A 212,081-nucleotide genomic window follows, 5' to 3' on the forward strand; every position below is an offset into this window, starting at 1 on the left:
GGCTGCTGTATATGAAAAAGCTTAGGATTGAGTGATGAATAAAGCGGATTAAAGTGCATAGACTGGACTAAATATTTGAGGCGAACTTCACTATACCATAGTTAAAAACCAGCCAAAAAAATAGCGCCTGTAAAGCATGGCTTTTACAGGCGCTATTTCAAACTAGAGTCGTATTAGTCTGGTACGACGTTTGTGTTCTTTTTAATGTTGCGCATTAAAGTTTCTAAACACTCACGGTGGTGACTCAAACGATGTTCAAGCAATTGGAAATCAACCTTTAACTTATGATCCATTTTATGAATCTTTTCAGCCATAGCTGCTTTCTTCGCTTGTAACTCTTGTTCTTTGAGTTTCGCCCAGTCATTTAAAGTGTGGGTAAATGCTTCATATTCTTGAGCAATGCGTTGCTTCATTTGGCTCATGTCAGCATTTACATCATGGCCATAAATAGCAAGGTCTTGTTCAGCATATTTAAACTTCATTGCCAATTCTGCTTTTTTAATATTAAAGCTTGGAATACGACGTAAGTTCTTTGCTAAACCAACTTTAGAACATGTCCAGATTAACCATTTAGTTGGATCATATTGCCACCACTTCACACCATTACGATAATCGTATTGGAAAATATGGTGATAGTTATGATAACCCTCGCCCCATGTTGCAATCGCTAACCAGAAGTTATCGCGTGCTGAGTTTTCATCGGTATAAGGGCGTTTACCAAACATATGGCAAAGTGAGTTAATGAAGAATGTTACTTGATGGCTAATGATTAAACGCAATAAACCACCGAGAAGTACAACTCCCCATAAGTCACCAGTTGCCCAGCCAACTAAACCTAAAATACCCACATGAACTGCTACAACCATTAGACCGTAGTATTTATGTTGGAACATCACTAGTTTGTCATTGAGCAAATCAGGTGCATTTTTAAAGTCAGGTTTAGATGGAGAATGATCGCGGATCATCCAACCCATATGGGCATACCAAAAACCACGTTCAATTGAGTATGGATCTTCATCCACATGGTCAACATGACGGTGATGAGTACGATGACCAGATGCCCAAAACAGAATACTGTTTTGTACAGCAAATGTGCCTGCAATCATTAAAAGAATTTTAAGTGGTAATGACGCTTCATAAGCACGGTGTGCCCAAAGACGGTGGTAACCAGCAGTAATCCCCATGCTACTTAAAGCTAAAAGAAAAAATAAGCTTACCCATGCGCTTACACTAAAATCATAATAATACGCATAAATCGGGATTATGATTGCAGCAAGAATTGGTAAACCAATTAAGGTAATGCTAGCGGTCCAGTTAATTGGGGCCTTGAGTGGGGCGGAAGTCATATCCGGCAGCGCTCCTAGAAACCTTGTTAAACAAGGTAAAAAGACAAAACGACATAGCAAAACCAATCATCAAGATTTATTGCTATTTTGAACATTATATTAGCATGTGCTTAGTGAGAATCACTAATATTATTGTACAGATGTACTGAAAGAACCGTAACAGAATTAAACCATGCTTGGCAACATTTCAGATAGGAGAAGTTGTGTAATGAAAATACAGCGATTGAGAAAAATGAATAGCATTGATATTGCAAAGAAATTGCCATTGAAATGTCTTTTCATCACAATCAGCCTTGTATTGGCAGCATGTCAAAGCACGCCGCAACAAAATATTCAAAAAGGCCATGTAAAGCCCACACACCATGTACAAACCCAAGTAGTCAAGAAGAAAGTGAGCCCAGAAGGTGTTCAAGACATTGACTGGCAAATTACTCAGATCAACGGGCATAAGGCAAAATTCTTTAACCAATGGCCGACTCTTTCATTGAACTCAGCAGTCAAAACTGTGTCTGGTCATACGGGATGTAACCGTATTTTTGGCCGATATACTTTCGACTTCAATCAAAAGAAACTAGATATGGAAGTTAATGCCGGTCATTCGAGTTGTGATGGCGCTTTGGCTCAAGAAGCAGAACTAGTTGACTCTTTACAACGTATTCAACGCTTCCAGTTGGTAGGTAATACCTTGTATTTACTTGATCAGAACGGACAACGTCTAATTCAGGCAGAGAAAAAATAAAAGGTGGTTAATACCACCTTTTTCTATTTAAAGCGTTTCGAGCATTGTTGTAGGAATATCCGTAATTAAACCTTGAATATCTAAATCACGGAGCCTTTTCGCTCTTTCTACATCATTTACTGTCCATACACTAATGTTTAAACCTGCTTGATGAGACAGTTGAATCATTTCATCTGTAGCAAGTTGGTCATGCCAACCAATATGACCACAACCATATTGATGCGCGAGTTCAATTGCTGCCGCTCCCACTGGAATTTCAACTAACAAGCCGCGTTTAAATTGTGAATCGATGTCACGTAAAGCAGTTAAAATTTGAAGATCGAAACTTGTGATAGTCACGACTTTTTCATAACCCTGTAATTCAGTTTCAAGCTTTTGAACTAACTTTTCTGCAAATGCCATATCTCTTACTGCTTTAACTTCAACCTCAATATGCTCGAAGTTATTAAGTAAGTTTAAAACGCCTGTAAGAGTTGGTGTTGGCTCTGGATGTGGCCAATTGGGCCAGTTTTGGCGATGATCAAATGTTAAAGCTTGAGCTAAAGTAGATTGCTCAACAATTTGATCGACTCCAGCTGTACGTAAAAAATTATCGTCATGAATAACGACCAGCTCATGGTCTTGAAGCTGACGAATATCAAATTCGACACCACGAATACCTAAGTTTTTTATGTGCTGAAAACCACCTAATGTATTTTCAGGAGCTTCTCGGCGTGCACCACGATGACCAATAATGCGCATAATTTTCTTCTATCAAGTATTTTTAATGATGGTCTCTTCAAAAGAGTAGAGACCATGTTTAATCTAATCTATTTTTAAATAATCTCATTAATATTTTTTTGCCAAAGTACTTCTTGGCCGCCCTCGGCATGTTGTAAAGCACGAGATGCGACAAATAACCAGTCAGATAGACGGTTTAAAAGTTGGAGTGCCGTGGCTTGAATATTTTGATCACGAGTTTGTACCGACAGCAGAGATCGTTCTGCACGACGACAAACAGCACGCGCTTGATGAGCGTAACTGCAAGATAAAGAGCCAGATGGCAGAATAAACTCTTTCAGCATAGGCAAATCTTCATTCATACGGTCAATTTCTTTTTCAAGAAAGTCAATACAAACGGGCTCAAGTAAATTGTAGTTTGGAATACAAACCTCTCCACCTAAATCAAAAAGCCAATGCTGAACAAGGCTGAGACTTTTATCCCAATCCGCTTTGTTGGTCACTTGACTGGCTGTGATTTGAGCACGAAGTACCCCAATAATGGCATTGAGTTCATCGACATCACCAAGTGCTGCAATTCGTAAATCATCTTTAGCAACACGAGAGCCATCGCCTAAACCTGTTGTACCTGAGTCGCCTGTGCGTGTATAGATTTTACTTAAACGGTGTCCCATGATGGATATCCTGAACATAAAAAAGGGGATAATGTCGGTCAAAACATTACCCCGAAACTGGAGTTAAGAAAATATTTTTATAATAAAGATTTGCTTAGTAGCTTAATGTCACACCAGCTGATGCAAGGCGGCCACTGGCAATATAGTATGAGCTAACCTCTGTATTCCATGCTGTCTTATATTTCGTATCATATAAATTTTGAATATTAGTAAAGATTTTGACATTTGGGTTCATTTGCCAATAAGCGTTAAAGTCAAGAGTAGTATAGCCAGGGACATCTTGTGTATCTTTTGCTTTGCCTTTTGCAACAAAAGCTGTGTTGAAACCATATACACCATTATCCCAGCCAATATTCATATTGAAGTTTTGACGTGGACGATTTGGAGCATCTTGATCAGTTTTATCATTTTTAGGTTGGACATAAGCATATTCAGCATTAATAAACCAATTATCTAATGACCACTTTAAACCTAACTCAGCACCAGTTAAGGTAGCTTTATCAATATTATAAAATACGTAATTTGTTGCGATAGAAGATACCATTAAGTTATCAACTTTAGTTTGATAAACCGAACCATATATATTAAAACCATGATTTAGTTTTTGATCAAATCCAAGTTCATATGACACACTTTCTTCAGGTTTTAAATCTGGATTTCCACCCCACCAAGCTGGTTCTGCAATAATTTGTCCTACAACTGGCGCACGAAAAGCTGTGCCAATATTTGCATATATACTAGTTGTGGGAGTGATAAGAAGACGTCCAGCAAGCTGTCCGACAGTATGTGTACCAAATTGATCATTATCTTCTACACGAATACCTGCTTGAGTATTGATACCATTATGTTGATATTGGTGTTGCAGATAATAGCCAGTAGTTTTATTAGAATTATCAAATCCTGTATCGCCACTATAAGCAACTACTTTTTCAGCAGTTGTTTTATTATGTTCTACGCCAAATAAAAGATTTTGGCTTGGTGTAAATTGCCATTTAATATTTGAATCTATTTCTTGCTGCTTTGTATTTACAATTGAGGGGTACGCTGCTTTTATTAAATTATATTGGTCTTCAAATTGAGAAAGACGTGTGTTCCAAATAATATTGTTAGTTAAATTAAGACGGGCATTAACATTGTATAAGCGGTTAGTAAAATCATAGGCTTGCGGTGCACCATAAGAAAAAAAGTCGCCAGTACCTTTATTTTCTTTGATTTCAGCTGATAAACCATATTGCTCTTTATCAACACCAACTTTAGCTGAATAACCTTTTTGATCAAAGCCAGCTTTACGTTCGTCATTGCTAATGATTTGATCACCATCTGTTTCAAAACGTTGACCACGAATTTGAGCATAATAACCGTCTTGGGCTATATCTATACCTAAAATAGATTTATAAGTATCTTTTTCACCAGCTTCGATAGTAGTAAAGACTTTATTTTCTGTAGGAGTTTTCGATATTAATTGAATTACGCCACCAATAGCATCAGTACCGTATTGAACTGATGCAGGACCTCGTAATATTTCAATTTGTTTAATATCGCTTGTATCAAATAATTGGATATTTTGACCTGCTACAGTTGCTGTATTTGAACGCATGCCATCTTGTAAAAATAGAGTGTGTCCAGCACTTGCTCCTCGAATAAATACAGAAGCTGTTTGGCCATAACCGCCTGTTTGATGAACAGTTAAACCCGCTTCTTTTCTTAATAAAGAAGGTAAATCTGCAATAGGATTCTGCTCAATGGTTTTTTCATCAATCACTGAAATACGCGCCGGAACTTCACTCGCTTTTTCTGCGCTTTTTGAAGCAGTCACTACAATTGGATCAAGCTGAGTTGTGGTAGTTGTATCTTCAGCAAAAATAACAGGTGAACACCCCATCGCAATAGCGATAGCCCCCACCAGACGGGTAGGTTGAAAAGACTTAGACATAACATGCTCCATACATTCACCCCACGTGAATGATCGGGTAGATAGATGAAACAAGCAGGTCTCCGGACTTCAGCGCCATAAATCATTTATGGACATATTCACCTTCCCACATCACTGCAGTGGTGTAAGTCGATTTCGACTTAAAAAATATGCTTTACATTGTTACCGTTGCGGGGGCAGTGCCGGACTTTCACCAGCTTCCCTAAAGCATCAATTGCTTGCACTTGCTTCCATTTGAACGCAGTATAAAGTGCTGAATTACTTCCGACAATGTCATTTCGACCAATTCCCAGAGAACTTTTACGCAAGGGACAAAAATTGCATTACAATGGCGTTTATTTTAAAAAATGGTTGTAGTTTAGGCAGATCATGAGCCCATCAAACCAAAAACGTACACGAGCAAAAATCTGTGGAATTACTCGTAAGCAAGATGTTCAAGCAGTAGTTACAGCTGGAGCAGATGCGATAGGTTTTGTTTTTTTCCCGCCAAGTCCAAGAAATGTAACAGTTGAACAAGCACAAGAATTAGCAAAACTTATTCCGCCTTATGTACAAATGGTGGGTTTGTTTGTAAATGCGAGTGCCACTGAAATTCAGGATGTACTTGATTGTGTTCCCCTAGATGTATTACAACTACATGGCGATGAAACTCCAGAACAATGTCAAGATATTGCTCGCCATTGTAAGCGTCGCTGGTATAAGGCGATTCAGGTCAAACCTGATCTGGATGTAGTTGCTGAAATTCAAAAATATCAGGCAGCTGGTGCCAGTGCTGTATTGCTCGATGCATGGCATCCTGAGCTCAAAGGGGGCACAGGTCATCAGTTTGACTGGTCTAAATTCCCGAAACTTGATATTCCATTAATTTTGGCAGGTGGTTTAACCCCTGACAATGTCATTGACGCTATTCATACTACCGGTGCTTTTGCAGTAGATGTGAGCGGAGGCGTAGAGTCCGCAAAAGGTATAAAAGACCAACAACTCATTGAACGATTTATGCAAGGAGTCCAACGTGGATCAGCAAAATAATGTGATTGACTATACCCAATTCCCAGATGCAAATGGGCATTTCGGTATCCATGGCGGACGTTTTGTGTCAGAAACATTAATGGCGGCATTAGAAGATTTAGAAAATCTCTATTCCCGCATGAAAAATGATGAACAGTTTCTGGCAGAATTCGACCGTGACCTCGCCTACTATGTAGGTCGTCCTAGTCCACTTTATTATGCTGAGCGATGGTCAAAAGAGTTAGGTGGTGCGCAAATTTATCTTAAACGTGAAGATTTGAACCATACAGGCTCACACAAGGTAAATAACACGATTGGTCAGGCATTATTGGCAAAGCTTTCTGGCAAAAAACGTATTATTGCTGAGACTGGTGCAGGCCAACATGGTGTAGCAACAGCAACAATTGCAGCACGTTTAGGTCTTGAATGTGTTGTGTATATGGGTGCTGAAGACGTTAAGCGTCAAGCTATGAACGTTTATCGTATGCGTTTGTTGGGTGCTACAGTTGTACCTGTGCAAAGCGGTTCAAAAACATTAAAAGATGCCATGAACGAAGCAATGCGTGACTGGGTAACCAATGTTGATAGTACTTACTATGTGATTGGTACAGTTGCAGGTCCGCATCCATATCCTCAATTGGTTCGTGACTTCCAATCTATTATTGGCCGTGAAGCACGTAAACAGATCCTGGAGCAAGCCGGTCGCTTACCAGATGCGTTAGTTGCATGTGTGGGTGGCGGTTCAAATGCAATGGGCTTGTTCTATCCATTCTTAAATGATGCCAACGTGAAAATGTATGGCGTTGAAGCTGCTGGTTTTGGTATTGAAACTGGAAAACACTCTGCACCATTAAATGCAGGGCATGTTGGTGTGTTGCATGGTAACCGTACTTACCTCATGAGTGATGCACAAGGCCAAATTATCGAGACACATAGTATCTCGGCAGGTTTGGACTATCCGGGTGTTGGTCCTGAACATAGCTTCTTGAAAGATATGAAGCGCGTAGAATACGTGCCAATTAACGATACAGAAGCTCTTCAAGGTTTCCGTGACTTAACCAAGATTGAAGGGATTATTCCTGCGCTTGAAAGCTCACATGCAATGGCGTATGTCTCTAAGCTTGCACCAACCATGTCTAAAGATCAGATTATTATTGCGACTGTTTCAGGCCGTGGTGATAAAGATTTAATGACAGTTGCACGCATTGATGGCGTAGAAATGGTTGAGATGTAAGAGGAAAAAATGCCAAGCTTGTTTATGGTGATGTTAGGTGGCCGTCATGCACGTGCCAATACAGAAGTCCATGATGTTGTGATGGCTGTAGGGGATACTTTGGAAGAAATTTACCCTCAACTTAAACAAGCTTGGTTTGGTGAGGCTCAAGGGTTACATATCGATGCTTGGGCCAAGCTCTCTGGTGTTAACTCTCAAGGGCAGAACTATCAAATCCAGTTTTCTGATGCAGCGCCGTCAGCCTCAGATCTAAAGTTGTATTTGATTAATCTGGGTGGCTATACACCTAATGCTTTTGGTGAGTTACATAGTTATCATTTGGTAGTTGCACCTAGTGCGGTAAGTGCCAAACAATTAGGTAAACAGTTTATTGATCAGGAATGGCATAAACCACATACCGACCGTGTAGTGGATATTGATGATTGCATTCCGATTGACCATATTGCAGGTCGTTATATCCAACTAGTACAAGGAGAGTTCAATCCAACAAGTTGGGAAAATACTTATTTAGTTCTTTAATTGTACTTAAAAAAAGCTTAAAGGCAAAAATAAAATATAAAAAATTGCTGATCTCATGTATAGCTCTCTCAAATCGCAACTTTTTTCTAGCACTATTTACAATTCATCTCCTTAGACTAAAAGCTCAACATAAACTCTTTGGAGTAATCAAAATGGGTCTTCTAGATGAAGTAGGTAAAATTGCCGGTGCAATTATCGCAGAACAAGGCGTCGATAAATTAGATCCAGATGCAGGTTTTCTAGAAAAAGCAGCAGGTGCCTTTGCTGGTTATGAAGCAGCAAAAATCGCTGAGAAAAAATTGGAAAATCAGGACAGTAACGGGCAAGAGTCAGAACCAGAACAAGCAAGTGATGATGACGCTTAACTTTTAGAAATTGAATTGCACTTAAATCATGAGTTGAATTTGATTTTGTTGATGGATTGGGTCATAGCTACTGCAATAGACTCTCAAAGAGTTTAAGTTATCGTATATCGATTTAAGTGAATAATAGAAAAAAGAGCATATCAATATGCTCTTTTTTTTATGGCTCAACAAAAGTCATTTGAAGATCAAAACAGATGAGTAGCCAACTGGTCAGTGATCAGTCTATTATTAGTTAATAGATGAGCAGGAAATCAACGGATAATAAATAATGGATTTAATTCAAGAAAATGGACAGCCTCGTTATGGGCGTTTTGAATCTGTACCGTCGACCATTCATGTACAACGTTATATTTATAAAACACCTTATGGTAAAGCCTTAAAGGGCTGGCGGAAGCAATTAAAGTATAAAAAATTTAAATTCTGCGGCATTCAGCATAAGCACTACAGTATTGGTTTAGCAATTGCAGATATTGGTTGGGTTGGACATGGGTTTTTCTATATCTATGATCATGAAACAAAGCAAGTCATTGAGTGGAATGCGATTCAGCCCTTAGGTCATAAAACTCATCTTGATGAACAGCCGTTATTTAATCAAAGCTATTTTTCTAAATCGCCTTATCAGATCGATATTCAGCATGCCAATGGTGTGCGATACATTCGGGTGACTAAATATGGTGAAATTTGTTTGAGTGCCCGTATTTTTTGTGCGGGGACAGATATCTTAAGTTTGTGTACCCCAACAGGTATTAATGGTTGGACGTATACCCAAAAGCAGACCACTTTGGCTGTTGAAGGTATGTTCATGAGTAAACAAAAACAACTTGTGCAATTTGATGAAAAGACATTTGCATCCTTAGATGATACCTGTGGTTTTTTACGTCCTGAAACAGCGTGGTTTTGGCTTTCATGTAATTTTTGGGATGAGCAGGGGCGACGTATTGGGTTGAATTTGGCTTCTGGGGTTAATGAAAGTTTTGGTAATGAAAACTGTTTATGGGTGAATGGCGTTTTATTTCCACTTACAGATGTTTTATTTGAAAAAATAAATGATGAGACATGGAAAATTAGCTCTTTAGATCAAAAGCTTAATCTACAAGTCCATATTGGTTGGTGTCGATACGAAAACATTAATCTAAGGATGATTGGAAGTCAGTTCAATCAGTGGCAAGCTAAAATAAGCGGCAGTATTGAACATGAGGCAATTGATACAATCACTTGCAATGAGCAATACGGACTATTAGAACAACATTATGCAAAATGGTAACAAGCAGGTTATAAACCTGCTTGCCAAAATGCTTCACCCGCTGCGATTGGGTCATTTGTTTTTTCTAAAGTTTCAATCCAAACAGGATACTGACGAATAACTGGATGTTGGCTTGGGTGAAAATCTTTTTTAAACCAGTCCAGATATTGTTTTTTCATGGCGGTTAATGTGCCGTTTTTTCCAAAGAACCAAGGTAAACCTTTGAGTGTCATCGACAACCTTTCTTTAGGGCTGAAGCCATCACATTTCAACATAATGTTGGTTCTATAGAGTGTGAAACCAAACATGAGTACTGTTGTCAGAACCAATACAAAACAACGTGTTGACTCTGGAACGTCACCTACTTGTCTCATGACATCAAATGCAACATCTCGATGTTCCATTTCTTCAATGGCATGCCATGCAAATAATGCACGAACATAAGGATGTGCATTTTCTAAAGTTTTTTTATTGCTATAAAAAGTTTCCGCCATTAATGCTGTTAAATGTTCAGCTGCTGCTGTCATGGCAATATTGTATTGTGGTGAACGTTGGGTAAGCTCAAAACGGAAAATTCTTTTAAGTGTGCTTGTGAACTCATCTACAGGCATACCTTGCTCTTTCATGAGCTGATTCATTTTGTCATGGGCAATACCATGTTGAGCTTCTTGTTTAATAAAATCGGCAACTCGCTTTTGTAGTTCCGGGTCATCAATTTTGTCACGGAACATTCGTACACATTCTATGAAGTAACGCTCTCCGTCTGGAAATGTTAAGCTGAGTGCATCAAACATACGAGTCAAAAAGGGATCGTTATTAAACCAAAATCGTGGTGCTTCGTTTAAATGAAAATCTAGATCTTTGCGAACCACTGGCTCGACCTGATAAGAAACATGTGCGTTCATCTTTGTATTTCTCGCAACTAAGCTTTTTCTTAGTATGTCGTGAATGGTCGGCTTTGTTTTGACAGTTATCGCCAATTTTTATACAGTTTGCGACAAGATGGCAGTAAAAAAAGGAAACGCCATGCAAGAATTTACGATCTCTAACGGGTACTTTTATCTTTGGAATACGTATTTAAAAGAAAAGGGAGTCGCTTGGCAGACACTTAATTTAAATGACACTCAAACTCGCCAAATTCAAAATATTTTGTCTGCCTCTATTGATGCTCAATCTTCTTTGCATCTTTTCATTGAGCTTTTAGAATTGACTGAATCTCGATTACAAGTGACCAATTTGGCTTTAGAAATGGCGGCCTGTATTACACCTGCAAACTTTGGGGTGCTGGGTTACATGGCATCTAGAAGTGATACTTTGGGTCAAGTGGTTCAGTATATTGCTAAGTTTCACCGCTTAGTCATAGATGGCGAGCAAGTTGTACCCATACAAATTGAGCAAGATGCTTCCAAAATTCGATTGTATTGGCCTTTGGTTGATGCCAGTAATATTGTACTTAGTGAGTTAACTTTAGCAGCAATGGTACAGCTCGCTAAAGAGATTGCTCCCTTACATGATTTTCTTTTACAGCATATTGAGTTTGTACATCGACCTCGAGGTGCCCTGGTTCATTATCAACGGTTCTTTCAGTGTAAATTGTCATTTGACCGACCTTACTATGCATTAACTTTTGCAAGTGAAAGTTTAAATGTTCGTCCCCAGCATGCAGACCCAACTTTAGTACAGCTTTTAGTAAAACAAGCCGAAGAAGCTTTGGTTCAAAGAAAAGTACATACCGATTTAGTTCAGCAAATACATTGGATCGTACAAGAATATTTCAAGCATAAACAGCAAGCACCCAAAATAGAAGATATTGCCATCGAGCTCAATGTTTCAGTGAGGAGTTTGCAACGCCAACTACAGGCATTAAACACTTCATTTAAATTAATTTTAGATGCTGAGCGTATGAAGCGCTGCGAGATATTGTTAAGTCAAAATGAAAGTCTTACAGCAATTGCTGACCAGTTGGGTTATTCCGATCAGTCTGCACTTGCAAGAGCACATAAAAACTTAACAGGACAAACGTTACTCACTCGTAAAAAGCAATTGCAACTCGCCCATAAAAATACAGAGTAATAGAGTTTTTGATGTTTTTTTTGCTCAAATTGCAAATAAATAATGACTCAAAAATAGGAAGCTTTGATCATTGAGAAAAGTTTCAAAATATTGATAAATGTACGCCATGGGTTGTATGAATCATACAATCGAATATCGCCATAACGTTAGACCTGTTCAATGAGCAAAAAATAGCGTTAAAATGCGATGTTCTTGTATTTCTACAAACAACTCCTCAATTTTAAATAATTCAAGGAAAGCACAACCCTATGTCACGTCTTGCCACCCGTTTTGAAAAGTTGCAGTCCCAACAGCGTAAAGCACTTGTATCTTACGTCATGGCGGGTGATCCACAGCCACAAGTAACGGTACCGTTACTTCATAAAATGGTTGAGGCAGGAGTAGACGTCATTGAGCTTGGCTTACCATTTTCAGATCCAATGGCTGATGGGCCAGTAATTGCGCTTGCGGCTGAACGTGCACTTGCAGCAGGGACTAATACCTTAGATGCATTGAACATGGTAAAAGAGTTTCGTGAACAGGATCAGGAAACACCTGTAGTTTTGATGGGTTATCTCAATCCTGTTGAAGTAATTGGTTATGAAAAATTTGTTTCTTATGCGAAACAATGTGGTGTAGATGGCTTATTACTTGTGGATTTACCACCAGAAGAGTCAAAAGAATTTGGTGCAATCTTAAAACAGCATGATATGGATCAAATTTTCTTACTTGCACCAACTTCAACCGATCAACGTATTCAACACGTAGCGAATCAGGCAAGTGGGTTTATCTACTATGTTTCACTTAAAGGTGTTACTGGTGCAGCGACTTTAGATACTTCTGAAGCTGCTGCACGTATTGAGAAAATCAAGAGTATGACTAACGTTCCAGTTGGCGTTGGTTTTGGTATTAGTGATGCTGCTTCCGCGAAAGCGATGGGTAGTGCTGCAGATGCTGTGATTGTAGGTAGTGCTTTCGTTAAATCTTTTGCAACGTTGACAGCTGAAGAAGCTGTTGAACAGACGGTGAATAAAGTCAAGGAGCTTCGAGCAGCGCTCGATGAGTTAGTATGAATCAAGAAGTGAAATCAGGGAAAGTTCTTAGCCCTTCGACACCATGGACACAACGACCAGTTCCAGGTATTGAAGTTGCAGATGAGCAACAGACTCTCAAAGCAACATTTACTGAGCCGACTATTGAGTGCCCTGAATGTCATGCTTTAGTGACACGTACAGCTATATCTTTTAACGCGTATGTATGTCCACAGTGTGACGAACACTTAAAAATGAAAGCTCGCGATCGCTTAAACTGGTTCTTCGACAATGTTGTGACTGAATTAGGTCAAGAGTTTAGTGCGAAAGATCCATTAAAGTTTGTTGATAGCAAACCGTATCCAGAACGTATGCGTGAAGCGCAAACTAAAACTGGTGAAACGGAAGCGTTAATTGCCATGCAAGGTAACTTAAATGGCGTAGACATGATTGCATGTGCTTTTGAGTTCGACTTTATGGGTGGCTCAATGGGTACTGTAGTAGGTGACCGTTTCGTTCAGGCGGCTGAGCTTGCAATTGAAAAACGCCAACCATTAATCTGCTTTGCAGCTTCTGGTGGTGCGCGTATGCAAGAAGGTATGTTGTCGCTTATGCAAATGGCGCGTACTTCTGCTGCGATTCAAAAATTAAAAGATGCTGGTTTACCTTATATCGTGGTGTTAACACATCCAGTATATGGTGGTGTAACAGCTTCTTTAGCAATGTTGGGTGACATCCATATTGCAGAACCTAAAGCAATGATTGGCTTTGCTGGTAAACGTGTAATTGAGCAAACTGTACGTGAAACATTGGAAGAACCGTTCCAACGTGCTGAATATTTGCTTGATCATGGTGTAATCGATCAGATTGTTCATCGTCATGCTTTACGTGATACTGTATCTCGACTTGTATCGAAATTGATGAACTTACCTTGAAACAACAAGCTCCACTTTCAACAGACTCTTTAGATACATGGCTCAATTATTGGAGCCATGTTCACGTTACAGGGATCGATCTTGGTCTGGAACGTGTTATTCCGGTAGCAGAAAAATTAGGAGTGACTAAACCCACTGCTAAAGTTTTTACTGTTGCTGGAACGAACGGGAAAGGTTCAACTACAACAACACTTGCATCTATATTAAAAGCGCAAGGTTACAAAGTTGGGTTGTATCAATCACCGCATATCTATCGTTTTAACGAACGAGTCAAGTTAGGTGGAGTCGAGGTTGATGATCAAAGCCTGATTGACGCTTTTGTGCAAGTTGATCAGGCTCGTCGTGATTGCGATTTAAGCTTATCTTTTTTTGAAGCAACCACTTTGGCTGCTTTTGTCATTTTTAAGCAACAACAATGCGATGTATGGGTGCTTGAAGTCGGTTTAGGCGGGCGTCTTGATGTCGTCAACGTCATTGATCCTAATATTGCTGTAATCACCAATATTGGTCTTGATCATACTGACTGGTTAGGCGATACCATTGAGAAAATTGCTTTTGAAAAAGCAGGTATTATTCGCCCTGATATTCCAGTGATTTTTGCAGGTGAACAATCTTTACCTCAAGCTATTCAAGATAAAGCCAATACTTCACAAGCGAAACTATACGCGATCAATAGAGATTATTTTTATAAACTCGCAAATGATGGAAAACACTGGTATTTTGCAAGTGAAGGAACTACTTTAAAATTACCACTAGGGTCGCTTGCAATTGAAAATATTGCAGGGGCAGTTGCTGCTGTATTAAATAGCGGACTTGAAATCTCGCAACGCGCGCTAGAGCAGGGTATTGAAAATGCACGCTTAGCAGGCCGTTTTGAAGTGCGCCAAGTTAATGGAAAAACCATAATTTTTGATGCCGGACATAATCCACATGGTGTTGAATTTTTGTTAAAGCAATTGCGAAATTTCTTAGAATACAATAAACAGTACACAGAAGTTGTCGCAGTATTTTCAATGCTGGCAGATAAAGATATAAAATCAGTAGTGGATTTATTGAAACCTACTGTTTTACATTGGAAAATTGCTGAGTTGAATGTGCCGCGTGCTGCACCGATTCAGCAGTTGAATGACGCCCTACAAGGCCCGACAATACAACAATTTGGCAATATCAAAGAGGCTTTTAAATCAGCGCTTGAGCAAACAAATAACAATCAGCTGATTTTAGCCTGTGGTTCGTTTCATACTTTAGAAGCGATTTGGGAGTATTTGGAAGAATGTCAATGAATAACAAACAACGCTGGATGGGTGGCGTTGTTTTATTAGGTGGTGGTGTTTTATTGGCAGCATTACTTCTAAAAGGAAATGAAGAAATAAAACATGTGGGCGCTGAACCACAAACCTCTACATCACCGAAATTACACGCTAAATCAAAGCCATCAGCACAAGAAGGGCAGATGGTACAGCTACAACCGCTTGCAGTGGATGTAGAAACAGAAAAACGTCTTCTTGAAGAACAACGCCGTTCTCGTGAAAAAGCGGTTGCTGAGCAAGAGGCTCGTGCTGCCGAATTCTTGGCAATGCAACAACAGGCAGAAGCAGATGCAGCCCGTAAAGCTGCTGCCGAATATGCTGCCATTAATGCTCGCCGAGCTGCTGCTCAAGAAAGCTCAGATAACATTCCTCCTGAAGTTGCAGGTTCTGATGGAAAGACAAAAGGACAGCAAACTGATACAAAAAAGTCAGTAGATACAGCTAAAGCAGAAGCCGATAAAAAAGCTGCTGAAGCAAAGAAACAAGCAGAAGCCGATAAAAAAGCCGCTGAGGCAAAACGTCAGGCTGAAGTTGATAAAAAAGCAGCAGAAGCCAAGAAGCAAGCAGAAGCTGATAAGAAAGCTGCTGAAGCTAAACATAAAGCTGAAGCCGAGAAAAAAGCGGCAGAAGCTAAACATCAAGCCGAGGCAGACAAAAAAGCTGAAGCTAAGAAGCATGCTGAAGCAGAAAAGAAAACAGCAGAAGCTAAGCACAAAGCTGACGCTGAGAAAAAAGCTGAAGCTGAGAAAGCGCGTGAGCTGCTTGAAAATGGCGATAAAAAGTGGATGGTACAAGTTGCATTGGCTGCCAATCAGGCAAATGCAGATGCTGTTGTCTCTAAACTACGTGCTAAAGGTTATAAGGTCACGACAAGTCCGACCAGTAAAGGTATCCGTATTATGGTTGGACCTGCGAAAGACCGTGATACCGCAGATGCAGCTCGTAAGAAAATTACCTCTGACTCCAGTTTAAACATGAAGTCAGCTTGGGTCATTGATTGGGTGCCATTAGATCAGCGCTAATCTGATCTAAGGTTGATTCAAGATCTAATTAAGATGGATTCGACAATTGTTGTTGAATCCATTTTACATTTTCAGGGGTAAATAAACGGTCAATATTTTTCCAAATAATATGATAACCGTATCCGCCTTGCTTCATTTCTTTAACTGCATCATCAATTGCCCAATGTTCAAAAATAATTCGATACATCGCTACGCTAGCACCAGTACGGTCTGAACCGTGGTAGCAGTGTAATAAAACACGTTGATTATTTTGTTTAGCAATTTTAATTTGCTGCATGACTTCTAACAGGTCTTGTCTGTTAATTGCCCATGTATCGATAGGAATGTGAACAAGATTAAAATTCTCATTTTTAAATACTAATTCATCTGAGTCTTTAGCTCTTAAATTAATGATAGTTCCGATTTCATGACGTTTTAATTCGGGAATCATTGCAGCATTTGGTTGTTCGCTACGAAAAACATCATTGCTCACTTGGTAAAAGTTATGTGCTTCGGAAACTAAAGTTCCCCAATCTTTGGGTCTATGCTCATGTGCAACGCTTTCATGTTGCATACATCCCTGTAGGTTTAGACACAGAACAAGGGTGATGAGGGAGAGTTTTTTCATGTTTGATACCGTCGAAGCTCATGAGGGTCATGGGCACAAATAATTTCAATCGTTGGCTCATGTTGAGCCAAATGCTGTAATTTTTTAAGGTTAATAAGACGCTTTTCATTATCTTCTGCAAACGTTTTTTCCAGAAGGGTTAGCGATCTTAATTTATTTTCAGGATTTAACTCTAGATGTGAGTAGTAAGCATCTCCGCAGAACAACAGCCACTGATTTTGTTGTTTGATGGCAATACCACAATGTCCAGCGGAATGGCCTAATAATGGCACCATTAAAATTTCATCTTGGAATAACGGAAAACCTTTTACTTTTTCAAGATTAAACCATTTTTCACCTTGCTGATATTCAACGAAATTCCAGTATCGATGCTGATTATATTGATTGGTTCTATAGCGAAGTTTACCTTTAAAATTAGGTAATTGTGCAGCATTATATTCAGTGGCTAAGACATGAACTGTGGCATGAGGAAAGTCAGAAATGCCACCTGCATGGTCAAAGTCGAGGTGAGTCACAAAGATGTGCTGTACATCTTTAGGATGAAAACCTAGTTTTTGTATTTGCTGGATTGCACTGAATTCAAGATTCGTCTCAATTTTCCCCAAACGTTTAACTAACGAGCCTAGGCGTTGTTGCATGTGTAAATAGTCTTGCAGACCAAATCCTGTATCAATCAGTACAAGCCCGCGGTCCGTCTCTATTAAAAGACAATGGCATACCACTTCAGCTTTCCAGCCTTTCTGCCCAAATAAAGGTGCGCAGACAGGACACATACTGCCGCATTTTAAATGATGAATTTTATGGATCATGATTATTGTTTTTTGAACAAACTCCTTGGAAGTTATAACTGATCTCGACACTAAAAACCATGTGTATTCAATAATGAAAAAAAGCCATCGGGTGAGATGGCTTGGAGATGGAAACATTTGGTTCTATGTTTGGGCTAGTTTTCTTTATGCTTTTTTTATAATTGGTTACGCAGTTTGCTTGTCTTGAAAATAAGCATTTCAGATGCTTGCCTACGCACTACGTTTGTCTTGCGCTTCGATTAAAGCCTTTTTAAAGGCTTTAATCTAACTCACAGCATAGCTGCTCGTCTTGCGTTCAGAGCGAGCGATGCTCGCTTTATCCTCACTCATCAGGTTGGGGTGTGAGGCGCAAATAAGGTTTTACTGCGGTATAGCCTTTAGGGAAGCGCTGTTTAATTTCTTCTTCATCTTTTAAAGAAGGAACAATCACAACATCTTCACCTTGTTTCCAGTTCGCAGGCGTAGCCACTTTATGCTTATCTGTTAATTGTAATGAATCCACGACACGTAAGACTTCGTTGAAGTTACGACCAGTTGAAGCAGGGTAGGTAATAATTAAACGAACTTTCTTGTTTGGATCAATAATGACTAAAGAACGAACTGTAAGTGTTTCACTCGCATTTGGATGAATGAAATCGTAAAGTTCAGACACTTTACGGTCTTTGTCAGCAATAATTGGAAAATTAACCGTAGTATTTTGAGTTTCGTTAATGTCGTTAATCCAGCCTTTATGCGATTCAACATCATCTACAGATAGGGCAATCGCTTTAACATTACGTTTTTCAAATTCGTCTTTTAATTTTGCTGTATAACCTAACTCTGTTGTACATACAGGTGTATAGTCAGCGGGATGTGAAAATAAAATGCCCCAACTATCGCCTAAAAAATCATAAAAATGAATTGTGCCTTCACTTGATTCTTGTTGAAAATCAGGGGCAGTGTCTCCTAATCGTAATGTCATGATCTTTCCTCAGTTGCTTAAAATTTGTTATGTGTTGAAATGAATATGACGCAATTTATTTATTATTAAAATTATTGTTTTTTTATTTTATTATGAATTTTTTATATAAGTGTAAATATATATGACTAAAACTCACTAATTTAAGAACTGAATCAATGTAACTTTAAGATAAATTTGCTAAATTAGATTTCTCGGAAGTTGTGTTCAATAGATGAGCGTTAATATTGAGTTTTTAGGTGCCGGACATATTCAGCGGCCTTAGAGAAAGGTTGAAACCGTTTGTCTAACTATCAGATTTTTTTTATGGGTTTTGTGCAAAACCCTTGTACTTCAAATTTCTGGCACCATAATAAACGACTGAGAAAAAATTTATTCATTTGACCAAGCAAGATTTAGAGAGTTTATCCATGTTGGCAAGTCTGATCGGAGGTATCTTCGGTACAAAAAATGAGCGTGAACTCAAACGCATGCGCAAAATTGTTGAGCAAATCAATGCGCTCGAGCCGACGATATCAGCTTTAAGCGATGCAGACTTATCTGCAAAAACTCCAGAATTCAAACAACGTTATAACAATGGCGAAAGTTTAGATAAGTTACTCCCTGAAGCGTTTGCAGTTTGTCGTGAGGCAGCAAAACGTGTAATGGGCATGCGTCACTATGATGTGCAATTGATTGGTGGTATTACTCTACACGAAGGCAAAATTGCCGAAATGCGTACCGGTGAAGGTAAAACCCTTATGGGTACTTTAGCGTGTTACTTAAACGCATTAAGTGGTCAAGGCGTTCATGTGATTACTGTGAACGATTACTTGGCACAACGTGATGCTGAGTTAAACCGTCCATTATTTGAATTTCTAGGTTTAAGCATTGGTACAATTTATTCAATGCAAGAACCGTCAGAAAAAGCAGCGGCTTACCTTGCTGACATTACCTATGGTACCAACAACGAATTTGGTTTTGACTACTTACGTGACAACATGGTGTTTTCTTTAGCAGAAAAGAAACAACGTGGTTTGCACTATGCCATTATCGATGAAGTTGACTCAATCTTAATTGATGAGGCGCGTACCCCATTAATTATTTCTGGTCAAAGTGAAGACTCTTCACACCTCTATACTGCAATCAATACGATTCCACCAAAATTACATCCGCAAAAAGAAGAAAAAGTTGCCGATGGTGGACATTTCTGGATTGATGAAAAGCAGCGTTCAGTTGAAATGACTGAAATCGGTTATGAAACTGTAGAACAAGAACTCATTCAAATGGGCTTGTTGGCTGAAGGCGAAAGCTTATATTCAGCAACAAACTTAAACCTTGTTCACCACGTGTCTGCTGCTATTCGTGCGCACTTCTTATTCCAACGTGATGTTCACTATATTATTCATGATGGTGAAGTGATCATTGTTGATGAGCACACTGGTCGTACAATGCCGGGTCGTCGTTGGTCAGAAGGTTTGCACCAAGCAGTTGAAGCAAAAGAACGCTTGGAAATTCAGCCTGAAAACCAAACTTTAGCAACAACTACATTCCAGAACTATTTCCGTCTTTATAAAAAGCTTTCAGGTATGACAGGTACTGCTGATACTGAAGCTGCGGAAATGAAAGAGATTTACGGTCTTGATGTTGTCATTATTCCGACTCACCGACCAATGATTCGTAATGACCAAAACGATTTAATTTATTTAAACCGTAATGGTAAATATAATGCGATTATTCAAGAAATTATGAATATTCGCGAACAAGGTGTTGCACCGATTCTAATTGGTACAGCAACCATTGAAGCCAGTGAAATTCTATCTTCTAAGTTGATGCAAGCTGGTATTCACCACGAAGTGTTGAACGCTAAACAGCACGAGCGTGAAGCAGACATTATTGCTCAGGCGGGTAGCCCAAATGCAGTAACAATTGCAACCAACATGGCTGGTCGTGGTACAGATATTATCTTAGGTGGTAACTGGAAGGCGAAACTTGCCAAGCTTGAAAACCCGACAGCAGAAGATGAAGCTCATCTGAAAGCACAATGGGAACAAGACCACGAAGATGTATTGCAAGCAGGTGGTTTGCATATTATTGGTTCTGAGCGCCATGAATCACGCCGTATTGACAATCAGTTACGTGGTCGTGCGGGGCGTCAAGGTGACCCTGGTGTTTCTCGCTTCTATTTATCTCTTGAAGATGACCTTATGCGTATTTTCGCAGGTGACCGTGTTGTTGCCATGATGCGTGCAATGGGCTTACAGGAAAACGAAGCGATTGAACACAAAATGGTAAGCCGTTCTATCGAAAATGCACAACGTAAAGTTGAAGCACGTAACTTCGATATTCGTAAGAACCTATTGAAATACGATGACGTGAATAATGAACAACGGAAGATCATTTATTCACAACGTGATGAAGTGTTAGCTGAAAACACTCTACAAGAATACGTTGAAGAAATGCATCATGAAGTCATGCAAGCCATGATTGCTAACTTTATTCCACCAGAGTCCATTCACGACCAATGGGATGTGGAAGGCTTGGAAAATGCTCTACGTATTGATTTAGGCATTGAGTTACCAGTTCAGGAATGGTTAGAGCAAGATCGTCGTCTTGATGAAGAAGGTCTAGTTGAACGTATTAGCGATGAAGTGCTTACACGTTATCGTCAACGTCGTGCACAAATGGGTGATGAATCAGCAGCAATGCTTGAGCGTCATTTCGTTTTAAATTCTCTTGACCGTCATTGGAAAGACCATTTGGCTGCAATGGATTATTTGCGTCAAGGTATCCACTTACGTGGCTACGCGCAAAAGAACCCAGAGCAGGAATACAAAAAAGAAGCATTTAACTTGTTTGTAAACATGTTAGGCGTTATTAAAACTGATGTTGTGACTGATTTGTCTCGTGTACATATCCCAACACCAGAAGAACTTGCAGAAATGGAAGCTCAACAACAACAGCAAGCAGAAGCAATGAAGCTTTCTTTTGAGCATGATGATGTTGATGGCTTAACTGGTGAAGTGACTGCTTCTCAGGAAACACTCAATGAGTCGGTTGATAACCAACAAATGTTCCCTGTTCCTGAAAGTCGCAATGCACCGTGTCCATGTGGTTCTGGTTTAAAATATAAGCAGTGTCACGGCAAAATTTAATTTGCTTGATAAAAAAAAGCAGAACAATTGTTCTGCTTTTTTTTGGTTTGTAGTAAGCCTGTGAATAATGTTTGCAGTTTTAAGCATTAAATGCTATTTACTTCTCATCCAGAGTGTATGTTGGAAAGACAATGAAAAAAGTATTACAACCCTTATTTTTAGCTGTTCTTGCTGTGCCAAGTTTTGTTTTCGCAGCAGAAACAACTTCAGCCCCTCAAACAACAACGGTTGCTAAAGTTCGTGCAGCAACTGGTCCAACTTCGGCTCAGGCTGTAGTGAAGCAAGAAAACACGACGGTAATTAGCCCTCGTACAGGTATTCGTTATACATTGGGTAATACAGGTAATCGCCCAATCATTTTACAAACTGCTGCGATTGCTCCTGCAAACTCTGCAAACATTAATCGTATTGTGGCAACTAACCCAGCGTTGTCTGCGAAAAGCCAAGAAAAAGCAAAAATTGCTTTAATTGGTGAAGCAGCAGTTGCGGGTGCAGCAGCTGTAGCAGCAAATAATGTAACTGCTCCAGCGGCGACAAACGGTGTTGCGCCAGCAAATCCTGCATCAATGAATTAATTTTCATATATAAAAAAAGCCGGTCAATTTTGAACCGGCTTTTTTTATATTAGGGTGTTTGAAAATGTTTAAATCTGATTATTTACATCGTCATTTTTTGTTTCACGTATTAATAAGAACGCGACCAATGATAAAAGTGATGCTGCTGTCAGATAATAACCTACAGCATATAAACCGTAAGTTTCAGCAAGTTTTGTGGCAATCAGTGGAGCAAACGATGCGCCAAAAATACCAGCTAAGTTAAAGGTTAATGCTGAACCTGTATAACGAACTGAAATTGGGAAAATCTCAGAAAGAACTGTACCAATTGGGCCATAGGTTAAACCCATAATTGATAACCCAGTACACAAGAAAAGAAAAACGATAAGAGTATTTCCAGACTCTAACATGGTAGAGAAGAATAATCCGAAGATCGCAGCAGCGATACATACGCCAACTGAAGTGGCTTTACGTCCAAATTTTTCTGCAAAAATAGCAGATAAAGGAATGAATGCTGCAAAACAAAGTGTCGCAAAAAGTTGAAGTTCTAAAAACTCACCACGTGCATAACCCAGTTTCGTCGTTCCCCAGTTAAGTGCAAACACTGTAGTGAGATAAAACACAACGAAAGTACAGATCGCTGCAATCGTGCCGAGAATAAGCTTACCCGTATGTTTCGTGACAACTTCTTTAAATGGAATATTAACTTCTTTTTGTTTATCTAAAACTTTCTGGAAAGCTGGAGTTTCATGGAGTTTTAAACGGATATATAAACCAACAATGACCAAAATTGCACTCGCAATAAATGGAATACGCCAGCCCCATTGCATGAATGCCTGTTCAGGAATAGCCGCACTTAAAAGTAAGAATGATCCCGTTGCTAAAATAAAACCAATAGGGGCGCCAAGCTGTGGGAACATGCCATACCATGCACGCTTACCTTCTGGTGCATTTTCAGTTGCAAGTAGTACAGCACCACTCCATTCACCTCCTAGACCTAAACCTTGTCCTAGACGGCAAGCCGCTAGTAGTAAAGGAGCCACAATCCCGATTTGTGCATAAGTTGGGAGTAGGCCAATACATACCGTTGATATACCCATGGTCAGCAAAGCTGCCACTAGTGTTGCTTTACGGCCAATACGATCCCCTAAGTGGCCAAATAAGGCTGCACCGATAGGACGAGCAATAAAGGCAATCGCAAAGGTTGCCAGAGACTGTAAGACTGCGGCACTGCCACTGCTAGCAGGGAAAAACAGGTGTGGAAAGATAATCACGGCAGCAGTTGCATAGATATAAAAGTCGAAGAACTCAATGGTTGTACCGACTAAGCTTGCAAATAAAACTCGTGCTTTTGAATTAGTGGCTACTACAGGAGCAGCAGTCGCAGAGGTTGACTCCATATAAGTCCTTATATCAATTAAAATTTATTTTTAGTTTGCTATCCTTTTTTAAAAGATAATTTTCTTAAAGAATAGCGTGAAAGAACATCATCCATGACTCTTTCAGGATCACTGAATATGAGTGAAAAATGGACTAAATAACGTACCAATAGATTGCAAGAAAGTGTGCTCCTGCACCTAAAAGCACAAAAATATGCCAGATTGCATGGGTATATCTTACCTTTTTTAATGCGTAAAACAATGCTCCAACAGTGTAAGCTAAGCCCCCAGTAATTAAGAACATCAAAGCATCTTTACTTAAATAAGTACGCATATCATCCATTACAAAAACTGCAAGCCATCCCATTAGAACATAAGCAAGTAATGAGATTTTCTGAAAACGGTGAATGAAAACTAACTTGAAAAGTGTACCAATTGCAGCAATGGCCCAAAGTGCAATAAGTAATATATGGGCTTTGGGTGTAGGTATCGCAATACTTAAAAACGGGGTATATGTTCCTGCAATTAAGTAATAAATAGCAGTGTGATCGAGTTTTTTATACCAGTAACGTAAGTTTTGGGTTTGCGCAAAGTGATAAAGAGTTGAACTGGTAAAAACGAGAATTAGGCTAAAAGCGTATACCCACAAACCTACCCACTGAGCAGTTGGAAGATAAGATCCTTTTATAATTAAAAGGATAGCGGCAACCACGGCCATAATAACGCCAGCACCATGGCTATAGGCATTAAAAAGTTCTTCTTTGGGGTCGTAAGTTTCTAACACCGATTTACTCATAAGTTTATTTTTTTGATTAAAAATACAAATGTATAGAAATACAAAACAGTCGTAAAGTTATTTTATTTTTAATCCTATACCCTTTAAACTTTCAGTTTATATGAGTCACCATTCTTTAGGTATATCTGTGTCGGTTTTCTCCTTTGAGCAAGAACAGCAATTCTTTCATGAAATCAAACAAATGCTTGATGAGCAGAGTTTTGAGCGTTTGATTTTGAGTCAATATAAAGGAGAGTTGGCACAACTAGAAAAAATCACTTTTCGTATTGTAGAGTTAAATGGGCAAAAGCAGCTTTCAGCTTTATATCACCATAGTACTCAAGATGTGACTAAAAACTATACCTTTGAAGAGGGTTTAGAACAGATCGCAACGTTGATTGTGCAATGTAAACAAGCAAATTTATTTTCAACTCTGCAAGAAATTCAGCTTAAAAAAAATAAGAAAAAAGCCATGCTTAACATTGGGAAAAAACAAAGTACGAATATGTCTCCAACTGTACAAGCGCATGATCGTGAGAAACAGCGTTATGTACAGCAGAGTAGTGCATTTCTAAAAGAGCTTGGTATTACCGATGAAAAAGCTCAAATCATTCCAAGTATGGCTCGTAAATGGAAGCAGATTAATAAATTTATCGAAATTTTTGCGAGCGCGTATGAACAAATTGATGCAGAGCAAAAAGAATTACACATCGTCGATTTTGGTTCAGGGAAAGGTTATTTAACTTTTGCTTTGTATGATTATTTACAGGAACAACAAAAGATTCCACTGATTACTGGTGTAGAGCTGCGCCGTAACTTGGTGGAGTTCTGCCAGAATGTGGCGGACAAAGTGCATTTTAATCATTTGGACTTTTTTGAAGGTGATGTACGTAGTTATCAGCCAGAAAAGCTAGACGTTATGATTGCTTTGCATGCGTGTGATATTGCGACTGACTTTGCTATTCATACCGGAATTCGTTTGAACGCTTCAATGATTATGTGCGCGCCGTGCTGTCACAAAGAGTTGCGTCCACAACTACATAGTCCTGAAGTTCTACAACCGATGCTACAGTTTGGTATTCATGCTGGGCAACAAGCTGAGATGTTGACCGATACATTACGTGCGTTACTTTTAAAAGCGTATGGTTATGAAACTAAAGTTTTTGAGTTTGTATCACTTGAGCATACCAGCAAAAACAAAATGATTTTGGCAACAAAACGCAAGAATGTTTCACAACCTGATGCGAAGATTATGGCTCAAATCCAAGCATTAAAAGAAATGTACGGGATTAAAAAACATACCTTGGAACTGTTATTACAAGATCAATTGCCGATCGAAAATATTGGCTGCAAATGCTAGGAAGATGAGTGAATGTATAAAGTTATAGCGGATGATTGGGAGCAGCTTGAGAAAGATGCGAAATATATCCGTGAGCAAGTCTTTATTCAAGAGCAGGGAATTGCGCCTGAAGATGAATGGGATGATTTTGACGCAACTGCTGTGCACTTTATGGTGTATGACAAAGAGCAGCCTATCGCTACAGCACGTTTGTTGCCACAGCATAGTGTAGGGCGTGTTGCCGTTTTAATGTCTTATCGAAAGCAGGGTATTGGTAAAATTTTAATGCAGCATATTATTGACTATGCGCGTAACCAGAAACTGCCTTATTTAAAGCTTTCCGCGCAAACTTATGTGACAGCTTTTTATGAGGCTCTAGGTTTTAACGTGCAGGGTGAAGTTTACCAAGATTGTGGTATTCCACATATCAATATGATTTTAGCGTTAAGTTGAGATTCCTTTGTAGAAATCTCAACTTTGAATTACTTCATCGCATTCCAGTTTTCGATGGCTTGTAAGCCAGTCTCTAAACCAACTTCGTAACTATAACGAAGCTTTTTCGGATTTGTGGTTAAGCGGCCTGCCATATTTTTAAGAGGCGGTGGACATACTTCTAAAATTTGCTGGTCTGGATTATTGCCACGAACAAAATCTACCGAAGCATTATAACGGGCACAACGGTTTCGTAAACTGCTTGCAAAACCATAGTGGTGTTTAAAAGCATATTTCGCAAGGAATTGGTCGCCTCGACTACTTGCTTTAAAGTAGTTCTTCGGACGAGTACGTAAAACTAATAGCTTTTTGACACCACTTTGCTGTGCTGTCCAGCGAACGGGTAGAGCATCTGCAACGCCGCCATCAAAGTAGGGTTCACCCATAATATCGACGGGATGACGAGTTAAAACTGGAATTGAGCTAGAAGCACGCAGTGCATTTAGCAAATTATCTTTACCAGCACGAAGATACTCAGCATGACCTGTTTTAGCATGCGTCAACACCATATAAAAATCTGGATTTTTGGCAAAAAGGCTCTGTTGATCAAGAGGATGTTCTTTTTCACCAATTTCCCACATCCATTTTAAATCAAGTAAATCGCCACCTTTAAAGAAGCGCTTATAATCGATAAATTCAGGACGTAGTGAATGGTCAACATAAAATGTTAAAGTTCGGCCTTGTTGACCTGCTAAGTAGTTAGCCACATTGGTCGAACCAGAAGATACACCAACATATAAGTCAAAAGGATTGAACTGCTGTTGTAGAAAAGCATCAAGTACACCACTGGTAAAGGCACCACGCATGCCTCCACCTTCTACAACCAGTGCATTGCGGGAAAAATCTGTCATTTGAAAAATATCTGATTACTGATGTGAATGCTGATGTTCTTGCATGTCCATTCCAGGCATGTTGTCATGCTGACTTTGTTGATCTGTCGATTTTTCAGCTTTTTGTTGCATTTCGTGCTGTTGAGCTTTGCGCTGAGCACCTGGCATATAGTCAGGTTCATTACTCATTGCTAAATAGAAAAAGCCAAGGAAAATCGCACTTAAAACACCAACGATCAGAACAAATTTCCAGCCTAAAACTGCTGATTCGGAAGAATTTTTATCGGACATAAGGATTTCTCGAATGTGCTGTAGAAGCACAAAAATGAAGTCTATTTATAGCATATTTAGGCTGTAGGCAGAAATCTTAAAGAACATAAAGAAAAACCCATATAAATAAAATATATTTATATGGGTAAGGTTTATGCAGTTTTTAAATATTCATTACGTCTAAGTTATTGAATATTTTGCTTCTTCTCAGCTTTGGTTTTTAGTAATGCTGGTGGTGTGAATCTCTCACCATATTTGGTAGCTAACTCTTCGGCGCGTTTTTCTGCTTTCTCAATACCATATTGATTGAGGAATTGAATCGCTCCACCAGTCCAAGGGGCATAACCAATTCCAAAAATAGAACCGACATTGGCATCAATAACCGATTCCAATACACCTTCTTCGTAACAACGTAAGGTATCTAAGGCTTGTACAAACAAAATACGATCAATCATATCTTGCTCGGAAATATCGTGATCTTTCTGCCAGCGGTTTAAGCCTTCCCATAGGTGTTTTTTACCATTTTCAGGATAGTCATAGAAACCTGCGGCAGCAGCTTTACCTTTACGGTTTAATTCATGAATCATGGTATGAATCACTTCATCTACTGGTGTTTTCGGTAGCTCTTTGCCTTCGGCTTGTAAAGCTTTACGTGCTTCGCTAGCAACATGCTCGGTTAAAGTTAAAGACACTTCATCTTGAATCGCAAGTGGTCCCACAGGCATGCCAGCTTTCAGTGCTGCCATTTCAATACGTGCTGGGTGGACGCCTTCGGCAAGCAAGCGCATACCTTCTTGAATGAAAGTACCAAACACACGACTGGTAAAGAAGCCACGGCTATCATTGACAACAATGGGTGTTTTTCCAATTTGCTGTACGAAATCGTAGGCTTTAGCAAGTGTCTCTGCGGAGGTATTTTTACCTTTGATAATTTCAACCAACTGCATTTTGTCGACAGGGCTAAAGAAATGCAGACCAATAAACGCTTTATCATCTTTACTTGCTTGAGCTAAACCTGTGATTGGCAGGGTCGATGTATTCGATGCCATTACGCCATTAGATGCTAAATATTGTTCAGCTTCTTGAGTGACTTTGGCTTTAAGTTCTTGATTTTCAAATACCGCTTCAATAATTAAGTCACAGCCTTGAAGGTCTTGAGCTGACGCTGTAGCCGTAATGAGCGATAAAACCTGATCGCGTTTTTCTGCGGTCATACGGCCTTGTGAAACACGTTTATCTAAGAGTTTTTGTGAGTAAGCTTTGCCTTTCTCAGCATTTTCAACAGATACATCTTTAAGGATAACAGGAATGCCTTTAATCGCGGTTGAATAGGCAATGCCCGCACCCATCATGCCCGCACCCAACACACCAACTTTAGTGGCTTGCCATTTTGCAACGTCAGCAGGGCGGCTTGCACCAGACTTAATTGCATTTAAACCATGCCAGAAAGTGCCGATCATATTTTTAGAAATTTGGCCTGTTGTAAGCTGAGTAAAGTAGCGAGACTCGATACGCAGTGCAGTATCTACATCGACTTGAGCGCCTTCAACTGCGGCAGCCATAATCGCTTCAGGAGCAGGGTAACAACCTTTGGTTTTATCTCTTAACATGGCTGGTGCAATCGCAAGAACTTGTGCAACTGCTGGAGTTTTTGGGTCACCACCCGGAATTTTATACCCCTTCACATCAAAAGGCTGTTGAGATTTTGGATTCGCTTTTACCCAAGCAATTGCTTTATCTAAAAGCTCTTGTTCATTTTCAGCTGTGTCATGAATTAAGCCTAAAGATTTTGCTTTATCGACACCGAACTGTTTGCCTTCCATTAAAAATGGAAACGCATTTTGAAGCCCAAGTAGGCGTACCATACGCACAATACCGCCGCCGCCTGGTAACAAACCTAAAGTGACTTCTGGTAGACCAAATTTGCTTTTCGGGTCATTGATTGCAATACGGTGATGACAACTTAATGCGATTTCCCAACCACCGCCAAGTGCAGTGCCATTTAATGCAGCAACAACTGGAATGCCTAGCGTTTCAATTGTGCGTAAATGACCTTTTAGCTTTTCAACCATATTAAAAAAATCAGTCGCATGTTCAGGTTGAACTTGAATTAGCTCATCTAGGTCACCGCCTGCAAAGAAAGTTTTTTTAGCTGAGCGGAAAATAACACCTGAAAGTTCTGTTTCTGCTTTAAGTTTCTGAGTGACTTCATCGAGCGAGTCACGAAACTCGGCATTCATGGTGTTCGCAGATTGACCTGTTGAATCAAGCGTTAAAATGACAATATTGTCGGCATTTTTTTCGTATTGAATTGCACTCATTTTTTATATCCCTAATTTTTATACGCGTTCAATAATGGTGGCAATACCCATACCACCGCCAACACAGAGCGTCGCTAAACCACGCTTTTTATCTTGTCGTTCAAGCTCATCAAGTAGTGTGCCCAAAATCATGGCACCTGTTGCTCCTAGCGGATGGCCTAAAGCAATCGCACCGCCATTTACGTTGACTTTTTCAGCGGGGACGTTGAGCTCATTAATAAAACGCATAACAACTGCCGCGAATGCTTCATTGACTTCAAATAGATCAATATCATTAATAGTAAGACCAGCTTTTTCCAAGGCTTTGCGTGCAGCAGGCGCAGGACCAGTCAGCATAATGGTTGGGTCAGTACCAACTAGTGCTGTCGCTAAAACTTTAGCGCGTGGTTTTAAATTTTGTTCTTTTACTGCTTTTTCTGAAGCTAATAAAACGACAGCCGCTCCATCGACAATGCCTGATGAGTTACCTGCGTGATGAACATGGTTGATTTTTTGTGCTTCTGGATATTTTTGTAAGGCAACAGCATCAAAACCCATTTGTCCCATCATTTCAAAACTTGGGTTGAGCTTTGCAAGACCTTCTAGTGTGGTATGGCCTTTAATAAATTCATCTTTTTCTAAAATTATCACACCTGAATGATCTTTGACTGGCACAACTGATTGGTCAAAATAACCATTTGCTTGAGCTGCCGCTGCTTTTTGTTGTGACTTCACTGCAAAGTTATCGACATCTTCACGGTTATAGCCATCTAAGGTTGCAATCAGGTCGGCCCCGATACCTTGTGGAACAAATGATGACTTAAGATTTGTTTCTGGGTCTAAAGCCCACGGTCCGCCATCAGAACCCATTGGAATGCGTGACATTGATTCAACGCCACCAGCAACCACTAAATCTTCCCAACCAGAGCGGACTTTCATGGCTGCCATGTTGACTGCTTCTAAACCTGAAGCACAAAAGCGGTTAATTTGTACACCAGCAACATCATCATTCCAGCCTGCGGCAATTGCTGCGGTTTTGGCAATATCGCCGCCTTGGTCACCAATTGGTGTTACGCAACCTAGAACAATGTCATCCACTTTAGATGTATTGAGTTGATGGCGTTGCTGTAATTCATTTAATAGAGTGGTGAGTAATGTGATTGGTTTTACTTCGTAAAGAGAGCCGTCTTTTTTTCCTTTTCCGCGTGGTGTGCGAATGGCATCAATAATATAAGCCTCGCTCATAACAGTTCCTTTTTTATTGCTTAAAATTTATTTGTGTTTTGAGTGTACTGGTTTTAATAGCGAGTGCAATGACGATAAGCGCACCAGTCAGGTGATGATTTTTGCCAATAGAGATATAAAAAAAGCCCAAGTTGAACTTGGGCTAGATGTGAATACAAAGAGATTTAAGAATTAGTGGTAACCGTGTAGTTGGCGATATAAGCCAGGCGTTACACCAGTCCACTTTTTAAATGCACGGTGGAATGTACTGGTTTCACTAAAGCCTACCTGTTGAGCAACATCTTCAAGTGTTAATTCAGGGTTGAGCAACAAGTGAATCGCAGCATCTCGACGTAGAGCATCTTTTACGCCTTGATAGCTTTTACCTTCAGCAGCTAAGCGGCGGCGTAAAGTTTGCGGAGATAAATACAGCATTGATGCAACGTCGTTAAGCGTTGGCATTTCTTCACCAATTTGACTCTTAAGTACGTCACGAATACGAGAAGTCAACGAGTTGGTGTTTTTGAATTTTACTAAAAGCTGAGCAGGAGCTGCTTTTAGGAACTCTTCTAGCGTTTTTTCATCTTGGCGGATTGGTAAATCAAGATAATCAGCTGCAAAAGTTATTTCGGTGCGAGGTGCATCAAACTGCATGACTGGCGCAAAGAATAACGCATCATATTCATCTGCATGTGCAGGACGCGGATAGCTAAAATGAACACGTTCTAACGGTAAACGACGTTCAATCAGCCACGATGCTAAACCATGCCAAATCATGAGCATACTTTCAGTAATGAAATGATCTGGATCTAGTGTTTTTGGAATGAGAGGAACCAAACGCGCTTCGTGTTTGTCACGCTCTAGTGTTACCGACCATTCATCACCAAATAACTTGTAAAATTGAGATGAAAGTTCGAGAGCTTGTCCTAAAGTTTTTGCATGAATAATCAACTGACACATAATGGCAAAAGTGCCCAAACGACGCGGTTGTACATCAAAACCGACGTGTTCGTCTTGGGTGACCATCCATAGCATTTTTATAAAACGGGTATATTGTTCTGGTGAGATTCGAGCTTTAGGTTGACGTAATAGTTCCGCTTCGATACCCACATGTGAAAGTAACGTCTCGACATCCATGCCAAGGCGTTTTACGCCTGTCAAAGCCGCATTCACGAAGTGGATGCTAATCGTATCGCGACTCATATTGAATCCTTCAGTCTCTTTGATGTTCACTTTAAATTGACCTAAATGACCGTCTAAAAAAATAAATTGGCGATTTACAACAGTGTAAAAGCACTTTTTACATGTTAAATTGCCGAAATGATCAAGGTAAATGGCTGAACATGACATTGTTTTAGAATATTTGCTTAACTAATATAAAAGAAAATTCGAATAATAGTGGTTAAAAATACGATGACGACAGCATTAAACGGACTTAAAGTTCTCGATTTCTCGACGCTCTTACCTGGACCTTTTGCCACAATGTACTTAGCCGATATGGGCGCAGAAGTCATCCATATCGAATCTCCATCACGTCCAGATCTCATTCGGATTATGCCGCCCTATGCCAATGGACAAGCGACTGCACATAGTTATTTAAATCGAAATAAACAGTCGATTGTTCTCGATTTAAAAGATGCTGCCAGTATTGATCTTATAAAAGCCAAGATTTCCGAGTTTGATATTGTCATAGAACAGTTTCGGCCAGATGTTATGCGCCGTTTAGGGCTAGACTATGCAACACTTGCAGAAATTAACCCGCGTTTAATTTATTGCTCAATTACAGGTTATGGACAAACTGGAAACTATAAAGATCGAGCTGGGCACGACATTAATTATTTAGCTTTAGCGGGTATTGCAGGTTATAGCGGTCGACAAGATAGCGGCCCGCCACCGCTTGGCATTCAGGTTGCCGATATTGCAGGCGGATCATTACATGCAGTTATTGCTATTTTGGCTGCGGTTGTCGAACGCAGTCGTAGTGGTATGGGACAATACATTGATATTTCGATGACCGACTGTGTGGCGAGTCTAAATAGCATGGCAGCATCAGCCGCACTTGCAGGTCAAGTTGAGCAGGCGCCAGAGCAGGGCATGCTCAACGGTGGCATTTTCTATGACTATTATATAACTCAAGATGGGCGTTATCTTTCTATTGGTAGTCTTGAGCCACAATTTATGGCTGGGTTGTCTGCTGCATTAGATTTACCTATGCTGTTGCAAAAAGGCGCTTCATTAGATGTCCAAGATCGACAGGACGTTAAGCAAGCCATTCAAGAAAAAATTAAAAGCAAAACGTTTAAAGAATGGCATGAAATTTTTGCAAATTTGGATGTTTGTGTAGAGCCAGTATTGAGTTTGAGTGAGGCTTTAAACTCGCCATTAGCACAACAACGTGGATGGATTGTGGATGTTCCTTTGCAAAATAATACGACAGATACAGAACCACAGATCGCATGCCCAATTAAGTTTTCACGTTCACAAATGCGATATTCCTTTGTAGGTCAAAAGCTTGGCGAGGGACAGTGGTAATGTCTTAGGGCTATTTCTTATACAGTATGTATTAAGATTATTATCTGATTAATCAATTGATTAACATTTTGAATAATTTCTTTACATAAAATTAGCGTAACCTTTATAAACAAAGACATAAAAGGTACGTAAACATGAAAACGCATAAATCTTTGATGGTTTCCTGTTTATCCGTTTTATCAATTACTCTTTTTGTTCAGCATGCACAAGCTGCTGCTGCATTTGACCCAAATGGTTCTTGGATGTTGGGTGATTGGAACGGGCAACGCACAGCGTTACAAGCACAAGGTTATGATTTTTCTTTTGGATATACCGGTGAATATGCCGGTATTTTAGATTCAAAGAATACTTCTTCGCATGGCAGTGCTTATACAGGGCAACTCGCTTTAGGTTCGCATTTGGACCTAGGTAAAATTTTAGGGTGGCAAGATACAGAAGCTCAAATCACGTTAACTTATCGTGATGGGCAATCACTTTCTGAACATTCTCCTGCTTTAGCTGGACACATTAGTTCTGCACAAGAAGTGTGGGGGCGTGAGCAAACTTGGCGTTTAACTGATTTATGGATTAAGAAAAAATTCCTTGATCAAAAGTTAGATGTGAAAGTTGGTCGTTTTGGTGAAGGCGAAGACTTTAATAGTTTTGACTGTGACTTCCAGAACTTGGCACTTTGTGGTTCACAAGTGGGTAACTGGGTTGGCGACCAATGGTATAACTGGCCAGTGAGCCAATGGGCAATGCGTGTTAAATATAACGTGCAACCTGATCTATATACGCAAGTCGGTGTATATGAATATAACCCAGAGAACTTGGAACGAGGCAAAGGCTTTAACCTGAGCACAGATGGTTCTCATGGTGCAATTATTCCAGCAGAGGTCGTTTGGTCACCTAAATTAGGTGTGCAAAGCATGCCTGGTGAATACCGTTTAGGTTATTACTACAGCACTGCTGATGCAGAGGAAATTACCAATCCAACCAAAACATCGCATAAACAAGGTGTTTGGGTAACTGCAAAACAAAAACTATTCCAACCAGCTGACCAAACTGATCGTGGTTTAACAGGTTTTGTGAATCTGACTTTCCATGACTCAGATACCAATAAAGTCGACAACATGCAAAATGTAGGTCTGGTCTACAAAGGTTTACTCAATCAACGTCCTCAAGATGAATTAGCACTTGGTGTTGCTCGTATTCATATCAATGATGACTGGAGCGATATTCAAGCCAAAGAATATGACACTGAATACAATACCGAGCTTTATTACGGTATTCATGCCACTAACTGGCTAACTATTCGTCCAAATGTGCAATATGTTCGTCATGTTGGTGCATTAAAAAATGGTGATAACACTTGGGTAGGCGGTATTAAATTCTCAACCGTATTCTAAGTAATTATTCCGAAAAACGGATTGTCGAGGGCTAAATCATTAATTGAAGTATCCAGACCTTCCGTTTTTTTCTTTATGCCTGAATTTTGTTTTAGATGTATTGGTGATGCCATTTCTCTATAAGGTTTTTGGCACATCTTTCCGATAAAAATGATGATTGATAAGAGGTGGTTTATGAATCAACCTTCTTCAAGATCAGGTTTAACGACTTTTACCGTAATCATTATTGGGTTATTGGCGTTATTCCTGCTAATTGGAGGTATTTGGCTCGCTACACTAGGCGGTTCAATTTACTACATTGTAGCTGGAGTCTTGCTTCTCATTGTTACATGGCAACTCTACAAGCGCGCTTCAACTGCTTTGTGGGTGTATGCCGCATTAATGCTAGGTACCATTATCTGGAGTGTATGGGAAGTTGGAACAGACTTTTGGGCACTTGCACCACGTTTAGATATTTTAGGTATTCTTGGTTTATGGTTATTGGTTCCGGCTGTGACTCGTGGAATCAACAACCTTGGATCAAGTAAAGTTGCCTTATCTTCAACTTTAGCGATTGCAATCGTATTGATGGTTTATTCTATCTTTAACGATCCGCAAGAAATTAATGGTGAGATTAAAACACCACAACCAGAAACTGCTCAAGCCATTCCAGGTGTAGCAGAGAGTGACTGGCCAGCTTATGGTCGTACTCAGGCGGGTGAACGTTATTCTCCACTTAAACAGATTAATGACCAAAACGTCAAAGATTTGAAAGTGGCTTGGACACTACGTACTGGCGATTTCAAGACAGATAATGATTCGGGTGAAACAACCAATCAGGTTACGCCAATTAAAATTGGCAATAACATGTTTATCTGTACAGCTCACCAACAGTTAATTGCGATTGATCCGGCTACTGGTAAAGAAAAATGGCGTTTTGATCCGAAGCTTAAAACGGATAAATCGTTCCAGCATTTAACTTGCCGTGGTGTAATGTACTACGATGCAAACAACACAACTGAGTTCGCGACAAGCTTGCAAACTAAGAAGTCGACTTCAACTCAATGTCCTCGTAAAGTCTTTGTTCCAGTCAATGATGGACGTTTAGTTGCTGTAAATGCTGACACAGGTAAAGCATGTACTGACTTTGGTGAAAATGGTGAAGTGAATTTACAAAAATTCATGCCATATGCTTATCCAGGTGGTTATAACCCAACATCTCCTGGTGTTGTGACAGGTTCAACTGTCGTAATTGCAGGTTCAGTAACAGACAACTATTCAAGTAAAGAGCCATCTGGTGTAATTCGTGGCTACGATGTTAACACTGGTAAGCTTCTTTGGGCATTCGACACGGGTGCAGCAGATCCAAATGCAATGCCAGGCGAAGGTACGACCTTTGTTCATAACTCGCCAAATGCTTGGGCACCTTTAGCATATGATGCTAAACTTGATATTGTTTATGTTCCAACAGGTGTAGGTACTCCAGATATCTGGGGTGGTGACCGTACTGAGTTGAAAGAACGTTATGCGAACTCAATGTTAGCGATTAATGCTTCAACTGGTAAATTGATATGGAACTTCCAGACAACCCATCACGATTTATGGGATATGGACGTACCATCTCAACCATCTTTGGCAGATATTAAAGACAAAACAGGTAAAACTGTTCCAGCAATCTATGTATTGACTAAAACAGGTAATGCCTTTGTTCTTGACCGTCGTAATGGTCAGCCAATTGTTCCTGTAACTGAAAAACCAGTTCCACAAACAGTGAAACGCGGACCACAAACCAAAGGCGAGCATTATTCAAAAACTCAGCCATTCTCTGACTTGAACTTGGCGCCACAAGACAAATTGACTGATAAAGACATGTGGGGTGCCACAATGCTTGATCAGCTCATGTGTCGTGTATCTTTCAAACGTCTAAATTACGATGGTATTTATACACCACCATCTGAAAACGGTACTTTAGTTTTCCCTGGTAACTTAGGTGTGTTTGAATGGGGCGGCATGTCGGTTAACCCTGACCGTCAAGTTGCTGTAATGAACCCGATTGGTCTGCCATTCGTAAGCCGTTTAATTCCTGCTGATCCAAACCGTGCAGAAACTGCAAAAGGTGCGGGAACTGAGCAGGGTGTACAACCAATGTATGGTGTACCTTATGGTGTCGAAATCAGCGCATTCTTATCTCCGCTTGGTTTACCTTGTAAACAACCAGCTTGGGGTTATGTTGCTGGCGTAGATTTGAAAACGCATCAGGTTGTATGGAAAAAACGTATTGGTACTATCCGTGATAGCTTGCCAAAACTGTTCCAATTACCAGCTGTGAAAATTGGTGTTCCTGGTTTAGGTGGTTCAATTTCTACCGCAGGTAATGTCATGTTTGTTGGTGCAACTCAAGATAACTACATCCGTGCCTTTAACGTTACGAATGGTAAGAAACTTTGGGAAGCGCGTTTACCAGCAGGTGGACAAGCAACACCAATGACTTATGAAATCAACGGTAAGCAATATGTTGTGATCATGGCCGGTGGTCATGGTTCATTTGGTACAAAAATGGGCGACTATTTAGTGGCTTATGCATTGCCAGATAACAAATAAACCTTTGCTATAAAAAAAGCCCAGATTGATCTGGGCTTTTTTTATATTGATTTATATTAAAGCTTATCAATAAAACCGTTATTAAATATGCAAAAAAAGCATTTTATTGATGAATAAAAGCTCGCTATGCTATCCGCCTTAATAATGAATCTACTAGCCATACGCCATGTATTTATATACCGATTTCGACCAGCAGCTGGTTAATGAACGAGTTGCTCAGTTCCGTGATCAGACTGAACGCTATTTAGCTGGCAAACTTTCTGAAGATGAATATCGTCCATTACGTTTGCAAAATGGTTTATATGTGCAACGTTATGCGCCTATGCTGCGTATTGCTGTGCCGTATGGCTTAATGAATTCTAAACAATTACGTAAAGTAGCTGAAGTTTCAACTGCTTATGACCGTGGCTATGCGCATGTATCTACGCGTCAAAACATTCAGTTAAACTGGCCTGCACTTGAAGACGTGCCAGATATTTTGGCTGAACTTGCAACTGTACAAATGCATGCCATTCAAACGAGTGGTAACTGTATTCGTAACACAACAACTGACCAATATGCTGGTGTGGTTGCTGGTGAAATTGCAGACCCACGTCCAACATGTGAGTTGATTCGTCAGTGGAGTACATTCCACCCTGAATTTGCATTCTTGCCACGTAAGTTCAAAATTGCTGTTTCTGCACTTGAAGAAAAAGACCGTGCAGCAACGGCATTTCACGATATTGGTGTTTACATCGTGCGTAATGAAGCGGGCGAGATCGGCTATAAAATTATGGCTGGTGGTGGTTTAGGCCGTACTCCAATCATTGGTAGCGTTATTCGTGAGTTTTTACCACGTGAAGATTTAATTGCTTACTTAGAAGCGGTTCTACGTGTTTATAACTTGCATGGCCGTCGTGATAACAAATATAAAGCGCGTATCAAGATTTTAGTTAAAGCATTAACTCCTGAAGTGTTTGCACAGAAAGTTGAAGCTGAGTTTGAACATACACGTGAAGCATTGAAAATTCAGCCAGAAATCTTGAAAAAATTAGATGAAGAGTTCACTCCGTTTGATTATCAAGATTTAGCAGATGAAGACTTCACGGCTTTATTTGCTGAGCATCCAAAATTCAAGCAATGGTTCAATATCAACACGCATGCGCATAAAGTGAAAGGCTATCGTATTGTTACGATTTCTCTAAAACGTGCAGGTATCGCACCGGGCGATATGACCACTGAAGAAATGAACTTTATTGCAGATCTTGCTGATAAATATACATTCGGTGAACTTCGTACCACTCACGAACAAAACATTGCTTTGGCAGATGTGCCTCAAAAAGATTTGTTTGATGTATGGCAAGCGCTTGAACAACAAAATATGGCACGTGCACATATTGGCTTTATTACCGATATCATTAGTTGTCCGGGCGGTGATTTCTGTTCACTTGCAAATGCGAAATCAATTCCTATTGCTGAAGCGATTACACGCCGTTTTGATGACTTAGACAAAGTTTATGATCTTGGTCATTTAGATCTAAATATTTCTGGTTGTATGAATGCTTGTGGTCACCACCACGTTGGTAACATCGGTATTTTAGGTGTAGATAAAAAAGGCGCTGAGTTCTACCAAATTACATTAGGTGGTAATTCAGACCATGATGCATCAATCGGTGACATCTTAGGTCCATCATTTGCAGCTGATGCTGTGCCAGACGTTATTGAAGAAGTATTAAATACTTATCTTGATTTGCGTACAGAAGGTGAGCGTTTTGTAGATACATATCGCCGTGTAGGAATTCAACCATTTAAGGAGCGTGCATATGCTTAATACAGCTCTACCTGTGCTTTATAAAGACGGCACGATTGCAGACAATACTTATCAAATCATTGCTGAAGATGGTGTGGTTCCCCAAGGTGATGTTGTGGTAACAACAGCTCAACTAGACCAGTTAGCTAACGTTCAAGGCAAAAAAGCTTTGTATGTAACTGTAAATGATTCACCTGAAGATCATACATTTCCATTAAATGAACTTGATGCAATCTTCATTGAGTTTGCAGGCTTTGGTGATGGTCGTGGTTATTCATTCGCTGCACTATTACGCCGTCAAGGTTTCCAAGGTGAACTACGTGCAACAGGTGATGTGTTTAAGGATGTTCTAAACTACTTAAAACGTTCTGGTTTTGACAGTTTTGTCGTGAAAGAAGGCAAAGACGTACAAGAAGCTGCGGCAGGTTTGCAAGATTTTACCAACCCGTATCAAGCTTCAACAGCTGTACCGCAAGCAAGTTATCAAACTGGTGCTTAAATCGTTTTAAATATAAAGGCTGAACTCAGGTTCAGCTTTTTTTATAAATACCTTTTAATAAATGAAGAATAAGAATGTTAGGCTTAATTTCAAAAATAAATCCCGGTGCTTGGTGGTTAATATTTGCTATTGCGACAGATGTGCTCTCAACATTTTATTCTGCTAAAGGCAATGGATTAGTTAATAAAACTGCTCAGGCGATTGCGCTGATTTTATATATTGTGTCTTTTGCATGTGCTGCTATTGCTTTGAAATATATGCAGGCGGGAATTTTATATGTATTGTGGTCCGGAGTGGGCGTGTTGGCGACTGCCTTTCTAGCAAAGATTTTTCTTGGGCAGAATATTGATGTGGCTGGATGGGTAGGGATAGGTTTTATTACAGTTGGTTTAATGATTATTGCGAAATATTCTAATATTAATGTTTAAAACCCTTATAGAAATAATAAGTATCTCTATAAGGGGCAGATATTAAAAATATTATGTATCAAGCTGGCAGTTAACCATCCACTTTATGCCAAATTGATCGGTAAATGCACCGTACAATGCGCCCCAGAACGTTTTTTCTAGCGGCATTTCGATTTGACCATTTACAGATAGAGCATCAAACAGCTGTTTCGCTTTTTCTTGCTCATCTTTTTCAAGGTTGATTGCGATGTAATGATTATTACCTTTAGTAAATACACTATTTGGCGTACAGAACTGATCGATAGTGTCTGATGCCATGAGTACTGTGTATTCATTAATCGGTAAAGAAACATGCAGCACTAAATTTTTTTCGGCTTCCGATAAGGTTACACCCTCGTTAGGTGGCATATCGCTATAACGGCTCAGCATAGCAAATTCACCACCAAAGACCGATTTATAAAAATTAAAGGCTTGCTCTGCCTGACCTTGGAAATTGAGATAGTGATTGAGTTGCATTGTTATTGTCCATTGTTGTTTTCGTTTAAAGGAATAAGTTAAAACTTAAAAGTGATTTTGTGGGTCTTTTTTTGTAAATTTTCCATAAAAAATCCCACCGAAGTGGGATTCCTAAATAGGGAAATTGAATTAAATAAGTTCAATGGCAACAGCTGTTGCTTCTCCGCCACCAATACAAAGTGCAGCAATACCTTTTTTACCACCAGTACGTTTGAGTGCATGAATAAGTGTAAGAATAATACGTGAACCTGTAGAACCTACTGGATGGCCAAGTGCACATGCACCACCGTGAATATTAACTTTCTCTGCATCAAGTTTGAAATCATCAATTGGGCACATGGTAACCATAGCAAATGCTTCATTAATTTCCCAAAGGTCAACGTCCTGAGCATTCCATCCAGCTTTTTTTAGTACTTTTTCAATAGCGCCAACAGGAGCGATGGTAAATTCTGAAGGGTGCTGAGAGTTTGAAGCTGTCGCGACAATTTTAGCAAGTGGTTGTAAGCCACGTTGCGCTGCAACTTCACTTGATGTTAACACCAGTGCAGAAGCACCGTCAGAAATAGAACTCGCATTTGCTGCGGTGATTGTTCCATCTTTTGCAAAGGCTGGTTTAAGCGAAGGAATCTTATCAATTTTTGCGTTTAAAGGTTGTTCATCTTGGTCAACAATGACATCACCTTTACGTGTAGACACGGTAACTGGAACGATTTCATCTTTGAAATAGCCTTCGGTAATTGCAGTTTGAGCACGTTTTAAAGAGCGAATTGCAAAGTCATCCATTTGCTCACGTGTATAGCCACGAGTATTTGCCATATCTTGAGCAAAAGAACCCATTAAACGACCTGTTTCAGCATCTTCAAGTCCATCAAGAAACATGTGATCCTTAATTTCGCCATGACCCATACGGTAGCCAGCTCGTGCTTTTGGTAAAATATAAGGGGCATTTGTCATCGACTCCATACCACCTGCAACCACAATTTCAGCACTTCCTGCTTTGATCATATCGGCTGCTTGCATTACGGCTTTCATGCCTGAACCACAAAGTTTATTAATCGTCACTGCACCTGTAGAGTCTGGTAAACCAGCTTTACGCATCGCTTGACGAGCAGGGCCTTGTTTTAAACCAGCAGGAAGAACACATCCCATAATGACTTCTTCAACATCAGTAGGCTGCAAACCTGCTCGTGCGATTGCTTCTTTAATTGTTACTGCACCTAGTTCGGGAGCAGTTAGACCAGACAGTGATCCTTGAAAACCACCCATAGCAGTACGAGCACCATTAACAATTACGATGTCAGTCATTGTTGTAATCTCCGATTGTTCTTTATCTCAAATTAAGAAAACATTAAAACTTAAGCAGTATATTGCAAAATGGGGATGCTATTGGGTTCTGCATTAGACTGTAGAGTTCTAACAATTTTGAGATTCTTCTAAGCGGACGTGCCCCATTTTACTGAGAATTAACTTAAAATTTTTAAGCTGATCATAAGAACAATAAATAAAGCTGCCATTAGACTCGATTGGAAGTCCGGAATTGCCCTGAAAAACAATACTATTTTGTTTTTTTCCAAAACGTTGTAATTTCATAGAACCATAATGATGGTTAAGATCTACGGAAGTTAATAACTCTTCATTTAAGTCATGTTGTAGATTACGATTATTGTCTACAAAGCTAATGAGTTGACTATTCCAGTTCGTATTACAAATGAATTGATCGGAACTGGGACACAGAACAATGTTTGTATGCCTAACAATCGCGTCATATTTGGCTTTTTGTATATGAATTGTGAGTACACGCGGAGTATTTTTTAATTCTGCAGATGCCATAAATTGATGGTATAAAGGAATGGCTATAACTGACATAATTAGAATAATTACGAGGGTTATAGAGAGCTCAACTATAGTAAAACCGGGAGATTTAAACATTAAGAAACCTTAATATATGTATAAATAGAGCAATTTTATGTTTTCTGACAATGATTTATATTATTTTTTATAATAAGGAAACACAAAATTAAATAAGGGTTATCAGTTGACTAGAATACTGGTAAAATCACCGCAAGCGAAACAAAGAAGTTATTCATTTTTGCTAGTTGAGTAAAAAATTACCGAATTACAACGGAAATTGTAAGTAATTTTGTCAATAATTTACTTGATTAAAATTATCAAGCACTTGGAAAGTTTATCAAGTGTTTGTATGATTCAAATGTGAATAGCTTAAAAATAATACTGGGGTAAAAATATCTCAGGGGCCAATAAATTTAGGCTGAGCTTGAACAACAATTGTTATCTCTGGAGGATATCCATGAAATTGAGTCGTATTGCACTTGCTACTATGCTTGTTGCTGCTCCATTAGCTGCTGCTAATGCTGGCGTAACAGTTACTCCATTATTGCTTGGTTACACTTTCCAAGACAGCCAACACAATAATGGCGGTAAAGATGGTAACCTAACTAACGGTCCTGAGTTACAAGACGATTTATTCGTTGGTGCAGCTCTTGGCGTTGAATTAACACCATGGTTAGGTTTCGAAGCTGAATATAACCAAGTTAAAGGTGATGTAAACGGCGCTTCTGCTGGTGCTGAATACAAACAAAAACAAATCAACGGTAACTTCTATGCTACTTCTGATTTAATCACTAAAAACTACGACAGCAAATTTAAGCCGTATGTATTATTGGGTGCTGGTCACTACAAATACGACTTTGATGGTGTAAATCGTGGTACACGTGGTAATTCTGAAGAAGGTACTTTAGGTAATGCTGGTATCGGTGCGTTCTATCGCATCAACGATGCTTTATCTCTTCGTACAGAAGCTCGTGGTACTTATAACTTTGATGAAGAATTCTGGAACTATACAGCTCTTGCTGGTTTAAACGTAGTTCTTGGTGGTCACTTGAAGCCTGCTGCTCCTGTAGTAGAAGTTGCTCCAGTTGAACCAACTCCAGTTGCTCCACAACCACAAGAGTTAACTGAAGACCTTAACATGGAACTTCGTGTGTTCTTTGATACTAACAAGTCAAACATCAAAGACCAATACAAGCCAGAAATCGCTAAAGTTGCTGAGAAGTTAACTGAATACCCTAACGCTACTGCACGTATCGAAGGTCACACAGATAACACTGGTCCACGTAAGTTGAACGAACGTTTATCTTTAGCTCGTGCTAACTCTGTTAAATCAGCTCTTGTAAACGAATACAATGTTGATGCTTCTCGTTTGTCTACTCAAGGTTTCGCTTGGGATCAACCGATTGCTGACAACAAAACTAAAGAAGGTCGTGCTATGAACCGTCGTGTATTCGCGACAATCACTGGTAGCCGTACTGTAGTAGTTCAACCTGGTCAACAAGCTCAATAATTTGAGTTTCTGAACAGTAAAAAAGCGACTCTAACGAGTCGCTTTTTTTATTGCGATTTTTCAAATATTTTTTCATTTCTATATCTCCTCAATAATATCTATTCAGTTAATTGTTTATAGATAGGTTTTTACCAAACACCTTTTTTTAATTGCTGTTTAGTATCTTGTCTATCTCGACGATGCTGTGCACGAGGTTTTTCTGTCTCATGCATACCACCTTTTTGAAGTAAAGGGGACAGAGCTACGTGGTTACGGACCTTAATTTTTGGCATTTCTTTAATTTTCATGTTTTAACCTTTAATACATAAAACTTGTTTAAGTGTATGGACCACTTCAATAAGATCTGATTGGTTCGCCATGACTTCATCAATATCCTTGTAAGCACTTGGGATCTCATCGACAACTCCACTATCTTTACGGCACTCAATACCTTTGGTTTGCTCAATTAAGTCTTGTTGATTAAAAAGAATTTTTGCCTTGCTACGGCTTATTTTACGCCCAGCGCCGTGAGAACATGAACAAAAAGACTCAGGATTAGCTTTTCCTCTAACAATATAAGAGCGTGCTCCCATAGAGCCAGGAATAATTCCTAACTCATCTAAACCTGCTCTAATCGCCCCTTTCCTGGTAACTAAAAGATTTTCACCAAAATGGGTTTCTCGACTTACATAATTATGATGACAATTAATTGCTTCTTTTGTCATTTGAAACGAGGGTAGAATAGGTCGGATTGCTTCTAAGACTAATCGCATCATTTCTTTACGATTTTCAAAAGCATATTCTTGGGCCCACTCCACAGCTTCTACATAATCATTAAAACTGTTTGAACCTTCAGCAAAATAACTTAAGTCTTTATCAGGTACATGCCCAAAGCGATGTTGTGCTTCTTTCTTGGCAAGTTCAATAAAATAAGTACCAATGACGTTACCAAGTCCTCGACTACCTGAATGTAGCATTACCCATACATCTTGATTTTCATCAATACATAACTCTATAAAGTGATTGCCACCTCCTAATGTGCCTAATTGTTTTTGCCAAGTCGCATCAAACTGCCGAAGCATTCGAATTAAACCAGGATGCTTTTTTACAATCGGTTGTAAACGCTTTTCGAGTGGAATAATACTCGATGCTTTAGCCTTGACCTGCTTATGTAAAGCAAATCCAACTGGTACTTTACGTTCAATTGCATCACGTAAACGACTCAAGTTATCAGGAAGCTGTGAAGCCTTTAGACTTAAACGAATTGCATTCATTCCACAGCCAATGTCTACACCGACTGCAGCTGGAATAATGGCATGTTTAGTCGGAATAACACTTCCTACAGTCGCACCTTTTCCTACGTGAACATCTGGCATAACAGCAATATGTGAATATATAAATTGCAGTTGTGCCATTTTCTTCAATTGTTCAATACTTTCACTGTCTATATCTTGAGTGAAAATTTTAACGGGGACACCGTAAAGTGCCTCTTCGTTTAATATTTTTTGTATGCCCATAATTTTTCTCTTATTTTTCTGTCCGAATAGGCATAAAAAAACCTAGCGAATGCTAGGTCTTAAATTCGAGCATTCGGACAAGTGAATTAAATTTGTACACTTGTCCGTGAGCTGACATCGTGCCAAATCGTTACTGTTTTTTACCTTGTAGTGTTGGCATGATGTCCTCCTTTTTAAAAGTGCCGTTGAAAATCTGAACGGCATTTTACCTGTTTTTAACTAAAGATCAAGCTTTGGATCTTCAGCTTACTTTAATTAACGACTTAAACTTACTGTTAATCTTGCTCTGGTTTTACATTCATTTTGTCGTAACTAATTAATTTAGTTTTATATTTCCATTTATATCCGAGCCAAATTACTAAGAATAAAGGCAAACTAATATAAGTAGAAAGTAAGCCGATCCAATCAATTTTTCCACCCAAAATAGCTTGATAATTTTGGCCTAAGATAATGATTGAACACAGAATGAATGCGAACCAAGGTGCAAATGGGAAAAACTTGGCACGATATGCTAAATCTTCAAGTTTATACCCTTGAGCGATATAACCTTTACGGAAGCGATAATGTGAAATTGCAATACCTAACCAGACAATAAAACCACACATCCCTGACATGTTAAGTAGCCAGTTAAAGACTTGTTTTTCACCAATAAAAGTCGTTAAGAAACAGAATGCAGCAATAAATGTCGTTGCATATAGCGCATTCATTGGAACACCACGATTATCGAGTTTTGCAAACCATTTTGGTGCACGGCCTTGTTGAGCCATGTCAAATAACATACGGGTAGAAGAATACATGCCCGAGTTACCTGCTGACAAAATAGCAGTCAAAATAACCGCGTTCATTAAGCTCGCAGCGAAAGCAAAGCCTACCTTTTCATAAAGCAAGGTAAAAGGAGAAAGGGCAACATTTTCTGTTGTTGCAGCTTGTAATAAATTTGGATCATCGTAGGCGATAAGTGTGCCGATAATGAAAATACACAAGATATAGAATAATAAAATTCGCCAGAAAATCTGTTTAATTGCAAGAGGAATAGTTTTCTTTGGATCTTTCGATTCACCCGCAGCAACACCCACCATTTCGGTTCCCTGAAATGAGAACCCTGCAATCATGGCGACCCCAATCATAGCTTGTAAACCACCCACAAAAGGCGCATCTTTGTAGGTCCAGTTGCCAAAAGTAGCTACGCCCGGTGTCAACATCAGCTTAATTATCATGGCAATACCGATGATAATGAAGGCAATAATTGCAATAACTTTAACCATTGAGAACCAGAATTCACTTTCACCGAAACCTTTTACACTCATTGCGTTAATCATGAAAATGATAACGAGGAAAAGGGCACTCCAGTAAAAACCGGGAATATCTGGAAACCAGAATTTCATAATAAACTGTACAGCAACAAGTTCAAATGCAACTGTAATTGCCCAGTTATACCAATAATTCCAGCCTAGAGCGAAACCAAAGCCATCTTCAACATAGCGACTGCCATAGGTAAAAAATGCACCAGATGTTGGGGTATGAGTCGCAAGCTCACCTAAACTGGTCATTAAGAAGTAAATCATAATACCAATAAGAGAGTAAGCGAGTAGAGCCCCACCAGGGCCTGCGTTTGCAATGGTTGATCCAGAAGCAAGGAAGAGACCTGTACCAATGGAACCACCAATGGCGATCATATTCAGATGACGAGCTCCAAGCTTTCGCTGGAGTTTTTCAGGAGCATGTGTTTCGCTCATGGAGATTCCTTACATAGTTTGTTATGCACAGGCATATAACACCTTAAAGCCTTGAAGATCAGTTTTAATCTCACACTGACCAAAGTGCTTCTCAATTAAGATCGGATAGTTTAAAAAACGGTTTGCTACAATCCATAGCTCACCCGATGCCTTTAAATGTTTTTTAGCGTTCTGGCAGAGTCCTTCACTTGCATCATAGTTGGTATGAATACCTTGATGAAAGGGAGGATTACTGACAATGGCATCAAGTTCTGTTGGGGCGTCTGCAATTCCTATAACAGGTTGCAATCTCAACTGGTCTGAACCTATTCCATTTCGACTAAAAGTCATTTCCGTTGACCGTAAAGCGAAAGCATCAATATCTAAGGCATGAATAATATTACTTGAATTTATTTTTGCCAAATAACAACTGATAATTCCTGCACCACACCCGAAGTCGGCAATTCTACCTGATTTCACCTGATTAAGATAAGGGAGTAAAACAGCAGTTCCCACATCTAGATGATTTTGACTGAAAACTCCCGGTAGAGCACAAATGGTAAGTTCATGTCCATTTGCTTGAACAGTATAGGTTTTTAACCAGCTTTCAAGAGGTTTGAGCTTTTCAGTTTTCTCAATTTTTAAATGCCATAACTGACAATGTCGAGCGCTATCAAGTTTAAGAATTTTTCCAAAGCTTTGTAGTTGTTTGGCAGCTCTTTCAACACCACCCTTTTTTTCACCTACTAAAAAAACTGATTGGTCAGTTTTTAGATGGCTCATCACCACATGCAATATATAGTTTAAAAGCTCTTTTGATTTTGGAACAAAAATTATAGCCTGATCAAATTCTTGTGATGGAAACTCAACCGAGAAATGTGCTGTCGTGCCTGCATTAACAAAGCCTTGATAATCCGCATAATTCCACGTCCAGACTGATGCATCAACCCCAGATGGTAATTGACTGACTAAGGCATCATTGGGTGTATTAATCAACAAGAGTCTACCTTTTAAATAGTCTTGCTGTCTTAATACCACTTCACTTCTAGGATCCATGTACATCTCTCATGAAGAAGAATGCCCAGTGGAAACTGGGCAGTAATCAAAAAATTAAAAAAGGGTTATTTGTGTGTTTCAGGAAGTACAACATTTAAAATTAATGCTGCAATACCGCCTGTTGCTACACCAGAACTAAAAATATTTTTAAATAACTCTGGCAAGTGCTCCAAAATTTGTGGAACTTGAGCAACACCTAAACCTAGTGCAAGTGAAATCGCGATAATTAAAAGGGCACGGCGGTCTAAATGAATAGATGAAAGAATGTTAATGCCTGAGGCAGCAACCGCACCAAACATTACCATAACCGCTCCGCCTAATACCGCCTGTGGTACGGCTTGTATTACACCCGCTACAGCAGGGAATAGACCTAATAGAATGAGTAAAGCAGCAATCCAGATCCCTACGTAACGACTCGCCACACCAGTGAGTTGAATAACACCATTATTTTGAGCAAAAACAGAACTAGGGAAAGTGTTAAATAATCCTGCAAGTAAAGAGTTTGCACCATTCACTAACACACCACCTTTGATGCGTTGCATCCACTGAGGCCCATCGACAGGTTGGTTTGAAAGTTTACTGGTTGCTGTGACATCACCAATTGCTTCTAATGAAGTCACCAGATAAATGAATGCCATTGGAATAAATAAGCCCCATGAGAAGCTTAAGCCAAAGTGCATTGGTGTTGGAATTTGAATAACAGGAGCGTCTTTTAGACCAGAAAAATCTAGGTAGCCCATGAAACCAGCAAGAATGTAGCCAATGACCAGAGCAATTAAAATAGCCGAGCTTTTAATCCACACTACACGAATACGGTTTAGGACAATAATGATGGCAAGAACTGTACAAGACATTATAAGGTTATCAGAACTTGCAAAAGTATGATCTTGCATAGCTTGGTAACCACCACCCATACTAATGAGGCCTTCTTTAATAAGTGTTAAGCCAATCAGCAGTACAACAATACCTGTCACAAGCGGAGTAATAAGTCTTTTTACCCATGGCAGGATTTGTGACACACCCATTTCAATAAATGAACCAGCAATCACCACACCAAAAATAGCAGCCATAACCTGATTTACTGGTGTACCTGCGGCAACCATTGCACTCCCAATACCAATAATTGGGCCAATAAAGTTAAAACTAGTACCCTGAACAATGAGTAGACCTGCACCGAAAGGACCAACTTTTTTGCATTGTAAGAAAGTTGCAATTCCTGAAATGACCAAAGACATGGATAAAATCATGTTGGTTTCGGTACGTGAAACACCCAAAGCTAAACAAATAAGAAGCCCAGGTGTAATAATTGGGACAATAATTGCAAGCAAATGTTGAAAAGCAGCTAGAAAAGCCACGAAGGGTTTTGGTCGGTCATCTAGTCCATAAACAAGGTCAAGATGGTCTGGTGATGGTTGATTGGACATGGGAGTAAATACGCCACAATTTCGCAAATTGGCGCTATTCTAATCGAGATACCTATCTTTACAAAACGAAATACAGGCTATTGGGAAATTTTTTGTCAATGTCAATAAACTGTCACTACTCAAGAGTAGTGTTTTTCTGTATAATTTGCCCTCAAATTTCAGGCGTTTCTAATTTTCATGTCAGATATCAAAAATCTCCGTAATATCGCAATTATTGCGCACGTCGACCACGGGAAAACCACACTTGTCGATAAACTACTTCAGCAATCAGGTGCTCTCGGTGACCGAGCAGGCGAGATTGAGCGTGTCATGGACTCGAATGCGCTTGAAAGTGAACGTGGTATTACCATTTTAGCGAAAAATACTTCTATTACTTGGTTGGATAAGCGTACTGATACAACTTACCGTATCAACATCGTGGACACCCCGGGACACGCCGACTTCGGTGGTGAAGTAGAACGTGTTATGTCGATGGTTGACTGCGTATTACTTCTTGTTGACTCTCAAGAAGGCCCAATGCCACAAACTCGTTTTGTAACGCAAAAAGCCTTTGCTCGTGGTTTGAAGCCAATCGTTATTATCAACAAAGTTGATAAACCAAGTGCACGTCCAGACTGGGTAATCGATCAAGTATTTGATTTGTTTGATAACCTTGGTGCAACTGATGAGCAATTAGATTTCCCAATCGTTTATGCATCAGGTTTACGTGGTGTAGCGGGTCCAGCTCCTGAAGAACTTGCAGAAGACATGACTCCGTTGTTCGAAACGATTGTAGACATCGTTGAACCACCAGCAGTTGACGTTGATGGTCCATTCCAAATGCAGATTTCATCACTTGACTATAACAGCTTCGTAGGCGTTATCGGTGTTGGTCGTATTCAACGTGGTTCAGTAAAATTAAACACTCCTGTTACTGTAATTGACAAAGATGGCAATACACGTAACGGTCGTATTTTAAAAATCATGGGTTACCACGGTTTAGAGCGTATTGATGTAGATTCAGCATCTGCTGGTGACATCGTATGTATTACTGGTATTGATGCACTTAACATTTCTGACACAATCTGTGATCCGAAAAATGTTGAAGCATTACCAGCTTTATCTGTAGATGAACCTACGGTATCTATGACTTTCCAAGTAAACAACTCTCCGTTTGCTGGTAAAGAAGGTAAATTCGTAACTTCACGTAATATCCGTGAACGTCTTGATCGCGAATTAATTCATAACGTGGCTTTACGTGTTGAAGATACTGACAGTCCAGACCGTTTCAAAGTATCTGGCCGTGGTGAACTTCACCTTTCAGTTTTAATTGAAAACATGCGTCGTGAAGGCTTTGAAATGGGCGTATCACGTCCACAAGTAATCATCAAAGAAATTGATGGTGAAAGACAAGAACCTTACGAAAACGTAACGTTTGACGTTGAAGAACAGCATCAAGGTGCTGTAATGGAACAAATGGGTCACCGTAAAGGCGAAATGACTAATATGGAAGTTGACGGTAAAGGCCGTATCCGTATTGAAGCGACTGTGCCTTCACGTGGTCTAATCGGTTTCCGTTCTGAATTCTTGACCATGACTTCTGGTACAGGGATCATGACTTCAAGCTTCTCGCATTATGGTCCTGTTAAACAAGGTACTGTTGCGAAGCGTCAAAACGGTGTGTTGATTTCTATGGTTCAAGGTACTTGCTTGGGCTATGCATTGTTCAGCTTACAAGACCGTGGTCGTTTATTTGCTAAGCCACAGTTAGAAGTTTACGAAGGTATGATCGTGGGTATTAACTCTCGTTCAGACGATATGGTTGTAAACCCAACTAAAGCGAAACAATTAACTAACGTTCGTGCATCTGGTACAGATGATGCTTTAACTTTAGTACCTGCAATTGAATATACGCTTGAACAAGCGCTTGAATTCATTGAAGATGACGAGTTAGTAGAAGTAACACCTAAATCAATCCGTATCCGTAAACGTTACTTGACTGAAAACGAACGTAAACGTAACCGTGATAAATAATTTTTCTTAATTGAAAAAGAAAAAACCGCTAAATTAATTTAGCGGTTTTTTTAATTGTTATATTTGAAATTAAATTAACCTTAAATTCATATTTTTCTTATAAACGAATATGTTGTTAAAGTGTGAGATAGTTTTCTTTTTTTTGATAAAAATATTAAATTATCAATATCATGGCGAGTACTATCTAATTCGATAAGATGCCAATGAAAAAGAAAAATATGACGTGTTTCGGCCCCCCGACATCTGGAGATGTTTAGATGAGTATTATTCAAGAATTTAAAGAATTTGCTATTAAAGGCAATATGATGGATTTAGCCATTGGTGTGATTATTGGTGGTGCTTTTGGCAAAATCGTGGACTCTTTGGTGAAAGATATTATCATGCCAATTATCAGTGTAATTACTGGTGGTGGCGTTGATTTTACACAAAAATTCATTGTGTTAGGTGCAAACCCTAATAATTTACAATCTTTGGATGCCTTACAAAAGGCAGGTGTCAATGTATTAACTTATGGTAACTTCCTGACCATTTTAATTAACTTCCTTATTTTGGCTTGGGTTGTATTCTTAATGGTGAAATTATTAAATAGACTTCGCCGTGATAAGAATGAGCCAGAAGCTCCAGCTGCAACGCCTGAAGACGTGCAATTACTGCGCGAAATTCGTGATGAGTTGAAAAAGAAAGCTTAAGCAGATTTAAAATAAAAAAACGGTACCTAGTGTACCGTTTTTTATTAATGAATCTTTTTAATTGTAAATATGGCTCTATAAATTGATAAAATTATATAGTTAGCAAGTAATTTGACTGAGCATATGGTTAAAGAGGAAAAAATTAATGAATCAGCTATTTGTATATGGCACTTTATGTCCGAATCAAGCTAATGCTCATATTTTAGAACAAATCGATGGTCACTGGATAAAAGCCAGTGTAAGAGGCGTGATTCATATTTTAGATTGGGGTCCAGACAAGGGTTTAAAAGCACTTGAGTTAGATTCGCAAGCCGATTGGATAGATGGTTATGTGTTTAGCACAGAAAAACTTGCTGAAAACTGGCAGATGCTGGATGATTTTGAAGGTTTTCAATACCAGCGTGTCATCGCAGATGTAAAACTAGAGTCGGGTGAATATATTAAAGCCTGGACATATCAAATGAATGCACAGGCTCAATCTACTGAAAACCATAATTAAATTAATGGAATCAGCGTAAGTTGCCCATTCGGAATTTAACTTCTAAAAGATGATAGCCAAACTGGCTTTTAATAGGACCTTGCAACACGCGTTCAGCAGCTGTAAAGACAACTTTGTCGATGACGGGTACTAATTGACCTTTTTTAACTTCGCCAAGTTCACCGCCACGTTTAGCTGAATTGCAGGTGGAATATTGCTTGGCAAGTTTGGCAAAGTCTGCACCACTTTGTAGCTTCTTTTTTAGCTGTTCAGCTAAGTCTTTATCTTTGACTAAAATATGTCGGACAATTGCTGTTTGCATTTTGTCTTCCTCCAAAAAATTAAGGCTTTCTCAGCTTTTTAAGTGGTTGGCACTGTGGGCAAAATACACTGGCACGCTGACCGAGTTTTAAGTTTTCTAATGTGGTTTCACAGTTAACACACATTTCTCCAGCACGACCATAAGCCAGAAGTGTTTGCTGGAAATAACCATTTTCACCCATGGCATTACTGTAATCACGTAAAGTCGAGCCACCTAAATCAATTGCCGATTTTAAAATGCGTTTAATCTCGACAACGAGTTTTTCAATTTGTTGCATAGTCAAATCGCCAGCAGGCTGAGCTGGATGAATGCCAACATTAAATAAGCTTTCAGTTGCATAAATATTGCCTACACCAACCACTACATGATTATCCATAAGTGCAATTTTTATGCCGACAGATTTATTCTTGAGCTTAGAAGCTAAATATTCTGCATGAAAATCAGTACTTAAAGGTTCTGGTCCCAAAGTATCTATGAGTTTGCCTTGAGTTTCAGGGTTAAGCCAAAGGATGCAACCGAAACGACGAGGGTCATGGTAACGTAATTGCTGATCTTCAAATTGAATAATCAGGTGGTCATGTTTTCTTAGTTCGTCATTTGGCTCGGTCAGACGAAAGCTTCCTGACATGCCTAAATGCCAAAGCATTTGATCTTGTTCAAACTCTGCCAAAATATATTTTGAACGTCGATTTAACCCAATGAGACGTTGCCCAGCAAGTTTTTGAATATCATCTGGCATAGGCCAGCGTAAGCTAGAGTTGCGGACTTCTACACTTTGAACTTTTTGATTCAATAAGGGAAATAAACTGGTTTTGGTGGTTTCGACTTCGGGTAACTCAGGCATGCCAACTCGCAGAATTAACAGATATACTGGATTAATCAAGTATAACGTGTGGTATGTAATATTTCAGAGAATACTATGTCAGATATTTTACCATTAAGCTGGTTTCAACGAGAAACTTCAGAAGTGGCTTATGATTTGATCGGCTGTGTATTATGTAAGCGACAGCCCGATGGTCAAATCATCCGTTGCACAATTAGTGAAACAGAAGCTTATTTGGGCGTTCGAGATAAAGCTTGCCATAGTTACAATGATAAACGAACAGCTCGAACTGAGGTAATGTATGGCCATGGTGGTAGTATTTACGTCTACCTAATTTATGGCATGTATGAAATGCTTAATATTATTACTCAAACAGAAGGTGTGCCTGAAGGAGTAATGATTCGGGCTGTATTTTTAAGTAATGCTTCAACCAAAAAAGAATATAAGCTTTTAGCTGGTCCGGGCAAACTGACGCGTTATTTGGGCATTGACCGTAGTTTAAAAGGTCAGACTTTAGGTGAAGAATCTGGACTATGGATTGAAGCAGCCACTAAACAACCAGAAGTTGTTTTAACACCACGTATTGGAATTGACTATGCTGAAGAGGCAAAAGACTGGCCTGAACGGTATTGCTGGAAAGATCATCCATCTTTGAGCCGATAATCCAAATTTAGAAATTAATTTTTAAATAACGATATAGTGTTCTAGATTTACAACAATGCAGATCGGATTCAATATCCAGACAAGACACCACTTTTTGTTATGATAACTACAATATAAATAAAGGAAATAAGCATGTCCTTATTACGCTTAGACCGACTTCATTACTGTATTTTGATGAGTATGGGCTGTATTTCTAGTCCAATTGTATGGGCAGAAGACCTAAATTCAGACGTTGCCAAATTGCCTACTTTACATGTGGAAGCAACGCGTACCGATACCACTTACTTACAAACACCTGCTTCAGTTTTTCGAATAGATGCACCTCAAGCTGATAGCTCTTCACAAGTGAATTTAACTGAAGTTGTGAAAGGTATACCGAGCTTACAGATTCGTAATCGTGAAAATTATGCGCAAGATTTGCAGCTATCTATGCGTGGTTTTGGTGCACGTTCTACTTTTGGTGTCCGAGGTATTCGTCTATATGTGGATGGTATTCCCGCAACAATGCCAGATGGGCAAGGTCAAACCTCTAATATTGATTTAAGTAGTCTAGACCATGTTGAAGCTCTAACGGGACCTTTTTCTTCACTTTATGGAAACTCATCAGGTGGGACAATTTTAACTTCTACTAAAGAAGGACAAGGCAAAGACTCAATTGAGCTGAGCTATTCGGGAGGTAGCCACAATAAAAGCCGAGCAGGGTTAGTACTACAAGGTGGTGCAAAGGGTGCGAATGAGCCAAGTTATATTATTAGTTCATCTTACTTCGATACGGATGGTTACCGAGAACATAGTGGTGCAGAAAAAATATTAAATAATGCCAAGCTCAGTTGGAATCTTGATGATGGTAGCAAAATCAACTGGGTGACTAACTATGTCAAAATCAATGCAGATGATCCACAGGGTTTAACACATGATCAATGGAATGCTAATCCAAAGCAACAAGTTCCGTTTTTAAAGCAATTTAATGTTCGTAAAGACATTGAGCAAACCCAAACAGGGGTGACATGGTCTAAGCCAATTAATGATAAAAATGAACTCTATGCCATGGCGTATTTAGGCAACCGTCAAGTTACTCAGTATCAATCTATACCTAAATCGACACAAGATGCCAGTATTAATCATGCTGGTGGCGTGATCGATTTTGAACGTAATTATTATGGTGCTGATTTCCGTTGGACAGGTAAAGAACTGCTGCCAAATACGACAGTAAGTTTAGGGGTTGCACTCGATGCGATGGATGAAGACCGTAAAGGTTATGAAAATTTTAATTTAGTAAATGGTCAGCCTTCTTACGGTGTTAAAGGTAAATTACGTCGTGATGAAGACAATACTTTGTGGAATATCGATCCATATTTACAAGCTTCATGGCAGTTCTTACCCACATGGCGTTTAGATACAGGTGTGCGCTACAGCAATGTGCATTACAAATCTAAAGATAACTATTTAAGTAATGGCGACGATAGTGGGAAGACCGATTACGATAAAGTTTTACCTTCTGCTGCTTTAAGCTGGCAAATTTTACCTGAGCTCATGGCATATGTAAGTTATGCCAAAGGGTTTGAAACACCGACCTTTACTGAAATGGCATATCAAACTGATACGACAAAGCCAGGTTTTAACTTTGATTTAAGACCATCAACGAGTGATACCTATGAGGCTGGCTTAAAGTCACAAAACCAATTAGGTGATTTTACGTTGGCGGTTTTTCAAACCAAAACGAAGAATGACATTGTTGCAGCGGGAAGCTCAAACGGACGTGCAACCTTCCGTAATGCAGATAAAACCTTACGTGAAGGAGTAGAGTTTGCATGGAATAAAAAGTTATGGCGAGACTTAACCGCGACTGCAAGCTATGCCTATTTAGATGCGACATTTGATGCTGATATTCCAGCTTTAGGAAATATTGCTCAAATTCCATCAGGAAATGCGATTCCGGGTATTGCTAAAAACCAAGCTTATGCCTCTTTGGCATGGCAGCCATCGCACGGTCTATATGGTGGTATAGAAGTACAGTATATGGACAAAGTATACGTGAATGATACCAACAGTGACGCAGCACCGAGCTACAGTGTAACTTCAGCAAATATTGGTTATGCATGGGATTTAGGTGATTGGAAAGTCAAAAGCTTTGCCCGTGTAGACAACTTGTTTGATAAAAACTATGCAGGTTCAGTGATTGTAAATGATGGTAATGATCGTTACTTTGAGCCTGCGGATGGGCGTAACTGGAGTGCAGGTTTACGTGTAATTAAACAATTCTAGGAATTTAAAATGGCAAAATTATTTGAAACGGTTAATTTTGATTCACTACAACTGGTCAATAGAATTGTAATTGCCCCAATGTGTCAGTATTCGGCAACCGATGAAGGCGAAATTACTTATTGGCATGAGCAGCAATGGGCAAATTACGCATTGTCAGGAGCTGGGCTATGTATTGTGGAAGCTACGGCTGTACAAGCGGAAGGTCGAATTAGTTACGCAGATCTTGGCCTTTGGAATGACCAGCAACGTGACCAGATCAAAACTTTATTGGGGAAAGTTAAAACACTTTCTCCTATGCCATTTGGAATTCAGTTAGCACATGCTGGTCGTAAAGCATCGACTGAAAAGCCGTGGTTGGGTAAAGGCCAACTTGCAAAAAATCAGCCACATGGCTGGCAAACGGTTGCCCCAAGTACAAGTACTTTTTCGGTTCATGATGCAGCACCACATGCGTTAAGCATTGATGAGATAAAGCAAGTTCAACAAGACTTTGCTGCTGCGGCAAAACGTGCAGTAGAAGCTGGCTTTGAGCTAATCGAAGTACATGCAGCGCATGGTTACTTGTTGCATCAGTTTTTATCGCCAATTGCCAATCAACGCACAGACGAATATGGTGGTTCTTTAGAAAACCGTATGCGTATGGCGCTTGAAGTACTTCAGGCAATTAAACTCGCGGTGCCTGAAGGCTATCCAGTAGGAGTACGTCTATCTGCAACTGACTGGATGGATGGCAATGAACAATGGGATATTGAATCTACAGTTGGGTTATCAAAAGCTTTAGAGCAACTGGGAGCCGCTTATATTCATGTGTCTAGCGGTGGTTTACATGAACATCAAAATATTACCATTGGAGCTGGCTACCAAGTTCCGTTTGCCAAACAGGTTAAGAAGCATGTGTCTATTCCTGTGATTGCAGTAGGACTGATTACCGAGCCAGAACATGCTGAAGAAATTTTAGAAACTCAGCAAGCTGATGCAATTGGCCTTGCTCGTGCTATGTTATATGACCCACGTTGGCCGTGGCATGCAGCAGCTACATTGGGAGCAAAAGTTAAAATTGCACCTCAGTATTTGCGTTGTCAACCACATGGATTAAAACAGCTTTTTGATTCTTTTTAGTTGATCAGCGGGCAAATTAAGATTTGCCCGTTTTTATTTTCAGATGAGTGAGGGAGCATTCTGTGGTTTTTCAGGTAATTTTACCAATTTTGATTTTATTGTTGATGGGGTACTGCAGTGTCCTCATTAAATTGGTAACACCTGAGCAGATTAGGGCCCTGAGTGCATTTGTTATTAAAATTGCTCTTCCTGCATTTTTAATTCAGTCTTTAGCCAATAAAAATTTACAAGAGATTTTGCACCCAGCTTATTTTATTGCTTATGGTGGCGGCTCTTTAATCTTGTTTTTTCTTGCTTTTATTATTTATCGAAAGCTTTTTAAAAACAGCCTAACCCATAGTGCAGTCATATCGATGGGTGCTTCTATGTCAAATACAGGATTTATGGGTACCGCTATTTTGACCATGCTCATGGGTAGTCATGCTGCAATCTATATATCTTTAACTTTAATTATTGAAAACTTATTAATCGTCGCTTTAATGCTCATTTTGGCTGAAGCGGGATTACATCAACAGCAACAGCTTTTTCCTTTGCTGAAAAAGACATTTATTAATTTACTTAAAAATCCTGTAATTATTGCAATTTTGGTTGGCATGAGCTGTATTTTACTCGGTATTCATCTGCCTTTAAAACTTGGGCAAGCTTTAGAACTGTTAGGAAAGACAGCCTCACCTTTAGCATTATTTGCTATTGGCGGCAGTTTGGTTGGTATAGGAATTACCGCCGTGAATTTACAAAGTATATTGTTAGCTGGGTTTAATGTCATTCTTATGCCAGCTGTGATTTTTGGATTGTTTCTTTTATTGCCAAATGTAAGTCGTGAAATGCTTTATGCAGGAACATTAATTGCAGCGCTGCCGATGCCAATTGCTTTTGGTATTTTTGGACAAGCATACGGTTTAAATGAAAAGGCGTTAACACCTTTAATGATAAGTACCATTATTGGTTTTATTGGAGTAAGTGGGCTTATCGCTTTGTGGTGGTAAAACAAAAGCCCCATACGGGGCTATTGTTTCTTTACTATTTTTTAGGCGCTGGCTGCGTAGGGGCGGCTGCAGCTTGTTTATTCTTCTCAGCAATAATCTTTTCGACTGAAGCTAAAGATTCTCTAGCGTTAGGAACATTTTGATTGGCAAGCTCAGTAAAAATCTTTTTGGCCTCAGGTAAATTTTGTGGAATGATATTGCCATTTGCCATCATAGTCGCTAAAGCCATAGACGCTGGTGCATAACCTTTTTGTGCAATTGCTTGTAAAGCTTCAATGCCTTGGCGTTTCATGAGAGGGTTTTTATTTTCAACCCCTTGGCTAATATCATAAAGTGCCTTTACTTGAATAGCAGGGTAGTTTCCTTTTCTAATTAAAGGCGCTAGCTTTTGAAGGGCAATTTGATGAGACTGTGGCTTTTTCTGAGCAAATAAAATGGTCGCAATTTTTACCGTTGCATCATCAGAGCCTTGAGCTGATGCTTTCTGTACATATTGGCTAAATTTATTACTATCTTTTGCAACACCTAATTCACCAGTTTCATAAATCTGTGCAAGTCTATAACTGGCCTGAGCATAGCCTTTATTCGAGGCGTCTTCATAATATTTCAGAGCTTTAGCATTATCTTTGGCAGTACCTTGGCCCATTTGCGTCATATAGCCTAAGTTATAGATCGCTTGAGCATTTCCTGTCTGTGCAAGACGCTGGACTTCTTGGAAAGCAGCAGGATAATTTTTTGCTGCATACAATTGTTCAGCCTGTTTAAAGACATCATTTTTTGCCACAGATGCTGTATTGTCTGCCGCAAAAATGGACGAACTTGAAATGGCGATTAGGCTGGCGATGAGTAATTTTTTCATTTCTTTTTAACCTTTTACTTCGTAGCTACATCATTCCGTTGATGTATTGAATCAACTCAACTTCTCATCATAAATAGTGATGCATGAAAGTAAACAGCCGATTTGTATATAAAACGATGTCTATAAAGCAAACTGTGGAGAAAAATGATATGCCACTCTAGCTAAGAGAGTGGCATATAGACTTATTTTACTGACTTAAGTAATGCTTCAATTTGTTTTGCATCACTTGGTACACCAGAGATTCTTTGTCCATCTTGCAAGAACAGGGTTGGTGTTCCATCGATATTTAATTTTTGGCCTAAAGCTATATTCTTTTGAATTGGGCTTGAGCAACTTTTGCTATTAGTTGGCAATTTGCGGTTAAGCATATAATTGGTCCAAGCTTCAGACGGATTCTTTGAACACCAGATTTGATTTGCAACTTTCTCAGCATTTGGGTGCAAGCTGGTCAGCGGATATAAGAATACATATACCGTTACGTTATCCACCCCAACCATATTTTGTTCTAAACGCTGACAGTAAGGGCAATCTGGGTCACTGAAAATATAAAGAGTACGCTCACCTTTACCTTTTACATATTTTATCGCCTGATTTAGGGGGAGGCTTTTGACATCAATTTTACCCAATTCGGCAATTCGTTCTTCTGTCATATTTTTTTGTTGTTTGATATCAACTAAATTGCCTACAAAAAAGTATTTAGCATCTTGATTGGTATAAACAATACGACCGCTTGTATACACTTCATAAATACCTTGCACAGGTGATTGATAAACACCTTTTACAGGTAAGTCTGGATAATTTGTCTTCAGATTTTGTTCAAGTGTTTTCACATCAGCATGAGCAGAACCGAAAAAAGCCAAACTCAACATGAGTGTAGCAAGTTTAGTTTTCATATTTTTTCTCTTAGATTTCAACCTAGATTATGATGGCATAGAAAAATTAAAAAATTGATGCCCTAATTAAATGAATTTATTAGAATTTTGTATCTATAAAAAAGCCCATAGAGTCTCCACGGGCTTTTTATTTACTAAATATAATTACTGTGGTCTAGCCACATCACCACTTAATGCTTCTGGCAAATCGAGGACTTGAAGACCGAGTTCAGCTAGAGCGGCTGGTTTTGCAACAACCAACGCAATATATCCGTCAGTGGTTTGAGTACTATTTACTACTTCAATATCGTTATTTAATTGAGTAGCTGGAGTAGGGGCTTCACCTGTACCTTGAACTAGATGCAACCAGTGTTTGGGTTTTGCTTTAAACCAAAGGCGTGCCACAATTTCTTGACCTAAGTAACAGCCTTTATCGTAATTGACGCCTTCACGTTGATGTAAACGTAATTCTTGTGGTTGGAACTCATGTTCGGTCGCTTGAGCAATCCATGCTTGCCCCGTCATGATGGCTTGTTTTTGCCATTCGGAAACATCAGTTTCTGTAGAGCTGAACTCAGTGTGACCATTTACAACTTTTGGAAACACAGCGCCTTGTTCACTTAAAGTCATTTTTGAAAATGCGCCATATTTTTTAATATGCTTGGCGAACTCTTCAGCTTGATCTTGAGTAACAACAATCTCAAAACTTTCAGCATTCAGCTTTTTCAGCCACAGGCCAAAGTGAATACGGCCTTTAAGATCACAAATGGCTGTATAGCGTGTTTCATTTTCAGCTAAACGCTCAGTATCGACAGTCACTTGACCTTGTAAAAACTTCTGTGCATCTACACCGTTTAATGCATAAGAGGAGAAAGCGAGCAGACTCATGATTAATCTCAAATTCAATATGTTTCATTATGATTGCTGACTATTTTGCTCCATTTTTACTAAAAAATCAGCCTTAGTTTTCGTAATTTAGTTTTGTTTAAAATAAGCTAACTAGGTTGAAAAAACACCAAAAATATACGTTAAAACACTTTCTAAAGTTTAAGCTAGTAAACATTATTTCTATAACTTAAATGGAATTAAAAATAAGGAGAAGATCATGGCAACAGGTACAGTAAAATTACATCGCGTATTTAAAGCACCAGCTGAACGTGTTTATCGCGCATTTCTAGACCCAGATGCTTTAGTTAAGTGGATGGCTCCTCACGGTTTTACTGCGAAAGTTCATAGTTTTGATTCAAATGTAGGTGGCTCATACAAAATGAGTTTTACTAACTTTTCGACAGGATCAACACATTCATTTGGCGGAACTTATATTGAACTCATCCCAAATGAGTTAATTCGTTATAACGATCAATTCGATGATGCAAATTTACCTGGTACGATGCAGGTGACTATTACATTAAAAAGTGTATTAGTAGGTACAGAGGTGCATATTACCCAAGAAGGAATACCGGAAGTTATTCCTGTAGAGGCGTGTTATTTAGGATGGCAGGAGTCTTTGTCGTTATTAACACTGTTAGTAGAAGCCGAAATCCCAGATCAGTAATCGTCTTTTTAAATTTGGGCACCCTAAAGAAAAAAGTGAGTAGAGAACTACTCACTTTTTTCTTTTTAATTACGATTAAAAGAGAACAAAATATTAAATGTGTTGATGAGGCCTAAACAATAAGGCTGTCTAGTGAGAAAAAGAGATGGAAATACACATTAAAAGAATTTATGAACATGTAAGTGCCAATGATGGAAAACGAATATTAGTTGATCGGCTATGGAGTCGAGGGATAAGTAAAGAAAATGCCCATTTAGATTTATGGTTAAAAGAAATAGCCCCCTCAACTGAACTGCGTAAGTGGTTTCATGTAGAGTCCTTAGAGCATTGGAGTGAGTTCAAACAGCGCTATTTAAAAGAACTAGAATCAAACCCAGCAGTTAAAGAGTTACAAGACATTGTGTCCAAGCATAAAGTTACTCTTTTATATTCGGCAAAAGATGTGGAGCATAACCATGCGATTATTTTAAGAGACTATTTATTAGAGGAAGAGAAGAAATGAATATATAAATTTTTTTTTGGTAAAAGTCTTTTATTTAAAACTTTAAAAAATGAGTCATATCTCGCATAATATACTTTTTGAGATTTTTTTATGTCTTTGCCAAATTGCCCAAAATGCCAATCAGAATATACCTATCAAGACGGCGACTTATTAATTTGTCCTGAATGCTCACATGAGTGGAAGGAAGGGGAAGCTTCAATTGCTGATGAACAAGAAGTGATTAAAGATGCAAATGGTAATGTCTTGGCAGATGGTGATAGTGTCACTGTGATAAAAGACTTAAAAATTAAAGGTTCATCTTCGGTTGTTAAAGTGGGAACAAAAGTAAAAACAATTCGTTTAGTTCCAGATGCAAGTGATGGCCATAATATTGATTGCAAAATTGATGGTATTGGTCAGATGAAATTAAAATCTGAATTTGTAAAAAAAGCTTAATTTGTTAATTTTAATTACATTTTGGTAGGGGCGCTCATGTAGCCTCTACCTTTTTAACTTTCAACATCCTTATAATTTTATTACGATAATGTATAAAAAGTAGTCTATCTAAAATTACACACCTCATTTATATTGTCATCAATAACAAATAACTTTCGTCCAGAATAATAACGAAAGTCATACCCACATCAACAAAAAAACGAGGTTCTTATGGCAGGATGGTACGAGATTTCACAAGCGAGTGATGGACAATATCGCTTTGTACTCAAGGCTGGTAATGGCGAAATTATTTTAAATAGTGAGCTATATAAAGCGAAAGCATCAGCAGTCAATGGTATTGAGTCAGTTCAAAAAAATAGTGGTGACGATGGGCGATATGACCGTTTAACTGCAAAGAATGGGAAACCTTACTTCAATTTAAAAGCAGCCAATCATCAAATTATTGGTACAAGTCAGTTCTACGCGAGCGAAGCATCACGTGACAAAGGAATTGAATCGGTTAAAACCAATGGATCTTCGGCAACCATTAAAGACTTAACGGTTGAGGCGTAAAATTAAATGTAAAAAAGCAGCTTCTAAAAGCTGCTTTTTTATTTATGTATTTATTAACGAGCTAATTTAGCTGCAAGTTCTTCTTTGGTTAAATTGCTCGCTTCAGCATCGCGACGACCTTTATATTCAAAAGTACCAGCATCAAGACCTTTTTCACCAATTACGATACGGTGTGGAATACCCATTAACTCAAGGTCAGAGAATTTAACGCCCGGACGTTCGTTACGGTCATCAAGTAATACATCAAAACCTTGAGCTTGAAGTTCTGCATAAAGTGCTTCAGCTGCTTCAAGAGTACGAGGTGATTTGTGTGCATTCATTGGAACAATTGCGATTTCAAAAGGTGCAATCGCTTGTGGCCAAATAATACCTTTGTCATCGTAGTTTTGTTCAATTGCAGCTGCAACTACACGTGTTACACCAATACCGTAGCATCCCATGGTTACTGTAAATGGCTTACCATCTTCACCTAAAACTTTACAACCTAAAGCTTCAGAGTACTTAGTACCAAGCTGGAAAATATGACCTACTTCAATACCGCGTTTAATTTGGATTGTGCCTTTACCATCTGGAGATGGGTCGCCTTCAACCACATTACGTAAATCAAAGACTTCAGTGATTTGCGCATCACGTTCCCAGTTTACGCCCACAGCGTGTTTGTCAGCTTCATTTGCACCAGCAACGAAGTCAGAAAGAACAGATGCAGCGCGATCAACAATAACAGTTAAGCCTTTTTCAACTAAACCTTGTGGACCTGTAAAGCCAGCCGTTAAACCAAATGCTTGAAGTTGCTCTTCAGTTGCAAATGTAAGAGGGGCAGCAACTAAAGGATGCTTCTCAGCTTTAATTTCATTCAGTTCGTGATCGCCACGTAAGAATAGGGCAACCACAGGAACATTGCCTTTTTCATCAGCAATACCTTGAACCAATAATGCTTTTACTGATTGTTTAGGATCAGCATTTAAGAATTGGCAAACATCATCAATTGTTTTTTGGTTTGGTGTTTCAACCAATTTAAATTCTTGTGTAGGTGCTGCACGCTCACCCACTAAAACAGCCTCAGCCATTTCAACGTTTGCCGCATAATCAGATTCAGTTGAAAATGCGATGTCATCTTCACCACTTGAAGCCAATACATGGAACTCATGTGAAGCTGAACCACCAATCGAGCCAGTATCCGCTTGTACTGGGCGGAAGTCTAAACCTAAGCGAGTAAAAATACGGCTATAAGTGTCATACATTACATCATAAGTTTCTTGTAATGATTCTTGAGTTGCATGGAAAGAATAAGCATCTTTCATAATGAACTCGCGTGAACGCATTACACCAAAACGTGGACGAATTTCATCACGGAATTTGGTTTGAATTTGATAGAAATTTACAGGAAGTTGTTTATAACTTTTTAGCTCGTTACGTGCTAAATCGGTAATTACTTCTTCATGTGTAGGACCAAGCACAAACGGGTTGTCGTGACGATCTTTGAAGCGTAATAATTCAGGGCCGTATTGTTCATAACGACCTGATTCTTCCCACAAGCTTGCGGGTTGAGTCACGGGCATGAACACTTCCATAGCACCTGAACGATTCATTTCTTCACGAACAATCGCATCAACTTTTTTAAGCACACGTGTTCCCATCGGCAGCCATGTATATAAACCAGATGCCAATTTACGAATCATCCCCGCACGTAACATGAGCTGATGTGAAATCACTTCAGCATCGTTTGGGGTTTCTCTCAACGTTGCAAATAAAAAGCGGCTTGCGCGCATGGAAAAAGTCCTAAAAAAGTTAAGCGTTATAAAAACGCAGATTATACGATAGTCGCTGCATTATGACATGAATCGTCGAGTTTGACGCAGCAGAAAGTTTTTCAAGTCATCCAGATAAGTGAAAATGACGGGTACAACTACTAGTGTCAACAGGGTAGAGGTGATTACTCCACCAATAACAGCATGAGCCATTGGTGCACTTTGCTCTCCACCTTCACCCAAGCCTAGAGCTAATGGAACCATACCCATGACCATAGCACTTGTAGTCATTAAGATTGGGCGTAAACGGGTTTTACCCGCTTGTAAAATAGCATCATAACGATTTTCCCCATGTTCCATGGACTTTTTAATAAAGTCGATAAGTAAAATCGCGTTTTTGGTTACCAGCCCCATAAGCATAATGATGCCAATAATCGAAAATAGATTTAGGGTACTTCTAAACAAGAAGAGGGCAAGAAATACCCCAATCAATGACAGCGGCAAAGATGCCATAATCGCAGCTGGGTGAATAAAACTATTAAACTGAGAACCTAAAACAATATAAATAAATACAATGGAAAGCGTAATAGCAGTTAATGCATAACCTGCAGACTCGGCCATGTCGGCATTAGCCCCTTGGGTATTGAAGGTATAACCAGCAGGCAACTTAAATGCTTTTTGCATTTTATCAATATCTTTCCCGATATCTCCACTTGGGCGTCCAGATGTATTAGCTTGAATGAGTACTTCACGTTCAAGATCGCGTCGATTAATTTGTGACGCGCCGAGTTTTTCCTCAGTTGTTGCTACCGTACTCAATGGAACTAATATTGGTTGTCCATTTGCACCAGTTTTGTTTGAGTTGATATATAGATTTTGAACGTCCTGAGGAAGCATGCGTTTGTCTTCATTTAACCGAATATTAACGTCATAGGTTTCGCCGTCACGATCTTCCCACGTTGTGACATTATCGCCTGCAATTAATGGACGGATTGCATTGGCAACTTGGGAAACAGACAAGCCTAAGTCACTTGCCAATACACGATTAATATGAACACCTAAAGTTGGTTTTGGCTCTTTTAAAGAGCTTTCTAAATCGACTACACCTTTAATTTTGCCCATTTCAGTCATAAACCGATTTGAAATTTTTTGCAGCTCATTCAGGTCAGTTCCCTTAATGGAAATCATGATAGGTTTTTGACCACCAGAAACTGAATCTTGAGCAGCAGCAACGGAAGTAACATGAATACCCGCTACGGTTTGCAAACGATCACGGAACTCATTGTTGAGCGTTGCTAAGTCTGAACTACGTTCTTGTTTTGGTTTTAAAGTCACTCCTAAACCCGCATGGTTTTTCCCAGAGTTTATTGTGCTATTTACAACCCCGTAGGTAGAAATAACATCAGGGAATTGCCTAATAATTTGATCGACTTGATGTAGTTTGGCTTGGGTATATTCCAAAGAGGAATCGACAGGAGTCTCGAACTGAATACGAATTTCGCCTTTATCTGGGACTGGTACAAATTCGGTTCCAATAAGCTTTGATAAACCTAAGGCAGCGAATAGTGAACCAATCGCAATAATGACTGTAATAAAACGAAAGCGCAGAGCAAGCTTCAACAACTTTTCATAAATATGGGTAAGGCCATCTAATAATTTAGAAATACGATTAAAGAAACGTTGTAGTCGACTTTCTTTTTTCTTTACTGGGTCTTTCCAATGTGCTGAAAGCATTGGGTCGAGTGTAAAACTGATAAACATGGAAATAAGAACAGCTGTACTTACAGTTACCCCAAACTGGTAGAAGAAACGGCCAATTAATCCCCCCATGAAAGCAACAGGTAAAAATACTGCCACAATGGTAAGTGTGGTTGCGAGTACGGCTAAACCAATTTCTTTGGTGCCATCTAAAGCCGCGGTGACATGGTCTTTGCCAAGCTCAGTATGTCTAACTATGTTTTCTCGAACTACAATCGCGTCATCAATTAACAGACCAATACTCAGTGACAGGGCTAACAGCGTCATCATGTTAATACTGAAACCAAAAGCCCAAATGAAGGTTAATGTTCCCAGTAGGGTAATCGGTAAAGTTAAACCTGTAATGACGGTAGAACGGAAAGAACCCAAAAAGAGTAAAACAATTAAAACTGCTAAGCCTGCCCCTTCAAGAATGGTACGAACTACATCTTTAATTGAAGCGCGAATACCTTTGGAGCTGTCTGCCACGACTTTATAATTTAAACCCGCAGGCATTTGAGCTTTTAGCTTCTCTAACGTTTGGTAAGTTTTATCGACGACTTGAATTACATTAGCATCGGAACTTTTTAAAATGTCGACTGAGACAGCCGTTCTTCCGTTATAAAAAGCACTGGATTGCAGTTCTGCTTGAGTATCTTCAATAGTTGCCACTTGTTTTAGAAAAATAGGGGAACCATTTTTATTGGCAATAACCAAATCACCAAAACCAAAAGGATGAATAACTTTTGATTGAATCTGTACAACGAGTTCAGAATTCTTTTGCTGTAAAGTTCCCGCAGGGACTTCTATATTTTCATTTTTTAGCGTGTTAATAACCTGATCAATGCCAATACCGTAGCTTTGCAATTGTTCAGGATGGATTTTTATACGAATTTGACGTTTAGCATCGCCAAGTAGATTGACATTACCTACACCAGAAACGGTTTTAAGCTGAGGCACAATTTTTTTGTCTACGTATGAACTTAATTGAGCCAAGCTCATCGTATTCGACTCAAACACCACCGACATAATTGGGCTAGATGAAGGATCGTATCGTTGCACAATCGGCGTATCAATTTCATCACGAAATTGAGCGATAACTGGAGCAATTTTGTCGCGCACATCTTGTGCTGCAATTGCAGAAGAGGTATCAAGATTAAACTCGGCAATCACCATCGAAGACCCTTCACTTGAACGTGAAGTAATTTGTTTAATGCCTGAAATCGTATTGATTTGATCTTCGAGTTTTTTGGTAATATCTGACTCAACCGCTTCAGGTGAGGCACCAGCATATTGCGTGGTAACGACTACGAATGGGAAATCTACATTAGGAAACTCTTCAACCGTCATGCGTTTCCAAGAGGCTAACCCGAGTACCATTAAGCACAGCATCATCATAATGGTAAAAACGGGGTACTTCACACTGATTCGGGTAAACCACATAAGCTATTTGCTACCTTATTTATTTTTTTCGGCTGTAAGCGTTACTTTTTTATTGATATCAGAATCTTCAAACTGGATACGACTTACCTGATCTGTACTTTGTAAACCTTGTACCAAAGCAATGTTTTCATAGTAACGTTGCTCAACTACGCGAATCTTGACCTTTTGAATAGTCTGATTGCGTATTACCCATACGAAAGGATCTTGTTGCAGGTTTTGAATACTATCTAAAGGAATGGTTTGTCCTTGATTGCGATCATTTTGCAAAATAATGCCATTAATAAATGCGCCGATACTTAATGAGTCAATCGCTTCTTTAGGAGCCGCAAAGAATTCAATTTGACGACTATCTTGGTCTGCTACAGGTGAGACCCGAGTCAGTATGGCATGTAATTGTTTTGAATTACCCTGAATCTGATATTGAATAGAGCTACCCACTTTTAATGCAGATTGTTGCTCAATAGGCAACTTTGCTTGTATTTCTAATTGATCAGGATTAACGATTTCAAATAGTGTTTGCCCAACCGATACAGTTTGTCCCGGTTCAACTTGTCGTTTAGTAATTACACCTGAAATAGGACTCGTAATAATGCCATCTCGGTTAGCTTTTTTAGCAATATCAACATTCGCTTGCTGGGCTCTAACACTTTCAAGTTGACCCTTATAATCCACCTGACTCTGTTCAAACTCTACACGGGCAATAAAGCCTTGATTGAATAATCTTTGTTTTCGATTCATTAAATTACGTGAAAGCTCTGCTTGTGCTTGAGCAGAAACAAGATTAGCTTCTGCTTGAGCTAAACGTGCAGCATTGTCTTGATTATTCAACCTGACTAATACTTGGCCTTTTTGTACTTTTTGACCTACATTTGCATTAACGGATGTTGCTGTCGCACTGACTTGAGCTTGAATAGAACTTTGTTGTACTGCACGAATAGTTCCTGTAAAAGAGGTCTGAGTAGCTACGGAGCCTTCTTTTATAGAAATTAAATCTTGAGGGATAAGTTCAATTTTTTTAGGTTCAGATGCTGTTGTTTTTGGTGCGTCTTGCTGATGACATGCAGCTAAAATCAAACTCAGGCTAATTAAGCTTAATTTAAAAAAAGTAGAAGGGGTAAGATGCGTTGTGCGCATACAGCATCATCCTGTAGTTCAAATTTTATTTTGCCCCTATTCTTGATAAAGCTGTGCGCTTATTCAAGCTTTTTTAAACGTTCGATAATATTTTCATACTCATTGTTGGCGTGATTATAATTTTTTGAAAGTAATTCAAGTGTTTGTTTAACCTTGAGAATATTGGTTAGATTGTTTTCAATCAATGCTTTAAGCCTCTCAGGAACTTTTTCACCTTTACGAAAATATTCCATTTCCTGACGTTTAAATAAAATTTTATCTTGTTGCAAGTGGTTGAGTTGTTCTTGCTGATAATTCATTTGTTTTTTAATTGCTAATAGAGCTTGGTCCCTTTTAATCACAGCAGTTTTACTATTGCTATATGCCTTTTTTAATTTGTTATCTTCTTCTCTGTATCGGGCTGATAATGCGCGTTGTGACGATTGATTTAGATCAGTCTCTGAATTATAGGGATGACTTCTTTTTATCACCTGCATATTTTGGTCGAGTGCTTCATAACCATGACGGATATGTGCAGGAGTTACGGATGTACTGATATTAGCAATCCCATGTTGGTCATAATAGCGATACCAAACAGCTTTAGGGGCATCATTTGCGGCAAACGTTGGGAAAGATAAAAACAGTGCTCCACAAGAAGCAATGCCTATAAATACAGACAAGCAGTTTCTATAAAAGGCGTATTTCACCCGCTTATTCATAAAATTCCCCAAAAAAAGAAAGCTAAGCCGCTTATTTTTAAATAGTTAATCTTAAATATATTAGTTATTATTTAACTGAATAAAAATATTAATATTATAAAAAAAATGATAATTTTTTCGAAAGTGTGATGAGGTTAAAAGTTATTGTTTATAAATGAGAAAGTAGACAAAAACCTTTCATTGAAAATAGAAGTATAGATATGTTAAAAATGCGTATAAATCTGTAAAAACAAATTTAAGTTAAATTGCATTTATATTTTATGTTATGGGGATGGAAGATTAAATGGAAGATGCGTTCCAAAATCTGAAAGTAATGGTTATTGATGACTCAAAAACTATTCGCCGTACAGCAGAAACATTATTGCAACGAGAAGGTTGTGAAGTGATTACTGCTGTCGATGGATTTGAAGCTTTATCTAAAATTGCTGAAGCGAATCCAGATATCGTTTTTGTAGATATCATGATGCCTCGTTTAGACGGTTATCAAACTTGTGCTCTGATTAAGAACTCTCAAAATTATCAGAACATTCCCGTTATCATGCTCTCAAGTAAAGATGGTCTATTTGATCAGGCAAAAGGGCGTGTGGTAGGTTCAGATGAATACTTGACGAAACCATTTAGCAAAGATGAATTGCTAAATGCGATTCGTAATCATGTAAGTTCATAATTAAGTAATTTAAGGGCAAAGAAATGGCACGTATTCTTATTGTTGATGACTCACCAACAGAAACTTATCGTTTTAGAGAGATCTTAACCAAGCATGGTTATGATGTACTTGAAGCATCTAATGGTGCGGATGGTGTAACTTTGGCAAAAGCAGAACAGCCTGATTTAGTGTTAATGGATGTTGTAATGCCTGGTGTAAATGGCTTTCAAGCAACACGTCAGATTACTCGTGATGAAGACACTAAGCATATTCCAGTTGTTATTGTGAGTACTAAAGATCAGGCAACTGACCGAGTATGGGGAAAACGTCAAGGCGCGCTTGATTACTTAATTAAGCCGATTGAAGAAAAGCAATTGATTGATGTAATTAAACAATTTCTAAATTAACTCATCCATCCATAAAAACATAAACGGCGGGTCTAAGCCCGTCTTATAGGATCGAGTATGGCCGCGAACGGATTTATCGAGTTACTTCGTTTATCTAAACGAGGTAATAAGAATTACGCTTCAGTCCAAAATGAAGCAGAGCGATGGTCAGGAATTGCTTTTGAAATGAGAGGGCAATACTTCGTCGCACCACTTGGGGAAGTGTCAGAAGTTATCTATCCACCAAAATATACACCTGTTCCAAATACCCAAAGTTGGGTAAAAGGATTGGCAAACATTCGGGGAAGGTTACTTTCGGTTTCAGACTTGGCACATTTTATTTCAGGGCAACGAAGTGCATTTTCGGCTGCCCAAAAAGTGTTATGTATTAGCCATCAAGATCAGTATGTGGGACTGGTTGTTGATCAGGTTTTGGGGATCCAACACTTTAATAAAAAAAGCTTTTTTTCTCAAAGTTTAAACTTGGAGGAAAATTTAAAAGAATATTGTCAGGGGTATTTTCACCAGCATAATCAGCACTGGCACGTCTTTTTATTTAGTCGACTATTGCAAAACCCACATTACATGAATGCATCGACAAAATTTATAAACTAATTTTTATGCTGTTAATAAACAGTATATTTTTCTGGGGAGAAGCTGTATGGGCTTTAAACTTAAAAAGAAAAGTGGCAATCGTAGTGTAAACGAAAAATCGAATGTCAACTTTGTTGCGAAAATCCAGTCACAAATTGAGCAATATGCCAGTTTATTTGGGGAAAGTAAAAAGTCCAAGCCTATCCTTTATGTAGCATCTGTATGTTTAGTAGTAGCTTCAACTTCGCTTGCTTATTTATTCTATAGTGTACCTCGCCATAACGAATTAACACGTAGTATGGGTGAGCTGCGCTTATTATCACAAACCATTTCTAGACAGGCTACGGAAGCAACAGCTTCTGGATCACCTGAAGCGATGAAAGAGTTGGTTGCATCGCGTCAACTTTTTGCCAAAAATATAAAAAATGTCGAAGACATTTATGGTACATCTTCAAAAGAATACAAAAAAGTAGCTGGCTTGTGGAAATCTTTGGCTTATGACATTGATTTGATCTCGTCACAACAGGACGTAATTAACCAGTTATATAATATGAATATCTCGATTAGTGACTCTATTCCTGAGATTCAAGCTGAATATAACTTGATGGTTGATAAGATGGTTCGTGAAAAAGTATCAAGTAATCAGGTCGTGGTTGCTAAAAACCAGGTATTTATTGCGGAACGTATTCTACGATCTATTAACTCCGTTTTCGTTGGTACAGAGAACTCTGAGAACTCAGCGCATGACTTTAGTGTCGATATCGAGACTTTTGGTGTGTACTTAGATGCGCAGCTAAACGGAAATGCTGAATTAGGCGTAGCTAAAGTTGATTCTCCTGAAGTGCGTGAATCTTTGGAAGGCATTAAAACTGAGTACGATAAAGTTTTAAAATCTGCCGCGACATCAGTTCTTAAACATACCAACCAGATCGTAAACGTACGTCAATCATCTAGTGAGATCTTCTCTCAATCTGATGCAATGTTAAACGCATTAGGTGATCTTTCAGATCAAACACAGTATGGTTGGCAGGCTTTTGCATTAGTTGCATTGCTTACATTATCGCTTCTTGGCTTAATTGGTTCTGTCTTAAAACTTTTATCACTTCGTAGTAAAGCAGATAAGCAGCGTGTAGCGACATTACAAGAAGAATATGATCGTAACCAGAATGCGATTTTACGTTTACTCGATGAAATTGCCGATCTTGCAGATGGTGACTTGCGTTCATATGCAACGGTATCTGAAGACTTTACTGGTGCGATTGCCGACTCGATTAACTTTGCGATTGACCAATTACGTGACCTCGTATCTCGAATTCACGAAACTTCTCAAGAAGTTGCTCGTTATACACAAGATACTCAGAGCATTACTAACCAGTTAGCAGAAGCATCTGAGCACCAAGCACAAGAAATTGCGGGTGCATCAACTGCAATGAACGAAATGGCATTGTCTATTGACCAAGTATCTGCCAACGCTTCTGAATCTGCCAATGTAGCACAACGTTCGGTATCTATTGCATCTAATGGTGCACAAGTCGTAAACCGTTCTATTGAGGGTATGGATACCATTCGTGAACAGATTCAGGAAACTTCAAAACGTATTAAACGTTTGGGTGAGTCTTCACAAGAAATTGGTAACATCGTATCGCTTATTAACGATATTGCAGACCAAACAAACATTCTTGCATTAAATGCAGCAATTCAAGCATCTATGGCTGGTGAAGCAGGTCGTGGTTTCGCCGTGGTTGCCGATGAAGTCCAACGTCTTGCAGAACGTTCTGCTTCAGCAACTAAACAGATTGAAACGCTTGTTAAAACGATTCAAACGGATACCAACGAAGCCGTAATCTCGATGGAACAAACGACAACTGAGGTTGTTCGTGGTGCTAACTTGGCGAAAGATGCGGGTATTGCACTTGATGAAATTCAAAAAGTATCGGGTGACTTGGCAAACTTAATTGCGAGCATTTCTGATGCTGCAAAACTTCAGTCAGCATCTGCGAGTCATATTGCCGCAACCATGACAGTCGTACAAGAAATTACTTCACAAACAACAACAGCAACCTTCGATACTGCTCGTTCTGTATCTGAATTGGCGAACATGTCGGAGTCATTACGTGAGTCAGTAACGGACTTTAAATTACCTGACTAAATTGGGGGATGAGAATAGCTATTCTTATAATAGCTATTCTTTTAAAAGTATGAGCAGCGCCAGACAAATATTGGGGAAATAGCTATTTTTCTGGTGTTGACTCTGTAGTTTTCCCCACTCAGGGGGTAAGCAAAAGAAGCCTTTGCTATGAAAGAAATATTAAAAACTTTAACTGAAGCAATGACTCTACCTGAAGATAGCTATTCTGAACAAGATGCTGAGTTTCTTGAGATTTTTGTCGAAGAAATTGATGAAATTTTTGTTGATTTGCAGCCATTGTTGAATGAATGGATGCAGTCTGCAAATACTGCTACGCTCACTGAAATTCGCCGCCATTTTCATACCTTAAAAGGTTCGGGGAGAATGATTGGTGCTAAATCTTCAGCCGAGCTTGCTTGGACAGTTGAAGATACGCTCAATCGAGTAATCAATCAAAGCCTTAAGCTGACTCCAGCTATTCAAGGCTATGTTCAGTTAGTGTTTAAGTTCTATTTCCTTAAATTAGTAGATAATTTTAAGCAAAAACGAGCACATGCAGTAGATTTTAGACCGCTTATTTTATTAGGCCAACAACTACAACAACAGCAAAGTTTAGAACCTGCTTTAGAAGAGCTTTTACAACTTTCAAATACGCTTACTGCCGAAACAATCACTGGGCTTGAGCTAGACTATATTGAGCAAGATTTATTGGCTGAGCCAATTGTTGAAGATGTATATACTGAAATTGAAATAAATCTAAATGAAACTTTAGCCTTGTTTATGGAAGAGGCGGAAGAGCATTTATCGACAATTAATCAGTTCTTAAATCAAGAACTACATCAGTATGATAGCTACAATGCTTTAATACGTGCTCTACACACTTTGCGTGGCAGTTCTGCAATGGCGCAGGTCGAAACAATTTTTGAAGCCAGTACTAAAGTTGAGCACTTATTTAAAATCTTATTGCAAGAGGAGCTTTCTTCTAATTCAGATGAGATTTTATTATTACAAGAATATCGTGATTTTATTGGCGAGAGCTTAGAACTGCTATCTAGCAATAGTTCAAGTGAACAGCTTGAAGCGAGATTGGCGAAGTTTAATCAGTCATGGGATGCCTACGTGGAGCAACATGGTGATCGAACTGATCCATTAATGCCTTCACATGGTTTGGTGTCGCAATTATTGCTGCTAGATGTTTCTGAGTTACTAGATGCAGAATTAGATTTTGAGAAAGGAGTTCGTAACGAGTTTCCTGGTTATCTTGAACGTCTAAGTGAACAGGCTGATCTGTTGCTACAGCATACTCACTCTCAAGCAATGCTTGGTTTGCATGAATATACGAGCCAATTGAAAGACAGCTATAATGTATTGCTTGATAAACCTGTCTTGTTACAATCAGACTATATTTTTGAAATTTATCAGAAAGCGCATCAACAACTTATTCAATTGTTCGATGCTTTAGCTGCTGGTCAGCGAGTCGGTATTGTTAAGCAACATCAAAGTATTCTAGAAGAATTAAAACTTTATACGTTACATACGCCGAGTATTCAAAACGATTTACCTCATCAGAATTTTACTTTTGATGAGCCACTATTCAATACTGAACTAGAACCAGAAATTATTACGGTAGAGAATTTATCAGATTCCGCCGACTGGACCGTATTAAGCCAGAGTGTACAGCAAGATCGTCAGTATATTTCATCTGTACAGGTAAATCGAAACTTTGATCCTGACCTTTTGGACATTTTCCTTGAAGAAGCTGATGAGCTACTTGAGGGGATTGATACTGATCTCAATATATGGGTAGGTGAGCAAGAAAACTTTGCAGCTCTGAACAACTTAATGCGCTATTTGCATACCTTGAAAGGGGGAGCAAATATGGTTCAGGCGACTTATATCGGTTCGATTACCCATGAATTAGAAAGCATATATGAACGTTTAATTCAAAAGCAGTTAATTGCAACCTCACCTCTAATTGATTTTATTCGTTTGATTCAAGATGACTTGGCCGATCGTCTACAAATCATGCGTGAGAAACAGCTAGATTATGCGGCTCCTTACACAATTAATGCATTAAAACAAGCTGGTAAAAACTCTAACTTCCAACCTGTGCCTGAGGTTGAAGTATTTGATACTGAAAGTGAGATATTCTCTGAACAAGAGGTGGTGTCTCAAGTATTAATAAATGAGGTACCAGCGGAAACAGAAGTTGTTGTTGACGAATTAGAAGCTCATCACGATCAAGTATTTGATACCGTTGTTACTGAATTGGCTACGCCAGTTGAAGTAATAACATCAGTTGAATCCTCGCAAGAGAATGAAGCTGTAGTTGACGAAGAAGATATTACCGTTGTTGTTGAGCAGACATTCCTAGAAGAAGCTGCTGAATTGTTAGAAATGGCTGATGTGCTATTGAAAGAATGGTTTGATCAGCGTACGAACCGTAGTATCTTGCTTCAGTTACAAAGAGCCGTGCACAGTTTGAAGGGTGGTGCACGCATGGTCGGTTTAGAGGCCGTGTATGCAATTGCTTATCAACTGGAAAATACTTTTGAACAGTTTGCACTGCATCACTTCAACTCGAATATTTATGACCATCTGCTCGAAAGTGCAATTGCATGGCTAAAAGATGCAATTTTCAAGCACAACTACCAGCATTTCGATGGACTACAACAAAGTTTAGAAAATATTCAATTCTTTGAAACCAATATCCAAATTCCAGCGAAGTTAACAAAAGCTGATTTGTTTAGCTCAGAACCTGTGATGACCTTTATACAAGGTGATGGTACCGAACCACCACCAATGATGGGGGTATGGGAGCAAACAGAACGTCTGGATCAAAATAATGAAATGATCCGAGTTTCAGCAGACTTAATCGAGAAGATGATTGATTTGTCAGGTGAAAATTCGATTAACCGCTCGCGAATTGAAATGGATTTAAGTCAGTTTGGTCATACATTGGTTGAAATGGAATTGGCTATTCAACGACTTGCCGATCAGTTACGTCGAATGGAAGGCGAGTTAGAAACACAAATTATTGCCAAACACGGTATTGAGCATTCTCGTTATACCGACTTTGACCCTTTAGAGATGGACCAATATTCATCTTTAAATCAGTTATCGAAATCTCTTGCTGAATCTGCATCGGACTTAGTCGACTTTAAAAATACGTTGTCTCATAAGATCAGAGATACAGAAAGTCTGCTTTTACAACAGTCACGAATTCAGGCAGAAATTCAAGAAGGTTTGATGCGAACACGACTAGTTCCATTTTCACGGTTACTACCACGTTTACAGCGAATTGTTCGTCAGACCTCTACTGCGTTGAAAAGACCTGCTGAGCTTTTTGTAAATAATACTGAAGGTGAACTAGACCGTAATATTTTAGAGCGTTTAGTAACACCGCTTGAGCATATGCTCAGAAACGCAATTGACCATGGCTTAGAAGACAGAACACAACGTCAGCTAGCTAATAAACCTGAAGCTGGGCGTATTGAACTTAATATTCAACGTCAAGGTACAGATGTGGTCGTTGTCTTTAGTGATGATGGACAAGGTATTGATGTAGAAAAAGTGCGTCAAAAAGCACTGCTTGCGGGTCTGATCAAACTGGAACAGCACTTGGAACACCAAGATATTTTACAACTGATTTTCCATCCGGGTTTAAGTACCGCAGATCAGATTACTCAAATCTCTGGGCGTGGTGTTGGACTCGATGTTGTACAAAGCGACATTAAGGCTCTAGGTGGACATGTTAGCGTAGACTCTGTTTATGGTAAGGGAACAACATTTACTATTCGTGTACCAACTACAGTAGCTGTAAGTGATGCCTTAATGGTGAAAGTGGCAGATCAGCAATTTGCGATTCCACTTGCTCAAATCGACCGAATTGTTCGAGTTTCACCAGCTTCTTTAGAACAGTATTTTGAAAGCCCTAAAGAACTATTCGAATATGAAAATAAACGTTATCCATTACGTTATCTTTCAGAATTTGTGGGTAATCAACCAATACCACGTCTAAATGGCATGATGTATTCATTACCTGTCTTAATGATTAAAGCCAACAATGGTCAAACTGTGGCTTTACTTGTTGACCAGTTAATTGGTTCTCGAGCACAAATTGTAGTGAAACCAATTGGCCAACAGTTCGCTAGCATTGGGGCAATTGCAGGTGCGACTATTTTAGGTGATGGACAAGTTTGCTTAATTTTAGACGGACAAAATATTGCGCGACAAATTCAGTCTACTCCGCGTCACAAACAGCTTAGTGAAGCAGTATATAGACAACGAGAATCTGACGAGCGCCGTCTCGTTATGATTGTCGATGACTCGGTAACTGTACGTAAGGTAACGTCTCGATTACTTGAACGCCAAGGCTACGATGTTGTTACGGCTAAAGATGGTGTGGATGCCATAGAGCAGCTAGAAAATATTAAGCCAGATCTAATGCTACTTGATATTGAAATGCCACGTATGGATGGTTTCGAAGTACTGAATCTTGTACGACATCATGATATGCATCAATACATGCCAATTATTATGATTACGTCCCGAACAGGTGAAAAACATCGAGAACGAGCATTCTCGTTAGGTGTAAGTCAATATATGGGTAAACCTTTCCAAGAGGAAGAATTACTAGAGAATATCGATGCTTTACTTGTAGCGTTTGAAAGTGAGGTCAAATCATGAAAGGTAGTGTAAATACATCTCTGATTGGTAATATGGACCAACAAGAGCTACAGCATCTGATTACGGTTTCAACTGGTTTTATTGATGCCTATATCATTGAATGTAATGATCAGGTACCTATGCTGTTGCCACAAAATATTGTCTTATCGGCCATGGACGTAAGAAATGGCGTAAAACATATTGAGTGGCATGATGTAAAGCTACCTATCTACTCGGTTCATAACACAACCGATCAATATGCTGTAGCCTTGGTAATTGAAGGGGAAGATATCAGCCAACGGTTTGCATTAATGTGCAAAACTATGCCGCTTTCTGTTCGTTTACGTATTTCTGAAATTGTCGATGAAATAGATGAACACCAAGAAGCTGAACAGCATCCAACAGTATTTAAATATGTACGAATGCAAGATCGACGCTACCATATACCGAACCTAGAATATATTGAAAAAACTTTAGGTTTATAAAGTAAAAAGGAACTCAAATGAGTTCCTTTTTTTATGATGACTCAGTTAGCTTGTAAGTTCATAAAATACAGCTAAAGATTTTAAATCTTTAACTAACTTTGCTAGTAGTGATGAATGTAAAAAATAAGCTAAATCAATTGCATGATATATTATATTTAAATACAATATATTTTTTAATATAAAATTATAAATATATTGACTATGGATATTGCTGCAATTAAAAACTTCATACAAAAAAATAAAGTACGACATCTATCAAATAAGGTTCTACATACTCATCCTTCACCTAAAATGTGGAAAACAGATTTAAATGAAGAAGAAAATAATCACTTACTACTGCATACAGATGCTCAATATAAGTCCATAAACTTATACTTAGGTATTCCATATTGTATTCCTACTGATCCTCCCCATTGTGGATTTTGTCTTTTCCCTACACAAGATTATAAAGGTAAGAGGGAGATGGACTATTATCTGGATTTTTTAAGCAAGGAAGCGCATTTATATAAAGAGTTTTATCAGGGAGCTAAGCTTGAAAGTTTATATGTAGGAGGAGGTACACCTAATTTGCTTCAGCCTAATGATTATATGAAGCTGACTAATGTTGTATCTTCTCTTTTTCCAGATGTTGGAATAACTAAACCTATAGAAATGACATTAGAAGGTATTCCTCAACTTTTCAATGAAGATAAAATAAGAGCAATTAAGGATGCTGGTTTTAATCGTGTCAGTATGGGAGTGCAACAGGTTAATGATGAACTAATTGCTACAAGTGGCCGCAAACAAACAAGAAAGCAGGTTTTTGATGCAATCGAACTATTTCATAAATATTCTTTATCTTGTAACGTCGATTTGATTTATGGTTGGCCAAATCAAACAGTTGAAGCAATGCTAGGAGACTTAGAAAGTATTGTTCAATCAGGAATAAAACATATTACTCACTATGAGCTTAATATCGCTGGTCGTTCTGACTTTGCGACAAAACAAAAGCAAAATACGCCATCTATTGAGAAGAAAATTGAAATGTATAACATTGCTAAACAGTTCTTAATAAGCAAAGGTTATAAACAAAAAACAGTATATGATTGGGAAAAAGAAGATAATAACCAATTAATTTCAGAGAAATATTTATATGAAGATAACCTTAGAGACTGCTTAGATGCTAATGGCCAAAGTAAAATGACCACAATGAGTGGGATAGGTTATGCAGCCGTTAATATGAGATTGCAACCAAACTCATCAAGCATTAAATCTGTCTCAGCAATGAACCATCGAAATCTAACCGAATACTATAATGCAATATCATTGAATAAACTTCCTGTTGAACGCATGTTTATTCATGATACTGAAGACGTAAAGTTAATTTGGATATTTCAAGCATTGCAAGAAATGAAAATTAGCACTAAAAAGTACGAGAAAATTTTTAACAGTGATATTAAACTTGATTATAAGCTTATTTGGGATGCATTAGTTGAAGAAGGCTGGGTAGAGTACGGTGATGAATATATTAAACTGATTAATGAGGGAGAGTTTTATACTCCGCTTATTCAGTCATTATTAAGTCAACCGAGAATAAAATCATTGCAACAGTAGAAAAATAAATGTCAATTCATAAAGAGCTGCATATTTTAAAAACGGATGATGATTGTGAATTTGCCTTATGGGAAGTTTATAAAAAAGATAATCCTATGGTGAAGAAGCAAGCCATTTTTTTATCTCATGGGGCATTTTCAGATAAAACTGTTTGCATGGGTATTGCAGATTATTTGGCAAGAGAAGGCTATATCTGTTTTATTTTAGAATGGCGAGGGCATGGCACTAGTCCCAAAACAGATCTTCCCTTTAATTTTGAAACTGTTGCATTATATGAATACAAGGCAGCATTTCACTATATTCATGATTATTTAAATATAACTTCTTTACACTGCGTAACGCATAGTGGTGGAGGTTTATGCTTAACAATGTTCTTGATTAACTATCCAGAATATTTGAAAAATATTAAAAGTATTACTTTGGTTGCTTGCCAAGCATTTGGCGCTATAAATAACTCATTTGATTTTATTAGGTTGTTTTCTGCAAAACTAGTAACTAAAGGTCTAGGTCAGATTCCTGCTAATAAATTTAAGCTAGGTCGTTTAAATGAAACCTATTATACGATGCGGCCTTGGTTTAATTGGAATTTAAAGCAAAATTTTATTAGTGAATTTAAAAATATTGATTATAGAGAATTTATGAGTTCTATAAGAGTTCCAATATACTCTATCTCTGGGAGTGGCGATAAATTTATTGCCCCTGTTAAAGGTTGTTATAAATATTTAAAAGCCTTTGAAAATGAAAACAATCTATTCTGTGAGTTTGGCTATGCTAATAATAACTTAGAAAATTATTCTCATAGTCGAATTGCACTGAGTCAAAATGCGGCTAAGGAGGTTTGGCCAACTATATTGCAGTGGATAGATAAGCATTCAAAAGAGGTTCTATAACAATTCTAAAATCATCTATCGGATTTAACAAATGAAAATCTTATTTCATGTTCTTAAAAGCAGAATAATGAAAACTGAAAATAATAAAAAGCACCCTAATATAGGTGCTTTTTATATAGATCACTTTTTTAATATTTTAAGCTAGTAAATTTTCTAAAATTTGCTCATAAATATCTGTTAAAGGATCAAGATCGTGTACATCTACATGTTCATTAATTTGATGAATAGTAGCGTTAAGTACACCCAGTTCTAAAACTTGTGCGCCTGTTGGAGCAATGAAACGCCCATCAGATGTACCACCACTAGTAGATAGCTCAGTCTCAGTACCAGTTACATTTAAAATAGCAGTTTGAGCAGCGTTAACTAATTCACCTACTGGTGTCAAAAATGGCAGGCCAGATAAATTCCAGTCAATCTCATATTGCAAACCATGCTTATCTAAAATTTCATGCACACGTTGCTTAAGCTGCTCAGCTGTAACTTCTGTTGAGTAACGGAAGTTGAAAGTCACTTCTAAAGTACCCGGAATAACGTTAGTTGCACCAGTGCCTGAGTGAATATTTGAAATTTGGAATGAAGTTGCAGGAAAGTATTCATTTCCATTGTCCCAAACAGTTTGGCATAACTCTGCTAAGGGCGCTGAAGCTTCATGAATTGGGTTACGCGCTAGGTGAGGATACGCCACATGACCTTGTTTACCGTGAACGTGCAATACGCCATTTAAAGAACCTCGGCGGCCGTTCTTAACAATATCACCTAATTTACTTGTACTTGATGGCTCACCAACCAAACACCAAGTAATTTTTTCATCGCGCTTTTCAAGCGTTTCAATAACTTTAACTGTACCGTTAACAGCAGGGCCTTCTTCATCTGAAGTAATTAAAAAAGCAATTGAACCTTTATGGTCTGGATGCTTTGCTACAAAACGCTCAGATGCAACCACCATCGCAGCTAAGGCAGTTTTCATATCAGCTGAACCACGACCATATAATTTGCCGTCACGAATTTCTGGTGCAAATGGGTCTGAATTCCATGCTTCTAAACGACCTGTTGGAACAACATCGGTATGTCCAGCAAAACAAAACACAGGGCCTTCAGTTCCACGACGAGCCCATAAATTGTCAACATCCCCAAAACGCATTGGTTCAATATGAAAGCCAGCTTTCGCTAGGCGATCAGCCATAATGGTTTGGCAAGTATGGTCAATAGGAGTAACAGAAGGCTGTTGTAAAAGTTCTAAGCTAAGCGAGAGAGTGTCTGAGTGGTTCATACCGGAAATTGCATGCTGAGTAGGGGAAATATAGTTCGATATAATAGGCGAATCTCTGAAGGTTGGGTATTTAAAAATAAAAAAACCTTATCGAAGTGATAAGGTTTTTCGAAGCTGTGCATAACTTACATTTTATTCTCAGTTTTTTGTGCGGTATTACTTACAGCATCACCAGCTTTAGAGACATCTTTACCAAAACCCTTGAACGTATTACAGCCAGTTAATACAAATGCAATCATTACAGACGCGACTAAAACTTTTTTCATCATTTTCTCCGTTTAAATTTAATAATGAAGTAAATTTAGATTAAAAAACAAACGTAAAAAGAAACATGACTATTTAATAGTAAAAACGTTATAAATTGTTTCTAGAAGTCTATACCTACTTGTAAAGTGGCATTTTTTCGTTGCCAACATGGCCTAGGCTTAATAGTGAAGGATGTCTGAACATATAAAACTGGGTGACTTCGTTATTTTTGCAATATAAGCCATCAGTCCACCAATAAGCCGTATTTGAGCTTACCTGTTTATTAGGGCAAAGCCATTCATGTCTTTCTAGACGATAAAATTTAGAGTCAGGAATATTTGTGCCCCAATATCCGAGACGACGGTTTGAATTGATCCAGTCCGGAATAGGTTGCTCTTGAGCCAAATTGAGTGGTAGATAAAGCTGACCTTTAAGAACAGCAAAACGTTGTTGAATTTTAAAATCTAAAGCTTCTGAAAATTGAAATTGCTTATCAGTGAAGTGATAAAGCTTTGTACTCAAAGTATCTTCTCTATTTAGGCCAATCCATTGTTCCAAATTTAATTGTCCTTCGCCCAAATAATATTTTAGAGCAACTTCCCAATGCTCAATTTGTTGAGTTTCTTTATTTAAAACCAAAAAATCGAGTTCACCTAAAGTCTTTGTCCCCTCAATTTTTTGAATACTATGGCCTAATAATTGATAGGAATGATATTGGTCTTCCTGTAACCAAAACCAAAGTAAGTTCTCAAAACGTAAACCTAAACGCGTGCTTTTAAGGCGAGACATAAACAGGAGTAAAGGTTCCGGAGACTCATCTAGTTGTTGCAAACGTGGTAGATAGTTTTGAAAATGCTGTCTCCAAGTCAGATCAGAATGTAGTTGAAAGCTATGCTGAATAGCGAGACTTTGAGGAAGATGGCAAAGTAAATTAGGGCTAGCAATGGTAAATGCTAATTGTCTTACCATTGGATGATTAAACTGTAACCATGGTTCAAAATAGGATGTTTTAACTGAGGCAATATTCATACGTTTAGTACTCGAAATAATTCATCCCAATTTCATGGTTGATCAACAAAACAATACCAGAAAAACACTTTATACTACGATCAACAATAGCTTAAGGTTTATATATGCGAACATTGTTTTGGCGAACTCTGGTCGTGATTTTTATCACGCTTGGTATTATTGGAGCAATTTTACCGGGCATGCCGACAACAGTGTTTCTTATTCTGGCTGCTTGGGCTGCCTCAAAAGGTTGGCCTCAGATGGATGCATGGTTGTTAAATCACCCGAAATATGGGCCAACTCTACGTGACTGGCGAGCAAATGGCACAGTACCACGTAAGGCAAAATGGATCGCAAGCATTATGATGACCTTAAGCGGTATTTTAATGCTTTTTACCTCTGCGCCATTTTGGGTGAAAGTTTTCACCGATACTACCATGCTCGTTGTTGCAATTTGGCTATGGCTACGCCCTGAGCCAAAATTAAAAGATTGATAATCTTTTAATTTTGGCTCAAGACAAGCAGTGAAACTGCACGTAGATAAAAGAGGATTAATAATCTTTTACTTGCGATGTAAGACAAGTTTCCCATTAATTTTTATTAAAGCTCAAAATAGAGTTGAGTTCACATAAGAGAAGAAATTCCATGTCCCAATTTAAACTTGAAGATGCAGATATTCTTATCGATTTAGCAAACCAAACTTTAGACCTTCCTAAGCATAATAAGTTTTATGTAGTTTCTACAGGTAAGAATGGAATAGGGGAACAAGAAAATACTGGGAAAACTCCACGTGGATGGCATCGGGTTGCCAAAAAATTTGGTATGCAAGCGCCTAAGAATGCAGTTTTTATTGCACGTAACCAAACAGGTGAAGTTTATAGCAGTGAACTTGCCGCACAATTCCCAGAGCGAGATTGGATACTGTCACGTATTCTTTGGTTAGATGGTTTAGAAGAAGGCTTTAATAAAGGGGAAGGCCACGACACCATGCAACGTTATATTTATATTCATGGGACACCGGATAAAGAACCGATGGGTATTCCAATGTCACATGGATGTATTCGAATGCGTAATGAAGAAATCATTGAATTGTTTGATTTAGTCCCTGAAGACGCTCTTGTTTATCTGTCTGAACAATCTTTAACCTAAATTATGATTTTAAATATTCCTGTTTTATTCCTCGAATGATCAAAATATTAAAATAAGTGCTTAAATAAAATACAAAAAATTGTTTTTTACTTAATAATGACTTATTTTTAATCATTCATTCGCATTTTTTTGAAAAGTTGTCGAAAAGCGTTTGACACCTGTTAAAGATTCTCTATAATGCACCTCACAAACGATGAAGACGTTAAGGGCGCTTAGCTCAGTTGGTAGAGCGTCTGCCTTACAAGCAGAATGTCGGCGGTTCGATCCCGTCAGCGCCCACCAAGCCTTTACGTTAAGCTCTCAAGTGCAGCGGTAGTTCAGTTGGTTAGAATACCGGCCTGTCACGCCGGGGGTCGCGGGTTCGAGCCCCGTCCGCTGCGCCACTTAAGACTTAACATCGTTTACCCCACAATTGCGATATTGTGAAAGTGCAGCGGTAGTTCAGTTGGTTAGAATACCGGCCTGTCACGCCGGGGGTCGCGGGTTCGAGCCCCGTCCGCTGCGCCACTTTTATAAAACGCTTTTGCAGGGCGCTTAGCTCAGTTGGTAGAGCGTCTGCCTTACAAGCAGAATGTCGGCGGTTCGATCCCGTCAGCGCCCACCATAATTTGTGACCATACTTTATTTATTTAAAGTATTGCAAGTGCAGCGGTAGTTCAGTTGGTTAGAATACCGGCCTGTCACGCCGGGGGTCGCGGGTTCGAGCCCCGTCCGCTGCGCCATTCTCTTGATTCCCTGATCTAGAGGGTGTAATCTAAAAAGGCTACATTGGTTGTCTTTTTAATCAGGGCGCTTAGCTCAGTTGGTAGAGCGTCTGCCTTACAAGCAGAATGTCGGCGGTTCGATCCCGTCAGCGCCCACCATAATTTTTTAAGTTTTAAAAAAATATGCACTAATTTATTTAGTGTTTTTGGCGTTTCTGCTATTCCTATTTCTTATCTATCTATTTTATCTCTTCTATTGTTAGTCAAAACCTATCCTTTCTATACTTAATTTTTTAAGTTCAGATTTAATTACTTTAAATTATGATTACTATCTGGTTTAACTAAAGCTGCCATGCCGTAAAGCAATAGCAGCTTTCTGAATCAAGATTAATACTCGTTTAGAATCCAGCCGCTCGCATACGCAAAGTATTCACGTAGCCAAGCGTTATAGCGTGTGACCAAAGGCGTTTCAGCAGCAACTGTATAAACCTGTGTATAGCCTTGTTTCTTTGCAATAGCTGCAGCTCGTGGGGTATGGAAGTCGCTTGTAACAATGGCAATTGGTTGATCAATACTAATATGAGCTTGCTCAAGTAGTGGTTTACTGTTTCTAAGGTTAAGCTCAGTACTTGTACTTTTGTCTTCAAGAATCATTCGTTCTTTTGCTATATGAAAACGTTGTTCCAAGTAGCGAGACATGACTAATGCTTCGGTTTCTTTTTCTGAAAAATCTAAACCACCTGTTAAAACAACTTTTGCTTGAGGTTGTGAAAGGGCGACAGGGGCTGCTGTATCGAGGCGTTTTGCAAGTATGGCAGAAGGCTGTCCATTTTCGACACCACTTCCTAAAACAATAATTGCTTTCACCGCTGGAATGTTTTGGCCTGTATCTTTATTGTTTTTAATAAAATTAAAAAAATAGCCTAAGCCAATGAGCCAGATCCAGAAGCATAACCACCCAAAACGCCAAACTGAATGCAGGCGATAGTGGTAAAAGAAAAAACGTTCCAGATGATAATAAAATAATGCATAGAGGCAAAAAAATGCCCCTAAGACTAAAGGAACAATGGTGCCTACATGAATTTTATTTAGAAAAGCTAGAAATAAGCCGTCTAAAAATAAAATCGAACCAATGATGGCTAAGAAAATTCGAATCCACTTACTGACTTGCATTGTGTTTAAAGCTGCAATTTAAATTGCAGACAGTGTATGCAAAATCATTCTGAATTCAATGCTGATTGCAATAAAAAGCCGAGTAAAGCATTTTAGCTATTACTCGGCTTTATTATTTATCAATATTTAATAAACATCGCGACGATAACGACCTTGTTGTCTTAGCTCATCGACTTTTTCTTCACCTAAAATATCAATGAGTGCTTGATCGACTCCGCTAGCCATTCCTTCAATACTTCCACAAACATAAAGAACTGCGCCGCGTTCAATCCAGTTGGCCAATTCAACTGCATTTTGTCGAATGATATGTTGAACATACATACGTTGTTCTTGATCACGTGAAAAGGCTAAATCAAGTCGTTTCAATATTCCCATCGTTTGCCAAGCTTCAATGGTTGATGCATAGAAGAAATCATGAGCGCGTTGGCGTTCACCGAAAATTAGCCAGTTTTCAGTATAGTTATGACGAGTTCGAGTATGAAGCAAACTCATTAAACCTGCGATTCCTGTTCCATTACCCATACAAATAATTGGACGATTATCATCAATTAAATGGAAAGATTCATTGGTACGAATACGCAATGCAATACTCTGATTAATTTCTGTGTGTCGAGTTAGCCAGCCAGATCCTAAGCCTAAATCGCCAGATTCATCGGACTGCTGGCGAACAACTAAACGAAGGACTTGTTGAGAGGGAATGCTCGCAATCGAGTATTCTCGAGTTGGTAGAGTAGGGAGCTGTTCTAATAAATGCTCCAGATTAGCAAATGGTTCAATTTCGCCGGTTAAGTCTTTATTCCAAAGTGCTTTCTCAATAGAGATTTGTAGTGAGTCTACAAGTGCATTTTTAAGTATATGATGCTCCTGTAAGAATGCATTAATACGTTCAGGACTATTTCCCGGTTGTATTTCAGCAATATCTCCTGCTTGCCATACAGCTTCATGTTTGGCAGTCAGCTCAATATTATAAGCAGGTTGACCTAGACTATTAGGGTTGAGCAAGTCACGTTGCTGTAATGTCCAACTATCAAATACTTTTTCAAGATTAACAGCATGCAAATCTAGTTTAGTTGCTTTTGCAAGAGCCTGATTCCAGTTTTGAATATGTGTTGGATTTGCATTATCTACTTCGATCGTCTCAAAATAGGCTTTTGCTCCATTATTTTTAAGCCACGTAGCTACTGTGTGACCAAAACTACAATAAGTGTCGGGGTATTCTTTAGAACCTAAAGCTAAAACGGCATAGTTAAGATGTTGAAGTTCTAATTTTGTTTTTAATAGCTTTTTAGCAAAACTAGAAGCTAAGTCTGGTGCTTCTCCAGTACCATAAGTACTAATCACAAAAAGAATCTGTTCATACTGTTGTAAATCAGCTTCAGTTAACTCTTGTATAGATTTAACCTGCACAGGTTGATGTGCTTCTTGTAAGCTAGTTGCGGTACTCCACGCGAGTTGTTCTGCCACACCAGTTTGGCTAGCATAAGTAATTAACCAAGGTTTAGCATTTTGGTCGATGTAGTGGCCAGCTAAAGATTGGCGAGCTGCTTGGGTTAGTTTTTTCTGTTTACGGCGTTTTAGATAAAGCATCCATCCAGTAATAAAGAACAAAGGCATTGCTAAAGACGCAAGCATTGCTACAAATTGATAAACTGGTCCAAAGAAGCTGCCACGATGTACAGGCAACATGCTGCTCATGATTTTTTGATTAAGCTTTTTATCTTCATAAAGCTCCATCTTTTCAATATTGGCAGTTTTATAGTTATAGACAGCTTGGTTGCGTGCACGCTCGTGTTGTGGTGTTGCATCTACAAAATTCAATTCAACTTTTCCATCGTCTTTTTTCGGTAGATTTAGTGTTAGAGTTGAATAGTCACGTCCGATTTTATTATTAAAGCCGCTCCAGGTCTGGTTGAGAGCAGTAATCAGTTGAGCGTTATCTAATTTAGCTTCAGAGGATTTGTCTTTATTGCGTCCAGCTCCACCATGTCCTTGCATTTTTGGTTGTTCTACACCCAATACTTTGAACATACCGCTACGCCACCAGTCATATGACCAATATAAACCTGTACATGCAAAAAGAAGATAAAAAGCAATTACCCATGTGCCTACAACAGCATGTAAATCCCAAATAAAATTTCGACCTTTAAGTTTGGGTTTAACAGCAAGCCATTGACGTGCAGAGTGTTTCTTTGGCCAACGTAAATATAATCCGCTCAAGACAAAATAAATGAGCATGAGGGCACAAGCACCGGTAATTTGTTTACCGAATTCTCCAGCAGTTAAGTTACGGTGAATTTGTTGTATGAATAAAAGTAACTCACGACCTTTAACATCAGGCAGTACTTGTGCTGTGTAAGGGTTGACCATCATATTGTAGCCACGACGTTCGCCTTCTTTTTCAATGTTTACAACAGATGAGGCGGTAGGGTCTTTGGCTATGGTAATGCTATTAATTTTAATTTCAGGCTGGGTGGTTGTGAAATGTTGATAAAGCTGAGCAGGGGTAAGCTTGGCGGAGTTTTCTGCTTGAACTACATAACTATCTGTATTTACCCATTTTAAAATTTGTTGGTCATAAGAAAAGATCGCGCCTGTAACTCCCATAATTGATAAGATGAGGCCAGCACTAATACCCAGAAACCAATGAATTTGAAATAAAAACTTTTTAAACATGGTCGAAAAATGTAAACATGATGGAGATCTTGTAACCAATTATAGCCGAAGATTGAGTAGATAATATGGATTTTCTAGATAATATTAATTTTCATTATCATTTATTTTTCGAATAATAAAAAAGCCTCCGAGGTAGGAGGCTTTTTTATTGAGAAGAAATTAGAGAGTTTTTGGCTCACCTACAGTTTCTTTCAAATGCTTACGAATTGTGTTAAAAGAAAAGTTTTTAGTATCCATACGTTTAGGCAAGATATATGCACCTTGTTGTTCTTGGCCTTTAGGATCTTTCACTTTAAAGTTAACTAAAATGAAGTCAGGAGTGTTGTACCATTCATAGATGTTTTTCCATCCAATCGTTCCAACACCTTCTTGTAAGCCCATTTGCTGGCGCATTACGATACCGTGCGGTTGTACGCCTAAACGAATACCTTTGATTTCCTGTACAGGAAACTCATTCATCTTACGCTTAACATACCATTCCAAGCCATATTTACGGCCAAGGTAATAAAGTACTACACCAACAATGGCAACCCAGCAAATCACTGTAGAGTAGTTCTTAATAAAAATAAGACCTAAAATCGCAAGGGCTAAAATTACGCCCATAATTGCCCAGATTTTTGTGCTGATTTTATTGGTGCTGCGCCAGATAAGAAGCTGTGCATTACGTTGTTCAGCTTCTGTTACCTCGTAAGGAACTGGCTGAAGCGTATAAGCATATAAAGTTTTCGCGGTCATAGTGCAAATAACAAATTGTAAACTGTTTTAAGTTTAGCATTAATTGGCATAAGTCAGGAAAGGATATTATGCCAATTTCATACTAAATTCCGAGTCAATTTTATAATGAAGCAAGTTCGCTGGCATCATTATCTTGATCATGACTTAGTCGTTGTTTCAACATACTAAATCGGTTTAAAACACTGAGCATCAGTGATAACTGCTGTAAAATAATGAGTGACTTTTGGTCTTCCTCATCATTTTGGCTTAAACGTTGACGTATTGTTTTAAGCATATTCTGCGCTGTCAAATCAGGCATTTCGTCTCTTAATAAAGCACCTTGTATATCGTCTAACGCTTGATCTAGAACTTTAAGAACTGCTTGATCTTGAATCTTTTCCCGATGTGCTCCAAGTGCTGCGATATAACTTAAAAATGTATGATTGAGACATAAAAATTCAAATATATCTGACTTGCGGGTAGGGTCAAAGTCCGGCTCTGTCGCTAAAGTTGAAATTAGTGAAGCGACCTCAGCGTCGGTGTTATGAGCGGCACGGCGAACAATACGATAATTGAGTGCATGGTTATGTCCCTCATGGTATTGCTTTACTACTTCCGCTAAATAATTACATTGTGCTTGTAAGGAACGTCGAATACTGCGGGGTAGGCGACGGAATTTCCAGTCAGGCCAAATGAAGGTGACACCGAACCACGCTAAAGCACATCCAATTAAGGTATCTACAAATCTAGGAATAGCCGCAGCGACTGCTGAGCCATCTAAGTTAAAGTTAATTAATGCCAAAATTGTGATAAAAGCGGTTGCTTGGGCATATTGCTTACTGCGTAACTCGAAAAATAGTACGCCGCTTAAGACCAGCATCACTAATTGCCCTTCGATAGAAGGTACCAGAAATACCACGCTAAGACCGACAATAATTCCGACTAATGTTCCAACTATACGTAAACGTAAGCGACGCTTGGTCGCGTTAAAGTTAGGTTGGCTAACAAATAACGCAGTCAACATAATCCAGTAACCATATTCGATTCGAGTAGTTTGAATAAATACGTATCCAATGAAAAGAACAATCGATACTCGAATGGCATGACGGAACAGTACAGATTCGGGTGTTAGATTTTGTTTGATTCGAACAACAATATCATTCCAACCTTTTAAATCATCATCTTTGAGTTGATTCTCAGCCTGCTTCACTTTGTCAGACTGAATATGTTGTTCCGTTTCTAAGTTTAGTAGTTGTGAGTCAATAGACTTTAAATTTCGGTATAAGGCAAAAAGTGCGTTGACCCAGAGTAAGTCATATTGTTGATCATTTCTTAGTTTTACTAAAGATAAGCGCAAGTTCTCAAAACTCTGCTTAAAGCGTTTGTTATGAATATATGGTTTACGTTGTAAAATACATTCATTTAATTCTTGGCAAGCTTTACCCTGAATTGCCAAAATGCGCTGAAATCTAAATAAAATATCACTGTGCTCAAAAATCTTTGCTAACTTTTGATAGTCGATATGGGCAGAGTCTGCACGTTCATGAATGTCTTGTGCGACAAAATAATAATGTAGGCTACGACGAGTATCTTTTTGTCCACGGTCACCCTTTAAACGCGTTAAAAGAGCAGTTTTGAGATCATTAAAAATTGTTATCAATTTGCCATTTTCTAATGACAGGTCAATCATACTCTGCTGATAACTCGCAGGAGTCATATCAACATCAAACAAATTAGACTTGGCAAATAGAAAATCACCTAATGAGCCATAAGAGGCTGCCAGTTTGTCTTGAAGCTGTCGTACTGGAAACAATAAAAAGCTAATTGTTGCAATAAGACCGTACCATGCTGCACCTACGACCAAAAGCGCTGGCTGTATATACCACTGGTCAAATAAATGGACTCCTAGCATGGTATAAACAGAAACAACCAGACATCCGTAAGAAATTGTTGCGTAGCGACGACCTAATGAGCCAAGTAAAATCCAGCCAATACAAGAGGCAATCAGTCCTAATGCAAAAAGCATTGGATAAGGGAAAAGTAATTGTACGGAAGCTGCGGTAATGAAGAAACCAATATAGGTATAAATCAAATTCATGATACGCACTGAAAAGCGATCATCAATATCGCTTAAACCAGCTGCGACCACACCTAATGTGAGAGGAATAGTTGCTAGTTGATGGCCTAGAAAATAAGGCACGAACGCAGTTCCTGAAAAGGCAATCAGCATCCGCACGTTATACATAAATGATGTGTTATAAGTCGCTCTTTTTAGGCGTTTAAACCAAGATTTCAAATGAAGTCCTTGCTGATCAACCTGAGTGATAAAGGATTTGTGTATTTCTACATCAATGTTGCACAAATCATACGATAGACAGTGTAAGCTTGTCTGTATGCAAATGAGTGAAAAATGAAATATCGTTATGTCTGAACAAACAGCCCAGCGTCAATATTCTATTGGCTGGATTATGTTGCTCGCGTTACTCACGGCTTTAGGGCCTTTATCTATTGATATGTACTTACCTGCGTTGCCTCAAATGGCTCACGACTTTGGGGTAAGTACGCAAATGGTGGCAAATACACTACCAGCTTATTTTTTTGGTCTAGCCATTGGACAGCTGGTGTATGGCCCATTAAGCGACCGTATTGGAAGAAAGAAGCCGCTTTATTTTGGTCTCGCACTTTATGCTGTTGCAAGTTTATTGTGCGTGCTTGCTAAAAATGAATGGGGTCTGATTGCAGCGCGTATTTTACAAGCTTTAGGTGGTTGTGTTGGTGTGGTCATGGCTCGCGCCGCTATACGTGATAGATTGGATGTTCAAGGCTCAGCTCAAGCTTTTTCTAGCATGATGATCGTGATGGGTTTAGCACCTATTTTGGCACCTATGATTGGAGCTTGGATTTTAATCTGGTTTCCGTGGCAAGCGATTTTCATTACGCTTTCAATTGTGGGCGCGATATGCTGGCTATGTGTACATTTCTTTTTCAAAGAAACTTTGGCAATTGATAAAAGACTTAAACTATCTTTATATCAAGTGGCTACCTTATATGGTGCTATTTTCAAAGATGCGAGTTTCCGTTTACCTATGTTCGCAGGATGCTTAACAGGTGCAGCGTTATTTTGTTATATCAGTTCTGCTCCAGCTGTTTTTATGGACCAATATGGCCTAAATCAGCAAGAGTTTGCTTATGTATTTGGTCTCAATGCTTTTGGCATTATGCTGATGTCATCGTTAAACAAGCATTTAACAACACGTGTTGAAATTACCAAGCGTTTAAAAGCAGGTTCAATGGTACAAGTAACTGGGGCAAGCATTGTATTAATTGCTGGTTTAATCCCTATGGCACCTTTATGGCTTGTAATGTTAGGGCTATTTTTGGCGATTTCAGGAATTGGATTAACAGGTCCAAATGCTATGGCACTTGCAATGTCTAAGCAAGGTGCTCGTGCTGGAACAGCAAGTGCAATTATGGGCAGTATGCAATTTGCTTGTGGATTATTAGGTGGCTTGCTTCTTAACTTTCTTGTTTGGTCTGCATCACTCAATATGGGAATAATGATGGTGCTATTTACTTTAAGTGGCTTCATTGTTGTTTTAAAAGCGACGCAGCAGGCAAAAAGCAAACCTCTCTCATAATTTAAGAGAGGTTTACATAAACTTTTAATCTAGAAAGACTGCGAAATTCTCTACAGGTTCTCTAGGAGTAATAAAGGTATTTACAATATGTGCGGGATCTGCATGACCTAATGCAATCGCACATACTAGATCTTCATCATTTGCTGCCCCTAAAATATCTAAAACTATCGGGTGGAAATGGTTCCAAGCTGCCTGTGGACATGTATCTAAACCACGGGCCTTAGCAGCCACCATGACATTCTGGATCATCATTGCGATATCCATTTTTGAACCAATTCCCATAGCTTTATTGACTGTAAAGAAAAGTCCAACTGGTGCATCAAACAGTTTGAAATTACGTAACTGTTGAGCCGCCATTTTTTCTCTTTCTCCCTTTTTAATGTCCAATAGACCGTAGAGTCCCCAACCATTTTCACGGCGACGGTCAATAAAAGGTGAAACCCATTTTTCAGGGTAATAGGCAAAAGTTTCTTTATATTGTTCTGCAAGTTCAGGATTTTTAGAAATCTCAATCTGTGCTGCACAGACACGCTCTACCATTTCATCACGTTTTTGCCCCGTCACAACATAGACTTTCCACGGCTGAGTATTTGTTCCGGAAGGAGCGCGACTTGCGACTGTTAAAATATCTTTAATGATTTGCTGTGGTACTGCAGTGTCTAAAAAGGCACGTACAGAATGTCGAGAGGTGATAGCCTCGTCAACAAGATGGACTTGTTCCAAACTCATGATTACTCCTGATCTTATTCTCTAAAATCCAATACGTTTTGATGCTTCATTTCACATCTTGAAGTTGCTGCATTTATAAGCAAAAAATATTAGAAAAGAGATATCCTTACATGTATGATGATGCGATTCGTTTAGACATAATGGCTGATTAATTATAATTCGAATATGCCACTTTTGACTTAAATGCACAAAATAGTGCGAGTTTGTCGATTATAAAAAAAACAAAGATTAAGCTTGGGTGAGCGAAAAATATTCAATTAGAAAAAAGGTAGAATATGTTTAAAAACAGTACAAAACGGATGACTTTATATAAAAAATAACCAATTTTTATATAAAGTTTTAATGAAAAACATACACAAAAGTTTAAATTTCTGCATAATACCGACTTTTTTACGCAGGTATGATTTCTCCATACTCACGTTAGGAAAAGTAGTGGCTGCATAATGAATACTTTTACAAAAAGATTTTTATGCAGAAGTGGAGAAATACACGAGGTATAAGGAGCTTTACATGAGTTTACCGCTCATCAACAAGCAGTTCATGAAACAAGGATTGGCGATTACCATTGCGACCATGAAAATGAACTTAACTCACGCAACGACTAGGCTAAAAAAAATACAACAGCTTGGTACGCATCTCAACGCACGCTTCTTGAGTAGCAAGGATCGGGGCGCAGATAGTCGCGTTATAGCGCTGGCTTGTTACAGTCTTTGAAATTTATATGCAGTTTAGACATTCGCTCAAAAGTATATGTAAATATGCTTATGGCTTAAATCCAGATTTTTTATAACTCGATTAATTGATGTGAATCATTAAGCGAGCTGATTTAGCGGTGGTCATTTGTTAGTTTCCAAGTTTGTAGCTGAGTCGATGCATGCTGTTCATCCCAATGGGACTATGTTCAGTAATGCGATGAATTCATTTTATTTGAAGAGTGCTTTCTCTCATGCAACCTTCAAAGGCTTAGTGCTGGGCATCATGTTGCTTAAACTTGTGACGATAATTGCTATTCAATTGACATTAAAAGTTTTTTCTTAAATGTACTGAAAAAGTCCCAATTTTGAGGGGCTTTTTTGTTTATTGCAGTATTTTGGCTTGTGCTAATAGCGCATTAGCAAGAACGTAAGCGGACCGAGTATGAATGAACAACTCAATGCGACATTGATGTCGTGGGTAAAATTTTTTAATGACCCTTTATGGGATTTCCTAGTTATTTTCTTGCTGGCTGTCGGTATTTTTTATACGGTCTTAACTGGAGCAGTGCAAATTCGCATGTTCTTGCAAAGTATTCGTGTTATGAAAAGCAGTCGTACTGAAGGCGAAGACGAGCATGGTCTTACACCTTTTCAGGCATTTGTAACAGGTCTTGCGAGCCGTGTTGGGGTAGGTAACATTGCTGGTGTAGCAATCGCGATCGCAATTGGTGGTCCTGGTGCAGTGTTCTGGATGTGGGTAACAGCTGTTCTTGGTATGAGCTCGGCTTTTATTGAGTCTACACTTGCTCAGTTATTTAAAGTTCGAGATAGCAAGAGCAAACAGTTCCGTGGTGGACCGGCTTACTATATTACTCAAGGTTTACGTAGTAAAACCTTCGGTGTAGTTTTCGCACTGGCATTAATCTTTACTTACGGTTTCGTATTTAACTCAGTTCAAATCAATGCAATTGCTAATGCATCTTCACATGCATGGGGTTGGGACAAGGCCAATCTTATTGCTCATTTAGGTGGTGTTGATTTAGAAATCTCTTGGGTTGGTATTGCGCTTGTCGTTATGGTTGCATTGGCAATTTTTGGTGGTATTAAACGTATCGCTAAATTTGCAGAAATGTTCGTGCCTTTAAAAGCAGGTCTTTACTTATCTGTTGCGTTATATATTGCATTAAGCAACTATGCAATTTTACCTGATATTTTAAAGCTGATTGTGACTGAAGCTTTCCATTTTAAGTCTGCAGCAGGTGGCTTCTTTGGTGCTGCCGTATCAATGGCAATGATGCAAGGTATTAAGCGTGGTTTGTTCTCAAACGAAGCGGGTATGGGTTCTGCACCAAATGCTGCTGCTGCGTCTGATGTGAAACATCCTGTAAACCAAGGCTTAGTACAAATGCTTGGTGTATTCGTAGATACCTTCATTGTTTGTACAAGTACTGCAATTATCATTTTGGTTTCTGGTGTTTACCATGATGCGGGCTTCGTTGGTGTTGAATTAACTCAACGTGCTTTAGAAACTCAAGTTGGGCATTGGGGATCGGACTTCCTTGCTGTTCTATTATTCTTGTTCTGTTATTCAGCTGTACTAGGTAACTATGCCTACGCTGAAGGTAATGTGCAGTTTATTAATAACAATCCGAAAGTTATGTTCATCTTCCGTATTTTTGTATTGGTAATGGTGTATTTCGGTGCAATTGGTAGTGTTCCATTAGTTTGGTCAATGGCTGACTTGTTTATGGGTATCATGGCGACGATTAACTTAATCGCAATTTTACTATTAACACCAGTGGCACGTACTTTGTTGAAAGACTATCGTGAGCAATTAAAACAAGGTATTAAAGAACCAGAGTTTAAAATTAATAAATATCCAGAGTTGAAGAAAAAAGTCGATTCAGATATTTGGTAATTTTCAAAAAAGCCTCTTAGAAATAAGGGGCTTTTTTTATACACCATAAAAACACTTGAGTATAAATTTTAAACATGACAAATTAAATAAATTCAATACAGCTTTTCACAGAACGAGCAACTAAACTTGCAGTTCAAAATTTAACGTCATAGTGCAAAGATGGGCCATGAAACAGCTTAAATTGTGGGTTCTCGGACTTTCTATGGTGTTGGCTGGCTGCCAGACCACCTCACACTTATCTGCCTTAAAACCACAGACGGCAGAGGCATACTCTCGTTTTGTTGACCAGCCCTTTGCAAAAATTAAGAAACAGCAGAAAAAGCCAGTTGTCGCGCTAGTGTTAGGTAGTGGTGGTGCTCGTGGATATGCACACATTGGCGTGATTGAAGTTTTAGAACAGCATGGTATTCGTCCTGATTTCATTGTAGGAACCAGTGCGGGCAGTATTGTTGGGGCAATTTATGCAAGTGGAAAAACACCTGATGAATTGCGTGATACTGCATTGAAAATGAAAGCGGCCGATGTCCGTGACATTAGTATCGGTTTAAAAGGTTTTTTTGATGGCAAAAAAGTTGAAGACTATGTAAACCAACAAGTAAATAACTTACCACTCGAAAAAATGAAAATACCAATGTACGTGGTTGCAACAGAGCTTAAGCATGGTACCAAAACCGTATTTAATTACGGTAATACTGGTCAAGCTGTAAGAGCCTCTGCATCCATTCCAAGTATGTTTATACCGACTAAAATTGGTAAATCTGAATATGTAGATGGCGGTTTAGTCAGTCCGGTACCTGTTGAAGTTGCCCGTGATTTAGGTGCTGATGTTATTATTGCTGTCGATATTTTGGCCCAACCGATTTATACGGAAACTTCGAATGTATGGGGGCTCTTCAACCAGAATATTAATATTATGCAAGGGCGTTTAGCTGCTGAAGAACTTCAATATGCAGATGTCGTGATTCAACCAGATTTAAGAGAAAAAGCACATATTTTTGATGTGAAAGGCCGTGAAGCTACCATGAAAGCAGGTATAGATGCGGCAAATGCAAAACTGTCTGATATTCAGTTTGCAATTGATGAAAAAATAGCTGAACAGAATCTTTCCACTGACGGTTTAAGTGCCCAGTCCAAATAAATCAAAAGCAAGTATATGAAAATTAAATAAAAGCCCTGTTCGGGCTTTTTTGTTGAAATATAAAAGATTTGTATGTGCTGATAAAAATTTTTGTATAGTGGAGCTATGCTGAAAACTCCTCATGACAGATGTGAGAAATTCATGCTATTTTTCAAAAAAATAATTGATTTGTAACATATTGAGGCCGACTAATTAGATGATTCAGCAACAGGTAAAACAAGAGTTTCCAACATTAGAAGATATACATGCCGCTGCAGAGCGTTTAGATGGTTTAGTGGTTAAAACACCATTTGTTTTTTCAGAAACCATTTCTAAAACCCTAGGGGCAGAAATGTGGCTGAAATTTGAAAATCTACAATTTACGGCTTCTTTTAAAGAAAGAGGCGCATTGAATAAACTTTTGAGTTTGTCTGAACAAGAAAAGCAACATGGTGTAATCGCTGCTTCAGCGGGTAACCATGCACAAGGCGTTGCTTATCATGCTCAGCGTACAGGTGTAACAGCAACTATTGTCATGCCTAAATCGACGCCTAATGTGAAGGTACAACGAGTACGTGAATACGGCGCACGCGTTATTTTGCATGGTCAAGACTTTTCTGAAGCTGCTGCTGAAATGCACCGTGTTGCTCAAGAAGAATCATTAACGATTATTCATCCTTTTGACGATGCTGAAATTATTGCTGGTCAGGGAACCATTGCGCTCGAAATGCTTGCAGCTGTTCCTGAACTAGACATTTTAGTTGTGCCAATTGGCGGTGGAGGTCTCATTTCTGGTATTGCGATTGCAGCAAAATCGATAAACCCTAAAATTAAGGTCATAGGGGTTCAGTCGGTGGTTTACCCAAGCATGGCGAAATTGCTTTGTAACTATCAAATTGCAGTTTCATTAGGTTCGACCGTAGCTGAAGGTATTGCGGTTAAAACTCCGGGTGAGCTGACGACTCAAATCGCTAAAGAATACGTTGATGACATTGTTGTTGTCACTGAAGACATGATTGAAGAAGCAATTGCGCTGTTACTTAATATTGAGAAAACAGTATGTGAAGGAGCAGGGGCGACAGGTATTGCTGCAATTATGTCTCGACCAGATCTATTTTTAGGTCATAAAGTCGGGGTTGTTTTATCTGGAGGCAATATTGATACACGAGTGATGGTTTCCGTATTACAGCGTCACTTGACGCGTACGGGGCGTATGGTTCGTATTCGTGTCGAATTACCAGATAATCCGGGTGCTTTAGCGCGTTTAACAGCAATTATTGCTGAGCAAGGCGGTAACATTTACGAATTGCGCCATGAACGCTTTGCTGCCACAAGTCGTGCCAAAGAAAGTGCGGTCAGTGTTGATGTCGAGTTAAAAAGTGCTCCAGATTTGGAACCTTTAATTCAGGCTATGCAGCTTGAAGGTTATATTGTTCGTAAAGAAGAGATTTAAACACAGGTATCACTATGATATAAAAGCCGTATATGGCTCTTAAGGGAGTCATATACGAAGCAATTTAAATGGATTAAATTGCAAAAAGGATGAATTTACAAAAAAACGATCAAATCCTTCAATGAAATGGGAAAAACTGACAATTCTCTAAACTTTGCCCTTCACAATTTTAAGGTTTAGGTTTTAGTATTCTCTTCATTGCAAATTTGAAGAAATATAGGGATAACAACACTCAATGTTCAAATCATTTTTTCCGTCTCCACGGTATTTTTTTATATCTGTAGTTATTTGGCTCGCGCTAAATATGGTGCTCTGGTATACAGGGGGAGAACACTGGGGGCAGTATGTAGGCTTTCCCCATGGTTATGCAGATGCTGAATTGCCTGTTGGTGTAAGTCGCTTCTGGTCACCTGCTTTCTTATGGTTTTATCTCTGGTTTTTAGTCTCCACAGCAATTTTTGCCGGTTTTTGGAAAATCGTTTCTAATAATTCTTGGCAGCGTTGGTCTATCTGGGGATCAGCATTTATTCTATTTAATATCTGGTTTGCCGTTCAGTCCAGTGTTGCTATTAATGCATGGTATGTACCATTTTGGGACTTAATTCAAAAAATGCTTTCTAGTGGAGGGGGTGATCTCTCTGCACTATATAGTGAAACCCTAGTATTTCTTTATATTGCAATGGTCGCTGTGACTTTAGCTGTCATTAATGCTTTTTTTACAAGTCATTATGTATTCCGTTGGCGTACGGCAATGAATGAATACTATACGGAACATTGGGAAAAGCTTCGCCATATTGAAGGTGCTTCGCAGCGTGTACAAGAAGATACCATGCGTTTTGCAACTATTTTGGAAGATTTAGGGGTAGAGTTGGTAAAAGCTGTTATTACATTGATTGCTTTCTTACCTATTTTATTTCAACTTTCTAAACACGTTACTGTTTTACCAATTGTTGGTGAGTTAGATCACTCTTTGGTATGGGCTGCAATAGTATGGTCAATTTTTGGTACCATTTTATTAATGGTAGTTGGTATTAAATTACCTGGTCTACAATTTAACAATCAAAAAGTAGAAGCAGCTTACCGTAAAGAATTGGTTTATGGTGAAGATCATGCTGATCGTGCAAAACCTGCTACTTTACGTGAGTTATTTAGTAATGTACGTAAAAATTATTTTAGACTTTACTTTCATTATGCCTATTTCAATATGACGGCGATTTGGTATGGACAACTTGATATTTTGTATAACTTGGTTGTTCTTTTCCCATCTATAGCTGCTGGTAAACTCACATTAGGTTTAATTCAACAAATTGCAAATGTGTTTGGTCGCGTAAGAGATTCATTCCAATATTTAATTAGTTCATGGAAAACCATTATTGAGTTACTTTCGATTTACAAGCGTTTAAAAGCTTTTGAATCAATATTGCATAAATAAATAAAAACCCGCGAAAGCGGGTTTTTTTATAGGTACAAATATTTAATGAGTTGCATTATAAAAATTAAGAATAGGACCAACTAATGATTGCTGAGATTTATCTAAGGTGACTTGAATCTCTTTGTAGTTGAACGTGTCCTCATCATAATATTTGGCAATACCATGCGTTTTATTGTTCACTTGTGGAATTTGATAACTAAAAAAAGCCACTTTTTTAGAGGGATGAACGATGGTAATGAGTTTTTTGGGGTCTTTGAATCCACCAAAATCATCTTCAACACTTTCTTTTAACAGTTCAGGAAAATAAAGCGTTGCATTTGGTAATCCACACCCAACGCAAAAAGAAGAGTCATAAAGCTCTATCGCTTGTTTTTGATCTGGACTCATTGCTAAAGCAAAACCAGTTCCATTCGCACCTGCATTTGCTTCTACATCTTGCCAGTTACGTGGAACCAGCACCAATCCTGTTTCAGGTAATGCAAGAAGCTTGAGTTGTTTGGCATGTTGAGCATCGAGTTTAAAATTAAAATTGCAGCTTTTAGGTGTGCATTTTTCAAAATCTTTAAGTAAACCATCCTCCATTGGGTTTTGTGCAGTAACGCCATAAAAAGGGACTGTAACGCCGTTTAAAAAATTTGCTTCTCCAAGCTTATAGAACTGATTATCTGCTTTGCGTGTTGCAGCAGAGCTATAAAACTTTGGAAAATGAGGAGTAAAGCTTTTTACTTCTGCATAAGCAGTTGAAGTGAGACTTACCAATACTGTGCATAATAAAAAATTTAATTTTTTCATTTTTAGAAAGTAATCAATTTAAAATCTTATATAAATCTAACATATTCTTTTAAACTATAAGGTAATTCAAAATTGAAAACTGTTTTTAATTTCATAATAAAAACAGATTTATAGAGATATGGAAAAATGAAAAATATACTTTCAATTTGCTGTTTAGCAGCAATAAGTTCTTATAGTTTTGCTCAAGACATTAAAGGCATTTCATTTTCTCATCAAGAGTGGGAAATCTATTGTAGTAATACGGGTACCTGTAAGGCTGCTGGCTATCAAAATGAAGACAATAGTGATAATCCAGCTTCAATTTTAATAACGCGTAAAGCAGGGCCAAAACAACCTGTGCAAGTTGAGTTTGCTTTGTCTGACTATGAACAAAGCATGCTTACAAATCAGCTTAAAAATATCCATTTTTATATCAATGGCAAAGACTTAGGACCGGTAACTGTAGACGGTACTGAGCTGCCAATTATGGGTAAACTAAGTAGCTTAGAAGCTAATGCTCTACTACAGCAGTCTAAACAGGAAACTGAAATTACATTTAAAAATGCGCAGCATCAATGGAAAATTTCCGATGAAGGAATGACTGCTGTGTTATTAAAAATGGATGATTTTCAGAAGCGTATTGGAACTGTTGGTGCTTTAGTCAAAAAGGGCAGTGCCAATGAAAATCAAGTGCTGATACCTGAGCCAAAACTAGTTGTAAAACGTATTAAGACGGCAACCAAACCTTACTTAACTTTACAGCCAAAAAATAAACAGTACCAAGCAATATACCGTAGTCTGATGGCAGCTAAACCGAATCCGAAAGAAGACGGCTTTTGTGAAGGCGTTTATGGCGGTAATAGTGATGGAGCTGAACCACAAGAAATCGAGCTATATAAACTAACCAATCAAAAAGTTCTAGCGACTACATTGTGTTGGAGAGGGGCCTATAACGAAGGGTATGGGGCATGGGTGCTCGATGAGTCTTTAAATGGTAAGGCAACGTTTGTGACCGAGTCTGCTTCAGATTTCGATAGCGGTATGATCAGCAGTTCTCAAAAGGGACGAGGTATTGGGGACTGCTGGGCAAGTGAAGAATGGGTCTGGGATGGCAAGAGTTTTGTACACACTAAGGATATGTGGACAGGGATGTGTAAAGGCTTGGCAGCAGGTGGGGTGTGGGAGCTTGACCGAATAGAGTCTGTGGTGAAATAACTACTTTGCGGTTACAGAGTCATAACAGGTAACTCTGGTGACTCTGTGATAAAAAGAACAGATTGTTTATTGGAGCTAGACCTATGTCACGTCATCTTTACGCTATTGCTCGCCATAAGTTTTCACATCTGAGTCGTTCAATATGTGTGGCGGCGGCTGTACTGGGTGCAACACAAATTACGATGGCTGGTCCAACGGTCGATCAGCTCAGTGATTGTCTGGTTAAAGCAACAACAGCTTCAGATAAAACCACGGTGCTTCAGTGGACATTTACGGCTTTAGCAGCTCATCCCGATTTAAAAGCATTTAGTAATGTAACACCTGAGCAAAAAGACCAGTTAGACCAAAAACTGGCTCAGGTTTTACAACGCGTGATTGTAGAGCAATGTTCTACCCAAACTAAAGCTGTGATTAAGGCAGAAGGTGTTAAGGCAGTTGGAGAAGCTTTCCAACAGTTAGGTCAGAGTGCTGGTGAAGATATTGTTAAAGACCCAGCCGTTAAACAACAGTTGCAGGGTACATTACGCTATATCGACCTAAACAAATTGGTGACAACGTTTTTAACACCAGAAATTTGGAATAAGCTGGGAATTACAAGATAAAAATCTAGTTTTCTATTTTAGTTATAAAGCCTGCTATCTAAGAGCAGGCTTTATTGTATTTGGGATAAAGAGATCTCTTTAGATCGTAATCGTAGCGCCTAAAACTTTCACAAATTGTGCTAACCAAGCTGGATGGGCAGGCCAAGCCGGAGCCGTTACTAAATGCCCATCGGTAACGGCATCAGTTACAGCAATGTCTGCATATTGCCCACCTGCTAATTTTACTTCGGCTGCACATGCTGGATAAGCTGAGCAGAGGCGGCCTTTTAAAATGTCTGCCGCAGCGAGTAACTGAGCACCGTGGCATACGGCTGCAATTGGTTTTTTCACTTTATCAAATTCACGTACAATTTCGATAACACGTTCATTCATGCGTAAATACTCTGGTGCACGGCCACCCGGAATGACTAAACCTACATAGTCTTCGGTATTAACAGCATTAAAATCATAGTTAATCGCGAAGTTGTGGCCTCGTTTTTCGCTATAAGTTTGCTCACCTTCAAAATCATGAATAGCGGTTGCAATATGGTCACCGTTCTTTTTATTCGGGCAAACAGCATGCACGGTATAACCTAAACCTGTTAAGAACTGAAATGGAACCATAGTTTCATAGTCTTCGGCATAGTCACCGACTAACATTAAAATCTTTTTAGACATATTTTACTCCTCTTTTTAAAATATAAGTGATTTCTATTTTTAATTTAAATTAGCATAACGGTAGTGTGATTTTTAGGAAAAAGCTCATTCTTTAGTCGAAGAGTGTTTCGTAAGTGATATAAAAAAAGCCTCGATAAATAGAGGCTTTTAAATTTATGGGGTCTGCTTTTTATAACTCACAAGCTTTACCTTCATATTCACGACGGTTAAGGATGTATTCCTTACCATTCCATCGATAAATAGGAAAACAGAAGCCTGTCCCCCCATTTTCAATATCAGGCCAGCCATCTTTGCCTTTAGTTTTCAAAAAGGTGGGGATGCCAGAGTCGCTAAATAGTTTTTTCCATTGACCATCTTTTTGCTGGGAAACAATATAGTAGCCAACACCCGTATTGCCATAACACATAGTGCTACTATCTTGAATAACTGCATCTTTATGACCATCGCCATTTAAATCTTTATAAATGATAATTTCACCAGTATCACAGTTACCTTTCCAGCCATGTTTCGTTTTTTTGAAATTTGCAGCTTTAAAAATAGATGCTACTTCACTCTTTGGGACTTGAACCGTTTGAGCAAAAAGTGTCGAGTTTATTAACAATAAAGAAGCAGTAATAAGTAATTTATTTATCATGAGTAACCTGTTCAGCATAGTTTTAGCTTAAAAATTATTGTGGATTCATTGCATTTTAAAATAGATAAAAAACCCGCTCTAAAGCGGGTTTTTCTAAAAATTAGATTAAATTAACCAATCAATTTTTTCATTAATTCATTGACTTGCGCAGGGTTGGCTTTACCCTTAGATGCTTTCATGACTTGACCAACAAGACCATTAAAGGCTTTCTCTTTACCAGACTTGTACTCTTCAACCATTTTTTCATTGGCTGCAAGTACTTCTTTAATGATTGCTTCAATTGCACCAGTGTCGGTTTCTTGCTTTAAGCCTTTTTCCGCAATAATATCATCGGCAGATTTACCTTCCGATTCCCACATAAAGCCAAAGACTTGTTTAGCAATCTTACCACTAATGGTATTGTCAACAATACGTGCAATCATGCCGCCAAGCTGTTCAGCAGAAACAGGTGAATCAGCCAAATCTAGGCCTGCTTTGTTTAAAGCACCAGAGAATTCACCCATTACCCAGTTTGCAGCAATTTTACCTTGCTTCGCACCACCAGCCGCAGCAACAACAGCTTCATAGAAGTCTGCCATTTCGCGTGAGAGCGTAAGTACGTGAGCATCGTACTCAGTTACACCAAAGTCTGCGATAAAGCGTGCACGACGTGCAGCAGGAAGCTCTGGAAGTGCAGCGCGAGCAGCTTCGATTTGCTCATCTGCAATAATTACTGGTAATAAGTCTGGATCTGGGAAGTAGCGGTAATCGTTTGCTTCTTCTTTAGAACGCATTGAACGCGTTTCCATTTTGTTTGGATCGAACAAACGTGTTTCTTGGTCGATACTTCCGCCGTATTCCAAAATTTCCATTTGGCGTTCAATTTCAACATTGATCGCTTGCTCAATGAAACGGAATGAGTTGAGGTTTTTAAGCTCACAGCGTGTACCAAAAGGTTGGCCTGGACGGCGTAAAGACACGTTACAGTCCGCACGGAATGAACCTTCGGCCATGTTACCGTCAGAAATACCTAACCAACGTACCAGCGTGTGAATCGCTTTGATATAAGCAACCGCTTCTTCAACTGAACGCATGTCTGGTTCAGACACGATTTCAAGCAAAGGGGTACCAGCACGGTTTAAGTCAATGCCAGACATGCCTTCAAATTGGTCATGTACAGATTTACCTGCATCTTCTTCAAGATGAGCACGAGTTACGCCAATACGTTTAGTCGTACCATCTTCAAGTTGAATGTCGATATGACCCAAGCCCACAATCGGGTTATCCATTTGGCTAATTTGATAGCCTTTTGGTGAGTCAGGGTAGAAGTAGTTTTTACGCGCAAATACTGAAGCTTGGTCGATGTAAGCATCGATACCCAAACCAAAGCGAATAGCAAGATCAACTACTTTTTCATTTAAAACAGGGAGTACACCCGGCATAGCCAAATCTACTAGGCTCGCTTGTGTATTTGGGTCTTGACCAAATTCAGTCGATGAACCAGAGAAAATTTTAGAATTGGTTGCAAGCTGAGTGTGAATCTCGATACCAATAACGACTTCCCAACCGTCAATCAATTTCAACTTTTGAGCTTCAGCCATTATGCATTCTCCTCAGCAATTGCCGCACGTTGAGTATGGAAATTGGTGTTTTGTTGGTATTGATGGACAATCGACAATAATTGCGATTCTGACCAGTAGTTACCAATTAATTGTAAGCCTACAGGTAAGCTGTCTTTATCAAAACCAACAGGAGCATTAATCGCTGGTAAGCCTGCTAAGTTCACTGCAAGTGTATAGATATCGCCTAAATACATTTCAGTTGGACTTAAGTTCGCACCAATTTTATACGCAGTTGTTGGAGCAGCAGGAGCCGCAATCACATCTACATTTTCAAATGCTTTTAAGAAGTCTTGTTGAATTAAGCGACGTACTTTTTGTGCTTTTACATAGTAAGCATCGTAATAACCCGCAGAAAGCGCGTATGTACCAATCAAAATACGACGTTGAACTTCTGGACCAAAGCCTTCTGAACGAGAACGCTTATAAAGATCCATCAAGTCTGCTGGATTTTCACAGCGGTAGCCGTAACGAACGCCATCGTAACGAGATAAGTTAGAAGATGCTTCTGCTGGCGCAATCAGGTAATACGTCGGTACATAAGCTTCAGTCATGTTGAGATCGATCTCAACAAGTGTTGCACCCATTTCTTCAAGCTTTTTCAAAGACTCTTCAACACGTGCTTTTACGTCAGCATTTAAGCCTGCAACGTTAAAGTACTGTTTAGGAATACCAATGCGTAAACCTTTTACAGATGTGTTATTCAAGTTTGCAACGTAGTCATCAACTTCCTTTTTAACCGAAGTCGAGTCTTTTGCATCGTGACCTGCAATTACATTCATGAGGTAAGCACAGTCTTCAGCAGAGCGTGCCATTGGACCCGCTTGGTCTAAAGATGATGCATAAGCAATGATACCGAAGCGAGATACACGACCATAGGTCGGTTTTAAGCCTGTTAAACCACAGAAAGAGGCAGGTTGACGAATTGAGCCACCTGTATCAGTACCTGTAGCAAAAGGTGCTAAATCAGCTGCTACCGCAGCAGCAGAGCCACCTGATGAACCACCAGGAACGTGGTCAAGCGCCCATGGGTTACTTGTTGCACCAACATATGAGCTTTCAGAGGTTGAACCCATCGCAAACTCATCCATGTTCACTTTACCTAAAGTGACAAGACCAGCTGCTTTAGTTTTTTCAACAACAGTTGCATCGTAAGGAGAGATGAAGTTGTCTAATATTTTTGAACCAGCAGTGGTTTTAATGCCTTTGGTACAAAAGATATCTTTATGAGCAAGTGGAATACCCGTTAAAGCGGTTGCATTACCCGCTTTTAAAGCTGCATCGGCTGCGTCGGCTTCAGCAAGCGCTTGTTCAGGTGTAACCGTCACGTAGCTTTTTACCAGTAGGTCAATTTTAGCAATACGTTTTAAATAGTGTTCAGTCAATTCGCGAGATGAAAACTTCGCTTGGCTTAAGCCTTCAGCAAGTTCACGAATTGATAAGCGATGTAAATCAGTCATGAGTAAAATTTCTTTACATTCAAAATTGGGAAGATGGATTAATTGACTAAAAGTTATTCAATCACGCGAGGAACAAGATACAAACCATCTTGAGTTGCAGGTGCAACAGCTTGGTATTCATCTCGATGATTACTTTCAGTTACCACATCAGCACGTAAAGGTTGAGGATTGTCAAAAGGACTCTTCAAAGGTTCTACGCCTTCCGTATCAATGCCTTTTAAGGTTTCCATCATGCCTAAAATTTTATTTAGACTTTGAGCATATTCAGCAGATTGCGTATCATTGAGCGACAATCGAGCAAGATTGGCGATTGCTGAAACTGTTTGTGCATTTAAATCTGCTGAATGCTGTGCATCCGATGTAGACATAACATCACCTAATCAGTATTAAAAATTTTCAAAATATCGTGCGTTATAATAAGCGATTGACTTGTTCAAATCATCACATTTAGTTTAAAGTTGCCACCTTGCATCCACATGAAAGTTTAACTGAGAACGAACCGTGATTCTAAAACGACTAATTGGCTTGTTTTCGCCGGATCTAGCCATTGATTTAGGTACAGCAAATACACTTATTTATGCACCAGGCCGCGGCATTATATTAAATGAACCAACAGTTGTGGCAATTCGTCACAGTGGTTCACAAAAAATTGTTGCTGCTGTAGGGCTGGATGCGAAACAAATGTTAGGCCGTACGCCTGCAAATATTTCTGCAATTCGTCCGATGAAAGACGGTGTAATTGCAGACTTTGAAGTGACTGAAACCATGCTGAATCAGTTCATTGGTAAAGTTCACGAAAAACGTTTGTTCCCACCTGCACCTCGTGTAGTTGTATGTGTACCATGTAAATCAACTTTGGTCGAGCGTCGTGCGATTCGTGAAGCCGTATTTAATGCGGGTGCCCGTGATGTGCGCTTAATTGAAGAGCCGATGGCGGCTGCAATTGGTGCTGGTATGCCAGTTGAACAAGCATGTGGTTCTATGGTTGTGGATGTTGGTGGTGGTACAACTGAAATTGCAATTATTTCATTGCAAGGTTGTGTCTATGCTGATTCTTTACGTATTGGTGGCGATGTATTTGATGAGCAAATCATTAATTATGTTCGTAAAGCTCACGGTTGCGTAATTGGTGAAACCACAGCTGAAATTATTAAGAAAGAAGTAGGTATGGCTGTTTCTGATGGTACGACATTAGAAATTGAAGTACGTGGTCGTAACCTTGCAGAAGGTGTGCCTCGTGCAATTACTGTAACTTCTGACGAAATTACTCAAGCGATTTCTGACCCATTACAAAGCATTGTAAGCGCGGTGAAATCAGCTCTTGAACAAACTCCTCCTGAACTTTCTTCAGATATCGCTGAGCGCGGTATTGTGTTGACAGGTGGCGGTGCGTTACTTCGTAACCTCGACAAATTATTAGCTCAAGAAACTGGTTTACCAGTTGTTGTGGCTGAAGATCCTCTTACTTGTGTAACCCGTGGTGGTGGTAAAGTATTAGAATTCTTCGACAACCCGAACCATGACATGCTTTTCGTCGGTTAAGTTTAAGGATTAGGCGGTGCAACCGAATATTTTTTCAAGACAGCCGCCATCTTTCCGCTCGTTCATTATTGCGGTCATTACATGCTTGGTTGTGCTTTTCTTTGATTGGCGTATGCCTTATGTAATTCAGCCAGCAAGGGATGTCTTGTACGCTGCATATAACCCAATTTATGCGCTTGCAAGTTATCCGGTACTGTCGAGAGAATGGCTGAATCAACAAACTAAATCTGAAACACAACTGCGCCGTGAAAACACTGCAATGCAGGCTGAGCTGTTACAGGCTCAGGTTCGTTTGCAGAAGCTGTCAGAACTGTCTGCTGAAAATACCCGATTACGAGGCTTACTTGATACACCATTAATTATTGATGGTCGTATGGAAATTGCTGAAGTAATTGGAACAGATGCAGATCCGCTGCGTCATATCATCATTATTAACCGTGGTTCAATGGATCATCTCAAGGTTGGTCAAACGGTTCTGGATGATAAAGGGATTATGGGGCAAATCATTAATGTGTATCCTCATAGTTCACGTGTGATGTTACTTTCTGATAAAGAGCATTCACTATCTGTTCGTCTAGAGCGTACAGGTATGCGGGCGATTGTTTCTGGTACTGGCGATTTAGGTCGCTTGAAAATGGAATATGTTCCAACCAGTGCAAATATTCAGGTTGGCGATAAAGTCTTGAGTTCTGGCTTAGGTGAGCATTTTCCAGCAGGTTACGCAGTGGGTACAGTAGCTAAAATTCGCCGTCATAATTCAGGTGAGTTTGCGGAAATTGATATTACTCCAGCTGCTCAGCTCGCTACGGGGCATCATGTTATTGTACTTTTCTCAGACTCATTAGCGAAGGAGCAGCCATATGCCGATCGCTAAATTGAAACGTGAGAAGCGTAATGATCCATTATGGGTAATTATACTCTCTGTAATCGTGGGTTCAGTACTCATGGTTTACCCATTGTCCTACGATATTTCTGGCTGGCGACCATTGTTCATGCTTATGATCATGTTGTTTTGGGTCGTTTGCCAACCAACATGGTGTGGAGTATGGTTTGCATTTGGTATGGGGCTTTTTACAGACTTGCTACTTGATGCTCCATTAGGACTAAATGCACTGAGCTTTGTTATTGTTACCTTTGTTACCCGGTTTTTAATACGCGAGCGCCGTATTTTGACTTTCGGTAATTTATGGACAATTGCCACTTTGGTTATTATTGCTCATTTAGCCTTTATGTGGGTGACCCAAACTATGGGAGGTACTCACTTCTCAATTGCTCGCCATTGGCAACCATTAATGACCAGTGTTCTAACTTGGCCAGTAGTTTATTATTGTTTAGCAAAATGGCGCATTTAGTTTTAGCTTCCAGTTCTCCGCGTCGGAGAGAGCTGTTGCAGCAGTTGGGTTTAGATTTTGAAATTTATAGCCCTGATATCGATGAATCTGTTCATGACGGTGAGCTGGTTCATCAATATGTTGAGCGTTTAGCTAGAGAAAAAGCCCAAGCCGTATTAAATATTTTTCCAGATGCCGTGGTTATTGCTGCCGATACAAGTCTTGGGCTTGATGGTCAGATTATTGGTAAACCTGACTCAAAACAGCATGCCTTTGAAATTTGGAAACAATTATCTGGCCGTTGGCATGATGTGTTTTCTGGAATTTGTATTGCTACGCAGCAACAAATCTTGAGTCAGGTGGTGCAAACACAAGTTGAGTTTGCTGCTCTAACTACACAAGATATGGAAGACTATTGGGCCACAGGAGAACCTGTAGGGAAGGCCGGTGCGTATGCAATTCAAGGAATTGCTTCGCAATATATTCCCAAAATTCAAGGAAGTTATAGTAATGTGGTAGGACTTCCTTTGTACGAATTTTCACAGTTATTCAAAAGAGTGAAGACATAAGGGGTTGTTGATAATTCTTGATTGAATTGCATTGTCGATGAATAGTGGACAAAGCTACGTTAACAGTCTCTCTGACTCTTTAATAAAAATTTTATAATGCTTTGAGTTTATGTATGTCAGAAGAACTACTTATTAATGTCACGCCTATGGAGTGTCGGGTGGCATTAATTGAAAATGGAACTGTTAATGAGCTGTATGTAGAACGTACAGTTAAACGTGGTTTGGTCGGTAATATCTACAAAGGTAAAGTTGTTCGTGTACTGCCTGGTATGCAAGCGGCTTTTGTTGATATCGGTTTATCTAGAACAGCCTTTTTACATATTAATGATATGGTTTGGCCTCGTTCTCAACCAACACCTAACGTTTTTGAATTACTTCATCCAGGACAAACGCTTACCGTTCAGGTTATGAAAGATATGTTGGGTACAAAAGGCGCCCGCCTGAGTACTGATCTTTCAATTCCTTCTCGCTATTTAGTTCTCATGCCATATGGTAATCATATCGGGGTTTCTCAGCGTATTGAGTCAGAAGAAGAACGTGAGCGCTTACGTAATATCATCGAAGGTATTCAGGCAGAGCACAATCTACCGGGGAGTGTGATTGTACGTACTGCTGCTGAAGGCGTAGATGATGCTGAGATTGCGCAGGATATGTGTTACCTCAGTAAGCTATGGGAATACATTCAGCGTAAGCAAGTTGACGTTGCAGTACCTTCCTTAATTTTTGAAGAATTACCGCTACCACAACGAATTATTCGTGATTTAGCAAGTGAAGAAACTGCAAAAATTTATGTCGACTCGAGAGAGATTCATGGAAAACTCCGTGAATTTGTAGATGAGTTTGTACCGAATATGCAAAGTCGCTTGATTCATTATCCAGGTGAACGCCCATTATTCGATCTTTATAACGTTGAAGAAGATATTCAAAAAGCGTTACAAACCCGTGTTGCTCTAAAGTCTGGTGGTTATCTAATGATTGACCAGACTGAAGCCATGACTACCATTGATGTGAATACTGGTTCTTATGTCGGTGGTCGTAGTCTTGAAGACACAGTCTTTAAGACGAATATGGAAGCGACTCAGGTTATTGCACGTCAGCTCAGACTAAGAAATCTGGGCGGTATCATCATTATTGATTTTATTGACATGCAAGAAGCCATTCACCGTGAAGAGGTGATGCGTCAATTTGAAAAAATGCTTGAACGCGATCATGCGAAAACCAAAATTACTCAGGTATCTGAACTTGGTTTGGTAGAAATGACGCGTAAACGGACACGAGAATCACTCGAGCACTTGTTATGTGAGTCGTGTCCAACGTGTCAAGGACGTGGTTTTGTCAAAACAGCAGAGACAGTATGTTACGAAATATTTCGTGAGATATTACGTTATACCCGTGCTTTCGAGTCTACGAGTGGCTTTACTGTTGTTGCGCATCCATCGGTGATTGACCGATTATTAACTGCAGAAGCCCCAGCAGTGGCTGATTTAGAGCATTTTATCAACAGAGTTATTAAATTTCAGGTCGAAAATTTATATACGCAAGAGCAATACGATATCATTTTAAGTTAAAGTTGTAACAAGATATCGCTTAATCCTTGTTACAACTGAAATTTTACTTTCATTCATGAATTTTAAATACTACTTACATACAGTAGCCCTAGACGTTCTCCCTATTTAAAACGTCTTAGCAAACAATAAGAGGTATAACCCATGAATGTAAGTGAAAACTTAATTAGCAACGGTCTTAAACATGTTTTAGAAAGCACGCCAGTAAATAGCTGCTATATGTTGAATGACCAAGGTAAAGAAGTACCGATCACAACTGCAATGATTCGTTCAGTATGTCATCAGTTACTTAATCAGTGCCGCACAATTAAAAAATAAGGGGCCATTTCAAAGCCCCTTAGTTTTTCTTAACCAACCGAATGATGTTTTAGTTGTTTCTCTTCAATAATCTCTTCAAAACGTTGAATCTCGTCTTCAAGATGAGTTAGAAGGTTTTGCATTTTAGGTAAAGCATTTCGACATGCGGTTAAACCTACTTCAAGCTTATCTAAATAGCTCGTCATCGTAATATTGAGTGCTTGCCCGTCCATGACAATAGAAGCTGGGTAAAGCGCATCTAATTTCGCACCATTCCAATAAAGTGGCTCACGTGGACCTGGTACATTAGAAATCACTAAATTAAACGCTTGGCGCTTAGGAAGCATCCCAGACATGATGTTTAGACCTGCTGGACCATAAACCACAGCACTATAGTTTAAAATCTCATTTGCAGTCATGCGGCTAAAGCGCTGCTTCGAATTTTGCATACTACGTCGAATGATTTCGAGTCGTTCTAGAGGCTGGTCTTTATGAGTCCCCAAATTCGCTAGAATCATCGTAATGCGGTTACTCACGTCAGAATCATCTGTGCGTAGTGAAGCAGGGACCATGGCAATAAGAGGCTTTTTAGGCAAACTGTTATGACTAATCAGGTATTCACGAAGCGCACCCGAACACACAGCAAGCACGACGTCATTAATGGTCACACCAAGTGCTTTAGAAATCTTTCTAAGGCGGCTTAATTCAAATGATTGGGCGGCAAAGCGACGTGAAGCACTTACACGCTGATTTAAAATTGAAACTGGAGCTTGAAAAGTCGATACATAGTCGGGATTTTTCCCCATTTCTTTAAAAATGGTTTGTGATAACTCATGCATGACTTTAGGTGTAACTTCAAGTTGTGACTTGATGCCTCCCAAAATACTTTTGATTTTACTGGTACTTGGTTTTGGCACTTTTAAGCGCTTTGTTCTTTTACTTTCTACACACCAAAGGGGAACTACATGTTTTTCTTGTGGGGTCTTGGATAGAGACTTTTCAATTAAGCGCATACCTGCAACGCCATCTACCATGGCATGATGAATCTTAAAGTACATCGCGAAACGATTACCTTCGATTCCTTCAATAATGTCGCACGTCCAAAGCGGTTTTGCTCGGTCAATTAAAGAACTATGCTGCTGCGAAATATAAACCAGTAACTCACGGATTCGACCAGGATGAGGCAGAGCAATATGGCGGAAATGGTGATCGATATCGAACTCTTCGTCTTCATCCCAAAATAAACCATTTAAACGGTTATTAAAGGGTGGTACAGGAATACTTTTTGATTGGCGAATTTCTTCTACTAAATCACGAACAAAAGTTTCAGGGGCATTTTCAGGAATTTCAAATAAAAACAATCCGCCAACATGCATCGGTTGTTGTCTTTTTTCTAGTGATAGAAAAATAAAATCAATAGGGTGTAATGGACGCATAACTTGTTGTGCCTCATGCTTTTTTCTAAGAAGCCCTTAACTGAGCTCTTATTAGAATTATAGAACCGTAAAATTTAGTATATAGCGTTTATTACAGATTAAATATGACTTTGTGTACGAGATATAACTGTAAAAAAAACCACTGATTCATCAGTGGTTTTTTTATACCAGACTATTTTTTTAAGTTGCCTGCATGTAAGCCACATTCTTTTTGTGTTGCTTCTTCCCACCACCAACGTCCTTCACGTTCATGTTGGTTTGGAAGTACTGGACGAGTACATGGTTCACAGCCAATAGAAACAAAACCACGCTCGTGTAGAGGGTTATATGGAATTTCCATCATACGGATATAACTCCATACTTCGGCGCTAGACCAGTTCGCAAGCGGATTATATTTAATGAGTTGTTTGTCTGGACCAGAGAAACCTGCGTCAGCTTGTACGACAGGAATTTCGGTACGTGTACCCGGACTTTGATCTTTACGTTGGCCTGTAATCCAGCCATCTAAAGTTGCAAGTTTCTTACGTAAAGGCTGAACTTTTCGAATACCACAGCATTCTTGGTGTCCATCTTTAAAGAAGCTAAATAAGCCTTTTTCATTTACCATGCTTTGCACAGCTTCAGATTCAGGAAAGCAAATTTCGATATTAATATTGTAATGCTTACGAACTGTTTCAATAAATTGATATGTTTCAGCATGCAAGCGTCCGGTATCAAGGCTAAAAACACGGAAAGGTTTGCCTAAACGTGAAGCCATATCAATTAAGACGACGTCTTCTGCACCTGAGAATGAAATTGCGATTTCACCTTGTTGGCTTAATGCAAGTTCTAAGATCTCGCGTGGGCTTTTAGCTGCATATTCAGCTGCGAGAGCATCAACAATATCAATAGTCGGAATAACGGTCATGGGTGTTCCTGGCAAAAGGCTTGGGCGCATTGAGTTATGAAAAATATTCTAAATGATAGTAAATAAATTGCTTAGCACTTTAATTTCAATCCTTATGAATAAAATTGATTTGATCAATAACAACGCAAAACTGAAAATCTTAATGGTATGATACAGCAATTTTTAACCAACGTTGGAAGCATTCATGGAAATCGTATGCCTAGATCTTGAAGGGGTTTTAGTTCCTGAAATCTGGATCAATTTCGCAAAAAAAACAGGGATTAAAGAACTAGAAGCAACAACTCGTGATATTCCGGATTATGATGTTTTAATGACTCAGCGTCTGAATATCTTAAAACAACATGGTTTAGGCCTAAATGACATTCAAGAAGTGATTGCTGAGATGGGGCCATTACCAGGTGCCAAAGAGTTTGTTGAATGGGTAAGTACTCATTTCCAACTTGTGATCTTGTCAGATACCTTCTATGAGTTTGCTCATCCTTTAATGAAGCAATTAGGGTGGCCAACAATTTTCTGTCATAAGTTAGAGACAGATGAAGAAGGAATGATCACCGCTTATAAACTACGTCAACCAGATCAAAAACGTGAGTCAGTTAAAGCACTTCACGGTTTAAATTTCCGTGTAATCGCGGCAGGGGATTCATATAACGACACAACCATGCTTGGTGAAGCTGATCATGGCTTCTTATTTGATGCACCTGCAAATGTGATTGCTGAGTTCCCTCAGTTCCCAGCAATTCATGGCTATGATGCATTAAAAGAAGCAATCCGTTCAGTTTCGCAGCGTAATATTCCTGCTTAAGAATGGACAATAAAAAAAGGCGCTTTAAGCGCCTTTTTTATATGTAATAATTTTTTAAACTTAGAATTTATAACCAAGTTTTAAGCCATAAGCGATGGCATTGTTGTCAGAGAACTCAGCAACATATTGATCCGTACCAGCTTGTGCACCGGTTTGTGCTTTAGCATCACCCAACCAGAAGTATTTTACACCACCAGCAATGAAGGTTTGTGGAGTAGGGCTATATTGAACACCTAAACCTACGTTCCAGTAACCTTCTGTTGGGCCTAATGTAGTCACAGGGTTACCTGCACCAGAGTCCCAACCTACAGAGACATTACCTGCCCATTTTTCATTAAGCTTACGACCTACACCAGCATTAACAGACCATTGATCATCAGAATATTCAACTAAATTAAAACCGTTCGGACGACCAACAAGATTACCTACAGCTTCTGAAACTTTACCAAATTTATATGGTTGAATTGAGAAATCTTTCCAGTTCACCCAACGTACGTTAGCAAATGCAACTGTATCCGCCATGATCCCTGTTTGGAGATCAAGGTTAACAGACTGTGGCGTTGTAATGGTAGTTTTGCCTTCAGTATTAATTGCCTGAAGTTTAGATGCTGGGACATCCAAACCAGCAAGTACTGAAGTAAGACCTGGGAAATTTAATATAGATAAATTTTCATTAATATTCACTTTATGGTCAATTTCAGAGCGATAAGTTACAGACGCTTTAAGGGCAATTTCAGGAATTTGATAAGCTGCACCTACTAGCCAACCAGCGCCTGTAGTCTCTTTAATATTCGCATCATAGCCATTATAAAGGCTATAAGCTTGACCACGTAAACTTACATTACCTTTAACTGTTTGTAATACAGGACCTGCATAGAAGTTGAAGTTTTTAGTTGGTTGATAACCAAATACAAAAGATAAGTTTTGAGTATCAACTTTAACTTTAGTGCCACCACGACCTAAATAATTGTTTGCAGCATTAATAGCATTTTGGGTGTTTTGTAGAGCTGTTAGTCCTGCACCTACAGTTGTATTTCCACCTTTAGCAACTTGTTGTAACGCGCCTAAGATCTCTGTTTGAGTTGGTTTTGTAGGATCACCACCAGTAGCATTCGTCACAGCTATAAGAGCTGGTGTAAATGCTGATCCAGATGCTTGAACTAACTTATTAATTGAGCTGGTTGCTAAGTCACTTAATGCCTTTTGACTTAAAATAGTATCAGTGCCTGGATTCGAAACGAATACGTTGTTACCTGAATATTCTGCATCTGCTCCAAATGGTTGGTCATATAGTAGACCGAAAGAGAATTTATCATTGAGTTGTAGTTTTAATGCAGCACTTGGGAAGTAGTAATCATTACCCATATCGTCAATATTACGACGAGTTGCGCTTGATCCTGCTTCTTTACCCTCTACAGTTGGGTCTAAAACAGAAATACCTGCTTCAAAGTAATTACCTGGTTGTAAGAATGCAGACATTGACTGTCCAGAGCGATCCAAAGCTGCTGCGAAAACCCCAGTTGCAGGCAGCGTTGCCAAAATCATTGCAGTGCTCAGATGTTTTAATTTCATTTTAATCTTTCCTTGAACTTCAAGACATTTTTTTAAAAGTAACAGAGTTAAACCGTTTAAACTGTGTTGCCTTCAAAGCTTTTAATTACAAGTTTCAAAGCTTTGATAACTCCATGTAACAAAAATAGCATAATTACACTAAGAGTAAATCTGTTATATGAACTGGGGAGTACTCATTTTTTATACAAAAAAAGTCAATAAAGAATGAAATGTGGAGAAATTTTTACATTATTAAACTATTTTAAATAATTGATATTTATATTTTTAATCTATTAGTAATAAGCCATATATTTATGACATTTTTGTCAAAAATCCAAGAAAAATGGTCAAAGATTTTTTTGTAAAAATATGAGTTGATTGATCATGAAGTGAGTATTGGTTATCATTTTTACTGGATAAGTCTAGTTTCTCTACATGTGTATATTATTGATTCCATTTTATATTATTTAGAATAGAGCATAAATCAGTATTTATTTTTTACCATTCGATCAATTTTTAGGTGTTTTCATCAGATCAATTTAACCGTCTAAAATACAAAGAATGAACCAAATTAAAAGTATGAATACAATTATTCCGTTTTAGAGTTAAAACAAACCGTTAAAGGGGATATAACTTTTCATCAAATTCTTCAAGTTTGGGAAACTTTAAAGGTTCAAGCTGATCGAGGTGGGTAAGGTACGTTATATAGTCCTCAAGAATGGTTTCTCGTTCTTCTTGGCTAATATAAGGTACATGATAGGCAATGAATGGTGGAAGAACTTCAAAACCGCTATAAGCTAAGGTACCGCGTTGAATAGGTGATAGATAATGCTCTATTGGTCCGTGAATAGAGTTCTCGCCAAACATATGCGTTCTACCGCCCAGTGTTAAACAGAGCATCGCTTTTTTACCCGCCATACCACCATGGTTATAAAAGCGTTTTCCGCCATAAAAAAGTCCTGAAACGAATACGCGATCAATCCATCCTTTTAAAATTGCTGGGACAGAAGTCCAGTAAAGAGGGAAGTTTAAAATAATCAAATCTGCTCGTTTTACTTTTTCAATTTCCGCTTGGATATCAGGTGCTAAAAGGTTTTGCTTGGCGGCATTACGTTGTTCTAATGCGTAATTAAAATAGTCGGGTTGATTGAGTTCTAAAAAATCCTCTTTGGAAGCTACAGGGTTGAATTGCATTGCATACAAGTCAGAAACTTCTACACGATGACCCAACTTTTTAAATGTTTGCTGAGCTGTCGTTTTCAGTGATGTTGTAAAAGACTGTGGCTCTGGATGAGCATGAACGATCAAAATATTCATAAGGTGACCTGTATTCTTTTCAGAAATTGTGCTGTCTAGTGCGAATCACTGGATTCCATTTTGAACAACTATGCATCAATTTAAGAACATGGCATAGTTCATGAACTGACAGTTTTTACCATTTGACGCCACAATTATGATTGCTAATGGATCACGCATGAATCCAGAATTACCTGGAACTTATATTAATTTATTAGTCGATATAGTTAAGCGCTGGAATATCTCGGGAGATCAGCTTCTAGATGGAAGTGGCGTAACATTAGAACAATTAACCAAACCCTATTGGTATGTTGAGTTTCATACTTTAAACAAACTTCTTGAACATGCTATTGAACTCACTCATGAGCCAGCATTAGCGGGTTATTTGGCTTTGGAAATGAAAGCATCTTGTTATGGTTCGGTAGGTATGGCGGCCATGGTCTGTGCAAATTTAGAAGAAGCCCTTAAAACACTTGAACAATTTATTGGATCACGTTGTGATGCATTTAAGCCAGAGTTAAAACAAGAACAAGATTATATTTACTGGTCTATACGCCAGCCTTTGAAAGTTTTTCGGTTGAGTCCAAATGCTACTATTTTTTTATTATTAGGTTTTGTTCAAATCGCGAAGCATCTAACAGGATTATCTTCTTTAGGTACCGTTAAGTTAAATATGTCTGAACCCGTCGGTTTTTCAAAACTAAAAGCCGAATTGAGTGTAGATTGTTTATTTAATGAAAAACAGAATGTCTGGATTTTTCCAAAAGAATATTTATCGCAGCCCATCCTAACGGCCGACCCTATGCTTGCGCCTTTACTAGAAGCACAGTGTAAAAAAGATATAGATAAATTGAAGTTACGCAGCGGATGGAAAGTAGAAATTAGCCACGTAATTAAAAAATTATTGATCAATAATCAGGGAGAAATATTAAAAGTTAAACAAGTCGCGTACATGATGAATATGTCAGAGCGGAGCCTACAGCGTTATTTGGCAACCGAAAATACAAGTTTTTCAGTATTAGTTGATCTAACACGAAAGCAGCAAGCACAAGATCTTTTAGAAAATAGTGCAATATCAATTGAAGCTGTGGCTTTAAGTTTAGGTTATGCAGATACATCCCATTTCACTCGCGCATTTAAACGCTGGATGGGAGTGACACCGAAGTATTATCAAACTCAGTTAAAACTAAAAAATTTAGAGATACGTGAATAATCAAGAAGACCACAAATTTGAAAGTGGTCTTTTAAATATGTATTAAGTTGATGGTTCTTGTTTTGATGAAAGTGAACGAATCACTTCAAAATAGCTAGGCGGGACTGGAACATGACCTCGTTCTCTTAATACTTTGTGCATACGCGGTAATTTAAAATATGGCACTGAAGCCATTAAATGATGTTCCATATGGTAGTTTACGTGGATTGGTGCAACAAAACTTCTCGCGATCCACCCAGCTTTGGTTGTTCGAGTATTGGTTAAAGCAGTATTGCTGGTTTGCATTCCAGCATGTTCTGCCATAGAGCGAATACGTAAAAAAAGTGGGAATGGGGTTAAATAAGCCAGAGGCCATAACCAATAAAAACGTTGCTGACCAAATGCTTTTAGAACACCATAAAGTGCCAGATTGGTTGCAATAGCTCCCGTACTGTTTTTTGCAATACTCTTTGCATAGTCAACGAAATTTTTATGACTGCGGTCTAACCAAATTTGGTCATTGGCAACAGTCCATTTCATGACATCCAGATCCATTAAAACTCGACCTAAGCTAAACTTTAAGCCAGTCATACCTGTTAAGTCGCGTAAGAATTTACGAGTTAGAGATTTTTTACTGACAGGAAAACCAGCAACTAAAGAAAGATCTGGGTCATCTGGAGTAGACGTTTTTGCATGGTGACGAACATGGTGTATACGATATTTTTGAAGATCATTCCAGATGGGGCGGGCGCATAGCCATTCACCGAGAAAATCATTTATTTTCTTATTTTTGAATAGACTTTTGTGAGACGCGTCGTGCATTAAAATTGCGAGACATAACTGACGACCCGCCAAGATTGCTAAGGCAAGCATACATGCTAATAATTTACCCCAACTCGGTAAGTAATCCCACATCATGATTAAGCTAGCGAATGTTCCGCCAATAACAGCCCATGTGCTGGCAACAGCCCAAGCACCATAGGCATCTGAAGGTTCGGTAAGCTCTTGTATTTCTTCTCTGCTAAATAGATCCGTAACACTCACCTGTGTATTCATTTTTATTCTCCCAAATTAGAGTTTGGTATCCACACCTTATATTACAAATATAGTTATAAAAATTTAAAAAGTGAAATATTTGTTTGTAAAAAAATAAATCAGATGACTATAGATTTAATTCTTGTTCATATATTTTTTTCCAAAGTTTTTGACCGATCGCGTCTAGCTGCTGTACATCTTGAGCAAATTGATTACGCGCAGACTCACTTACAAATGGTGCTGGTAATAGGGGATCATTCATGAGTAAAGCAATCGTTTCTCTACCTAAAAGAAGGGCTTTAACTGCTGCATCATTTAAGGAGAGGTGAGTATAGTTTTCAAGCCAGTGTGTGATATCTCGACTATACATTTCATAATTTTTTTCGAGTTGTTTGGTATCCCATAAAGAAAAAATTTGCTTAAGCGTTGATGGCTCGAAGTGCTGAATAATACAAATTTTTGCTTCTTTCTCTAGTCCAGCCAAAACAAGCTCTTCACAGGTTTTTTCAAAACTATAAGCTAAATTGTCTGGGCGGATGTAAATACCCGTTTCTAATTCTTTAAAACCAAATTGACGCAGCACACGTTCACGCTTTTTAAGAGCAGTTCGGTCTATACGGCCAAGTGTGCCTGTAAACACAGCAAGATAATGTTGCTGCCATTCTTTAGTTTGTTTAATACCATTTTTACGATTGAGAATTACTTTTGCCCAATCTTTCGTAGAAGGTGAAAGTTGATAGATTCCGCGTTCTACGCTTTCGATCATACCTTCATTTAATAAACGGGTTGTCGCAACTCGAATACCGTTTTCACTTAAGTTAAACAGTTTGGCGGCCACCAAAATTTGTTTAATCGTAAGTTGAGAGTAAGCAGAGGAAAGAAAGAGATCGATAATCAGATGACGTGCGTTGATTTTAGTATTTTTCATTCTGTTTAAATTTTAAATATAAATGACATATGCTTGAAATAATATCATGTTTATTTGATGTTTTAAGATGGTTTCTTGGCTTGCCTGAGTGTAAGAGCTTTTATTTATAACTAGAAGACGATTTGTTTTTGATTAGATTTTATCTTTTTACGATAGTTAACCTAAGTTTGTCATAATGATGTGATACATTATTGCACTTTAAATAATCGGCCTTTAATTAAAGGCAATAACCAAAATGCTAGAAATGATCTGATATTGAACATGAATTAGGCCAAAGTATTGGTTTATCCATGATATAAAACAACTTTTTAGACCTTTCTAGTGATTAACTTTTTGAGCAAGTGATGGAAAATTTTGAAGTTATAAAAGCACTATTTCTAGGATTTGTTGAAGGTTTAACTGAATTTTTACCTATTTCCAGTACTGGCCATTTGATTTTATTTGGTCATATTATCGATTTCCATTCAGATGGTGGTCGTGTATTCGAAGTAGTGATCCAGTTAGGTGCTATTTTGGCAGTGTGCTGGTTATATCGACAAAAAATTATTAACTTGATTAAAGGCTTCTTTAGTGGCGATGTAGAGTCGCGTCATTTCGCTTTTAGTGTATTAATTGCTTTTTTCCCAGCAGTGATTATTGGCGTTTTAGCCGTCGATTTTATTAAAAGTGTTTTGTTTAGCCCAATTGTGGTTGCGATTGCCCTCATTGTTGGTGCACTGATTATTTTCTGGGTTGAATCTAAACAGTTTGAGCATAAAACATTAGATGCAACAAAAATCACGTTTAAGCAGGCGCTTTTAGTTGGTCTTGCTCAGTGTGTTGCGATGATTCCGGGGACTTCACGTTCAGGTGCGACAATTGTAGGCGGGATGTTTGCAGGTTTATCACGTAAAGCTGCAACAGAGTTTTCGTTCTTCCTTGCGATGCCAACCATGTTAGGTGCAGCAACATTTGATTTAATTAAAAATGCTGATGTGTTGACCTCAGACAATATGATTAATATTGGTGTTGGTTTCGTTGCAGCATTTATTGCAGCTTTATTTGTAGTAAAGGCACTGGTACTTTTTGTTGAACGCCATACGCTACGCGTATTTGCTTGGTACCGTATTGTGCTCGGTGTAATTATTCTGATTGCATCAATGTTCTTTAACTTATCTGCTTAATAGTCAGACTAAGTGAAAAAACCTAGAATCTTCTAGGTTTTTTTATGCCTAAAAATAGCTTTAACTTGCTTATTTATACAAAGTACTACCAAGAAATACTTTTCCCTTTTAGTTTGATTGATATAGTAAATCTTAAATAGCCCGTAAAAATAAAGCAATGCAACAGAATGATTTGATGAAAAAATTGGTAGAGGCTTTTTTATATTTGGCTCCTCAAGAAGGTCTATATCCTACCTATATTTCAAATATCACTCTTATGAGGGTAGATCATTCCACACAACCTGTTGCTGTATTACAAGAGCCTTCAATTGTTTTAGTCATACAAGGTGTAAAGCGTGGTTATATCGGGAAAGATACTTTTCAGTTTCAACAAGGCCAGTGTTTACTCATCTCGATTGCTATTCCTTTTGACTGCGATACGTTGGTTGAAAATGAACCAATGCTGGCAATTGCGATTAAGTTTGAAGCGCAAATGATGGCTGATTTAGCCACTAAAATGGATAAACAGCAGCAGCCATCTATAAATGAGCTTGAAAAAAGAGATATAAAGCTCAGTTGTGGTTTAAATATTATAGACATGAACACGGTAATATCTGAGGTTGCTTTACGCTTGTTGAATTTACTTCGTTCTAAACAAGATACTGCGATATTGGGAGAACAGATAAAACGAGAACTCATTTATCGGGTTTTGCAGGCAGGTAGTCGTGATTTAATCGAAAATCTTTCGGCGATGATAAGTCGAAATAGTGTGATTTATACAATTTGTGAAATTATTCAAAGAGATTATTATCACAATTTAACGGTTCAGGAACTTGCTAAACAAGCGGGAATGAGCGTCTCTCTTTTTCATCAAGCGTTTAAGAAAGTCACCAACTATTCTCCATTACAGTACATTAAGATTACTCGATTACATAAGGCACGTGATTTAATCTTAAATAATCAAATGGGTGTTGCTGAAGCCGCCTATCAGGTTGGGTATGTAAGTGCTTCACAGTTTAGTCGAGAGTTCAAACGGCTGTTTGGAGTTCCACCTAAATCTTCAATGAATTAAAGTAAATCAATACATTTAAAATATAAACCAAACATGGAGCATATCAATGAGTCTTCCAACAACCATGAAAATTGTTGAAATTACGGTTCCCGGCGGACCTGAGGTCTTAAAACTTCAAGATTCAGATGTTCCAGTACCTCAAGCAGATGAAGTGTTAATTGAGGTAAAAGCTGCTGGAATTAACCGTCCAGACGTATTGCAGCGTATGGGTTTATACCCAATGCCTAAAGGTGTTACGCAAATTCCAGGTCTTGAAGTCGCTGGGGTCGTGGTTTCTGTAGGTGACCAAGTGCAACAGTTTAAAGTTGGAGACAAGGTTTGTGCTTTAACCAACGGTGGTGGTTATGCAGAATACTGTGCTGTTACTGCAACGCAAGTATTGCCAATACCTGAAAATCTAACATTTACACAAGCTGCTGCGATTCCGGAAACATTCTTTACAGTTTGGGCAAATCTGTTTGATATCGGCCGTTTAAAAGAAAACGAAACAGTACTGATTCATGGTGGTGCAAGTGGTATTGGGACCACAGCTTTAGCGATTTGCCATGCTTTAGGGATTAAAACTTTTGCTACAGTTGGAAGTGAAGATAAAGTTGCAGCACTTTCTAACTTAACGACTGCAATTAACTATAAAACCCAAGATTTTGAGCAAGAAATTTTGAAACACACCCAAGACCAAGGTGTTGATGTGATTTTAGATATTGTGGGTGGTTCGTATTTCTCGAAAAACTTAAATCTATTAAAACGTGATGGTCGACTTGTGATTATTGGTTTTATGGGCGGTCGAATTGCAAAAGAATTTGATTTGCAGAAACTGATTTTAAAACGTGCAACTATTACTGGCTCAACTATGCGAGCACGTAATAGCCAAGAAAAAGCCCAGATTGCTCAGTCATTACATGAACATGTGTGGCCGTTATTAGCGCAAGGCAAGTGCTTACCGCAAATCTATAAAACCTATGATTTTTCAGATGTACAAAGTGCCCATGCATGTATGGAACAAGGTGACCATATTGGAAAGATCGTTTTAGAGATTAATACTTAATTTAATCTGTGATAGTTTAGGTGAACGTCATGTTTGCCTAAACTGAAATTTATAATTATTAATTGTGCCTATTTCTATATAAAAATTGCCAAATTCTATTGGCGTGTTGCACCAGTTTCTTGATCTAAATATACATGTACTAAGAAATAATAACTGGCTTAAAGCTGTTATTTCGTTCTTCAATTCTAAAGGATGGTAACAATGAATACCCCAGCATCAAATGATAAAAATCCGACCCCAGATTTGGCAGAAGATAATGCATTCTTCCCATCACCATACTCACTGAGCCAATATACTTCGCCTAAAACAGATTACGACGGTACGACTTACCCAACGCCGTATACAGGTAATAAAAAGGTCTTGATGATTGCAACCGATGAGCGTTATATCCAGATGCAAAACGGTAAGTTCTTTTCTACCGGAAACCATCCAGTAGAAATGCTTTTGCCGATGTTTCATTTAGATAATGCTGGTTTTGAAATTGACGTTGCGACACTTTCCGGTAATCCAGCCAAACTTGAAATGTGGGCAATGCCAAAGCAAGAGCAGGTGGTATTAGATACTTTTCATAAATATGCAGATAAATTAAAAAATCCGCTAAAACTTGCCGATATTTTAGAAAATGCAGTGGGGAAAAACTCACCATACGCAGCTGTATTTATTCCGGGTGGGCATGGTGTTTTAGCTAAGATTCCACATAGCTTGGATGTCAAAAAAGTTCTGAAATGGGCAGTTGAACAAGATAAATTTATTATTACTTTATGTCATGGTCCAGCTTCGTTATTGGCTGCGGCAGTAGATGAACAACCTGAGAATTACATTTTTAAAGATTATCAAATTTGTGTATTCCCTGATTCCTTAGATAAGGGGGCAAATATTGATATCGGTTATATGCCGGGAGCTTTACCGTGGTTAGTCGGTGAGAACCTTGAAAAACTCGGTGTGAAGATTTTGAACACTGGCATTACAGGACAATGTCATAGAGATCGTAAATTATTAACAGGCGATAGTCCGCTTGCTTCTAATAATTTAGGAAAACTTGCAGCTGAAACGTTGTTGGCTGAAGTGAAGGATTAAACATATTGGTTAAAAAAAATAGGGCTTTTATTAAGTCCTATTTTTTTTATAATAAATAATGTATCAGGTGTAAATTTTAAAATGATAAATTATGCAAAATCAGCATAATAAGTAAGAAATAGGAGAATATTAAAATGATAAAAATAGAAGATATAAATCTACTTGGGCAAGGGTATAAGTTGGTATTTGATTTAAGATCATCTTCTTCAATCTTGATGGATAAAAATTATATCAAAAATATACAGAAAACTACGTTGGATAAGGGAACAACTATGGGGCTTAAGGGTGACAAAGGTTTATATGCAACAGCTGAATGGTGGGAAAATATCAGAAATGGCAATATAGAAACTTATTGTGTAAAAGGAGTAATAGTTGGGATTAATGAAGAAAATCCTTTTATAGAGGGGAATATAATGATTACAATTAAAGTAAATGGAACGAATAAAGAAATTTTTCAAGATATAGTTTTTACTAATGAAAGAGAAAAAATTATTAGTGAAGAGCTTTACAAAGCTGGAAATGAGATAGTATCCATTTATATTCTTGATAAGTTAAAAGAGGAAGATACTTGTAATTGGGTAGTAGAAGAGATATTGGGCGTTTCTCCATTACTTAATAGAGTTTACATTAAGGATAAAGGTTAAAATTATTTTATATTAATGGATTGTAGGAGTTTAATATGGGTGAAGATGAAATTAATATTATAGCCTATAATTACGTGGGTTATATTAAATTAAATAAAGATATTATTTTTTCTGCTAATGGTAATGAAAATGATATTATTTATAACCAAAGTGGAGTTAATAGGAGGATTTTTTCGGGATACGTTAGCTTTCCCGAAGTTGAAAAGAACACTTTATTTTATATGAAAGCTTTTTTACTTACTCTTACTGTAGATATACCTTGTAAGGAAGAAATTCATTCTTTAATTAAAATATTTTCATATTGTGAAAACCACTCTTCATTAATTGAAAAATTATCATTAGGGCTAAAATCTAACTCAAAAGGTCTTGTTTTTAATGGGCTTAAAGAAATAATAGGTGTTTTTTACTTGTTGGAAAAAATTGATGACTTGTTTTTCTATGATGGAAGAGAGAAAGCATACAATAATTTTTTAAAAAATCATAGATAAGTTAGATCGTTATAAAATATAAAATGGATAAAGATTAAATAAAATGATAGAGAATTGTGCGTTGATTGATCAAGGATATAAATTGATTTTTGATTTAAAAATATGGTTGGAAAAAAATGGGAAAGATGAGATTAGGTCTACACATGCTTTGACTCTGGATAGTACTACTAATAGTGGTTTAAGTGGAGTGTATGGTTTATATGGAACAAGTGAGTGGTGGGATAATATTAAAAAAGGTAATATAGAAACATATATTGTAAGTGGTGTAATAGCTGATCTTAGTAAGGGAAATGTTTTTGTGGATGATGGTGCAATGATAACTATTATTTCAGATAATAATCAAGATGATATATATGAAGGAGTAGTCTTTACGAATGAAAAGTTGAAGAGACAGTATAGTCATCTTTATTCTATAGGAAATAAAATAGTTGTTTTATATATATTGGATGAGTTAAAGGATAAAGATACTTGGAACCCTTTAATACAAAGTAAATTGGGTGTTTTGCCTATAACAAATAAAATTTATATTAAAGGTTGATGTTCTTTGATTTATTGGTAAATAGGGTGCTTTATAAACTAAGCGCCCTATTTTTATTTAAATATAGTAATGACTTATAAATTAGTGAATTTTAATTCAATCTTATAAAAATATATCTAAAAATAAAGCGATATAAAAACTACACACTTTGATCTTTTGTTGACCAACTCAACTGTTCTTTGTATAAAAAATGTTCTGTATATGTTTTTATTTTTAGTAACTATGAGGTGAATGTAAATGTTTAAATTAATCAATGTATTGAAATTTTTTTGTTTAGCTTTTTTAGGAGTTTTTATACTTTCTGGATGTGAAACAGAAGAAAAAATCAATAGTAATTCAAGCTCTATAGTCTCATACAATGAAGATTTCACAAAAAATCAAGCTCAACTTATCAATAAAAATATGTCAGAACAAAAAACAATTAGTAAGACATCGCAATAGTAAAGATTATAAAATGAGGAAACTTAATTTTTATAACATAAAGCTTTTATTTCTTATCTATTTAATATTGATTTTTAGAACTGCTTATGGGGCTCCAGACATTGTGGCACAAAACTATGCTGCTGCGAACTCTTCTAGTATCCAGTTTTGTACATCAGGATATGAGGTTTTAAGTGGAGATATTACATATAAGCAACCTCTTATTTCAGGGAAATTACCTTATGTATTTAATTATAAAGCACCATTGAGACTTAACGTGGCTGCAGCACAAGATTTTGCGCAACCAGAAAATAGTACATTGGGATGGTATGATAATTATCAATCATCTATTATAGTTCAGGATATATCCGTTAAAACAACTCAGTATACTAGTTCAAGATTGTACTATAAATCTTATGATTCTCAGTACTTTACTATGGAAACGTCTAATCCGGTAACTACAACATTTAATGCCAAAATAATATTTGTACGATTGCCTGGTGAAGCTGTTACTCAAATATTTAAAGAAGAAAATGGTAAGTTTAGTAGATTGTATAGTGCAGATCCTATACAAGAATTAAATAAAAAAGCTATTCAAAATATTATCTGGGATTACAGGCTGGCAATGGGGAGCATCAGGCAATGCAAGTTACACTCAAAGTTATAATAATGATGGATCTATAGCGAGTTTAACGAATAAAGATAATGCATCAGCAATCAATTATTCATTAACTTTTGGGTACGATAAAGATGGTCGTATTACTCTCGTTACCCGTAATAATGGAACCAAGGATGCTTATCCTATGATGTTGTAGATCGTTTACTTAGTGAAAGCCGTACCACAGGTACAGCAGCGACTTATAGTATTAGCTATACCTATGACAAAAATGGCAATCGTTTAACTTTAAATGCTACAGAACAACACATGCAGCCTGCTGCTAGTGCTGCCTATAGCTATACAGCTAACACAAATAAGTTAGCGAGTTTTACAAAAGGAGGTGCTGCACAGACTTTCAGTCATACTGCCAACAGTGAGCTAAGTTATGGTACTTATTTACCGACTTACGATTATAGTGGTCGTCGTAAAGTAGACCGTGCAAGCACAGATTATTATTTCATGAACTACAACCATAAAAATGAACGTAGTTTTAGGGATAAAGTAGTTAATGGTGCTGTGTCTACAATGACTCAATACATCTATGATGAACAAAGTCATTTAATTGGAGAATATGACAAAACCGGAGCACTTGTAGAATATGTATGGATGGGTGACAACCCCGTAGCAGCGATTTATGGCAGTGGTGCGGCAACCAAGATCTATTCATTGTTACAGACCATTTAAACACGCCAAGACGTTTAGTTGATGGTGTAACTCATGCGGTAGTGTGGAGTTGGGATTCGACAGCATTTGGTGTAGGTAACCCGACTGGATCAATCACGTTTAACCTACGTTTCCCAGGTCAATATTATGATGTGGGCACTAATCAATTTTATAACCACAACCGTTTCTATAACCCAGAGCTGGGTCGTTATATGGAACCAGACCCGATTGGGTTAGAGGGTGGTTTAAATCCGTATGCATATGCGGGTAGTAACCCAGTGATGAATATTGATCCGAGTGGGTTATCATTGACGCGAATGGATGACTTTATGATGGGAAATTCAATTGTTAATAATTTAAACAATATAGATCTGAATAGAGCGCAATTATCATTTGAAAGAATGGCATCGAATCTTATTAATCAAGTTAGTAATGATAATTATCTGAAAAGTTTAAGTGTTAAAGATACAACTCAATTATCAAAATATTATCATAGTACTTTTTACCCAAATACTGCTCAAATACAACAAAGAGCGGAAAATTTACAGGCTGCTGGTACGGCTATAGATATATTCGCATTGGGATGTGCAACGAGCGTAGTTTGTACTCCTTTTTCACCGGCTATTGCCATGACCGGTTCATTTGTTGGAGGGTATGGTACTTTTCTAGATCCAAATGCTTCGCTTGGGCGTAAATTAATAAGTGTAGGTTTGTCACCGACAGTAAGTGCAGGATCAAAACTAATATTTAAGAATACTCCTGAAGTTAAAGGAATTGCTACAGATGTTTTCGGACTATATGTTGATAAAGTTACTGGGAAAGCCGTTGATGCAGCTTATCAATGCACTGATTCTAGTTGGGAGAAAACTGGTTGCAAATAAAATATACTTATTGATAGGTACTATGTGATGAAATCATTTTTTTTAAATAATTCCTCATTGAAGAATTATATCTTAATAACATTAGGAATAGTAATAATAGTATTATTGTTGGCTATCTATTACTATAAAGGAGGGCTTAAGTTTGATTTTACTTTTGGGGTGGTTATTTGTTACTTTGTTATTTTTCTTATATTGAAAAATTATAGTTTTCCACTTATTCCAGAGGTTAAAGAAGAGAGTGATGAATATCTTGTATATGCAAGGGTTGTTTTTTTTGTTTTTTTTGTTCTGGTAATATTTGGCTCTTTATCTGTAACATTGTTATAATTTTTAACTTATTTAGAAAGCCAATTATTTAGTCATAAGTAGTTGGTTTTTTTATTATTTGTATAACTGTTATATAAAAAATAAGGTGGGATGTGATTTATATATTTGATATAGCTATTATTGAAAAGAGTAAGTTGGTGAAATTTAAGAAGGCTTGTTAAAAAATATTTAAATGGTTTTCTGTTGTGGTTTTAATATTTATTGTATTGGTGAAGATGGTTGAATTTATTGTAAGTAAATACTTTGATAATACTGTTATAAAAGATACTTGTGCAAACTTAGCAAGTATATAGGATTATAAAAAATTATTATTAATTTGGTTTAAATAATCCTGAATATAAGAAATGAGACTCTATTGTGGTTTCTAATATAAAAATTATATAAATGAAAACCAGCTACTCATTAGTCAGTAAATGTTTTTATTTATATAAAGACAAAACTTATTGTATGTTGAAAAATTAATAATTATAAAATTTTCTTAAACTTGTAAGTGAAATGGTATTAATAATTTTTTATTTCGATAGTATTTTTTGATAACCCGACAGGATCAATCACGTTTAACTTACGTTTCCCATGTCAATATTATGATGTGGGCACTAATCAGTTCTATAACCACAACCGTTTCTATAACCCAGAACTTGGTCGTTATATGGAACCAGACCCGATTGGGTTGGATGGTGGCTTAAATCCGTATGCATATGCGGGTAATAACCCAGTAATGAATGTAGATCCGAGTGGTTTATATATCATTAACAACAAAAATGGTACTATGACTATTAGACCAGATATTCCACAAGCGCCATCACTTACAATTCCTATTCCTAAAGGATGGTCTGCTGATGCTGTGAATTTAACTTCCTCTAGTTCAAACTATCATGCATATAACTATACATACTCTATTCCTGTAAGAGGGACTTCAGCTCTGTCAGCTGTACAAAACTCAATCGTTAATCAACCGACTCCTGGAGCTGGATCGGCCTCTGCTAAGGGTACACTAATTAATGCATCACCTAGTGATTATACAAGCTTTACCCAAGGTGCTAGATCAGTAAGTGCATATTTAATGGGTGCAAGTCCAGTTAAATCTTATTCAGTTAATAACGCTGCTGGTTCTTGGGTTTTTAATGTTACTCAGCAACAGCATCCTTTAAGTGATGGCTATGTACTCAGGGGGGCGTTACCTAACTCTAATGGTGGAATTAATATTATTAATTATGGAGAAGGTACTTCAATGCTTCAATCTATACCAGGTATGGCAAATTTTATTAATGAAGTCTGGCAACCAGTTTCACAAAATAATGTAAATATGGCATTTCCAAATTTTAATAATCAGATTAAATTGACTCCTCTATCTAATGATGCATTATCTTGGATATATTGATATGAGTAAATTACTAATCCATATGGCAAAAAATAAATTTACCGTCTGTGTAGCATGGATGATATTGGTAATACCTGTGTTAGCAATAGCACTCACATCAGATATTATTTACTCTCCAATTATTTTTATATTGTTGGTGTTTTATTTAAGGAAGGAGCGGAACTATATATTTTTAGTTTCTGCTGTATATAGCTTTTTTGTTTTCTTTCCTCCCTATCTTTATTTTATCAGGTGGATAGGCTTCTTTATTGCAGGAGAAATTCCACTTAGTGAGTGCTTGAAGCAAATTTATTCACTGCTTAAAGTAAGATCAACGACGTATTTTAATCTACCCAGTGCAATATTTGCAGTGTTAGCTATACCATCCATTTTTTTAATTAATTTGAGAAATAAATTAAAAAAAGTAAGTAGATGGAGCATGAACATTAAAAATTAAATCATGGGTTTTATTGTTTATTGTTTTTAATTTATAAGGTATATTCTTTTTTAGAATATACCTTTATATTTTAGGAGAACTAAATTTTTACTTGTTCCGCTAAGTATATGTATGAGCCTTCTAAAACTACAAATGCCACCAATTTTAATCAGAATATCATAGATCCTAAATTTATCTTAGATTAATTGAGAATTATATAAAGAGGAAGCGATCCTAATATCACTATGAAATAACGTCACGCCCAGGTGCAGACCTAAAGCCTGAACAGTATATTAAATTGTGTTCTAATATTAAATGTTTATGATTGATGAGATTATATGAAAAATTATATTCTAAATTTATCCGATGATTTTTCTGAGTATGCTTGGGAGATTGAGTCGAAAGGATGTTTTGAAGTAGATATTAAGATATTTGATAAAATATATACTTTCAATTTTTATGATCCAATCAGATTAAATCAAACAATAGAAGATGACTTAAATTCAAATCAATATTTTTTTTATGAAAATATGGTTGTATTGCCAAAAGTAAATTTAAGGAATATTGAAAAATTTATAGAGGATATAATTGATACTCCTTATCTATTATCTTTTTCTACAAAAAGATAAATGTTCATTATTATCTTATATATGGTCTTCAACTAGACTATTTATATTATATGTGCGCCCTGCGGGACTCGAACCCACGTCGGTCGCTTAGGAGGCAACTGCTCTATCCAGTTAAGCTAAGGGCGCATAATTTTATGATTATAAACAAAAAAGCTATTGCTAAGGCAATGGCTTTTTTCATGTTTTAGGTATTAAAAATTTTGTCATAGTGGTTAATAAAAAGTTAAACCACTCAAAGGTTTTAGAACTGTTTATGTCTTATATAAAAAATAGAGTTTATAAAGCAAAAAAATCACAAAAAATTCATGTTTGCCTTTCTATGATCTGAAGTAAAACACGAAAACATTCAAGGCAAGCAATCGGGTAAGTGAAGCTATTTCAGAAAGGTTGTTTGTTAAAGAATCAGATTTGGCTGCAACATAATTTAAAAGGTCATAACATGAAAAAAATTGATGAACAGGACTTATCTAGAATTATTGAAATGGCATGGGAAGATCGAACCCCATTTGAAGCAATTGAGCGAGAGTATGGCTTGCGTGAAAGTGAAGTTATTCGTTTAATGAGATACAACTTAAAATCGAGCAGTTTTAAACTCTGGCGCAAGCGTATGGCAGGGCGTAAAACCAAGCATCAGCAATTACGTTCACCAGAAGTTGAAAGAGCTTACTGTTCTCGTCAGTATAAATATGCGTAACTTTATGATTAATGATATCTGATAGGGGCTCTAAACAGACATTCAGATATGCTTTTAATTTTATAGCCTTAAATAAAAAAGCCATTGTCGAGACAATGGCTTTTTTCATGTTTTAAGTACAAATGTTCAGATTATTGTTCTTTAGCATTGAGTACTTTAAACAAAATAAACATAAGAACAATCCAGATCGGAATCATCATTACAGACTCTTTAAAGCCTTGGCTCCACATAATGTAGAGTACAACAGCAATGAAACCTAAAACCAAATAGTTACTAAATGGTGCCCAAAGTGCAGGGAAGTGAGTTTTTTGACCGAGTTTTTTCATTGCTGATTTAAACTTAAGGTGAGTCATACTGATCATCGCCCAGTTCAACACCAATGCGCCAACTACAATGTACATTAAGTGGCTTAAAGCATCTTCAGGTACAAAATAATTTAAAAGAACACAGCCAAAAATAAGTAATGCAGACAACAAAACTGCTGGTACAGGTACACCTTGTTTGTTTACTTTCTTGAAGATTTTTGGCGCATTACCTTGTTGAGCTAAACCGTAAAGCATACGGCTATTGGCAAACATCCCGCTATTATAAACAGACAGGGCAGCGGTTAAAATAATAAAGTTAAGTAAGTGTGCAGCCCAACCAATACCCATTTGACTAAAGATCATAACAAATGGACTTTTATCGAGACCGCCAAGATCTAATTGGTTCCATGGCACTAATGAAAGTAAAATTGCCAATGAACCGATATAGAAAATCAAGATACGGAAAACAACTTGGTTAATTGCTTTTGGAATGGTTTTTTTCGGATCTTTTGCTTCTGCCGCAGCCATACCGATCAGTTCAATACCACCAAAGGCGAACATCAAGAAAGCCAACATGTAGAACAGGCCACTAAAGCCATTTGGAAAGAACCCACCATGTGTCCAAAGGTTGCTAAATGAAATGCTTGAACCTACATCTGCTGTAAATAGCAAGTAAAGTCCAAAAATAATCATTGAGATAACCGCAACAACTTTAATAATAGCGAGCCAGAATTCGGACTCACCATAAAATTTGACGTTTGTTAGGTTAATTGCCGTAATCACGACAAAGAAAAATAAGACAGACGTCCACGCTGGAATATGAGGCCACCAATAATTAATATATTTGGCTACCGCAGTAAGTTCGCTCATCGCGACCAGAACGTAGAGTATCCAATAATTCCATCCAGCTAAAAATCCGGGAAATTTCCCCCAATATTTATAAGCAAAATGGCTGAACGATCCTGCAACAGGTTCTTCAACAATCATTTCTCCCAAATGACGCATAATCAAAAATGCGATTAAGCCGCCAATGGCATATCCTAAAATAATGGATGGTCCCGCAGATTGAATCACTTGCGCCGAGCCTAAAAATAATCCGGTACCAATTGCTCCACCCATAGCAATTAATTGGATATGTCGATTTTTTAGTCCTCGTTGCAGTGTAGAAGATTCGTTGGTCAAAGGTCTTCACTCACTATGAATAAGTAAATTATTCTAATAGATGGATTTATTTTAGCCTAGACTACAAATTAACAAGCGGTGACTGAAAAGTAACACTAAAAAATATTTAAAATCATTAACTTGCTTTTAATAATGCAAAAATGATTGAAAAATATTCTAAAAATATATTTTTTGATAGACTCTTTTTTTCATGATTTTGCTTAATTCGGTCATTGCGAGCATGAATCTAAATTCTCAAAATAAGTCTGCGTCAATACGATTGATGTATAAAAGCATAACGCTATCTCTAGATCACAAAACGATTTAAGATGAAGCGAATGACTAAACAAGTCTGTTTGTTTCGAGATATAAAAACACAATAGTAAGGATAACAGTTGATATGAGCTCAGTACCGCAAATTAAAATTCCAGCAACTTACATGCGTGGTGGAACCAGTAAAGGTGTATTTTTTAAACTTGATGATTTGCCGGAAAGAGCTCAGGTGACAGGTCAAGCAAGAGATCAACTCTTACTACGTGTCATTGGTAGCCCAGATCCTTATGGAAAGCAAATTGATGGAATGGGTGGAGCGACTTCAAGTACCAGTAAAACTGTTATTTTGGCTAAAAGCACCCAGCCAGATCATGATGTCGACTATTTATTTGGACAGGTTTCAATAGATCAGCCTTTCGTGGACTGGAGTGGTAACTGCGGTAATTTAACTGCTGCAGTTGGCTCATTTGCGATTTCAAATGGTTTGGTTGATGCAGATCGTATTCCAGAAAATGGCCTCTGTACTGTTCGAATTTGGCAAAAAAATATTCAAAAAACCATTATTGCCCATGTACCTATCACCAATGGTCAAGTTCAAGAAACTGGTGACTTCGAACTGGATGGAGTGACTTTCCCTGCTGCTGAAGTTCAAATTGAGTTTTTAGACCCAGCCGATGATGGTGAAGAGGGCGGTGACATGTTCCCGACAGGAAACGTGGTCGACCAACTAGATGTACCTGAGATTGGCAGTTTTCAAGCCACATTTATTAACGCTGGTATTCCAACCATTTTCTTAAATGCAGAAGATTTAGGATACCAAGGTACGGAGCTGCAAGATCATATTAATGGTGATGCAGCAGCACTGGCACGTTTTGAAAAAATCCGTGCATATGGTGCAGTTCAGATGGGGTTAATTAAAGATATTTCAGAAGCGGCTGCGCGTCAGCATACACCAAAAATTGCTTTTGTTTCTAAACCAAAAAATTATATAGCTTCAAGCGGTAAGAACGTTTTAGAAAACGATGTCGACTTACTGGTTCGTGCTTTGTCGATGGGTAAACTTCATCATGCCATGATGGGTACAGCAGCTGTAGCAATTGGTACTGCTGCTGCTATTCCGGGCACATTGGTAAATTTAGCAGCTGGTGGTGGAGAGCGTGAAGCAGTACGTTTTGGACACCCATCTGGAACATTACGTGTTGGTGCTCAAGCTGAACTTACAAATGGCCAATGGGTGGTGAAAAAAGCCATTATGAGCCGTAGTGCACGTGTCTTAATGGAAGGCTGGGTTCGAGTTCCGGGCGACAGTTTCTAAAAGTTATTTAAATGAAAGAGCCTCTCTACTATAGAGAGGCTCTTTTGCATGTGGCATCCATAACACATCACGCACTTTTTACAGCGAATCGTGTATGATGTAGTACACGAATGTTTCATAACATTTAATAAAATTTCTCTACTGATTTTACGAGGCGACTGTGTCATCACTCTCTCAAGTTAATGCGGATGTTTTAAAACAAGCTCAACAACGTATTCAACAAGATTTATTGACAACACTCGCTGCATTTTCAATTCCTGAACCTTTAAAAAGCGCAGTACATCATGCCGTTATGCTTGGTGGAAAACGTGTTCGTCCAGCTTTATGCTACGCCACAGCTTCTTTACAAGATAATCCAAATTTTGCTGCCGCTCGCCGTGCTGCAGTTGCAGTTGAACTTATTCATTGTTACTCGCTAGCGCATGATGACTTGCCTTGTATGGACAATGACTTGCTTCGTCGTGGTCAGCCAACGTGTCATGTAGCATTTGGTGAAGATACCGCTTTACTTGCAGGCGATATTTTACAGTCGATGGCTTTTGAGGTTTTAGGGAGTCGTTTGTTTGATGAGCAAGGGCAGGGAACTGATGCTGCAATTGTATTAAAGCAAATTCAAATTTTAGCAACAGCCAGCTCTAAAATGGTTTGTGGACAGGTGTTAGACCTACAAGCTGAAGCTAAACAAATTTCTCAAGACGAACTAGAAAATATCCATCGTAATAAAACGGGGGCGCTTATTCAGGCGGCTATTATGATGGGGGCAGTGACACTTTTCTCTGGAACGGATCAGGCAATTCCAAAATTGCGCCAGTATGGACAAGCGATTGGACTGGCTTTTCAGGTGCAAGACGATATTTTGGACATTACCTCAAGCACTGAAACTTTAGGTAAAACTGCGGGTAAGGATGAACAAGTACAAAAGTCGACTTATCCTGCTTTAATGGGACTTGAGCAAGCACAGATTTATGCAAAAGAGTTGCATGATCAAGCTTTTGAGGCTTTAGCCCATTTTGGTGAAAATGCAAAAGAATTAGTTGAGATTTCACAATTCCTTTTAGCCCGTACCAACTAATATAAAATCAAATTAATAATCCTGCTTGTATTCATATTTAATGAATAAAGGAGATAAAAATGAATGGTGATCAGTTCCATCAAGTTGCGATAGAGATTGCGCGTAATCTTCCTTTTAGTGAGCAAACCCAACCCTTTGGCCCAGAATGCGACGTCTTTAAAATTTTAGAAAAGGTGTTTTTGTTAGTGGGGGAAGGAACGGGCACAAAAATGATTACTGTTAAATGTGATCCATATAAAAGTCAGGAATATCAGGAGCTTTATTCATTTATTATTCCGGGTTACCACATGAATAAAAAACACTGGATTTCTATTATTCCGCATAAAAACTTAACACGTGATTTACTTCAAGATTTGATTCGCGATTCTTATGACTTGGTTGTAAAAAAGCTCCCTTTGAAAGATCAGAAAAGATTAAACAACCAATAATACTTAATATAAAAACGGCGACTTGATGGTCGCCGTTTTTATTTCAATGACTTATTTGAAGCAATTAAATTAATTATGCTTTCCCATAATGCCACGAATTGTATTTAAAACATCGGCAGGTAACACAACAGTTTTGGCATTGCTTGATTTCGCCATCTCTTGCATTGCTTTAACGTATTGTTCACCTAACAGGTAAGCAACAGGTGTTTCTTTATCACCCACTGCGCTTGTTACCATTTCAATCGCTTTTTGAGATGCTTCTGCTAAGACAACTTGTGCTTCTGCATCACGGCGGGATGCTTCTAAACGCCCATCAGCTTCTAAAATTGCAGCTTGTTTCTCACCGTCAGCTCTCGTAACAGTTGCACGGCGTTGACGTTCAGCAGCGGCTTGCGCTTCCATAGCAGCTTGCATAGTTGAAGATGGCTGAATGTCTTGAATTTCTACGGTTTTTAAAGTGATACCCCAATCCGAAATATCATCAGAAATCGCAGCTTTTAACTTCGCTTTAATGTGATCTCGAGATGATAAAGCATCATCTAGATCCATTTCACCAACAATAGAACGTAATGAAGTCTGTACAAGGTTTTGAATGGCCCATGTATAGTTTTCAATACCGTACACTGCTTTTTCAGGAGTAGTTAAATTGATATACGCTACTGCATTCATAAGTAATACAGCATTATCACGGGTAATCACTTCTTGAGATGGAATATCAAGCACAATATCTTTAGTGGTGACTTTATATGCCACTTCGTCAATATAAGGAATAACGAAGTTAAGCCCTGGATTAAGTGTAGAATGATATTTGCCTAAACGCTGAACAATCCATTTATAACCTTGAGGAACAATACGTACCCCTTTAAAAATGGTAACTGCGACAAAAGCCAAAAAGGCTAAAACAATAATGGTACCAACTGGCATGAAAATAACCTCTCTTTATCTTTAATGTTTATGAAGTACTGTGGGGCTGAACAATTAAGTCATTACCCGAAATATCAATGACTCGAACCCGATCACCGACTTTCACAGGGGTGGTGCTTCGACAGTTCCATTCATCGGCCCCTAAAATAGGCATAGGGAAACGAACAATAATTTGGTCATGAGCGAGTTCGGTTTGAATCACCATACCAATTTGCCCAATGGTGGCTTCACGAGGTAAACCCGCTTTAGTTTTATCAATCGACAATGGTTTAATAAATTTGAACCAAAGAATAGTGCACAGCACCGATAAAATAATCCACAATACAATTTGTGTTGTGAGGCTAATATCTGGAAATAGCCAATAGAGAAAGCAAACCATAATGGCTGCAATACCAAACCAGAGAGCGGCAAAAGCAGGGATAATCAGCTCAGAAAGAATAAGTAAGATACCCAATACAAACCAGTGCCAAGGTTCTACAACAAACTCCATAGATCTGCTCTTTTATATATCTTTATGATGGGTAAAAGTGATCTCATATCACTTTTACCACTGTAGCAGATGATGGTAGGTGTGGATAGAAAAAAACCACCTCAATTAAAATTTAGGACGTGGTGCTGGCTTAAATGCGGCTGGAGATTTTTTGAAATTCGCAATGGCAGTTTCAATTTGACGAATTTGACCTTGAGCAGCTTTCTCACCCTCTAAAATAGCTTCATTGCTTGATTTTAAATCGAGTGTACCTAGGTGTCCGACTTTAGGTTGGATGACTACGTTTGCTAGCTTTAACTCTTCATTAATACTTTGTTGACCCATAATATTAATGGTTTGATCAAGCAATCCCCACATATTCGCTGGGCGATTCCCTGCTGGACGTGCTGAAATATCAACCGCAATCACAATATCTGCACCCATATCACGTGCTGTTTTTACAGGAATTGGGCTAACTAATCCTCCATCTACATATTTTTGATTACCAATAGTGGCAGGTACAAATACGTTTGGAATACTACAAGACGCGCGTACGGCTTGACCTGCATTACCTTTAATGAAGTCAGCCTTTTGACCATTATCAAGACGGGTTGCTACCGCGGCAAAACGAATTGGGAATTTCTCAATCGGCTTGTTGCCCACGTTACGGTTCACATAGTCTTGTAGCTTTTGCCCAAGAATAATACCTTGGCGATTAAGCGTTAAATCACGAATATCAGATTCTTGCAGTTTAAGTGCAAGATTTTGGAGCTGATAAGGTGTTTGTCCGCTGGCGTAGATACTTCCTACAAAACTGCCGGCACTTGTACCTGTAACAATTTTAGGTTTAATACCATGTGATTCTAAAACCTTGATAACACCAATATGTGAAAATCCTTTTGCTCCACCGCCACCTAAGGCAAGTGCGATTACTGGTCCGCGTGCTTTAACTGAAGTGGTCGGTGTTGGTGTTTTGCTGAATTTATCACAGCCGAATAGGGCTAAAGAGATAAATCCGATACTGGCAAATTGAGCAATTTTCATCTTTAAAAAACAATCTATGGCAAGATAAATTAAGATGGCCCATCAGACCAGATTCGTTTAATTTTTGCTAGGTTTTTTTCACAAGATTTTGTAAAGGTTCCGCAAGCCAATTACGATTTTTAGGTGATATTTTTCCTTTATAGCGCTCAAAAATCTTGGCGAGATCTTCCTCATAGTTTCCACTAGGTATTAAATAGTCTAAGCAATGAATAGTCTTGCGATCATAATCAAAAGAAAACATTACAATCGGAATATTGGCTTTTGCAGCAATATGGTAAAAGCCACTCTTCATTTTTTTTGCTTTCTTACGTGTGCCTTCAGGCGCCATGCCAATCCAGATTTTGTCATAGTACTGAATAGTGGCAACCACTTGTTCAGTCAGACCATTAGCAGAGTCACGTTTTACAGGAATAACACCTGCCCAATCTAGAGCGCGTTTAAACGGTGGCTTAAATAAACTATCTTTACCCAACACCGTAATTTGAATACCGAGTCCAAAAATAGCAAGAAAACCATACCAGCCATCAATATTAGATGTATGGGGAGAAATGATAGCTACTGCTTTAGGAAAGTTGGGAACTTCACCTTCTATAGTCCAACCTTGAGCCAAAAAAAGTTTCTTAAATAATGCTCGACTTAAAGCATTACCACGTTGAGGTACCTCTGGAGGGAGGGTAGGGAAATGTTGTTCCATATTTTTGAGTTTTAAATCATCCTTTGTTTTATCTTAATCTTTTGAAATCTGTGCTTCATTGGCAAAATGTAAGACCACGCATGGTATTTCATGTGATTACCGCATAAAGAAATAAAAGTAGGTATATATGTTTCGACAGCAAAATCTTTATTTTTTGCTCTTTTCCCTTTATTGGGCACAAGGTTTGCCAGTTGGTTTTATGACCCATGCCTTGCCAGTAATATTAAGAGCCCAAGGTGTTTCACTAGCACATATTGGTGGTTTTGGGCTGCTCATGCTGCCTTGGTCAATCAAAATATTTTGGGCACCGTGGGTAGACCGTCATGCGATTTCACGCTTAGGACATTATCGAAGCTGGATTTTACCTACTCAGCTTTTGACGGTGGCCGTACTTTGTGTTTTATCTTTCTTTCCCATTCAAGCCTTAGATCAGCCGCTGTACTTATTTATATTTTTTATTGCACTGCTATTTATGAACTTGACGGGCGCAACACAAGATATTGCAACCGATGCGTTAGCTGTTAATTTATTGCAACACGATCAGCAGCATTGGGGAAATACTTTTCAAGTGGTAGGTTCTCGGCTTGGTTTTATCGTGGGTGGGGGAGCTGTGCTGTGGTGTCTAGACTGGTTGTCATGGCAGCCGACATTTTTATTACTAGCTGCTTTAGTCTTCGTCAATACGCTACCTGTTTTACTATTTAAAGAACCTGTTCATAGTTCTCATTCTACTAATGAACCTAGCCAGCTAAATTTAGTCACAAAAATTAAGGCTTATTTGAGTTATTTTTCTCAAAATAAAGAACTTCGATCTTGGTTAATGGTACTTATCACTTTTAAAGTGGCCGATGGCTTAGCTGGGCCGTTACTCAAACCCTTAATGGTTGATATGGGATTAAGTTTTACCCAAATTGGTGTTTACATCACTATGCTAGGCGCTGTAGCTGCTTTAGTGGGGGCATTTATTGCAGGTTGGGTGTTAAAGCACTTTTCTAGACCAACTACATTAATTAGTTTTTCAATATTAAAAATCATGAGTTTAGGTGCATATGTTTATTTGGCTTATGCTCACGAGCAAAAGATAAAAATAAATGCATGGCTTATCTATACTATAAATGCTTTAGAAGATGCCTTTGCCGCCATGTTACTGGTTGTAATGTTAACCTTAGTCATGCATTACAGCCGAAAGAACTATGCCGGCACTGATTTTACTTTTCAGGTTTCGGTCATGGCGACCGTAAGTGGTGGGCTTTATACTTTGAGTGGTGTTATTGGAGATGTACTTGGTTATTTCCATTATTTGATAGCTATTGTCACTATTTCGGTACTATTTTTAATTCCTATTTACGTATGGAAAGCAACAAAAACTGTATAAAAAATGATATTAAGTCGATGAAATAAAGAGACTTAAATCAGCTTAAGTTATGTTAAAAAATGGCGGTTATGTATTTAGTTATTCTTTTAAAAATGTATATTTTTAGCTATTCAAATGGCTTATTAATTGTGCCATCTTGTTTGAGTAGCAATTGGAAGCTAGATGGAGAAAAGGGATGCAGATAACAAGAAAAATCATGTGAATCAATCGATTTGGATAAAAGAATATTCAATTAGACTGTATATTAGCCTAAAGTCTAAAAAAGAATAATGAAATAATGATTTAATCATTCTATAAGATAAGAGAGTTGTGTAGGATTCGTTACAACATGAAGTTAAGGTAAAAGTTCTGTAAACAAAAAACTGTTTTGATGTTTTTGATTTGGAATTTTTAATCTTACCCAGCGTTAAAATTGGTTTTGATTGCGGTAATAAAATTAATGCAATCAAATTTGGAGAAGAGTTGATTTTTTAGTGCTCAATGGTCACACGAATCAACTTGGCATGGATAAGCAACATAAAATATATTTTTAGGAGTTTTTGATGGATCTATTCCTTAATCGTAAATCGTTTGTTGTTAAAAGTTTAGCTATTACAGTAACAGCTTTAATGATGAGTGGGGCAAATGCGGCAACCTCTGAAAAAGAGGAAATTCAAAAACTTCGTCAAGAAGTTGAAGCATTAAAAGCATTAGTTAAAGAGCAGCGTCAAGTACAACAGCAGCAACAACAAGTACAGCAACAACAGCAAGTACAGTTAGCTGAAGTTAAAGCGCAACCACAACCAGTTGCCGCGCCAGCTTCGCCATTAGCTGGATTTAAATCTAAAGCTGGTGCTGATGTAAACCTTTATGGTTTTGTTCGTGGTGATGCTAACTACATTATCGAAGGTGCAGATAATGACTTTGCTGACGTTAGTAAGACTGATGGTAAAACACACGATAAATTACGTGCGACTGCTAAAACTACACGTCTTGGTTTAGATTTTACTGCTCCAGTAAATGATGCCAAAGTGGGCGGTAAACTCGAGGTTGATTTTGCTGGTTCAACAACAGATTCAAATGGTTCATTGCGTATTCGCCATGCTTACTTAACGTATAATGACTGGTTATTTGGTCAAACGACATCTAACTTCTTATCAAGCCATGCACCAGAAATGATCGACTTCTCGACAAACGTTGGTGGTGGTACTAAACGTGTACCGCAAGTACGCTATGGTTACAAGTTAGGACCAACTACACAATTGTTTGTTTCTGCTGAAAAGGGTGATAGTACTGCTCTTAATGGTAAACAAGATGCAAATGGCAACTGGACAAGTGACAGTATTAAATATAGCTTACCTGCATTAACTGCTAAAATTACCCAAGGTTATGCAGATGGTAGAGGTTCTGCATCAGCACGTGCTTTAGTAGAAAACTATAAATCACCAACGGGCAATAAGGATAATAAAACAGGTTGGGGTATTGCAGCAGGTACAGACTTTAAAGTTTCTGATCCTCTAAAACTTTTTGCTGATGTTTCATATGTAGTTGGCGATAATAGCTATTTATACGGTAGTAACGCTGCCTATACATTGGTAAATAACAATATCGAGCAAAATAAATTTGTTGCTGTACAAGTAGGTGGTACTTATAAAATTCTACCTAACTTACGTACTACTTTAGCATACGGTGCAGAATTTGCTGATGATGGCACGGATTATGCTAAAGCATATACAGCTGGTAATGAAAAAGTTCAGCAAGCGTGGATCAACGTTATCTATTCGCCTGTTAAGCCAATTGACTTGGGTCTTGAATATATCAATGGTAAGCGTGAAACATTTGCTGGTAATGATTACAAAGATAACCGAATTGGTTTAATGGCTAAGTATAGCTTCTAATTTTTCAAAGATTTAAGTCTGAAAAAGTCGAGGTTCTAGTTAACCTCGACTTTTTATTTGTAGTTGAGTTAAATAATACTAAGCGCTTAAAAATGGTTTATACCGATCATTCTATTATTTAAGTCATTTTTAAGTTTCAATTTTTACATTAGAAGATCATAAAAAAGGTCGTAGTAACCAGAGATGCTGAGTTTTTTTTCTAAATTAAGAAATAAGCAGATTTCCCTGTTTATGTTCAACGTCATTATAGCCATTTGGTTAGGAGCAATTCTAAATATTGGTTTTTATAAGAAAGTTCATCTATTAACACCATATTTAGGTATAAAAGCAACCTTATTTTTAGCGGCTACCGTAGTGATTGTTGTTGCTATCTATTATGCAGCTTTACAAATTTTAAACTGGAAATGGACAGCCAAATTTTTTGCCATTTTTTTGATATTTATTGGTGGATTTAGCTCATATTTTGTAAATACTTTGGGCGTGATTGTTTCACCTGACCAAATTCAAAATATCGTACAAACAGATGTCTCTGAAGCTACAGATTTACTTTCTTTGCGTTTTGCACTCTGGACTATTTTCTTTGTTGTTTTACCTATATTTTTGATTACTCAGGTCAAACTCAAATCAGAAAAAATATTTCCACTTTTACTTAAAAAAGTACTTTCAATTGCTCTTGCATTTGCGGTCGTAGGTGGTTTGCTGTTTACTTATTATGTCGATTTTGCAGCAATATTTAGAGAGCATCGTGACTTAAAAGGAATGATATCACCTCAGAATACCATTTCTTCGGTCATGTCTTATTACCGTAAAAAAGCACCTAAGAAAAATCTTCCACTTGTGAAATATGGTGAAGATGCTCATCAAGTGCAACAAACTCAGAAAGATTTACCTAAGCTTATGGTGCTTGTAGTGGGTGAAACCGCACGTGCTGAAAGCTTCTCGCTTAATGGTTATGCCAAAAATACAAATCCAGAGCTTTCTAAACAAGATATTTTAAACTTTTCACAAGTGACTTCATGTGGTACGGCAACAGCAGTTTCTGTGCCATGCATGTTCTCTGGCATGTCACGTGCTGATTATGATGAGCAATTAGCGGGTCACCGTGAAGGATTACTGGATATTGCTAAACGTGCAGGTTATCAAGTGACTTGGATTGATAATAACTCAGGTTGTAAAGGTGCATGCGATCGCGTTGAACAATATCAAATTCCAGAAGAGTTAAAGCAAAAGTGGTGTAAAGATGATGAATGTCTTGATGGCATTCTGGTTGATAGCTTAAAACAGTATTTGGCTTCTATTCCAAAAGATGATAAGCGTCCACGTTTAGTTGTATTACATCAGATGGGTAGCCACGGGCCAGCATATTACAAGCGTGCACCTGATGGGTTCCAACCATTTAAACCAACTTGTGATACCAATGCGATACAGGGTTGCTCGCCAGCTGAACTCGTAAATACTTATGATAATACAATCGTATATACAGACCATGTATTGAACCAAATGATTAATACTTTAAAAGAAGTATCGAATTATCAAACAGGTTTCTGGTATTTATCTGATCATGGTGAGTCTACTGGTGAACATGGTATGTATTTACATGGTTCACCGTATTCAATCGCACCGAGCCAACAAACACATATCCCAATGATTATGTGGTTCTCTGATGGTTGGAAACAACATAATCTTGCTCAAGTAAATTGTTTAAACAAACAAACCAAACAAAAGTTAAGTCAGGATAATTTATTCCCAAGTTTGTTAAGTTTGTTGGATGTAAAAACTCAGGTCATCAACCCTCAACTCGACATGTTGCACTCTTGTGTCAATGTAAACTAAAGCGAGCCTATAACATGACAAAAATCTTGATGATTGAAGATGATTTTATGATTGCAGAGTCAACGACTACGTTGCTGCAATATCATCAATTCGAGGTGGAATGGGTCAATAACGGTTTAGATGGTTTGGCCCAACTGGCAAAGAATAAGTTTGATCTCATTCTTTTAGACTTAGGCTTGCCAATGATGGATGGTATGCAGGTATTAAAGCAGATCCGTCAAAGAGCAGCGACACCAGTCTTGATTATCTCTGCACGTGACCAGTTGCAAAACCGTGTTGATGGTTTAAATCTGGGAGCAGATGATTATTTAATTAAGCCTTATGAGTTCGATGAGTTACTTGCTCGCATTCATGCGTTATTACGCCGTACAGGGGTAGAGGCTCAACTTGCGAGCCAAGATCAACTCTTAGAAAGTGGTGATCTGGTTTTAAATGTTGAACAGCATATTGCAACATTTAAAGGGCAACGTATTGATTTATCAAACCGCGAGTGGGCAATTCTGATTCCGCTTATGAGTCATCCAAATAAAATTTTCTCGAAAGCTAATTTGGAAGATAAGTTATATGATTTTGATAGTGATGTGACTAGCAACACGATTGAAGTATATGTCCATCATTTAAGAGCAAAGTTGGGTAAAGACTTTATTCGAACGATCCGAGGGTTGGGTTACCGTTTAGGTCAATCATAATTTAAGATTTCGGGACTTCATGAACGTGCATTATTCACTAAAAAAGCGACTGATTTGGGGCACCTCAATCTTCAGTGTGATCTTAGGTTGTATTTTGATTTTTAGTGCATATAAGGTTGCACTTCAAGAAGTCGATGAAATTTTAGATACTCAAATGCAGTACTTAGCTGAAAGAACGGCTGAGTACCCCTTAAAAGCAGTAAGTAGTAAGTTTGATTTACATCGAACTTACCACGAAGAAGATTTATTTTTAGATATCTGGGCTTATAAAGATCAGGCTAATTTATCTCATCATCTGCACTTATTGGTTCCTCCTGTCGAGCAAGCAGGGTTTTATTCACATAAAACCGCTGAGGGTGTAGTCCGAACATATGTTCTACCGTTAAAAGACTATCAAATTCAGGTGAGTCAACAAGAGAGTGTTCGAGAAGCTTTCGCATGGGAGCTTGCGGGCAGCATGTTCATTCCTTATTTAATTATTTTACCTTTTGCGATATTTGCCTTGGCCGCTATTATTAGTCGTGGTTTAAAACCAATAGATGATTTTAAAAATGAGTTAATGGAACGAGATTCTGAGGAATTGACACCAATTGAGGTGCATAATTATCCTCAGGAGCTTTTGCCTACCATTGATGAAATGAATCGTCTGTTCGACCGTATTTCTAAAGCACAAAATGAACAGAAGCAATTCATTGCAGATGCTGCTCATGAACTACGAACACCTGTTACTGCACTGAACTTACAAACCAAGATTTTGCTAAGTCAGTTTCCTGAACATGAGTCGTTGCACAACTTAAGCAAGGGGTTGGCACGTATTCAGCATCTAGTTACACAGCTTTTGGCACTGGCAAAGCAAGATGTAACGCTTAGTATGGTTGAACCTACCGGCTATTTTCAGCTTAACGATGTGGCTTTAAATTGCGTTGAGCAGTTGGTTAATTTAGCCATGCAAAAAGAAATCGATTTAGGCTTTGTGAGAAATGATCCTGTTGAGATGCATAGTATTGAACCTACTGTGCATTCGATTATTTTTAACTTAATTGATAATGCAATTAAATACACACCGCATCAAGGCGTTATTAACATATCAGTTTATACCGACCCAGATAACTATGCATGTATTCAAATCGAAGATAGTGGTGCAGGTATAGACCCTGAAAATTACGATAAGGTACTTAAACGTTTTTATCGGGTACACCACCATCTGGAAGTAGGAAGTGGTTTAGGTTTATCAATTGTAGACCGTGCAACTCAAAGACTTGGTGGAACTTTAAGTCTCGACAAGAGTTTAGAGCTTGGTGGTCTTTCTGTTTTAGTGAAGTTACCTAAAGTACTACATGTAAATGAAACAAGAGCTTAACTAAGCTCTTGTTTTAATTGTTTTTCGAACTCAAAGCGATGAATACAAATCGCATAAAATAAAATATTTACTGCCCAAACGACCCAACCAGTCCATAAGTTATGACTCAGGAAATGTGCTCCTCGCATCATTTGTGCCCAGCCCATCATAAAACCCAATAAAATGCCTGCAATTAAATAAAAGTAAGCACGTTTAGGTTGTTCAAGGCGATAAACAAAATAACCAGTCATGATGATAAAACCTGCGCTAGCATGACCACCCGGGAAACAATGTCCGTGTTTCGCCGTGAAGTCCCAAATATAACCACCTAAACTGTTAGGATGAACCATATTCCAAGGGCAGGCATGAGCAGATTGTGACTTGAGTAGACCAACAACACCGCTACCGATCATACTGACAAAAAACATATAACCATATTGCCAGCGATATATTTTTAGCTTTTCTACTTTAAATGAAGCAAGCCAGAGGCCAAAAAACATAATATAAACCGCAGTAATAATATCTTTTACGATTTGATGATTAAGTCTTTCAAGATACCAATTTTCCCGATTAAAAAATTGACCAGTTGAATCAATCCAAGGTTGGATAAGATACATATCAATTTTTCCACCCACTGGAAATACAAATAAAAGTATAAAAAAACTGATGGTAAGAAAAATAAGCTGAAGCTGAAAAAAATGTTTTTGTTGATTCATTGTGTTGTAACATCAATTTAAGCGTGAATTGAAGGCATTACATAAAATAAAACTTAAATTGTTCTTAAACTATTTAATATTTCATCTATAAATCTTAAGATAATATTAAAATTAATATATTTTTCAATATTCTAAATTGATTAAATAAAGACTTAAAAGAATATTTTTTAATCAATAATTAGTGTTTTTATTTAAGAAGTTTTACTTATATAGCGCAGTATGAAGCAGAATATTTAAATCCTGCTTCATAATCGCTGAATTAAAACATACCTTCTTCAGAGTTGGCAGAGATTTTATGAATAGATAAATCTGCACCTCTAAATTCATCTTCTTGAGATAAACGAATACCAATAGTTGCTTTAAGTAAACCATAAACAATAAAGCCACCCGCAAGTGCAATGACAATCGCTAGAGCGGTCCCAATGAGCTGTGAGGCAAAAGATACGCCGCCTAAACCACCCAGCCATTTTTGACCAAACAGCCCCACAGCAATACCACCGAATGCGCCGCAAACACCATGTAATGGCCATACACCTAGTACATCATCTACCTTGAGTTTATTTTGAGTATAGGTAAATAGGTATACGAACATTGCACCAGCTGCACCACCAATCACAAGTGCACTAATAGGATGAACAATGTCAGATCCTGCACAAATTGCAACTAAACCAGCAAGTGGACCGTTATGTAAGAAACCCGGGTCATTTCTCCCAATTGCATTTGCGGTAATGGTTCCGCCCACCATTGCCATAAGTGAATTAATAGCGACTAGGCCCGAAATGGCATCAAGACGTTGAGCGCTCATTACATTAAAGCCAAACCAGCCCACAATTAAAATCCATGAACCCAGTGCCAAAAATGGAATTGAAGAAGGAGGATGAGCACTTACACGACCATCTTTCTTATAACGGCCAGAACGTGCACCTAATAAAATAACCGCAGCAAGTGCGATCCAACCGCCCATAGCATGGACAACGACTGAACCAGCAAAGTCGTGAAAAGCTGCACCAAAAGTTGTTTCTAACCACTTTTGTAGACCGTAGTTACCATTCCAGACCATTCCTTCAAAAAAAGGATAAACCAGACCAACTAAAGCGAGCGTTGCGATCGCTTGTGAACGCATTTTTGCGCGTTCAGCAATACCACCTGAAATAATCGCAGGAATTGCTGCCGCAAAAGTGAGTAAAAAGAAGCAACGCATGAGGTTGTAGCCATGATCACTTGCTAGGGCTGTGCCGTCATGGAAGAAATGCTGACCATAAGAGATATAGTAACCAACAAAGAAATAGGCGATTGCAGAAAGGGCAAAGTCAGTCAGAATTTTACTAAGCGCGTTCACCTGATTTTTGTGGCGAACTGTACCAAGTTCCAAGAATGCAAAACCTGCGTGCATGGCAAGAACCAAAACTGCACCAAGTAATAAGAAAAATAGATCTACATTTTGCATAGCATGCTCGAAAAAAGTGCTAAATTCCATTTTGGAACAAATCTGGGTCTATAAATTGCACCAAAATAGATTTAAGGAATCTAAAAACCTAAGTTTGTCGAAACAAACTCAATTGCATAAAAGTGAATATGCAATAAGCGCACCAATTTGGATTGTAAAATTAATTTATGGCGATAAATGGTGCGTTAATTTGCTTGAAATAGGCTGTTATGAGACATTTTTATGATAAAAGTCATCTAATTTGTTTATAAAACGACCTAAATGAGTTCGTTATTAAAATATAAAACGAATTAAATTCTGACTAAATTATTGATTAGACCAAACCTCTTGAGCAACTTCTATAAATGCTTTTACGGCTGGACTAATGTGTTTTTTGTTTTTTACTGCAAGGCCAATAGAACGTTTAAGGTTCGGTTTAAAAGGGCGTTTAACTACGTTTGGATAAAGTGAGAGTAACTCTTTGGTGATAACCATATCGGATACAATCGAAACTCCTAACTGGTTGTGAACCATGCTGACGATACTCAAAATTTGTGAAACATAAAATTTGATGTCTGGTTTTACATTAAAGTTTTTTAAAATTAATTCGACCTGATGTCGACTACCAGCCATTGTCATAATAAAAGGGCAGTTTTCTAGCTGTGCTGGATCAATATAGAGTTGCTGCGCAAGCGAGTAGCCACTCGGAATTAAAGCAACAAAACGGTCTTCAATTAAAGGGAATGTATCAAAACGCTCATCTGGCATAATTAGAAAACCAACCTCTATGCGCCGTTCCAATAACCACTGAGCAACTTCTTTATCTTCACCTTCATCGATATAAATTTCGATTTTAGGGTAGCGCTGCCGAAAGGTTTCTAAAATTTCAGGCAATAGATAAATAGATGATGAAGCCCCAAAAGAGCCAATACGTAATGTTCCTTCATTTAAACCGTGGATAGCAGCCACTTCTTTTTCTAATGTATCGGAAATACTCAATAGCTCTTTTACATGAGTCAATAACTGTTGACCTGTCGTAGTGAGCTCAATATCGCTTTGAGTTCGTGAAATCAGGTTAATGCTCCATTGTTGTTCTAATGATTTAAGCGCATGAGAAACTGCTGACTGAGAAATTCCCAGCTTTTCTGCTGTAGCAGTAAAGCTTTTTAGTTCGGCAATGAGTGCAAAAATTTCAAGCTGGGTAAAGGTCATATTGTATTTGTTATGAGTAAAAACTCATTTTATCATGAGTTTTCATTATCTTTAATATATGAGTAAGCCAAGCTAATTGCCAAAACAGCAAGCCTCAACAAAACTCGAGTAAAGAAATGAATAGCATTGTTTTATCTCTTTTTCCCTTAGTTGCATTAATTGCATCGGGATACTTATTTAAAAAATATCGTTTTTTTAGTGATGAGTTTTGGGCTGGGGCAGAGAAGCTCAATTACTATATTTTATTTCCTGCTTTGCTTTTTAGTACGCTATCGACCGCGAAAATTGACTTACAAAGCTTGAGTACAGCCATTATTGCGATGTTGATTGTGGTCTTAGCTGTGACCGCCTTTTTATACATACTCCGAATGTTTTGGCATATACCGCCTGCACGTTTTGGTGTGCATGTACAAAGTATGGTTCGCTTTAATACTTATATTGGTTTGGCCTTAGTGACTTCACTTTTTAAAAGTGAAGGAATGGCAATACTGGCAATTTTATTGGCACTTTGCATTCCACTTGTGAACGTTATTTCGGTGCTCGCTCTAACTTCTAAAGAACACATGGCAATTAAACCTGTTTTGATTGCACTTCTTAAAAATCCTTTAATTGCATCGTGTGTGGTTGGGGCAGTAGTCAATGCACTTCATATCCCAATTTGGGAAGGCTTTACTCAGTTTATTAAGCTTTTTTCAGTGTCGAGTTTGCCACTAGGTTTGTTATGTGTTGGCGCAGCTTTGCAGTTTATGCAAATAAAAAAAGACATTGTGGTATTGGCAGCAGATACGTTTGCTCGACTTTTAGCAGTACCTGCTTTGGCTTATATGGTCTGCATGTGGTTTGGTTTGCCAAGCTTGCAAACACAGATTTTAGTCATTTTCTTTGCGTTGCCGACTGCTTCCGCTTCATACATTTTAACCAAAGTTTTAGGTGGCGATAGTCAGCTTATGGCAGCTGTAATTAGCTTTCAAACCTTATGTGCCGCAGTAACCTTGCCATTAGTGATTTGGTGGATTTCTTAAGATATAAATCTTTAGATTGAATCGTATTTAAAGAATGCTTTGCTACCTTCCTCATCTGATTATTGCTACACTTTTTTCTTTTTCAGGTGGATGAGTATGTCCTTTGATCTCAAAGTGAGCTTGCAGCACAGGTCTGAGCCGTCTGCACAGCAGAAAAAACTGAATCGCCTGATTGATAAAATAGAACAGCAAAAAGTTAGCCTGAGCACTTGGCAAAATGCGCAAGCCGAGATTCAACAGCACATTCGGCAAAAATTGATGCCTATATATGGCGATTTGCACGAGGTCTTATTTCAACAGTTAGAGCAACTCTGGAATATGTTACATAGCCATGAGTTTTCCAAAGCAGATATACAACAACTCGATGAAAAAATTGCCCAACTTGCACAAATGCTGAAGCGCTCAAAAATGCTATCTACTGAACAGTTAGAGTTAGTAAAGCAAATCGATACCTTTTATCAGCAACATGCAGCGGAATCGGTAAAAAAGAATAGAAAAGCTCAGTCAATAAAATCTGAATATGAAGAAAGCGTTGATCAACGTGCAGAGTTAGAAGAAAACTTTGAACAATATGCTGCCGAGCAACAACAAGCACGAGAACAAGCCAAACAGCAAAGACAGCAACAAAAACGTGAACAAGCCGAGCAAATGGCAGCGCAGTCACTCAAAACAGTTTATTTAAAAATTGCCGCGATGATTCACCCAGACCGTGAGCAAGATGAAACCAAAAAAGAAGAAAAAACTGAGCTGTTCCAACAGGCAAGTCAGGCCTACGAAAAGCAAGATTTGTTTTATTTACTCAAACTCCAGTTACAGCTTGAACAGAATAAGGGGTTAGGTGCTAAAGAACTATCTGCGGAGCAGTTGAGGTTTTATAAACTGGCTTTGGATGCACAAAGTCAGCAGCTTGAAAGCCAAATAGCTGAGATTTTGGATTCTTTTCAGTTAGCGAAGAATGTGAAAGCAGAGCATGTACATATTAGTGATGTATATAAAGCTGTAGATGCTGATTGTGCTGAGTTAAAGCAGCAGTTGAAATGGGAAAAGGAACGTTTAAAGCATATGAAAAAGGTGAGTGGGGTAGAGATGTTGTTGGGGCATGGGGTTTTATAAGCATCTTCTTAACCTTTTACTAAAAGGAAATGGATGAAATTAGGGTTGTAAAAAAAGAATTAAACTGATAGTAATAATTTTATTAAATTAATAAGTTAGTAGATTCATGAGTGAATGGAATACGTTTTTAGAAAATATAAAATTAGCCGAAGAACAATTGGGGAATCCTTCTGAAATTTGGTATAGAGGACAATCAAAGTGTGAGTGGACTTTACAGCCAAGTTTAATAAGAACTGAGAATTGGGAGACAAAGGAAAAACTATTATTTGATGAATTCAAACGTTTATCAGTAGGTGTATTTGAGAAGAGATCAAATGATTGGGATACATTATTTGATATGCAACATTACTGGATACCAACACGATTACTAGATTGGACAACCGTTTTAGGGGTTGCGCTGGCCTTTATTTTACATTCAGATTATTCAAATGACACAGATAGTGCTATTTATGTTTTAGATCCTTTAGCATTAAATCGTTTGAGTGGGCGTCAAGAAATTATTGGTTTACCAGAAGATGCTTCTTTTGATTATAAAAAGACGTATTGGGAAAATAGACCTGTAAAAATTGAAAAGCCTTTAGCAATTCAGCCTAATTATATTAGTGATAGATTGAAAGCTCAGGCAGGTAGATTCACTGTATTTGGAACTGTAGATGGTAATTTTGAAAAAACAGCGATGGGATGTTTTCGGAAAGTTATTTTACCTGCGAGTGCAAAAGCAGAAGCAAGAATATTTTTGAAGTGGGCAAATTTGAATGAATTTACTATTTATCCAGATATGGTAGGTATCGCTAACCATATTAAAACCAAAATTCTATAGGTGTTTTCATGAAGCTCGACAAAAAAGACCGTTTATTATTAATTAATCAATATAAAATACTAGCTAAATTAGAGGAGTCTGATTCAAGTTATTATAAGGAATTGATACAGGTCCTTGAAAATGGCTATGAAATTTTTTATTCATTATTAGATCAATGGATTGATAGTGAAATGCCGGAAGATGAAAGTCGTTTTGTACTTAATATCTTAGATTTGTATAGAGCTATTGAAGATCTAAAAAGGAAGAGTAAAGACCAAAGGCTTTTAGATCACCTATATGGAACATTCATGGGCTTTGATGGAAATAATGAATCGGAATATCTTGGTTTTGCAAGATTTTTAATTGAGATTCAAGGGAAGTATCAAGAACAAAAAACTTATTTTTATCAAAATGATCACTTAAATAGTCATTGCCCTATGGTTAATAAATATAGAAAAATGCTTGAATTGTCAGGGCAAGAAAATATTTGGCAAATGGATGTTGAAACAGCCTTAAAAATCTTAGACGCATAAAAAATCCCCTCACTAAGAGGGGATTTTTTTGAATCAAACTACTGTATTAAAGCGCAGCAATTTGCTCCATATTTGCTTTAACTTTCTCTAACTGAGCAGCAAATTCAGCAAGCTTCGCTTTTTCACCTTCAACAACCGCTGCTGGTGCTTTAGATACAAAGCCTTCATTTGCAAGTTTGCCCGCGATTTGGTCGTGTTGCTTTTGGATTTTATCCAAATCTTTTTGCAAACGAGCAAGCTCAGCTTTAGGGTCGATTAAGCCTTTCATTGGTACAAATACCGATGCATGGCTAACAACGCTAGAGCAAGATAAAGGTGGCTCTTGGTCTTTATTCAAGAACTCAATGCTTTCAACTTTAGCCAATGCTTTGAATAATGCTTCAATACGAATAATTTGTTCGCGTTCAGCATCAGAAGTGTTTTGAAGTAATACTGGCAACAAGCGTGCATTACCTAAGCCTAACTCACCACGAATATTACGTACCGCACCAATCAAGCCTTGAAGCCATTGCATATCTGCTTCAGCTTGTTCATTGATTTTTGCTTGCTCAGGAATAGGGTATTGAGCAGTCATAATCGTTGGGCCGCCTTGACCAAGCATTGGTGCAAGAGTCTGCCAGATTTCTTCTGTCAAATACGGCATAAGCGGATGAGCTAAGCGTAATGATGCTTCCATTACTGCAAGCAATACACGGCGTACTTCAGCTTTACGCTCTTCAGAAACTTCTGCATCGTTCAGAACTGGTTTAGTTAACTCAACATACCAGTCACAGTATTCATTCCAGATAAAGTCATAAATCGCTTGTGCAGCAAGGTCTAAACGATACGTTGCAAACGCTTGGTGTACAGCAGCTTCCGCTTTTTGCAGACGACTCATAATCCATTGTTCTGGAAGTTCCCATAGATCAGGGCGAGCTTGTTGACCAACAGTTTGGCCTTCAACATTCATCAGAACGAAACGGGTTGCGTTCCAGATTTTGTTACAGAAGTTACGGTAGCCTTCAACACGTTTTAAGTCGAACTTGATGTCACGGCCAGTGTTTGCAAGCGCACAGAACGTGAAACGAACTGCGTCAGTACCATAAGCATTAATACCTTCTGGGAACTCTTTGCGCGTTGATTTTTCAATCTTCGCTGCATCTTTCGGGTTCATTAGGCCAGTTGTACGTTTCGCAACTAAGCTTTCTAGATCAATACCATCAATCAAGTCTAATGGATCAAGTACATTACCTTTAGACTTCGACATTTTTTGACCTTCACCATCACGTACCAAGCCGTGAACGTAAACAGTCTTAAATGGAACTTGAGATGAACCATCTTCATTTTTCATGAAGTGTAGGGTCATCATGATCATACGGGCAACCCAGAAGAAAATGATGTCAAAACCAGTCACCAATACATCTGTTGGGTGGAAGGTTTTTAAGAAATCATTTGCTGCATCTTTTTGTGCATCGCCAGTCCAACCCAAGGTTGAGAATGTCCAAAGTGCAGATGAGAACCATGTATCAAGAACGTCTTCGTCTTGTTTAAGTTCAACGTCAGCAGCGATGTTATTTTTCGTGCGTACTTCTTTTTCGTTACGGCCAACATAGATATTGCCATTTGCATCGTACCAAGCTGGAATACGGTGACCCCACCAAAGCTGACGTGAAATACACCAGTCTTGAATGTCACGCATCCACGCCATGTACATGTTGCTGTACTGCTCTGGAACAAACTTAATGCGACCATCTTGAACTGCTTCAATTGCAGGCTCAGCAAGCGGCGCAATTTTTACGTACCATTGGTCAGTCAGTAATGGCTCAATGATCACGCCTGAACGGTCGCCACGTGGCGCTTTTAAGTCATACGGTTGGATTTGATCTAACCAGCCTTCAGCTTCAGCTTGAGCAACTAATTTTTTACGTGCTTCAAAACGTTCTAAACCAGCGTATTCCGCAGGTGCAGTAATAGTTTTAGAAATCTGTTCGCCAGCTTTTGCAATATATTCAAACTCACCTAAAACTTCGGCATTTTTGTTGAAGATATTAATGATTGGCAAGCTATTGCGTTTACCTAGGTCATAGTCATTGAAGTCATGAGCAGGGGTAATTTTTACACAGCCAGTACCGAAGTCTTTTTCAACGTAGTCGTCGGCAACGATTGGAATTAAACGACCTGTAATTGGTAATACAATGTTTTTACCAACAAGGTGTGCATAACGCTCATCTTCTGGGTGAACGGCAACAGCAGTATCACCAAGTAATGTTTCTGGACGAGTCGTTGCAACGACTAAATAGTCTTTGCCGTCTTGAGTTTTAACTGATTTGTCTTCAAAGAAATATTTAAAGTGCCAAAGTGAGCCTTTTTCTTCTTTGCTTTCTACTTCAAGGTCAGAAAGTGCTGTTTGAAGTTTAGGGTCCCAGTTTACAAGGCGCTTACCACGGTAAATTAAACCGTCTTCGTGCAAACGAACGAATACTTCTTTAACAGCGTTTGATAGACCTTCGTCCATCGTGAAGCGTTCGCGTGACCAGTCTACAGACGAACCTAAACGACGAATTTGTTTCGTAATTGTGCCGCCAGATTGTTCTTTCCATTCCCAAACTTTTTCAATGAACTTTTCACGGCCTAAGTCGTGACGAGTTACACCTTGTAAGCCAAGTTGACGCTCAACAACCATTTGAGTTGCAATACCAGCATGGTCTGTACCTGGTTGCCACAAAGTGTTTTTACCCATCATGCGGTTATAACGGGTGAGGGCATCCATAATGGCATTGTTAAAGCCATGGCCCATGTGCAAACTACCAGTGACGTTTGGTGGTGGAATCATGATACAGAATGATTCACCGTGACCAGAAGGTTTGAAGTAACCTTGTTCTTCCCACGTTTTGTACCACTTCTTTTCGATCTCGGTTGGATCGTATGTGGTTGCAATATTTTGAGCGGTTTGAGCGTCAGTCATAGTAGCTTAGATCGAATATGCATAAAAAATTGCATCTATTGTAGCAAAAAAATGCCTCGAAATTAATGTGCTGAAAACAGATAAACGGTTTTGTATTTTTTTCAAAAAACGGTAGATTTATGAAGCATGGATCACAATTTAATCGTGTAGCGGCACGGCACAAAAATTACAAAAGAATTGATAAGGGATGCGACTCATGAGCTACAAAGTTTTTTTAAAAATTTCCGACTCGACCTATACGCAATTTGCTGCGATTCGAGAGAAATTGCAGGCAGGGGTAAAAGAAAGCCAATCTAAAGTATTGGGTAATGTTCTTTCTGATTTATCTTGTGAAATTATTGAGCAAGTGTTCTCCGTATTGTTACAAGGAGAGCAAGGCAACTCGACCATGACCGAAAAGCAGCGCCAAGAGTCTGAGAAAGTTCTTCAACAAATTTTAGATACTTTCCGAAAGTATATGCCTTGGTCAGTTTCTTTTTTTGGTAATGATCGACTATTACCTTTGGTTGATTATATGACGTCACTCATGAAAGAACGTGAGCAAGATGTTTATATTACGTACCCGATCACACCTCAACTTGTGCAACAAGCCCAAACACTGACCGAGCAAATACGCGCGGGCAATATGCAAAGCGTAGAAGAAGCTTTTCAAACCTTGATTCAAATTGTGGATTTAGGCGTAACAAGCCTAGTACGTGAACCTAAAAAACGTTTAAAATTTAATTTAGTTGTCGATAAAACCCTAAATGGGGTCATTAATATGACAACGCATTTGGGCTATAAACGTTTGGAAAAATTGGGGACGCAGGTTGATCAGACCACAGCAACTCACTATATCAATCACTTTTTGGCCTTCATGCATCAAGCAGCATAATTTAAAAAGATAATAGGAATTTAAAGCATGGCCAAACTTGATACTTTGCAAAATAAAGTGGTGTGGATTACTGGAGCATCTTCTGGTTTAGGGAAAGCTTTAGCTGGTGAGTTTGCTCTGCAAGGTGCTCAAGTAATTTTAACTTCACGCCGCTTTGAAGAATTAGAAGAAGTTCGCGTTGGTTTACTCCATCCAGACCAGCATTTGTCGGTAGTTGCGGACATTACCAACCAACAGCAAGTTCAAGAAGCGTATGAGCAGATTTTAAAAGCCAAAGGCCGAATCGACTGGCTCATTAATAATGCAGGTTTAAGTCAGCGTGCTTTGATTCAGGACACCACAATGGAAACTGAACGGGCCATTATGGAAGTCGATTATTTCTCGCAAGTGGCATTAACCAAAACTGTGCTGCCGACGATGCTCAAACAAAAGTCTGGCCGAGTTGTATTTGTCTCTAGTGTAGCAGGGCTATTAGGTACGCAGTATCGTGCAAGTTATTCGGCTGCTAAAGCTGCAATTCATATGTGGGCCAACAGTTTGCGTGCTGAAGTTTCAGATCAAGGCGTTGAAGTTTCTGTGATTTTCCCAGGCTTTGTAAAAACCAATGTTTCATTTAATGCGTTAAATGGTGCAGGGCAGCCACAAGGCCATCAAGACGAAGCAATTGAAAATGGATTGGAAGCAGATGTTTTTGCAGAACAGTCAGTTAAGGCGTTAATGCAAGGGCAAGAGTATATAGTAGTGGGTGGAACGAAAGAAAAATTAGGTGTAATGGTTTCCCGTATGTCCCCGAAATTACTCTATAAAATGATTCGAAAAACAAAAGTGAAATAAAAAAGAGATTTCGCCGTGCTAAATTGATGGAAAAACCCACATAGAAGGTTCACCATGGATCAAGACTACCATCGTATCTTAGACGTTGTAACGCGTTTTCAATTGGTCTTTGACCAGAAAAATTGGGATGCGTTTGATGAGTTATTGGCCGATCAACTTGAGGTGGACTATTTCCAGTTTAGAGGAGAACCTCTATGTGTGGTGTCTTGTCATGAATTTAAAGGTTCACGGCAACAAGCTTTGTCGCATTTGCGACTACAGCACAATTTGAGTAATCCTCTTATTCGGATTGAACAAGACCAAGCTTGGCTAGAGTGTAATTATCAAATTTACCGTTTTTCAGAAAATGATTATTTTCATTCTTTTGGTCGCTATTATTTTACTTTGGCAAAACAACAGGACAAATGGAAAATTACCGGAATTTGCCAACACTTAACTAAAAATATTGGCAATCCGCGTATACATTTTTCTGCTATGGGGCAGTGCTAGTCTTTGACTGCTGTACCATAAGCAAAAACTTCAACCATTCCACCTTGCATACCGAGTTCGGTTGTACTCAGCCGAACTCCCATAATATGGTTAGCACCCACACTATGTGCTTGTTGTTTTAAACGAATAATCGCTTCACGGCGAGCACGTTCAACAATACTTTCATAACTGCTAAGACGACCACCTAGAACATTTTTTATAGAAGCCAGTACATATTTAAAGTAGTCATGGGAAATGACCACGTTACTGCTAATAAAGTGGCCTAACTGATCACTTGTTGCAAAACGATTGGTATCAATTCTGATATGGGCAAATTGTTGCTCTTTTTCTAGAAGTTCATTCAAATGTTTTTGTTCAATATGGCGGCCAAAAGCCCAACCGATACTGAAAAGAATGAGAAAAACAACAAGCTGAAAAATTAGATTGTCCATTTTCTACCTATGCTTTAAATGGGTCTGGTAGATGTGGAGTTTGAGGTTGCACAACGACTGCTGTGCCATATACAAATAGCTCGGAAGCGCCTTGGGCAATGTTTGAAGTTGAAAAACGAATGCCAACAATTGCATTTGCGCCAAGCTGTTGGGCTTTTGCAATCATACGATCCATAGCTTCTTGGCGGGATTCTTCTAAAAGTTCGGTGTAGCCTGTCAGTTCACCACCCACAATGTTTTTTAAACTTGCCATGAGGTCACGGCCTACATGTTTGCTACGAACAGTGCTTCCATACACAACATCGAGTTGTTTTAAAATTTGATGGCCTGGAACGCTTTCTAAATTACTTAATAACATTGTTTTTTATCAATCGACATTTCTTAAAGATTCAAGATAAAAAATATTCAGATGAGTTGCAATAAAAAAGCCCACCGAAGTGAGCTTTTATGAAAATCAGATTTAAAGCTTATTGCTTTTTCAGTTCAGCACTTGATGGTTGATGTACCACTGTATCTGAAGAGTTTGATTTTAAACCACCACCTAGAGTTTTATATAACTCGATTTGGTTGTTTAAGTTTGCTTGTTGAAGCAATAACAAACCTTGTTCTGCTGAATAAGATGAACGCTGTGCATCAAGAACAGTCAGGTAACTATCAATACCAGCACGGAAGCGAGCATTTGAAAGTGTGTAGTTGCGGTTAGTTGCTTCTACCAAACGTTGTTGTGCTGTTAAACGGTCACCAATGTTGGCACGTGTAGCAAGTGCATCATTCACTTCGCGGAACGCAGATTGAACTGATTTTTCATAATTAGACAATGCAATTTTCTGATCAGTTTCAGAAATTTTTACATTGGCACGACGAGTGCCCCAGTCAAAGATTGGTAAATCTAAACTTGGACCAATTGACCATGCAAAACCACCAGACTTAAATAGATCACTTAAGTCAGTTGATGCATAACCAGCTGAACCCGTTAAGCTAATGGTTGGGAATAAACGTGCTTTTGCAGCACCAATATTCGCACCCGCAGCGCTTAAGTTATATTCAGCCGCTTTTACATCTGGACGGTTGTTTAACAAGTCACTTGGTAAACCAGCAGTGAATACATTTTGCTGAGCAACACGTTTTACTGGTTGTGTAGGCAACAAGTTTTGTGCAACTGGTTGACCCACAAGTAAGTTCAACAAGTTTTGTGCTTGGGCAATTTGAGTTTTGTAGTTCGCTACGTCATTACGTGCAGTTTCTACAGAAATCTGTGCCTGACGTAATGGAACTTCACTGTCGATACCTACATCAAAACGTTTTTTGTTGAGATTGTAAGAGTCTTGCTGTGCTTTAAGTGTTTGCTCTGCAAGTCGTAAGTTCGCTGTTGCAAACGAATAATTTAACCATGCTTGAGCAACTTCACTAATAAGACTGATTTGAGTCGAATCACGAGCACTTTGAGTTGAAAGATAACTATCTAAAGCAGCATCTTTTAGACTACGAACACGACCCCAAAAATCAAGCTCGTAAGCAGTTACACCCAAACCTACTTGATAAGTAGAGTAGGGGTTATTTGGATTACTGCTTGGAGTAACTTGACGAATCGCACTAGCGCTTGCACCAATAGTTGGAAGCTGATTGTTCTTTGTAATCTGATATTGCTCTTGAGCACGTTCAATATTGAGCGTTGCTGTACGCAAGTCACGGTTGTTGGCAAGAGCCAAATCAATCACTTCGAGCAAACGAGGATCAGCAAAGAACTGCTTATAACCTTGTTCAGCAATAGACGTACCAGAAGCGCTGTTATATGCATAGCTTTGTGGTATATCGGTTTTCACGACTGGTTCTGGGCCGCGCATGCTTTGACAAGCTGCCAAAGCAAGCGCAAGTGCAGATACCGCAATGCTACGACCTGAAATAGACCATACTTTTTGCATCACGATTTATGCTCCTGAGTGTTTATGGTTTTTGGTTTGTACTTAAAGATACTACGAATCCACACATAGAATACAGGGATAAAGAAGATACCTAAGAACGTTGCACTGAGTACGCCACCAAGTACACCAAAGCCTACCGAGTGTTGACTTCCTGCACCAGCACCTGTTGAAAGAGCAAGTGGAAGTACACCGAAACCGAAGGCAAGGGTCGTCATGATAATTGGGCGTAAACGCATTTTTGCAGCATGTAAAGTTGCATCAAGCAAGTCTTCACCTTTCTCTTGCAGCTCTTTTGCGAACTCGACAATCAAGATCGCATTTTTTGCAGAAAGACCGATCACCGCAATAATTGCTACTTGGAAGTAAATGTTATTTGAGAGATTTGGATCTCCTTTAATAATCATACCCAAGTAAGTCAATACGATTGCACCAATGACACCAAGTGGTACCACCAGTAAAACCGAGAATGGAATTGACCAGCTTTCATACAGTGCTGCTAAGCAAAGGAATACGATTAACAATGAAAGCGCATATAAGAATGGAGCTTGAGCACCAGACTCACGTTCTTCAAGTGATAAACCTGTCCATTCATAGTCGAAACCTTGTAAGCCCATAGATGGTAACTTACCAATAATTTCTTCCATTGCTTTCATGGCATCACCAGAGCTCACGCCAGTTGCAGGAGTACCTTGAATGTTAACCGATGATACGCCGTTATAACGTTCAAGACGAGGAGAACCATAAGTCCATTCACCAGTAGCAAATGCAGAGAATGGAACCATTTCACCTTTGTTATTACGTACATACCACTTGTTTAAGTCTTCAGGCATCATACGGCTACCCGCATCACCTTGAACATAAACTTTTTTCACACGACCACGGTCAACGAAGTCGTTAATGTATGAACCACCCCATGCAATACGCATTGTATTGTTGATGTCAGCAATGCTCACACCCATTGCGCCAGCTTGAGCCTGATCTACATTAATTTGATACTGAGGTGTATCTTCCTGACCATTTGGACGTACACCCATAAGGCGTTTATCTTGTGATGCAAGACCTAAAATCGTGTTACGAGCGGCAATCAGTTTCTCATGGCCTTGACCACTTGAATCTTTAAGCTGTAAGTTAAATCCGGCAGTTACACCTAGTTCAGGCATCGCTGGTAGTTGTAATGGCATGATATAAGATGCGTCTTTAACGATCATATTTAATGCCATACCACGTTTAATTAATGCACCGATTTGAGTTTCTGGTGATGTACGCTTGCTCCAGTCTTTTAACTTAATAAATCCAATACCAGCATTTTGACCCACACCTGTGAATGAGAAACCAGAAACGGCAAAGACAGACTCAACAGTGTCTTTTTCATTCATGAAGAAGTTTGTCATGGTATCAATCACTTTACCTGTGCGGTCAAGCGTTGCATTTGGAGGTAGTTGAACAAGTGTCATTACAACGCCCTGATCTTCTTCTGGTAAGAATGAAGATGGGAGTTTTTGGAACAAGAATACTAAAAGGGCAACTACAACAGCATAAAGAACGCCAGAGAAGATTTTGCCTTTAAGCATGCGACTAACACCATTTTGGTAGCTATGTGACATGCGGTCAAAACCATTGTTAAAGCTTCTAAAGAAACGAGCAAAGATATTATTGCTTGGTTCTTTGTTCGGATCATGCTGTTTTAAAATAGTTGCACAAAGTGCAGGGGTGAATGTTAACGCTACAATTAGCGATAGAACCATTGCTGTTACAAGGGTAATCGAGAATTGACGGTAAATTACACCTGTTGTACCACCAAAGAAGGCCATTGGTACGAATACCGCTGTCAATACACTGGTAATACCTACTAACGCACCAGAAATCTGCTGCATTGAACGAGAAGTTGCCGTAACCGGATCGGTATGATCTTCGCTCATTACACGTTCAACGTTTTCGACTACAACAATGGCGTCATCGACCAGAAGACCGATTGCCAATACCATAGCAAACATGGTTAAAGTGTTAATCGAGAAACCGAAGATATTAATAACAGCAAATGTACCTAATACAACTACTGGAACTGCAAGCGTTGGAATAATCGTTGCGCGCCAGTTTTGTAAAAATAGGAACATGACGATGAATACCAAAATCACAGCTTCAATTAATGTGTGTACTACACTTTCAATTGAAAGACGGATGAATGGAGTCGTGTCATAAGCCAATTTATCAGCAAGACCTGCTGGATAGTTCTTACGTAATTCAGATAAACGTTGTTCAACAGCAGCAGCTGTATCTAGTGCGTTCGCACCTGTTGCAATTTTAATTGCAAGACCGCCTGCTGGTTTACCATTAAATTTTGAGTCGAACTGGTAGTTATCAGAACCTAACTCTACGCGAGCAACATCTTTTAAACGAACTTCAGCACCAGATGCTGTGTTCTTTAAGAAGATATTTTTAAACTGCTCAGGAGTCTGTAACAAGCTTTGTGCGTTTACTGTTGCGTTAAGTACTTGACCTTGTACGGCAGGTGCGCCACCTAACTGACCTACAGCAACTTGCGAGTTTTGTGCTTGTAGCGCAGTCGCAATATCACTTGGAGTGAGTTGATAACTTGTTAGTTTGGCCGGATCAAGCCAAATACGCATTGCGTATGAACCACCAAATACTTGTACCTCACCAACACCAGCAACACGGCTAAGCGGTTCTTTAATTGTCGAGTTTACATAGTCTTTAATGTCTGAGTCTGAAAGGCTGTTATCTGGTGAGTAAAATGCAATAACTTGCAAGAAGCTTGCACCAGATTTAGTAACAGTTACACCTTGACGTTGTACATCTTCAGGTAGAAGAGCAGTTGCAGATTGCAATTTGTTTTGAACCTGAACTTGTGCAATATCAGGGTCAACCCCTTGCTCAAAGTTTAACTGAATAGATGCCTGACCATTACCAGCACTGTTAGATGAAATATAGCGTAAGCCATCAAGACCATTCATTTGTTGTTCAATGATCTGGGTTACGGTATTTTCAACGGTTTCAGCCGATGCACCAGGGTAAGTCGCAGCAATTGTGACTGTCGGTGGTGCAATCGTTGGATACTGTGCAATAGGCATTTTTGTTAGCGTGAGAATACCCGCCAACATAATGACTAATGCAATCACCCACGCAAAGATGGGGCGATGAATAAAAAATTGTGCCATTCAATCTACCCCTTATGCATTTGAAGCTGCTTTCTGTTCTGCTTGAGGTTTACCTGATTGAGCCGGTTTAGCAGCATTTGGTGCTGCACCTTGAGGATTTGCTGGTTGAGCTTGATAAGGTTTTGCCGATACTTCTTGCCCTTCTTTAACTTTGGCAACACCATCAACAATGACTTTATCACCGGCTTTTAAGCCGTTTGTCACAATCCAGTTTTGTCCTTGAACACCTGAGGTTTCAACAGGACGACTCTCAACAGCCCCTTTAGCATTAACAAGCATTGCTACAGCTTGACCTGTAGGTAGACGTGTAATGGCTGCTTGTGGGATCAGATAAGCATTTGGAACAACACCCTGAACAATTTGTGCAGTGGTATACATACCCGGAAGTAACAGATGATTCGGGTTAGAGAATACGGCACGTAATGTAATTGTCCCTGTATCTTGGTTTACAGAAGCATCAGAGAAAGCAAGCTGGCCTTCGATCGGGTAGGTAGAACCATCTTCAAGCTTTAATTTTACTTTCGTGTTGTTACTATTATTCAGACTGCCTTTACTCAATTGTTGACGTAAACGCAATAATTCAGCACTAGACTGATTAATATCAACATAGATTGGATCTAACTGTTGAATTGTCACTAACGGATCAGTCTGATTTGCAGTAACCAAAGCACCAGCTGTTACTGTCGAACGTCCAGATTGCCCAGAAATAGGAGAGCGAATTGTAGAATAACCAAGATCTACATTTGCATTTGTTACTTGAGCCTTAGCTGCAGCAACTTGTGCTTCTGCAACATTAACTTGACCAAGTAAATCATCATATTCCTGTTTAGACACAGCATTACTAGAAACAAGTTGTTTGTAACGATTTAACTTGGTACGTAGTGAAGCTAGATTTGCCTGTTGTTGTAGGAGAGATGCTTTTGCATTTTCTAACGTTGCGCGGTTCGTTCTAGAGTCAAGCTCATAAAGTGCCTGACCTTCACGAACGTAGCTTCCTTCAGCAAATAAACGTTTTAAAATCACGCCACTTGTTTGAGGGCGAACTTCAGAAATTTGATATGCTGAAGTACGGCCTGAAAGCTCAACGCTTTGTTCAACACTTTGTGGTTGAGCAACAATAACACCTACTTCTGCAGGCGGCATTTTCTGAGCAGCAGCAGCTTGCTGTTTCTCATCGGAGCCTTTGCTACAACCAACAAGTGCGATACTTGTTGCTAATGCGCAAGCAGTAAGGGCTGGTGCCCAAAGCTTAGCCGACATCATTGTTCCACCTCGTTTAGATAAAATCTAAAAATATATTTGTTTTCTACTTAACCTACTTTGTGTTTGTAATAACCAGAGCCAAAGCAGTGCAATCCAAATAAAACCAATGCCCCAACCAGCGAGTACATCTGTTGGGAAATGAACTCCTGCATATATTCTTGAAAGCCCCATACACACAAACCAAAGACAGGAGATCAAAACAATATAAGGAGAGTTAGTGTTGTGCTTATGGCATAACATAATCATTGCCAGACAAGCCAGTGTTGATGCATAAACACTGTGTGCACTTGGGAACGATGCACCGTAACTTTCAACAATATGATATGCCGCAGGAGGTCTAGGCCGGTTAACACACCATTTGAGCAGCCAACCAATGGTGATACTGCCGATAACTCCCAAGCTAATGAAAATAACAGTAATAAATTTTTTATACCATGCTAAATATACACATACTAGAAAGGATAAAAAACATACAAAAGGCATGCCGCCTACGCGTGCAAGAAAGGTAGTTATACTATTAAGATAATCTAAACGATGATGACTCAATGTTTGAACGGTGAGCAAGTCCAAAGATTGAAGACTTGGTACAAAAAGACCAAGAACACCTAATCCTAAAAAAACACAACCAATACAAAGCAATAGATAGGGCATAAACACACCTTTGCTCATTCATATAGTTTTTTCACTATTGAACGCCGTTGAAAGTGTACTTGCCAGTACACTTTTTTTCAAGCCTGATAGATCATCGTAAATTCATTTTGAAATTTTTTTAACATTTGGAAAAACAATCACAACAAAATTGACGAAATTCACATTTTATGTACAAAGCAAAACTCAGTGTTCTGCTTTTTTACTACTACTGGCTTGTGCATTTTCTTCGAGTTCTAGTGGCTGTTTGGGTGGCCAAAAGAAATCGCTTGGACGTGTAAGAAAATGGGTCATGACCAGTTTGGCTAAAGGTTTCCATTGTTCAAAGCGAACTCGGCGTGCGCGTAGGGCTACAATAATCGTTAACGTGAAACTTACGAAGAGGTTCGTAAGGCCGATACAGAGCACACCTAAAAACGAAACTATAATCAAACCAATATCAGGGCTACCATTAATGGTCATTAAACCTTGTATGAAGTTCGCTGAAGCAAAGGCAATATGTCGAATATCAAGAGGTAGACCAAGGATGAAACCTATGGTTCCCATACTTCCTAGCATGACACCAAATAGAAAGTTACCCGCAAGAGCACCTAAGTTACGTTCAATATATTCAGCAAAACGATTAAGACGTTCTTGTCCAAATAAGTTCCTTAAACGGCGGTGTGCTTTTAAACGCGGCCCTACTTTTCTATAAACAGCCATATTATCGAAATAGCCTGCAATAAGACCCGACAAGAACAAACACACACCTGCAATTGCTGCATGTGGTACTGCTAACGACGTAAAAGGATTTAAGCTATGTAATAAATAGGTTGCTTTGGTATGGGTTAATAAAGGCTCATCTAGGTAAAACTGCCAAGCAAAAGTAATCAGGGCAGCAGTGGGAATCGCAATTGAGATGTTGCCCAAAATAGCAATAAACTGAGTTCGAATAATATTGATAATAAGTGCTGCTAATTCTGCAATTTGTGCAGTTTTAGAGCCTTTACGCTGCTGTACAGTTGCAGCCAGTGCAGCAGCAGTCATCGCAGGTTGTTTTGTTGCAACGGTAAAGTGCAGTACGTGAATCAGAATAAAACCAAGTGAATAGTTCATACTGAACGTAAAAGCTTGCATCAGCGGTGCCATGGTCATTCGTGCAGCAAGAATCTTTAATGTTGCCATGCAGGCAATAATGACACCTGCACCAGCAGCAGCTTTGTACATTCCCCAAAAGCCTTTAGTGTCTGTACTTACATAATGTTCACCGGTACGGCTCGCATTTTCTGTAACCTGAAACGCGATGAGTTCACTGGTGGTGCTTAATAAAGAGCGAACACTTTTTTCACTATAATGAGCTTTAGTTAAGTCCGAAATTAGGTTTCCTAAAGAAACGTAGCGTCCTTCACTGTCGTCTACAACTAGATAAAGTAATAATTCAATTCGGTCTAAACACTGCTCAAGCAAAGACAACAAATAAGTCAAACTTAAACTAACACCGATTCTTTTGGTGGCTCGACGTATTTTTAAAACAACATCTCGACATTGTTCTAACATTACAAAAGCTTGAGAAGCATCTGGAGGTACTGTTACGACAGTGTCATGTTGAGAAATATCTTGTTTTTTATATTTTTCGATAAACTCAATGATTTCTCGGTTTTGTACCAAAAAAGGTGATTCGTATTCAGTTAGTTCTGGTTGAGCATTAATAAACTCGGGATAAAGACCAATACCGCTAATCCGATAAGACAAGACGGTAATAGCCTTAATCATCTCTCGTTGAATAGCGTGTTTTTCATCGACGTTACTATTACTTTGTCCAATAAGTCCGAATAAAGTTGCCCAATTTTTATCATCAATATGATTCAACCAGATTGAATCACTTTCTAAATAGAAAATTTTCCCAATCAAAATTTTGAGTTGACTTGAATCTTCAATAAGTGGCAGGAAATGGCCACCGAGTCTTTGCCCAAGCTGATTCCAGAAACCATCTAAAGACAGAATGCCGCTATCTGCATATAAGCTCACTTGCTTATATTGATTAATTAAACGTAATAAAAAGGATTGTAAGAGAGCTGAAGCGGTAGGGGTAAGTAAAAGGCTGTCAATAAATGCTTGTATTTTTTGTTGTATCTCCTCCGTATCGTGAGGATCGGATGGCCGTAAAGCATTGACTAAATCAATAAGTATATTTTCATCAATAACAGCTTGAGGATTTTCAAGCTGTTTCTGGATTTTTAAAAAATGATCTGAAAAATTTATATGCATAGGCGAAATAGTATCTACTGTATTCGATGTAATGCAAGCCGAGTTAAATTCATCAATGCCTGACGATAAGGTGTATCAGGTAAGATGGATAAAGCTTGCAGTGCTGCTTCTGTTTCTTCTTGGGCACGACGCTGGCAATAATCTAAAGCACCAGACTTTTGTACAATTTCAATGACTTTTGATAGTTGGTCAACCCCACCAGTCGCAATACTACGACGAATAATGGCGTGTTCTTCACCTGTTGAATGTGCTAATGCTGAAATTAACGGTAAAGTCGGTTTACCTTCCATCAAATCATCACCAATATTTTTACCTAATGTTTCAGCATCCGACGTGTAGTCTAAAATATCGTCAATAATTTGGAAGGCATTTCCAAAATGACCTGCAAATAATCTTAAAGGTTCACGATAGGCTTCTTGGCCCGCCAAAATAGCAGCACCTTCAGTTGCAAGTTCAAATAAGCGAGAAGTTTTACCATGAATAATTTTTAAATATGTTTCTTCGGTTGTATCTGGTTGATGCTGAGATTGAAGCTGTAGTACTTCACCTTCTGCAATTTCACATGTACCTGTTGAGAAGTCTTTTAATAAGGTCATGTTGTTTAAGTCGACCAATAGGTCAAAAGCGCGAGCAATAAGGAAATCACCCACTAACACGGCAGTTTGGTTGTTCCAAGTTGCATTGGCAGTAGGACGGCCACGGCGAAGCCCCGATTCATCGACCACATCATCATGCACTAAAGTTGCGGTATGGAGCATTTCAATAATGGCTGCCAGACGCTGTGCATTTGCCATGTTCTCTAAACCACAAGCACGTGCTGCAAGTAAACACATGATTGGGCGCATACGTTTGCCACCAGCTTCAACAACATGTTTACTGACCGACATGACCAAGCCGACTTTTGAGCTAATTCCTTCATTAATCAAGTGATCCATCGCAGCAAAGTCTGTAGCAACAGGAGCGAGAATGTCTTGCTTAAAATCGATGACCATATGAAGAAAAACCCCGTATAGGTAATAATTGGCGTTAGTGTATCAATTAAAAGTGCATTAAACAGGGAAACAAGCAATTGATATTCATCATTGTATATTCATGAAGAGTTCTTTGTTCTTTATTTCGGCAAAACGATGTGTTTCCGACAAAACAATAAATTTTAATAACGTCAACATGAATACAGCTTGTTCTTGTTGCAAGTTGTGATTGGAACTTTATTTTAAATTCTATTCAGAATCAATGAAAAGTACCAAATTCGAATCGAAGCTGTTTTTATTGTGTAAGAATAACCCCTTCTAGTTGTATAGATAAAGATAAAGCACTTGTCGTTTGATCAAATTTCACTTAAAATCTGTCGCCTTGTATAACCCCAGTGGCGTTCGTTTTAAGATCGATATATCCCTTTATCGACACGACGACACGGGCTGATTGGAGTACATTATGTACGCAGTAATCCAAAGCGGTGGTAAACAGCACCGTGTAGTTGAGGGTGAAACCCTTAAAGTTGAATTATTGAAAGCTGAGTCTGGCGCAACTATTACATTTGATGATGTATTAATGGTTGTAAATGGTGACAGCATTCAAATCGGTGCTCCAGTTGTAGCTGGCGCTAAAGTAACTGCAGAAGTGATTGGTCATGGTCGTCACGACAAAATCCGCATTATCAAAATGCGTCGTCGTAAACACTACCGTAAGCAACAAGGTCACCGTCAATGGTTCACTGAGTTGAAAATTACTGGTATTTCAGGCTAATCACGAGGAGTAAGAGACATGGCAACTAAAAAAGCCGGTGGATCGACGAAGAACGGTCGTGATTCAAACCCAAAAATGTTAGGTGTTAAAGTTTACGGTGGTCAAACTGTAACTGCTGGTAACATCATCGTTCGTCAACGTGGTACTGAATTCCACGCTGGTGCAAATGTTGGTATGGGCCGTGACCATACTTTATTTGCTACTGCTGACGGCGTAGTAAAATTCGAAGTGAAAGGTCAATTTGGCCGTCGCTACGTAAAAGTTGAAGCTGTTTAAGTTTTAGCTTTAAAAAAAAGCCCACATTTTGTGGGCTTTTTTTATGGAACTTCATTAATTTTATCTTCATCATGATGAATGAAATTCTACAAACAATATGAATAACATAACAAAATATCTTATTTTCTCAATGATTAGCACTGAGTTTGTCGGTTAATATGGGTCATGAAATGAAGAGCTTATTCTGCTTGTTCTAATCAAAGCTTAATAGGTTATCTTACAGCAACTAAAAAGGTGATGACATGAATATGCTTCGTAAAACCATGTGTGCTATTACACTCAGCGCGTCAGTGCTTGCTCCTGTAATGAGTACTACAGCGTTCGCTGCACCAGTAGCAGCACCGGAGCAACAGGCAATTGGTAACTTGGTAAATCAGTTGTCAGGATTACAACGTTTAACTGCCGATTTTGAGCAAACAACGAAATCTAATACAAAAACTGTGGTACAGAAAAAAGGTTTAGGTGCTCAGCATATGAACCAGACGTTTAAGGGGTCTATGAAGGTTGAACGTCCAGGGAAATTTTATTGGGAAACTGTGAGCCCGTCTAAACAGACTATTGTAACTAGTGGTAAAACAGTCTGGATTTATGATCCTGATTTACAACAAGCCGTACGTCAAAGTTTAGATTCACAAGTAGCCGATACGCCAGCTTTATTGCTTTCAGGTAATACCAATCAAATCATGAAGTCTTACCGAGTGACTCAGCCAGATAAGTCTAAGTTATACTTCACTTTATTTCCTAAAAAAGAAGATGGCGCTTTTCAAAGTTTAACGATTAGTTTTGGTGCAAACAAAGCACCGACGTTAATGGTGCTACAAGATTCTTTAGGTCAAACCACTTACGTGAAATTTAATAATGTGAAAGTGAATGTTTCAATTCCAGCTTCTACTTTTAATTTTACGCCTCCTAAAGGCACCGATATTATTGACCAATAATTATTCTGACTCTTTAAGAAAGCCACCATTTCAGGTGGCTTTCTTTTTATATATCAACCCTAGATACATTTTTTAACCCCGTCTTATTCTTACGCTTTGTATAGTGATAAAAGAGAATATACGGGGATTAACATGCGACTTTACGATAAGAAAATTATTTTCATTCTTCCTATGGTAGCTGCCATGGTGGCAGTAAGTGGTTGTCAGCCAAAATCTGCAGCTAAAGATGAGCAACCTGCATCTAGTGCTTCCGTAAAAGAGCAAAAACAAGTTGAAGTTCCTGTTATTCAGGCAAAAGTAATTCCAGTAAAATTACCAAAGTCTAAAGTTTGCCTTGAAGATGGTTGTACTGAATATGATTTCCAGACAGTACAAACGAATCAAAAATGGATTAATGATTATTTTACGAACCGTATAAAAAAAGCTGATCCGAATGCTTTTGCAAACTTGGCTGATAAACCTGTTGAAGTACCAGAGGGAGAGCCTCGTTCAAGTCAAAGTGCAATTTATGTTCGTTATTTAGGACAAAATTATAATCTTGCAACCTTTGCCTTACAGACATACTCATACTCCGCAGGTGCAGCACATGGCATGTCACATCAAGAATTTGTAAATTTCGATTTATTAAATAAAAAGCACATTACTGTGGCTGAGCTTATTAAGCCAGATGTAGAAAAACAACTTGTTGATGCACTTTTTGATGCGAATACCAACTGGCTTCAAGACCACAATATTACCCGTGAAAAACTGCAGTTAAGTGATAATTACTACTATGGTGCCAATGGGATTGTTTTTGTTTATCCAGTCTATGAGTTAGCTTCTTATGCAGAGGGTATGACTGAATTAACACTGCCGTATTTTGAGGCAGCTAAGTTCATTAAACCTGAGTATTTACCAAGTGTGCCAAATTACAACATGTAAAATATGTGGTCTCTTCTTAGAATTGTGTGAAAGCTATTCGATATGAAGATGATCACTATATTTTTTAGTGCTAAGGGCTTACACTATAGCCAGTTTTTTACCCATATTATGATTAATTATGATCGACCCTAAGTTACTCAGAAATAATATTGAAGTCGTTAATGCAGCTTTAGCAAAACGTGGTGTTCAGCTAGATGTCCAAGAATGGGCATCTTTAGAAACTCGCCGTAAAGACTTGCAATCAAAAACTGAAAAGTTACAGGCAGAGCGAAATGCCGGTGCTAAACAAGTGGGTCAGATTAAAAAATCCGGTGGCGATGCTTCTGAAATCATGGCACGTATGCAGGCCATTGGTGATGAGATTAAAGCTGCTGAAGTTGCTTTATCAGAACTACAAAACGAGATTGAGCAAAAAGCACTAAGCATTCCAAACTTACCAGATGAGTCTGTTCCAGTTGGTAAGGATGAAAGTGATAACGTTGAAATCTCAAAATGGGGTACACCTCGTCAGTTCGATTTTGAAATCAAAGATCATACTGATTTAGGCGAGTGGATGGGCGGCCTAGAGTTTGAAACTGCGACCAAACTTACTGGTTCACGTTTCAGCGTGTTGAAGGGGCCTTTAGCGCGTCTACAACGTGCTTTAACTCAGTTCATGCTTGATACCCATACTTTAAAGAATGGGTATACTGAAGCTTACGTGCCTTATTTGGTTAATGCTGACTCACTTCGTGGGACAGGACAATTACCAAAATTTGAAGAAGATTTATTTAAACTTCAAGGCGAAAAAGAATACTACCTTATTCCTACAGCTGAAGTTCCTGTCACAAATTTTGTTCGCGACGAAATCATTGATGCAGACCGTTTACCACTAAAATATGCAGCGCATACACCATGTTTCCGTAGTGAAGCTGGTTCTTATGGACGTGATACACGTGGCTTAATCCGTCAGCACCAATTTGATAAAGTTGAAATGGTGCAAATCGTTAAACCTGAAACATCTATGCAGGCACTTGAAGAACTCACTGCACATGCCGAGGGCATTTTGCAGGCACTTGGTTTGCCATACCGCAAAATTTTGCTCTGTGGTGGTGATATGGGCTTTGGTGCGATGAAAACTTACGATTTAGAAGTGTGGGTTCCAAGCCAAAATACATATCGTGAGATTTCAAGCTGCTCTAATATGGGTGATTTCCAAGCACGTCGCATGAAAGCGCGCTTCCGTATGGATCAGAAGAAGACTGAATTAGTGCATACGCTAAACGGCTCAGGTCTTGCAGTAGGGCGTACTTTGCTTGCGGTAATGGAAAATTACCAACGTGAAGACGGCTCAATCGAGATTCCAGAAGTATTACGCCCATATATGGGTGGTGTAACGTTTATTGACTAAACTTTGCATCTAAATTGTGCACGTTTTTTGCTTAAACATAATCAGATGATTGATGTAGAGGTTTAAGGTGGATATTTTTCCAATCTCTTTAAAGTTGCAGCAGCAACGTTGTCTGATTGTGGGCGGAGGGCATATTGCTTTACGCAAGGCAACCTTATTAGTTAAGGCGGGGGCAATAATTGATATTGTTGCTCCTGAAATTGAAGAACAGCTTCTGCAATTAGTAACAACAACAAATGGTCAGCATTTTGTTGAAGTTTTCTCTGAGAAGTTTTTAAGTACACCATATCGACTCGTCATTGCCGCGACCAATGATCCGCAAGTCAATAAAACAGTTTTCGAGCAATGCGAAGTACGTAATTTACTCGTAAATAGTGTTGACGATATTCCACATTGCCGCTTTATGGTTCCTGCGATTATTGACCGTTCACCTTTAGTGATTTCGGTTGCTTCAAATGGGACATCTCCTGTTTTATCTCGTCAAATCCGTACACAGTTAGAGACATCCATTCCGCATGGAATGGGGAAGTTAGCTGAGTTTTCAGGAAAATGGCGAAATCAGGTTAAAGAAAAAATTTCTAATCCCGATGAACGCCGTATTTTTTGGGAAAACTTGTATGCAAGTCCCTTAAAAGAGCAGGTTTTTAACGATAATCTAGATATTGCGGATAGCATGCTTGAACAAGCATTGCAGGAGTGGAAAGCACCTAAAGGTGAAGTTTATTTAGTGGGTGCAGGTCCTGGTGATCCTGAACTGCTTACCTTAAAAGCTTTACGTTTAATGCAGCAAGCTGATGTGGTCATTTATGATCGTTTGGTATCTCAACCTATTTTAGAGTTATGCCGTCGAGACGCGACAAAAATATATGTCGGAAAAGCTCGCTCAAATCATTCGGTTCCCCAAGATGGGATCAATGCTTTACTCGTTGAATATGCTCAACAAGGAAAGCGTGTTTGTCGTTTAAAAGGCGGTGATCCGTTTATTTTTGGGCGTGGTGGTGAAGAGATCCAAGAATTATTCCAAGCTGGTGTGCCATTTCAGGTGGTTCCGGGTATTACAGCAGCATCTGGCTGTTCAGCTTATGCGGGTATTCCGCTCACTCATCGTGATTATGCGCAGAGTGTACGTTTTCTAACTGGCCATTTAAAAGAAGGCTCTCCTGAGCTTCCTTGGAATGAGCTGGTATATGAGAACCAGACTTTAGTTCTCTATATGGGCTTAGTAGGCTTGGAACGTATTTGTGAGCAATTAATCGCTCACGGACAGCGCCCAGATATGCCAGTTGCATTAATTTCAAAGGGTACAACCCCTGAACAAAAGGTTGTGGTGGGGTCACTTGCTGATATCGCATCTAAAGTGACAGAACATCAAATTCATGCGCCGACTCTCACGATTATTGGTGAGGTCGTACGTCTGCGTGAACAGTTACAGTGGAACTAGTGGGCTAATAATTATCTTCGATTAAGTTAATGATTGCCTGAGCTAACCAACAAGTAATTTAAGTGAGTAATTAAGTGATTCATGTTGTTCTATACGAGCCTGAGATTCCTGCAAACACAGGAAATATTATTCGACTATGTGCGAATACAGGGGCTCAATTGCATTTGGTTAAGCCTTTAGGTTTTGAGCTTGATGATAAAAAGCTTAAACGTGCAGGGCTTGATTATCATGAATGGGCAAGAATGCAGATTTGGGACAATATTGAAGCATGCCTCGCAGACTTAAAGTCAAAAGGTGTTGAGCATGTCTTTCCTCTAACGACGAAGGGTTCTGCAACTCCGCATACAGTTGATTTGAATCGACCTGTGGCTTTACTGATGGGGCCAGAAACACGCGGCTTGCCTGAGCATGTTCGTTTGATGTTCCCTCAAGAGCAGTGGATTCGCTTGCCAATGGCTGAAAACTCTAGAAGTTTGAATTTGTCTAACGCAACGGCTGTAATTGTTTACGAAGCATGGCGTCAGCAAGGTTTTAAAAATTTAGGTTAGTTTCCTAAATACAAAAAAACAAGGCCCTTGGTGGCCTTATTTTTTTGATCTAATTTTAATTTAAGCTTGTTCTAGTACTTTTTCATCATAGGTGATTTGTGCTGCTAAAACTTGCTCAATGTTTGTTTCAGCCCATTCCTTTAATTGGAATGCCATTGAAGCTACATTTTGCCCTAAAGCAGTAAGTGAGTAATCAACACGGATAGGTGAGGTATCTTGAATTTTACGTTCGATAAAGCCATCTCTTTCTAGCATTTTTAACTTTTGTGACAAGACTTTAGGTGAAATACCCTGAATATTCTTTTTGAGTAAATTGAAGTGCTGCGTTTCTTCCTCAAGAATATTTAAGATGAGTAAAACCCACTTATCTGCAATTTTTTCAAAAAATAAACGAGCAGGGCAATGTTGTTGAAAAATATTGTATTTTAGACATTCATTCATACCATTTACCTACTTATTTCTAAAAAAATATACTAGTTACCAAGTGGTAACTAATTGACACCTAGTTTCTAAAATATATCATAAAATGGAATTTAATAAAACACAGGTTTCTCCCATGTCTAATTCTAATATTGCGGTTGTATATTTCTCTGGTTATGGCCACACGAAAGTAGTTGCTGAAACTTTTGCTAATGAAATTAATGCTCAACTTATCCAGATTGATCAGGAAGGTAATATTACTGAGCAAGATTGGGAAACATTAAACAATGCAAAAGGTATTGTTTTTGGTGCTCCGACTTATATGGGTACGGCACCATGGCAGTTTAAAAAATTTGCTGATGCAACTTCAAAAGTTTGGTTTACACGTGGTTGGGAAGATAAAGTATTTGCAGGCTTTACCAACAGTGCAAGTCTAAATGGTGATAAGCAAGTTACGCTTATTCAATTACAAACTTTAGCATCACAACATGGTGGTATTTGGGTGAGTCTTGGATTGCCGCCATCAAATACAAAAAGTGCAACACGTGAAGATGTAAATAACCTAGGCGGTTCAGTAGGTCTACTTGTTCAGTCGCCATCAGACGCAAGCGTTGATGAGATTCCAACAGGGGACTTGGAAACAGCAAAACTTTATGCAAAACGCGTACAAGGTATTGTAAATAAAATATTTGGATAATAAGTCCATAAAAAAGGCGCTTTAAGCGCCTTTTTTATTATTCATGCTCGTTGTGTTGAGGAGCATTGTATTTAAAGCCTTTGGTCTTGTAAGCAAGATAACCTACACCAACCACTGCCCAAGCCAAGCCAATTTGTAAAGCAAGCTTGTCAATTTCTAACCACATTAGGAACACACTGGCAAAGCCAAGCGTCGGTACAATAATGTAATTAATAATATCTTTAACAGATTTGTTTTTACCATCTCTAAGCGCATAGCGCGAAATTACAGAGAAGTTCACAAAACTAAAAGCAGTTAAGGCCCCGAAACTAATTAAGTTAACAATATGTTCAAGGTCTAAAAAGCCAGCAGACAGCGCAACTACACCAACAATAAGAATGTTGTAAGTTGGAGTATGTAGTCTTGGGCTAATATGACCAAACAACTTTTTATTGATAACGCCATCACGTCCCATAACATACATTAAGCGAGATACACCAGCATGTGCTGAAATACCCGATGCCATTACTGCAACCACGGCAAAGTATAAAACTAATGTTTTAAATGCGATGCTACCAATTGCTGCAACCATCACAGGTTGTGATTCATCTAAAGGCTTAAAGTACGTATTAGGGTTGCTCGGGAAATACAGCTGGATAAAGTAAGTGCTTATGATAAAAATGACACCAGCAAGAAGTGCTGTTGAAAAAATCGCTTTTGGAAGGGTTTTTTCTGCATCTTTTGTTTCTTCAGCAAGTGAAGATAAAGCATCAAAACCTGTAAAAGAAAAGCACAGTACTGTTGCACCACCAATCAAAGCACTAATAGAGGTCATATCATTCCAAAAAGGAGTGAGTGACCATAATTCAGCTTTATCCGGATTTAACGTACCGTCAGCATATACACCTTGGGTCAGCAAGGTATACACTTGATAAACAAAGTAAAAGATTACACCAAGTTGAATAACTACAATTGTGCTGTTAAAGCGAGCAACAAAACGTGCGCCGAATAAGTTAATAACAGTCATTAGTGCAGTTAAGCCAATAACCCATAACCAATTATTTACTTCCGGAAACAATGCTCTTAAATAAATATCGGCCAAAATGATATTGACGAGTGGTGAAAGTAAATAATCTAGCCAAGATGACCAACCCACCATAAAACCAACATTAGGGTGAATTGACTTTTGGGCATAGGTATATGCTGATCCTGAAGAAGGATAGCGTTTGATCATGTGTCCATAACTGATTGACGTCAATAAAATCGCAACTAACGCAAAAATATAAGAAGTAGGTACATGACCACCACTTCGTTCTGATACTAAACCAAAAGTATCAAATAAAGTTAATGGTTGAATATAAGCTAAACCAATAATAATGATGTGCCATAGCACAAGATTCTTTTGGAGCTTAGCTGTTGGTTTAGTCCCAGATAAGTTTGTCAACGGCGTTATCCTCATAATCGTTGATCAAGGATCAGCTTGGTGTTAAGGATCGTTTGAGACGAACGATCCCCCCTACATAAAAGATAAAGTGCGCCAATCTATCCTAAATTGATGCAAATTGTCAGTACTTTCGTGGAATTTTTAGCAAATTTTTTGCCATATTTCCAAAGAAAATGATGAATAAAAATTCATAGATATAAAAAAGGTCTGATTTGTCATAAAAATCAGACCTTTAAGTTTTACTTTAAATATCTAAAACTTAAGTTACCAAGCTTTTTGTAAGATCTCGCGTATGTCTTTTAAGCTTGCTTCCTTAGGATTATAAATAATAGAGCCATCATTTAGTGCTTTTTCAGCAACTTCATCAAGTTGAGCTTCAGTAACCTTACCAGTTTCGCGCAAGGTACGAGGTAACTTGGTTAGGCTAAACAAGTGATCACGCATTGCTAGAATAGTCGTAATTGCTCTATCTGCACGTTGGGTTGCTGGAGTTTGGGCATAAATATCTGCACCAGCTAGAGGTAATAGTAACTCACCAATTTTCTGACCATTTACTTGTTTGTTGTATTCAAGCACATAAGGTAAGAATAGGTTCATACATAAACCGTGGGGCAGGTGAGCGACCGCACCTAATGCATGTCCTAAAGAGTGTACAAGACCTACCATCGAATTGGAAAATGCGATACCTGCCATTGTGGAAGCTTGTGCAAGCTCTAAACGACCTTGTGAGTCATTTGGATTTTCTAAAACGTTAAATAGATTTTCGCTAATCTTTTTAATACCTGCACTCGCATAAGCATCGCTGAGTGGATTGGCTGCCATACATGTATATGCTTCCACACAGTGTGTTAATGCATCCATACCAGTCATTGCCGTCAAGTGAGGTGGCAATGTTAATGTCATGCGTGGATCTAAGATTGCAGCATGTGGCATTAAATAGTATGAAGCAAATGCCAATTTAACATTCTTTTGTGTGTCGGAAACCACCGCAACCATAGTCACTTCTGAACCAGTACCTGAAGTGGTCGGGATCACAAAAAATGGCTTTAATGGTTTTGGTAGGTTATGAGCGCCAGAATATTGAAGAAGGTCATTTCCACCTTCTGAGACTAAAATATTGGTTGCTTTGGAGGTGTCAATAACAGAGCCACCACCAACAGCAATAATCGCATCACATTTATTTGTGCGATAAGCTTCAGCAGCAAGACGAACTACTTCAAGACTTGAGTCTGGTGGAACATCATCAAAAACATGACCAATCACAGCATCAGTCGTGCTAAATGCAGCTTCAATAGGGTTGAGTAAGCCATTTGCGCGAACGCCTTTATCTGTAATGATAAGCGGACGCTTTGCACCTAAAGTTGCAAGTTCAAACGGAATATGTTCTAAAGCAGCATTACCGGCAATGACTTTTACAGGACAAAAGAATTCGTAATATGGTTTAGCCATGTTATGCGCTCCGCTTGAAGTAAGACTTAGCTACTTTTAAGTAAATATTTGCAGCTTCGTTGAATTTTTCTTTTAGGGTGAGTTCGGTTGGATATTCTTTAACTGCAAGTGACGCTACCAATTTCGGTAAAATGAGAGATTCCATTTTATTTAGGCAGCGCACTAAACGAATTGCTGCGGATACATCGCCATCAGCAATCATGCGGTCATTTGCAAATGCTTGAGCGGTACTTTCCTGAAAAGAGAACACCAAAAAAGCATGAGTTACATGCTTAAACGTAATGGTTAAATCAGGCTTTTTTTCCGCTCTTTTCAGCAGTTCTAATTGTTTATCTTCTGTCACTCGTGCAAAAAATGCTGGTCCATTTGGGAAAACATTCATTGAAAGTACAAAGTGAACAGGAAATTTAGACACTTCCTCTTGTATTTCACTATCTACCTGACTTGCCATGACTAAGCCTCGACCAACAACGTCCATCATGAGCTTAACGTAGGCAAGTTGCAGAGTGGGCTTTACAGCTTTTGTCGAAATCACTTGCTATCCCTTCTTAAAATTATGCAAAAGCAAATTTAGAGTAATTACTCTAATATATTTTTATTCCATCTCAAAATCATTTATTCAATTTTGACTTCAGGGTCATTAAAGTGACCAGATGTCTTAATATACTCAATAAAGTCCTGACAAAGTTGTTCAAATGATGGATATGGAGTCACCAAATCTTGTATGCGAACCATTTCCAAACCAGCATAACCGCATGGGTTAATGGTTTGAAAACCAGTTAATGCGCAGTCTAGGTTTAAGGCTAGACCATGATAACTACGACCACGACGAATTTTGAAACCTAAGGAACCTATTTTTCTGTCATTTACGTATACACCTGGAGCATCAGGTTTTGCATATGCTTCAATATTATATTTCTTTAAAACATCTATCATAAATTGTTCAGCAAAACTGACTAATGTACGCACATTCCACTTCAGACGATTAAGATCAAACATGAAGTAAGCAACGAGTTGACCAGGTCCATGCCATGTCACTTGCCCACCACGGTCAGTTTGAACCACAGGAATGTTAGATGGAATTAGAATATGCTCAGGTTTTCCTGCCTGACCTTGAGTTAGAACTTCGTGATGCTGGAGTAACCACAGCTCGTCGGGTGTATTTTCATCACGTTGATTGGTCAGGTTTTTCATCAATTCGAATTTGCTTTGATAATCTTGTAAATCGTTCCACTGACGAATAATCAAAGTGGGTTTATCAAGGCTCATTAAACATTTTCCTGTGCGATGTACTTAACAGAAGAGCAACTTCACTTTTAGGTTGTGAAAATATGCTCTTGATGAGTTTAAAGTATTTTGCTTAAACGATTCTAAATATTTGTAATTATTTATAATAAGCTTGATAGAAATAAAAATGCCATGACACGAAATTTGTCATGGCATCTTAAAATTAAAGTGCAGTTCTGATCTGCGGGCAAGCAGCCAAGTCTGCATACAAAGCATGAACTTGTTCCAATTCATCAAAACGTAATTGTGCGGTTAATGAATGGTATTTGCCTGTACGAGATTCTTGTACTTTTAACGTTGATTGGTCAAAGTCAGGAAAATGTTTCACTAGAATATCAACTACAGCTATACGTAATTCTTCACCCGCATCGCCAATCAGTTTAATTGGATAGTCCATTGGAAATACCCAAAGGTCTTCACGGAGTTCGCGAGATGGAGTGCGGTCTAACATAAGTAACCTCATCATGTGAAACGCCTGCATCATCGCAGGCGTTTGTAGCTCTTTCTATTAAATGGGGACTAGTGCCGAAATTTCAAGATTTCAGAACTTAGTCATTCTCTAAGAAAGAACGCAAGTGTTCAGAACGAGAAGGGTGACGTAATTTACGTAATGCTTTCGCCTCGATTTGACGAATACGTTCACGCGTTACATCAAACTGTTTACCAACTTCTTCTAAAGTATGGTCAGTTGGCATATCGATACCAAAACGCATTTTCAATACTTTAGCTTCACGTTCAGTTAAGTTTTCTAGAACTTCACGAGTTGCTTCTTTTAAGCCTTCTGAAGTCGCAGCATCAATTGGAGAAGTGATGTTCTGGTCTTCAATAAAGTCCCCAAGATGCGAATCTTCATCATCACCAATTGGAGTTTCCATTGAAATAGGTTCTTTAGCAATTTTAAGAACCTTACGAACTTTAACTTCATCCATTTCCAAACGTTCACCTAACTCTTCTGGAGTAGGTTCACGGCCCATTTCCTGCAATAACTGACGAGAAACACGGTTAATCTTGTTAATCGTTTCAATCATATGTACAGGAATACGAATTGTACGTGCTTGGTCTGCGATAGAACGGGTAATCGCCTGACGAATCCACCAAGTTGCGTAAGTCGAGAATTTATAACCGCGACGGTATTCAAATTTGTCTACAGCTTTCATCAAGCCAATGTTCCCTTCTTGAATCAAGTCAAGGAACTGTAAACCACGGTTGGTGTATTTCTTCGCAATCGAAATTACCAAACGAAGGTTAGCTTCTACCATTTCTTTTTTAGCACGACGAGCTTTGGCTTCACCAATCGCCATACGTTTAGAAATATCTTTAATTTCAGCAACGCTTAAATTAAGTTCTTTCTCAATATCTGCAATCTTTTGCTGGAATGCTAGAACATCTGGACGAACTTTTTCTAAATGCGCCTTAATTTCAGCAGGAGCTTTAGCAATTTGTTCATCTAACCAAGCCGGATTAGATTCTTGTTTTGGGAAGGATGTACGGAATTGAGTACGATCCATACGACCACGACGTACTGCATAACGCATAATTTCACGTTCATTAGCACGGATTTGTTCGTGAGTACCACGAATCATTTCTGAAATGATGTCAAATAAACGTGGAGTAAATTTAAACATCATGAATACGGTTGCCAAAGACTCAAGTGCTTCATTTGCTTCACGGCTATTACGGCCATGTTTTTCAATAATAGCTTTTGTTTGAGTCCATGCTGCTTCTAATTCAGTAAAACGAACTTTTGCAACTTCTGGGTCAGGACCTGAATCACCTTCAGAGTCATCATCACCTTCAGATTCTTCTTCCTCATCGTCATCATCAAGCTTAACTTCTTTTGTTGATTTTGAAGATGATTCGTCTTCTTCCTCAAGTTCCTCAACGTCTTCCAAAACTTCAGGAATATCTTCATCAGTTTCAGGATCGAGGTAACCAGATAAAATATCTGCAAGACGACGTTCGCCAGTTAAAAAATCATTATATTCTTTTAATACAACTTCAACCGCATTTGGCCAGTAAGCAATTGAATTCAGGACATCACGAATTCCTTCTTCAATACGTTTGGCAATGCTGATTTCACCTTCACGGGTTAATAGTTCTACTGTACCCATTTCACGCATGTACATACGTACAGGGTCTGTCGTACGTCCAGGCTCATTTTCAACCGATGCAAGTACGGCAGCAGCTTCTTCTTCAGCAACTTCATCTGCTGTGTCAGTTGACTCACCGAACATAGTATCGTCAGATTCAGGTGCACGCTCGTGTACAGGAATACCAACGTCTTGAAGCATCTGAATAATGTCTTCAATCTGTTCGCTTTCAGTAATCGAGTCCGGCAGATGATCGTTAACCTCAGCGTAAGTTAAGTAACCTTGTTCTTTGCCTCGGCTAATCAGAGCCGCTACTTGAGAAGTAGGGGAATGCATATCGCTCATCTTTGCTTACTCTTTGTTGAATCTGTGGCAGTGAAAAACCGTGCATGATAGCACAATTTGCTTGAAATGTTTTGGCTTTGATCGATGACCGTTAAATAAAAAATATCTTTGAATTCACGACTATTTTTTGGATATTGGGCTAAAATCATTTTTTTCAAGTTTAAATCATAGAAAAATTTGTATAAATCTTCCCTTATCGAAAGATTATGGTGTTTTATAAATACACAATTTTTTGGGTGAAAAACAGTACAAATGAGCAATTAAATGAAAAAAATATAAATAAAACTTGACAAGGAAAAGTAAGAAAGATAAATAGCGGCTAGACCCATTCACATTTTTTCATTATGAGGTAGTTTTAGTGTCTTCTACAGATTTTGAACTAGATGATAACTACGGCGATGATGATGATGTCGGTTTTGATGAGTCATCAGGCAAAATCAGTGCAAAAGAATCGTTGGAAAAACGTAGATTAATTGATGATCTATTGGCACAGCGTCGTTTAGAGCGTGAGTTAAAAGATTTCGATTATGATTTAGACGATGATGATCTTGATGATGAAGACTGATCAAAACTAAATAGGGCATCGTCGGCTTAAGTGCTATGCTATCGTCAATTTCTTTTAAAGTCAGGTAACACAATGAGTGCATTAGATTTAGACCAGTTAAGTGAATATCTAGATGGAGACCACAATGAGTATGGTCTAGACTTTGCTGCAACTCATGGTTTTTTGTGTGCAATTGCAGTAGGTCCTCAATTTGACCGTTGGTTAGATGAATTATTTGATAGTAACCATAAAAAGGTTCCTGCAGAGATCATTCAGCAAATCAAACTTTGGTTAGAGTCGATTCGTCAAGATTTAGCAAATGAAAATGGAATTGAATTTCCATTTGAAGTTGAGGAAGCTGATGTTGAGTCAAGTCTAGGCGATTGGAGTGTTGGTTTTGTTGACGCAATGTTCTTAAACGAAGAAGCATGGTTTGCTCCTGAGTATGAAGAACAATTGGTTGATTTAACTTTACCGATCATGGTTTTTAGCGGAATTGATGAAGAAGATCCACAGATGGAATCTTTCCGTCGCAATGGACAGTTAATGGATGAACTGGCAGAAGAAATTCCAGATAATTTGAATGAATTATATTTGATGTATCACACTCCAAATTAATTTATTAGAAGAAATAATAAATAACGTCCTTTCTAGGGCGTTTTTTATGTTTTAATTATTTTTAATACATAATTAAATATAATATTTTGACATTAATTTTATTTCTATATAATCACGTGCAAATTTTTTGATATCAATTTCTTAATCAAAAAATTAATTTATTTCGCCATGAATATTTTTATTGGTGATATGAAAATCTTTAATGCTTTAATAACGTGATTTAATATGAAAATAATTTTTAAAATTACTGGCATACTCTCAGTAATATTACTTGTAGCCTGTGGTAATGAAAATAGCAAAAGTGTCAGTGAAGAAAAAATTGCAGAATCAACCCAAAATCAAGTTGCTTATAAAGTAATCTCTGGTACTGCATTTTCAACTTCTGCTTTAAATGGGGTAAATGTAACAGCAATTTGTAAAGATGGGTTTGGTTTTAAAGATAATGTAATTGTTAATGCACAAGGACAATGGCAAGGGGAAATAGACACCAGTAAATTTCCTTGTCGTTTAGAGGTGAAAGCTAATGGGCAAACTTATCATAGTTATATCGACCATGAGGGAAGTGTAAATATTAACCCGCTTACGGATATGGTTGTTGCTTATGCAAGTAACCAGGTTCCTGTAACGTGGTATCAATCTGGAAGTATAACTAAAGAAAAGTTAAATTCGGCAAATTCTGCTTTGGTAGCTGAACTTATTAAAAAGGGATATGGTATTAATAATGATATAGATCTATTTAATGCTGAGATGAAAGCAAATAACCCTATTCCTCAAGTTATTCAAGAGTTGTTGGAAGCTATTAAGAATAATGGAAATATTAAAGACTATGATGCACTGTTAATGTTAATTAAAGACGGAAATTTATCTCAAATACCTGAGAAAATAGAGCTTCTAAATAATAGTGTAGCAAAAGTTTTTGGATTTAATAAAGATGCTTGCCAAGCACTTCCGAAAACAGAAAATATGGAACAATATAATAAATGCTCTGAGAAGGTTATTGATGATTTTTCAGAAAGTAATTTAGTTGCTACTGATTCTGATGAAAAATGTATTTTAGTTAAACAAGGCAATAAAGTAAGTTTAACTAAAGGGAATCAAACAGTATCAGCATTATTAGATAAAGAGCAAGAAGATGGCCTTGACTTCACTTTTGATGAAGGTGAACTAGAAATTGTAGATCTTATAATTAATACAGGGCCTTACACAGATATAAATACTTATAGTCAGATTGGATTAGACTTTTCTGGTGATGGGAAGTTGAGGGGTGTTGTTGGAAAGTCTCCAACAGTGCCTTCAATGAATTGTGCTAGCCCAGAGTTTAAAAAGCTAATGGAGCTTTATAAGTAAATTAAAAAAAAGGGCATCATTTGATGCCCTTTTTTTAATTATAAGCGTTTGCGTTTAGCTGCGGCTATTTGTGATTGGCGCATACGGAAGCCAGCTTTTTGTTTTTCAGTTGTTTTGTCGATGCAATACACGCATGAAACACCATGTTCATAACTTGGAAGCGCAGACTCTTCCGGAGTTAAAGGCCAGCCACAAGCATGACATTTAATGTTTGCACCTTCTTCAACACCATGAGTTACAGCAGTACGTCCATCAAATACGAAACATTCACCTTCCCAAAGGCTCTCATCTGCTGGAGTTTCTTCTAAGTATTTAAGAATACCGCCTTTTAAGTGATAAACCTCTGTAAATCCTTCTTGAAGAAGTAAAGATGTTGATTTCTCACAACGAATACCGCCAGTACAGAACATCGCAATTTTTTTGTCTTTGTGTTGTTCTAGCTCTTTTTTAACGTATTCTGGAAACTCACGGAATGTTTCTGTTTTAGGGTCAATCGCACCTTTAAAGGTACCAGCCTTATATTCATAATCATTACGTGTATCGATTAGAATAACATCATCACGTGCAATTAAATCATTCCATTCTTTAGGATCAAGATAGTGACCAACTAAATCGCGAGGTTTTACTTCTACGCCTAAAGTTACAATTTCTTTTTTAAGTTTAATTTTCATTTTACGGAAAGGTTTATCGGAGCTATGGGACTCTTTATATTCCATCGCTTTAAAACCTTCGTTTAACAAAAATTGATGAATTTTATCAATTGCCTCACGGTCCCCAGCCACGGTACCATTAATTCCTTCGCCTGCTACAATTAGAGTTCCACAAAGGTTGATTGTTTTCACTAAGTCTAAAAGACGTTGTTGAAGATCGGCAGGATCTTGAACTTCTTTAAATTGATATAGTGCTGCAACAACCCAACCCGCGGTCGCTTGCTGTTCTACAGGTGCAAGCTGTTCTACAGTAGCGTTCATGGAAAACTCCAAATGTATTAAGATAGAAATTTAAGGCGCATATTTTAGCGCGAAAATGAGTAATAAGCGAGAAAACCATAAAAAGTATATGGTTTATTTAAGGAGTTTGTTTTGAGTAATGATCATCGAACGCTCTCTCTCACCCCATGTGCAGGGCGTTGTTCAACAGTTTTTGGTGATCAGGTATGTCGTGGTTGTCGCCGTTTTAACCATGAAGTCATTCAATGGAATACTTATACAGCAGAGCAGCGTTTGGCTGTCTGGAAACGCTTAGATGATCAATTGAACCAAATCTTGGTACCTATGCTGCCTCATGCAAATCTCCAGCATGTCGAGGGTTTTATTCTAAGTAAACGTGTTCGTTTGATGGAAGGGGCGAGTAAAGGTCGTAAGCTTTATCATGCCTTAAAAATCTGTGAGAAAAATAAACATCTTGCCTCAGAAAGTGGTTTGGGTATTTTAGATTCTCAAGTTAAGACAATTTGGGATGAATTTGAAAGACGCGTCTTGGCTTTGGCTAAAGCAAGTTATGAATTGGCTTGGTTAAGAGCTGATGGTATTAGTCATCACTTGTTAAATATGTTTGAAGAAGAATAATTTTTAAAAAACTTATTTATAAAAAAAGCTGCCAAGAGGCAGCTTTTTTACATTAATGTTCTTTCGAATATTAACGCTTGATGTCACGTTGTACTTCACCAGTGTAAAGCTGACGTGGACGACCAATTTTGTAAGGGCCGCTGTGCATTTCTAACCAGTGGCTGATCCAACCAACTGTACGTGCAAGAGCGAAGATTACAGTAAACATTTCTGTTGGAATACCAATCGCTTTAAGGATGATACCAGAGTAGAAGTCTACGTTAGGGTAAAGTTTACGCTCAACAAAGTACGGGTCGTTTAGTGCAATGCGCTCAAGTTCCATAGCAAGTGCTAATTGAGGATCATTGATACCTAAAGCTTCAAGTACTTCGTCACAAGTTTGTTTCATGACTTTAGCACGTGGGTCGAAGTTTTTGTAAACGCGGTGACCGAAGCCCATAAGTTTAACTTCTTTGCGCTTAACTTTTTCCATGAATTCTGCAACGTTTTCAACGCTACCGATTTCATCAAGCATCTTAAGAACTGCTTCGTTAGCACCACCGTGAGCAGGTCCCCAAAGAGCAGAGATACCAGCAGAGATACATGCATACGGGTTTGCACCAGTAGAACCAGCAAGACGAACTGTAGAGGTAGACGCGTTTTGTTCATGGTCAGCATGAAGCGTGAAAATACGATCCATTGCACGAGCAAGAACAGGATTAACTTTGTAATCACGGTCAGCAGGAGTAGCAAACATCATGTGTAAGAAGTTTTCCGCATAACTTAAATCGTTACGTGGATAGATGAATGGTTGACCTACTGTGTATTTATAACTCCAAGCAGCAAGTGTTGGAATTTTTGCAATTAAACGAATTGCAGTGATTTCACGGTGGTTAATGTCTTCGATGTCAAGATTGTTGTGATAGAATGCAGATAATGCACCAACAACACCAACCATGATTGCCATAGGGTGAGCATCACGACGGAAACCATTGAAGAAACGGCTAACTTGATCGTGAACCATAGTGTGAGCACGAACTTTCGTATCAAACTCAACTTTTTGTTCAGCAGTTGGGAGCTCGCCATTTAATAATAAATAACAAGTTTCAAGATAGTCTGCTTGAGTTGCTAGTTGGTCAATCGGGTAACCACGGTGTAATAAAATACCTTTGTCACCATCAATGAAAGTAATTTTAGATTCGCATGCGGCTGTCGCCATAAAACCAGGATCGAAAGTAAAATGACCTTCTTTCAGTATGCTGCTCACATCAATTACATCTGGACCTAAAGTGCCACTGTAGATTGGTAATCCAATTTCTTTGCCATCAAGATGTAATACGGCTTTTTTGCCATTTGCTTCAGACATTCAATAGATCTCCTGTCCTGGTGAATGATTATCTGACTCGAAATCCTAATTTTCTCATGTGCGAATCAGACGGTGTCAAAATTTGCTATAAGATTAGTGAGTACTGAAATTTTGTCAATTATACTTATGGATAAAAAATGACGTTCCCACAGAGAGTTAGTCATTAAGACCCGAGCAAAAAAGTCAGTAAAATCACTGCATCGGGATGGTATCATAAGTCAATTCAATAAGAACGTGCAGAAAAAAAATGAAGGGTGAGTACAATTGTAAGCAAATTTATAAATAAAAAATTAGACTCAGAACTGGTTATAAAATGCCAATTTGCTTAAAAAAATCATAAAACTCAGTCTGTAATTTTAAATTGTGATTCAAAAATAACCTAATTATCACCATTTGATAATTCCAAAAGTTGTACTTTTTTTAAGTTTAATTGTTTAAAAAATAGCTTATTGATCATGTTGTAAAAATTAAAACTCATTTTTTGTAAAAATAGTACTCATTGTTAAGAGTCAAGTGGCTCTTTATTGCTTTTAATATAAAAAGGGTGTTAATTATTTTTAAATAAAGTTATTAAAATTAGGGTGTAAGCGCAATTTTGGTTTATCCTTTTGATTAGACTTGATGAATTATTAACTTTATCTTTAGTCTAAAACGCACTTATTTTAAATAAAGCAGTAGAAAAGATTTTTTTTATAAAAGATGAGATTAAACAAGCACATGTTTTGTTTAATTTTAACTTTTGTACAGGGAGGATTGCTGTTTAGCTGTGTGAATGATTCTTATTTAATGAGTTTTTGCGGAAAAGGCAAAGTGGATTGTTTGTATTTTGATATTTCGCGTTTTATAATTCAGTGTCGTTTATAGGTTAGGCATGAGCTGTGCTTGCCTAACAATGCCAGCTTTCCTTGGAATTAATTCAACAAACTCCGGTCGGAGTTTCTACCTACAGGATGCCCGCTGTGAAAAGCAACAGACCTGTCAATTTGTCCATGGGTCAGGTGTTAGCGGTAAATTTACGCTCACCCGTGGCTATTGCATCAATTTTACACCGTTTATCAGGTGTCATCGTTTTCTTATTAGTACCAGTTCTATTATGGATTTTAGATAAATCATTATCTTCGCCAGAAGGATTTGACTACGTTAAAAATGTCGTTTTCGGAAATATCCTTGTACGTTTTGTCGTGTGGGTATTTGTAGCCGGCTTAATTTTCCACTTTATTGCTGGGGTTAAGCATTTGCTTGCAGATCTAGGTTTTGCTGAAGAACTGCAAAGCGGTCGTATTGCAGCGACAATTTCATTGATCTTATCTGTGGTAGCCATTATCGCAGCCTTTGTATGGATTATGTTCTAATGAAAAGTGCTACAGGTTTAACAGGTTCAGGTTCTCGTGATTGGTTTATCCAGCGTGTAAGTGCTGTAGTATTGGCAGCTTATACTGTTGTTCTTTTGGGTTGGATTCTCTGCAAAGGCGGATTTGACTATCAACAATGGGCTGGCTTCATGATGACATTACCAATGAAGATTTTTTCTTTATTGGCAATTTTGTCGCTTATCGCACACGCATGGATTGGTATGTGGCAGGTTTTCACTGACTACGTCACTACTCGTCAAATGGGTCCTTCAGCGAAAGGTTTACGCCTTGTACTGACTACGGCTGTCATTATTGCAGTGTTTGTGTACGCAATCTGGGGTATCCAGATTTTCTGGGCGAATTGATAGGAAGATATCATGGGCGCGATAACCCCTAAAGAAGATTATTCAAATATTCAAAACCTCACTTTCGATGCTGTTATCGTTGGTGGTGGTGGTTCTGGTATGCGTGCATCTTACCAACTTGCTCAAGCAGGTTTGAAAGTTGCAGTACTTACTAAAGTTTTCCCAACACGTTCACATACAGTTGCTGCTCAAGGCGGTATCGGTGCGTCGTTAGGTAACATGCAAGAAGATAACTGGCATTTCCACTTTTACGACACAGTAAAAGGTTCTGACTGGTTAGGTGACCAAGACGCAATTGAGTTTATGTGTCGTGAAGCACCAAAAGTTGTATATGAACTAGAACACATGGGTATGCCGTTTGACCGTAACGCCGATGGTACAATTTACCAACGTCCGTTCGGTGGTCACTCTGCGAACTATGGTGATAAACCAGTTCCACGTGCTTGTGCTGCTGCTGACCGTACTGGTCACGCATTATTACACACGCTTTATCAAAGCAACGTGAAAATGGGTACTCAATTCTTCGTTGAATGGATCGCTCTTGATTTGATCCGTAACGAAGCAGGTGATGTACTCGGTGTAACTGCAATTGACCAAGAAACTGGCAACATTGCAGTATTCCAAGCAAAAGCAACATTGTTTGCAACTGGTGGTGCTGGTCGTGTTTACCGTGCATCAACAAACGCATATATCAACACTGGTGACGGTCTTGGTATGGCTGCTCGTGCTGGTATTCCATTACAAGATATGGAATTCTGGCAGTTCCACCCTACAGGTGTTGCGGGCGCAGGCGTATTGTTAACTGAAGGTTGTCGTGGTGAAGGTGCAATCCTTCGTAACAAAGACGGCGAACCGTTCATGGAACGTTATGCACCGACTTTAAAAGACTTGGCTCCACGTGACTTCGTATCACGCTCTATGGACCAAGAAATTAAAGAAGGTCGTGGTTGTGGTCCAAAAGGTGATTATATCTTGCTTGATATGACTCACTTAGGTGCTGACACAATCATGAAGCGTTTACCATCTGTATTTGAGATTGGTAAAAAATTCGCAAACGTAGACATTACTAAAGAACCAATTCCAGTAGTACCAACAATCCATTACCAAATGGGTGGTATTCCTACGAATATGCATGGTCAAGTGTGCTTACCAGAACCTGGTACAGACAACTACACTAAACCTGTAAAAGGTTTCTATGCAATTGGTGAATGTTCTTGCGTATCAGTACATGGTGCAAACCGTTTAGGTACTAACTCACTTCTTGACTTGGTTGTATTTGGTAAAGCTGCTGGTGAGCACATTATCGACTACGTAACTAAGCACCATGGTGATGAATATGCACCGCTTCCAACAAACGTATTAGAGCAAACTTTAGAGCGCGTGCGTAAGTTGGATGACTCAACTACTGGTGAAAATGCTCAAGAAGTTGCTGATGCAATTCGTGATATCGTTCAAGATCACGCGGGTGTATTCCGTACTCAAGCTTTACTTGATAAAGGTGTTAAAGAGATTCTTGCTCTTGAACCACGTGTACGTAACATTCACTTGAAAGATAAATCTAAAGTATTTAACACTGCGCGTGTTGAAGCGCTTGAAGTTGAAAACTTATATGAAGTTGCAAAAGCTACATTAATTTCAGCTGCTGCGCGTAAAGAATGTCGTGGTGCGCATACGGTAGTTGATTATGAATTACCAGCTGATCACCCAACTTATTCATACGGTCGCCGTGATGATGAGTGGATGAAACATACTTTATGGTATTCATCAGATAACCGTTTGGAATATAAGCCAGTGCGCTTCAAGCCGTTAACTGTTGATGCAATTCCACCAGCACCACGTACATTCTAATCGGGAGTATAAAGATGAGTAGAGGTACTCGTACATTCGAAATCTACCGCTATGATCCTGATAAGGATAAAGCGCCGTACATGCAAACTTTCAAACTTGAATTGACTGATAAGCACCGTATGTTGCTTGATGCATTGCTTGCTTTGAAAGTTCAAGACGAAACGTTAACATTCCGTCGTTCATGCCGTGAAGGTATTTGTGGTTCGGATGGTGTGAACATCAATGGTAAAAATGGTTTGGCTTGTTTATGGAATTTAAACGACCTACCTGAGAAAATTGTAATTCGTCCATTGCCAGGTTTGCCGGTTATTAAAGATTTGGTTGTTGATATGAACCAATTCTATGATCAATATGACAAAATTCAGCCATTCTTGATCAATAACCAACCAGCTCCACCTAAAGAGCGTTTACAGTCTCCTGAAGAGCGTGAACACTTGAATGGTTTGTATGAATGTATTCTTTGTGCATGTTGTTCAACTTCATGCCCATCATTCTGGTGGAACCCTGATAAATTCTTGGGTCCTTCAGCATTGTTGAATGCATACCGTTTTATTATCGACTCTCGTGATACTGCAACAGCAGATCGTTTGGCTCGTCTTGACGATCCATTCAGCTTATTCCGCTGTAAAGGTATTATGAACTGTGTGTCAGTATGTCCTAAAGGTTTGAATCCAACAAAAGCAATCGGTCATATCCGTAACATGTTGTTAGATCAAGCGGGTTAATTCTGCGCAAATAGGAAACGCACATCCTTGATGTGCGTTTTTTTTTAACTTTATAATACGCACCTTATACTTTAGTCGGTAAAATAGGGGTTTTTATATAAAGCACCATATATTAATAGATAAAATTGGATATGTATTTCGCCAATTTATAGATGGTATGTGTCAAAAAAATCAATCGTTCGTTAAGAACATGATACGATTTGCCACAAAGTTATAGGTGAAAAAAGCGTATACTAGTGAAATTAAATTAAGTGGCACGATCTTAGATCAGTGCTTAATTTTTATGGTCAAAGTCATTTTAGAAAAGTTAATTGTATAGTTAATTTTTCTAAAAAGATTTGCAAAAAATTGCTCGGTTTTAATCGAGTATAAGGTGAGTGATGATGCCATTGAGGGCGTTGTGATTCATTAATTACCTATGGAGTTTTCTCTCTAGGTAGTATGACGCCCCATGGTCGTAAAGACCTGTTGGGTAAGTAGTGTCATTTTTACCGATTTGACATTATGCATCATGGGTGTGCTTAAAAGGCAGCCTGTAATATTTTTTGCAATAGGAAATGGGTCCACAAATGCAAGAAGTTGCTGACGCATTGCGTCTTGACACTGAACTTTCCGCTGATAGTGCAGCGTATATTGAAGAACTTTACGAGCAGTACCTGACTTCCCCAACCTCTGTAGCTGAGGACTGGCGCCAATATTTCGATAAATATCCAAAAGGTGACCAACCACACAGCGCTGTGCGTGAGCAATTCCTATTACTAGGACGTAATGCTAACCGTGTTCAACCTGTTGTACAAAGTACTGTAAGTACTGAGCATGAGCGTCGTCAAATTGGCGTTTTACAACTTATTGCTGCTTATCGCAATCGCGGACATCAAAAAGCTAAATTAGATCCATTAGGTCTTGCTAAGCGTGAAGATATTCCTGATTTAGATCTTTCAGCACATGGTTTAACCAAATCAGATTTAGACACAGTATTCAACACAGGCAATCTTGAGATTGGTAAGAGTGAAGCAACTCTTGCTGAAATGATTGAAGCAATGGAAGCGATCTATTGTGGTTCAATCGGTGTTGAATACATGCATATCGTGGACACAAAAGAAAAGCGTTGGATTCAACAACGTCTTGAAAGTGCCCGTGGTAAGTTCAATTACTCAAATGATCAAAAGAAAGGCTTCTTAGAGCGTTTAACTGCTGCTGAGGGGCTAGAAAAATATCTTGGTAATAAATACGTCGGCGCTAAACGCTTTGGTGTGGAAGGCGGCGAATCTTTTATTCCTATGGTAAATGAGATTATCCAGCGTGCTGGTGCTGTAGGTTGTAAAGAAGTTGTTATCGGTATGCCACACCGTGGCCGTTTGAACCTTCTTGTTAACATTATGGGTAAAAACCCTGCGGACTTATTTGGTGAGTTCGAAGGTAAATCAATTCATAAGAAAGGTTCAGGTGACGTTAAATACCACCAAGGTTTCTCAAGTAATGTAATGACTCCAGGTGGCGAAGTTCACTTGGCATTGGCATTTAACCCATCTCACTTGGAAATTGTTGGTCCTGTAGTTGAAGGTTCTGTACGCGCACGTCAAGTACGTCGTAGAGACATCGGCGGTGATGACGTATTACCAGTTATTGTTCATGGTGATGCTGCATTTGCAGGTCAAGGCGTGAACATGGAAACCTTCCAAATGTCACAAACTCGTGGCTATACGGTTGGTGGTACGGTTCATATCATTGTGAACAACCAAGTTGGTTTCACAACTTCTGATCCGCGTGATGCGCGTTCTACAGAGTACTGTACAGACGTTGCTAAAATGATTCAGGCGCCGATTTTCCATGTAAATGGCGATGATCCTGAAGCAGTTATCTTTGCTACTCAATTAGCACATGATTTCCGTCACGAATTCCGTAAAGATGTTGTTATCGATTTGTTCTGTTATCGCCGTCGTGGCCATAACGAAGCAGATGAACCATCTGGTACACAACCATTGATGTACCAAGTAATTGCGAAGAAAGCAACTACTCGTACACTTTATGCTGATCAACTTGTACAACAGAAAGTACTTGATCGTGCTGAAGCGGATCAAATGGTTGAAGATTACCGTTCTGACTTAGAAGCGGGTAATCATGTAGCAAACGCATTGATTCTTGAACCAAATACCAAAATGTTTGTTGATTGGACTCCATATTTGGGCCATGACTACACAGACGATTGGGATACTTCATTCGATTTGAACCGCCTTAAAGAATTAGGCGAGGGCATGAGCAAACTTCCTGAAGGGTTTGTAATGCAGCGTCAAGTTCAAAAAGTAATTGAAGATCGCGTGAAAATGCAAACTGGTGAAACTCCTTTGAACTGGGGTGCAGCAGAAACTTTAGCTTATGCAACTTTATTAGATGAAGACTATTTAGTTCGTATTACTGGTGAAGACGTGGGTCGTGGTACTTTCTCACACCGTCATGCGAAATTGCATAACCAAGCTGATGGTTCAACTTACATTCCACTTTGTCATGTTAAAGAGAACCAACCACGTTTTGCGATTTACGATTCTTTATTATCTGAAGAAGCAGTTCTTGCATTCGAATATGGTTACGCAACTACAATTCCTAAGAGCTTGATTATTTGGGAAGCACAATTTGGTGACTTCGTAAACTGTGCTCAAGTTGTGATTGACCAGTTTATTGCTTCTGGTGAGACTAAGTGGGAACGTGTTTGTGGTTTAACAATGTTGTTACCACATGGTTTCGAAGGTCAAGGTCCAGAGCATTCCTCAGCTCGTTTAGAACGTTTCTTACAGTTATGTGCTGAAGATAACATGCAAGTGATCACTCCAACGACACCTGCACAGATTTTCCATGCATTACGTCGTCAAGCTGTACGCCCAATTCGTAAGCCATTGATCGTAATGTCACCAAAATCTTTACTTCGTCATAAACTTGCAACTTCTACTTTAGAAGAGCTTGCAAATGGTTCATTCCAAACTGTAATTGACGAAATCGATCAAATTAACAAGTCAGATGTAACTCGTCTTGTACTTTGTGGCGGTAAAGTTTATTACGACTTACTCGAAAAACGTCGTGAACAAAACTTAACTAATGTTGCAATCGTACGTATTGAACAGTTGTATCCATACCCAGAGCAACGTCTTGCGGAAATCTTGGCTGCTTATCCAAATGTGAAAGAACTCGTTTGGGCACAAGAAGAGCCGAAGAACCAAGGCGCATGGTTATTTATTGCACCGCGTTTATATGACGATATCTTAAAATCTGGCAAACAAATCCGTATCAGTTTTGCAGGTCGTGAAGCTTCTGCTGCACCAGCTTGTGGCTCACCGTACTTGCATGCAAAACAACAAGCTCAGCTAATTAATGATGCATTGGCAATCGAAGCTGAACAATCAGGAGATTCTCAATAATGGCAACCGAAATTAAAGCACCGGTATTCCCAGAGTCTGTTGCAGATGGCACCATCGCAACTTGGCATAAAAAGGTGGGTGAACCTGTATCACGTGATGAAGTAATCTGTGATATTGAAACCGACAAAGTTGTTTTAGAAGTTGTTGCTCCTGCAGATGGTAGCTTGGTTGCAATCATTAAAGGTGAAGGCGATACAGTTCTTTCTGACGAAGTTATTGCTCAATTCGAAGCTGGTGCTGGTGCAGCGGCTGCTGCTCCTGCTGCAGTAGAACAAGCAGTTGCTCAAACTCAAGCTGGTGCAGCTCCTGTTGTTGAACGTACAGAAACTGTATCTGATCAAGCTCCTGCGGTTCGTAAAGCTTTAACTGAATCTGGTATTGCTGCTGCTGACGTACAAGGTACTGGCCGTGGTGGTCGTATCACTAAAGAAGATGTTGCAAACCATCAAACTAAACCAGCTGCTAACGTTACTCCGTTAAGTGTTGCTGTTGGTGAGCGTATCGAAAAACGTGTTCCAATGACTCGTTTACGTAAGCGTGTTGCTGAGCGTCTTCTCGCTGCAACTCAAGAAACTGCAATGTTAACTACATTTAACGAAGTTAACATGAAGCCAATCATGGAATTGCGTAAGCAATATAAAGATGCTTTCGAAAAGCGTCATGGTGCTCGTTTAGGCTTCATGTCATTCTTCGTTAAAGCAGCAACTGAAGCGCTTAAACGCTACCCAGCTGTAAATGCTTCAATTGATGGCGACGATATCGTTTATCACGGTTACTATGACATCGGTGTTGCAGTATCTTCTGATCGTGGTCTTGTTGTTCCAGTATTACGTGATACTGACCGTATGAGCTATGCAGAAGTTGAAGCAGGTATTGCTGCTTATGCTGGTAAAGCACGTGACGGTAAATTATCTATCGAAGAAATGACTGGTGGTACTTTCACAATCACTAACGGTGGTACTTTCGGTTCATTGCTTTCAACTCCTATTTTGAACCAACCGCAAACTGGTATCTTGGGTATGCACAAAATCCAAGAGCGTCCTATGGCGGTAAATGGTCAAGTTGAAATCTTGCCAATGATGTACTTAGCGCTTTCTTATGACCACCGTATGATCGATGGTAAAGAAGCTGTAGGTTTCTTAGTTGCAATCAAAGAATTGTTAGAAGAGCCAGCTAAACTCATCCTTGATCTTTAATTTCTTCGAATAAATACCTACCAGGGTAGAGCGATCCTCTATCCTGGTTTATGGAGATAAAAATGTCTCAACAATTTGATCTTGTTGTCATCGGCGGTGGTCCTGGTGGTTATGAAGCTGCGATTCGTGCTGCTCAACTAGGTTTCAAAGTCGCTTGTATTGAAAAACGTATTCACAACGGTAAGCCTTCTTTAGGTGGTACTTGCTTAAACGTAGGTTGTATCCCTTCTAAAGCTTTGCTTGATTCTTCTCATCGTTATGAAGATACAGTGCATCACTTAGCTGATCACGGTATTACAACTGGTGAAGTGAATTTCGATCTTGCAAAACTTCTTGCTCGTAAAGACAAAATTGTTGACCAATTAACTGGCGGTATCGATCAATTGCTTAAAGGCAACGGTATTGAGTGGTTAAAAGGTACAGGTAAATTACTTGCTGGTAAAAAAGTTGAGTTCGTTTCTCATGAAGGTGAAACTCAAGTTTTAGAACCTAAATACGTAATTCTTGCGTCTGGTTCTGTGCCTGTAAATATTCCTGTAGCTCCTGTAGATCAAGATATTATTGTTGATTCAACTGGCGCATTAAACTTCCCAGAAGTACCTAAGCGTTTAGGTGTGATTGGTGCTGGTGTAATCGGTTTAGAACTTGGTTCAGTATGGCGTCGTCTTGGTGCTGAAGTTGTTGTATTTGAAGCAATGGATGCATTCTTGCCAATGGCTGATAAAGCTTTGGCAAAAGAATACCAAAAGCTTTTAACTAAGCAAGGTCTTGATATTCGCGTTGGTGCTAAAGTTTCTGGCACTGAAGTTAATGGTCGTGAAGTGACTGTTAAATACACTCAAGGTGGCGAAGAAAAAACTCAAACTTTTGACAAATTAATCGTTTGTGTTGGCCGTAAAGCATATGCAGAAGGTTTATTGGCTGAAGATTCAGGCATTAAATTAACTGAACGTGGTTTAGTTGAAGTAAATGATCACTGTGCAACTTCTGTAGAAGGTGTATACGCGATTGGTGACTTGGTTCGTGGTCCAATGCTTGCTCATAAAGCAATGGAAGAAGGTGTAATGGCTGTTGAACGTATTCACGGCCATGCAGCTCAAGTGAACTATGACACAATCATTTCTGTTATCTATACACACCCTGAAGCGGCGTGGGTAGGTTTAACTGAAGAGCAAGCTAAAGAAAAAGGTCATGAAGTAAAAACTGGTCAATTCGGTTTTGCTGTAAATGGTCGTGCTTTAGCGGCTGGTGAAGGCGCAGGTTTTGTTAAGTTCGTTGCTGATGCAAAAACTGACCGTTTATTAGGTATGCATGTCATTGGACCTGCAGCATCTGATATCGTTCACCAAGGTATGATCGCTCTTGAATTTGTATCTTCAGTTGAAGATCTTCAGTTGATGACTTTTGGTCACCCAACATTCTCTGAAGTTGTTCATGAAGCTGCACTTGCTGTAGATGGTCGTGCAATTCACGCGATTCAACGTAAGCGTAAATAAAATTAAAGAGCGGTTCTCCGCTCTTTTTCACATTCGATGGTGTGATTAAAAAATCATCAAGTTGATAGACGTAGACAGCAATTTGCATATACAACATGAGAATGTTGCGCAAATTGAAGACAACAAACAAAGTTAAGTAGGTAACTAAATGAACTTACATGAGTATCAAGCTAAAGCGTTATTGAAAGAATATGGTATGCCGGTACAAGAAGGTATCTTGGCAACCAATGCAGACGAAGCAGTTGCTGCATTTGAACAGCTTGGTGGTAAATTCGCTGTAATGAAGGCGCAAGTTCATGCTGGTGGTCGTGGTAAGGCTGGTGGCGTTAAAGTTGCAAAATCTAAAGAAGATGTTATCGAATTTGCAAACAATATCATTGGTACTCGTCTTGTAACGTATCAAACTGATGCAAATGGTCAACCAGTAAACAGCATCATTGTTGCTGAAGACGTATATCCAGTTGAGCGTGAGCTTTACTTGGGCGCGGTTGTAGATCGTTCTAGCCGTCGTATTACTTTCATGGCTTCTACAGAAGGTGGTGTAGAAATCGAGAAAGTTGCTGAAGAAACTCCAGAAAAAATTATCAAAGTTGAAGTTGATCCATTAGTTGGCTTACAACCATTCCAAGCACGTGAAGTTGCGTTTGCTTTAGGTTTGAAAGACAAACAAATCGGTCAATTCGTAAAAATCATGACAGCTGCTTACCAAGCATTTGTTGAAAACGATTTTGCTTTATTTGAAATTAACCCACTTTCAGTTCGTGAAAATGGCGAAATTTTATGTGTAGACGCGAAAGTAGGTATCGACTCTAACGCGCTTTACCGTTTACCTAAAGTTGCTGCTTTACGTGACAAATCTCAAGAGAATGAGCGTGAATTAAAAGCATCTGAATTTGATCTTAACTATGTTGCTTTAGAAGGTAACATCGGTTGTATGGTTAACGGTGCTGGTCTTGCAATGGCAACTATGGACATCATTAAACTTTATGGTGGTCAGCCTGCAAACTTCCTTGACGTTGGTGGCGGTGCAACTAAAGAGCGCGTAATCGAAGCGTTTAAAATCATCCTTGCTGATACATCTGTACAAGGTGTTTTAATCAACATCTTCGGTGGTATCGTACGTTGTGACATGATTGCTGAAGCAATTATTGCAGCGGTTCAAGAAGTAAACGTAACTGTTCCAGTTGTTGTTCGTTTAGAAGGTAACAACGCTGAGTTAGGTGCTAAATTACTTGATGAATCTGGTTTGAAATTAATTTCTGCGAACGGTTTGTCTGATGCCGCAGAAAAAGTTGTAGCTGCAGTTAAAGCGTAAGGGGAGTATCAATCATGAGCGTATTAATTAATAAAGACACTAAAGTATTGGTACAAGGTTTTACTGGTAAAAACGGTACTTTCCACTCTGCACAAGCTTTAGACTACGGTACAAAAGTTGTTGGTGGTGTTACTCCAGGTAAAGGTGGTACAACTCACCTTGACTTACCAGTATTCAACACAATGAAAGAAGCTGTACGTGAAACAAATGCAGATGCATCTGTAATCTATGTACCAGCTCCATTCGTTTTAGACTCAATCGTTGAAGCGGTTGATTCAGGTGTTGGCCTAATCGTTGTGATCACTGAAGGTGTTCCAACAATCGACATGCTTAAAGCAAAACGTTATTTAGAAACTAACGGTAACGGTACTCGTTTAGTTGGTCCTAACTGCCCAGGCGTGATCACTCCGGGTGAATGTAAGATCGGTATTATGCCTGGTCACATCCACCAACCAGGTCGTATTGGTATTATCTCACGTTCAGGTACATTGACTTATGAAGCGGTTGCTCAAACAACTAAGCTTGGTTTAGGTCAGTCTACTTGTATCGGTATTGGTGGTGACCCAATCCCAGGTATGAACCAAATTGAAGCTCTTCAATTGTTCCAAGACGATCCAGATACTGATGCAATCATCATGATCGGTGAGATCGGTGGTACAGCGGAAGAAGAAGCTGCTGAATTCATCAAATCTAACGTGACTAAGCCAGTAGTAGGTTACATCGCTGGTGTAACTGCTCCTAAAGGTAAGCGTATGGGTCACGCTGGTGCGATCATTTCTGGTGGTCAAGGTACTGCTGAAGAGAAATTTGCTGCATTTGAAAAAGCAGGTATGGCTTACACTCGTAGCCCAGCTGAGCTTGGTTCAACTATGTTGCAAGTATTAAAAGAGAAAGGTTTAGCTTAATAGCTTCCTTAAATCTTTAAAAAAATACCGCATCTGAAAAATGATGCGGTATTTTTTTGCATCATTGAAAAGTAGCATAAAATGAAATAAGAAATAATAAGGCTAAAAAAAGACAAAAAAATACGCAATGATTGGGGTGATCACTGCGTAGAACAACGAATCTGTTAAAAACAGTTTCGGCTTAAGGAGAAATGTCGTGAGGTTCATATCAACCTACTTGAGCTATATTAGTTAAGGTTTAATATTTCTTCATTAAGGTTCGCGTTAATTAGTGTTACTTCACGTTAAAAGGGTAAGTGCATGTGAATCATTATAAATATATTAACAATGTAAAATTTTAAACTATTGAATCTTAATGTAATTATAAAAAAAAGCCCCGTAGGGCTTTTTACTTATATGTTTACTCTAGAGTTAAAACTTAAATAAGCCTAAGCCATCTTTAACTTCATCTAAAGTTTGTTGAGTAATGATTCTGCATTTGTCAGTACCTTGACGTAAAACATCCATAATGTAATCAGGATCTTTAGCAAGTTCTTCACGGCGTTCACGAATAGGTGTAATTAATTCTTTTAACACACCTTCAAGACGTTTTTTAACAGTACCGTCACCAAGACCACCGCGGCGATAATGCGCTTTTAATTCTTCAACTTCTTCTTTATTTGGATCAAATGCATCTAAATAAGTAAATACAATGTTTCCTTCAACTTGACCTGGATCTTCAATACGAAGGTGATTTGGGTCTGTGTACATTGCATTTACAGCTTTCTTAATGTCTTTGTCAGAAGCATTTAAAACAATGGTATTGCCTAATGACTTAGACATTTTCGCTTTACCATCAAAACCTGGTAAACGAGCCATATTAGAAAGTAAAGCTTTACATTCAGGTAAAAGGTCTTGACCAATTTGGCGATTCACACGACGGACCACTTCATTGGTTTGTTCAATCATTGGAATCTGATCTTCACCCACTGGTACTACAGTTGCTTTAAAAGCTGTAATATCAGCAGCCTGTGCAACAGGGTAGCAAAGGAAACCAGCAGGAATGTCACGCTCAAAACCACGCATTTGAATTTCAGATTTGATGGTTGGGTTACGTTCTAAACGAGCTACAGTTACAAAGTTAAGATATAACATTGTAAGCTCATTCAATGCTGGTAAACATGACTGTACGCAAATCGTGGTTTTAGTCGGATCAATACCTACAGCTAAATAATCTAGAGCAACTTCCAAAATATTGCGACGTACTTTATCTGGGTTATCTGCATTGTCAGTTAGGGCTTGTGCATCTGCTAATAAGAGATGTTGATGATGGCTATCCTGTAAACCTACACGTGAACGCAAAGAACCGACAAAATGCCCAAGATGAAGTTGTCCGGTTGGGCGGTCGCCTGTCAAAATAATTGGACGCTGATCAACATTACTCATTATTTATTCCACTATCGTATTGGCTTAATCAGGGATAGTAAGCCCTGTAATATAAAGATTGGCATTATTGTACGGGAAATAAAATTTTTTCGTCAGCGATTGGTTAAACTTTCTTAAAATAATATTGTGAATTTATTCAGTAAAATTACAGAAATTAGAATATTTCATCTTACAATAGCCAGATAAATACAAACTTGGATAAGAAATGGCAAGTGGCTTACTTTTATTACTAGATGATATTGCAACAATTTTAGATGATGTCGCTTTAATGAGCAAAATGGCAGCAAAGAAAACTGCTGGTGTTTTGGGAGATGATTTGGCTTTAAATGCACAACAGGTAACAGGTGTGCGGGCTGATCGTGAACTGCCTATTGTGTGGAAAGTCGCTAAAGGTTCATTAGTTAATAAGCTTATTTTAGTACCTTTGGCTTTATTAATTAGTGTGATTGCTCCTTGGCTGATTAACCCGCTATTGATGCTAGGTGGCTTATTTTTATGTTATGAAGGTGTTGAAAAGGTTCTTCATACCATCATGCATAAAAAAGCTTCGACCTCTGAAGAAGCAGAAAAAGAGTTTAATAATGAAGAGTTAGATTTAGAAGCCTTTGAAAAAGAGAAAGTAAAAGGAGCTATTCGAACTGACTTTATTTTATCTGCTGAAATTGTTGTTATTTCTTTAGGTACGGTTGCTACTGCTGCTTTAATGACAAAAATAAGTGTACTTAGCATTATTGCTGTCGTGATGACGCTAGGTGTTTATGGCTTGGTTGGTGTGATTGTTAAAATTGATGATTTAGGATTATATTTAACAAAACAAGCTGCTTCTTTCAAACAAACATTAGGGCGTGGATTACTTGCTTTTGCTCCTCTTTTGATGAAGTTACTTTCTATTGTTGGAACTATTGCAATGTTTTTAGTAGGTGGAGGGATTATTAACCATACGATTCCTTTACTTCATCATATTACTGAAGATACGGTCGATCATTTAGAAACTATACCTGCGGTCGGAAATATTATTGGTGCTTTAACACCAACATTGATGAACTTTGTGATAGGAATGATTGCTGGTGCAGTTGTATTACTTATCGTAAGTTTAATACAAAAAATTTGGCCTAAAAAAGCATCGAACTCTTGATGCCATTCTAAAATAAGAGGGAAATTATGCGTTGGAGAGATCGTAGAGTCAGCACCAATGTTGAGGACCGTCGAGGTGGGGGCGGTGTTAAAGCAGGTGGTATTAGTATTATTGGTTTGGTCGTAGCATTTGTTGCATGGAAATTTTTTGGCGTTGATCCACAAATGGCCTATCAGGCAACGCAGCAGGTTACTGCTTCACAACAATCAAATGAAACTGCACCGCAAACTTTAACACCTCAGCAAAAAGAAGCTTCAGATTTTGTTGGGACAGTATTAGCAGATACAGAAGATACGTGGACACCTATATTTAAACAGTTAGGTAAAACTTATACGCCGCCAACCTTAGTTTTATTTAGTGGAATGACTAGCTCAGGTTGTGGTACTGCTCAATCTGCAATGGGACCTTTTTATTGTCCGGCTGACCAGAAAGTTTATATTGATACTGAATTTTTTAAAGATATGCGTGAGCAAATGGGTATCTCGGGGGAGCAAAATAAATCAGAGCTCTCTCGCCAAGATCAGGCAGGTGATTTTGCACAAGCCTATGTTGTTGCGCATGAAGTGGGCCATCATGTTCAAACCTTGCTTGGTATTTCTTCGCAAGTGCAACAAGCTCGTTCGCAAGTCAGTCAGAAAGAAGGTAATCAGTTATCTGTTCGTCAAGAGTTACAAGCTGACTGTTTAGCAGGTATATGGGCAAATCATAATCAACAGCGTACTCAGTTTTTAGAGGCGGGCGATGTTGAAGAAGCAATGGATGCTGCTCAAAAAATTGGTGATGACTATTTACAAAAACGTGCAACAGGTCAAGTTGTGCCTGATAGTTTTACCCATGGCACCAGTGAGCAAAGGATGCATTGGTTTCAAGTGGGCTTAAAGTCAGGTGATATTAATCAATGCGATACTTTTAATAACTCTATTTGAACTACAAAGATGAGTTTGCCATAGGTTCATGTGAGCTCATCTTTTCATAATCTCTCTGATTCATAATTAATGTTAAGAAATTTAACTGATTGCTATAGTGCTTAGCGTAATTCGTTAAACTTATATTCTATTTTTAATTGTTTGGGCGCACATGAAGTGCCCATTTTCTCGCTCTGTTCAGTTTAGCTGTCTAGGTTTTTATTTGGTCATTGACCCAGAAGAAGGGTGTTCATGGGTAATTTTTTCTTATTACAAGCATTTACGGTTGTATTTGCCTTATCAATTGCAACCACAATATTCAATAAGCGTATTTTAGGCTTTCCTCAAGCGATTGGCGTACCTCTTGTTTCTGCAATTTTTGTCTTCATTTTGCAATGGGGCGCCAGTCTGTTAAATGGTAATCAGTTCATTAGCATTAATATTCATAACATTGAAAATGCAGTTCGAAATATTGATTTCTATGACTTTTTAATTAATGGCGTTATTTGTTTTATTCTGACATCTTCAGCACTTAAATTTAAAATTTCAGATTTAAGAAGTTATTGGAAACAAATTAGTATTTTAGCAACGATTGCACTCGTTATCTGCGCAGTATTGTTTGGTGGTTTACTTTATGGTTTCCAATTGTTGATTGGTCATCATGTACCAATATTGGTTCTTCTGTTATTAGGTGCTGCCTTGGGTGCAACAGACCCCATTGGTATTAAGGGCGTTTTAAGTTCGATTCGGGCACCCCATCATCTTATTGTGAAATTAGAAGGCGAATCTTTATTTAATGATGCGATGTGTATTGCATTATTTATGACACTACTTAATGTTTTACAGGGTGAACATTTTTCATTAGTTGCAACGTTGGAAGCTTTACTTTATGAAATTGTGGTTGCCATTGGTATTGGATGGGCATTTGGTATAGGAACATTACGTCTATTACGTGGTAAGCACGAAATGGAATCCTTGATTTTAACGACGGCATTGCTGGCCAGTGGCGCATATCTGGTGGCTTTATTCGCCCATGCATCTGCACCAATTGCTTGTGTGATTGGGGGGTTAATTGTTGGAAATAAATGGAAAGAAATTCGTGAAGAACGTGAGATTAGAGAAGTTAACCATTTTTGGCATACAGTAGAAGGAATTATCAATTCATTCTTATTTACTTTAATTGGTCTTGAATTATTTATTCTAGATTTAAACTTTAGTCTGATTTTGGGTGGAATTGTTGCTTTCCTTATTCTGCATATTTCGCGTTTTGCGGCAAACTTTATGTCTTTTGCCTTCTTTCCAACAATGCGAAAGACCAAAAGTTACAATGGTAGTTTAACCATTTTATCTTGGGGAGGGGTTCGGGGAGGCATTTCACTTGCTTTAATTTTAGCAGTTGCAAATATTCCCGCGCTTAGCCCTTATAGTAGTATTCTCATTGGATACACCTTTATTAGCGTATTATTATCTGGTGTAGTGTGTGGTCTGGGCTTACCAGCGGTAATGAATGCCTTTTATTATAATCCAAATGAAGAAAAGGAAGGGCTTAAAGGTTTTTATCAAAAACTATGTCATAAAATGAACCGCCGTGGTTTTCAATATGTAGTTGGAGAAGATGCGTTGGGAAGAGAAACAATCACAATCTTTAATCCAGATGTTATTGTTGATCAAAAAACTGAAGATGGTATTGCAACTATGCATGATCCAAATAAGTTACAAGAAGTAAAACGCTTTGAAAGCCCTGACAATTTTTAGAACAACTTAAAAGTGCATTTAATTAAAAAGTATGGCTTTAGTGTAATAATAAAATATTCACTAAGGCCATTTTTTTTCTATATATATCATTAATAATATATTTTATTTTGTTTAAATATTAAAGGTTGTTATATAAAGATTTGAATTGAGATAACTTTCAATAATTAAAAGCTAAATTTGTTTTATATATAAAACATTTAATTTATGTTTATTTAAAATTATAAGAATAAGAACGAGAATTTTATTTATATAAAATTTGTATTAATTAGTTTTTTTTCTTTGAGGACTTTAGTATTTGTTTTTTTTATTTTAAAGTGGTTAATGTAAAAATGATCACATTACTTAATGTTTTTAAGTTGTAGGTCAAAAAACTCAAAAACGTTAAGTGAAAAAAATTATCATAAAATCATTTAAATCAATAATATAAAAGGAATATAGATATGCCTGAAATACAAATTATTGCCAAGGAAAGTCATAATACCTTGTCAACAATAAAAGGGACTTCTGCCAAACTCTCAGAAGCTTCGGTGGTATTGGTAAAAGTAGCTGCTAGTGATGTATTAGTAGTGAATAGGGAGGGTACCAATGCAGTAATTCGTCTTAAAAATGGCGAAACTATTGTTATTGAAGACTTCTTTAGTGGCACAGCTGAACCTGCTGACAATAGTCTTGTTTTCCAAGACCAGAATGGACAGTTGATTTGGGCAAAATTTAAAGATGCTGAAAATGATGCGGATGCAGACAGCGATGCAGATGCGGATGCTGACAGCGATGTGGAACCGCAGGCCCTGTTAGGTGAGGATTTACCAGCAGCATTACCAGCAGAAGCTCCTCAAGCGCTAGTATCTGATGTTATTTATCAGCCTATTTCTTCAATTGAGCCGTTACTTTATCACGATGCTGGTTTGAATCCATGGTTGTTGGCAGCCATACCTTTGGTTGCGGGTGGTATTATTGCTGCTGCGTCCAATAGTAGCAATGATTCTTCAAATCCTGCGGATACTACTCCTCCAAACACAAATGGTGTTACTTTTTCAGTTGATCCTATTACTTCAGACAATGTCATTAATGCTTCAGAAGCATCAGGTAATGTTACGGTTACAGGTGTATTGAAAAATGTTCCATCAGATGCGGCGAATACGGTCGTAACTGTTGTAATTAATGGGGTTACGTATACAGCAACTGTCGATAAAGTAGCGGGGACATGGAGTGTAAGTGTACCGGGTAGTGGTCTGGTTGCAGATGCAGATAAAACGATAGATGCCAAAGTAACGTTTACAGATGCGGCAGGTAACAGCAGCAGTGTTAACGATACACAAACTTATACAGTAGATACGACAGCACCAAATGCGCCGGTACTTGATCCGATCAATGCAACAGATCCAGTGACAGGGACAGCAGAGCCAGGTTCTACGGTTAAGGTGACCTTCCCAGATGGCACGACAGCAACTGTTGTTGCAGGTCCAGATGGTACCTGGTCAGTGCCGAACCCAGGTGATCTTAAAGATGGTGATAAAGTTACAGCAGTGGCAACAGACCCTGCTGGTAACCCATCGTTACCAGGTACAGGTATTGTAGATGCAGTTGCTCCAAGTACAGATGGAGTTAATTTTACAATAGATTCAGTAACCGCTGACAATGTCATTAATGCTTCAGAAGCATCAGGTAATGTTACTGTTACAGGTGTATTGAAAAATGTTTCATCAGATGCGGCGAATACGGTCGTAACTGTTGTAATTAATGGGGTTACGTATACAGCAACTGTCGATAAAGTAGCGGGGACATGGAGTGTAAGTGTACCGGGTAGTGGTCTGGTTGCAGATGCAGATAAAACGATAGATGCCAAAGTAACGTTTACAGATGCGGCAGGTAACAGCAGCAGTGTTAACGATACACAAACTTATACAGTAGATACGACAGCACCGAATGCGCCGGTACTTGATCCGATCAATGCAACAGATCCAGTGACAGGGACAGCAGAAGCGGGTTCTACGGTTAAGGTGACCTTCCCGGATGGCACGACAGCAACTGTGGTTGCAGGTCCAGATGGTAGCTGGTCAGTGCCGAACCCAGGTGATTTGACAGATGGTCAAACAGTGACTGCAACTGCGACAGACCCGGCAGGCAATACCTCATTGCCAGGTACGGGCGTGGTTTCAGCAGACATCACAGCACCAGTG

195 protein-coding genes, 7 tRNA genes, 3 pseudogenes and 1 riboswitch (1 of these 206 only partly in view) are annotated in these 212,081 nt (G+C 38.5%); of the genes and pseudogenes, 123 read left to right on the forward strand and 82 right to left on the reverse strand.

Going from position 1 to position 212,081, the window contains the following annotated elements:
* Positions 1-59, reverse strand: partial view of a protein adenylyltransferase SelO family protein gene (locus ABFY81_RS14475; protein WP_347914040.1) — the beginning only. Its footprint begins 1,384 nt before the window's first position; only the first 59 of its 1,443 coding nucleotides appear in the window; it begins with the start codon at positions 57-59; the stop codon falls past the left edge of the window.
* 114 nt (positions 60-173) lie between these two features.
* Complete coding sequence (locus ABFY81_RS14480; protein ID WP_019457498.1) at positions 174-1,346, reverse strand: acyl-CoA desaturase; 1,173 nt, start codon at positions 1,344-1,346, stop codon at positions 174-176.
* 208 nt (positions 1,347-1,554) lie between these two features.
* On the opposite strand from ABFY81_RS14480, the gene ABFY81_RS14485 reads away from it, so the two are divergent.
* Complete coding sequence (locus tag ABFY81_RS14485; RefSeq protein WP_004705696.1) at positions 1,555-2,085, forward strand: META domain-containing protein; 531 nt, start codon at positions 1,555-1,557, stop codon at positions 2,083-2,085.
* Positions 2,086-2,112: 27 nt separating this feature from the next.
* Here the strand turns inward: ABFY81_RS14485 and ABFY81_RS14490 are convergent, their stop codons facing one another.
* From ABFY81_RS14490 to ABFY81_RS14500, 3 genes are all read right to left on the reverse strand, one after another.
* Positions 2,113-2,826 carry a glycerophosphodiester phosphodiesterase gene (locus tag ABFY81_RS14490; protein ID WP_347914041.1) on the reverse strand — a complete coding sequence of 238 codons (714 nt, stop codon included), beginning with the start codon at positions 2,824-2,826 and terminating at the stop codon, positions 2,113-2,115.
* Between the two features lie 74 nt (positions 2,827-2,900).
* The gene (locus ABFY81_RS14495; RefSeq protein WP_347914042.1) at positions 2,901-3,479 is read right to left on the reverse strand and encodes a cob(I)yrinic acid a,c-diamide adenosyltransferase; all 579 of its coding nucleotides are present in this window, start codon (positions 3,477-3,479) and stop codon (positions 2,901-2,903) included.
* 94 nt (positions 3,480-3,573) lie between these two features.
* The gene (locus tag ABFY81_RS14500; RefSeq protein WP_347914043.1) at positions 3,574-5,424 is read right to left on the reverse strand and encodes a TonB-dependent receptor; all 1,851 of its coding nucleotides are present in this window, start codon (positions 5,422-5,424) and stop codon (positions 3,574-3,576) included.
* A 23-nt stretch (positions 5,425-5,447) separates the two neighbouring features.
* Positions 5,448-5,655: riboswitch (cobalamin riboswitch) on the reverse strand.
* A 126-nt stretch (positions 5,656-5,781) separates the two neighbouring features.
* On the opposite strand from ABFY81_RS14500, the gene ABFY81_RS14505 reads away from it, so the two are divergent.
* From ABFY81_RS14505 to ABFY81_RS14525, 5 genes are all read left to right on the forward strand, one after another.
* Positions 5,782-6,441, forward strand: coding sequence for a phosphoribosylanthranilate isomerase (locus ABFY81_RS14505; RefSeq protein ID WP_025465134.1), 660 nt, complete (start codon positions 5,782-5,784; stop codon positions 6,439-6,441).
* Entirely contained in the window at positions 6,425-7,654 is a 1,230-nt protein-coding gene (trpB, locus tag ABFY81_RS14510; RefSeq protein ID WP_004705701.1) for a tryptophan synthase subunit beta, read from the forward strand. The genes ABFY81_RS14505 and trpB overlap by 17 nt, the downstream gene beginning before the upstream one ends.
* 9 nt (positions 7,655-7,663) lie before the next feature.
* A complete protein-coding gene (locus tag ABFY81_RS14515; protein WP_019457503.1) occupies positions 7,664-8,173 on the forward strand; it encodes a DUF1543 domain-containing protein in 510 nt (169 codons plus the stop codon).
* A 152-nt stretch (positions 8,174-8,325) separates the two neighbouring features.
* Entirely contained in the window at positions 8,326-8,538 is a 213-nt protein-coding gene (locus tag ABFY81_RS14520) for a hypothetical protein (RefSeq protein ID WP_019457504.1), read from the forward strand.
* Positions 8,539-8,806: 268 nt separating this feature from the next.
* Positions 8,807-9,802, forward strand: coding sequence for a DUF2804 domain-containing protein (locus ABFY81_RS14525; RefSeq protein ID WP_151749784.1), 996 nt, complete (start codon positions 8,807-8,809; stop codon positions 9,800-9,802).
* Positions 9,803-9,810: 8 nt separating this feature from the next.
* Here the strand turns inward: ABFY81_RS14525 and ABFY81_RS14530 are convergent, their stop codons facing one another.
* A complete protein-coding gene (locus ABFY81_RS14530; protein ID WP_019457506.1) occupies positions 9,811-10,686 on the reverse strand; it encodes a metal-dependent hydrolase in 876 nt (291 codons plus the stop codon).
* A gap of 121 nt (positions 10,687-10,807) precedes the next feature.
* Here ABFY81_RS14530 and ABFY81_RS14535 point away from each other — a divergent pair, with 121 nt between their 5' ends.
* The 5 genes from ABFY81_RS14535 (at position 10,808) to ABFY81_RS14555 (ending at position 16,131) form a co-directional block, all read left to right on the forward strand.
* The gene (locus ABFY81_RS14535; protein WP_347914044.1) at positions 10,808-11,854 is read left to right on the forward strand and encodes an AraC family transcriptional regulator ligand-binding domain-containing protein; all 1,047 of its coding nucleotides are present in this window, start codon (positions 10,808-10,810) and stop codon (positions 11,852-11,854) included.
* Positions 11,855-12,102: 248 nt separating this feature from the next.
* Positions 12,103-12,906 carry a tryptophan synthase subunit alpha gene (trpA, locus tag ABFY81_RS14540; RefSeq protein WP_004705707.1) on the forward strand — a complete coding sequence of 268 codons (804 nt, stop codon included), beginning with the start codon at positions 12,103-12,105 and terminating at the stop codon, positions 12,904-12,906.
* Positions 12,903-13,799: an acetyl-CoA carboxylase, carboxyltransferase subunit beta gene (accD, locus tag ABFY81_RS14545; protein ID WP_004705709.1), complete on the forward strand. Its 897-nt coding sequence runs from the start codon at positions 12,903-12,905 to the stop codon at positions 13,797-13,799. Before trpA ends, accD begins: the two co-directional genes overlap by 4 nt.
* On the forward strand, positions 13,796-15,082 hold the full coding sequence (gene folC / locus ABFY81_RS14550; RefSeq protein WP_347914045.1) for a bifunctional tetrahydrofolate synthase/dihydrofolate synthase: 1,287 nt from the start codon (positions 13,796-13,798) through the stop codon (positions 15,080-15,082). Before accD ends, folC begins: the two co-directional genes overlap by 4 nt.
* Positions 15,073-16,131: an SPOR domain-containing protein gene (locus ABFY81_RS14555; RefSeq protein ID WP_031944934.1), complete on the forward strand. Its 1,059-nt coding sequence runs from the start codon at positions 15,073-15,075 to the stop codon at positions 16,129-16,131. The genes folC and ABFY81_RS14555 overlap by 10 nt, the downstream gene beginning before the upstream one ends.
* A 28-nt stretch (positions 16,132-16,159) precedes the next feature.
* On the opposite strand, the gene ABFY81_RS14560 is transcribed toward ABFY81_RS14555, so the two are convergent.
* The 3 genes from ABFY81_RS14560 to ABFY81_RS14570 form a co-directional block, all read right to left on the reverse strand.
* Entirely contained in the window at positions 16,160-16,738 is a 579-nt protein-coding gene (locus tag ABFY81_RS14560) for a dual specificity protein phosphatase family protein (protein WP_347914046.1), read from the reverse strand.
* Positions 16,735-17,547 (reverse strand): MBL fold metallo-hydrolase, encoded by an 813-nt coding sequence (locus ABFY81_RS14565; RefSeq protein ID WP_174739265.1) that lies wholly within the window; start codon positions 17,545-17,547, stop codon positions 16,735-16,737. The genes ABFY81_RS14560 and ABFY81_RS14565 overlap by 4 nt, the downstream gene beginning before the upstream one ends.
* Before the next feature lie 322 nt (positions 17,548-17,869).
* A complete protein-coding gene (locus ABFY81_RS14570; protein ID WP_019457512.1) occupies positions 17,870-18,508 on the reverse strand; it encodes a peroxiredoxin in 639 nt (212 codons plus the stop codon).
* 407 nt (positions 18,509-18,915) lie between these two features.
* Here ABFY81_RS14570 and secA point away from each other — a divergent pair, with 407 nt between their 5' ends.
* On the forward strand, positions 18,916-21,639 hold the full coding sequence (gene secA / locus ABFY81_RS14575) for a preprotein translocase subunit SecA (RefSeq protein WP_019457513.1): 2,724 nt from the start codon (positions 18,916-18,918) through the stop codon (positions 21,637-21,639).
* Positions 21,640-21,770: 131 nt separating this feature from the next.
* A complete protein-coding gene (locus ABFY81_RS14580) occupies positions 21,771-22,214 on the forward strand; it encodes a hypothetical protein (protein ID WP_019457514.1) in 444 nt (147 codons plus the stop codon).
* A gap of 68 nt (positions 22,215-22,282) precedes the next feature.
* Here the strand turns inward: ABFY81_RS14580 and ABFY81_RS14585 are convergent, their stop codons facing one another.
* Both ABFY81_RS14585 and ABFY81_RS14590 read right to left on the reverse strand, forming a co-directional pair.
* Positions 22,283-23,593, reverse strand: coding sequence for an MFS transporter (locus ABFY81_RS14585; protein WP_151761560.1), 1,311 nt, complete (start codon positions 23,591-23,593; stop codon positions 22,283-22,285).
* A 133-nt stretch (positions 23,594-23,726) separates the two neighbouring features.
* Positions 23,727-24,368, reverse strand: a complete 642-nt coding sequence (locus ABFY81_RS14590) for a hemolysin III family protein (protein WP_077162403.1) — start codon at positions 24,366-24,368, stop codon at positions 23,727-23,729.
* A gap of 127 nt (positions 24,369-24,495) precedes the next feature.
* Between ABFY81_RS14590 and ABFY81_RS14595 the strand changes: the two genes are divergently transcribed.
* Positions 24,496-25,707, forward strand: a complete 1,212-nt coding sequence (locus tag ABFY81_RS14595; protein WP_347914047.1) for an SAM-dependent methyltransferase — start codon at positions 24,496-24,498, stop codon at positions 25,705-25,707.
* Between the two features lie 12 nt (positions 25,708-25,719).
* Positions 25,720-26,139 (forward strand): GNAT family N-acetyltransferase, encoded by a 420-nt coding sequence (locus tag ABFY81_RS14600; protein WP_174736260.1) that lies wholly within the window; start codon positions 25,720-25,722, stop codon positions 26,137-26,139.
* 29 nt (positions 26,140-26,168) lie between these two features.
* On the opposite strand, the gene ABFY81_RS14605 is transcribed toward ABFY81_RS14600, so the two are convergent.
* From ABFY81_RS14605 to ABFY81_RS14625, 5 genes are all read right to left on the reverse strand, one after another.
* Complete coding sequence (locus ABFY81_RS14605) at positions 26,169-27,029, reverse strand: patatin family protein (RefSeq protein WP_191012133.1); 861 nt, start codon at positions 27,027-27,029, stop codon at positions 26,169-26,171.
* Between the two features lie 15 nt (positions 27,030-27,044).
* Positions 27,045-27,299 (reverse strand): hypothetical protein, encoded by a 255-nt coding sequence (locus ABFY81_RS14610; RefSeq protein WP_019457519.1) that lies wholly within the window; start codon positions 27,297-27,299, stop codon positions 27,045-27,047.
* A 164-nt stretch (positions 27,300-27,463) separates the two neighbouring features.
* Positions 27,464-29,599 (reverse strand): 3-hydroxyacyl-CoA dehydrogenase NAD-binding domain-containing protein, encoded by a 2,136-nt coding sequence (locus ABFY81_RS14615; RefSeq protein WP_347914048.1) that lies wholly within the window; start codon positions 29,597-29,599, stop codon positions 27,464-27,466.
* Positions 29,600-29,617: 18 nt separating this feature from the next.
* Positions 29,618-30,823, reverse strand: coding sequence for an acetyl-CoA C-acetyltransferase (locus ABFY81_RS14620; RefSeq protein WP_347914049.1), 1,206 nt, complete (start codon positions 30,821-30,823; stop codon positions 29,618-29,620).
* A gap of 171 nt (positions 30,824-30,994) precedes the next feature.
* Positions 30,995-32,005, reverse strand: coding sequence for an AraC family transcriptional regulator (locus ABFY81_RS14625; RefSeq protein WP_002051267.1), 1,011 nt, complete (start codon positions 32,003-32,005; stop codon positions 30,995-30,997).
* A 210-nt stretch (positions 32,006-32,215) separates the two neighbouring features.
* Between ABFY81_RS14625 and ABFY81_RS14630 the strand changes: the two genes are divergently transcribed.
* From ABFY81_RS14630 to ABFY81_RS14655, 6 genes are all read left to right on the forward strand, one after another.
* Entirely contained in the window at positions 32,216-33,334 is a 1,119-nt protein-coding gene (locus ABFY81_RS14630; protein WP_347914050.1) for a CaiB/BaiF CoA-transferase family protein, read from the forward strand.
* 155 nt (positions 33,335-33,489) lie between these two features.
* Positions 33,490-34,722, forward strand: a complete 1,233-nt coding sequence (locus tag ABFY81_RS14635; RefSeq protein WP_077168775.1) for a carbohydrate porin — start codon at positions 33,490-33,492, stop codon at positions 34,720-34,722.
* 174 nt (positions 34,723-34,896) lie between these two features.
* Positions 34,897-37,302, forward strand: a complete 2,406-nt coding sequence (locus tag ABFY81_RS14640) for a glucose/quinate/shikimate family membrane-bound PQQ-dependent dehydrogenase (protein WP_347914051.1) — start codon at positions 34,897-34,899, stop codon at positions 37,300-37,302.
* 166 nt (positions 37,303-37,468) lie between these two features.
* Positions 37,469-39,112: a nitrite/sulfite reductase gene (locus ABFY81_RS14645; protein WP_004789205.1), complete on the forward strand. Its 1,644-nt coding sequence runs from the start codon at positions 37,469-37,471 to the stop codon at positions 39,110-39,112.
* Positions 39,105-39,590: a DUF934 domain-containing protein gene (locus tag ABFY81_RS14650; protein ID WP_240288019.1), complete on the forward strand. Its 486-nt coding sequence runs from the start codon at positions 39,105-39,107 to the stop codon at positions 39,588-39,590. Before ABFY81_RS14645 ends, ABFY81_RS14650 begins: the two co-directional genes overlap by 8 nt.
* A gap of 74 nt (positions 39,591-39,664) precedes the next feature.
* Entirely contained in the window at positions 39,665-40,018 is a 354-nt protein-coding gene (locus ABFY81_RS14655; RefSeq protein ID WP_347914052.1) for an SMR family transporter, read from the forward strand.
* A 51-nt stretch (positions 40,019-40,069) separates the two neighbouring features.
* On the opposite strand, the gene ABFY81_RS14660 is transcribed toward ABFY81_RS14655, so the two are convergent.
* The 3 genes from ABFY81_RS14660 to ABFY81_RS14670 all read right to left on the reverse strand — a co-directional run bounded on the left by ABFY81_RS14660 (position 40,070) and on the right by ABFY81_RS14670 (position 42,442).
* Positions 40,070-40,513 carry a VOC family protein gene (locus tag ABFY81_RS14660; RefSeq protein ID WP_240288015.1) on the reverse strand — a complete coding sequence of 148 codons (444 nt, stop codon included), beginning with the start codon at positions 40,511-40,513 and terminating at the stop codon, positions 40,070-40,072.
* A gap of 129 nt (positions 40,514-40,642) precedes the next feature.
* Positions 40,643-41,818 carry an acetyl-CoA C-acyltransferase gene (locus ABFY81_RS14665; protein WP_347914053.1) on the reverse strand — a complete coding sequence of 392 codons (1,176 nt, stop codon included), beginning with the start codon at positions 41,816-41,818 and terminating at the stop codon, positions 40,643-40,645.
* A gap of 108 nt (positions 41,819-41,926) precedes the next feature.
* The gene (locus ABFY81_RS14670) at positions 41,927-42,442 is read right to left on the reverse strand and encodes a GspH/FimT family pseudopilin (RefSeq protein WP_347914054.1); all 516 of its coding nucleotides are present in this window, start codon (positions 42,440-42,442) and stop codon (positions 41,927-41,929) included.
* Between the two features lie 379 nt (positions 42,443-42,821).
* Here ABFY81_RS14670 and omp38 point away from each other — a divergent pair, with 379 nt between their 5' ends.
* Positions 42,822-43,874: an outer membrane protein Omp38 gene (gene omp38 / locus ABFY81_RS14675; RefSeq protein ID WP_019457530.1), complete on the forward strand. Its 1,053-nt coding sequence runs from the start codon at positions 42,822-42,824 to the stop codon at positions 43,872-43,874.
* A gap of 128 nt (positions 43,875-44,002) precedes the next feature.
* Here omp38 and ABFY81_RS14680 read toward each other — a convergent pair whose 3' ends face one another.
* The 5 genes from ABFY81_RS14680 to ABFY81_RS14700 form a co-directional block, all read right to left on the reverse strand.
* Positions 44,003-44,161, reverse strand: coding sequence for a hypothetical protein (locus ABFY81_RS14680; protein ID WP_004705737.1), 159 nt, complete (start codon positions 44,159-44,161; stop codon positions 44,003-44,005).
* A 3-nt stretch (positions 44,162-44,164) separates the two neighbouring features.
* The gene (locus ABFY81_RS14685) at positions 44,165-45,370 is read right to left on the reverse strand and encodes an RtcB family protein (protein ID WP_347914055.1); all 1,206 of its coding nucleotides are present in this window, start codon (positions 45,368-45,370) and stop codon (positions 44,165-44,167) included.
* 275 nt (positions 45,371-45,645) lie between these two features.
* The gene (locus ABFY81_RS14690; RefSeq protein ID WP_004705739.1) at positions 45,646-47,106 is read right to left on the reverse strand and encodes an amino acid permease; all 1,461 of its coding nucleotides are present in this window, start codon (positions 47,104-47,106) and stop codon (positions 45,646-45,648) included.
* 21 nt (positions 47,107-47,127) lie between these two features.
* Positions 47,128-48,141 (reverse strand): class I SAM-dependent methyltransferase, encoded by a 1,014-nt coding sequence (locus ABFY81_RS14695; protein WP_347914056.1) that lies wholly within the window; start codon positions 48,139-48,141, stop codon positions 47,128-47,130.
* A 65-nt stretch (positions 48,142-48,206) separates the two neighbouring features.
* Positions 48,207-49,565: a uracil-xanthine permease family protein gene (locus ABFY81_RS14700; protein ID WP_077168723.1), complete on the reverse strand. Its 1,359-nt coding sequence runs from the start codon at positions 49,563-49,565 to the stop codon at positions 48,207-48,209.
* 177 nt (positions 49,566-49,742) lie between these two features.
* Here ABFY81_RS14700 and typA point away from each other — a divergent pair, with 177 nt between their 5' ends.
* From typA to ABFY81_RS14715, 3 genes are all read left to right on the forward strand, one after another.
* A complete protein-coding gene (gene typA, locus ABFY81_RS14705) occupies positions 49,743-51,578 on the forward strand; it encodes a translational GTPase TypA (protein ID WP_004705742.1) in 1,836 nt (611 codons plus the stop codon).
* Positions 51,579-51,835: 257 nt separating this feature from the next.
* On the forward strand, positions 51,836-52,267 hold the full coding sequence (gene mscL / locus ABFY81_RS14710) for a large conductance mechanosensitive channel protein MscL (protein ID WP_004705743.1): 432 nt from the start codon (positions 51,836-51,838) through the stop codon (positions 52,265-52,267).
* Positions 52,268-52,412: 145 nt separating this feature from the next.
* Positions 52,413-52,766, forward strand: a complete 354-nt coding sequence (locus tag ABFY81_RS14715) for a gamma-glutamylcyclotransferase family protein (protein WP_068936797.1) — start codon at positions 52,413-52,415, stop codon at positions 52,764-52,766.
* A gap of 10 nt (positions 52,767-52,776) precedes the next feature.
* Here ABFY81_RS14715 and ABFY81_RS14720 read toward each other — a convergent pair whose 3' ends face one another.
* Positions 52,777-53,067: a peptidylprolyl isomerase gene (locus ABFY81_RS14720; protein ID WP_077165601.1), complete on the reverse strand. Its 291-nt coding sequence runs from the start codon at positions 53,065-53,067 to the stop codon at positions 52,777-52,779.
* 19 nt (positions 53,068-53,086) lie between these two features.
* Positions 53,087-53,911: a bifunctional DNA-formamidopyrimidine glycosylase/DNA-(apurinic or apyrimidinic site) lyase gene (gene mutM / locus ABFY81_RS14725; RefSeq protein WP_191010429.1), complete on the reverse strand. Its 825-nt coding sequence runs from the start codon at positions 53,909-53,911 to the stop codon at positions 53,087-53,089.
* Between the two features lie 75 nt (positions 53,912-53,986).
* Between mutM and ABFY81_RS14730 the strand changes: the two genes are divergently transcribed.
* The 4 genes from ABFY81_RS14730 to ABFY81_RS14745 all read left to right on the forward strand — a co-directional run bounded on the left by ABFY81_RS14730 (position 53,987) and on the right by ABFY81_RS14745 (position 58,923).
* Positions 53,987-54,553, forward strand: coding sequence for a DNA-3-methyladenine glycosylase (locus tag ABFY81_RS14730; protein WP_004705748.1), 567 nt, complete (start codon positions 53,987-53,989; stop codon positions 54,551-54,553).
* Positions 54,554-54,685: 132 nt separating this feature from the next.
* Positions 54,686-56,818 carry a TonB-dependent receptor gene (locus ABFY81_RS14735; protein WP_191010428.1) on the forward strand — a complete coding sequence of 711 codons (2,133 nt, stop codon included), beginning with the start codon at positions 54,686-54,688 and terminating at the stop codon, positions 56,816-56,818.
* Positions 56,819-56,827: 9 nt separating this feature from the next.
* Positions 56,828-57,937: an NADH:flavin oxidoreductase/NADH oxidase gene (locus ABFY81_RS14740; RefSeq protein ID WP_347914057.1), complete on the forward strand. Its 1,110-nt coding sequence runs from the start codon at positions 56,828-56,830 to the stop codon at positions 57,935-57,937.
* A gap of 62 nt (positions 57,938-57,999) precedes the next feature.
* On the forward strand, positions 58,000-58,923 hold the full coding sequence (locus ABFY81_RS14745; RefSeq protein ID WP_191010426.1) for an AEC family transporter: 924 nt from the start codon (positions 58,000-58,002) through the stop codon (positions 58,921-58,923).
* A 34-nt stretch (positions 58,924-58,957) separates the two neighbouring features.
* Here ABFY81_RS14745 and ABFY81_RS14750 read toward each other — a convergent pair whose 3' ends face one another.
* The 3 genes from ABFY81_RS14750 to ABFY81_RS14760 all read right to left on the reverse strand — a co-directional run bounded on the left by ABFY81_RS14750 (position 58,958) and on the right by ABFY81_RS14760 (position 61,542).
* A complete protein-coding gene (locus ABFY81_RS14750; RefSeq protein WP_347914058.1) occupies positions 58,958-59,782 on the reverse strand; it encodes a tetratricopeptide repeat protein in 825 nt (274 codons plus the stop codon).
* A 182-nt stretch (positions 59,783-59,964) separates the two neighbouring features.
* On the reverse strand, positions 59,965-60,675 hold the full coding sequence (locus tag ABFY81_RS14755) for a DsbC family protein (protein ID WP_004705753.1): 711 nt from the start codon (positions 60,673-60,675) through the stop codon (positions 59,965-59,967).
* Between the two features lie 144 nt (positions 60,676-60,819).
* Complete coding sequence (locus ABFY81_RS14760; RefSeq protein ID WP_200027387.1) at positions 60,820-61,542, reverse strand: folate-binding Fe/S cluster repair protein; 723 nt, start codon at positions 61,540-61,542, stop codon at positions 60,820-60,822.
* Positions 61,543-61,756: 214 nt separating this feature from the next.
* On the opposite strand from ABFY81_RS14760, the gene ABFY81_RS14765 reads away from it, so the two are divergent.
* From ABFY81_RS14765 to ABFY81_RS14780, 4 genes are all read left to right on the forward strand, one after another.
* Positions 61,757-62,209, forward strand: a complete 453-nt coding sequence (locus ABFY81_RS14765; protein WP_347914108.1) for an SRPBCC family protein — start codon at positions 61,757-61,759, stop codon at positions 62,207-62,209.
* 145 nt (positions 62,210-62,354) lie between these two features.
* The gene (locus ABFY81_RS14770) at positions 62,355-62,711 is read left to right on the forward strand and encodes a DUF488 domain-containing protein (RefSeq protein ID WP_347914059.1); all 357 of its coding nucleotides are present in this window, start codon (positions 62,355-62,357) and stop codon (positions 62,709-62,711) included.
* 90 nt (positions 62,712-62,801) lie between these two features.
* A complete protein-coding gene (locus ABFY81_RS14775) occupies positions 62,802-63,146 on the forward strand; it encodes a zinc ribbon domain-containing protein YjdM (protein WP_019457546.1) in 345 nt (114 codons plus the stop codon).
* 210 nt (positions 63,147-63,356) lie between these two features.
* Positions 63,357-63,698 (forward strand): YegP family protein, encoded by a 342-nt coding sequence (locus tag ABFY81_RS14780; RefSeq protein ID WP_068936816.1) that lies wholly within the window; start codon positions 63,357-63,359, stop codon positions 63,696-63,698.
* 53 nt (positions 63,699-63,751) lie between these two features.
* Here ABFY81_RS14780 and ABFY81_RS14785 read toward each other — a convergent pair whose 3' ends face one another.
* Genes ABFY81_RS14785 through ABFY81_RS14800 form a run of 4 tightly spaced genes read right to left on the reverse strand, consistent with a single transcriptional unit; the run spans position 63,752 to position 70,458 of the window.
* Positions 63,752-65,467, reverse strand: coding sequence for a proline--tRNA ligase (locus ABFY81_RS14785; protein WP_039253228.1), 1,716 nt, complete (start codon positions 65,465-65,467; stop codon positions 63,752-63,754).
* A gap of 60 nt (positions 65,468-65,527) precedes the next feature.
* Positions 65,528-68,626 (reverse strand): efflux RND transporter permease subunit, encoded by a 3,099-nt coding sequence (locus ABFY81_RS14790; RefSeq protein ID WP_347914060.1) that lies wholly within the window; start codon positions 68,624-68,626, stop codon positions 65,528-65,530.
* A 15-nt stretch (positions 68,627-68,641) separates the two neighbouring features.
* A complete protein-coding gene (locus ABFY81_RS14795; RefSeq protein ID WP_347914061.1) occupies positions 68,642-69,760 on the reverse strand; it encodes an efflux RND transporter periplasmic adaptor subunit in 1,119 nt (372 codons plus the stop codon).
* A gap of 59 nt (positions 69,761-69,819) precedes the next feature.
* Positions 69,820-70,458, reverse strand: a complete 639-nt coding sequence (locus tag ABFY81_RS14800; protein WP_347914062.1) for a hypothetical protein — start codon at positions 70,456-70,458, stop codon at positions 69,820-69,822.
* Between the two features lie 283 nt (positions 70,459-70,741).
* Between ABFY81_RS14800 and pilG the strand changes: the two genes are divergently transcribed.
* The 8 genes from pilG to ABFY81_RS14840 all read left to right on the forward strand — a co-directional run bounded on the left by pilG (position 70,742) and on the right by ABFY81_RS14840 (position 81,848).
* Entirely contained in the window at positions 70,742-71,125 is a 384-nt protein-coding gene (pilG, locus tag ABFY81_RS14805) for a twitching motility response regulator PilG (protein ID WP_000389061.1), read from the forward strand.
* A 23-nt stretch (positions 71,126-71,148) separates the two neighbouring features.
* Positions 71,149-71,511 (forward strand): response regulator, encoded by a 363-nt coding sequence (locus ABFY81_RS14810; protein ID WP_004705774.1) that lies wholly within the window; start codon positions 71,149-71,151, stop codon positions 71,509-71,511.
* Between the two features lie 57 nt (positions 71,512-71,568).
* Complete coding sequence (locus ABFY81_RS14815) at positions 71,569-72,105, forward strand: chemotaxis protein CheW (protein ID WP_004705775.1); 537 nt, start codon at positions 71,569-71,571, stop codon at positions 72,103-72,105.
* Between the two features lie 46 nt (positions 72,106-72,151).
* Positions 72,152-74,233, forward strand: a complete 2,082-nt coding sequence (locus ABFY81_RS14820) for a methyl-accepting chemotaxis protein (RefSeq protein ID WP_004705776.1) — start codon at positions 72,152-72,154, stop codon at positions 74,231-74,233.
* A gap of 147 nt (positions 74,234-74,380) precedes the next feature.
* On the forward strand, positions 74,381-78,901 hold the full coding sequence (locus ABFY81_RS14825; protein WP_347914063.1) for an Hpt domain-containing protein: 4,521 nt from the start codon (positions 74,381-74,383) through the stop codon (positions 78,899-78,901).
* A complete protein-coding gene (locus tag ABFY81_RS14830) occupies positions 78,898-79,365 on the forward strand; it encodes a hypothetical protein (RefSeq protein WP_004705778.1) in 468 nt (155 codons plus the stop codon). The genes ABFY81_RS14825 and ABFY81_RS14830 overlap by 4 nt, the downstream gene beginning before the upstream one ends.
* 201 nt (positions 79,366-79,566) lie before the next feature.
* A complete protein-coding gene (locus ABFY81_RS14835; protein ID WP_346791300.1) occupies positions 79,567-80,958 on the forward strand; it encodes a radical SAM protein in 1,392 nt (463 codons plus the stop codon).
* Between the two features lie 8 nt (positions 80,959-80,966).
* A complete protein-coding gene (locus ABFY81_RS14840; protein WP_347914064.1) occupies positions 80,967-81,848 on the forward strand; it encodes an alpha/beta fold hydrolase in 882 nt (293 codons plus the stop codon).
* A 136-nt stretch (positions 81,849-81,984) separates the two neighbouring features.
* On the opposite strand, the gene dapE is transcribed toward ABFY81_RS14840, so the two are convergent.
* The 3 genes from dapE to ABFY81_RS14855 all read right to left on the reverse strand — a co-directional run bounded on the left by dapE (position 81,985) and on the right by ABFY81_RS14855 (position 84,393).
* Positions 81,985-83,118: a succinyl-diaminopimelate desuccinylase gene (gene dapE, locus ABFY81_RS14845; protein ID WP_004705781.1), complete on the reverse strand. Its 1,134-nt coding sequence runs from the start codon at positions 83,116-83,118 to the stop codon at positions 81,985-81,987.
* Positions 83,119-83,243: 125 nt separating this feature from the next.
* A complete protein-coding gene (locus ABFY81_RS14850) occupies positions 83,244-83,387 on the reverse strand; it encodes an entericidin A/B family lipoprotein (protein WP_002051109.1) in 144 nt (47 codons plus the stop codon).
* A 112-nt stretch (positions 83,388-83,499) separates the two neighbouring features.
* A complete protein-coding gene (locus ABFY81_RS14855; RefSeq protein WP_347914065.1) occupies positions 83,500-84,393 on the reverse strand; it encodes a DUF1853 family protein in 894 nt (297 codons plus the stop codon).
* Positions 84,394-84,497: 104 nt separating this feature from the next.
* Here ABFY81_RS14855 and ABFY81_RS14860 point away from each other — a divergent pair, with 104 nt between their 5' ends.
* From ABFY81_RS14860 to ABFY81_RS14895, 8 genes are all read left to right on the forward strand, one after another.
* Positions 84,498-84,866, forward strand: coding sequence for a YbaN family protein (locus ABFY81_RS14860; protein WP_019457558.1), 369 nt, complete (start codon positions 84,498-84,500; stop codon positions 84,864-84,866).
* A gap of 151 nt (positions 84,867-85,017) precedes the next feature.
* Complete coding sequence (gene elsL, locus ABFY81_RS14865; RefSeq protein WP_347914066.1) at positions 85,018-85,521, forward strand: cell wall-recycling L,D-carboxypeptidase ElsL; 504 nt, start codon at positions 85,018-85,020, stop codon at positions 85,519-85,521.
* 206 nt (positions 85,522-85,727) lie between these two features.
* Positions 85,728-85,803, forward strand: a tRNA-Val gene (locus tag ABFY81_RS14870).
* Positions 85,804-85,827: 24 nt separating this feature from the next.
* Positions 85,828-85,904, forward strand: a tRNA-Asp gene (locus ABFY81_RS14875).
* A 47-nt stretch (positions 85,905-85,951) separates the two neighbouring features.
* A tRNA-Asp gene (locus ABFY81_RS14880) sits at positions 85,952-86,028 on the forward strand.
* 21 nt (positions 86,029-86,049) lie between these two features.
* Positions 86,050-86,125, forward strand: a tRNA-Val gene (locus tag ABFY81_RS14885).
* Between the two features lie 41 nt (positions 86,126-86,166).
* A tRNA-Asp gene (locus ABFY81_RS14890) sits at positions 86,167-86,243 on the forward strand.
* 65 nt (positions 86,244-86,308) lie between these two features.
* Positions 86,309-86,384, forward strand: a tRNA-Val gene (locus ABFY81_RS14895).
* 228 nt (positions 86,385-86,612) lie between these two features.
* Here ABFY81_RS14895 and ABFY81_RS14900 read toward each other — a convergent pair.
* The 4 genes from ABFY81_RS14900 to yccS all read right to left on the reverse strand — a co-directional run bounded on the left by ABFY81_RS14900 (position 86,613) and on the right by yccS (position 93,081).
* Complete coding sequence (locus ABFY81_RS14900; RefSeq protein WP_347914067.1) at positions 86,613-87,398, reverse strand: YdcF family protein; 786 nt, start codon at positions 87,396-87,398, stop codon at positions 86,613-86,615.
* A 126-nt stretch (positions 87,399-87,524) separates the two neighbouring features.
* On the reverse strand, positions 87,525-90,071 hold the full coding sequence (locus ABFY81_RS14905) for a sulfite reductase flavoprotein subunit alpha (protein WP_347914068.1): 2,547 nt from the start codon (positions 90,069-90,071) through the stop codon (positions 87,525-87,527).
* Between the two features lie 159 nt (positions 90,072-90,230).
* On the reverse strand, positions 90,231-90,806 hold the full coding sequence (locus ABFY81_RS14910) for an SdpI family protein (protein WP_004705789.1): 576 nt from the start codon (positions 90,804-90,806) through the stop codon (positions 90,231-90,233).
* 100 nt (positions 90,807-90,906) lie between these two features.
* Complete coding sequence (yccS, locus tag ABFY81_RS14915) at positions 90,907-93,081, reverse strand: YccS family putative transporter (protein ID WP_347914069.1); 2,175 nt, start codon at positions 93,079-93,081, stop codon at positions 90,907-90,909.
* 127 nt (positions 93,082-93,208) lie between these two features.
* Between yccS and ABFY81_RS14920 the strand changes: the two genes are divergently transcribed.
* Positions 93,209-94,423: a multidrug effflux MFS transporter gene (locus tag ABFY81_RS14920; protein WP_004705791.1), complete on the forward strand. Its 1,215-nt coding sequence runs from the start codon at positions 93,209-93,211 to the stop codon at positions 94,421-94,423.
* 24 nt (positions 94,424-94,447) lie between these two features.
* Here the strand turns inward: ABFY81_RS14920 and ABFY81_RS14925 are convergent, their stop codons facing one another.
* A complete protein-coding gene (locus ABFY81_RS14925; protein WP_347914070.1) occupies positions 94,448-95,152 on the reverse strand; it encodes a nitroreductase in 705 nt (234 codons plus the stop codon).
* 510 nt (positions 95,153-95,662) lie between these two features.
* Between ABFY81_RS14925 and ABFY81_RS14930 the strand changes: the two genes are divergently transcribed.
* The 6 genes from ABFY81_RS14930 to sbmA all read left to right on the forward strand — a co-directional run bounded on the left by ABFY81_RS14930 (position 95,663) and on the right by sbmA (position 101,767).
* Positions 95,663-95,866: a hypothetical protein gene (locus ABFY81_RS14930; protein ID WP_004705793.1), complete on the forward strand. Its 204-nt coding sequence runs from the start codon at positions 95,663-95,665 to the stop codon at positions 95,864-95,866.
* 183 nt (positions 95,867-96,049) lie between these two features.
* Positions 96,050-96,190 carry a hypothetical protein gene (locus tag ABFY81_RS14935; protein ID WP_077162500.1) on the forward strand — a complete coding sequence of 47 codons (141 nt, stop codon included), beginning with the start codon at positions 96,050-96,052 and terminating at the stop codon, positions 96,188-96,190.
* A 99-nt stretch (positions 96,191-96,289) separates the two neighbouring features.
* Positions 96,290-97,765, forward strand: coding sequence for an alanine/glycine:cation symporter family protein (locus ABFY81_RS14940; protein ID WP_004705795.1), 1,476 nt, complete (start codon positions 96,290-96,292; stop codon positions 97,763-97,765).
* Between the two features lie 166 nt (positions 97,766-97,931).
* A complete protein-coding gene (locus ABFY81_RS14945; protein WP_347914071.1) occupies positions 97,932-98,903 on the forward strand; it encodes a patatin-like phospholipase family protein in 972 nt (323 codons plus the stop codon).
* A 196-nt stretch (positions 98,904-99,099) separates the two neighbouring features.
* Positions 99,100-100,335 (forward strand): threonine ammonia-lyase, encoded by a 1,236-nt coding sequence (locus tag ABFY81_RS14950; RefSeq protein WP_346791303.1) that lies wholly within the window; start codon positions 99,100-99,102, stop codon positions 100,333-100,335.
* A 235-nt stretch (positions 100,336-100,570) separates the two neighbouring features.
* The gene (gene sbmA / locus ABFY81_RS14955) at positions 100,571-101,767 is read left to right on the forward strand and encodes a peptide antibiotic transporter SbmA (protein ID WP_346791304.1); all 1,197 of its coding nucleotides are present in this window, start codon (positions 100,571-100,573) and stop codon (positions 101,765-101,767) included.
* A 42-nt stretch (positions 101,768-101,809) separates the two neighbouring features.
* Here sbmA and ABFY81_RS14960 read toward each other — a convergent pair whose 3' ends face one another.
* Entirely contained in the window at positions 101,810-102,559 is a 750-nt protein-coding gene (locus ABFY81_RS14960) for a DUF4850 domain-containing protein (protein ID WP_347914072.1), read from the reverse strand.
* A 126-nt stretch (positions 102,560-102,685) separates the two neighbouring features.
* Between ABFY81_RS14960 and ABFY81_RS14965 the strand changes: the two genes are divergently transcribed.
* Positions 102,686-103,753 carry a DUF1176 domain-containing protein gene (locus ABFY81_RS14965; protein WP_347914073.1) on the forward strand — a complete coding sequence of 356 codons (1,068 nt, stop codon included), beginning with the start codon at positions 102,686-102,688 and terminating at the stop codon, positions 103,751-103,753.
* A gap of 83 nt (positions 103,754-103,836) precedes the next feature.
* The gene (locus ABFY81_RS14970) at positions 103,837-104,355 is read left to right on the forward strand and encodes a hypothetical protein (protein ID WP_191028882.1); all 519 of its coding nucleotides are present in this window, start codon (positions 103,837-103,839) and stop codon (positions 104,353-104,355) included.
* Between the two features lie 78 nt (positions 104,356-104,433).
* On the opposite strand, the gene ABFY81_RS14975 is transcribed toward ABFY81_RS14970, so the two are convergent.
* The 5 genes from ABFY81_RS14975 to gatC form a co-directional block, all read right to left on the reverse strand.
* Positions 104,434-105,012 carry a DJ-1/PfpI family protein gene (locus tag ABFY81_RS14975; protein ID WP_347914074.1) on the reverse strand — a complete coding sequence of 193 codons (579 nt, stop codon included), beginning with the start codon at positions 105,010-105,012 and terminating at the stop codon, positions 104,434-104,436.
* A 169-nt stretch (positions 105,013-105,181) separates the two neighbouring features.
* Complete coding sequence (locus ABFY81_RS14980) at positions 105,182-105,646, reverse strand: hypothetical protein (protein WP_347914075.1); 465 nt, start codon at positions 105,644-105,646, stop codon at positions 105,182-105,184.
* Positions 105,647-105,756: 110 nt separating this feature from the next.
* Positions 105,757-107,226: an Asp-tRNA(Asn)/Glu-tRNA(Gln) amidotransferase subunit GatB gene (gatB, locus tag ABFY81_RS14985; RefSeq protein ID WP_347914076.1), complete on the reverse strand. Its 1,470-nt coding sequence runs from the start codon at positions 107,224-107,226 to the stop codon at positions 105,757-105,759.
* The gene (gene gatA / locus ABFY81_RS14990) at positions 107,226-108,704 is read right to left on the reverse strand and encodes an Asp-tRNA(Asn)/Glu-tRNA(Gln) amidotransferase subunit GatA (protein WP_347914077.1); all 1,479 of its coding nucleotides are present in this window, start codon (positions 108,702-108,704) and stop codon (positions 107,226-107,228) included. Before gatA ends, gatB begins: the two co-directional genes overlap by 1 nt.
* 53 nt (positions 108,705-108,757) lie before the next feature.
* The gene (gene gatC / locus ABFY81_RS14995; RefSeq protein ID WP_000107699.1) at positions 108,758-109,072 is read right to left on the reverse strand and encodes an Asp-tRNA(Asn)/Glu-tRNA(Gln) amidotransferase subunit GatC; all 315 of its coding nucleotides are present in this window, start codon (positions 109,070-109,072) and stop codon (positions 108,758-108,760) included.
* Positions 109,073-109,205: 133 nt separating this feature from the next.
* Between gatC and ABFY81_RS15000 the strand changes: the two genes are divergently transcribed.
* The 6 genes from ABFY81_RS15000 (at position 109,206) to ABFY81_RS15025 (ending at position 114,029) form a co-directional block, all read left to right on the forward strand.
* Positions 109,206-110,246: a rod shape-determining protein gene (locus ABFY81_RS15000; RefSeq protein WP_000601379.1), complete on the forward strand. Its 1,041-nt coding sequence runs from the start codon at positions 109,206-109,208 to the stop codon at positions 110,244-110,246.
* Positions 110,247-110,262: 16 nt separating this feature from the next.
* Positions 110,263-111,120 (forward strand): rod shape-determining protein MreC, encoded by an 858-nt coding sequence (mreC, locus tag ABFY81_RS15005; RefSeq protein ID WP_004705808.1) that lies wholly within the window; start codon positions 110,263-110,265, stop codon positions 111,118-111,120.
* A complete protein-coding gene (mreD, locus tag ABFY81_RS15010) occupies positions 111,107-111,598 on the forward strand; it encodes a rod shape-determining protein MreD (protein ID WP_004705810.1) in 492 nt (163 codons plus the stop codon). The genes mreC and mreD overlap by 14 nt, the downstream gene beginning before the upstream one ends.
* Complete coding sequence (locus tag ABFY81_RS15015; protein WP_347914078.1) at positions 111,586-112,146, forward strand: Maf-like protein; 561 nt, start codon at positions 111,586-111,588, stop codon at positions 112,144-112,146. The genes mreD and ABFY81_RS15015 overlap by 13 nt, the downstream gene beginning before the upstream one ends.
* 113 nt (positions 112,147-112,259) lie before the next feature.
* Positions 112,260-113,714 carry a ribonuclease G gene (gene rng / locus ABFY81_RS15020; RefSeq protein ID WP_004705812.1) on the forward strand — a complete coding sequence of 485 codons (1,455 nt, stop codon included), beginning with the start codon at positions 112,260-112,262 and terminating at the stop codon, positions 113,712-113,714.
* 141 nt (positions 113,715-113,855) lie between these two features.
* Positions 113,856-114,029 (forward strand): PA1571 family protein, encoded by a 174-nt coding sequence (locus tag ABFY81_RS15025; RefSeq protein WP_002116397.1) that lies wholly within the window; start codon positions 113,856-113,858, stop codon positions 114,027-114,029.
* Positions 114,030-114,058: 29 nt separating this feature from the next.
* Here ABFY81_RS15025 and ABFY81_RS15030 read toward each other — a convergent pair whose 3' ends face one another.
* Both ABFY81_RS15030 and ABFY81_RS15035 read right to left on the reverse strand, forming a co-directional pair.
* On the reverse strand, positions 114,059-115,444 hold the full coding sequence (locus ABFY81_RS15030) for a wax ester/triacylglycerol synthase family O-acyltransferase (RefSeq protein WP_039249986.1): 1,386 nt from the start codon (positions 115,442-115,444) through the stop codon (positions 114,059-114,061).
* A 172-nt stretch (positions 115,445-115,616) separates the two neighbouring features.
* A complete protein-coding gene (locus ABFY81_RS15035; protein ID WP_019457225.1) occupies positions 115,617-116,351 on the reverse strand; it encodes a phosphoadenylyl-sulfate reductase in 735 nt (244 codons plus the stop codon).
* A 184-nt stretch (positions 116,352-116,535) separates the two neighbouring features.
* On the opposite strand from ABFY81_RS15035, the gene thrH reads away from it, so the two are divergent.
* Positions 116,536-117,153 carry a bifunctional phosphoserine phosphatase/homoserine phosphotransferase ThrH gene (thrH, locus tag ABFY81_RS15040; protein WP_017400224.1) on the forward strand — a complete coding sequence of 206 codons (618 nt, stop codon included), beginning with the start codon at positions 116,536-116,538 and terminating at the stop codon, positions 117,151-117,153.
* Between the two features lie 60 nt (positions 117,154-117,213).
* Here the strand turns inward: thrH and ABFY81_RS15045 are convergent, their stop codons facing one another.
* Positions 117,214-118,725 carry an outer membrane protein transport protein gene (locus tag ABFY81_RS15045; RefSeq protein WP_134263146.1) on the reverse strand — a complete coding sequence of 504 codons (1,512 nt, stop codon included), beginning with the start codon at positions 118,723-118,725 and terminating at the stop codon, positions 117,214-117,216.
* A 597-nt stretch (positions 118,726-119,322) separates the two neighbouring features.
* Positions 119,323-120,021: an NAD(P)H-dependent oxidoreductase gene (locus ABFY81_RS15050; RefSeq protein WP_347914079.1), complete on the reverse strand. Its 699-nt coding sequence runs from the start codon at positions 120,019-120,021 to the stop codon at positions 119,323-119,325.
* Between the two features lie 157 nt (positions 120,022-120,178).
* Here ABFY81_RS15050 and ABFY81_RS15055 point away from each other — a divergent pair, with 157 nt between their 5' ends.
* Positions 120,179-121,213, forward strand: coding sequence for an AraC family transcriptional regulator ligand-binding domain-containing protein (locus ABFY81_RS15055; protein WP_347914080.1), 1,035 nt, complete (start codon positions 120,179-120,181; stop codon positions 121,211-121,213).
* Between the two features lie 42 nt (positions 121,214-121,255).
* Here the strand turns inward: ABFY81_RS15055 and ABFY81_RS15060 are convergent, their stop codons facing one another.
* Both ABFY81_RS15060 and ABFY81_RS15065 read right to left on the reverse strand, forming a co-directional pair.
* On the reverse strand, positions 121,256-122,248 hold the full coding sequence (locus tag ABFY81_RS15060; RefSeq protein WP_347914081.1) for a fatty acid desaturase family protein: 993 nt from the start codon (positions 122,246-122,248) through the stop codon (positions 121,256-121,258).
* Positions 122,249-122,354: 106 nt separating this feature from the next.
* A complete protein-coding gene (locus ABFY81_RS15065; RefSeq protein WP_151740114.1) occupies positions 122,355-123,155 on the reverse strand; it encodes a PaaX family transcriptional regulator C-terminal domain-containing protein in 801 nt (266 codons plus the stop codon).
* Positions 123,156-123,499: 344 nt separating this feature from the next.
* Here ABFY81_RS15065 and ABFY81_RS15070 point away from each other — a divergent pair, with 344 nt between their 5' ends.
* From ABFY81_RS15070 to ABFY81_RS15135, 14 genes are all read left to right on the forward strand, one after another.
* Positions 123,500-124,318, forward strand: a complete 819-nt coding sequence (locus ABFY81_RS15070) for an undecaprenyl-diphosphate phosphatase (RefSeq protein ID WP_049065376.1) — start codon at positions 123,500-123,502, stop codon at positions 124,316-124,318.
* Positions 124,319-124,475: 157 nt separating this feature from the next.
* Positions 124,476-125,369 carry an AraC family transcriptional regulator gene (locus tag ABFY81_RS15075; RefSeq protein ID WP_174724753.1) on the forward strand — a complete coding sequence of 298 codons (894 nt, stop codon included), beginning with the start codon at positions 124,476-124,478 and terminating at the stop codon, positions 125,367-125,369.
* Between the two features lie 46 nt (positions 125,370-125,415).
* Positions 125,416-126,414 (forward strand): NAD(P)H-quinone oxidoreductase, encoded by a 999-nt coding sequence (locus ABFY81_RS15080; RefSeq protein WP_346791314.1) that lies wholly within the window; start codon positions 125,416-125,418, stop codon positions 126,412-126,414.
* 201 nt (positions 126,415-126,615) lie between these two features.
* The gene (hchA, locus tag ABFY81_RS15085; protein ID WP_077168683.1) at positions 126,616-127,491 is read left to right on the forward strand and encodes a glyoxalase III HchA; all 876 of its coding nucleotides are present in this window, start codon (positions 126,616-126,618) and stop codon (positions 127,489-127,491) included.
* A 134-nt stretch (positions 127,492-127,625) separates the two neighbouring features.
* Complete coding sequence (locus ABFY81_RS15090) at positions 127,626-128,135, forward strand: hypothetical protein (RefSeq protein ID WP_347914082.1); 510 nt, start codon at positions 127,626-127,628, stop codon at positions 128,133-128,135.
* Between the two features lie 35 nt (positions 128,136-128,170).
* Complete coding sequence (locus tag ABFY81_RS15095) at positions 128,171-128,623, forward strand: hypothetical protein (RefSeq protein WP_347914083.1); 453 nt, start codon at positions 128,171-128,173, stop codon at positions 128,621-128,623.
* A 43-nt stretch (positions 128,624-128,666) separates the two neighbouring features.
* A complete protein-coding gene (locus tag ABFY81_RS15100; protein ID WP_347914084.1) occupies positions 128,667-129,161 on the forward strand; it encodes a hypothetical protein in 495 nt (164 codons plus the stop codon).
* A 358-nt stretch (positions 129,162-129,519) separates the two neighbouring features.
* The gene (locus ABFY81_RS15105; protein WP_347914085.1) at positions 129,520-130,248 is read left to right on the forward strand and encodes a hypothetical protein; all 729 of its coding nucleotides are present in this window, start codon (positions 129,520-129,522) and stop codon (positions 130,246-130,248) included.
* Positions 130,249-130,506: 258 nt separating this feature from the next.
* On the forward strand, positions 130,507-130,923 hold the full coding sequence (locus tag ABFY81_RS15110; protein ID WP_347914086.1) for a hypothetical protein: 417 nt from the start codon (positions 130,507-130,509) through the stop codon (positions 130,921-130,923).
* Between the two features lie 41 nt (positions 130,924-130,964).
* Entirely contained in the window at positions 130,965-131,783 is an 819-nt protein-coding gene (locus ABFY81_RS15115) for an RHS repeat-associated core domain-containing protein (protein WP_347914087.1), read from the forward strand.
* Positions 131,784-131,810: 27 nt separating this feature from the next.
* On the forward strand, positions 131,811-132,110 hold the full coding sequence (locus tag ABFY81_RS15120) for a hypothetical protein (RefSeq protein WP_347914088.1): 300 nt from the start codon (positions 131,811-131,813) through the stop codon (positions 132,108-132,110).
* 550 nt (positions 132,111-132,660) lie between these two features.
* Positions 132,661-133,491 (forward strand): RHS repeat-associated core domain-containing protein, encoded by an 831-nt coding sequence (locus ABFY81_RS15125; RefSeq protein WP_347914109.1) that lies wholly within the window; start codon positions 132,661-132,663, stop codon positions 133,489-133,491.
* A 1-nt stretch (position 133,492) separates the two neighbouring features.
* Positions 133,493-133,927, forward strand: a complete 435-nt coding sequence (locus ABFY81_RS15130) for a hypothetical protein (RefSeq protein ID WP_347914089.1) — start codon at positions 133,493-133,495, stop codon at positions 133,925-133,927.
* Positions 133,928-134,244: 317 nt separating this feature from the next.
* Positions 134,245-134,535 carry a hypothetical protein gene (locus ABFY81_RS15135; protein WP_311084474.1) on the forward strand — a complete coding sequence of 97 codons (291 nt, stop codon included), beginning with the start codon at positions 134,245-134,247 and terminating at the stop codon, positions 134,533-134,535.
* A 53-nt stretch (positions 134,536-134,588) separates the two neighbouring features.
* Here ABFY81_RS15135 and ABFY81_RS15140 read toward each other — a convergent pair.
* Positions 134,589-134,661: transfer RNA gene (locus ABFY81_RS15140), tRNA-Arg, on the reverse strand.
* A 313-nt stretch (positions 134,662-134,974) separates the two neighbouring features.
* Here ABFY81_RS15140 and ABFY81_RS15145 point away from each other — a divergent pair.
* On the forward strand, positions 134,975-135,229 hold the full coding sequence (locus ABFY81_RS15145; RefSeq protein WP_004705831.1) for a TIGR03643 family protein: 255 nt from the start codon (positions 134,975-134,977) through the stop codon (positions 135,227-135,229).
* A 131-nt stretch (positions 135,230-135,360) separates the two neighbouring features.
* Here the strand turns inward: ABFY81_RS15145 and ABFY81_RS15150 are convergent, their stop codons facing one another.
* Complete coding sequence (locus tag ABFY81_RS15150) at positions 135,361-136,716, reverse strand: amino acid permease (protein WP_004705835.1); 1,356 nt, start codon at positions 136,714-136,716, stop codon at positions 135,361-135,363.
* A 379-nt stretch (positions 136,717-137,095) separates the two neighbouring features.
* Between ABFY81_RS15150 and prpF the strand changes: the two genes are divergently transcribed.
* From prpF to ABFY81_RS15165, 3 genes are all read left to right on the forward strand, one after another.
* Positions 137,096-138,283, forward strand: a complete 1,188-nt coding sequence (prpF, locus tag ABFY81_RS15155; protein ID WP_347914090.1) for a 2-methylaconitate cis-trans isomerase PrpF — start codon at positions 137,096-137,098, stop codon at positions 138,281-138,283.
* A 160-nt stretch (positions 138,284-138,443) separates the two neighbouring features.
* On the forward strand, positions 138,444-139,355 hold the full coding sequence (locus ABFY81_RS15160) for a polyprenyl synthetase family protein (RefSeq protein ID WP_347914091.1): 912 nt from the start codon (positions 138,444-138,446) through the stop codon (positions 139,353-139,355).
* Between the two features lie 59 nt (positions 139,356-139,414).
* The gene (locus ABFY81_RS15165) at positions 139,415-139,783 is read left to right on the forward strand and encodes an MmcQ/YjbR family DNA-binding protein (RefSeq protein ID WP_347914092.1); all 369 of its coding nucleotides are present in this window, start codon (positions 139,415-139,417) and stop codon (positions 139,781-139,783) included.
* Between the two features lie 69 nt (positions 139,784-139,852).
* Here the strand turns inward: ABFY81_RS15165 and ABFY81_RS15170 are convergent, their stop codons facing one another.
* The 4 genes from ABFY81_RS15170 to ABFY81_RS15185 form a co-directional block, all read right to left on the reverse strand.
* On the reverse strand, positions 139,853-140,707 hold the full coding sequence (locus ABFY81_RS15170; protein ID WP_004705838.1) for an SPFH domain-containing protein: 855 nt from the start codon (positions 140,705-140,707) through the stop codon (positions 139,853-139,855).
* A 28-nt stretch (positions 140,708-140,735) separates the two neighbouring features.
* Entirely contained in the window at positions 140,736-141,197 is a 462-nt protein-coding gene (locus ABFY81_RS15175; protein ID WP_004705839.1) for an NfeD family protein, read from the reverse strand.
* Between the two features lie 105 nt (positions 141,198-141,302).
* Positions 141,303-142,220 (reverse strand): patatin-like phospholipase family protein, encoded by a 918-nt coding sequence (locus ABFY81_RS15180; RefSeq protein ID WP_347914093.1) that lies wholly within the window; start codon positions 142,218-142,220, stop codon positions 141,303-141,305.
* 67 nt (positions 142,221-142,287) lie between these two features.
* The gene (locus ABFY81_RS15185) at positions 142,288-142,914 is read right to left on the reverse strand and encodes a lysophospholipid acyltransferase family protein (RefSeq protein ID WP_347914094.1); all 627 of its coding nucleotides are present in this window, start codon (positions 142,912-142,914) and stop codon (positions 142,288-142,290) included.
* A gap of 127 nt (positions 142,915-143,041) precedes the next feature.
* On the opposite strand from ABFY81_RS15185, the gene ABFY81_RS15190 reads away from it, so the two are divergent.
* From ABFY81_RS15190 to ABFY81_RS15215, 6 genes and pseudogenes are all read left to right on the forward strand, one after another.
* Entirely contained in the window at positions 143,042-144,289 is a 1,248-nt protein-coding gene (locus ABFY81_RS15190) for an MFS transporter (RefSeq protein WP_347914095.1), read from the forward strand.
* Between the two features lie 80 nt (positions 144,290-144,369).
* A pseudogene (locus tag ABFY81_RS15195) lies at positions 144,370-144,559 on the forward strand (hypothetical protein).
* Between the two features lie 272 nt (positions 144,560-144,831).
* The gene (locus ABFY81_RS15200) at positions 144,832-146,166 is read left to right on the forward strand and encodes a DcaP family trimeric outer membrane transporter (protein WP_019457208.1); all 1,335 of its coding nucleotides are present in this window, start codon (positions 144,832-144,834) and stop codon (positions 146,164-146,166) included.
* A gap of 183 nt (positions 146,167-146,349) precedes the next feature.
* Positions 146,350-147,999, forward strand: coding sequence for a phosphoethanolamine--lipid A transferase (locus ABFY81_RS15205; protein WP_347914096.1), 1,650 nt, complete (start codon positions 146,350-146,352; stop codon positions 147,997-147,999).
* Positions 148,000-148,013: 14 nt separating this feature from the next.
* On the forward strand, positions 148,014-148,688 hold the full coding sequence (locus ABFY81_RS15210; RefSeq protein ID WP_004705846.1) for a DNA-binding response regulator PmrA: 675 nt from the start codon (positions 148,014-148,016) through the stop codon (positions 148,686-148,688).
* A 25-nt stretch (positions 148,689-148,713) separates the two neighbouring features.
* Positions 148,714-150,048 carry an ATP-binding protein gene (locus ABFY81_RS15215; protein ID WP_199999415.1) on the forward strand — a complete coding sequence of 445 codons (1,335 nt, stop codon included), beginning with the start codon at positions 148,714-148,716 and terminating at the stop codon, positions 150,046-150,048.
* On the opposite strand, the gene ABFY81_RS15220 is transcribed toward ABFY81_RS15215, so the two are convergent.
* The 3 genes from ABFY81_RS15220 to ABFY81_RS15230 all read right to left on the reverse strand — a co-directional run bounded on the left by ABFY81_RS15220 (position 150,045) and on the right by ABFY81_RS15230 (position 153,381).
* A complete protein-coding gene (locus ABFY81_RS15220; RefSeq protein WP_019457205.1) occupies positions 150,045-150,743 on the reverse strand; it encodes a phosphatase PAP2 family protein in 699 nt (232 codons plus the stop codon). The two genes, ABFY81_RS15215 and ABFY81_RS15220, sit on opposite strands and share 4 nt — an antisense overlap.
* 259 nt (positions 150,744-151,002) lie before the next feature.
* Positions 151,003-152,190 (reverse strand): ammonium transporter, encoded by a 1,188-nt coding sequence (locus ABFY81_RS15225; RefSeq protein WP_347914097.1) that lies wholly within the window; start codon positions 152,188-152,190, stop codon positions 151,003-151,005.
* A gap of 306 nt (positions 152,191-152,496) precedes the next feature.
* Positions 152,497-153,381, reverse strand: a complete 885-nt coding sequence (locus ABFY81_RS15230) for a LysR family transcriptional regulator (protein WP_347914098.1) — start codon at positions 153,379-153,381, stop codon at positions 152,497-152,499.
* Positions 153,382-153,497: 116 nt separating this feature from the next.
* Between ABFY81_RS15230 and ABFY81_RS15235 the strand changes: the two genes are divergently transcribed.
* From ABFY81_RS15235 to ABFY81_RS15250, 4 genes are all read left to right on the forward strand, one after another.
* Complete coding sequence (locus ABFY81_RS15235; RefSeq protein ID WP_347914099.1) at positions 153,498-154,403, forward strand: AEC family transporter; 906 nt, start codon at positions 153,498-153,500, stop codon at positions 154,401-154,403.
* 96 nt (positions 154,404-154,499) lie between these two features.
* A complete protein-coding gene (locus tag ABFY81_RS15240) occupies positions 154,500-155,516 on the forward strand; it encodes a molecular chaperone DnaJ (RefSeq protein ID WP_347914100.1) in 1,017 nt (338 codons plus the stop codon).
* A 106-nt stretch (positions 155,517-155,622) separates the two neighbouring features.
* Positions 155,623-156,336 carry an FRG domain-containing protein gene (locus tag ABFY81_RS15245; RefSeq protein ID WP_347914101.1) on the forward strand — a complete coding sequence of 238 codons (714 nt, stop codon included), beginning with the start codon at positions 155,623-155,625 and terminating at the stop codon, positions 156,334-156,336.
* 8 nt (positions 156,337-156,344) lie between these two features.
* Positions 156,345-156,848: a YfbU family protein gene (locus ABFY81_RS15250; protein ID WP_272265737.1), complete on the forward strand. Its 504-nt coding sequence runs from the start codon at positions 156,345-156,347 to the stop codon at positions 156,846-156,848.
* A gap of 46 nt (positions 156,849-156,894) precedes the next feature.
* On the opposite strand, the gene ABFY81_RS15255 is transcribed toward ABFY81_RS15250, so the two are convergent.
* Positions 156,895-159,792 carry a valine--tRNA ligase gene (locus tag ABFY81_RS15255; RefSeq protein WP_347914102.1) on the reverse strand — a complete coding sequence of 966 codons (2,898 nt, stop codon included), beginning with the start codon at positions 159,790-159,792 and terminating at the stop codon, positions 156,895-156,897.
* Positions 159,793-159,988: 196 nt separating this feature from the next.
* On the opposite strand from ABFY81_RS15255, the gene ABFY81_RS15260 reads away from it, so the two are divergent.
* Genes ABFY81_RS15260 through ABFY81_RS15270 form a run of 3 tightly spaced genes read left to right on the forward strand, consistent with a single transcriptional unit; the run spans position 159,989 to position 161,989 of the window.
* Positions 159,989-160,666 carry a hypothetical protein gene (locus ABFY81_RS15260; protein ID WP_347914103.1) on the forward strand — a complete coding sequence of 226 codons (678 nt, stop codon included), beginning with the start codon at positions 159,989-159,991 and terminating at the stop codon, positions 160,664-160,666.
* A 27-nt stretch (positions 160,667-160,693) separates the two neighbouring features.
* Positions 160,694-161,500, forward strand: a complete 807-nt coding sequence (locus ABFY81_RS15265; RefSeq protein WP_016803828.1) for an SDR family NAD(P)-dependent oxidoreductase — start codon at positions 160,694-160,696, stop codon at positions 161,498-161,500.
* Between the two features lie 54 nt (positions 161,501-161,554).
* Positions 161,555-161,989 carry a nuclear transport factor 2 family protein gene (locus tag ABFY81_RS15270; RefSeq protein ID WP_347914104.1) on the forward strand — a complete coding sequence of 145 codons (435 nt, stop codon included), beginning with the start codon at positions 161,555-161,557 and terminating at the stop codon, positions 161,987-161,989.
* Here the strand turns inward: ABFY81_RS15270 and ABFY81_RS15275 are convergent.
* The 9 genes and pseudogenes from ABFY81_RS15275 to ABFY81_RS15315 form a co-directional block, all read right to left on the reverse strand.
* Positions 161,986-162,420, reverse strand: a complete 435-nt coding sequence (locus tag ABFY81_RS15275; protein ID WP_016803830.1) for a YbjQ family protein — start codon at positions 162,418-162,420, stop codon at positions 161,986-161,988. The two genes, ABFY81_RS15270 and ABFY81_RS15275, sit on opposite strands and share 4 nt — an antisense overlap.
* Before the next feature lie 7 nt (positions 162,421-162,427).
* Complete coding sequence (locus tag ABFY81_RS15280; protein ID WP_068936335.1) at positions 162,428-162,778, reverse strand: YbjQ family protein; 351 nt, start codon at positions 162,776-162,778, stop codon at positions 162,428-162,430.
* A gap of 109 nt (positions 162,779-162,887) precedes the next feature.
* Positions 162,888-164,342, reverse strand: coding sequence for a multidrug efflux RND transporter outer membrane channel subunit AdeK (gene adeK, locus ABFY81_RS15285; protein WP_004705863.1), 1,455 nt, complete (start codon positions 164,340-164,342; stop codon positions 162,888-162,890).
* Positions 164,342-167,518, reverse strand: a complete 3,177-nt coding sequence (gene adeJ, locus ABFY81_RS15290; protein WP_019457193.1) for a multidrug efflux RND transporter permease subunit AdeJ — start codon at positions 167,516-167,518, stop codon at positions 164,342-164,344. The genes adeK and adeJ overlap by 1 nt, the downstream gene beginning before the upstream one ends.
* Positions 167,519-167,530: 12 nt before the next feature.
* Positions 167,531-168,781: a multidrug efflux RND transporter periplasmic adaptor subunit AdeI gene (gene adeI, locus ABFY81_RS15295; RefSeq protein ID WP_004705865.1), complete on the reverse strand. Its 1,251-nt coding sequence runs from the start codon at positions 168,779-168,781 to the stop codon at positions 167,531-167,533.
* 24 nt (positions 168,782-168,805) lie between these two features.
* Positions 168,806-169,432 carry a phosphatase PAP2 family protein gene (locus tag ABFY81_RS15300; RefSeq protein ID WP_004705866.1) on the reverse strand — a complete coding sequence of 209 codons (627 nt, stop codon included), beginning with the start codon at positions 169,430-169,432 and terminating at the stop codon, positions 168,806-168,808.
* Positions 169,433-169,615: 183 nt separating this feature from the next.
* A complete protein-coding gene (locus ABFY81_RS15305) occupies positions 169,616-171,676 on the reverse strand; it encodes a site-specific recombinase (RefSeq protein WP_347914105.1) in 2,061 nt (686 codons plus the stop codon).
* Between the two features lie 14 nt (positions 171,677-171,690).
* Positions 171,691-172,668: an All-trans-nonaprenyl-diphosphate synthase gene (sdsA, locus tag ABFY81_RS15310; protein WP_019457190.1), complete on the reverse strand. Its 978-nt coding sequence runs from the start codon at positions 172,666-172,668 to the stop codon at positions 171,691-171,693.
* 46 nt (positions 172,669-172,714) lie between these two features.
* Positions 172,715-173,014: pseudogene (locus ABFY81_RS15315) on the reverse strand (hypothetical protein).
* Between the two features lie 96 nt (positions 173,015-173,110).
* Here ABFY81_RS15315 and rplU point away from each other — a divergent pair.
* The 7 genes from rplU (at position 173,111) to ABFY81_RS15350 (ending at position 178,936) form a co-directional block, all read left to right on the forward strand.
* Complete coding sequence (rplU, locus tag ABFY81_RS15320) at positions 173,111-173,422, forward strand: 50S ribosomal protein L21 (protein ID WP_004705870.1); 312 nt, start codon at positions 173,111-173,113, stop codon at positions 173,420-173,422.
* 18 nt (positions 173,423-173,440) lie between these two features.
* Positions 173,441-173,698: a 50S ribosomal protein L27 gene (gene rpmA, locus ABFY81_RS15325; protein WP_004705871.1), complete on the forward strand. Its 258-nt coding sequence runs from the start codon at positions 173,441-173,443 to the stop codon at positions 173,696-173,698.
* Between the two features lie 242 nt (positions 173,699-173,940).
* Positions 173,941-174,636: an outer membrane lipoprotein chaperone LolA gene (gene lolA / locus ABFY81_RS15330; protein ID WP_019457189.1), complete on the forward strand. Its 696-nt coding sequence runs from the start codon at positions 173,941-173,943 to the stop codon at positions 174,634-174,636.
* A gap of 132 nt (positions 174,637-174,768) precedes the next feature.
* Positions 174,769-175,557 carry an RsiV family protein gene (locus ABFY81_RS15335; protein WP_025465092.1) on the forward strand — a complete coding sequence of 263 codons (789 nt, stop codon included), beginning with the start codon at positions 174,769-174,771 and terminating at the stop codon, positions 175,555-175,557.
* Between the two features lie 118 nt (positions 175,558-175,675).
* Positions 175,676-176,947: a serine--tRNA ligase gene (serS, locus tag ABFY81_RS15340; protein WP_004705874.1), complete on the forward strand. Its 1,272-nt coding sequence runs from the start codon at positions 175,676-175,678 to the stop codon at positions 176,945-176,947.
* Positions 176,948-177,014: 67 nt separating this feature from the next.
* Positions 177,015-178,388: a siroheme synthase CysG gene (gene cysG, locus ABFY81_RS15345; protein WP_019457187.1), complete on the forward strand. Its 1,374-nt coding sequence runs from the start codon at positions 177,015-177,017 to the stop codon at positions 178,386-178,388.
* Positions 178,389-178,462: 74 nt separating this feature from the next.
* Positions 178,463-178,936: a tRNA (cytidine(34)-2'-O)-methyltransferase gene (locus ABFY81_RS15350; protein ID WP_002051239.1), complete on the forward strand. Its 474-nt coding sequence runs from the start codon at positions 178,463-178,465 to the stop codon at positions 178,934-178,936.
* 60 nt (positions 178,937-178,996) lie between these two features.
* Here ABFY81_RS15350 and ABFY81_RS15355 read toward each other — a convergent pair whose 3' ends face one another.
* Complete coding sequence (locus tag ABFY81_RS15355) at positions 178,997-179,377, reverse strand: helix-turn-helix domain-containing protein (RefSeq protein ID WP_019457186.1); 381 nt, start codon at positions 179,375-179,377, stop codon at positions 178,997-178,999.
* 115 nt (positions 179,378-179,492) lie between these two features.
* On the opposite strand from ABFY81_RS15355, the gene ABFY81_RS15360 reads away from it, so the two are divergent.
* Positions 179,493-180,053, forward strand: a complete 561-nt coding sequence (locus ABFY81_RS15360; protein ID WP_019457185.1) for a flavodoxin family protein — start codon at positions 179,493-179,495, stop codon at positions 180,051-180,053.
* A gap of 37 nt (positions 180,054-180,090) precedes the next feature.
* Here the strand turns inward: ABFY81_RS15360 and ABFY81_RS15365 are convergent, their stop codons facing one another.
* The 6 genes from ABFY81_RS15365 to rpoD all read right to left on the reverse strand — a co-directional run bounded on the left by ABFY81_RS15365 (position 180,091) and on the right by rpoD (position 186,647).
* Entirely contained in the window at positions 180,091-181,476 is a 1,386-nt protein-coding gene (locus ABFY81_RS15365; RefSeq protein ID WP_019457184.1) for an APC family permease, read from the reverse strand.
* A gap of 264 nt (positions 181,477-181,740) precedes the next feature.
* Complete coding sequence (locus ABFY81_RS15370) at positions 181,741-182,925, reverse strand: iron-containing alcohol dehydrogenase (RefSeq protein WP_019457183.1); 1,185 nt, start codon at positions 182,923-182,925, stop codon at positions 181,741-181,743.
* Between the two features lies 1 nt (position 182,926).
* Positions 182,927-183,460, reverse strand: a complete 534-nt coding sequence (locus tag ABFY81_RS15375) for a hypothetical protein (protein WP_004705882.1) — start codon at positions 183,458-183,460, stop codon at positions 182,927-182,929.
* An 80-nt stretch (positions 183,461-183,540) separates the two neighbouring features.
* Positions 183,541-184,194 (reverse strand): lipoyl(octanoyl) transferase LipB, encoded by a 654-nt coding sequence (lipB, locus tag ABFY81_RS15380; RefSeq protein ID WP_004705883.1) that lies wholly within the window; start codon positions 184,192-184,194, stop codon positions 183,541-183,543.
* Positions 184,195-184,375: 181 nt separating this feature from the next.
* Positions 184,376-184,663, reverse strand: coding sequence for a DUF493 domain-containing protein (locus ABFY81_RS15385; protein WP_002051390.1), 288 nt, complete (start codon positions 184,661-184,663; stop codon positions 184,376-184,378).
* Positions 184,664-184,760: 97 nt separating this feature from the next.
* Positions 184,761-186,647, reverse strand: coding sequence for an RNA polymerase sigma factor RpoD (gene rpoD / locus ABFY81_RS15390; RefSeq protein ID WP_004705884.1), 1,887 nt, complete (start codon positions 186,645-186,647; stop codon positions 184,761-184,763).
* A gap of 358 nt (positions 186,648-187,005) precedes the next feature.
* Here rpoD and ABFY81_RS15395 point away from each other — a divergent pair, with 358 nt between their 5' ends.
* From ABFY81_RS15395 to ABFY81_RS15405, 3 genes are all read left to right on the forward strand, one after another.
* Entirely contained in the window at positions 187,006-187,212 is a 207-nt protein-coding gene (locus ABFY81_RS15395; RefSeq protein WP_000099358.1) for a hypothetical protein, read from the forward strand.
* Between the two features lie 72 nt (positions 187,213-187,284).
* The gene (locus ABFY81_RS15400) at positions 187,285-187,809 is read left to right on the forward strand and encodes a YecA family protein (RefSeq protein ID WP_019457182.1); all 525 of its coding nucleotides are present in this window, start codon (positions 187,285-187,287) and stop codon (positions 187,807-187,809) included.
* A 225-nt stretch (positions 187,810-188,034) separates the two neighbouring features.
* Positions 188,035-189,156 (forward strand): hypothetical protein, encoded by a 1,122-nt coding sequence (locus ABFY81_RS15405; protein WP_347914106.1) that lies wholly within the window; start codon positions 188,035-188,037, stop codon positions 189,154-189,156.
* 38 nt (positions 189,157-189,194) lie between these two features.
* Here the strand turns inward: ABFY81_RS15405 and ABFY81_RS15410 are convergent, their stop codons facing one another.
* Positions 189,195-190,127, reverse strand: coding sequence for a rhodanese-related sulfurtransferase (locus ABFY81_RS15410; protein WP_004705888.1), 933 nt, complete (start codon positions 190,125-190,127; stop codon positions 189,195-189,197).
* Positions 190,128-190,238: 111 nt separating this feature from the next.
* Between ABFY81_RS15410 and ABFY81_RS15415 the strand changes: the two genes are divergently transcribed.
* Positions 190,239-190,724 carry a DUF1289 domain-containing protein gene (locus ABFY81_RS15415; protein WP_004705889.1) on the forward strand — a complete coding sequence of 162 codons (486 nt, stop codon included), beginning with the start codon at positions 190,239-190,241 and terminating at the stop codon, positions 190,722-190,724.
* 70 nt (positions 190,725-190,794) lie between these two features.
* On the opposite strand, the gene gltA is transcribed toward ABFY81_RS15415, so the two are convergent.
* Positions 190,795-192,069, reverse strand: a complete 1,275-nt coding sequence (gene gltA, locus ABFY81_RS15420; protein WP_004705890.1) for a citrate synthase — start codon at positions 192,067-192,069, stop codon at positions 190,795-190,797.
* Positions 192,070-193,019: 950 nt separating this feature from the next.
* Between gltA and sdhC the strand changes: the two genes are divergently transcribed.
* The 10 genes and pseudogenes from sdhC (at position 193,020) to sucD (ending at position 204,681) form a co-directional block, all read left to right on the forward strand.
* Positions 193,020-193,421: a succinate dehydrogenase, cytochrome b556 subunit gene (gene sdhC / locus ABFY81_RS15425; RefSeq protein ID WP_001984863.1), complete on the forward strand. Its 402-nt coding sequence runs from the start codon at positions 193,020-193,022 to the stop codon at positions 193,419-193,421.
* Complete coding sequence (sdhD, locus tag ABFY81_RS15430) at positions 193,421-193,786, forward strand: succinate dehydrogenase, hydrophobic membrane anchor protein (protein ID WP_003655454.1); 366 nt, start codon at positions 193,421-193,423, stop codon at positions 193,784-193,786. The genes sdhC and sdhD overlap by 1 nt, the downstream gene beginning before the upstream one ends.
* A gap of 12 nt (positions 193,787-193,798) precedes the next feature.
* Positions 193,799-195,634 (forward strand): succinate dehydrogenase flavoprotein subunit, encoded by a 1,836-nt coding sequence (gene sdhA, locus ABFY81_RS15435; protein WP_039250058.1) that lies wholly within the window; start codon positions 193,799-193,801, stop codon positions 195,632-195,634.
* 14 nt (positions 195,635-195,648) lie between these two features.
* A complete protein-coding gene (locus ABFY81_RS15440; protein ID WP_004705893.1) occupies positions 195,649-196,359 on the forward strand; it encodes a succinate dehydrogenase iron-sulfur subunit in 711 nt (236 codons plus the stop codon).
* 283 nt (positions 196,360-196,642) lie between these two features.
* A pseudogene (locus ABFY81_RS15445) lies at positions 196,643-196,771 on the forward strand (hypothetical protein).
* A gap of 157 nt (positions 196,772-196,928) precedes the next feature.
* Entirely contained in the window at positions 196,929-199,769 is a 2,841-nt protein-coding gene (locus ABFY81_RS15450; protein WP_068936437.1) for a 2-oxoglutarate dehydrogenase E1 component, read from the forward strand.
* Positions 199,769-200,965 (forward strand): 2-oxoglutarate dehydrogenase complex dihydrolipoyllysine-residue succinyltransferase, encoded by a 1,197-nt coding sequence (gene odhB / locus ABFY81_RS15455; RefSeq protein ID WP_004705895.1) that lies wholly within the window; start codon positions 199,769-199,771, stop codon positions 200,963-200,965. Before ABFY81_RS15450 ends, odhB begins: the two co-directional genes overlap by 1 nt.
* A 62-nt stretch (positions 200,966-201,027) precedes the next feature.
* On the forward strand, positions 201,028-202,461 hold the full coding sequence (gene lpdA, locus ABFY81_RS15460) for a dihydrolipoyl dehydrogenase (protein ID WP_002051272.1): 1,434 nt from the start codon (positions 201,028-201,030) through the stop codon (positions 202,459-202,461).
* Between the two features lie 148 nt (positions 202,462-202,609).
* Positions 202,610-203,776 carry an ADP-forming succinate--CoA ligase subunit beta gene (gene sucC / locus ABFY81_RS15465; protein ID WP_001048573.1) on the forward strand — a complete coding sequence of 389 codons (1,167 nt, stop codon included), beginning with the start codon at positions 202,610-202,612 and terminating at the stop codon, positions 203,774-203,776.
* 14 nt (positions 203,777-203,790) lie between these two features.
* The gene (gene sucD, locus ABFY81_RS15470; RefSeq protein ID WP_000114637.1) at positions 203,791-204,681 is read left to right on the forward strand and encodes a succinate--CoA ligase subunit alpha; all 891 of its coding nucleotides are present in this window, start codon (positions 203,791-203,793) and stop codon (positions 204,679-204,681) included.
* 411 nt (positions 204,682-205,092) lie between these two features.
* Here sucD and trpS read toward each other — a convergent pair whose 3' ends face one another.
* Entirely contained in the window at positions 205,093-206,106 is a 1,014-nt protein-coding gene (gene trpS, locus ABFY81_RS15475) for a tryptophan--tRNA ligase (RefSeq protein ID WP_004705897.1), read from the reverse strand.
* A gap of 205 nt (positions 206,107-206,311) precedes the next feature.
* On the opposite strand from trpS, the gene ABFY81_RS15480 reads away from it, so the two are divergent.
* The 4 genes from ABFY81_RS15480 to ABFY81_RS15495 all read left to right on the forward strand — a co-directional run.
* Positions 206,312-207,241: a DUF808 domain-containing protein gene (locus ABFY81_RS15480; protein ID WP_019457178.1), complete on the forward strand. Its 930-nt coding sequence runs from the start codon at positions 206,312-206,314 to the stop codon at positions 207,239-207,241.
* Between the two features lie 26 nt (positions 207,242-207,267).
* Positions 207,268-208,167, forward strand: a complete 900-nt coding sequence (locus ABFY81_RS15485; RefSeq protein ID WP_134263115.1) for a neutral zinc metallopeptidase — start codon at positions 207,268-207,270, stop codon at positions 208,165-208,167.
* 231 nt (positions 208,168-208,398) lie between these two features.
* Entirely contained in the window at positions 208,399-209,901 is a 1,503-nt protein-coding gene (locus ABFY81_RS15490) for a cation:proton antiporter (RefSeq protein ID WP_004705905.1), read from the forward strand.
* A gap of 440 nt (positions 209,902-210,341) precedes the next feature.
* A partial coding sequence (locus tag ABFY81_RS15495) for an Ig-like domain-containing protein (RefSeq protein ID WP_347914107.1) occupies positions 210,342-212,081 on the forward strand: 1,740 nt, incomplete at its 3' end.

This window comes from Acinetobacter sp. WA-87 (assembly GCF_039938935.1).
GTDB lineage: Bacteria > Pseudomonadota > Gammaproteobacteria > Pseudomonadales > Moraxellaceae > Acinetobacter > Acinetobacter seifertii.

Coding starts and splice junctions, on each gene's coding strand:
- ABFY81_RS14480 (WP_019457498.1), bottom strand. CDS start 1,346: ATGACTTCCGCCCCACTCAAGGCCCCAATTAACTGGACCGCTAGCATT.
- ABFY81_RS14485 (WP_004705696.1), top strand. CDS start 1,555: ATGAAAATACAGCGATTGAGAAAAATGAATAGCATTGATATTGCAAAG.
- ABFY81_RS14490 (WP_347914041.1), bottom strand. CDS start 2,826: ATGCGCATTATTGGTCATCGTGGTGCACGCCGAGAAGCTCCTGAAAAT.
- ABFY81_RS14495 (WP_347914042.1), bottom strand. CDS start 3,479: ATGGGACACCGTTTAAGTAAAATCTATACACGCACAGGCGACTCAGGT.
- ABFY81_RS14500 (WP_347914043.1), bottom strand. CDS start 5,424: ATGGAGCATGTTATGTCTAAGTCTTTTCAACCTACCCGTCTGGTGGGG.
- ABFY81_RS14505 (WP_025465134.1), top strand. CDS start 5,782: ATGAGCCCATCAAACCAAAAACGTACACGAGCAAAAATCTGTGGAATT.
- ABFY81_RS14515 (WP_019457503.1), top strand. CDS start 7,664: ATGCCAAGCTTGTTTATGGTGATGTTAGGTGGCCGTCATGCACGTGCC.
- ABFY81_RS14520 (WP_019457504.1), top strand. CDS start 8,326: ATGGGTCTTCTAGATGAAGTAGGTAAAATTGCCGGTGCAATTATCGCA.
- ABFY81_RS14525 (WP_151749784.1), top strand. CDS start 8,807: ATGGATTTAATTCAAGAAAATGGACAGCCTCGTTATGGGCGTTTTGAA.
- ABFY81_RS14530 (WP_019457506.1), bottom strand. CDS start 10,686: ATGAACGCACATGTTTCTTATCAGGTCGAGCCAGTGGTTCGCAAAGAT.
- ABFY81_RS14535 (WP_347914044.1), top strand. CDS start 10,808: ATGCAAGAATTTACGATCTCTAACGGGTACTTTTATCTTTGGAATACG.
- trpA (WP_004705707.1), top strand. CDS start 12,103: ATGTCACGTCTTGCCACCCGTTTTGAAAAGTTGCAGTCCCAACAGCGT.
- accD (WP_004705709.1), top strand. CDS start 12,903: ATGAATCAAGAAGTGAAATCAGGGAAAGTTCTTAGCCCTTCGACACCA.
- ABFY81_RS14555 (WP_031944934.1), top strand. CDS start 15,073: ATGTCAATGAATAACAAACAACGCTGGATGGGTGGCGTTGTTTTATTA.
- ABFY81_RS14560 (WP_347914046.1), bottom strand. CDS start 16,738: ATGAAAAAACTCTCCCTCATCACCCTTGTTCTGTGTCTAAACCTACAG.
- ABFY81_RS14565 (WP_174739265.1), bottom strand. CDS start 17,547: ATGATCCATAAAATTCATCATTTAAAATGCGGCAGTATGTGTCCTGTC.
- ABFY81_RS14570 (WP_019457512.1), bottom strand. CDS start 18,508: ATGACATTACGATTAGGAGACACTGCCCCTGATTTTCAACAAGAATCA.
- secA (WP_019457513.1), top strand. CDS start 18,916: ATGTTGGCAAGTCTGATCGGAGGTATCTTCGGTACAAAAAATGAGCGT.
- ABFY81_RS14580 (WP_019457514.1), top strand. CDS start 21,771: ATGAAAAAAGTATTACAACCCTTATTTTTAGCTGTTCTTGCTGTGCCA.
- ABFY81_RS14585 (WP_151761560.1), bottom strand. CDS start 23,593: ATGGAGTCAACCTCTGCGACTGCTGCTCCTGTAGTAGCCACTAATTCA.
- ABFY81_RS14590 (WP_077162403.1), bottom strand. CDS start 24,368: ATGAGTAAATCGGTGTTAGAAACTTACGACCCCAAAGAAGAACTTTTT.
- ABFY81_RS14600 (WP_174736260.1), top strand. CDS start 25,720: ATGTATAAAGTTATAGCGGATGATTGGGAGCAGCTTGAGAAAGATGCG.
- ABFY81_RS14605 (WP_191012133.1), bottom strand. CDS start 27,029: ATGACAGATTTTTCCCGCAATGCACTGGTTGTAGAAGGTGGAGGCATG.
- ABFY81_RS14610 (WP_019457519.1), bottom strand. CDS start 27,299: ATGTCCGATAAAAATTCTTCCGAATCAGCAGTTTTAGGCTGGAAATTT.
- ABFY81_RS14615 (WP_347914048.1), bottom strand. CDS start 29,599: ATGAGTGCAATTCAATACGAAAAAAATGCCGACAATATTGTCATTTTA.
- ABFY81_RS14620 (WP_347914049.1), bottom strand. CDS start 30,823: ATGAGCGAGGCTTATATTATTGATGCCATTCGCACACCACGCGGAAAA.
- ABFY81_RS14625 (WP_002051267.1), bottom strand. CDS start 32,005: ATGAGTCGCGATACGATTAGCATCCACTTCGTGAATGCGGCTTTGACA.
- ABFY81_RS14630 (WP_347914050.1), top strand. CDS start 32,216: ATGACGACAGCATTAAACGGACTTAAAGTTCTCGATTTCTCGACGCTC.
- ABFY81_RS14635 (WP_077168775.1), top strand. CDS start 33,490: ATGGTTTCCTGTTTATCCGTTTTATCAATTACTCTTTTTGTTCAGCAT.
- ABFY81_RS14640 (WP_347914051.1), top strand. CDS start 34,897: ATGAATCAACCTTCTTCAAGATCAGGTTTAACGACTTTTACCGTAATC.
- ABFY81_RS14645 (WP_004789205.1), top strand. CDS start 37,469: ATGTATTTATATACCGATTTCGACCAGCAGCTGGTTAATGAACGAGTT.
- ABFY81_RS14650 (WP_240288019.1), top strand. CDS start 39,105: ATGCTTAATACAGCTCTACCTGTGCTTTATAAAGACGGCACGATTGCA.
- ABFY81_RS14655 (WP_347914052.1), top strand. CDS start 39,665: ATGTTAGGCTTAATTTCAAAAATAAATCCCGGTGCTTGGTGGTTAATA.
- ABFY81_RS14660 (WP_240288015.1), bottom strand. CDS start 40,513: ATGCAACTCAATCACTATCTCAATTTCCAAGGTCAGGCAGAGCAAGCC.
- ABFY81_RS14665 (WP_347914053.1), bottom strand. CDS start 41,818: ATGACTGACATCGTAATTGTTAATGGTGCTCGTACTGCTATGGGTGGT.
- ABFY81_RS14670 (WP_347914054.1), bottom strand. CDS start 42,442: ATGTTTAAATCTCCCGGTTTTACTATAGTTGAGCTCTCTATAACCCTC.
- omp38 (WP_019457530.1), top strand. CDS start 42,822: ATGAAATTGAGTCGTATTGCACTTGCTACTATGCTTGTTGCTGCTCCA.
- ABFY81_RS14680 (WP_004705737.1), bottom strand. CDS start 44,161: ATGAAAATTAAAGAAATGCCAAAAATTAAGGTCCGTAACCACGTAGCT.
- ABFY81_RS14685 (WP_347914055.1), bottom strand. CDS start 45,370: ATGGGCATACAAAAAATATTAAACGAAGAGGCACTTTACGGTGTCCCC.
- ABFY81_RS14690 (WP_004705739.1), bottom strand. CDS start 47,106: ATGAGCGAAACACATGCTCCTGAAAAACTCCAGCGAAAGCTTGGAGCT.
- ABFY81_RS14695 (WP_347914056.1), bottom strand. CDS start 48,141: ATGGATCCTAGAAGTGAAGTGGTATTAAGACAGCAAGACTATTTAAAA.
- ABFY81_RS14700 (WP_077168723.1), bottom strand. CDS start 49,565: ATGTCCAATCAACCATCACCAGACCATCTTGACCTTGTTTATGGACTA.
- typA (WP_004705742.1), top strand. CDS start 49,743: ATGTCAGATATCAAAAATCTCCGTAATATCGCAATTATTGCGCACGTC.
- mscL (WP_004705743.1), top strand. CDS start 51,836: ATGAGTATTATTCAAGAATTTAAAGAATTTGCTATTAAAGGCAATATG.
- ABFY81_RS14715 (WP_068936797.1), top strand. CDS start 52,413: ATGAATCAGCTATTTGTATATGGCACTTTATGTCCGAATCAAGCTAAT.
- ABFY81_RS14720 (WP_077165601.1), bottom strand. CDS start 53,067: ATGCAAACAGCAATTGTCCGACATATTTTAGTCAAAGATAAAGACTTA.
- mutM (WP_191010429.1), bottom strand. CDS start 53,911: ATGCCTGAGTTACCCGAAGTCGAAACCACCAAAACCAGTTTATTTCCC.
- ABFY81_RS14730 (WP_004705748.1), top strand. CDS start 53,987: ATGTCAGATATTTTACCATTAAGCTGGTTTCAACGAGAAACTTCAGAA.
- ABFY81_RS14735 (WP_191010428.1), top strand. CDS start 54,686: ATGTCCTTATTACGCTTAGACCGACTTCATTACTGTATTTTGATGAGT.
- ABFY81_RS14740 (WP_347914057.1), top strand. CDS start 56,828: ATGGCAAAATTATTTGAAACGGTTAATTTTGATTCACTACAACTGGTC.
- ABFY81_RS14750 (WP_347914058.1), bottom strand. CDS start 59,782: ATGAAAAAATTACTCATCGCCAGCCTAATCGCCATTTCAAGTTCGTCC.
- ABFY81_RS14755 (WP_004705753.1), bottom strand. CDS start 60,675: ATGAAAACTAAACTTGCTACACTCATGTTGAGTTTGGCTTTTTTCGGT.
- ABFY81_RS14760 (WP_200027387.1), bottom strand. CDS start 61,542: ATGAGTCTGCTCGCTTTCTCCTCTTATGCATTAAACGGTGTAGATGCA.
- ABFY81_RS14770 (WP_347914059.1), top strand. CDS start 62,355: ATGGAAATACACATTAAAAGAATTTATGAACATGTAAGTGCCAATGAT.
- ABFY81_RS14775 (WP_019457546.1), top strand. CDS start 62,802: ATGTCTTTGCCAAATTGCCCAAAATGCCAATCAGAATATACCTATCAA.
- ABFY81_RS14780 (WP_068936816.1), top strand. CDS start 63,357: ATGGCAGGATGGTACGAGATTTCACAAGCGAGTGATGGACAATATCGC.
- ABFY81_RS14785 (WP_039253228.1), bottom strand. CDS start 65,467: ATGCGCGCAAGCCGCTTTTTATTTGCAACGTTGAGAGAAACCCCAAAC.
- ABFY81_RS14790 (WP_347914060.1), bottom strand. CDS start 68,626: ATGTGGTTTACCCGAATCAGTGTGAAGTACCCCGTTTTTACCATTATG.
- ABFY81_RS14795 (WP_347914061.1), bottom strand. CDS start 69,760: ATGCGCACAACGCATCTTACCCCTTCTACTTTTTTTAAATTAAGCTTA.
- ABFY81_RS14800 (WP_347914062.1), bottom strand. CDS start 70,458: ATGAATAAGCGGGTGAAATACGCCTTTTATAGAAACTGCTTGTCTGTA.
- pilG (WP_000389061.1), top strand. CDS start 70,742: ATGGAAGATGCGTTCCAAAATCTGAAAGTAATGGTTATTGATGACTCA.
- ABFY81_RS14810 (WP_004705774.1), top strand. CDS start 71,149: ATGGCACGTATTCTTATTGTTGATGACTCACCAACAGAAACTTATCGT.
- ABFY81_RS14815 (WP_004705775.1), top strand. CDS start 71,569: ATGGCCGCGAACGGATTTATCGAGTTACTTCGTTTATCTAAACGAGGT.
- ABFY81_RS14820 (WP_004705776.1), top strand. CDS start 72,152: ATGGGCTTTAAACTTAAAAAGAAAAGTGGCAATCGTAGTGTAAACGAA.
- ABFY81_RS14825 (WP_347914063.1), top strand. CDS start 74,381: ATGAAAGAAATATTAAAAACTTTAACTGAAGCAATGACTCTACCTGAA.
- ABFY81_RS14830 (WP_004705778.1), top strand. CDS start 78,898: ATGAAAGGTAGTGTAAATACATCTCTGATTGGTAATATGGACCAACAA.
- ABFY81_RS14835 (WP_346791300.1), top strand. CDS start 79,567: ATGGATATTGCTGCAATTAAAAACTTCATACAAAAAAATAAAGTACGA.
- ABFY81_RS14840 (WP_347914064.1), top strand. CDS start 80,967: ATGTCAATTCATAAAGAGCTGCATATTTTAAAAACGGATGATGATTGT.
- dapE (WP_004705781.1), bottom strand. CDS start 83,118: ATGAACCACTCAGACACTCTCTCGCTTAGCTTAGAACTTTTACAACAG.
- ABFY81_RS14850 (WP_002051109.1), bottom strand. CDS start 83,387: ATGATGAAAAAAGTTTTAGTCGCGTCTGTAATGATTGCATTTGTATTA.
- ABFY81_RS14855 (WP_347914065.1), bottom strand. CDS start 84,393: ATGAATATTGCCTCAGTTAAAACATCCTATTTTGAACCATGGTTACAG.
- ABFY81_RS14860 (WP_019457558.1), top strand. CDS start 84,498: ATGCGAACATTGTTTTGGCGAACTCTGGTCGTGATTTTTATCACGCTT.
- elsL (WP_347914066.1), top strand. CDS start 85,018: ATGTCCCAATTTAAACTTGAAGATGCAGATATTCTTATCGATTTAGCA.
- ABFY81_RS14900 (WP_347914067.1), bottom strand. CDS start 87,398: ATGCAAGTCAGTAAGTGGATTCGAATTTTCTTAGCCATCATTGGTTCG.
- ABFY81_RS14905 (WP_347914068.1), bottom strand. CDS start 90,071: ATGTTTAAAAAGTTTTTATTTCAAATTCATTGGTTTCTGGGTATTAGT.
- ABFY81_RS14910 (WP_004705789.1), bottom strand. CDS start 90,806: ATGACCGCGAAAACTTTATATGCTTATACGCTTCAGCCAGTTCCTTAC.
- ABFY81_RS14920 (WP_004705791.1), top strand. CDS start 93,209: ATGTCTGAACAAACAGCCCAGCGTCAATATTCTATTGGCTGGATTATG.
- ABFY81_RS14925 (WP_347914070.1), bottom strand. CDS start 95,152: ATGAGTTTGGAACAAGTCCATCTTGTTGACGAGGCTATCACCTCTCGA.
- ABFY81_RS14930 (WP_004705793.1), top strand. CDS start 95,663: ATGAGTTTACCGCTCATCAACAAGCAGTTCATGAAACAAGGATTGGCG.
- ABFY81_RS14935 (WP_077162500.1), top strand. CDS start 96,050: ATGTTCAGTAATGCGATGAATTCATTTTATTTGAAGAGTGCTTTCTCT.
- ABFY81_RS14940 (WP_004705795.1), top strand. CDS start 96,290: ATGAATGAACAACTCAATGCGACATTGATGTCGTGGGTAAAATTTTTT.
- ABFY81_RS14945 (WP_347914071.1), top strand. CDS start 97,932: ATGAAACAGCTTAAATTGTGGGTTCTCGGACTTTCTATGGTGTTGGCT.
- ABFY81_RS14950 (WP_346791303.1), top strand. CDS start 99,100: ATGATTCAGCAACAGGTAAAACAAGAGTTTCCAACATTAGAAGATATA.
- sbmA (WP_346791304.1), top strand. CDS start 100,571: ATGTTCAAATCATTTTTTCCGTCTCCACGGTATTTTTTTATATCTGTA.
- ABFY81_RS14960 (WP_347914072.1), bottom strand. CDS start 102,559: ATGAAAAAATTAAATTTTTTATTATGCACAGTATTGGTAAGTCTCACT.
- ABFY81_RS14965 (WP_347914073.1), top strand. CDS start 102,686: ATGAAAAATATACTTTCAATTTGCTGTTTAGCAGCAATAAGTTCTTAT.
- ABFY81_RS14970 (WP_191028882.1), top strand. CDS start 103,837: ATGTCACGTCATCTTTACGCTATTGCTCGCCATAAGTTTTCACATCTG.
- ABFY81_RS14975 (WP_347914074.1), bottom strand. CDS start 105,012: ATGTCTAAAAAGATTTTAATGTTAGTCGGTGACTATGCCGAAGACTAT.
- ABFY81_RS14980 (WP_347914075.1), bottom strand. CDS start 105,646: ATGATAAATAAATTACTTATTACTGCTTCTTTATTGTTAATAAACTCG.
- gatB (WP_347914076.1), bottom strand. CDS start 107,226: ATGGCTGAAGCTCAAAAGTTGAAATTGATTGACGGTTGGGAAGTCGTT.
- gatA (WP_347914077.1), bottom strand. CDS start 108,704: ATGACTGATTTACATCGCTTATCAATTCGTGAACTTGCTGAAGGCTTA.
- gatC (WP_000107699.1), bottom strand. CDS start 109,072: ATGTCTACATCGGATGCACAGCATTCAGCAGATTTAAATGCACAAACA.
- mreD (WP_004705810.1), top strand. CDS start 111,107: ATGCCGATCGCTAAATTGAAACGTGAGAAGCGTAATGATCCATTATGG.
- ABFY81_RS15015 (WP_347914078.1), top strand. CDS start 111,586: ATGGCGCATTTAGTTTTAGCTTCCAGTTCTCCGCGTCGGAGAGAGCTG.
- rng (WP_004705812.1), top strand. CDS start 112,260: ATGTCAGAAGAACTACTTATTAATGTCACGCCTATGGAGTGTCGGGTG.
- ABFY81_RS15025 (WP_002116397.1), top strand. CDS start 113,856: ATGAATGTAAGTGAAAACTTAATTAGCAACGGTCTTAAACATGTTTTA.
- ABFY81_RS15030 (WP_039249986.1), bottom strand. CDS start 115,444: ATGCGTCCATTACACCCTATTGATTTTATTTTTCTATCACTAGAAAAA.
- ABFY81_RS15035 (WP_019457225.1), bottom strand. CDS start 116,351: ATGACCGTTATTCCGACTATTGATATTGTTGATGCTCTCGCAGCTGAA.
- thrH (WP_017400224.1), top strand. CDS start 116,536: ATGGAAATCGTATGCCTAGATCTTGAAGGGGTTTTAGTTCCTGAAATC.
- ABFY81_RS15045 (WP_134263146.1), bottom strand. CDS start 118,725: ATGAAATTAAAACATCTGAGCACTGCAATGATTTTGGCAACGCTGCCT.
- ABFY81_RS15050 (WP_347914079.1), bottom strand. CDS start 120,021: ATGAATATTTTGATCGTTCATGCTCATCCAGAGCCACAGTCTTTTACA.
- ABFY81_RS15055 (WP_347914080.1), top strand. CDS start 120,179: ATGAATCCAGAATTACCTGGAACTTATATTAATTTATTAGTCGATATA.
- ABFY81_RS15060 (WP_347914081.1), bottom strand. CDS start 122,248: ATGAATACACAGGTGAGTGTTACGGATCTATTTAGCAGAGAAGAAATA.
- ABFY81_RS15065 (WP_151740114.1), bottom strand. CDS start 123,155: ATGAAAAATACTAAAATCAACGCACGTCATCTGATTATCGATCTCTTT.
- ABFY81_RS15070 (WP_049065376.1), top strand. CDS start 123,500: ATGGAAAATTTTGAAGTTATAAAAGCACTATTTCTAGGATTTGTTGAA.
- ABFY81_RS15075 (WP_174724753.1), top strand. CDS start 124,476: ATGCAACAGAATGATTTGATGAAAAAATTGGTAGAGGCTTTTTTATAT.
- ABFY81_RS15080 (WP_346791314.1), top strand. CDS start 125,416: ATGAGTCTTCCAACAACCATGAAAATTGTTGAAATTACGGTTCCCGGC.
- hchA (WP_077168683.1), top strand. CDS start 126,616: ATGAATACCCCAGCATCAAATGATAAAAATCCGACCCCAGATTTGGCA.
- ABFY81_RS15090 (WP_347914082.1), top strand. CDS start 127,626: ATGATAAAAATAGAAGATATAAATCTACTTGGGCAAGGGTATAAGTTG.
- ABFY81_RS15095 (WP_347914083.1), top strand. CDS start 128,171: ATGGGTGAAGATGAAATTAATATTATAGCCTATAATTACGTGGGTTAT.
- ABFY81_RS15100 (WP_347914084.1), top strand. CDS start 128,667: ATGATAGAGAATTGTGCGTTGATTGATCAAGGATATAAATTGATTTTT.
- ABFY81_RS15105 (WP_347914085.1), top strand. CDS start 129,520: ATGAAGATTTCACAAAAAATCAAGCTCAACTTATCAATAAAAATATGT.
- ABFY81_RS15110 (WP_347914086.1), top strand. CDS start 130,507: ATGCAGCCTGCTGCTAGTGCTGCCTATAGCTATACAGCTAACACAAAT.
- ABFY81_RS15120 (WP_347914088.1), top strand. CDS start 131,811: ATGAAATCATTTTTTTTAAATAATTCCTCATTGAAGAATTATATCTTA.
- ABFY81_RS15130 (WP_347914089.1), top strand. CDS start 133,493: ATGAGTAAATTACTAATCCATATGGCAAAAAATAAATTTACCGTCTGT.
- ABFY81_RS15135 (WP_311084474.1), top strand. CDS start 134,245: ATGAAAAATTATATTCTAAATTTATCCGATGATTTTTCTGAGTATGCT.
- ABFY81_RS15145 (WP_004705831.1), top strand. CDS start 134,975: ATGAAAAAAATTGATGAACAGGACTTATCTAGAATTATTGAAATGGCA.
- prpF (WP_347914090.1), top strand. CDS start 137,096: ATGAGCTCAGTACCGCAAATTAAAATTCCAGCAACTTACATGCGTGGT.
- ABFY81_RS15165 (WP_347914092.1), top strand. CDS start 139,415: ATGAATGGTGATCAGTTCCATCAAGTTGCGATAGAGATTGCGCGTAAT.
- ABFY81_RS15170 (WP_004705838.1), bottom strand. CDS start 140,707: ATGCCAGTTGGTACCATTATTGTTTTAGCCTTTTTGGCTTTTGTCGCA.
- ABFY81_RS15175 (WP_004705839.1), bottom strand. CDS start 141,197: ATGGAGTTTGTTGTAGAACCTTGGCACTGGTTTGTATTGGGTATCTTA.
- ABFY81_RS15180 (WP_347914093.1), bottom strand. CDS start 142,220: ATGAAAATTGCTCAATTTGCCAGTATCGGATTTATCTCTTTAGCCCTA.
- ABFY81_RS15185 (WP_347914094.1), bottom strand. CDS start 142,914: ATGGAACAACATTTCCCTACCCTCCCTCCAGAGGTACCTCAACGTGGT.
- ABFY81_RS15190 (WP_347914095.1), top strand. CDS start 143,042: ATGTTTCGACAGCAAAATCTTTATTTTTTGCTCTTTTCCCTTTATTGG.
- ABFY81_RS15200 (WP_019457208.1), top strand. CDS start 144,832: ATGGATCTATTCCTTAATCGTAAATCGTTTGTTGTTAAAAGTTTAGCT.
- ABFY81_RS15205 (WP_347914096.1), top strand. CDS start 146,350: ATGCTGAGTTTTTTTTCTAAATTAAGAAATAAGCAGATTTCCCTGTTT.
- ABFY81_RS15210 (WP_004705846.1), top strand. CDS start 148,014: ATGACAAAAATCTTGATGATTGAAGATGATTTTATGATTGCAGAGTCA.
- ABFY81_RS15220 (WP_019457205.1), bottom strand. CDS start 150,743: ATGAATCAACAAAAACATTTTTTTCAGCTTCAGCTTATTTTTCTTACC.
- ABFY81_RS15225 (WP_347914097.1), bottom strand. CDS start 152,190: ATGCAAAATGTAGATCTATTTTTCTTATTACTTGGTGCAGTTTTGGTT.
- ABFY81_RS15230 (WP_347914098.1), bottom strand. CDS start 153,381: ATGACCTTTACCCAGCTTGAAATTTTTGCACTCATTGCCGAACTAAAA.
- ABFY81_RS15235 (WP_347914099.1), top strand. CDS start 153,498: ATGAATAGCATTGTTTTATCTCTTTTTCCCTTAGTTGCATTAATTGCA.
- ABFY81_RS15240 (WP_347914100.1), top strand. CDS start 154,500: ATGTCCTTTGATCTCAAAGTGAGCTTGCAGCACAGGTCTGAGCCGTCT.
- ABFY81_RS15245 (WP_347914101.1), top strand. CDS start 155,623: ATGAGTGAATGGAATACGTTTTTAGAAAATATAAAATTAGCCGAAGAA.
- ABFY81_RS15250 (WP_272265737.1), top strand. CDS start 156,345: ATGAAGCTCGACAAAAAAGACCGTTTATTATTAATTAATCAATATAAA.
- ABFY81_RS15255 (WP_347914102.1), bottom strand. CDS start 159,792: ATGACTGACGCTCAAACCGCTCAAAATATTGCAACCACATACGATCCA.
- ABFY81_RS15260 (WP_347914103.1), top strand. CDS start 159,989: ATGAGCTACAAAGTTTTTTTAAAAATTTCCGACTCGACCTATACGCAA.
- ABFY81_RS15265 (WP_016803828.1), top strand. CDS start 160,694: ATGGCCAAACTTGATACTTTGCAAAATAAAGTGGTGTGGATTACTGGA.
- ABFY81_RS15270 (WP_347914104.1), top strand. CDS start 161,555: ATGGATCAAGACTACCATCGTATCTTAGACGTTGTAACGCGTTTTCAA.
- ABFY81_RS15275 (WP_016803830.1), bottom strand. CDS start 162,420: ATGGACAATCTAATTTTTCAGCTTGTTGTTTTTCTCATTCTTTTCAGT.
- ABFY81_RS15280 (WP_068936335.1), bottom strand. CDS start 162,778: ATGTTATTAAGTAATTTAGAAAGCGTTCCAGGCCATCAAATTTTAAAA.
- adeK (WP_004705863.1), bottom strand. CDS start 164,342: ATGCAAAAAGTATGGTCTATTTCAGGTCGTAGCATTGCGGTATCTGCA.
- adeJ (WP_019457193.1), bottom strand. CDS start 167,518: ATGGCACAATTTTTTATTCATCGCCCCATCTTTGCGTGGGTGATTGCA.
- adeI (WP_004705865.1), bottom strand. CDS start 168,781: ATGATGTCGGCTAAGCTTTGGGCACCAGCCCTTACTGCTTGCGCATTA.
- ABFY81_RS15300 (WP_004705866.1), bottom strand. CDS start 169,432: ATGCCCTATCTATTGCTTTGTATTGGTTGTGTTTTTTTAGGATTAGGT.
- ABFY81_RS15305 (WP_347914105.1), bottom strand. CDS start 171,676: ATGCATATAAATTTTTCAGATCATTTTTTAAAAATCCAGAAACAGCTT.
- sdsA (WP_019457190.1), bottom strand. CDS start 172,668: ATGGTCATCGATTTTAAGCAAGACATTCTCGCTCCTGTTGCTACAGAC.
- rplU (WP_004705870.1), top strand. CDS start 173,111: ATGTACGCAGTAATCCAAAGCGGTGGTAAACAGCACCGTGTAGTTGAG.
- rpmA (WP_004705871.1), top strand. CDS start 173,441: ATGGCAACTAAAAAAGCCGGTGGATCGACGAAGAACGGTCGTGATTCA.
- lolA (WP_019457189.1), top strand. CDS start 173,941: ATGAATATGCTTCGTAAAACCATGTGTGCTATTACACTCAGCGCGTCA.
- ABFY81_RS15335 (WP_025465092.1), top strand. CDS start 174,769: ATGCGACTTTACGATAAGAAAATTATTTTCATTCTTCCTATGGTAGCT.
- serS (WP_004705874.1), top strand. CDS start 175,676: ATGATCGACCCTAAGTTACTCAGAAATAATATTGAAGTCGTTAATGCA.
- ABFY81_RS15355 (WP_019457186.1), bottom strand. CDS start 179,377: ATGAATGAATGTCTAAAATACAATATTTTTCAACAACATTGCCCTGCT.
- ABFY81_RS15360 (WP_019457185.1), top strand. CDS start 179,493: ATGTCTAATTCTAATATTGCGGTTGTATATTTCTCTGGTTATGGCCAC.
- ABFY81_RS15370 (WP_019457183.1), bottom strand. CDS start 182,925: ATGGCTAAACCATATTACGAATTCTTTTGTCCTGTAAAAGTCATTGCC.
- lipB (WP_004705883.1), bottom strand. CDS start 184,194: ATGAGCCTTGATAAACCCACTTTGATTATTCGTCAGTGGAACGATTTA.
- ABFY81_RS15385 (WP_002051390.1), bottom strand. CDS start 184,663: ATGTTAGACCGCACTCCATCTCGCGAACTCCGTGAAGACCTTTGGGTA.
- rpoD (WP_004705884.1), bottom strand. CDS start 186,647: ATGAGCGATATGCATTCCCCTACTTCTCAAGTAGCGGCTCTGATTAGC.
- ABFY81_RS15400 (WP_019457182.1), top strand. CDS start 187,285: ATGAGTGCATTAGATTTAGACCAGTTAAGTGAATATCTAGATGGAGAC.
- ABFY81_RS15405 (WP_347914106.1), top strand. CDS start 188,035: ATGAAAATAATTTTTAAAATTACTGGCATACTCTCAGTAATATTACTT.
- ABFY81_RS15410 (WP_004705888.1), bottom strand. CDS start 190,127: ATGAACGCTACTGTAGAACAGCTTGCACCTGTAGAACAGCAAGCGACC.
- gltA (WP_004705890.1), bottom strand. CDS start 192,069: ATGTCTGAAGCAAATGGCAAAAAAGCCGTATTACATCTTGATGGCAAA.
- sdhC (WP_001984863.1), top strand. CDS start 193,020: ATGCCCGCTGTGAAAAGCAACAGACCTGTCAATTTGTCCATGGGTCAG.
- sdhD (WP_003655454.1), top strand. CDS start 193,421: ATGAAAAGTGCTACAGGTTTAACAGGTTCAGGTTCTCGTGATTGGTTT.
- sdhA (WP_039250058.1), top strand. CDS start 193,799: ATGGGCGCGATAACCCCTAAAGAAGATTATTCAAATATTCAAAACCTC.
- ABFY81_RS15440 (WP_004705893.1), top strand. CDS start 195,649: ATGAGTAGAGGTACTCGTACATTCGAAATCTACCGCTATGATCCTGAT.
- ABFY81_RS15450 (WP_068936437.1), top strand. CDS start 196,929: ATGCAAGAAGTTGCTGACGCATTGCGTCTTGACACTGAACTTTCCGCT.
- odhB (WP_004705895.1), top strand. CDS start 199,769: ATGGCAACCGAAATTAAAGCACCGGTATTCCCAGAGTCTGTTGCAGAT.
- lpdA (WP_002051272.1), top strand. CDS start 201,028: ATGTCTCAACAATTTGATCTTGTTGTCATCGGCGGTGGTCCTGGTGGT.
- sucC (WP_001048573.1), top strand. CDS start 202,610: ATGAACTTACATGAGTATCAAGCTAAAGCGTTATTGAAAGAATATGGT.
- sucD (WP_000114637.1), top strand. CDS start 203,791: ATGAGCGTATTAATTAATAAAGACACTAAAGTATTGGTACAAGGTTTT.
- trpS (WP_004705897.1), bottom strand. CDS start 206,106: ATGAGTAATGTTGATCAGCGTCCAATTATTTTGACAGGCGACCGCCCA.
- ABFY81_RS15480 (WP_019457178.1), top strand. CDS start 206,312: ATGGCAAGTGGCTTACTTTTATTACTAGATGATATTGCAACAATTTTA.
- ABFY81_RS15485 (WP_134263115.1), top strand. CDS start 207,268: ATGCGTTGGAGAGATCGTAGAGTCAGCACCAATGTTGAGGACCGTCGA.
- ABFY81_RS15490 (WP_004705905.1), top strand. CDS start 208,399: ATGGGTAATTTTTTCTTATTACAAGCATTTACGGTTGTATTTGCCTTA.